The organism is Enterobacter sp. ENT02 (assembly GCF_019219165.1).
Classification (GTDB): Bacteria; Pseudomonadota; Gammaproteobacteria; order Enterobacterales; family Enterobacteriaceae; genus Enterobacter; species Enterobacter mori.
The window spans coordinates 1-230,686 of sequence record NZ_JAHUWD010000004.1; the positions used below are offsets into that span (position 1 = coordinate 1).

Genomic DNA, 230,686 nt, shown 5'->3' on the forward strand with positions numbered 1-230,686 from the left:
CAGAAAAAACAAAAGAATAAAGGTGTCCAGGAAACGGGGTTCAGTGCAGATTGAGCCACCCTGGCACGTTCACCGGTCATGTCGTTACAGAGTAGCAAGGAACATAAAGTGAACGGAATGACCACCAGAGCCGTATGTTCCCCTCACCCCAGCCCTCTCCCTCAAGGGAGAGGGGGCCGTCAGTGCAGACATTATTTTGTGGGGATCCCTCAGCCCACAGGGAGAGTAAGAACACCGTTTTCGCAATTCCTGCTCTTTCATCTCTCGTTTCTTGATACTTACCCTGATAACTATTATCGTGACCGCGTGTAACGAGAGGTTTCCCCATGAGTGAAGAAGAACTGTTCTGCCGCAGGCCGATGGGTATGCGGATGGCGATGATCGTGCGCCAGTGGCGTGCCGTCATCGACGATGCCATTCTCGATACCGGGTTAACCCAGTCGAGCTGGACGGTGATGATGCAGCTTCATCAGCTCGGGGATAACGTCTCCATGACTGAGCTGGCGGAGGTGCAGGGCATTGAACTGCCGCCGCTGATGCGCACCCTGACACAGCTGGAAAAGCAGGGTTACCTGCTGCGCGCCGTATCGCCTTATGACAAGCGCATCCGGCTTCTGACGTTGACGCCTGAAGGAAAAGCCATATTAAAAAGGCTCACTCAGGTGATTGAGACATATCAGGCGCGCGTATCGCAAAACATCGCGCCGGAACATATCGAGATTTTCAGCGCCACGTTAAATCAAATCGCCTGCAATTTGCGGACAATCCGCGAAGAAGATAACAAGACCGAAAAATAATGACTCCTGAACAAAAGTTTGCCCGCTGGGTAAGGGTGAGTATTGCCTCTTTCCTGCTGATGTTTGTCTACTTTATCGTCGCGGATATCTGGATCCCGCTGACGCCGGACTCCACCGTGATGCGCGTGGTAACGCCGGTTTCTCCGCGCGTCTCCGGCTATGTGGCGGCGGTACATGTCCACAACAACAGCCAGGTGAGGAAAGGCGATCTGCTGTTTGAACTCGACAACACGCCGTTTCGCAACAAAGTGGAAGCTGCGCAAATCGCGCTTGAGCAGGCACGTCTGTCTAACGAACAGCTGGATGCGCAGATCGCCTCCGCGCAGGCCAGCCTGAAAACCGCCGTGCTGACCGCGCGTAACGACAAAGTGACTTTCGACCGCTACCAGAAGCTGAGCACCCTGCAGAACGTCTCGCAGGCGGATCTGGATAAGGTCCGTACCACCTGGCAGAGCAGCGAGCAGTCCGTCAGTTCCATTCAGGCCAACATCCATAACCTGCGTATTCAGCGCGGCGAGCGAGACGAGCACCGCAACGTGACGCTGCAAAAATACCGCAACGCGCTGGATGACGCGGAGCTGAATCTCGGCTGGACGAAAGTTTACGCAGAAGCGGACGGCACGGTGAGTAACTTACAGTTAAGCCCTGGCTTTTACGCTTCGTCCGGCTCAGCCGCGCTGGCGCTGGTGAACAACCAGACCGATATCGTCGCCGATTTCCGCGAGAAGAGCCTGCGCCACACCCATCAGGGCACCGACGCCGCTGTGGTGTTTGACGCCTTCCCGGGACAGGTGTTCCGCGCCCACGTGACCAGCAGCGACGCGGGGATCCTCGCCGGACAAGAAGCGGTTAACGGTGAACTCTCCGAACCGGAGACCTCCAACCGCTGGGTGCGCGATGCCCAGCGGATGCGCATTCACGTCGCGCTGGATGAGGCGCTGCCGAAGCATCTGCCGACCGGCGCACGCGCCACCGTGCAGCTCTATAACAGCGAGGGGCCGTTTGCGCGCTTCTTCTCCGGGATGCAGATCCACCTGGTGAGCCTGCTTCACTATGTCTATTAGCACCCTGGCGCGGGTGTTTACCCCGCACGGCAATATCGTCTACACGGCAAACGACTTTCGCCAGACCCTGCGCATCGTCTTTGCCGGGATGATTGCGCTCAGCATCTCCAGCTTCTACAACACCAGCTACGGCGTGTTTTTTGTGGTCTACCCGATCATGCTGCTGTCGCTGGTGCCGGTGTTTAACCGCCACGTGGCGAAGCAGTTTATCTTCAGCGCCGCGCTTAACTGCGTCGAAATGATCTTCATCATCGGCTATCTGTCGCAATGGCCGGTCATCATGACGCTGGTGGTGTTTGCCCTGTACGTGATGCGTTTTCGCTTTATGAGCAAGGGGCCGCTGTTTCTGTTTGGCTCAATGGGTGTGGTATGCCAGAGCGTGATGCTCAATTTTATGAGCTACCCCACTACCAACTGGCACACGCTGCTGTTTTCCAACATCGAAGCGAGCATCATGGCGGTGTGCCTGAGCGCGCTGATGAACTATCTGCTGCCGGACGTGGAGCCCCGCAAGCCGCCGCCGCTGATTGAGAAAGACGATGCTCGCGTGCGCCACGAATCGCTGCTCTCCGGCACCGTCGCGACGCTGATATTCGTGGTGTTCCAGATTAGCGACTTAAGCGATTCGCTCTCCGCGCTGATGGCGGGGATTTTGATTCTGTTCCCCATGCACTACCGCGGTTCGGTGATGAGCTCTATCTGGCGCGTGGTCGGCGTGGTGCTGGGCTGCCTCTATATTCTGGTGGTGCAGCTGATCCTCTACGATCACAGCAGCCATATGCTATTGATGATGCCCCTGATTGGCCTCGGGCTGGCGTTTGGCGCGCGCCTGCACGTGATGGAGAAGGTGGGCGCGGGCGTGGGGTTTTCCAGTATTACCACCATCGGCATTATGTTCGGGCAGAACATGCATCCTGACACTGACCTGGTGTTCAGCGATCTCTATCGCATCACGTCCGTCACCTTTTCGCTGGTAGCAACGCTGACGATGGTATTTCTGGTGCACCTGATCCTTAACCGCTTTGAGGCGACGCGTTACCTCATCGCGCCGCCTAAAGCAGACTAATGCCCCAGCACGGCAGGCAGCTGCGAGAGTAAAAACAGGATCAGGCCAATCGTCCCGCCCACCAGCGTACCGTTGACGCGGATGAACTGCAGATCTTTACCGATGTTCAGCTCTATCTGGCGGGACATGTCTTTGGCGTCCCAGCTTTTGACCGTGTCGCTGATGTGGCGCGTCAGGAACGCGGCAAAATCCGGTGCGACGCGATGGGCGGCCTGCTCCAGATGTTCATTCAGCGAAGCCTGCAGGTTAACGTCGTTTGTCAGCGTTTCACCGAACCACTGACCGGCATTAGCAACGCGCTGCTTCATGCGGGAATCCTCGCTCTGCATATCCGCTTTCAGCCACTGGCGCAGGTCAGCCCACATCTCGCCCAGATAGCGGTTAAACGCCTCATCGTTTTTCAGGTAGTGCTTGATGTTGTCGGCTTTCGCCGCCATCTCCGGATCGGTTTTCAGGTTGTCGATAAGCTTCAGCGTAGCGCGGTCAAATGCCTGGCGGATCTGGTGCGTGCGGTCGTGGCTGATATCGTCCAGCAGCGTATTCACCGCGTTCGACACCATCTCCGCGCTTTGATCGCCCAGCCACTCGGTGGGCAGTACCATCGCTTTGCGCGGATGTTCGGTCTTCAGCCAGTGGACTATCTGGTCAGAGATAAATTCCCGCGTGCTCTCCCGCTGAATCAAGGTAATCAGGCGGTTGATGATCGCATCCAGCAGCACCTGGTGGCGGTTGTTTTTGGTCATGCTCTCCAGCATGACGGCGCTGGTTTCGGTGAGATCGACCTTATCGATGGCCTTATGCACCGCCCGTTTGAGCAATCGCTGAATGCGCCCGTCGTCGGTGAGTTCCAGAAAACCGCTCATCACCTGAATCAAATGCTGCCCGACGCGCTGCGCGTTATCCGGCTGTCTGAACCAGGTGCCGATCATTTTTGCCGGTTCATAGCGGCGGATCAACGCCACCAGCGATTGCGTATCCAGAAACTTCTCCTGCACGAACTGGCCGAGATTGTCGCCGATTCGGTCCTTATTACGCGGGATGATCGCCGTATGACGCGAAATAAACGGAATGGGCACCCGGCGAAACAGCGCAACCACGGCAAACCAGTCTGCCAGCGCGCCGACCATCGCCGCCTCGGCAATGGCCTTCACGCCGCGCACCCAGAAGGTCTGCGGCAGGAACAGGGTGGTGATAAACGCTGCGGCAGCAATCAGCAGCAGCGACAGCGCGAGAAGCTTGGCGCGTTTGAGTTCGGTATGTTTTTCCATGGGTTAAGAATAGAGGGTTGTGAGGGGAAAGTGCAAAGAAGGAGAAGGAGCTTCGCGTTTCAGCTTCTGGAATGCGCCTTCAGAAATTGAAATTGAACGATGTCGACTGGTTTAATTTATGAACGTTTTGTATATGCTTTTTTGTATATACAATAAAGGAAGGGTACACTATGCCAACGGAGTTTGAATGGGATACCAACAAAGCGAAAAGCAATCTCATTAAGCACGGGATCCGCTTTGAAGAGGCTGTTCTGGTGTTTGACGATCCTTACCATTTATCTTTGCAGGATCGGCATGAAAATGGAGAGTTCCGTTGGCAGACCATTGGCCTTGTACATGGTCTAATTGTCATTATGGTCGCACACACGGTACGTTTTGAAAGTGGTGACGAAGTCATTCGAATCATTAGCGCACGAAAGGCGGACCGTAAAGAGAGGAGCCGTTATGAGCATGGTTAAACATAAACGCGGTAGTGCGCCTGAGGTTAGTACTCGTCGTGAGGCTGAGCTCAAAGCACTAGCCGAAAAATCGGAAGCAGAGATTGATTACAGCGATATCCCTGCCACGGAGGATGAACACTGGTCAGGTGCGGTGCGAGGGAAGTTCTATCGACCACTCAAAACTCAGGCGTCTGTACGTATCGACGCTGACGTGATGGAGTGGCTTAAACGGCCTGGAAAAGGTTACCAGACGAGGCTCAATGCCATTTTGCGTGAAGCAATGCTGCGCGATCAAAACAAAAAATAAGCAACGGGCGGCGTCAGGCTGCCCGCTATCTCAGCGTATAATTTCCAGCAACCGCCACAGCACCCACCCACCAAACCCCATCAGCACCACCCCTGCCGTGCGCTCAATCCACCACAGCGAACGGCTGAGCCTCTGCTGGACCGCGGGCAGCCCCATCAGCGACACCAGCGCCAGATTCCACACCAGCACCACCAGCACCATCCAGACGCCGCAGGTCGACTGCTGAAGCAGCGTGACGTCCGGCCCCAGCAGCGCCGTCATCAGCGCCAGATAGAACAGCGCATTCTTCGGATTAAGGAGCGCCGATCCGAGCCCCAGCAGGATCTGCTTGCGCAGCGAGGGAAAGCGCTGCTGGGTCTCATTCAGCGCCAGCGCTTGCGGGCGGCTGCGCACCAGATGCGAGCCGATCCACAGCAGGTACAGCGCCCCGCAAAGCTCGATAAGCGTAAACAGCCACGTAAACTGGCGCAGCGCGCTCCAGCCGAGAATCACCAGTAGGATGTACACCCCGTTGCCTGCGGCGATGCCGAAGCACAATCCAGCGCTGCCGCGCACCCGATAGCGCGCGGCGTAGCCTACCAGCAGGAAGAAATCCGGGCCCGGGCTTAGCAGGGCAACAAAGTGCGCCAGCGCCAGGGCGAGAAAAGCGGAAGGGAATAACAGTTCCATAGCGACCTCAGTTAACAATCTGAGGTCAGAGTACGGCGCGGCAGAACCTATTTATTGTCTGATATTGATCGGCCCGTGGCGTACTGGCGCGGCGTGGCGGCGGTATAGCTCACGAAGGTCTTATGAAAATGGCTCTGGTCGGCAAAACCGCTCTGGTAGCCAACGTCGGCAATATCATCCCCGGCGCGCAGCCGCGCTTTGGCGTATTCCACGCGGGAGATGTTGAGGAAGCTGCCCGGCGTCAGGCCGGTGTCCTGTCTGAAGGTGCGAATCAGCGTCTCCTTGCGCAGCGAAAAGCGTTGAGCAAGCTCGTCAAGCGAAGGTGGTGCAGCAAGGTCGGAAAGAAATGCCGCCTGAACCTGCTGGCTGGTTGAACGAAGCGCATCTGCGTTATCTGTGCCGTGGGGAAGGGCAGAAAGCAGCGTATCCAGGGCTGCTGAAGACAGCGTCTCGACAACGTCCAGGTACTGGGCAAACAGGTCAGGGCTACGAATCACCTGTAGCGCCAAAGGAAGCTCTGTGTCGATATAGAGCATATGGTAGCTGCGCGGTTGCCCGGCGACGGGGTTGCAGCTGTGCGGCGCGCAGGACGGGATCACAATGAGATCCCCGGGATGAAGGATGTACTCTCTGTCGTGACACACGCAGCAGGTCTGGCCCTCCACAATCGCGCCGATGGAAAGCTGAGGGTGACTATGGCGTTTGTACGCCTGCGTGCTCTGCCAGGTGCTGCGCAGCTCAAGGCCTGAGGCGCGGTGAAAAGTCTGACGGACGTGTCGGGTATCGGTCATGGGCGCTCCTTCTGAAGGTTTTTTATACCACGTCAGCGAACCCTCTGGCAGCGCTTCATTAAGAACCTTCCGGATATACCCAACTTTACGCCCACAGCCAGTCATGTTGACTACCCTTAATACCCTAAGCGGTAAAACAAGGAGATTCGACATGGCTTATCAGACAGTAAATCCTGCCATTAACCAGCTCATCAAAGAATACCCCTCACATACCGATGCGGATATCGAAGCGGCGCTCAAGGCGGCCGATGCGCTTTACCATTCGGACTGGGCGAAAGGCGACATCAGCCAGCGCCTGCCGGTGCTGCATAAGCTTGCCGACCTGATCGACGCGCGCGTGGAGGATCTGGCGAAAATCGCCAGCCAGGAGATGGGTAAGCTCATCGAACAGAGTCGCGGCGAGGTGAAGCTGTGCGCGCAGATCGCTCGCTACTACGCCGACAACGCGAAGCAGTTCCTGGCGCCGGTGAAATATGATTCAGAACTCGGTGAAGCCTGGGTGGAGCACCACCCCATCGGCGTGCTGATGGCCGTTGAGCCGTGGAACTTTCCGTACTACCAGCTGATGCGCGTCCTGGCGCCAAACCTGGCGGCGGGTAACCCGGTGATCGCCAAGCATGCCAGCATCGTGCCGCACTGCGCCGAAACCTTTGCCCACCTAGTGCGCGAGGCGGGAGCACCGGAAGGGGCATGGACCAACCTGTTTATCTCTTCGGATCAGGTGGCGAATATTATTGCCGACGATCGTGTGCAGGGGGCGGCGCTGACCGGTTCCGAAAAAGCGGGCAGCGTTGTAGCGGCGCAGGCGGCAAAGCACATCAAGAAATCTACGCTCGAACTGGGCGGTAACGATGTGTTCGTGGTGCTGGACGATGCCGACCTTGATAAAGCCGTGAAGATCGGCGTTAACGCACGGCTCAACAATGCCGGACAGGTTTGTACGGCGGCGAAGCGCTTTATCCTGCACGAGAAGATTGCTGATACGTTCCTGAGCAAATTCACCGAGGCGTTTAAGCAGGTGAAGATAGGCGATCCGCTGGACGAAACCACCACGCTGGGGCCGCTGTCGTCTAAAGACGCGCTCGAAACGCTGACCAAACAGGTTAACGAGGCGGTGAAAAACGGCGCGACGCTGCACCATGGTGGCAAGCCCGTACAGCGTGACGGGAGCTTCTTCGAACCGACGATCCTGACGAATATCTCCCGCGACAACCCGGCGTACTTCGAGGAGTTCTTCGGCCCGGTAGCGCAGATGTACGTCGTGAAAAGCGACGACGAGGCGGTTGCGCTGGCGAACGACTCTCACTACGGTCTGGGCGGCGCGGTGTTCAGCCAGGATATTGAGCGTGCGAAGAAAATGGCGTCGCGGATTGAGACCGGGATGGTGTACATCAACTGGCTCACCGATACCGCGGCAGAACTGCCGTTTGGCGGCGTGAAGCGGTCCGGTTACGGGCGCGAGCTGTCGGATCTGGGGATCAAAGAGTTTGTGAACCAGAAGCTGGTGGTGGTGCGTAAGTAATTTCAACCATAAAAAAACCTGCCGGATGGCAGGTTTTTTTATGCACTTTGCGGAGCCTTAGAAGCTCACGCCGCCGCCCACGTACGCACCGTCAATCAGGGTATGGTTTGGACGACCATCTTTGCCGTCAACGCTCACGTGGCGGTAACCCACTTTCAGCGTAACCGGTTTGATTGGGGTCCAGCTTACGCCGCCGTTAGCTTCAACATAGTTTTTCACGCTGTTGTTCAGGCCGTCTGGTGCCACATAACCTTCACCGAACACGTTAATGCTGTCGGTCAGGGCAACACTCACGCCGCCACCGATTGGGAACGCCACGCCGTTATCGCCTTTTTTCGGGCCAACGTAGAGAGCCTTAGCGCCTGCGTTCAACATCACCGGGCCGACTTCAACGTTGTAGCCTGCACCTACGCCACCGGTCGTGGTGCCGTCATCGGTATTTTTCAGCCAGTTGCCTTCGGTATACAGGCCGGAGGTAGATTTACCCATTTCCACATTCAGGTTGGTAAAGTTTTTACCCTGCTCAATGCTGCCGCCCATTGCCAGTGCGGAGCCAGATACCGCGGTCAGAGCGGAAAGGATAAGTACGTTAAGCTTTTTCATGAGTGTTCCTCGTTATCAAATTAATCTGAGGGCACCTTAACAACGGATGTTTATGACTGCAAATGTGATATCTATCGCAGTTTTATGCTGTTTTTGTTGGGGGTTTAATCTTTATCTGTTGCCAAATTGTTTGTTTAGAAGGTCGTCAATGACAAATAAATTCGCGTTTAGGAACAGTTTAGATTTTTGGCTAAACGACAACTGAACGAGGCAAAGAAAGCCATTTGAGATGAATTAATTGAGTTTCTAATAATTTCCAAAAGTGTTTCAGTTGTCACAGATAAAGACAGAGGTTTACATTTCTGGTGGTTGCTATACGTAATTTTGTGCAGATCCGTCGTCCTTTCATGTCATTTTTCTGACACGTTTCTTCATTACGGTGTTGGCTTCACTAACTGGATGCTAACAACATGAAAAGAAAAATCATTCCTGTACTCGTGGGCTGTGCGCTCTCATTCTCTGCCGTGGCGGCACAACCTACCGCAGAGCGCTATATCGTCAGCTTCCCTGAAGGCTCGCATGTGAAATACAGCGGCGCGTTTGCCAGCGCGTTTCCGAACGGACTCCCGGTAGGGATTGGCTCTGGCCTGCTGTTTACCGGCAAACAGGGGGACGCCCTGACCTTTGCGACCGTGACCGATCGCGGTCCCAACGCCGATGCGCCAAAAAGAGGTAAAAACGAAGCCAAAATATTTGTCACGCCAGATTTCGCGCCGCTGCTGATGACCATTCGCGTCCAGAACGGCAAGGCAGAGGCAACGGATGCCCGTCCGCTGCATGACGATAAAGGCGAGATTAACGGTCTGCCGCTGCAAAGCGGCGTGATTGGCTCCACCAATGAAGTGGCATTCAGCGACACGCTAAACATTCTGAAGGGCGACAACCGCGGGCTGGACACGGAAGGCATCACGCCGGACGGCAAAGGCGGCTACTGGCTGTGCGACGAGTATGGCCCGTTCCTGATTAACGTCGACAGCAAAGGGAAGATCCTGGCGATCCACGGGCCGCAGGCGGCGGAAGGGGAGAAATCCATCGCGGGCGGTCTGCCAAACATTATCAAATGGCGCCAGGCGAATCGGGGCTTTGAAGGCCTGACCCGCATGCCGGACGGGCGGATTATCGCCGCCGTACAAAGTACGCTGGATATTGACGGTAAGAGCAAAAAGCAGGCGCTGTTTACGCGTCTGGTGAGCTTCGACCCGGCGACCGGGAAAACCGCGATGTACGGTTACCCTATCGACAGCGCGGCCTACAGCAAAAACAGCGACGCCAAAATCGGTGACATCGTGGCGCTCGATGACCAGCACATTCTGCTGATTGAGCAGGGAAGCGATAAAAACGATGGGATGCGTAACCTGATTTATAAGGTGGATCTCAGTAAGGCGAGCGACCTGAGCGCCTTTGACAAGCCGGGCGAGTACCCGGAGTTTGATGATGAGAAAACCCTGGCGCAGCGCGGCATAACGCTTGCTGCAAAAACGCAGGTTGTTGATTTGCGCGCGCTCGGCTGGCAGCAGGAGAAGGCCGAAGGGCTGGCGCTGATCGACAGCAAAACGCTTGCGGTGGCGAACGATAACGACTTTGGCGTGAAGGTGGCGATGCAAAATCCGGTCGAGGGCAAGAAGCTCAAGGATTATCGGGTGAATGCGGAAGGCAAGCTGACGCTGGATGATAAACCGGTGGAAACCACGCTCAGCGTGAAGCCGCTGAAGAAGCCGGAGTCTGACAGCGAGCTGTGGATTGTGACGCTGCCGGAGGCGGTGAAATAAGTATCCCCCTCACCCTAACCCTCTCCCCACAGGGGAGAGGGGATTGTTCGGAGCGCATAGTTAAGCGGGGAGGCTATTTCTTCAGCCCTGCAAACGCCGCCCGAATTTCCTCTTCCGGCAATTGGATGCCAATAAACACCATCACGCTGTGCGGCGGTTCATCGCCCCACGGCCTGTCCCAGTCGGCGCTGTACAGGCGCTGTACGCCCTGAAACAGCAGGCGGTTCGGCTCGCCGTCAATCCACAGCATCCCTTTGTAGCGCAGTAGCTTGTCGGCAAACGACAGCAGCAGGTTCTCCATCACGCGCGAAACTTTACCGATGTCCACCGGATAGTCCAGCTCCACCACAATCGACGCCACGTCGTTTTGCTTGTCTCCCATAAAGTGGAAGCGCGGTTTTGCGGTGACGTTCTCTTCCAGCATAAAGCCGTGGGTATTGAACAGCTGAGACAGATCGATGTCGCCATGCGTCACCGTGTAAACCGGCGCGCGGGAGTTAATGCGGGTCAGACGCTCGCGCAGCTTATCGCTTTCGCCCGCCACGTCGGTTTTGGTCAGCAGGATGCGGTCGGCGTAGCCCACCTGAGACTGGGCGATGGTGAACTGGTTCATCTGCTCGTCGGCGTGGACCGCATCGACCAGGGCAATGACACCGTCCAGCAGATAGCGCTGGCAGAGGATCTCGTGCGAGAAAAAGGTCTGAATAATCGGCCCCGGGTCGGCCATGCCGGTGCACTCGATCACCAGACGGTCAAAGTCGATTTCACCGCGATCGCGGCTGTCGAGCAGGTCCAGCAGGGCGTCTTCCAGCTCGTTAGAGCGGGTACAGCAGATGCAGCCGTTGGTGAGGGTTTTGATCTGGGTGGCGCGATCGCCAATCAGCTGGTCGTCAACGGAGACTTCGCCGAACTCGTTTTCGATAACGGCGATTTTGAAGCCGTGCTGTTCATTCAGGATGTGGCGCAGCAGGGTGGTTTTACCGGCGCCGAGGAAACCGGTCAGCAGGGTAACGGCAATCGGGGTCATGGTCTCTCCTTTAGCAGCAGCGGACGCCGCCTTCTCCACTTCCGCCGTAGCGCGCTTCCTGCCGCTCGCGGAAGAATTCGGTGTAGGTCATGTACGGCTTATCCGGATGGTTGGTCTTCATATGCTCAACGTAGTTGTCATAGTCCGGAATGCCAATCAGCATTTTTGCCGCCTGACCGAGGTATTTTTTTGCTTCGCCTAAGTTACCAAACATTGTGGGTTCCAGACAGAAAAAGCCCGGTGGCGCTACGCTTACCGGGCCTACAGTTTCTGTGTAGGGCGGGTCAGCGTAGCGCCACCCGCCATTTTTTTAATGGTGTGAAGAGGTCTTCACGCCGCCTTCCGGCACCGGCACGTACGGGGTTTCTTTATCCGTACGATCGTCGGCGTTGCGCACCTTCATCCAGGTTTTGATGCCGTAGAAGATGATGCTGTACACCACCACCAGGAACAGAATGCTCAGACCCGCGTTGGTGTAGTTGTTCACCACGATGTGGTTCATGTTGGCAATCTGCTGCGCGGTCAGATCCGCGCCGCCTGCGGCAATCTTCTCTTTGTACTGGTTAGCCATGAAGAAGAAGCCTTCCAGCTGCGGGTTGGCGCTGAACAGCTTCAGGCCAAGCGCCCAGGTGGTGCAGAGCAGCAGCCACAGCGCAGGTACCACGGTGACCCAGATGTATTTGGTGCGTTTCATCTTCACGAGGACCACGGTACCGAGCACCAGAGCAACGGCTGCGAGCATCTGGTTAGAGATACCGAACAGCGGCCACAGGCTCTTCACGCCGCCGAGCGGGTCGACAACGCCCTGATACAGCAGGTAGCCCCACAGGCCGACGCAGCCCGCGGTACCCAGAATGCCCGCCACCAGAGAGTCGGTTTTCTTCAGGAACGGCACGAAGTTACCGAGCAGGTCCTGCAGCATGAAGCGGCCCGCACGGGTACCGGCGTCCAGCGCGGTCAGGATGAACAGCGCTTCGAACAGAATACCGAAGTGGTACCAGAAGCCCATGTCCGCCCACGGCAGAACTTTGTGGAACACGTGCGCGATACCGACGGCCAGCGTCGGTGCGCCACCGGCGCGGTTCAGCACGGACGGTTCGCCGATGTCTTTCGCGGTCTGCATGATCTGCTCAGGCGAAATCACGAAGCCCCAGGAGCTGACGGTCGCCGCCGCGTGTGCGCTTGCGTCTTTCAGCTGCGCCATAATCAGCGCCGCGTTGTCACCGCCCATCTCGTGCAGGTTTGGCATGGTAATGCCGAGGCCAGCAGGCGGGGTGTTCATCGCGAAGTACAGACCCGGTTCGATAATGGAGGCTGCAACCAGCGCCATGATCGCCACGAAGGACTCCATCAGCATTGCGCCGTAGCCGATCAGACGCGCATCTTTCTCGTTCGCCAACAGCTTAGGCGTGGTACCGGAGGCAATCAGGGCGTGGAAGCCAGAGACCGCACCGCAGGCGATGGTGATGAACAGGAACGGGAACAGTGCGCCTTTCCACAGCGGGCCGGTGCCGTCGATGTACTGCGTTACCGCAGGCATTTTCAGGTCCGGGTTAATCACCAGGATACCGATCGCCAGACCGACGATAACGCCGATTTTCAGGAAAGTCGCCAAGTAGTCACGCGGGGCCAGAATCAGCCAGACCGGCAGCAGCGCGGAGATAAACGCATAGCCAATCAGCGCGAAGGTAATGGTGGTGTCCTTGAATGTCAGCGCCGGGCCCCAGTATGGGTCGTGCGCAATCACGCCGCCGAAGTAGATGGAGGCCACCAGCAGCACGATACCAATCACCGACACTTCACCCACGCGTCCCGGTCTCAGGAAGCGCATGTAGATACCCATGAACAGCGCAATCGGCACGGTTGAGCAGACGGTGAAGACGCCCCACGGGCTTTCGGCCAGCGCTTTCACCACGATCAGGGCCAGCACCGCGAGGATGATGATCATAATCAGGAAGCAGCCGAACAGGGCGATAGTCCCCGGCACGCGGCCCATCTCTTCTTTGACCATCTCACCCAGAGAGGCACCGTTACGGCGAGAAGAGATAAACAGCACCATAAAGTCCTGCACCGCACCTGCCAGCACTACGCCAGCGAGCAGCCACAGGGTACCCGGCAGGTAGCCCATCTGCGCGGCCAGCACCGGGCCGACCAGCGGGCCTGCGCCGGCGATAGCGGCAAAGTGGTGGCCAAACAGCACGTAGCGGTTGGTTGGCACGTAGTTCAGGCCGTCATTGTTAATGACCGCCGGCGTGGCGCGTGTCGGGTCGAGCTTCATGACCTTCTGCGCGATGTACAAGCTGTAGTAGCGATAAGCCACAAGATAGACGGAAACGGACGCGACCACGATCCACAGGGCGCTTACGTGTTCGCCCCGGCGTAATGCGACAACCGCCAGACAAAAAGCGCCGAGGATCCCGAGTAAGGCCCAGGGCACGTGCTTCAGTAGTTTTTTAGTATCCATAGTAAGACCTGGTTTTTTATGTAAAGAAAAAAGGGTCAGGGTTCGTTGTGAGGAGGTATTGATTAATGCTGGAGCGATCGTGCCAGATCCTCGCGCGTGTAAAGGACGGTAAATGAGTGAGTGGTTGAAAGTGATGGGTGAGCGGTCAAAGGTGAGGGCGAGTGGTTCAGGCTCGCCGCCGGAGGGAGAAAATATGTGATTGCGATCACGCAGTTAGCTATGCGGTGCACTCAGCCAGATAGGTTGTCAGGGTCGTCACCAGCTTTTCCCTCAGCCAGGCAGGTTCTAAAATGTGAATATTTGGCAGCCAGTACAAAAGCAGCGGCAAAATTTGGTTCTCATGTGCTGCCTGACAGCGGAGCGTGACGCCATCGTGATGGTCTTCCAGCAGCTCTTGTTCCGGCAGGAGATCGCGTCGCATAAAGTAATGGGAAATATTATCGTTGATAAATATTTTCACTTCGAAAGTATCTTCAGAGACCCAGGGATCGAGACTTTTTTCCAGTAGTTCAATCACGCTCTCTTCAGGAATAAATGTCGTGCCCTGAATATCCATCCAGCGAATCTGGCTCAGCGAAAAGGATTTTAACCTGCTATTTTCGGTGGCTTGTAAATACCATATATTTTTTTTGTTAATGAGTTTGTAAGGATTAATCAGACGGGTTTTACCTTTATAAACGATCTGACAAACATTATGGTTTTTAATCGATTTCTCAATTTTCGGTAAATAACGACCAATATCACGGTGTACGGTGTGCTCAGCGTCGTTGCCAAGAATAAGAATATGATTTTCATCAACGCGGTTTTCGAGTTTCTGCCAAAATTCGGTATTACGATCGGGAAAAAAGTTATCAGCATTCAGGAAGTTAGCAAGGGTGTGGTGCAGTCCTTGCGAGCCGGGAGATTGCGCTGAATGAATGAGCCGATATAGCCCATTTCCGGTATGTTCAACAATCGGGGAGAGTGCATTTAAATCGCGGTAGACAGTGCGCTCGGTAATTTTAAATTTATCCATGAGCGCACTGCGGTTTACCACACCGTGTAAATGTAGCTCAACCAGAATATCGACCAGACGTTCAGCCGAGCGGCTCCGCGTCGATTTAGCCATAAGGTCTTCCTGTATATTGGGGTCGGCGCTGAATGATGCGGGTAGCACTGACACGGGGTGTCAGTATTCAGGCACAGAAAATTTCTCTTATGGTTATATAACGGCGTGCTTTAGCGGAAACCTTAGGGGTTTTTTGTAGAAAGCCGCGCTGACTGAAGAAAGGTCAGCGCGGGAAGGGATTAAACGGCTGCTTCAAGCTCCATCATCACGGGGTGGAAGCGGCGTTTGAAATAGATCAGGCCGTGGCCCTCTTCACTGAGGATGATGTTTTTAATTTCAACGAGATAAACAAGATGCGTGCCGATGGTTTGCACCTGGCTTATCTCCCCTTCCAGGCTGGCGAGCGCGCCTTTTAGCACCGGCTGCGCCAGCGGGCCTTTCTGCCAGCAGGAGAGGGCAAAGCGCTCCTCCATGGCCATGCCGGTCATCCCGGCGAAATGGCGAGCCATGATCTCCTGCTCGTGGTTCAGCACGTTGACGCACAGCCTGCCGTTACCCTGAAAGACCGGGTTCATGGCGCTGTTGGCGTTGATGCACACCATGATCGAGGGCGGCGTGTCCGTCACCGAACAGACGGCGGTGGCGGTGATACCGCAGCGGCCCGCCTCGCCCTCGGTGGTGACCACATTAACCGCAGCCGACAGGCTGCTCATCGCGTCGCGAAAACGCAGGCGTTGTTCATCTGAATGCATTGCAACCTCCCGCTGCGCTATTTCAGCAGCTTGTCGAGCATGTTGATATCGGTGTTGTTGTGCAGGTGCGGCACCGTCCAGCCGTGCTGATCGTATTCGGACATGCAGCGGTCGACCATTGCCATCATTTTGTCCATGTTGCCGGAGCTCTGCGCCTGGCGCAGACACTGCAGGCGGATCTCATCCTGACTGCCGGAGTAGTTGATTTCGTACAGCTCGTGACGACCGCCAAACTCGCTGCCGATGGCATCCCACATCAGTTTCAAAATCTTGATGCGTTCAACGTGATCCATACCGTTGGAGCCGCGCACGTATTTCGCCAGATACTGGTCGATCTGCGGGTTGTTCAGGTCGCGGGCGCTGGAGGGCAGGTAGATCAGCCCGGAGGTGACGTTACGTTCGATGATGTTCTTGATCTTGGCGTAGGCCATCGGCGCCATGACGCGGTAGGTTTGCAGCGCGGCGTGATCCGGCAGATACGCGCCGTTGACCCACGGGGTGGCTTCGGAACACATGGAGTCGCTCAGCGCCCAGAACATGTTGCGCCAGGCCACCACTTCGCCGAGATCCGCCTGCACGCCGCGGAACTCCAGGGTACCGGTGCACTCCAGGGATTTTTTCAGCAGGGCGGTGATGAAGTCGAGCTTCACCGCCAGACGCACGCAGGCCTGCAGCGGGTACATGCGGGCGAAGCCTCCCTCCATCGTCCAGCGACGGCAGCGGTCGAAATCGCGGTAGATGAGCACGTTTTCCCACGGGATCAGCACGTGATCCATCACCAGGATCGCATCGTTCTCGTCAAAGCGGCTGGAGAGCGGGTAGTCGTACGGGGATCCGGTTGCGCCTGCCACCATCTCGTAAGAGGCGCGGGAGATCAGCTTCACGCCTTCGGCATCCATCGGCGCGACGAACATCAGCGCGAAGTCCGGGTTTTCGCCCATCACCTGTGCGGAGCCGAAGCCGATCATGTTGTAGTGGGTCAGCGCCGAGTTGGTTGCCACCACTTTCGCGCCGCTGACGATGATCCCGGCGTCGGTCTCTTTCTCCAGCTTGATGTAGACGTCTTTTACTTCGTCCGCCGGTTTGTGACGGTCGATCGGCGGGTTAACGATAGCGTGGTTGAAGTACAGGCCGGTTTCCTGAATGCGGGTGTACCAGTTACGGGCGTTCTGCTCGAACTGGCCGTAGAAGGCCGGGTTGGCACCGAGCGCGCAGCCGAACGCGGCTTTGTAGTCCGGCGTGCGGCCCATCCAGCCGTAGCTCAGGCGTGACCACTCGGCGATGGCGTCGCGCTGCTGGCGCAGGTCGTCGGCGCTTTTCGCCACGCGGAAGAACTTGTGGGTATAGCCGCCGCTGCCGGTGTCGGTGCCCCAGCAGAGGGTATCCTGCATGTCCGGCTTGTGCAGCGCGTCGTACATCTGTGCGATAGAGGCCGCCGCGTTGCGAAACGCCGGATGGGTGGTGACGTCTTTGACGCGCTCGCCGTAGATGTAAATCTCACGACCGTCCTGCAGGCTTTTTAAATACTCTTCGCCGGTTAACGGACGTTTGGCATCAGCGCGGAAATCTTCAGGCTTCATAGGGACCTCGTATCGGAATAGGGTTTGTTAAATTTATGTTTTGTTTTTGTTGTTTAATTGAAGCCTGAGAGGGGCGTAACGTGAAGGGACGTTTGGGACAACGGCGGGTACTTTTCGGGTGGGATGTGGTTTTGTGATCTGTGCGGCTTTTCGGCGGGTGGCGCTGCGCTTACCCGCCCTACGGACCGTAGCCCCGGTAAGCGTAGCGCCACCGGGGAATTACGACACCGGTACTTTCTGCGCCCGATACGCGCTCGGCGAGCACCCCACTAAGCGGTTAAAAAAACGGGCAAAGTAAGCCGGATCCTTAAACCCCAGCTGCCAGGCAATCTCGCTCACCGCGCTGTCGGAAAAGAGCAGCAGACGTCTGGCTTCACGCAGCTGCCGGTCGAAGATCAGCCGCTTTGGCGGACGGTTGGCGAAGCGGCGGCAGATATCGGTCAGGCGTGATTCGGTCAGGTGCAGCTCGCTGGCGTATTCCGGCACCGTCCAGTGCTGGTGGTAGTGCGCGTCAATCAGCTGGGTAAAGCGCTGGAACAGCTTCAGCTCGCCGCGCATTCCGCCTGAAGCGTGGTCGTCGAGCTTTGCGTTGCGCAGCAGCAGAGTAAAGACCGCCTGCGCCAGCAGAACCAGGGTATGCTCGCGCCCCGGCAGTTGTTCCGTGGATTCCCGGGCAATCAGCTGCCAGTAGTGCTTCAGGGCCGCCAGCTCGTCCGGCCTGTCGGCCAGCGAGAGGCAGATCCCCGGCAGACCAAACGCTTCCCGCGTGCCGGGGTAGAGCACCTCCAGCAGCGGCCAGATCAGATCCTCGCGCACCGTCAGCACGTGCCCGTCGCTGTCGGATTCGGTGATAAACGCGTGCGGCACCGACGGCGGCGTCAGGACGAACAGCGGGGCCTGCACCGAGTAGCGGTGATCGTCGAGCTGGAGTTCAATCTGCCCGGTATCGAGAAAGTGCATTTGAAAATACTGGTCGTGACGATGCGCCTGCATGTCGCGGCCAAAAAAGGCCGCCATGCGGGCGAACGACTGGTAGTGCACATCGTCGGTGCCCAGACTTTCGTCGTACTCCTTGCTGATATCAATGTTGGCGATGGGGCTCTGGCACATGATCGTTCCTCTGTTGATCCCGCTGCGTCATCGGAATGCGCGTCAGCACCAGCGCGCCGACCACCAGCAGCCCGGCCACGAACCACAGCCCGGAGCTGAAGCTGCCGGTCGCGTCGCGCAGGATCCCAATCAGCAATGGGCTGACGGCAGAACCCACGTTGCCAATGGCGTTGATCACCGCCAGCGCCACCGCGCGGGACTGCAGGCTAATCACCCGATCCGGCGTGGTCCAGAATATGGCCATGGCGGTAAAGGATCCGGTTGAGGCCATAATGATGCCAAGCAGCTGGATCAGGCTGTGATCCGTCGCGGAGGCCAGCATCCATCCCGCCGCGGCGAACAGGTACGGCAGGATGGTGTGCTTTTTTCGCTCTTTCAGCCTGTCGGAGCGTCGGCTCCACCAGATCATCCCGAGAATGGTACAAAACTGCGGGATCGCCGCCAGCAGGCCGATGACGATATTGCTGCTCCCCGTGTTAAAGCTTTGCAGGATCTGCGGCGTCCAGATGTTGATTGCGCTGAGCGTGTTGGTCAGGCAGAAGTAGGCCAGCGTGTAGAGCAGCACCGCCGGGGTCAGCACTTCGCGCAGCGTCGAGCGCGGCGTGACGGATTGGGCAATGGCGACCTCCTGCTCACGGGCGATCATCGTTTTCAGCGCCTGCTTTTCGTCGTCGTCCAGCCAGGTGGCCTGATCCGGCGTGTCGTGGAGGTAAAACCAGGTCACCACGCCAAGCACCACCGACGGTAGCCCCTCCAGCAGGAACAGCCACTGCCAGCCCTTCAGGTTCCACAGCCCGTCCATCGCCAGAATATAGCCGGAGAGGATCGAGCCGAGCATCATGGTCACCGGCATGGCGATCATAAACAGCGCATTGGCGCGGGCGCGGTGATAGGCCGGGAACCACCAGGTGAGATAGACCAGGATCCCCGGCAGGAAGCCGGCTTCGGCAATGCCTACCAGCATGCGCAGGACGTAGAGCGTTTCAGGGCTGGTGGCGAACATGGTGCAGGTGGAGGCGATGCCCCACACCACCATGATCCCGGCGATCCAGCGCCGCGCGCCGATTTTCGCCAGCATGATGTTGCTCGGGATCCCGCACAGCACATAGGTGACGTAAAACAGCGTCGCGGCCAGGCCAAACATGGTCGACGTAAGGCCCAGATCTTTACCCATCGTCAGCCCGGCAAAGCCGATATTGATGCGATCGAGAAACGAAAAGACAAACAGGATAAAGAGAAAGACGATCAGGCGTCGGAACAGCTTGTTAATGGCGCGATGTTCAACAGCTTTATTATCATGGGTTTGCAGGGTAGAGGTCGTCATGGTGCGCTCCAGATCTTACGTTTAGTAGACGGATTTATTGTTATTAACTGACGTAACCGGTTGTTCGATAAAGCGTGCCGCCAGCGCTTCTGCGCCGCGGGCGAGCAGGGTGGTGTCGACGCCGACGGCGACAAACAGCGCGCCGAGTTCAAGGTAGCGTTTTGCCAGCTGCTCGTTCGCCATCAGGATGCCGGGCGCTTTACCGGCGGCGCGTATCTGCGCGATCGCCTGCTCAATGGCGGCCTGCACCTCCGGGTGCTGCGGATTACCGGCAAAGCCCATGTCGGCGCTCAGATCCGCCGGGCCGATAAACACGCCGTCGACGCCGTCCACGTCCAGGATCTGCGGCAGATTTTTCAGCGCCTCGCGGGTTTCGATCTGCACCAGCACGCACATGGCGTCGTTAGCCTGCTGGAGGTAATCCGGAATTCGGTTCCAGCGCGAGGCGCGCGCCAGGGCGCTGCCGACGCCGCGGATGCCCGCGGGCGGGTAGCGGGTAGAACGTACCGCCAGACGGGCTTCTTTGGCGTTTTGCACCATCGGCACCAGCAGGGTTTGTGCCCCCACGTCCAGCAGCTGTTTGATCTGCACCGGATCGTTCCACGACGGGCGGACCACCGGCTGGCTCGGATAAGGGGCGATGGCCTGCAGTTGGGTTAAGACGGTCTGCACGCTGTTCGGCGCGTGCTCGCCGTCGATCAGCAGCCAGTCGAAGCCAGCTCCGGCCAGCAGCTCCGCGCTGTAGCTGCTGGTCAGCCCCAGCCATAAACCGATTTGTGGACGGCCCGCTTTCAGTGCCGCTTTAAATGCATTTTGCATGGTCCTCTCCTAAACAAAGCGGCAGCTGATGGAGCCCATATTGCCGTAGTCCACGTGGAAGGTGTCGCCTCTGCTGGCGGGCACCGGGCGGGTAAAGGAGCCGCCGAGGATGATTTGCCCCGGCTCAAGCTGCACGTCGTACGGCGCCAGCTTGTTCGCCAGCCACGCCACGCCGTTGGCCGGGTGGTTGAGCACCCCTGCGGCTACGCCGGTCTCTTCGATCACGCCGTTGCGGTAGAGCAGGGCGGAGATCCAGCGCAGATCCAGCGCGTCGGGCTTAATCGGACGGCCGCCGAGGATCACCCCCGCGTTAGCGGCGTTATCGGAGATGGTGTCGAAGACCTTGCGCGGGCGCTGGGTCTCCGGGTCGACGTTGTGGCAGCGGGCGTCGATCAGCTCCAGCGCGGGTATCACGTAATCCGTGGCGTTGTAGACGTCGAAGATCGTGCAGTTCGGGCCGCGTAGCGGCTTCGCCAGCACGAAGGCCAGCTCCACTTCGATGCGCGGGACGATAAAGCGATCCACGGGGATGTCGCTGCCGTCGTGGAAGAACATGTCGTCCAGCAGCGCGCCGTAGTCCGGCTCGCTGATCTGCGAGCTGGCCTGCATCGCCTTAGAAGTGAGGCCGATCTTGTGGCCCTTCAGCACGCGGCCTTCGGCGATCTTCAGGCTGACCCATTCGCGCTGGACGGCGTAAGCGTCTTCAATCGTGATCTCCGGGTACTCCAGCGAGATCGCGCGGATCTGCTCCCGGGATTGTTCCGCCTGATGCAGGCGGTGGGCGATCAGGGTATGGGTATGTTTGTCGAGCATGGCGATATCCTGTTTTATGTTTTTTTCTCCCTCTCCCCGTGGGAGAGGGACGGGGTGAGGGCATCGGGCCGCAGAGGTATCCCCTCACCCTAACCCTCTCCCAAAGGGAGAGGGGACGGTATTACTTAAACAACGCGTGCACGTTGTTTTGTTTGTAATTGAGCGTCGGGTGCAGCTCGTCGAGCTCGAACGACAGCGCCAGATAGCGGGCGGCCATCAGCTCCGCGAAGTGCGTTTTGATCAGCCCAAACAGCATCTCCCCCACGGCTTCCCGGCTCTCCAGGCTGCGCCCGGCACCAATCTTCAGCGTCATATGCACAAAGGCGTAATCGTGCCTGCCGTCGGCCATCTGCCAGGTGTCCAGCCAGTGGGCGCGGCTGCGGATACCGCCGAGCGGGAAGATGCCCGTGGCGGCGAGCGCCTCGTTCACTTTGGCGAACAGCCCCGGCAGGTCGGCCTCTTCGCGGATGTTGTCGGTACATTCAGCAATGAAGTGCGGCATGGTGACTCCTTACGCGGGCAGCGGGAAAACGGCGTTAACCTGGCCGGTACCGGAGCTGGCGAACAGCTCGGTGAGGAACTCCACCTTGCCGTCGTAGTTGTCCCAGCCGAGCATCCCCAGCAGCATCACCGTGTCGTGCATGTTGCCCTCGCCGTAGCAGTAGTCGGCGTACTCCGGCAGCATGCTGCAAAACTCCTTAAACTGGCCTTCGCGCCACAGCTTCACCACACGCTCGTCCATCTGACGGTCAAACTCACGGGTGTAGCTGTTCATCCCTTCCTCGGCGCGCTGGTCGTCGATAAAGCGGTGCGACAACGAGCCGCTGGCGAGCACCGCCACGGTGCCGTCGTATTTCTCAATGGCGCTGACGATGGCCTCGCCCAGTCGGCGGCTGTCGGCGAAGTCGTGAACCGTGCAGAACGCCGAGATGGAGATCACTTTGAAGTGCTTATCCGCATTCATGTAGCGCATCGGCACCAGCGTGCCGTACTCCAGCTTCAGGCTCGGGATGTTGTGCGCTTTGGCGCGCACGCCGAGCTTCACCGCTTCGTCGGCGATCAGCTGGCCGAGCGCCGGGTTGCCGTCGTAGTCGTAGGTCATGTCGCGGATAAAGTGCGGTAGCTCGTTGCTGGTGTAGACGCCCGCAAAATGGTCCGCACAGTTGATGTGGTAGGCGCTGTTCACCAGCCAGTGGGTGTCGAACACGATGATGGTGTCCACGCCCAGCTCGCGGCAGCGCTTGCTGATTTCTTTATGCCCGTCGATGGCCGACTGGCGGCAGCCGTGGTTTTTCCCCGGCAGTTCGGAGAGGTACATCGACGGTACGTGGGTGATTTTTGCCGCTAACGCTAATTTACCCATGGTCAGATCCCCCATTTTGGAATCGGATGGTCGCCCATGGAGATGCAGACGTTCTTCATCTCCGCGAACACCTCGAAGCTGTACTCACCGCCCTCGCGGCCGGTGCCAGAGGCCTTCACGCCGCCAAACGGCTGGCGCAGGTCGCGCACGTTCTGGGTGTTCACGAACACCATGCCCGCTTCGATGCTGCGCGCTAGGCGCAGCACTTTGCTGACGTCCTGGGTCCAGATGTACGACGCCAGGCCGTACTCCACGTCGTTGGCCAGGCGCAGACCTTCCGCTTCGTCCTTAAACGGCAGCAGGCAGGCCACCGGCCCGAAGATCTCCTCCTGCGCCACGCGCATGCGGTTATCGACGTCCGCCAGCACGGTTGGTCGCAGGAAGTTGCCGCCCTTCAGGTGCGCAGGCAGATCGGTCGGTTTGTCCGGGCCGCCCGCCAGCAGGGTTGCGCCTTCCTCAATGCCGAGGCGGATATAGCCGGAGACTTTTTCCCAGTGTGGCTTGCTGATGAGCGCGCCAATCTGGGTATTCGGATCGTTTGGATCCCCAACGCGCAGGCGGTTGGCGCGCTCGGCAAAGCGCTTCACGAATTCCGGGTAGATGCTCTGCTGGATAAAGATGCGCGAGCCCGCGGTGCAGCGCTCACCGTTGATCGAGAAGATGGTGAACAGGGCGGCGTCCAGCGCGCGCTCGATGTCGGCATCTTCAAAAATCAGCACCGGGGATTTGCCGCCCAGCTCCATGGAGTATTTCTTCAGCCCGGCATTTTTCATGATGTTGCGCCCGGTGGCGGTGCCGCCGGTGAAGGAGACGGCGCGCACGTCGTGATGGCGCACCAGCGCGTCGCCTGCCGTCGCACCGTAGCCCTGCACCACGTTGAGCACGCCCGCCGGAATGCCCGCCTCCAGCGCCAGCTCGCCCAGACGGTCGGCGGTCAGCGGAGAGAGTTCAGACATCTTCAGCACCGCGGTGTTTCCGAGTGCCAGGCAGGGCGCGACCTTCCAGGTGGCGGTCATAAACGGCACGTTCCACGGCGACACCAGCGCGCAGACGCCCACCGGCTGCACCAGGGTGTAGTTGAGCATCTTGTCGTCAACCGGGTAGGTTTTGCCGTTCATCTGCTGGCACACCTCGGCGAAGAACTCGAAGTTGTGCGAGGCGCGCGGAATGAGCACGTTTTTGGTCTGGTGGATCGGCAGGCCGGTGTCGGCGGTTTCCATGGCGGCGATCTCGGGCACGTTCTGGTCGATCAGGTCGCCCAGACGGCGCATCAGGCGCGCGCGCTCCTTCATCGGCAGGTTGGCCCACTTCGGGAATGCCTCTTTGGCGGCGGCGACGGCCTGGTGAATTTCAGCTTCACCGCCGGAGGCGACTTCCGCCAGCACCTCGCCGGAGGCCGGGTTGGTGGTGTGGAAGTACTCGCTTCCCGCGACGTTTTTACCGTTTATCCAGTGGTTAATCTTTTTCATTTTGCAGTCTCCTCGCTGACAATTCGGTTCACCAGGCGCCCCACGCCCTCCACTTCCACCACCACTTCATCGCCCGGCACCACGTCGGACAGCCCCTTCGGCGTGCCGGTGGCGATCATGTCGCCCGGCTGCAGGGTCATAAAATCGCTCAGGTACGCAATCAGGAACGGAATGCTGAAAATGAGATCGGCGGTGGTCCCTTCCTGGCGCAGTTCGCCATTGACGAAGGTGCGCAGGGCGAGGTTGTGCGGGTCGGGAATCGCCGCTTTCGGCACGATGTGGGGGGAAATGGGCGTCAGCCCGTCGCGGCTTTTTACCCGCAGGTTCGGACGGTAGTAGTTTTCCAGGTAGTCGCGGATGGCGTAGTCGTTGCAGACCGTATAGCCCGCAACATAGTCCATCGCCTCGGCTTCGCTGACCTTACGCGCGGTTTTACCGATGACCACCACCAGCTCCGCTTCGTAATGCATATATTCAATATTGCTTGGACGCACCGACGTCTGGTTATCGCCGTTGAAGGTGTTTGGCGCTTTGATAAATACCAGCGGCTCGGTGGGCGGCTTGAAGTCCAGCTCGCTCGCGTGATCGGCATAGTTCAGACCGAGGGCAAATAGCGTGGCGTGCGGCGGCGTGCTGTGCGCAATAGTGACGTCGCGCTCGTCCACCACCGGGTTTTCCAGCGGCGGAAAGCCTGCCGCCAGAACCCGCACGCGATCACCCGAGCGGATCTCAACGCGGTTTTGCGGGGTACCGAGCAATATCGCATCGCCGGGATTGAGGGTGGCAAACTCGCTGAGGGCGCTCAGCAGTTCGGCAGCGTTACGCTGAAGCTCGGCCGTGTTCCAGTGGTCCGCTTCGCGGCCGTTGATCTCGGTGATGATGGTCAGGTTATCCACGCTATCAACGGCGGCCAGCTCGCCGAGCGGGCAAAATCCGTCCCGGCACTTGGCCTTGATGGCCGGGCGGTAGAAGCTCTCTTCCGGCAGGCTCACCTCGTTGGCCAGCGCATATCCCGCGATGTACTGTGCGGCATCTTCCACGCGCACCCGGCTGGCGGTTTTGCCTACGATCAGCGCGACCGTCGCGCCGCTTAACACCGTTTCCCCCTGCGGGAACGGAATCGGCTCGCCGGCACGAATCACGGTATTGTGCGGCTTGATGAACCATACCGCCGTTTTCGGCGGGGTGTTGTAGGGGGCTTTTTCGAACGCCTCACGCCAGGCTTCACGCTGGCTTTGATGATTCAGCGCCACGGCAAAAACAGTACCTTTCATTCACATACTCCTCACCCCGGAGGTCCGGGTTATGATATTCATTAATATGTTAATGATCTGGTTTTATGCTTTTGCTGTTTATTTCGCAATCAGAAGTGAAAAATTTGTGATATGAATAACAATAAATTTACATATGAATTTTTATTTATATATAAATCAGGTTGTTAATAAAATTGAATGGTTTCTGTTAGACTTTTTGACGGAAAACGTGTTGTTTATAAAAGCATCTTTTAGTGATTGTTTACTTGTTAATGATGTGAAGGGAGAGGCTATGCATGACTCATTAACCATCGCGCTGCTGCAGGCGCGGGAAGCGGCGATGTCCTACTTCCGTCCGATTGTGAAGCGGCATAACCTGACCGAGCAGCAGTGGCGCATTGTGCGCGTTTTGGCTGAACATCCGTCGATGGATTTTCACGATCTGGCGTTTCGCACCTGCATTTTGCGCCCGAGCCTGACCGGCATTCTGACGCGCATGGAGCGCGTCGGTCTGGTGCTGCGCTTAAAGCCGGTGAACGACCAGCGCAAGCTGTACGTGTCGCTGACCAAAGAGGGGAATGCGCTGTATGAACACGCCCAGGCGCAGGTCGAAGAGGCGTATCGGCAGATTGAGGCGGAATACACGCCGGAGAAGATGAAGCAGCTGACGGCGCTGCTGGAAGAGTTTATTGAACTCGGAAACCGGGATAACGCAGCGCGGGAAGAAGAGTAAAAACCACAAATTCCAGGATGATTTTCGTAAAGTTTTCCCTTTCCAGGCCGAAAATTCTGTATCTGTCTGAGGAAGAGAAAACATGTTAAACCGTATCAAGATTGTCACCAGCTTACTGCTGGTTTTAGCGATATTTGGCCTTTTACAACTCACATCCGGTGGTCTTTTCTTTAATGCCCTGAAGAATGACAAAGAGAATTTCACCGTCCTGCAAACCATTCGTCAGCAACAATCTACCCTCAACGGGAGCTGGGTTGCCCTGCTGCAAACCCGTAACACCCTGAACCGCGCGGGTATCCGCTACATGATGGATCAGAGCAACATCGGCAGCGGCGCGACCGTTTCCGATCTGATGCAGATTGCGTCTGCCTCGCTGAAGCAGGCGGAAAAAAACTGGGCGGATTACGAAGCCCTGCCGCGCGATCCGCGTCAGAGCGACGCCGCTGCGCTGGAAATCAAACGTAATTACGAGATCTACCACGGCGCGCTGGCTGAGCTGATTCAGCTGCTGGGTGCGGGGAAAATCAACGCCTTCTTCGACCAGCCGACCCAGAGCTATCAGGACGGTTTTGAGAAGCAGTACGTGAGCTACCTGCAGCAGAACGACAAGCTGTATGAGACGGCGGTGAAAGACAGCAACAGCTCTTACAGCCAGGCTATCTGGGTGCTGATTAGCGTGCTGATTGCCGTGGTGGTGGTGATTGTCGCCGTCTGGCTGGGCATCAAGCAGGCGCTGATTTCTCCGCTGAATCGCCTGATCGACAGCATTCGCCATATCGCCAGCGGCGACCTGGTGAAGCGCATCGATGTTGAAGGCTCCAATGAGATGGGTGAACTGGCCGACTCGCTGCGCCACATGCAGGGCGAGCTGGTGCGTACCGTTGGCGACGTGCGTAACGGTGCCAATGCCATCTACAGCGGCGCGAGCGAAATCTCGATGGGTAACAACGATCTCTCTTCCCGTACCGAGCAGCAGGCCGCCTCCCTGGAAGAGACCGCGGCCAGCATGGAAGAGCTGACCGCCACCGTGAAGCAGAACGCCGAAAACGCCCGCCAGGCGAGCAACCTGGCGCTGAGCGCGTCTGAGACCGCGCAGAAAGGCGGTAAAGTGGTGGATAACGTGGTGCAAACCATGCGCGACATCGCGGGCAGTTCGCAGAAAATTGCCGATATTATCAGCGTGATCGACGGCATTGCCTTCCAGACCAACATTCTGGCGCTGAACGCGGCGGTAGAGGCGGCGCGTGCTGGTGAACAGGGACGTGGCTTTGCCGTTGTTGCAGGCGAAGTCCGTAACCTGGCGCAGCGCAGCGCCCAGGCTGCCCGTGAAATCAAGAGCCTGATTGAAGACTCCGTCAGCCGCGTGGAAGTGGGCTCTACTCTGGTAGAGAGCGCGGGGGAAACCATGGGTGAGATCGTGAATGCGGTAACCCGCGTGACGGACATCATGGGTGAAATTGCGTCTGCGTCTGACGAGCAGAGCCGCGGTATCGACCAGGTCGGCCTGGCGGTCGCGGAGATGGATCGCGTGACCCAGCAGAACGCCTCGCTGGTTGAGGAATCTGCCGCAGCGGCTGCCGCACTGGAAGAACAGGCGAGCCGTCTGACCCAGGCCGTGGCGGTGTTCCGCATTCAGCAGGAGCAGATGAAAGCGCGCGAGTTCGCGTCAGCGAAAAACGTTGTCACCCCGGTGATTTCGCGTAAAGCCGCGACGGCCGACGCGGGTGATAACTGGGAAACGTTCTAATCCAGCGCGTTGTGCCGGGTGGCGGCTACGCCTTACCCGGCCTACGGTTCAGGGATTTGTAGGCCCGGTAAGCGAAGCGCCACCGGGCGATATCAAAGCGGCAGACGCATAGCGCAGCGGGAGTTATACGCTAAGCCGTGCGCTGCTTCTTCTTCACGTTTTTCACCCAGTTCAGGCGTGAGTTCAGTGACGTATTCAAACCCCAGCTTTTCATAGAATGGCGCATTCCACGGCACGTCCCGGAACGTCGTTAACGTCAGTGACGTCAGCCCCTTTTTACGGGCATGCTCAGCCGCACAGGCGATGAGCTGTCGACCTATTCCTTTTCCCTGCCAGTCCAGATCAACCGAAATCTCCACGATAAACAACGACAAAGGATGGGCTTCTGCGAGGAGAAAACCCACAGGACGATCCGCTGCCAGCGCCAGCCAGCTCAGGCCCTGTTCGACATAGTCGCGATGCTGTTCAACGGAAATGACGTCGCCATCAGCGAGCCAGGCCAGTTCAGGCCTGGCTCGAAAACGCTGGCCTGCCGCGCGCTCAATGGCGGGCAGACTGGCAACGTCATGCGCAGTGGTGGGGCGGAAGGTGATTTTCATGGCGGCAAGTATAGCCTGATCTGTTTATTCCGAGCAGATCAGCAGCGGCGAGTAGAAATTGCCGATCACCATCGCCTCTTCCGGCGTGCGTTCGAGGGTCAGTAGCCTTTTCTGTCCCGGCGTTAAGCCAGCAACGTATTTCTCAAAGACCCCATCGGGTAATTCATCGTGGCTAAATCGCTCGACCTTGATAATGGCAATTTCAAAAAGCGTGTCGTGCATGTGCCGCCAGTTAAACGTTTCCTGACGGGAGACTTCCCAGCCCTGCCGGATATTCTGCACATTCCCGTTGAGCGTGAAATAACCCGTGCCGTCGGGGTGAAATCGCATCAGGATCTCGCCGTCGAACGTGAAGTTGTTGTCGTCACGCTGCTGCGTGAAGGTCAAGTTACCTTCGCAAATGACGGGCAGGGGCGGTGTATGTCGGTACCATGCCACGGCCATGATGATTAACAGCAGGTTGAAGGCGATAACCAGCCCTATTTTTTTACGCGTCATGATTCACCATTCGTAGGCATAAAGCGTGCGGCAGGCGCTGGCGGTGTTCTCTTTCGACAGGGAGCATTGCGAAAGCACCATCCTTCCTTCATGGCCGTAGAAGAGCGTGTTCTGAATGTGCAGATAAAAGAGGGAGTTTTTCAGGCACGGCAGGTTGCCGTCGCGCTGTATCGCTTGTGCCAGCGCTATTGCCTTGTTGCGAAACACATCTGCCAGCGGTGAGAAGGTGTAGACCGGACATTCACCGAAATGTGTCAGAAGATGCATTTCTGCATGCTGCTGGTTTTGCTTGATCGCGACTATCCAGATGCACAGCGCCAGCACCACAAGCGTCAGCCCGCTACAGAGCAGCCATTGAGGCTGAAAATGATGCGGCCTGCTGGCTGAGACTGGGCAATCAGATTTTTCAGCCTGGGAATGGACCGTGATGTCCGCGCTCAGCATAAAGCCCACTTTGGGCACGGTGACAATAAACAGCATCTCGGGCACGAGGCTTGCCAGCAGTTTCCGCAGGATACTGATGTACTGATTAAGTGAATTGTTGGAGCCCTGCAGGCCGCGCTCATCCCACACGTCATGCAGGAACGCCTCGCGTTCGATGACGTTACCGTGATGGAGCACCAGCATTTTCATAATGCTGTTGGCGGTTGCCGTCATCACCTGAGGTTCGACATCTGGCGTATCAACAAGTGAAACGGAACCGTCTTCGTCGTTATAGACGAGGGTATCAGCGAGCAGGTATTTCATAGAGTATTGTCAAAGGAGCAGTTGGAAAAATACAAACGGTGAATAGTACGCGTGCTATTCATCTAAGAAGCTCGGTATTCTAACTGCTTTGTTACCGATAACATTGATCCAGTCGGGCATTCTCGCTGTTTAATAAATGAGCATCGTCAGAGGTAAAGCGAGTGCTGTTCCAGCAGGCAGATTTTTCGGTGAAACTCCGCCAGGTTCTGGCAGCGGAATTTGGTCATCGCGTTACGCTTGTGGGTATAGATGGTTTTGGGGGATTTATTCAGCAGTTGCGCAATGCGAACCAGGCTGATCCCTTTACTGAGCAGGGTACACACCCGCAGTTCAGAGCGGGTGAGGTTAGCATCAGGACGGTAGCGCTGGGTGAAATCGGCGTTTCTCAATTGCTGGCTGAGCTGAATAATCGAGATGTTTCCAGCCAGCACCCTGACGCGCCCGGCAGGCAGATAGACGTTGATGTCGTTCACGCGGCATTCGTCCGTAAATATAAGCCAGCCGTTATCGGTGGTCTCTTTCATGATTTGCTCGCGCATGCGCAAGATAGTTTCCGGGCTGACGCTGTTGATCCAGAAAATATCAGGACGCGGCGTCATCATCATCGAAATAAGCGTTTTCAGGCCAAGCCACAGGAAATAGTTATCGCTCAGAACGATGACGTGAAAGTCGACGTGGGTGCTGCGTGAGAGAGTCATGTCAGGTGTCGCCCGTTAACGTGAGGGAGCCAGAGGGTCCTCATGAAAATTAAATTAGGGCAATACTCTACATCCTGAGTCTAAACTAATATGTATATAGATTAGATTGCGTTAAATATAGTGATTTTCTCTTTTTTATAATAACCATAAAGCTTTTTATAATTTTGAAATTGCCCGGCGGAACGCCGGGCAGAGAGGATATTAACTGTCGCGACTGATAATTTTAATTTCCACCATCCCGATCCCAAGCTGTCTCGGGGAATGGCCGAGGATATTGCCTTCGTTAGTGGACTGCGGGTCTGGCGGAACGATGACGAGCGTGCTGCTGCGCGACGGATTGTCGAAATGCAGCGTGGTGGTGCTTACGTCATTGCCAAGCGTCAGGGTCTGTTCTTTATCCCCCACGCGCACCGGGATAGGGCGGTTAGCATTGGGCCCGAACGCTCTGGCCGTGATCACCAGATCGAATTTTTCCGGCAGCGGATGGGCATACTCAATTTTCACTTCGTCACCCAACTGGGCGTTGGACCAGCGCCCCCAGGATTCCGGACGGGAGATGCCGCTGAACTGTTTGACCTCTTCCGGTGCGCCGGCCACGTTAAAGATAAAACTGTCCGCTTTATAGCGAATGTCGTTATCGACAATCTTCAGCATGTCGACGTTACGCTGATAGCGCGCGGTATCGATAACCGTATCGTTAAACGCCGTTTTGCCTTTCCACTGTTTTTTATCAACATGCTGGACGGACTGCTCTCCGCCGAGCTGTCCCTGAGCGACACACCAGTCGGTAGACAGGGCCAGCGGCTGCGACCAGAGCTGGCCCATCTTGTAGCACGCGTCGATCCAGACAAAATTGTCGCGCGGTGCGAAGTCAGCCAGTTGATAACGCAGCGGTGCGGAGTATTCACTTTCCGGCAGCGGTTCGACGCGGTTGTCCGACACGCGCAGCAGCAGCGGCAGGCGGAAGTGACTGCCGGAGAAGGCAATCATTTTTTTATCCTGGTCGATGGTGAAATCTTTCATCTCTTTCGGGAAGTTCCACAGGCGGATGATATCCGGCTTCCACGCCAGGATTTTCTCCTTCATGTTGAGGAACACTTCTGACAGTGATTGCCCGGACAGCGTACTGCGGCCAAGGCCAATAAAGTTATCGCCGCCCAGTATGTCCAGCACCGTGGCGCCGTTATCCATCGAGTTACGCTTGGTGGCGATCACCTCCTGCTGAGGCTGGTCGCCGCGCAGGATGAAGAACAGGTTGCTGCGGTCCTGCTTGTTAAGCTCATCCCAGGCGCTGTTTTTCATCGCCAGATGGTCAGACGACACCACAATCACCGTGTTTTTGAAATATGGCGAGGCTTTGATTTTGTCGATCAGCGCGGCGATATGTTCCTGGCTGCAGGTGACGGCGCTAAATGACGTATTACTCTTGCCATTGATGTCATAATTTTTGCGTTTACAGGTACGAGAGACAAATCCATCCGGATGATGGGTATCCACGGTCAGGGCAAAGAGCGAGAAGCGTTTGCCCGCGCGGGAGAGTTCCTCGAATTTTTGCCAGGTCTCGTCCAGCACCGTATCGTCGTAGAAGCCCCAGTCGTTACGGTAGCTCGGGTCCGCGACGAGGGTTTTTAACTCTTCAGAGCCGTAGAGGTGGTCAAAGCCGTGTGATTTCAGGAACACATCTTTGCCAGCGAAACGCAGGTTTGCGCCCTGCATAAAGTAGTTTTCGTAGCCGGAATTTTTCAGGATATCGCCAAGACAGACATTTTGCGGGAAGAAGCTCGACATGGACGCCGAGGCGTTGCCCTCAAAAGGCGCGAACAGCGGGATACCGCACTGCGACGCGACCATACCGGCGATGGTGTAATCGGTGCCGGGTAACTGCATGGTGTGGCTGAAATCGAGACCTTCGTTTTTCAGGGGCCCCAGATCCGGGGTCAGGTTCGGGAAGGCATCGTTATCAAAATAGGTGCGCTCCAGGCTCTCGCCGTAGATATAGACGAGGTTGAGCTTCGGATTGTCGATCTTCTTCGCGGGTTCTTTGTAATACGCCACGAAATCGGGGTCACCCTCGCGCGACTGGGATTTCACCAGTTCGGTGATTTGGTGGAATGCCGGGCTGGCGTCAACAGAGGCCAACGCCAGGCACAGCGCCAGAAGACTGTAGCCATGATGGTGCGGGTGATGGCGACGACGACGCAGCACCCAGGCAAGGGAACCAAAAATAGCAACCAGAGCAAATACCACGCCCAGACCGGGAAGTATGTACTTACCAACCCCTGCGCCCGTCAGGCTATTCGTCAGGGTGTAGAGTACCGCATCATTAATACCGTCACCGGTAAAGTAATCGCTGGCGTATAACGTAATGTTCAAAACAATAAAAATGCCGAGCACCACCAGCGTGGCAATAAACCACCAGGTATTTCGGCCCGCTTTCCAGGCGTAAACGCCAACGGAAGCCAGGAAAAGGATAAGGGACATTAACTCTGACAACAGCATATCCTCATGACGCCAGACGCTTTGCTGGCTAACTGATTATTTTTTGGGTAATACAATGTAATGGCGATGTCGTTTAGCTGCAATTTTAGTGTCACGAAAGTGTGCTGTTGTTAGGATTTGGTTTAGAAAATCGTTTTTTTGAAGGCGGTCGCATCCTGGCATGCGGACGCTGAGACGGTGGTAATGCAGGAAAACAGTCGTTTAACGCCGCGCCGTAAGACTAACGTAACAAACGCGGCATGTTGTGGCAGAAAATGGGGTCAATCAGGAGATGAAATTAACGCCTTGTTTCAACACCAGATCGCAGGCTTTGGTTTTCACCTGTTTTGCCAGAGAGGAGTTACCGATGGTGCTCAGGTTCAGCTGCTGACCGTTTTGCGCATTCAACAGGCCCTGAATACCGTCCATATAGTTGGTGTCCGCTTTCTGCTCCTGCGTGTCCAGACCCAGCTTACCCAGCACCTGGTTTTTCACGTTTTGCGCATCGGTGACGGAAGCCAGCTTCTGCTTCGCACAATATTCCAGGATCCCCGCCGCGTTGTTCATCGTACCTGCACTCAGGCTCTGGGAGCTGTTACCCAGCAGGCTGGTGAGGGAAGAGGCAGACAGCCCACCCTGCGTGCTGCCGCTCTCTTTGGTCAGTTCGTTGGCTGCGCTGGAAAGTGACTCCTGCCATGACGCTGCCTGCACCGCGCTGGTTGCCAGCAGTGCACCGAAAAATGTGCTGATAAGTAACTGTTTTTTCATAATGGCTTTCTCAAAAAGGTCCGTTTAGGGCCGGAAGTGGTTCCAGTATATACCTCCGCGCTGCGCGCGATTCCTGGAACTGTCTTAATACTCTTTGCCGGTGACGCGGCTGCGATAACTTTCCCAGTCAAAGATGACGTACAGACTGTTGCCGAGCTTCATGCGATCCATTACGCGTTCTCCCAGCAGACGGGTCATTTCGTCGATATTGTGGTTTGTCAGCATTCCGGTTGGTCGCTTGGAGGAAGAGCGGCGGTCAACAATCTGGTTGATGATGACTTTTTCATAGCGGGATTCCGTCTGAACGCCAATCTCGTCGATGACCAGCAGGTCAACGTTGCTCAGGTCATTAAGCAGCTGTTCTTCGCTGGTTTCGCGGTTGCTGAACGTCTCTTTCATGGCAGACATGATATCGGCCACGGTGATGATCAATACGGATTTACCCCGCAGCAGCAGCTCGTTGCAGATGGCCGCTGCAAGGTGGTTTTTTCCGGTGCCGGGTTTGCCGCTGAAAATGAAGCTGGCGATGTTGCCATCAAACTCGTCCACGTACTGACGTGCCTGACTCAGCGCATTCATTTGTCCCTGAGACTCGACGTTGTAGTTATCAAACGAGCAGTTCTGATGAAGCGGGCGGATACCCGAGCGGTTAAAGGTGCGCTGCATTTTCATCGCACGGTTCTCACGGGCGAGCGCCGCCGCACGTATTTCACCTTGCTCTTTTTGCCACGCCAGCAGCTCTTCACCCGTTGTGAAGGCTGGCTTCACGTTGGCTGGCATCATTTTTTGCAGACGTTTCATCAGGTCGCCGACGTTCTTCATTTCGCACCTCGGAATCCATTAGGGATCTGTTTGTCCGGTTCAGAAAACGCGTTGATATCGCGCTTGGGCTGGCCATTATTGCTGGCGCGGTTGATTTGAATACTGCGCGCGAGCTTTTGCTGCCACTGCACATGGTGAAACACTTTTCCTTCCGCCTGCCAGTAAGCGGTAAACGCGGCCAGCTCTTCGGGCGTGACCGGCTGCGAGAGCGCAATCCCCCACAGTGCCGCCTGGCGCTGAAAATCAGCATCCGGTTGCCAGCCCGCGTACATGGGGAATTTCCCCATCGGTATGGCAACGGGCGCGTTTTCCGGTTCGTCGAAGAACTGGTTATCCAGGGTGACATCACTGGCCGGGCGCGACAGCCGCGCTTCGATATCCAACAGCTGCGCCAGACGTTCCGGCGTGATTGCGTAAAACGCCGGGGCGTTATCGGCAAACACAGCGAGGGTACCGCCTTCGGCATTGGTCAGCACGCCGCGGGGATCGCGCATAAAGGCATCAATGCCAGCAATGCTGGTGGTCAGGATTCTGGAGGACATAACGCTTTCTCTACTGGGTTACTACGGGCGTGATATGGGCTTATGGTAGCACAGAGAGGGGAAAGGAAAGGAGGGGATTTCCCCGGTGGCGCTGCGCTTACCGGGGCTACAGCCGTAGGCCTGATAAGCGCAGCGCCATCAGGCAGTTATCACGCGATGATGTTCAGCGTGACGTCGATATTGCCGCGCGTGGCGTTAGAGTATGGGCAAACGATGTGCGCCGCATCCACCAGTTTTTTCGCTTCCGCAGGATCCATTCCTTCAACGTGAATGTTCAGCTTAGCTTCGATACCAAAACCGGTTGGCAGTGGGCCAATGCCGACTTCACCTTCGATAAACGCCTCTTTCGGCAGCGCGAATTTGTCACGAGCGGCCACAAACTTCATCGCGCCCAGGAAGCAGGCGGAGTAGCCCGCAGCGAACAGCTGTTCCGGGTTGGTCACTTCGCCGCCCATGCCGCCCATCTCTTTTGGCACACCCAGTTTAACGTCCAGGACGCCGTCGGAAGAGGTCGCGCGGCCGTCACGGCCTCCGGTGGCTTTGGCTTTGGCAGTGTAGACAACTTTTTCTAAAGACATGGCAGGTTCCTCATCTTACATTTGTGTGTGCTATTAAATAGCGTGCGATATATATAGGTAAAGAAAGACGCGTAAAGTATAGCCTTACGCGTGGTGTAACTGTTGTCGCAAAAGCTCAAGCTGCTGCTTAAGCGCCAGCATCGTGTCGGTATCGCATTGCGCTGCGCACCCAACCGCGTGAGGGATCCCCACGGCTTGTTGCTGGAGTGCACGCCCGGCATCGCTCAGGGTGACAGCAACCTGGCGTTCGTCTTTACGGGAACGGTGGCGGTTGATCAGCCCGGCGCTTTCCAGACGCTTTAGCAGCGGCGTCAGCGTGGCTGAGTCAAGAAACAGTCGTTCGCCAATGTCCGACACCGTCACGTCATCCTGCTCCCACAGAACCAGCATGACCAGATACTGCGGATAGGTCAGGTTCAGCGGTGCCAGCAGTTGCCGGTACAGCTTGTTAAGCGCCAGGTTTGCTGAGTAGAGGGCAAAACAGAGCTGGTTATCCAGCAGCAGCGCGGCATTGGTGTCGTTCGTTTTTGCGTTCATGAGATGAATATAGGTAGTGTGCGATATAATTGCAAGCTATTTTATGGGCACGTATAGCGAAGTGCCACCTGGACCGCCATTTTCCGGTAGTGCTGACGCTGCGCGGCTTCGTCTGCTCCCTCTTCGAACAACAGCGTAAAGGTATAGCTGTTGGCGACATAGTGGAAGCTGAAGCTGCTGATCAGGCGGTGAAGGTCGCGCGCGTCTACCGTCTGATTGAACAGCTGCTTCTCTTTTCCACGCTGCAGAATGGCTTCCAGCAGTTCCAGCGCGCTGCGGTTAACCTGGCGCAGGTAGCTGGACTGCTGCATGAAGCGGCCGCGCTGCATGTTCTCCATACAGATGATGCGAATGTAGTCCGGGTGGTCGGCGTGGTAGTCAAAGGTCGCTTCAACAAGATGAACCAGCGCTTCTACCGGCGGCATACCGGCAAGGCTGAGCCGTTTCTCACTGGCGCGGATCTGGGTGTAAACGTACTCCAGAGCCAGAAGATACAGGTTTTCTTTATTCTTAAAATGATACACCACCATCCGTTTGGTCGTGCCGGCTTTCTCGGCGATTTGCTCCATGCGGGCACCGTTTAGCCCATATTCGGCAAACAGCGCAATGGCGCTCTGGAAAATGTTTTCCTTCAGGCTGGATCCTTCATTGTGTTCCGGGTTTTCGCTGCCAGGGTTAGCCACATCCTTTCCTTATCGTCACCAAACAGAATGCAGGGATTATTACCATGGCAGCGTGATAACACAAATCTCAAACGCGCGGGCGCTTGCGGTAAAGCCACAAGCCGGGAATCGACAGGCCGATGGAGAGCGCCCCGACAATGGAAGACGCCTTCAGGAAGTTGCTCAGCAGGAGGATCATTTGCGGCTCGGTGTAACCAAAATGGCTGATCTTTACCGCTGAAATCATCGCGGTATAGGCGGAGATGCCCGGAAACATCGGAATAACGGCCGCCACGGTAAAGACCTTTGGATGCGCCAGATACCAGCGCGACCACTGAATGCCAATGCTGCCGACCAGCATCGAGGCCATAAACGTTGACCATTCGATGTTGAAACCTGCCGTCATCATGGCCATACGTGAACCGTGACCAATGGCACCCAGCAGTGCACACCAGGGCAATGCCCGCTGCGGCACGTTGAACACCATTGCAAAGCCGACGGCGGGAATGGCGGCCAGAAGCATGTCCTGCGCCAGCGCAAGGAGAAATTCGATTATGCCCATCCGCGTAACCCCCACAGCGTCATCGCCATGACCACGCCGATGCAGGTGGCGAGCGTCAGAAGACTGGCAATCGCCCAGCGCGCGAGGCCGGTATTGATGTGCCCTTTAAACATGTCGGCCACGGCGTTAATCAGCGGAAAGCCCGGGACCAACAGAAGCACGCTGGCGGCCATGGCAATCGTCGGGGTGTTCGCAAATTGCGGCAAGCGCAACAGCAGGCCAGAAACCGTGGTGGCAACAAAAGCGGTAATGCAGAAGTTAATTTGCGGGTGCAGTTGCCGGTGGGTCAACAGCTGGCGGACATACATGGCGATGCTGCTGGCGAAAAAGGTGATGATGGCACCGTCCCATCCGCCCTGGTTGAGTTTGCAAAAACAGGCGCACGAAAGCCCAACCATGACCACTACCAGCCAGCGCGGATAGCGTAACGGTTTAATTTGCGCGAACCGTTTCTCAATTTCTCTCAGATCCAGCAGCTTATGCTCAGCAAGAATGACGATGTGCTGCACTTCCGTCACGACGTGCATATTGATGCCGCGATCGTGATTTTTACGGGTGGACGTCAGGCACTGCCCGTCTTTTATGGTGGTCAGTACAATGGCATTCGACGAGATGGAACTTTCGACGCTGTCCATGCCGAGTGCCACGCCAAGACGCGTTGAGAGTTCCTCGACGAGGGCGCTTTCTGCCCCGTGCTGTAAGAGAAAAAGCCCACATTGAATACATATCCGCGTCGTTGCGCGTTGCGTTGACTGATCTTGCATGTATTGCCCTGAAGAGAGGATGGATAGCTTGCCTGTTGGCCCGGAATGCTTATTTTTAGCACAAAGTGCGGTGTCACTTGCTCTGGGTCAGATCAAGATTTGTGCAAACAGCCACATGAGCGAAAGTGAAGGAAATCGATTAATAATATTTATTTTATGAATGTTTAGGGGCTAAAAATATATCTCACATATATTAAGTATTTCTAATTTTATATTTTCGTTCTTTTCAGGTAACTGTAATTAAATTCGGTTGTTATTTATGAGATATTAACCCTGTTTTGGGCATTTCTTAATCTTGTAAAGGTTTTCTTAAAATTTTCATTATTGATGTTGTGTGCACTCAGGGATGAAATAATTTTCTCTCAATGCGTTTTATCGCTATTTAGAAAATGAAGAAAGGACTCGGAGGTTCTATGTTGCCATTGAAAGGTAAACACGGAGTTGTGATTAGTAAGATACCGGTTATGCAATCCGGGCTTGGTGGGGTGATGGCACGCCATTTCCCCGAGTACGAACTGACCTTTTGCCGCTCGATTCAGGAGCTAACACTGCTGCAGCTCCGCCGCGCCAGTGTGGTTGTTGCTGATATTTCTGGTGATTATCGGAATCCTCGCGGTACGCTCGAGCAATATTACGGGTTGCTGAATCAGTATCGGGATATCCATTGGATCTTTTTAGTTTCCCGCCCCCTTTACCCTCTGGCGGTAGAATTACTCATGCGTCCTGAAAGCACCTTGCTGTCAGATATGGAACCGATCGACGGGGTCATTAATGCTATTCGTGCCGGAAGTGAACGCGCAGAACGAATTAGCCAGACGTTGTTAATGCCGGACACGCCAGAGCCGGAAGAGGAGTCCGAGAGCTTTATCGCACTCACTCACTCTGAGCGCAAAGTACTGCGACTGCTGGGGAAAGGCTGGTGTATTAACCAAATCGCGACGTTATTGAAGAAGAGTAACAAAACGATCAGTGCACAGAAGAACAGTGCGATGCGCAGGTTGTCCCTGCGAAGCAATGCCGATATGTATGCCTGGATCAGCAGTACACAGGGGATGCGAGAACTGAGTTTAATGTCGGCCTATGGAGAGTTTGAGGAATGGAAGAGACCGCAGCAACAAGACATATCGCCGTCATCGAAAATTGCGTAATGAGTGCTGTTGGGCTGCAGCATATTTTTGCTTTGCCGGCATTCAGCAGCTATCAGGTCCACCTGTTTAGTCGATTCGACAGTTTTAAAGAGGCACTTTCCCAGACCGCGTTTTATTCGGTTATTTACTCATTATCCGATGCGCGTGAGGAACGTCGTAACTGTCTTGCGAGTCTGCGTGACCTGATGTTCTCGCACGGCAATATCCAGCGTATTGTCCTGGCGTCAGATGATGTAGAAGCGAGGCTGATTTGCCATCTTTCTCCGGCACGCCTGCACGGGATTATCAGTAAATCGGTGTCGCTTGAGCAGTTGATCCAAGGAATGGTGACCTTTCTTAACGAAACGCATCGTGTAAACGACAACATGTACAATCACTGGTATGTGAATCAGAACCGCATGTTGAGCCCCACCGAACGGGCAATTTTGCGTTATATGTCGTCGGGCTATTCCATCCCTGAAATCGCGACACAGCTTGAGCGCAATATTAAGACTATCAGGGCGCACAAGTTCAATGCGATGGTAAAGCTCGGGGTCAATTCTGATGTGGGATTACTGGATGCAGCAGATATCCTCGCTCATCTTCCCGCCCGGGAGCCTCGTCTCTCGGCATTAAGTGTGCCTTCATTCTCTTAGCCGTTTGTCATGCGCCAGAACGCTTCTGGCGCAACAATCAAATGCAGACATCCACCCATTTTGCTGCAGTCAGTTCTGCCATTCTGTCGGGAGAAATACGTACGGCGCTGTGAATTGCACCGGCAGCAGGCAGCACTTCAGCGTACTGTTTCAGTGAAACGTCGCAGAAAACGGAAAGGGGATTCTCCAGCCCGAAAGGGCAGACGCCACCCACGGGATGACCCGTAACGGTGACCACTTCGTCACTGCTCAGCATGCGCGCTTTGGCGCCGAATGCATCTTTCAGTTTTTTGTTATCCAGCCGCGCGTCACCTTTGGCCACCACGAGAATAACTTCGTTTTTAACCTTTAACGATAGCGTCTTGGCGATTTGACCCGGTTCAACGTTATGCGCTGCAGCAGCCAGGGCCACGGTCGCGGTGCTTTGGCTAAGCTCGATGATTTCGACATCGGGTGCGTTGTCGGCAAAAAACTGCTGTACAGACTGCAAACTCATTGTTTCCTCCTGACAAATATCCTGCGTAATCTGTCATAAGCCTTTAGGTTCTGTAAATATCTCTTCAGTAACAATTATCCTGTTGGGCCGATTTATGGATCGCCTTCACATTCACGGAAACCGGTTACAGTAACCGGTTGCAGAGCGTGAATCAGAGATTAATACTGAGAATGTAACGTCCCCTGTATCCAATAATAAGAGCTAATTATGAAACCATTTCTTCTGAGCAGTACCGCTGGTACGCAAGCCGGCAAGGTTGTGAAGCTGATTTATGGAACAACGTGTGGCGCGAATTCGCCCGTAACGAACGTCTGACAGGAGAGCTGCTATGTCTGCCAACCATGCTGCGTTTAATCTGATATTCCGTTTCGTTGAAAATTACGTCAGCCCGATTGCCGGGCGAATCTCTTCCCAGCGTCATGTTATGGCTATTCGTGATGGATTTATCTCTGCGATGCCGTTCATGATTGTGGGGTCATTCTTGCTGGTGTTTGCTTACCCACCGTTCTCACCTGATACGACCTGGGGTTTTGCTCGCGCCTGGCTGGATATGGCGAAGCAATTTGAAGGGCAAATTCTCACCCCGTTTGATATGACGATGGGCATTATGTCCATTTATATCTGTGCGGCCATCGCCTACAACCTGGGCAAACATTATGTGAAATCTCATCAGCTTGACCCGTTCATGTGCGCCATGCTGTCTCTGATGGCGTTTCTGCTGGTTGCTGCGCCGAAAACCAAAGGCACTCTGCCTGTCGACAGCCTCGGCGGAACGGGGATCTTTACCGCCATTCTGGTGGCGGTTTACTGCGTTGAAATGATGCGTTTCCTGAAATCGCACAACATCGGTATTCGCCTGCCAGACCAGGTGCCACCGATGATCAAAAACTCCTTTGATCTGCTGATCCCAGTGCTGGTGGTTGTGCTGACGCTGTACCCGCTGAGTCTGCTGATTCAGTCTCAGTTTGGTATGCTGATCCCACAGGCTATTATGTCGATCTTCAAACCGCTGGTTTCCGCTGCTGACTCGCTGCCTGCTATCCTGCTGGCGGTATTGATTGGTCACTTGCTGTGGTTTGCCGGTATCCACGGGGCCGCCATTGTCTCCGGGATGCTGCAGATGTTCTGGCTGACCAACCTGGGCGCTAACCAGACCGCGCTGGCGGCAAGCCAACCTCTGCCACACATTTTTATGGAAGCATTCTGGACGTTCTTTATCGTGATTGGTGGCTCTGGCGCAACGATGGGGCTGGTGATCTGCTATCTGCGTAGCCGCTCTGCACACCTGCGTTCAATTGGACGTTTGAGCGTGGTGCCCAGCTTCTTTAACATCAACGAACCCGTCATTTTTGGTACGCCGATTGTCATGAACCCGGTGTTCTTTATTCCGTTCCTGCTGGCACCGATGGTAAACGCCGTGCTGGCCTGGGCGGCGATGACGTTTGATCTGATTGGTCGCGTTATCTCAGTTGTTCCCTGGACAGCCCCTGCTCCGATAGGCGCGGCATGGGCGCTGGGCTGGGACTTCCGCGCGGCTATTCTCGTCGTTGTGCTGGCCTGCGTATCGGCCATTATCTACTACCCGTTCTTTAAAGTGTACGAGAAGCAGTTGCTGGAACAGGAAGCGGAAGAAGCACAGCGTAACGCGGAAGAGGAAAATCAGCAGGTAGCCTAGGTAAAAGCAAAACGGCAACTGATGTTGCCGTTTTTAGTGTTTGTTCCCTCTCCCTGTGGGAGAGGGGCAGGGTGAGGGCATCAGGCTGGGCCTGACTACTTCAGCGTGCAATCCCCGCACTGCTGAACGTCAGGCAGGCGATTGCGCTGACAGCAGGTCCGACGCACCAGAAGGCCGTCACGCGGGACGACGGTACGGAATAAAGGGTTATCCCGCCCATCAGAAAGCTGTTTTGCAAAGAAACAGGACTGGCGCAGGGCATCCACTTTCTCATCGCCCAGCAGCGGTTTCATCTCTGTTAAATACCAGTGGATTAGATAACCGGTATTACTCCAGATAAGCTTTCCATTAATTTCTCCCGTCTGCTCAAGCACGTCAATTACCGGCATCAGTGCCTGAGTGATGAGCTGTTCCATGCGCTCCTGAGCTGAGCGTTGCCCGGCACGCATATCTTCGTGAACGTCAATCCAAAAGCAGGCCGCACGCCCGGTTTCGTGGAACTCCACGTGGAAATGTTCCGGGGAGAGATCCATCATCGTGTCCTGGGTTAACAAGGCCACCATGATCGGCGGGACCATCAACCCGATGTACCATTGCGCCCAAAGAGATAGCAGGGGTTTATTTTCCCGCGCAAGGGTCGGTTGATTGCGATAGATATGGTCGGAATACGCTGCCAGCAATGACTGGCGTTCTGCCGGACGCTGCCATTCGGCAAGCGTCATGGTGTTATGCGGGTGAGGCTCATCCAGCTTGATAAAATCCAGCAGATGAGCGCGGGTATCGGCAATCCTGTCACGAATAGCATCCGCAAGCGTAGCGCTCCCTGTGGAGAGAGGGGCTCGCCAGAGAAGTGAGTCAACGGCTTGTGCGGTACGTGTCGCCATAAGGATAGGAATCTAAATGATAATGATTGCCAATCCTAACTATAGATAAAAACGATCGCAAGCCTTTTGTCCTGAATGTGGGATGTCGGGCTTAAGCTGTCTGCAACTCGTCGCTGAGCAGGATGTTATTACGCCCCATGTGCTTCGCTTCGTAGAGGGCTTTATCCGCTTTCTCCAGCGCGCCTTCCGGGTCATCGTCATCATAGATGGCAATACCGATACTGATGGTGACGTTTGTTGCCACGCTTTCGTTGAACATATGCGGGATTTTTAAATCGTAGACCTTCTGGCGAATGCGCTCAGCCGTCTGGCGGGCATGATCGAGCGAGATGCTCGTCAGCAATACCATAAACTCCTCACCGCCAAAGCGTGCGACGATATCACGCGAGCGTACGGCATCACGGATCGCCGCTGAGACGCGGATCAACGCCTGGTCGCCCATCATGTGGCCGTAATGGTCGTTGTATGCTTTAAAATGGTCGATATCCAGCAGCAGAACGAAGTGTTCACCGTTATCGACTCTCGGCAGGTTTTCCAGTCGGCTTTGCAGGCCGCGACGGTTATACAGGCCGGTGAGCGGGTCCATCATGCTGAGATCGGAAAGCGTCTCGCGTTCTTCCAGGAGTTGGGAAAGAAGCGTCTGAGCAAAGCGATCGTTACGTTTTTGCAGGATGTTATGTATGCCAATCGCCGCCACCGGGAGGGCAAAGGAGTAGATCATTCTCAGCCAGCTTTCATGACTGCCTAACCACAGGCAGACAATAAAGGCGGGTAATGAATGAAGGGTAAATGCCTTGATATTGCTGGCAAATGCCAGGGAACCAATAAAAAGCACCGTTAAGAGTGCCATGACTAAATAGGTCGCCCGATCGTGCGTAATTAACGAAAATTTCGAGACAATTTGCCAGGCCCACAAAATACCGAAGATCGCTGAAACGACGGGAATATTGATTTTCCGGGTTCTCTGTTTCCAGTGCCAGGCGAACAATCCCGTGCTGAGAATAAAAATAGCCACCAGGGGGAACGAGAACAGGCGTACAGAATAGAGCGGGTTTGTTACCGAGAACACCGCTGAGGCTGCATTCAGAAAGAGAAATAAACGTAAAGATAATTGATATTTGCTGTTGACCAAAGACCGCCAGGATTGTGATGTCATAGTAATGCTTTTTTATTAATATTTAATTAAAACAAATGAATAGGTGTTGTTAGAAAATAGTAAAAGCAAAAAAGATGAATAGTAATTATCAGAAAATCTTTATAGGGAGTTAACAGATGAGCAATTTATCACCTTAGACATTTCCTGTCATTATGGGAAAGGTAAAGGTCGATGGATTTTGATGATGAATGCTGACAAATGATAATTGTTATCATATGATATTGGTTATCATTATTGATGCGAAAGGGCAAACCATGTTGAGCAAAGCGCTGGGAAGTGGTTGGGGAGTGTTGCTGCCTGGGGCAATGATTGGCGGTCTGTTGTTTGCCGATCTCTCCATCGATATCTGGAAAGCCATTATTGCTTCAGGGCTGTTAGTCACGTCAGGGATGATCTGGCATAAGCAATTACGGCACTTTGTGCTGCTGCCTTCATGCGTTGCGCTGGTCAGTGGAATACTGGTAATTCTGATGAGTTTGAAATAAGAGGAAAAACAAGAGGTACTTCAGAGGAACGTAAGATAATTGGTGCGAGGGGGGGGACTCGAACCCCCACATCCGTAAGGACACTAACACCTGAAGCTAGCGCGTCTACCAATTCCGCCACCTTCGCACAGTCATCTTACTCTTTTTGATATCGCCTCGTTGGTGCGAGGGGGGGGACTCGAACCCCCACATCCGTAAGGACACTAACACCTGAAGCTAGCGCGTCTACCAATTCCGCCACCTTCGCCCAGTGCGAGCAATATCAACGTGATTTATGGTGCGAGGGGGGGGACTCGAACCCCCACATCCGTAAGGACACTAACACCTGAAGCTAGCGCGTCTACCAATTCCGCCACCTTCGCATACCATCGATACTGTAAAAGTATCGTAACCACGGAGGCGCATTCTAGATGTTTTCAGCTTTACGTCAACTGAAAAGTGCGCACCTTTTATTGATTGCTGCAAAAATGGCCGGAACTGAGACGCCTGCTTGCCGGATGGCACTTGCGCTCATCCGGCAAGCATTGCATGGCGAATTATTTCTTTGCCTGACGCGTCATGACGGTGCGGTAGACTTTGAAGCGACCAGTCTGGGCGATCACTTCATGGAAGCCAAAGGTTTCGTCCAGCACTTTCGGGTACGCCAGGAAGGCGTTCGCAACGATACGCAGCTCGCCGCCGCTGTTAAGGTGACGAGTTGCACCACGGATCAGCGTTTGTGCCGCTTCAAGGCTAGTTTCCATACCGTCGTGGAACGGCGGGTTGGAGATAATCATGTCGAAACGACCGGTAATGTCAGAGAAGACGTTGCTGGCAACCACTTCCCCTTCAATGCCGTTTGCGGCAAGCGTTGCGCGGCTGGCTTCTACCGCCGGGGCGCTGACATCACACAGAGTTAAACGCACTTTTGGCGAATGGCTGGCAAGCACTGTTGACAGTACGCCCGCGCCGCAGCCCACGTCCAGCACTTTGCCTTTGGTGTGCGGCGTCAGGGTAGACAGCAGCAGTTTGCTACCCACATCCAGATAGTCGCGGCTGAACACGCCCGGCAGGGTTTTGATGGTTAAGTCGTCTAACTGATACTCGTCCCAGAATGCATCGGCATCAAATGTTGCCTGTTTTTCCAGACGGCCATGGTACAGACCACAGCGACGCGCGCTATCGACTTTATTCAGTGGTGCGAACGCTTCCAGCATCTGTTCAGCGCTGCGCACGCCGCTGCGGTTTTCACCGACCACGAAAATATCGCAGCCAACGGGCAGCAGGGAGAGCAGGTTCATCAGCTGGAACTGGGCTTCCGGTTTGTTCTTCGGCCAGTAGTAGATCAGCGTGTCGCAGTCGGCAACGTCGCTCTGTTCTGCCACCAGGCTAAAGCGCGCGCGCTCGCCCATCTGGCGGCTCAGCACCTGCCAGTGGTGGTAGTATTGCGTATGGGCACGGCTTTCAGCACTGTCGAAACGCGCAGGCAGGTCATCCTGCATATCTCCGGCAAACAGAATACGGCTTTGTTCGAAATCATCACTGTGGCGCAGCAAGACTTCACTTGCCGGGGTAAATGCAGACATGAATTGTTCCTCAATAAACTCAGGCGGGGATTATAGTAGGTAGATGGCGCACTTTCGACACATTTGCTATATTTGCGCGCCTGAGAGACAGGAGTTTTCCCTATGACATCCCGACGAGACTGGCAGTTGCAGCAACTGGGCATCACCCAGTGGGCCTTGCGTCGCCCGACGGCGTTGCAGGGCGAAATCGCCATTTCCATCCCTGCGCACGTTCGCCTGGTGATGGTGGCGGAAGAACTGCCTGCCCTGAATGAACCCCTTATCGGTGATGTCCTTCGCAGCCTGAAGCTGACGGCCGACGAGGTTTTACAGCTGACGCCAGAGCGTGTCACGATGCTTCCTCCCGAAAGCCGCTGTAACAGCTGGCGTATCGGAGAGACGAATGAGATCCCCCTTCAGGGGAGCCAGATCTGCTCGCCAGCGCTGGACGAACTGAAAGCCAACCCAAAAGCGCGAAGCGCGCTATGGCAACAAATCTGCGAATATGAACACGATTTCTTCCCTCACGACGTCTGACCTGACCACCGCGTTTGCGATTGAAACACGCGCCCACGCCTTTCCGTGGAGCGAAAAGACCTTCGCCAGCAACCAGGGCGAACGGTACCTCAACTTCCGCCTGGACGTTGACGGCACCCTGGCCGCCTTCGCGATTACGCAGGTTGTTCTTGATGAAGCGACGCTGTTTAACATCGCCGTTGATCCCGCGTTTCAGCGCCGTGGGCTGGGAAGAGAACTGCTCGAGCACCTCATCCGTGAGCTCGAAACCCGTGACGTTTTCACCCTGTGGCTGGAGGTGCGCGCGTCGAATGTCGCCGCCATCGCGCTCTATGAAAGCTTAGGCTTTAACGAGGCGACAATCCGCCGTAACTACTACCCCACCGCAGAGGGACGTGAAGACGCCATCATAATGGCCCTGCCGATTGGATAACGAAAAATAAGGTTGTAACGATGAAATGGGACTGGATTTTCTTTGATGCCGACGAAACGCTGTTTACGTTCGATTCGTTCGGTGGCCTACAGCGGATGTTTCTCGACTATAGCGTGACCTTCACCGCTGAAGATTTTCAGGACTATCAGGCGGTGAACAAGCCGCTGTGGGTGGATTACCAGAACGGTGCCATCACTGCGTTACAACTTCAGCACCAGCGCTTTGACGTCTGGGCGGAACGTTTAAAGGTCAGTCCGGGGACGCTGAACGAGGCGTTTCTGAACGCGATGGCGGATATCTGTGCACCACTGCCGGGCGCGGTTTCTCTGCTTAATGCGTTAAAAGGCAAGGTAAAACTGGGGATCATCACCAACGGTTTTACCGCCCTGCAGCAGATCCGCCTCGAGCGCACCGGCCTGCGCGATTATTTCGACGCGCTGGTGATCTCCGAAGAGGTGGGCGTACCGAAGCCGGACCCGCGTATTTTTGACTACGCGCTGACGCAGGCTGGCAATCCTGACCGCGATCGCGTCCTGATGGTGGGGGATACCGCAGAGTCTGATATTCTTGGCGGCATCAACTCCGGCCTGTCGACGGTCTGGTTGAATGCGCATGGTCGTGTGCAGCCGGAAGGCATCGAGCCGACCTGGACCGTCACGTCATTGAACGAACTGGAGCAGCTCCTGTGTAAACAATGATTGCCTGCCCCCTATTGATGGGTAAAATAGCCGCAATTTTGTATTCCATGATGCGTGGCGTGCTGCCGCGCTTATAAAAGAAGATTTAATTATGACGTTGTCTCCTTATCTGCAAGAGGTGGCCAAACGCCGCACTTTTGCCATTATCTCGCACCCGGATGCCGGTAAAACGACCATCACCGAGAAGGTGTTGCTGTTCGGACAGGCGATCCAGACTGCGGGTACCGTTAAAGGCCGTGGCTCCAGCCAGCACGCAAAATCTGACTGGATGGAGATGGAAAAGCAGCGTGGTATTTCGATTACCACCTCCGTGATGCAGTTCCCGTATCACGATTGCCTGGTGAACCTGCTGGACACCCCGGGCCACGAAGACTTCTCTGAAGATACCTACCGTACCCTGACGGCGGTTGACTGCTGTTTGATGGTGATCGACGCCGCGAAAGGGGTAGAAGATCGTACCCGTAAGCTGATGGAAGTCACCCGTCTGCGCGATACGCCGATCCTCACCTTCATGAACAAACTCGACCGTGACATCCGTGACCCGATGGAAGTGATGGACGAAGTCGAAAGCGAACTGAAGATCGCCTGTGCGCCAATCACCTGGCCCATCGGCTGCGGTAAGCTGTTTAAAGGGGTTTACCACCTCTATAAAGACGAAACCTACCTGTATCAGACCGGTAAAGGTCACACCATTCAGGACGTCCGCGTCGTCAAAGGCCTGGATAACCCAGAACTGAATACTGCCGTCGGCGAAGAGCTGGCCGCGCAGCTGCGCGACGAGCTGGAGCTGGTGAAAGGCGCATCTCACGAGTTCGATAAAGAGCTGTTCCTGGCGGGTGAAATCACCCCGGTCTTCTTCGGTACCGCGCTCGGTAACTTCGGCGTTGACCATATGCTCGACGGTCTGGTGGAGTGGGCTCCACGCCCGATGCCGCGTAAAACCGACACCCGTGAAGTGGAAGCGCAGGAAGAGAAGTTCACCGGCTTCGTCTTTAAAATTCAGGCCAACATGGACCCGAAACACCGCGACCGCGTGGCCTTTATGCGTGTGGTGTCCGGCAAGTATGAGAAGGGCATGAAGCTGCGCCAGGTGCGTACCGGGAAAGATGTGGTGATCTCCGACGCGCTGACCTTTATGGCGGGCGACCGTTCGCACGTTGAAGAAGCCTATCCGGGCGATATCATTGGTCTGCATAACCATGGCACCATCCAGATCGGTGATACCTTCACCCAGGGCGAAATGATGAAGTTCACCGGTATTCCGAACTTCGCACCGGAACTGTTCCGTCGTATTCGCCTGCGCGACCCGCTAAAGCAAAAACAGCTGCTGAAAGGCCTGGTTCAGCTCTCCGAAGAGGGCGCCGTGCAGGTGTTCCGCCCAATTTCGAACAACGACCTGATCGTTGGCGCGGTCGGTGTGCTGCAGTTCGACGTGGTGGTTGCGCGTCTGAAGAGCGAGTACAACGTGGAAGCGATCTACGAATCCGTAAACGTGGCGACGGCGCGCTGGGTTGAGTGTTCAGACGTGAAGAAATTCGAAGAATTTAAGCGTAAGAATGAGATTCAGCTGGCGCTGGATGGCGGCGATAACCTGACCTATATCGCCCCAACCATGGTAAACCTGAACCTGACGCAGGAACGTTATCCTGACGTTCAGTTCCGCAAAACCCGCGAGCACTAATTCCCTCTCAGAGCACGGCTACCGCCGTGCTCTTCTTTAATTCCTGTCTTATTAATCCCTTGCGGAATGTTCTTAATTCACGGCAATTTCACGCCTTTTGCTCATTTTCTATCCGATTCTGAAAGCGACACTGTGAGAGTGATCTATATTTAACTCAGTGTTTAGCACCGGGCGTGGATGAATAAACTGTTCAATGCATGACTTTAGGTTCTCCATTTCACCCGTGTGCTTATTCGCGAAATATAAAACTAGTAATAAAGGACGTTTGTCGCTCGAATGACGAGCAAAACACAGGAATACATCGATGAATATGACAAGACTTAAGATTTCTAAAACTCTGCTGGCGGTGACTCTGGGTAGCGTTCTGGTTAGCGGTTCTGCCCTGGCGGAAAGCAGCACCATGGATAAAGCACAGTCCACTGCCAACACCGCAGGGGAAAAAATCGATAGCTCTATGAATAAAGTCGGTAATTTCATGGATGACAGCTCCATCACAGCAAAAGTGAAAGCCGCACTGGTGGATGATGAAGCCATCAAGAGCACCGATATTTCCGTTAAGACCGACAAGAAAGTCGTCACCCTGAGCGGCTTCGTGGAAAGCCAGGCCCAGGCCGAAAAGGCTGTTAACGTGGCCAAGGGTGTCGAAGGTGTCGCATCGGTTAGCGATAAGCTGCACGTTCGCGACGCTAAAGACACCTCCGTGAAGGGTTATGCCGGGGATGCGGCAACCACCAGCGAAATCAAAGCTAAACTGTTAGCAGATGACATCGTGCCTTCCCGCAAGGTGAAAGTAGAAACCACAGATGGTGTGGTGCAGCTTTCCGGCACGGTTGATTCCCAGGCACAAATTGAACGTGCCGAGTCTATTGCGAAAGCGATTGATGGTGTGAAAAGCGTTAAAAACGATCTGAAAACGAAGTAAATCTTCACCATTCGCCCGTCTGGCTGAGGCCTGCGGGCGAAATAAGAACGACTCTGGAAAAACGCCGGTGAGTGACCTGAGCGCTCACGTTTAGCGGCCGACATTAACTATGGTAAAGGAGAGGCTTATGTTTCGTTGGGGCATTATATTTCTGGTTATCGCGTTAATTGCCGCCGCTTTGGGCTTTGGTGGATTGGCGGGTACAGCGGCATGGGCAGCAAAAATTGTCTTCGTCGTTGGTATTATTCTGTTCCTGGTCAGCCTGTTTACAGGTCGACGCCGTCCTTAGCAAAACGCAATATTTCATAAACAAAGTAAAGCCAGTCCTCGTGACTGGCTTTTTCTCGTTTGAGAACCTGATGGGATGGCGTTACTGTGTCTGAACACAATAATGAAAACAGGAAGGCAGAGGTGGGGCAGCGAATTCCCGTTACGCTCGGCAATATTGCGCCGCTGACGTTAAAACCGTTCCGCGCGGGTCAACTTGCACTGGTTTGTGAAGGTGGCGGTCAGCGCGGCATTTTCACCGCGGGCGTGCTGGATGAATTTATGCGCGCGCAGTTCAACCCGTTTGACCTCTACTTCGGTACCTCTGCCGGGGCACAGAACCTCTCCGCTTATGTCTGCAACCAGCCCGGCTACGCGCGCAAAGTGATTATGCGCTACACCACGGCAAAAGAATTTTTTAACCCGGTGCGCTTCGTACGCGGCGGGAACCTGATCGATCTCGACTGGCTACTCGATTCCACGTCCAGTCAGATGCCGCTGGCGATGGACACCGCCGCCCGCCTGTTTGATGCCGGAAAAGAGTTCTGGATGTGCGCCAGCCGGGGTGATGATTATTCGCCGGGTTACTTTTCGCCGCAGAAAGAGAACTGGCTGGATATTATCCGCGCCTCCAGCGCGATTCCCGGTTTTTATCGAACCGGTGCGCTGCTGGATGGCATCAGCTATCTGGACGGTGGGATCAGTGACGCGGTGCCGGTACAGGAGGCCGCCCGACGCGGGGCGAAAACCATCGTGGTGATTCGAACCGTACCGTCGCAAATGTATTACACGCCGCAGTGGTTCAAACGCATGGAGCGCTGGCTGGGCGACAGCAGCCTGCAGCCGCTGGTGAACATCGCGAAGCAGCATGAAACCACCTACGGCGCGATGCAGCGTTTCATTGAAAAACCGCCTGGAAAACTGCGTATCTTCGAAATTTATCCTCCGAAGCCGCTGCTGAGCATGGCGCTCGGCAGCCGTATTCCTGCGCTGCGCATGGATTACAAGACGGGACGACTGTGCGGACGTTACTTCCTGGCGACGGTGGGGAAAATGCTGGCTGAACAGCCGCCTCTGCATCGGCATAAACGCATTATCACCCCGCCAGCGATTGTCGCCAACGACCCGCTGACCATGCCGCTGGTGGATATTCCCCAGGCGAACGATGTTCCACTGGATAACGAGGATCTGGCGTGACGCACCGCTTTGTCGATACCCATTGTCACTTTGATTTTCCCCCCTTCACCGGCGACGAGGTGCCGAGCATCGATCGCGCCGCACGGGCGGGCGTCGACGCGATTATTGTGCCCGCGATTGAAGCGGCGTATTTCGAACGCGTGCTCGATCTCGCCCGCCGTCACGACGCGTTGTATGCCGCACTGGGTTTGCATCCTATCGTCATCGAACATCATCTGGACGAACATCTCGACAGGCTGGACGCTGTTTTGCAGACGGCGGAGAATAAACTGGTTGCCATCGGTGAGATCGGCCTCGATCTTTATCGCGAGAACCCGCAGTTCGAGCGCCAGCAGACGATCCTCGACGCGCAACTCAGGCTGGCGAAGCGTCACGATCTGCCAGTGATCCTCCATTCGAGACGCACGCACGATAAGCTGGCGATGCACCTGAAACGCATCGATCTGCCGCGAAGGGGCGTCGTACACGGTTTCTCCGGCAGCCTGCAGCAGGCGCAGCGTTTTATCGAGCTGGGCTATCACATTGGCGTCGGTGGCACCATTACCTATCCGCGCGCCAGTAAAACCCGTGACGTGATGGCACGGCTGCCGCTGTCGGCGCTGCTGCTGGAAACGGATGCGCCCGATATGCCGCTGAATGGTTTTCAGGGGCAGCCTAATCGTCCTGAACAGGCTGCACGTGTGTTTACTACGCTGTGTGAACTGCGTCCGGAGCCGGCGGCGGTGATTGCCGATGCGCTGCTTGAGAACACGCGTACGCTATTTGGCATCACGCTATAGATAGAGCGACGGGCGGATCACGGCGATCCGCTTTTCTTCCAGCGCCACAGCCAGCGGTTCCACGTCGTCCGGCGTCGCGCTACGCCATGAGGCCGCCTCACCATAAACGCCGTGCGCGTGAAATGCGTTGATTCGCACAGGAATGTTTCCAAGCCCGTGAATAAATGTCGTCAGCGGTTTGAGATGTTCCAGATAATCACATTGCTCTGGGATGACCAATAAGCGGAGTTCCGTCAAACGGTGGCGATCTGCCAGCCAGCGGATGCTCTGCTTAATCTGCGGGTTTTCTCGCCCGGTCAGGAAGCGGTGATGCTCGTTCCCCCACGCCTTGAGATCCAGCATCGCGCCATCCAGTACCGGCAGCAGCTTTTGCCAGCCGGTTTCGCTTAACAGACCGTTGCTGTCGACCAGACAGGTCAGGTGGCGCAGAGCGGGATCGGCTTTGATCGCGGTGAACAGGGCAATCAAAAACGGCAGTTGCGTTGTGGCTTCACCGCCGCTCACGGTGATCCCTTCGATAAAGGGGGCGGATTTGCGGACCCGGGTGAGGATCTCTTCTACGCTGAAGCGGTGTGCCATGGGCGTTGCCTGCTGCTGGCACAGGTGAAGGCAGGTATCACACTGGTGGCAGTCACTCTCCTGCCACCAGACGCGCCCGGCCTGAATGGTCAGCGCATCGTGCGGGCAGTGGGGCACGCAGTCGCCGCAGTCGTTGCAGCGACCGATCGTCCACGGGTTATGGCAGGTTTTGCAGCGCAGGTTACAGCCCTGCAGGAACAGCGCCAGGCGGCTGCCCGGCCCGTCCACGCAGGAAAAAGGAATGACCTGACTAACTAAAGCGCATCTGCTGTTCATGGCTTATCACGCGCGGCTGACGTTCCAGAATGCGGGTATTGCGTGCGGCTTCTTCCCCCAGCCACGTAGTGTTGGTTCTCGAACCCGCTTCCCGGTATTTCTCCAGATCCGATAATCGCACCATATAGCCAGTGACGCGCACCAGATCGTTACCCGCCACGTTAGCGGTGAATTCACGCATACCGGCCCTGAACGCGCCCAAACAAAGCTGAACCACTGCCTGAGGATTGCGTTTGACCGTCTCCTCCAGAGTGAGAATATCGCTGATCCCGGCGTGATAGTGTTTGTGATGCGGCGCAACGGCCAGCAGATGGCTGATAGGATCCGGCTCGTCGCCGTAAGGCAGACGCGCGCCCGGCGTGGTGCCCGAGTCAGAACTGATCCCCGACTGCGCATGCAGCATCGCGCGATGCTTCCAGCCGTGCTTCACAGGCGTGTTTTCAACGAATGCCGCGAGCTGCTCGCTGATGCGATACCCCAGCGCGTTAGCCTGTTCGTCTTTACCGTAACGCCCCTCGATGCCTTCCTTCTCGCAGAGCACGTTCACCGCTTCCGCCAGACCATACATGCCAAACATCGGCACAAACCGATCGGCGTCAATCAGCCCCTCTTTCACCAGGAAGCTATTCTCAAAGAAGCCAGATTGCGCATACAGGAAATCGCAGCGCGTATCGATGATGGCGATTTGCTGCTGGCAGTAGTGCGGGAGCGTGCGGGTAAAGAAGTCTTCGGCAGAAGCGCTGTATTCGGCAATGGCCTTAAGGTTAAGGCGTACAAGGGTGCTGCCACCGCCTGCAAGCGGCAGAGAGTTGTAACAACTCACCACGCCATAGCGACATTTTGTGAAAATTTTATCATTTACCGGACCATTGGAAACATGCGGTTTACTGCATTCACATATGTTTTTCGCCACCTCAAGCAGCAAATCGTCCGGGGTGATATCGGGATCGTAGATAAAGGTCAGATTCGGCGAAACCTGCTTCAGTTCTGCATCAGCGCGCAAAATGGCGCGTGTGACGGGCGTATCTGCCGGGCCGATATTGGCGTGCATAAAGGCATCCGGCAGGGTTCTGTCGAGATAGCGCCAGAAACGTTTTATTCGGCTATCGATCTCTTCTTGTGTTAGAATTCTAACATAAGGGTTCAGTATTGCATCCAGCTGGCCCAGATAGACGGGCATCGATGTGATGGACGGAACATGGTGATAAAGGATGGTTAACAGCGAGAGGGCGTCATCAAAGTCTTTTGCCCCTTCCAGCTCCAGCCATTCTGAACCGTTAGCCAGGAATTTTTCATAATCCGGCAGAACGTAGCGCGGTTTGTAAGGCGCATGGCCTTCGAACATGTCGCAGATAAAACCCTCGTCCAGCGCGGCGCGTGCCGCCTGCGGCAGGGCGGGATAGGGCAGATCGTTTTCCGCTTCCAGCGCCAGAAAATGACGTTTTTGCTCAGGCGTTAACACCGGGCTTGTCACAATGTGCTGGCAACGTTGTTGCAGGGCGTCGAGGCTGGAGTGGGGCATGTGCGCTTCCTTTAGTATTCTGCGGATGATGAACAGATTGTAGAAAGCCAGCCTGTTGGGGCTTTTGATCCGACAGGGGGTATCGCTGCTTTAGTCAGCAGTTAGCGCGATAAAGTTTGAAGAAGATCTCATTACAGTAATGCAAATTTGTACGCAGTTTTCATTAACTGTGATGAATGTCGAAGTGTGGATGCGGGTGAATGTTAGAATACTCACAGACCCGCAAGGTAAAATTTATACGGCACTGCCGTTGGAGAATGTTATGACCGATTTAACTGCAAGCAGCCTGCGCGCGTTGAAACTGATGGACCTGACCACCCTGAACGATGACGACACCAATGAAAAAGTCATCGCCCTGTGCCATCAGGCGAAAACGCCGGTGGGTAACACCGCAGCCATCTGTATCTACCCGCGCTTTATCCCGATTGCCCGTAAGACGCTGAAAGAGCAGGGCACGCCGGACGTGCGCATTGCAACCGTAACTAACTTCCCGCATGGCAACGATGATATCGAGATTGCGCTGGCAGAAACCCGCGCGGCGATTGCTTACGGTGCAGACGAAGTGGACGTGGTGTTCCCGTACCGCGCGCTGATCGCGGGCAACGAGCAGGTCGGTTTTGACCTGGTGAAAGCCTGTAAAGACGCGTGTGCGGCGGCAGACGTGCTGCTGAAAGTCATCATCGAAACCGGCGAGCTGAAAGAAGAGGCGCTTATTCGTAAAGCGTCTGAAATCTCTATTAAAGCCGGTGCGGATTTCATCAAAACCTCAACGGGTAAAGTGCCGGTTAACGCCACCCCGGAAAGCGCGCGCATCATGATGGAAGTGATCCGTGATATGGGCGTGTCCAAAACCGTTGGTTTCAAACCTGCGGGCGGCGTGCGTACCGCTGAAGACGCGCAGCAGTTCCTGGCGATTGCCGACGAGCTGTTCGGCTCCGACTGGGCCGATTCCCGTCACTACCGCTTCGGCGCGTCCAGCCTGCTGGCCAGCCTGCTGAAAGCGCTGGGTCACGGCGACGGTAAGAGCGCAAGCAGCTACTAAGTTTGAATTGCCGGGTGGCGCTACGCTTATCCGGCCTACAGGATCGTAGGGCGGGTAAGCGTAGCGCCACCCGCCACAACTCCCCCGATTCCGCATGGAGGTTACCGTGTTTCTCGCACAAGAAATTATTCGTAAAAAACGTGATGGTCATGCATTAAGCGACGAAGAGATCCGCTTCTTTATCAACGGCATTCGTGATAACACCGTCTCTGAAGGGCAGATTGCGGCTCTGGCGATGACCATTTTCTTCCACGATATGTCGATGCCTGAGCGCGTGTCGCTGACCATGGCGATGCGAGATTCAGGAACCGTTCTGGACTGGAAAAGCCTCAACCTCAACGGCCCGATTGTGGATAAACACTCCACCGGCGGCGTGGGCGACGTAACCTCCCTGATGCTCGGCCCAATGGTGGCAGCCTGCGGCGGTTACATCCCGATGATCTCCGGGCGTGGCTTGGGTCATACCGGCGGTACGCTCGACAAACTGGAAGCTATTCCGGGCTTCGATATCTTCCCGGATGACGGCCGCTTCCGCGACATTATTAAAGACGTTGGTGTGGCGATTATCGGCCAGACCAGCTCTCTTGCTCCGGCAGACAAGCGTTTCTATGCGACGCGTGATATTACCGCGACCGTTGACTCCATCCCGCTGATCACTGCCTCTATCCTGGCGAAGAAACTGGCTGAAGGGCTGGACGCGCTGGTGATGGACGTAAAAGTGGGCAGCGGCGCGTTTATGCCGACCTATGAGCTTTCTGCTGCCCTTGCCGAAGCGATCGTTGGCGTCTCCAACGGCGCAGGCGTGCGCACCACCGCGCTGCTCACCGATATGAACCAGGTGCTGGCCTCCAGCGCCGGTAACGCGGTTGAAGTGCGTGAGGCGGTACAGTTCCTCACAGGTGAATACCGTAACCCGCGTCTGTTCGATGTCACCATGGCGCTGTGCGTGGAGATGTTGATTTCCGGCAAGCTGGCCAAAGACGATGCTGAGGCGCGCGCGAAGCTGCAGGCGGTGCTGGACAACGGCAAAGCGGCGGAGATCTTCGGCCGCATGGTTGCTGCCCAGAAAGGCCCGACCGATTTCGTCGAAAACTACGCGAAATACCTGCCAACCGCGATGCTCAGCAAAGCCGTTTACGCAGATACCGAAGGTTTCGTTTCCGCAATGGACACCCGCGCGCTCGGCATGGCGGTGGTTTCGATGGGCGGCGGTCGCCGTCAGGCATCGGACACCATTGATTACAGCGTCGGCTTTAACGATATGGCGCGTCTGGGCGACAGCGTTGACGGCCAACGTCCGCTGGCGGTGATCCACGCGAAAGACGAAGCCAGCTGGCAGGATGCGGCAAAAGCGGTGAAAGCGGCAATCACGCTTGACGATAAAGCACCGGAAACCACACCGACTGTCTATCGCCGCATCACTGAATAACTGTATACTGATCTGATCGCTATTTTTTGAAGCACTACGTACGGAGAACAATTATGAAACGTGCATTTATTATGGTGCTGGACTCATTCGGCATCGGCGCAACCGAAGATGCAGATCGTTTTGGTGACGTGGGTTCCGATACCATGGGTCACATCGCGGAAGCCTGTGCCAAAGGCGAAGCGGACAACGGTCGTAAAGGTCCTCTGACCCTGCCAAACCTGACCCGTCTCGGGCTGGTGAAAGCGCACGAAGGCTCTACCGGTAAAATCGCAGCCGGTATGGACGGCAACGCGGAAGTCGTGGGTGCCTACGCCTGGGCGCACGAACTCTCCTCCGGTAAAGATACTCCGTCTGGTCACTGGGAAATCGCCGGTGTGCCGGTTCTGTTTGACTGGGGCTACTTCTCCGATCACGAGAACAGCTTCCCGCAGGAGCTGCTGGATAAGCTGGTTAAGCGTGCCAATCTGCCGGGCTACCTCGGTAACTGCCACTCTTCCGGTACCGTGATTCTGGATGAGCTTGGCGAAGAGCACATGAAAACCGGCAAGCCGATTTTCTACACCTCTGCCGACTCCGTGTTCCAGATTGCCTGCCACGAAGAGACCTATGGTCTGGATAAACTCTACGAACTGTGCGAAATCGCCCGTGAAGAGCTGACCGAAGGTGGCTACAACATCGGCCGCGTGATCGCGCGTCCGTTTATCGGCGACAAAGCGGGTAACTTCCAGCGTACCGGTAACCGTCACGACCTGGCCGTTGAGCCACCGGCACCGACCGTGCTGCAGAAGCTGGTTGAAGAGAAAGACGGCCACGTGGTTTCCGTGGGTAAAATTGCGGATATCTACGCCAACTGCGGTATCACCAAAAAAGTGAAAGCCACCGGTCTGGATGCGCTGTTCGATGCCACCATCAAAGAGATGAAAGAAGCGGGTGACAAGACCATTGTTTTCACCAACTTCGTGGACTTCGACTCCTCCTGGGGTCACCGTCGTGATATCGCGGGCTATGCCGCGGGTCTGGAACTGTTTGACCGCCGTTTGCCGGAGCTGATGGAGCTGGTGGGGGAAGATGACATTCTGATCCTGACCGCGGACCACGGCTGCGACCCAAGCTGGACCGGTACCGACCACACCCGTGAGCATATTCCGGTGCTGGTGTACGGCCCGAAAGTGAAGCCGGGCTCGCTGGGGCACCGTGAAACCTTCGCGGACATCGGCCAGACTATCGCGAAATACTTTGGTACGTCTGACATGGAATATGGCAAGGCCATGTTCTGAATCATGTTGGGTGCGGTCTGATGCCCTCACCCCAACCCTCTCCCACAGGGAGAGGGAGAATTTAAATGAAAAGGAACTGAAGATGGCAACTCCTCACATTAATGCAGAAATGGGTGATTTCGCTGACGTCGTATTGATGCCGGGCGACCCGCTGCGCGCGAAGCACATTGCAGAAACCTTCCTGGAAGACGTGCGTGAAGTGAACAACGTTCGCGGCATGCTGGGCTTCACCGGTACCTATAAAGGCCGCAAAATCTCCGTCATGGGCCACGGTATGGGTATCCCATCCTGCTCTATCTACACCAAAGAGCTGATCACCGATTTCGGCGTGAAGAAAATCATCCGCGTGGGCTCCTGCGGCGCGGTGCGCATGGACGTTAAGCTGCGCGACATCGTTATCGGTATGGGTGCCTGCACCGATTCCAAAGTTAACCGTATGCGTTTCAAAGATCATGACTTCGCGGCAATTGCTGACTTCGGCATGGTGCGTGACGCGGTTGACGCGGCGAAAGCGCTGGGCGTTGAGGCGCGCGTGGGTAACATCTTCTCTGCTGACCTGTTCTATGCACCGGACGGCGGCGAGATGTTCGACGTGATGGAGAAATACGGCATTCTGGGCGTGGAAATGGAAGCGGCGGGTATCTACGGCGTGGCGGCTGAGTTTGGCGCGAAAGCGCTGACCATCTGCACCGTGTCTGACCACATCCGTACCCACGAGCAGACCACCGCTGCCGAGCGTCAGACTACCTTCAACGACATGATCAAAATCGCGCTGGAATCTGTTCTGCTGGGCGATAAAGAGTAATTCTGTCTCTTCCCTCCCTCTCCCTGTGGGAGAGGGCCGGGGTGAGGGCACCAAACCGCGCTTAGCGTACGGCCTGTGCAATCCACGCCGACAGCTCCCGCAGCTCATTTTCCTGCTCCGGAAAATCCCCAATCAACGCGTCGCATTCCTGCTGCAGCATATCCGCCCGGTACAAACAGCCCTGTAAACGAGCCGCGAGTGCTTCCAGCGGTGCCGGGTTCAGGCTATCGGTAAACACCTGCGTGCGGGTGATATGGCCTTTCTCGACGTCAAAATGCAGCTCCACGCCGCCCCAGGTAAAACGCTCATCCAGCAGATGGGAAAACGCAGGTGCCTGGCCGAAGTTCCACTCCCAGCTGCTCTGGCGTGCGAAGGTTTCAGCAAAGTTGGGCAGGTCCGGGGTTTTATCTGGAGAGATTACCTCCGCTTCCACGCGCTCGCCGTAATGCGCAAAGAACGCCTCGCGGATCGCATCGCAAATCTGCTCGTGCGTAATCCCCGGCAACAGTTCTACCAGATTCGCTACGCGCCCACGCACGGAGGTAATCCCTTTAGCCTGGAGCTTTTTTTTATCAGGATTCAGGTAGTTCGCCAGACGGCTCAGGTCAGCGTTCAGCAACAGGGTGCCGTGGTGGAAGCCGCGATCCATCGTTTCGCGGTAGGCGGAGCCGGAGACCTTCCGGTCGCCCTCTGGGGTTTTCACCACCAGATCGTTACGCCCGGACGCTTCCGCCGTCACGCCGAGTGAATTCAGCGCGTTGAGCACAATCGAGGTAGAGATGGTTTTGTCGTACTCCGGTTTACCCGCCATAAAGGTGAAGCAGGTGTTGCCGAGATCGTGAAACACCGCGCCGCCGCCGCTGCTGCGGCGCGCCAGGCGGACGTTGTCCTCTTCCATACGCCGCGTATTGCACTCTTTCCACGGGTTTTGCGCCCGGCCAATAACTACCGTATCGGCATTGCGCCAGAGAAACAGCACGCGCTGGGTGGCGGGCATCTGGCGGAAGATGCACTCTTCCACCGCGAGATTAAACCAGGGATCGTAAGAGTCAGAGATAAGCAGGCGTAACGTCGTCATGGCAAAGTTCCTTTTCTGAGTCATTCGCCTACTTTATCACTATTCTTTCTTCTCGCTCTCTTCGTCTTCGGGAACCGACTTGCTGGCGGTCAGCAGGAACGGTGACTGCTGCCAGCGGGTACGCTTGCCCTGAAGCAGGGTACGCGCCAGCACAACGCCAATGGCCAGCGAGAGCAGCAGCATCAGACGCAAAATGTTGGTGGTGTTATCGACCTGTTTGGCTTCGGTCGGCAGGGTATGCGTATCGAGCGTCAGGCGCAGGTAGCCCAGCGGGCCATTCTTGCCCTGAATGGGTTCGACGATCTGCTGGTTAAAATAGCCCCCGGCTTTTTTGCCGTCCAGCGCCAGCCTGTCGCGCACATTAACGTGCTCGCCCGCGCGGGCAATCAGGTTTCCTTGCTCATCATAGACGCCGGCATCCAGAATACGACTGTTTTCAGTTAGCTGACGTAAAACCTGGCCTATCCGCTTATCGTCCGGCGTTTCAGTACGCATTGAGGGGGCAACGTTGAGCGTGACCTGACGCGCCAGCGTGCGGGCCAGCTCTTCAAACTGCGGGTTACGTTGCCGTTGATGGTTCTGGCTAAACCACGATGCCCCTTGCATCAGCGCCACCAGAAGTGCGAGACAGATCAGGACAATCACGGCGCGATGAAGCCGGAATTTCAGTTTTGCGCGAGCCATATTCCACCTGCTGAAAATTTACGGCTTAATGTTGCCAGAAGTGATGGTTACAGGGTAGCCTCATGCGTTATTTTCCCTCTGGAACCTTCCGGCGCGAACGAATTTACAGGAGCTTTAATGCCGAACATTACCTGGTGCGACCTGCCAACGGATGTCTCTTTATGGCCAGGATTGCCGCTCTCTTTAAGTGGCGATGAGGTGATGCCTCTGGATTACCACGCCGGTCGTAGCGGCTGGCTGCTGTACGGACGCGGTCTGGACAAGCAACGCCTGACCCAGTACCAAAGCAAACTGGGGGCTGCGATGGTGATTGTCGCCGCCTGGTGTGTGGAAGATTACCAGGTCATCCGCCTTGCGGGTTCCCTGACGCAGCGCGCAACGCGTCTGGCGCATGACGCCGGGCTGGACGTCGCGCCGCTCGGTAAAATTCCGCACCTGAAAACCCCAGGTCTGCTGGTCATGGACATGGACTCTACGGCGATCCAGATCGAATGTATCGACGAGATTGCGAAGCTGGCGGGCAGCGGCGAGCTGGTGGCGGAAGTCACCGAACGTGCGATGCGCGGCGAGCTGGATTTCACCGCCAGCCTGCGCCAGCGCGTGGCGACCCTGAAAGGGGCCGACGCTAACATCCTGCGCCAGGTGCGCGACGTGCTGCCGCTGATGCCCGGATTAACGCAGTTGGTGCTGAAGCTGCAGTCTCTCGGCTGGAAAGTGGCGATCGCCTCTGGTGGCTTCACCTTCTTCGCGGATTATCTGCGGGAAAAACTGCACCTGACCACCGTGGTGGCCAATGAGCTGGAGATCATGGACGGCAAGCTGACCGGCCAGGTGATCGGCGATATCGTGGATGCCCAGTACAAAGCCAATACGCTGACGCGTCTGGCGGAAAAATATGAAATTCCGGTCGTCCAGACCGTCGCCATCGGGGACGGGGCGAACGACCTGCCGATGATCAAAGCGGCCGGGCTTGGCATTGCCTACCATGCCAAGCCAAAAGTGAATGAAAAGACGGAAGTGACTATCCGTCACGCTGACCTGATGGGGGTGTTCTGCATTCTCTCCGGCAGCCTTAATCAGAAATAACGAGGTAAACCGTGGCGAAAGCTCCAAAACGCGCATTTGTTTGTAATGAATGTGGTGCGGATTATCCGCGCTGGCAGGGGCAATGCAGCGCCTGTCATGCCTGGAACACCATCACCGAAGTGCGTGGTGTGGCGGCTTCGCCGAGCGTGGCCCGCAACGAGCGCCTGAGCGGCTATGCCGGTAACGCGGGCGTGGCGAAGGTGCAAAAACTCTCGGACATCAGCCTCGAAGAGCTGCCGCGCTTCTCCACCGGGTTCAAAGAGTTTGACCGCGTGCTCGGCGGCGGCGTGGTGCCGGGCAGCGCCATCCTGATTGGTGGTAATCCGGGCGCGGGTAAATCGACCCTGCTGCTGCAAACGCTCTGCAAGCTCGCCGAACAGATGAAAACCCTGTACGTCACGGGCGAAGAGTCACTTCAGCAGGTAGCGATGCGTGCGCACCGCCTGGGTCTGCCGACCGGCAACCTGAACATGCTCTCCGAAACCAGCATCGAGCAGATTTGCATGATCGCCGAAGAAGAGCAGCCGAAGCTGATGGTGATCGACTCCATCCAGGTGATGCACATGGCGGATATTCAGTCCTCGCCGGGCAGCGTCGCGCAGGTGCGTGAAACCGCGGCGTACCTGACGCGCTTTGCCAAAACGCGCGGCGTGGCGATTGTGATGGTTGGCCACGTGACCAAAGACGGCTCGCTGGCCGGGCCGAAGGTGCTTGAGCACTGTATCGACTGCTCTGTGATGCTCGACGGCGACGCGGATTCCCGCTTCCGTACCCTGCGCAGCCATAAAAACCGCTTTGGGGCGGTGAACGAACTGGGTGTGTTTGCCATGACCGAACAGGGGCTGCGCGAAGTCAGCAACCCGTCGGCCATCTTCCTGAGCCGTGGCGATGAGATCACCTCCGGCAGCTCGGTGATGGTGCTGTGGGAAGGGACGCGTCCTCTGCTTGTCGAAATTCAGGCGCTGGTGGACGTGTCGATGATGGGCAACCCGCGGCGCGTGGCGGTCGGTCTGGAACAAAACCGTCTGGCGATCCTGCTGGCGGTACTGCACCGTCACGGCGGGCTGCAGATGGCGGATCAGGACGTTTTTGTGAACGTGGTCGGCGGCGTCAAAGTTACTGAGACCAGCGCAGACCTGGCGCTGCTGCTGGCAATGGTCTCCAGCCTGCGCGACAGACCGCTGCCGCAGGATCTGGTCGTCTTCGGCGAAGTGGGCCTCGCCGGGGAAATCCGTCCGGTGCCCAGCGGTCAGGAGCGTATCTCCGAGGCGGCAAAACACGGCTTCCGCCGGGCGATCGTTCCCGCCGCTAACGTGCCGAAAAAAATCCCGGAAGGGATGCAGGTATTTGGCGTGAAAAAACTCGCAGATGCGTTAAATGTCTTTGACGACTTATAATTACGTATTCGATTTTGCAGGAGGCACCGTAATTTATGTCATCATTTGACTACATCAAGACCGCAATCCGCCAGAAGGGCTGCACGCTGCAGCAGGTGGCGGACGCCAGCGGCATGACCAAAGGCTACCTGAGCCAGCTGCTGAACGCCAAAATCAAAAGCCCCAGCGCGCAGAAGCTCGAAGCGCTGCACCGCTTTCTGGGGCTGGAATTCCCGCGTATGCAAAAGAACATCGGCGTGGTGTTCGGCAAGTTTTACCCGCTGCATACCGGGCATATCTATCTGATCCAGCGCGCCTGTAGCCAAGTGGACGAGCTGCACATCATCATGGGCTACGATGAAACCCGCGACCGTCAGCTGTTCGAAGACAGCGCCATGTCGCAGCAGCCCACTGTGTCAGACCGGCTGCGCTGGCTGCTACAGACCTTTAAGTATCAGAAAAATATTCGTATTCATGCCTTTAACGAAGAGGGCATGGAGCCGTATCCGCACGGCTGGGACGTGTGGAGCAACGGTGTAAAAACCTTTATGGAAGACAAAGGGATTGCGCCGAACTGGATCTACACCTCTGAAGAGTCCGATGCGCCGCAGTTCCGCGAGCATCTGGGCATCGAGACGGTGCTGATCGATCCGAAACGCACCTTTATGAACATCAGCGGGGCGCAGATCCGCGAAAACCCGTTCCGCTACTGGGATTATATTCCGACCGAAGTTAAGCCGTTCTTTGTGCGTACGGTGGCGATTCTGGGCGGCGAGTCGAGCGGCAAATCAACGCTGGTCAATAAGCTGGCGAACATCTTCAACACCACCAGCGCGTGGGAGTACGGCCGCGATTATGTCTTCTCGCACCTCGGTGGCGACGAGATGGCACTGCAGTATTCCGACTACGACAAAATTGCGCTCGGACATGCCCAGTACATTGATTTTGCCGTGAAATATGCCAATAAAGTGGCGTTTATCGATACCGATTTCGTCACCACGCAGGCGTTCTGTAAAAAGTATGAAGGGCGTGAGCACCCGTTCGTGCAGGCGCTGATTGACGAGTATCGCTTTGACCTGGTGATCCTGCTGGAAAACAATACTCCGTGGGTCGCTGATGGCATGCGCAGCCTCGGCAGCTCCGTGGACCGGCGGGAGTTCCAGTCCATGCTGGTGGAGATGCTCAACGAAAACAACGTTGAGTTTGTGCATGTGGAAGAGTCGGACTACGACTCCCGTTTCCTGCGCTGCGTCGAGCTGGTGAAGGAGATGATGGGGGAGCAGGGGTAAGCGTTAACCTCCCTCTCCCTGTGGGAGAGGGCCGGGGTGAGGGCATCAAACCGCTCAGAACTCAACCACCACTTTCCCACGCATATGTCCCTCCAGCACTTTGCGGTGCGCCTCGGTAATGCTTTCCACGCTCAGCCCGTGCAGCGTTTCACTCAACGAACTTTCCACCACGCCGTTATCCACCAGCTTCGCCACCTCATTGAGGATCTCACCCTGACGCGCCATATCCGCCGTCTGATACATGCTGCGGGTATACATAAATTCCCAGTGCAGGGCGGCGGATTTGGACTTCAGCTTGTCCTGATCCAGCGGACGTTCATTCTCAACGATGGAGCAGATATGCCCTTGTGGCGCAATCAGTTCGCTGACCGCATCCCAGTGCCCGTCGGTGTCGTTGAGGATGAAAATGTAATCCACGAAGGTCAGCCCCTCTTTCGCCAGCTCACCTTTCAGATCGCGGTAGTTCACCACCACGTCTGCACCGCGGTCGCGGCACCACTGGGCAGAATCTTCTCGCGAAGCGGTTGCGATGATTTTCACCTTGCTGTTGTGTTTCGCAAAGGGGATCGCCAGCGATCCCACGCCGCCTGCGCCGCCAATGATCAGCAGCGTTTTGTCCGCCCCTGCATCCTGAATGTTCAGCCGTTCAAACAGGCCTTCCCACGCGGTGAGCGCGGTCAAGGGCAGTGCAGCGGCAGCCGCCCAGCCGAGGCTCGCAGGTTTGTGCCCGACAATACGCGCATCGATCAGCTGATGCGTGGTGTTGCTGCCCGGGCGGGTGATGTCGCCCGCGTACCACACTTGATCTCCCGGTTTGAATCCGGTCACGCCAGCCCCCACGGCTTTGACGATCCCGCTGGCATCCCAGCCGAGCACGCGCGGCTCGTTCAGCCCGTTTTTGGCAATACTCGCGTGGACTTTGGTATCGACCGGGTTAACGGAGACGGCTTTCACCTCCACCAGCAGATCGTGCTCGCCGGGCTGCGGCATCGGCGGGTTGATTTCAATGAAGGTGGAGGGATTTTCTGGGTTAACGGCAATGGCTTTAACAGACATGGTGTGCTCCTCAATGGAATGCGTTTTGTTGAGGCTAGTCTATAAAGTGGACAGCTGCGTGATAAGATGGACAATCAAGAACTCAGCGTTCGTACAGGGTGAACAATCATGTTTAAACAGCTGCAGGATATGGCGCTGTTCGCGCTGGTGGCGGAGATGGGCAGCTTTACGGCTGCCGCTCAGAAAGCGGAACTGCCAAAATCCAGCGTTAGCCAGCGGATTAGTCAGCTGGAACAGCAGGTGGGGATCCGCCTGCTCAACCGCACTACGCGCAGGATCAGCCTCACGTTTGCGGGCGAGCATTATCTGGTGCACTGCCGCGAGATGCTGGCGGCCAGCGAGCGGGCGGAGTACGCCATTCAGCGGCTGCGCGAAAACCCGAGCGGGCGGCTGCGGATCACCTGTCCGGCTGGGATTGGCGCGACGCTGCTGGCGCATATGAATGCCGAGTTCCAGCTTCGCTATCCTGACGTGTCGCTGGACGTGTCGATTTCTGACGACGTTGTGGATCTGGTCGAGTCCGGTTTTGACGTGGCGCTGCGTACCGGCAAGCCGCAGGACTCCTCCCTGATTGGCCGAATGATCGGGCACTGCCCGCGTTATATGCTGGCTTCGCCGGACTATCTGGCGCGTCGGGAGGCGTTAATTCATCCCCGTCAGCTGGTGGATCACCGCTGCATTACGCACCGGGCGTGGTCTGAGTGGCTTCTGCGAAGCGAGAGCGAAGATTACCGCTACCTGCCGGATAACGCGCACATGACCGATAATCTGGTGTACGCCCGCGAATGTGCGATTGCCGGTGCGGGGATCACGCTGTTACCCGCATTTCTGCTGGAGGATAAGATCGATAAGGGTGCGCTGGTGAAGGTGCTGCCGGAGTGGAATGTTGAAGGTAACGATCTGTGGCTGGCGTATCCAAGCCGCAAGCTGAATTCACCTGCGCTGATGAGCTATATCGAGTTTGCGATGCAGTTTGATGAGGTGAAGCGGTATTACGTGGGCAAATAAAAAAAGCCGGGTGGCGGCTTCGCCTTACCCGGCCTACAAACTGCACAGAATCGTAGGCCGGGTAAGCGCTAGCGCCACCCGGCAGTCGGGCACTTACTTAGCAATACGCTTGTACTTAATACGCTTCGGCTCCAGCGCATCGGCGCCCAGCGTGCGTTTCTTGTACTCTTCGTATTCGGTGAAGTTACCTTCGAAGAACTCGACTTTACCTTCATCCTGGTAGTCCAGAATGTGGGTCGCGATACGGTCCAGGAACCAGCGGTCGTGCGAGATAACCATCGCGCAGCCAGGGAACTCCAGCAGGGCGTTTTCCAGCGCGCGCAGGGTTTCGATGTCCAGGTCGTTGGTTGGTTCATCGAGCAGCAGCACGTTACCGCCCACCTGCAGCAGCTTCGCCAGGTGCAGACGACCGCGCTCACCGCCGGACAGCTCGCCCACGCGTTTGCCCTGGTCGGTGCCTTTGAAGTTAAAGCGGCCAACGTAGGCGCGGCTTGGCATCTCGGTGTTGCCGATACGCATGATATCCAGACCGCCGGAGACTTCTTCCCACACGGTTTTGCTGTTGTCCATTGCGTCACGGAACTGATCAACGGAGGCCAGCTTCACGGTTTCACCCAGAGTGATAGAGCCGCTGTCTGGCTGTTCCTGACCGGACATCATGCGGAACAGGGTTGATTTACCCGCGCCGTTCGGACCGATGATCCCGACGATAGCGCCTTTCGGTACGGAGAAGCTCAGGTCGTCAATCAGCAGGCGGTCGCCGTAAGACTTACGCAGATTGCTGACTTCAACCACTTTATCCCCCAGACGTGCTCCAGGTGGAATAAACAGTTCGTTGGTTTCGTTACGTTTCTGGTATTCGGTGTTGTTCAGCTCTTCGAAGCGTGCCAGACGTGCTTTGCCCTTAGACTGACGGCCTTTCGCGCCCTGACGCACCCACTCCAGCTCTTTCTCGATAGACTTACGACGCGCCGCTTCCTGAGAAGCTTCCTGCGCCAGACGCTGATCTTTCTGCTCAAGCCAGGAGGAGTAGTTGCCTTCCCACGGAATACCTTCACCGCGGTCCAGCTCCAGGATCCAGCCCGCGACGTTGTCGAGGAAGTAACGGTCGTGGGTAATCGCCACAACGGTGCCTTCGAAGTCGTGCAGGAAGCGTTCCAGCCAGGCGACAGATTCTGCATCCAGGTGGTTCGTTGGTTCGTCGAGCAGCAGCATGTCTGGTTTTTCCAGCAGCAGGCGGCACAGCGCGACGCGGCGACGTTCACCACCGGAGAGCTTCTCAACTTTTGCATCCCAGTCCGGCAGACGCAGGGCATCAGCCGCGCGCTCCAGCTGCACGTTCAGGTTGTGACCGTCGTGTGCCTGGATAATCTCTTCATACTTGCCCTGCTGAGCGGCCAGCTTGTCGAAGTCCGCATCCGGCTCGGCGTATTTGGCATACACTTCATCCAGACCTTTCAGCGCGTTAACTACTTCGGACACCGCTTCTTCAACGGATTCGCGAACGGTGTGTTCCGGGTTCAACTGAGGTTCCTGCGGCAGGTAACCAATCTTGATGCCAGGCTGCGGACGGGCTTCACCTTCGATGTCTGTATCGATGCCCGCCATGATGCGCAGCAGGGTGGACTTACCGGCACCGTTGAGACCCAGAACACCGATTTTTGCACCCGGGAAGAAGCTCAGCGAGATATTTTTAAGAATATGACGTTTCGGCGGGACAACTTTGCCGACACGATGCATGGTATAAACGAATTGAGCCACGTTGGACTTCGCCTCTTTTATCGTAATGAGAAGGAATTTCAGCCTCGAAGTGTAGCCTTTTTCATGCCCTAATCCCAGTCAGGAACGCCGGGAGTGTTAAAACGCGCAGGAAAGGTAAAAAAGTGTCCATAACGTGGCGCGTTGCAGGATGCCTGGTTAGCATAAGTGAATGCAACATTGACGTGGCAAGACGCTGCAACTAACGAAAAACAATGAGGAAGAGCTTGTGGAAAAAGCCAAACGGGTGGTCTGGCGTCTGCTGGCTGCCAGCGTATGCGTAATGGCGGTAAGCCAGGCGGTGCATGCCGATTCACTGGATGAACAACGTAACCGCTACGCCCAGATTAAACAGGCGTGGGACAACAAGCAGATGGATACCGTGCAGGCCCTGATGCCAACGCTAAAGGATTATCCGCTGTATCCGTATCTGGAGTACCGCCAGATAACCGACGATCTCATGAACCAACCCACCGTCACCGTGAACAACTTCATTCAGGCGAACCCGACCCTGCCGCCTGCCCGTAATCTCCAGTCTCGTTTTGTGAATGAGCTGGCGCGTCGTGAAGACTGGCGCGGGCTGCTGGCGTTTAGCCCGGAAAAACCGGGCACGACGGAAGCGCAGTGTAATTACTACTACGCCAAATGGGCGACAGGACAGCAGGAAGAGGCCTGGGTCGGTGCCAAAGATCTCTGGCTGACGGGCAAAAGCCAGCCTAACGCCTGTGATTCACTCTTCGGCGCATGGCGCGCATCGGGCAAACAGGATCCGCTGGCTTATCTTGAACGCATTCGCCTGGCGATGAAGGCCGGGAACACGCGTCTGGTCACTGCGCTGGCGGGGCAGATGCCGTCCGACTATCAAACCATTTCGTCTGCCGTCATTGGGCTGGCAAACGATCCGAACAGCGTGCTGACCTTTGCCCGCAGTACGGGCGCGACAGATTTCACGCGACAAATGGCGGCGGTCGCCTTTACCAGCGTGGCGCGTGACGATGTGGAAAACGCGCGGCTGATGATCCCGCAGTTGGTGCAGGCGCAGCAGCTTAATGAAGAACAAACGCAGGAATTGCGCGACATCGTGGCGTGGCGACTGATGGGCACCGATGTGACCGACGAACAGGCGCGCTGGCGTGACGACGCGATCATGCGTTCAAACTCCACCTCGCTTGTCGAGCGCCGCGTGCGAATGGCGCTGGGCACGGGCGATCGTCGTGGGCTGAATACCTGGCTTGCGCGTCTGCCGATGGATGCCAAAGAGAAAGATGAATGGCGCTACTGGCAGGCCGACCTGCTGCTGGAGCGTGGCCGTGACGATGATGCCAAAGCTATCCTCCACACTCTGATGCAACAGCGCGGATTCTACCCGATGGCGGCGGCGCAGCGGCTGGGCGAGGAGTACACGCTTAAGATCGACAAAGCGCCCGCCAACGCGAACCCGGCGCTGACGCAGGGGCCGGAGATGGCGCGCGTGCGCGAGCTGATGTACTGGAATATGGACAATACCGCGCGCAGCGAGTGGGCTAATCTGGTCACCAGCCGCACCACCGACGAGAAAGCCCAGCTTGCCCGCTACGCGTTCGATAATCGCTGGTGGGATCTGAGCGTGCAGGCCACGATCGCCGGCAAGCTGTGGGATCATCTCGAAGAGCGTTTCCCGCTGGCGTACAAGGATCTGTTCGATCGCTACACCAGCGGTAAAGACATTCCGAAAAGCTACGCGATGGCGATTGCCCGTCAGGAGAGTGCCTGGAACCCGAAAGTGCGCTCCCCGGTGGGCGCCAGCGGCCTGATGCAGATCATGCCCGGCACCGCGACGCACACGGTGAAGATGTTCAACATCCCCGGTTACAGCAGCCCGTCGCAGCTGTTGGATCCGGATACCAACATCAACATCGGTACCAGCTATTTGCAGTACGTCTACCAGCAGTTTGGCAATAACCGCATCTTCTCTTCGGCGGCGTATAACGCGGGGCCGGGACGCGTGCGCACCTGGCTTGGCAACAGCGCCGGACGCATCGACGCGGTGGCATTTGTCGAGAGCATCCCGTTCTCGGAAACGCGCGGCTACGTGAAGAACGTGCTGGCCTATGACGCCTACTATCGCTACTTCATGGGGCAGAAAGATACCCTGATGAGCGATGCCGAGTGGCAGAGGCGTTACTGATCGGCGCGGGTTGTGTTATGCTGTACTCGCTAATGAGTACAAGAGGCAGCATAACATGACCCAGCATTCCCCGTATTCCTCGGCAATGGCCGAACAACGTCATCAGGAGTGGCTTCGTTTTGTGGAGCTGCTTCGCCAGTCTTACGAGCAGGATTTGCACTTACCTCTCATGCAGCTGATGCTCACGCCGGACGAGCGTGAGGCGCTGGGCACGCGCGTGCGGATCATTGAGGAGCTGCTGCGCGGTGAGATGAGCCAGCGCGAGCTGAAAAATGAGCTCGGCGCGGGCATTGCAACGATCACCCGTGGCTCGAACAGCCTGAAGTCTGCGCCGGTTGAGCTGCGCCAGTGGCTGGAAGCGGTATTGCTGAAAAACGCCGGATGACGGCTACACCTTATCCGGCCTGGAAACTTACCGATAAATCGCGTTATGGAACGGGCTTAACGCCAGAATCACCGCCTGGTGGTAAACGCCAGAACGCGTCAGCGCGCCTGCGGTAAAGACGCCAATCGCTCCTTCTTTACGGCCAATCTCATCGATGCCGGTGTAATGCGACATCACCGGCCCGAGCGCTTCACCCGCACGGACTTTTTCCAGAATGACTTCCGGCAGCGGCAGGGTGGCCGAGCGCGCTTCACCGCGCTGCTCGCGGCTTTCGATGACCACCCAGCTAAAGGTTGCGCCTTCGTCGATACCTGCTTCAATCGCCACCCAAAAGTCAGCATCCGGTGCTGCGGCCTTGGCGTTTGCCACGCGATTTCGTGCGCCAGCGCGCGTTTCCTCGCTGCCAAACGGCTGTTCAGGAACGCCACTCTCGACGCCGATGGCCTCAATATGGCAGGATCCTGCGCCGAAGATCTCGTCAAATGCCCTTAGAATTGCCTGAATTTTGGCAGGATTAGTGGTAGCAGAGACAACATGGTGCATAATTAAGCTCGATTCAAAAAAACTCATCGCAGTATAACGGAAAAAAAGCATGTTACAGGTATACCTTGTTCGCCACGGTGAAACGCAGTGGAACGCCGAGCGACGTATTCAAGGCCAGTCGGACAGTCCTCTCACCGAAAAGGGTGTGCAGCAAGCGTGGCAGGTGGCGGAACGCGCCAGAACGCTGGGCATTACTCACGTGATTACCAGCGATTTAGGTCGCACACAGCAGACGGCGCGCATCATCGCAGATGCCTGCGGCTGTGATGTCATGCTGGAGCCGCGCCTGCGCGAGCTGGATATGGGCGTGCTGGAAAAACGCCATATCGATACGCTGACGGAAACGGAAGAGGGCTGGCGTCGCACGCTGGTGAACGGTACCGAAGATGGCCGTATTCCGGAAGGGGAATCCATGCAGGAGCTGAGCGTGCGTATGCATGCCGCACTGGCGGAATGCCTGAAGCTCCCGGCGGGAAGCCGTCCGCTGCTGGTGAGTCACGGGATTGCGTTGGGCTGCCTGGTGAGCACCATTCTGGGGTTACCGGCTTACGCTGAGCGCCGTTTGCGTCTGCGCAACTGCTCCATTTCCCGAATTGATTATCAGGAAAGCGCATGGCTGGCATCGGGCTGGGTAGTGGAGATGGCAGGGGACATTTCGCATCTCGATGCCCCTGCGCTTGACGAACTGCAGCGTTAACGGCGGATAGGAATCAAGAATTCCATACGCAGATTGATTGGGCCTTCTTCCGGTTTGGCATCCTGCGCCGGGTAGTAGCGCTCAATGTCCTGACCTTTACGGCGATTAAGATTCAGCATTGGCATGCAGGTCCCGTAAACGGTCAGGATGAACTCCTGAACCCCCGTTCCCAGCCCTTCATACGAGAACATCACGTACTCGCCGCCTTCCAGCACGACCGGTTTCGAACCCTGAATATAACCATTCGCCATCTCTGGCGTCAGCGCGGTGGTGTAGAACACCTCCTGCTCGTCGTCTTTTTCCTGGCTTGGGCGCGTTTCGTTCAGACCGTACAGAATTGGCGGGATTGCCGGTGCATGGCTCAGGAAGTCGCGCCAGAACTGGACGCGCATCTGATGACGGAACTCAGAAATCTGCTCCAGAGAACAGGAGTAGCTCTGGGTTGTGCCGATCAGATGGGTTTCCGGCAGCGCGACAATTTCATATTTCGGCATCGCGAACTCGCCCAGACGCAGCGGCGGACGCATGCCAAACGAGCTCCAGTCAGGCGAACGACGATAAAGCGCTGGCGTCAACGAGAACTGTTTTTTAAAGGCGCGGGTGAACGTTTGCTGCGAATCAAAACGATACTGCAGGGCAATATCCAGAATCGGCCGCGCGGTCAGGCGCAATGCCACAGCAGATTTAGATAAACGACGTGCGCGAATATAGGCACCGATAGCATGACCGGTGACATCCTTGAACATCCTTTGCAGATGCCACTTGGAATAGCCTGCTTTAGCCGCCACATTATCCAGTGACAAAGGCTGGTCGAGATGACCTTCCAGCCAGGTGAGCAGGTCGCGAATAATTCCAGCCTGATCCATATACTATCCTCATCCTTAAAACAGCAGGTGCCTGATAACAGGTTAGCGGATAATAGCATTTTTTGATGTTTTAGCATTCAGTGTTTTTTTTGCGCATTAATGCCTTTTACGGCTCGTTTTGGGCGAATATATTCTAATCCTGTGATCTTGCTACATTTTTGTCTAAAGTGTTGAATAATCGCCCAGTGCAATTTTAAAGAATGGTAACAATATGAAATACAAGACTTTGATCTTCACCGCGTTGCTGCTGATGGTCGGCCGCGCCGCGCAGGCGGAACAGATTGGTTCCGTCGATACCGTGTTCAAAATGTTTGGCCCGGACCACAAAATCGTGGTGGAGGCGTTTGACGATCCGGATGTGAAAAACGTCACCTGCTACGTGAGCCGCGCGAAAACGGGCGGTATCAAAGGCGGGCTGGGGCTGGCGGAAGATACTTCCGATGCGGCGATCTCCTGCCAGCAGGTGGGGCCGGTTGAGCTGAGCGATAAAATTAAAAACGGCAAAGCGCAGGGCGACGTGGTTTTCCAGAAACGGACCTCGCTGGTGTTTAAAAAGCTGCAGGTAGTGCGCTTCTATGATGCCAAACGCAACACCCTGGCATACCTGGCCTATTCCGACAAAGTGGTGGAAGGCTCGCCGAAAAACGCGATCAGCGCGGTGCCGATTATGCCGTGGCATTAATTCAGGGATGAACCATGCAACAACCTGTGGTCTGGCTGGTTGAAGACGAAACCAGTATCGCCGATACGCTGATCTACATGCTTCAGCAGGAAGGATTTGCGGTAAAGGCGTTTGAGCGCGGTTTACCGGTGCTGGAGGCGGCGCGGCAGCAGGCTCCGGCGCTCGCCATTCTGGACGTCGGGCTGCCGGACATCAGCGGCTTTGAGCTATGCCGCCAGCTGCTGGCCCAGCATCCGTCACTGCCGGTGCTGTTTCTGACGGCCCGCAGCGATGAAGTGGATAAACTCCTCGGTCTGGAAATGGGCGCTGACGACTACGTTGCCAAGCCTTTCTCCCCACGGGAAGTGTGCGCCCGGGTAAGGACAATTTTACGGCGGATGCAAAAATCCGCCGCGCCAGCAAAGACGGTGCGTGTCGGGCAGTTTGAACTGAATGAGCCAGCCGCGCGGATTAGCTGGTGCGGTGAAGCACTGCCCCTGACACGCTATGAATTCTTGCTGCTCAAAACCTTGTTACAGGCCCCCGGACGGGTCTTTTCTCGTCAGCAGCTCATGGACAAGGTATGGGGTGAAGACGGCGACAGTTTCGACCGCACCGTGGACACCCACATTAAAACCCTGCGCGCCAAGCTGCGGGCGGTAAACGAGGAACTTTCACCCATCAGCACCCATCGCGGTATGGGCTACAGTCTGGGCCTTTACTGATGCGCATTGGGATGCGGTTATTGCTGGGGTACTTCCTGATCGTGGCCATCGCCGCGTGGTTTGTGCTGTCGATCTTTGTTCAGGAAGTAAAGCCCGGCGTGCGCAGGGCAACCGAGGGCACGTTAATCGATACTGCGACCTTACTCGCTGAAGTCGGGCGTGAGGATCTCCTTTCGGGCAATGCGCAGCAGGGCAAACTGGCACAGGCCTTTTCTCAGCTTCATCAGCGCCCTTTCCGCGCCAATATCGGCGGCATTCATAAAGTGCGTAACGAGTATCACGTCTACATGACCGATTCGCAGGGCAGAGTGGTGTTTGATTCCGCCCGTCTGGCCGTGGGGAAAGATTACTCGCGCTGGAACGATGTCTGGCTGACGCTTCGCGGTGAATACGGCGCGCGCAGTACCCAGAGCCATCCCGACGATCCGGAGAGCACGGTGATGTATGTTGCCGCGCCAGTTGTGGAGCAGGGCAAGATTATCGGCGTGCTGTCGGTCGGGAAACCTAACAGCGCGATGGCGCCGGTTATCCATCGCAGCGAGCGAAGGATCCTGTGGGCAGGCGGAGCGCTGCTCGGCATTGCCCTGCTGATCGGTCTTCTCGTTGCCTGGTGGATCAATCGTTCTATCAGTACGTTATCGCGCTACGCCGATTCAGTGACCACGGATACACCTCTCCCGCTGCCTAATCCAGGCAGCAGCGAACTGCACAAGCTGGCCCAGGCGCTGGAGAATATGCGCATTCGCCTGGAAGGGAAAAACTACATTGAACACTATGTCCATGCGCTGACCCACGAGCTGAAAAGCCCCCTCGCCGCGATACGCGGCGCGGCGGAAATTCTCGCCGAGCAGCCGCCGCCGCAGGTGGCCGCGCGGTTTATCGATAATATTCTGGTGCAAAACGCGCGCATGCAGTCGCTGGTCGAAAAGCTGCTTACCCAGGCGCGGCTTGAAAATCGGGTCGAGATCGTGCCGGTCAGCGTCGACGTCGACACGCTATTTACCCGCCTGGCCGACGCGCGTTCGGCGGTTCTGACAGCGAAAAATATCACGCTGACGATCCAAAGCACCTCTCTGTTTGTTGCGGGCGATCCCGAACTGCTCGAACAGGCTCTGGGTAATTTGCTGGATAACGCCATCGACTTCACGCCGCTCAGCGGGGTTATTGCACTGGCCGCGTATGAAGCGCCAACGCAGGTCCTGCTCACGGTGACCGATAGCGGAAGCGGTATCCCGGATTATGCGCTGGAGCGTATTTTTGAGCGCTTTTATTCCCTGCCGCGTGAGAACGGGTTGAAGAGCAGTGGACTCGGGCTGGCGTTTGTCCAGGAGGTGGCGCGTCTGCATCAGGGAGCGATTACATTGCGTAATCGCGATGAAGGTGGCGTGATGGCCACGCTGGCACTTCACCGTCCCTTCACATAGCTTCAAACTGACCCCACACAGCCTGGTTACGCTCTCCTCATCACAAAGGAGACGTAACGATGAAATCCCCCCTGTTCTGGAAAGTAAGCACCCTGTTGGGGTGCATCCTGCTGCTGTTAGTCCCACTGTTTATGGTCAGTAACCTCATTTCAGAGCGTGAAAGCTATCGTAACGATGTCGAAAATACGCTTCGGCAGAGCACCAGCGGACCGCAAAAACTGGTCGGCCCGCTGATTGCCATTCCGGTGACGGAGATTTTTTATAAGCTGGAGGACGAGAAGAAGGTCGAATACAAGAAAAGCTATATGCATTTTATTCTGCCGGACTCTCTGGTTGTGGAAGGGAACCAGCGCGTGGAGTCCCGAAATATTGGCATCTACGATGGGCAAATCTGGAACACTGACCTGAAGATAAAAGCGCAGTTTAATACCGAAGAGCTGAAGCAGTTGAAAGGAGAAACGATCGCGACAGGGCAGCCGTTTATCGTGACGGGCGTTGGCGATGCGCGGGGTATTGGCACGGTCAGTATCTCTAAAATCAATGGTGAGACGCTAAGCGTGGAACCCGGTTCAGGAGTCTACGGGGCGCTTGCAGGGATCCACATCCCGCTGACCGACAACGCGCTGGAAGCCAAAACGTTTGCACTTGAGATGTCACTCAATCTGACGGGAACTGGCAGTTTTGCAGTGGTACCGGTAGGGCGTAACAGCGAAATGACGCTTAACAGCAACTGGCCGCATCCGGGCTTTATGGGCAACTATCTGCCGGTTAAGCACAAAATTGGCGAGTCTGGTTTCCAGGCGAACTGGAAGAGCAGCTGGTTTGCGAACAACCTTGAGAGCTGGTTCAGCGGGAGCGAATCGCCATCGTGGGAGTCGATCCCCGCCTTTAGCGTCACGGTAGCCACGCCCGCCGATCAGTATCAGCTGACTGACCGGGCGATCAAGTACGCCATTTTGCTGATTGCGCTGACGTTTATGGCCTTCTTTGTCTTCGAAACCTTAACCGGGCTGCGCCTGCACCCAATGCAGTACCTGCTGGTGGGGTTGTCGCTGGTGCTGTTCTATCTGGTGTTGCTGGCGCTATCTGAACACGTTGGGTTTACGCCAGCCTGGGTTGTTGCAAGTCTGGTGGGCGCAGCGATGAACGGAATGTACCTGCAGGCCGTGCTGAAAAGCTGGAAGCGCAGCGGGCTATTTGTGCTGGCCTTGCTGGGGCTGGACGTGGTGATGTGGTTCCTGCTGCGCTCGGAGGACAGCGCGCTGCTGTTGGGGTCAGCGGTTCTCGCGCTGGCGCTGTTCGCCGTCATGTACCTGACCCGTCATTTCGACTGGTACTCGCTCTCTCAGCCGAAGCAACCTGAGCCACCCGCAGCACCGGATGACGATATGATGCGGATCTGGAAATAAAAAAAACGGCGCAAATGCGCCGTTTTTAATGCGTTAACTGCGGGATTACTCCTGCAGATCGCCGCAGAAACGGTACCCTTCGCCGTGGATCGTGGCGATGATTTCCGGCGTATCTGGCGTAGATTCGAAATGCTTACGAATACGACGGATGGTCACGTCTACGGTACGGTCATGCGGCTTCAGCTCGCGACCGGTCATTTTCTTCAGCAGTTCTGCACGGGACTGAATTTTGCCCGGGTTTTCGCAGAAGTGCAGCATCGCGCGGAATTCACTGCGCGGCAGTTTATACTGCTCACCGTTCGGGCTGATCAGTGAACGGCTATTGATATCAAGTTCCCAGCCGTTGAATTTGTAGCTGTCTACGCTACGACGCTCTTCGCTGACCGTTCCCAGGTTCATGGTGCGGGACAGCAGGTTGCGTGCACGAATGGTTAACTCGCGTGGATTAAACGGTTTGGTGATGTAGTCATCCGCACCGATTTCCAGGCCAAGAATTTTATCAACTTCGTTGTCACGGCCTGTCAGGAACATTAACGCGACGTTCGCCTGTTCACGCAGTTCGCGTGCCAGAAGAAGGCCGTTTTTGCCTGGCAGGTTAATGTCCATAATGACCAGGTTGATATCATTTTCAGAAAGGATTTGATGCATCTCTGCGCCATCGGTCGCTTCAAAGACATCGTAGCCTTCTGCTTCGAAAATGCTCTTTAACGTGTTGCGTGTTACCAACTCGTCTTCAACGATAAGAATGTGCGGGGTCTGCATGTTTGCTACCTAAATTGCCAACTAAATCGAAACAGGAAGTACAAAAGTCCCTGACCTGCCTGATGCATGTCGCAAATTAACATGATCGGCTTAATGTGACTAAAGTACGTAATTGCGTTCTTGATGCACTTTCCATCAACGTCAACAACATCATTAGCTTGGTCTTGGGTACTTTCCCTTTGGACCCGACAGTGTCAAAAACGGCTGTCATCCTAACCATTTTAACAGCAACATAACAGGCTAAGTGACACCGGACACCCAATAAAACTACGCTTCGTTGACATATATCAAGTTCAATTGTAGCACGTTAACAGTTTGATGAAATCATCGTATCCGAATGCTAGCCTTTGTCACAAATTTTCAATAAACCAACTAGTTGCGGACATTGATTGATAAACACTACGAATCCAATTAAGAATAGGCATTCACACAGTCATTATCATTATAAAACATAGGGATAATATCTGTCTGTTAACATTCTAACTGATTGTTCAGCCACAAAATAGTTTAGCGTTTTTAATTTGTTATGAAACGCTATTTCGGTGATTTGTGTTGCAATTTTGTAAATTCGTGCTGCGTAATATGTTGAGGCGCATCACATTTTTACCCGCTAACTGCTTAAAAAGAGAGCATAAATGCATCTGTCGATTGTGCTGGTGGCCCCAGCAAGACCCGAAAACATAGGCGCTGCGGCGCGTGCCATGAAGACCATGGGTTTTACCGATTTACGTATTGTGGACAGCGCCGCGCACCTGGAGCCTGCGGCACGTTGGGTCGCGCACGGCTCGGGAGATATTCTCGATAATATAACCACTTACGCTACGCTTGCTGATGCGCTGCACGACATCACCTTTACCGTTGCGACTACGGCGCGCAGCCGGGCGAAGTTTCATTACTACGCCACGCCCGCTGAGCTGGTGCCGATGCTGAAAGAGAAAAGCCAGTGGCTGGAGAAAGCCGCGCTGGTGTTTGGGCGTGAAGATTCCGGGCTGACCAATGAAGAGCTGGAACTGGCGGATGTGCTGACAGGCGCGCCGATGGTTGCAGATTATCCTTCACTCAATTTAGGCCAGGCGGTGATGGTCTATTGCTATCAATTAGCATCCTTAATACAAATTCCGCAGCCGCCTGTTACAGGCACCGATGAAAACCAGCTGTCTGCACTTCGCGCGCGCGTGGAAAACCTGCTCATGCAGTTGGGTGTGGCTGACGATCAAAAAATGGTCGACTGGCTACAGCAGCGTTTGGGCCGTCTTGAGCAACGCGACACGGCAATGCTGCACCGTTTGCTGCACGATATTGAAAAAAAATTGGCCGAGTAAAGTGCTGTCATACATTTTTATTATGGTGTAATCATCTGATGCTAAGGGTTGCTTTTGGGGTATTCGGATGAAAATAAATCCGACGGCAGCGGGACGTGAGAGTCCTCCGAATTGTGATCAAATTAAAAATTCGTTGACTTAAGGTGCCCGATCCTTTAACCCTAAAAGAATACAGCACAGACAGATAATAATGACAGAGTACACAACATCCATGAAACGCATCAGCATCACCACCATTACCACAACCATCATCATTACCACGGGTAACGATGCGGGCTGACGCGTACAGGAAAAACAAAAAAAAGCCCGCACCTAGACAGTGCGGGCTTTTTTTTCGGCTAAAGGAAACGAGGTAGAACCATGCGAGTGTTGAAGTTCGGCGGTACATCAGTGGCAAATGCAGAACGTTTTCTGCGTGTTGCCGATATCCTGGAAAGCAACGCCAGGCAGGGGCAGGTTGCTACCGTGCTCTCTGCCCCGGCAAAAATCACGAACCATCTGGTGGCGATGATTGAAAAAACCATCGGTGGCCAGGATGCACTCCCGAACATCAGCGACGCCGAGCGTATCTTCGCCGACCTTCTGCAAGGGCTTGCAGAGGCGCTGCCCGGCTTCCCGCACGCTCAGCTGAAGTCCTTCGTTGAGCAGGAATTTGCGCAAATCAAACACGTCCTGCACGGCATCAGCCTCCTCGGCCAGTGCCCGGACAGCATCAACGCGGCGCTGATCTGCCGGGGCGAAAAACTCTCAATCGCCATCATGGCGGGCGTGCTGGAAGCGCGCGGCCATAACGTGACCGTGATCGACCCGGTTGAAAAACTGCTGGCGGTGGGCCACTACCTCGAATCCACCGTTGATATTGCCGAATCAACCCGCCGTATCGCCGCGAGCAAAATCCCGTCTGACCACATGATCCTGATGGCAGGTTTCACCGCCGGTAACGAGAAGGGCGAGCTGGTGGTGCTGGGCCGTAACGGCTCCGACTACTCCGCCGCCGTGCTGGCCGCCTGTTTACGCGCAGACTGTTGTGAGATCTGGACTGATGTTGACGGCGTCTATACCTGCGACCCTCGCCAGGTTCCGGACGCCAGGCTGCTCAAGTCGATGTCGTACCAGGAAGCGATGGAGCTTTCCTACTTCGGCGCTAAAGTGCTTCACCCGCGTACCATCTCCCCGATTGCCCAGTTCCAGATCCCGTGCCTGATTAAAAACACCGGTAACCCACAGGCGCCGGGTACGCTGATTGGCGCCAGTACCGATGAAGACGGTCTGCCGGTGAAAGGCATCTCCAACCTCAACAACATGGCGATGTTCAGCGTCTCCGGCCCGGGGATGAAAGGGATGGTCGGCATGGCGGCGCGCGTCTTTGCAGCCATGTCCCGCAACGGTATCTCCGTGGTGCTGATCACCCAGTCCTCTTCCGAATACAGCATCAGCTTCTGCGTGCCGCAGGCGGATTGCCTGCGCGCCCGTCGCGCGCTGGAGGAAGAGTTCTATCTGGAGCTGAAAGAGGAACTGCTGGAGCCACTCTCCATTCAGGAGCGTCTGGCGATTATCTCAGTCGTCGGTGACGGCATGCGCACGCTGCGCGGCATCTCCGCTAAATTCTTTGCCGCGCTGGCGCGTGCCAATATCAACATCGTGGCGATTGCGCAGGGTTCGTCTGAGCGTTCGATTTCCGTTGTCGTGGACAACGATGACGCCACCACCGGCGTGCGCGTCGTTCACCAGATGCTGTTCAACACCGACCAGGTGATCGAGCTGTTCCTGATTGGCGTGGGCGGCGTAGGCGGCGCGCTGCTGGAGCAGGTGAAGCGTCAGCAGGAGTGGCTGAAGAAGAAACATATCGATTTGCGCGTCTGCGGGATTGCCAACTCCAGAGCGTTGCTGACCAACGTTCACGGTCTGAACCTGGAAAACTGGCAGGCCGAGATGAACGAGGCGAAAGAGCCGTTCAACCTGGGCCGCCTGATCCGTCTGGTGAAAGAGTATCACCTGCTTAACCCGGTGATTGTTGACTGTACCTCCAACCAGGCGGTGGCCGATCAGTACGCCGACTTCCTGCGCGAAGGTTTCCACGTGGTGACGCCAAACAAAAAGGCCAACACCTCGTCGATGGATTACTATCACCAGCTGCGTCTGGCGGCGAGCAAGTCGCGCCGCAAGTTCCTGTACGACACCAACGTGGGCGCGGGGCTGCCGGTTATCGAAAACCTGCAAAACCTGCTCAACGCGGGCGATGAACTGCAGCGTTTCTCCGGCATTCTCTCCGGCTCGCTGTCCTTTATCTTCGGCAAGCTGGATGAGGGGATGAGCCTGTCGGAAGCCACTCGCGCAGCGCGCGAGCTGGGCTATACCGAGCCGGATCCGCGTGACGACCTTTCCGGGATGGACGTGGCGCGCAAGCTGCTGATCCTCGTGCGTGAAACGGGCCGCGAGCTTGAGCTTTCGGATATCGTGATTGAGCCGGTGCTGCCAGCAGAGTTTGATGACGGCGGTGACGTCAGCGCCTTTATGGCGAATTTGCCGCAGCTTGACGATGCTTTTGCCGCCCGTGTGGCGAAAGCCCGTGATGAAGGTAAGGTATTGCGCTATGTTGGCAACATTGAAGAAGATGGCGTGTGCCGGGTGAAGATTGCCGAAGTGGATGGCAACGATCCGCTGTACAAAGTCAAAAACGGCGAGAATGCGTTGGCGTTCTACAGCCACTATTATCAGCCATTGCCGCTGGTGCTTCGCGGCTATGGCGCAGGGAACGATGTTACGGCGGCGGGTGTGTTTGCCGATCTGCTGCGTACCCTGTCATGGAAGTTAGGAGTTTAACATGGTCAAAGTTTATGCCCCGGCTTCCAGCGCCAATATGAGCGTCGGATTTGACGTGCTGGGCGCGGCGGTCACTCCGGTGGATGGTTCGCTGCTGGGCGATACGGTCACGGTTGAAGCGGCAGACAGCTTCAGCCTGAATAACGTGGGCCGTTTCGCCAGCAAGCTGCCGTCTGACCCGCGCGAGAATATTGTCTATCAGTGCTGGGAGCGCTTCTGTCAGGAGATCGGCAAAAACGTGCCGGTCGCCATGACGCTGGAAAAAAGTATGCCGATTGGCTCGGGCCTGGGCTCCAGCGCGTGTTCCGTGGTCGCCGCGCTGGTGGCGATGAACGAGCACTGCGGCAAGCCGCTGAACAACAGCCGTCTGCTGGGGCTGATGGGCGAGCTGGAAGGGCGCATCTCCGGCAGCATTCATTATGACAACGTGGCGCCGTGCTTCCTCGGCGGCATGCAGCTGATGATCGAAGAAAATGGCATCATCAGCCAGCAGGTGCCAGGGTTTGATGAGTGGCTGTGGGTGCTGGCCTATCCGGGCATTAAGGTCTCTACCGCGGAAGCGCGTGCGATCCTGCCTGCACAGTATCGTCGTCAGGACTGTATCGCCCACGGGCGTCACCTGGCGGGCTTTATCCACGCCTGCTACACCCGTCAGCCGCAGCTGGCGGCGAAGCTGATGAAAGACGTCATTGCCGAGCCGTACCGTACGAAGCTGCTGCCCGGCTTTAACGAGGCGCGACAGGCCTCGATGGATATCGGCGCGCAGGCGTGCGGCATCTCCGGCTCCGGCCCGACGCTGTTCGCCCTGTGCGACAAGCCAGACACTGCGCAGCGCGTGGCGGACTGGCTCTCTAAACACTACCTGCAAAATCAGGAAGGCTTTGTTCATATTTGCCGTCTGGACACGGCTGGCGCACGAGTACTGGGATAATTAATGAAACTCTACAACCTTAAAGATCATAACGAGCAGGTCAGCTTCGCGCAGGCGGTAACGCAGGGGCTGGGCAAAAATCAGGGGCTGTTTTTTCCCCATGACCTGCCGGAATTTCAACTGACCGACATCGACGAACTGCTGAAGCAGGACTTTGTCACCCGCAGCACGAAAATTCTGTCGGCGTTTATCGGCGACGAAATCCCGCAGGAGCTGCTGGAAGAGCGCGTGCGTGCGGCGTTTGCTTTCCCGGCACCGGTGAAGCAGGTTGAGCCTGACGTTGGCTGCCTGGAGCTGTTCCACGGCCCGACGCTGGCGTTCAAAGACTTCGGTGGCCGCTTCATGGCGCAGATGCTGACCCACATCAGCGGCGACAAACCGGTGACCATCCTGACCGCGACATCCGGCGATACCGGTGCGGCGGTGGCTCACGCGTTCTACGGACTGAAAAACGTCCGCGTAGTGATCCTCTACCCGAAAGGCAAAATCAGCCCGCTGCAGGAAAAACTGTTCTGTACGCTCGGCGGCAACATTGAAACCGTGGCGATTGACGGCGATTTCGATGCCTGCCAGGCGCTGGTCAAGCAGGCCTTCGACGATGAAGAGCTGAAGGTGGCCCTGGGTCTGAACTCCGCCAACTCCATCAACATCAGCCGTCTGCTGGCCCAGATCTGCTACTACTTCGAAGCGGTGGCGCAGCTGCCGCAGGAAGCGCGCAACCAGCTGGTGATCTCCGTGCCGAGCGGTAACTTCGGTGACCTGACGGCGGGCCTGCTGGCGAAATCTCTGGGTCTGCCGGTGAAACGCTTTATCGCCGCCACCAACGCCAACGACACCGTGCCGCGCTTCCTGAAAGACGGGAAGTGGGCGCCGAACGCCACGCAGGCGACACTCTCTAACGCAATGGATGTATCGCAGCCAAACAACTGGCCGCGCGTGGAAGAGCTGTTCCGCCGTAAGATCTGGCGTCTGGGTGACCTGGGCTACGCCGCGGTGACGGATGAAACCACCAAAGCGACCATGCGCGAGCTGAAAGCTGTGGGGTACACCTCTGAACCGCACGCGGCGATTGCTTACCGCGCGCTGCGCGATCAGCTCAATCCGGGTGAATATGGCCTGTTCCTGGGCACCGCGCATCCGGCGAAGTTCAAAGAGAGCGTGGAAGCGATCCTGGGCGAAACGCTGTCGCTGCCGAAAGAGCTGGCCGAGCGTGCCGACCTGCCGCTGCTGTCTCATGAATTGCCGGCAGATTTTGCCGCGCTGCGTAAGCTGATGATGGCTCGAGCGTGATTTTTGTCGGGTGACGGCTACGCCTTACCCGATCTACAACGGCTCAGAACGTAGGCCGGGTAAGGCGAAGCCGCCACCCGGCTTTTTTATGGAGAAATTAAGGAGAAAAAAAGCAGGAAAAAAGTAGAAATTCCCAATAAATGCGGTCACTTAGCGTTTAGGATTGCAGAGAATAACATCCCCCGTTCCCCTCGCGTAATCTCCTTACATCGGCCCACATTGGGCAAGTATAAGAAGGAGTCACCTATGTCTACCCTGAAACCCGCACTCATCGCGCTTTCACTGATGCTGGTCGCTCCCATGGCGGTACAGGCATCCGAAATCACCCTCGTCCCTGCGGTAAAACTGCAGATTGGCGACCAGGATAACAACGGACATTACTGGGACGGCGGTCGCTGGCGCGACCACGACTGGTGGAAGGCGCACTATGACTGGCGCGATAACCACTGGCGTCCGCATGATGAAAAGCGTAAGCATGACAATCGCCATGATGACCATCACCACGATGACCGCCGCGACGACCGTGGCCCGGACTGGAAACACCATTAATGCAAAACCCCGCCAGCTGGCGGGGTTTATTTTTACTGCTCGTGGCGCTTAAACACCAGTTCACCTTTCCCTGACGACGCCTCGTCAAAGAAATAACCTTCGCTGTTAAATCCGGTCAGCTGCTCCGGCTTCGTCAGGCGGTTCTGGATGATGTAGCGGCTCATCAACCCGCGTGCTTTCTTGGCGTAGAAGCTGATCACTTTGAACTTACCGTTCTTCTCGTCGAGGAAAACCGGTTTGATGATCTCTGCATCCAGCTTTTTCGGTTTCACTGACTTGTAGTATTCGTCGGAGGCCAGGTTAATTACCACGTTATCGCCCTGGACGCGCAGCGCCGCGTCCAGCTTATCGGTAATGATATCGCCCCAGAAATGGTACAGATCTTTGCCTTTGGTGTTTTCCAGGCGAATACCCATCTCCAGACGATACGGCTGCATCAGGTCCAGCGGGCGCAGTACGCCGTACAGGCCTGACAGCATACGCAGATGCTGCTGGGCAAAATCAAAATCGGCTTCGCTAAAATCTTCCGCCTGCAGGCCGGTATAGACATCACCTTTAAAGGCCAGAATCGCCTGGCGAGCGTTAGCCGGGGTGAAATCCGGGTGCCATTCGTGAAAGCGGGTCGCGTTCAGATCGGCCAGCTTGTCGCTGATGCTCATCAGCGAGGCGATTTGCGGCGCAGAGAGTTTACGCGCTTCGCGGATCAGCTGTTGCGAGTAGTCCAGCAGTTCAGGCTGGGTATAGCGCTCGGTGGCGAGCGGGCTCTGGTAATCGAGCGTTTTTGCAGGTGAAATCAGAATCAGCATATCCAGTCCTTGCAGGAAATTTAGAGCGACTTTAGCAAAAAATCGCCCTGAATTGATCGATAGCTGTTATTGCCGCGGCAAATCATCCCAGGCGCCGGGGGCAATTTGCGCCTCAATTTCGGGGTAGCGGGTGGGATCAAACACGGGTTTAAGGCCCAGCTTGCGCTGACGCAGATAGTCCTGAGCAATGAGCGTCACCACCGGAGAAAGCAGCAAAATTGCCGTCAGGTTGGTGATCGCCATCAGCGCCATAATCACGTCCGCCAGTTGCCAGACCACCGGCATGCTGAGCAGGGCGCCCGTCATTATCATGGCGATGACGCCTACGCGAAGTACGTTGCGCGAAGGTCGCGAGTCAAGCTTCAGGAAGATCAGGTTGTTCTCCGCGTAGAGATAGTTCACCGTGATCGAACTAAACGCAAAAAGACCCACTATCAATGAGACAAAACCGGCTCCCCAGCCACCCACAAGATTGACCAGCGCCTGCTGAACCAGCTGTATCCCGACGGTGCCAGAGGGATGGGGAAGGGTCCCCGACAGCAGAATGATCATCGCGCTGGCGGAGCAGATAATAATGGTGTCCGTGAACACACCAATCATCTGCACAATGCCCTGCGCCGCTGGATGGGGAGGCCAGGACGCCGCCGCCGCCGCTGCGTTGGGCGTTGAACCCATACCGGCTTCGTTCGAGAACATGCCCCGCTGAAACCCTGCCGTGAGTGCCTGACTGACGGTATAACCCAGCGCGCCCGAGGCCGCTTCGCGCCAGCCGAACGCGCTCTTAAAGATAGCGGCGATGACGTCCGGAAACTGATCGATGTGCAGTACGGTAACTAACAGACTGGCGGCTACCCACAGGAGGGCCATAACCGGAACCAGCCACTGCATCAGGCGGGCCACGCCTTTGAGACCGGCATATATCGTCAGCAGGGTGAGAAGCGCTAAAACGGCACCGGTTATCCATTCCGGGCAGGCAAAGGCATAGCGCATGGCATGCGCCACGGAGTTTGCCTGGACGGTGTTAAAAATCAGGCCATAGGCGATGAGTAAGAAGAGCGAAAACAGGACGCCCATCCAGCGCATCCCCAGTCCACGGGCCATATACCAGGCCGGACCGCCGCGAAACTGACCGTTTTTGTCTTTCTCTTTATAGAGTTGAGCGAGCGAGCATTCAGCGAACGAGGTCGCCATGCCGATAATCGCCGTGGCCCACATCCAGAATACGGCGCCAGGCCCCCCCGCACTGATGGCCAGCGCAACGCCCGCCAGATTACCGCTGCCGACCCGCGCGGCGAGACTGGTGCAGAGCGCCTGAAATGAGGTTAATCCGCCCGCCTGTGGGGTGATGCTATTTTTCAGACTTCTGCCAAATTTGCGGATATAACGAAACTGGATAAAACCACTGCGCAGCGTGAACCAAATACCTGCTCCCAGGAGCAGATATATCATTATCGAACCCCAGAGAATTTCGTTAATAAAGTATAGGAAATCAGGCATTAACGTCCCTCTTGTTGATGCCAAAGTGAATATGTAAGCGCTACCACTGATTGGACATGCTGTTGATTAGCAGCCTGTTAATATTCTCAGTTTATCATACTCTGCCTAAGCGCACTGTCTGCGGTTGCGCTGCCTCTCACTCGTGTTATCATCAGGGCAGACCGGTTACATCCCCCTAACAAGTAAACCTGTCATTTTTCCGCTGCAGGCATGCTGTCGGTAGCGTGAATTATCCAGGGCACGTTAAAAGAGAAACACTATCATGACGGATAAATTGACCTCCCTTCGTCAGTTCACCACTGTCGTAGCTGACACCGGAGATATCGCGGCAATGAAGCTGTACCAGCCGCAGGATGCCACAACCAACCCTTCTCTGATCCTTAACGCCGCACAGATCCCTGAGTATCGCAAACTGATTGACGACGCAGTGACCTGGGCGAAAGCACAGAGCAACGACCGCGCGCAGCAGATTGTTGACGCTACCGACAAGCTGGCAGTGAACATCGGTCTGGAAATCCTGAAACTGGTTCCTGGCCGTATCTCTACCGAAGTGGATGCACGTCTCTCCTACGACACCGAAGCGTCTATCGCGAAAGCGAAACGTCTGATCAAAATGTACAACGATGCTGGCATCAGCAACGACCGTATCCTGATCAAACTGGCTTCTACCTGGCAGGGCATCCGCGCTGCAGAGCAGCTGGAAAAAGACGGTATCAACTGTAACCTGACCCTGCTGTTCTCCTTCGCGCAGGCGCGTGCATGTGCAGAAGCGGGCGTATACCTGATTTCTCCGTTCGTGGGCCGTATTCTGGACTGGTACAAAGCCAATACCGACAAGAAAGAGTACGCACCGGCTGAAGATCCAGGCGTGGTTTCTGTTACTGAAATCTACGAATACTACAAACAGCACGGCTATGAGACCGTGGTTATGGGCGCAAGCTTCCGTAACGTCGGTGAAATCATCGAGCTGGCTGGCTGTGACCGTCTGACCATCGCCCCTGCGCTGCTGAAAGAGCTGGCAGAGAGCGAAGGCGCGCTTGAGCGTAAACTGTCCTACACCGGTGAAGTGAAAGCACGCCCAGAGCGCATCACGGAATCCGAGTTCCTGTGGCAGCACAACCAGGATCCAATGGCAGTAGACAAACTGGCGGACGGTATCCGTAAGTTTGCTGTTGACCAGGGCAAACTGGAAAAAATGATCGGCGACCTGCTGTAATCATTCCGCGTGACCGGGCTCCCGGTCACGCCTCTTACCCCCGCCTCTGTCTGAATTTCCTCTCTGCGTGTATCATTCCCTTTAATCAGTACTTTTTGAATGGAATGGATATGAATACCTTACGCATCGGCCTGGTGTCGATTTCTGACCGCGCCTCCAGCGGTGTTTATCAGGATAAAGGCATCCCTGCTCTTGAAGAGTGGCTGGGCAGCGCGCTGACCACCCCGTTTGAGATCCAGACTCGCCTGATCCCGGACGAGCAGCCGATTATCGAGCAGACCCTGTGTGAGCTGGTGGATGAGATGAGCTGTCATCTTGTTCTGACGACGGGTGGAACCGGCCCCGCGCGCCGCGACGTGACGCCGGACGCGACGCTGGCGGTTGCCGATCGCGAAATGCCGGGCTTCGGTGAACAGATGCGGCAGATCAGTCTACACTTTGTTCCGACGGCCATTCTTTCCCGCCAGGTGGGGGTGATCCGCAAGCAGGCGTTGATCCTGAACCTGCCGGGCCAGCCGAAGTCGATCAAAGAGACGCTGGAAGGGCTGAAAGCAGAAGATGGCAGCGTCATTGTGCACGGTATCTTTGCAAGTGTACCATATTGTATACAGCTGCTTGACGGCCCCTATGTGGAAACTGATGAAAAAGTGGTAGCAGCTTTTCGTCCTAAAAGCGCTCGCCGCGAAACAATCTCCTGAAAATAACGAAAGTGTGACATTAGCGTCAGCCGCAGTAGCGTGTAAACGGATTTACGATATAGTAATTTTTTCTTTACGATCGCTGTAAAAATAAATCCACAACACACGCATAATGGTTCGCTATGTCACATAACACCCGACCTCTGAATCGACAGGACTACAAAACCCTCATGCTTGCGGCCTTAGGTGGCGCGCTGGAATTTTACGATTTCATCATCTTTGTCTTCTTCGCCGCCGTGGTGGGGGAACTCTTCTTCCCGGCGGATATCCCGGAATGGCTGCGTCAGGTGCAAACCTTCGGCATTTTTGCCGCCGGGTATCTGGCGCGTCCGCTGGGTGGCATTGTGATGGCGCACTTTGGCGATCTGGTCGGGCGTAAGAAGATGTTTACCCTCAGTATCCTGCTGATGGCCGTGCCCACGCTGGCTATTGGCCTGCTGCCCACCTATGCCTCGATGGGTATCCTTGCGCCGTTGCTGCTATTGCTGATGCGTATTCTCCAGGGGGCGGCCATCGGTGGTGAAGTTCCAGGCGCGTGGGTATTTGTGTCCGAGCATGTGCCTGCCCGTCGCATTGGGATCGCCTGTGGAACCTTAACCGCGGGGCTCACCGTCGGGATCTTACTGGGGTCGGTGGTGGCGACGATTGTGAATACCAGCATGACGCAACAGGCCGTTCATGAGTGGGGCTGGCGTCTTCCGTTCCTGCTGGGCGGGGCGTTTGGCCTGGTGGCGATGTACCTGCGCCGCTGGCTGCAGGAGACGCCCATTTTCCTCGAGATGCAGCAGCGCAAAGCGCTGGCGCAGGAGCTGCCGGTGAAAGCCGTCGTGGTACGCCATAAAAAAGCGGTAGTGGTGTCGATGCTTCTTACCTGGTTGCTTTCGGCGGGTATTGTCGTGGTGATATTAATGTCGCCGGTTTGGCTGCAGAAACAGTATGGATTCGCCCCGGCGGTGACGCTGCAGGCAAACAGTATCGCGACCATTATGCTCTGCTTTGGCTGTCTTGCCGCCGGGCTGGCGGCGGATCGGTTTGGGGCCAGCGTTACCTTTGTCGTCGGCAGCCTGTTGCTGGCCGCGTCGAGCTGGGCATTTTACCATCTGGCGGGCAGCCATCCTGAACAGCTGTTCCTGCTGTACGGCGTGGTAGGGCTGTGCGTGGGCGTCGTGGGTGCAGTGCCTTACGTGATGGTGCGAGCCTTCCCGCCGGAAGTCCGTTTCAGCGGTATCTCTTTCTCTTACAACGTGTCGTATGCCATTTTCGGTGGACTGACGCCGATTGCAGTGACGGTATTGATGGGCGTGTCTCCCATGGCTCCGGCCTGGTACGTGCTGGCGCTCTCGCTGATGGGGCTAGGATTAGGGATTTGGCTGAGGCAGACGCGGGGATGTCGTGCCCGCGAGGCGGGCACGACAGAGGGATCAGTGTTTTTCACCAATCGGTAGAATGGTGCGGCCGAACTGTTCGTTCAGCACTTCGCCCATTGCCAGGTAGATAGCGCTTGCGCCGCACACCAGGCCAATCCAGCCCGCAACGTGTACGATGCCTTCGTTATCCACCAGGTGGCCGATGGCCAGCAGGGCGAACAGCACGGTCAGGCTCAGGAAGACGAACTGCAGCGCGCGGTTACCTTTCAGGGTGCCGAAGAACATGAACAGGGTGAATACGCCCCACAGACCCAGGTAAACGCCCAGGAAATGCGCGTTTGCCGCGTCTGCCAGGCCCATTTTAGGCAGCAGCAGAATGGCAACCAGCGTCAGCCAGAAAGAGCCGTAAGAGGTAAAGGCGGTTAAGCCGAAGGTGTTGCCTTTCTTATATTCCAGCAGGCCCGCGAAGATTTGCGCGATACCGCCGTAAAAAATGCCCATCGCCAGAATAATGCCATCCATCGGGAACATCCCGATGTTGTGCAGGTTCAGCAGGATAGTGGTCATGCCAAAACCCATCAGGCCCAGCGGAGCCGGATTAGCCAACTTAGTGTTGCCCATAAGTCCTCAAAAAAATCATCATTTATATGGTGAAATGGTTAAACCCGCGTCAATACTCCCTGACGGGGCGCGGCATAATAAGGGGCGCAATCGATGCCGTCTATGATCTCATCAGGGGGAAATTAAAATTTTTTTTATACGTCCCCCTTGATGGATGCCGTTGCGACCCCATCTTGTAAGCAACCGCAGTGTGTGGACCTGAAAAAAATCAAATCTGGGCAGTTGAAAAAGCACGTTCTGCCCTTATTACAGGTACACAACCACATGTTGACTGAATTTTTAGTGGAGACGTTTAGATGGGTAAAATTATTGGTATCGACCTGGGTACTACCAACTCTTGTGTAGCGATTATGGATGGCACTACTGCACGTGTGCTGGAGAACGCCGAGGGCGATCGCACCACGCCTTCTATCATTGCTTATACCCAGGATGGTGAAACTCTGGTTGGTCAGCCGGCTAAACGTCAGGCAGTGACAAACCCGCAAAACACCCTGTTTGCGATCAAACGCCTGATTGGCCGCCGCTTCCAGGACGAAGAAGTTCAGCGTGACGTTTCCATCATGCCTTACAAAATCATCGCGGCAGATAACGGCGATGCATGGCTTGATGTGAAAGGCACCAAAACTGCACCACCGCAGATTTCTGCTGAAGTGCTGAAGAAAATGAAGAAAACCGCTGAAGATTACCTGGGTGAGCCGGTAACTGAAGCTGTTATCACCGTACCTGCCTACTTCAACGATGCTCAGCGTCAGGCAACCAAAGATGCTGGCCGTATCGCAGGTCTGGAAGTAAAACGTATCATCAACGAACCAACCGCGGCTGCACTGGCTTACGGTCTGGATAAAGAAGTTGGCAACCGCACTATCGCGGTTTACGACCTGGGTGGTGGTACCTTCGATATCTCTATTATCGAAATCGACGAAGTTGACGGTGAAAAAACCTTCGAAGTTCTGGCAACCAACGGTGATACCCACTTGGGTGGTGAAGACTTCGATACCCGTCTGATCAACTACCTCGTTGACGAGTTCAAGAAAGATCAGGGCATTGACCTGCGTAACGACCCGCTGGCGATGCAGCGCCTGAAAGAAGCCGCTGAGAAAGCGAAGATCGAGCTTTCTTCCGCTCAGCAGACCGACGTGAACCTGCCGTACATCACTGCAGACGCGACCGGTCCTAAACACATGAACATCAAAGTGACCCGTGCGAAACTGGAAAGCCTGGTAGAAGATCTGGTGAACCGTTCCATCGAGCCGCTGAAAGTTGCACTGCAGGACGCTGGCCTGTCCGTGTCTGACATCCAGGACGTTATCCTGGTGGGTGGTCAGACCCGTATGCCAATGGTTCAGAAGAAAGTGGCTGAGTTCTTTGGTAAAGAGCCACGTAAAGACGTTAACCCGGACGAAGCGGTCGCAATCGGTGCTGCGGTTCAGGGTGGCGTACTGACCGGTGAAGTGAAAGACGTACTGCTGCTGGACGTTACCCCGCTGTCTCTGGGTATCGAAACCATGGGCGGTGTGATGACTGCGCTCATCAACAAAAACACCACCATCCCGACGAAACACAGCCAGGTGTTCTCTACCGCTGAAGACAACCAGTCTGCGGTAACCATCCATGTGATTCAGGGTGAGCGTAAGCGTGCGGCGGATAACAAATCTCTGGGTCAGTTCAACCTGGACGGTATCAACCCGGCACCGCGCGGCATGCCGCAGATCGAAGTCACCTTCGACATCGATGCTGACGGTATCCTGCACGTGTCTGCGAAAGACAAAAATAGCGGTAAAGAGCAGAAGATCACCATCAAGGCATCTTCTGGCCTGAACGAAGCGGAAATCGAAAAAATGGTTCGTGATGCCGAAGCGAACGCGGAATCAGACCGTAAATTCGAAGAGCTGGTTCAGACCCGCAACCAGGGTGACCATCTGCTGCACAGCACCCGTAAGCAGGTTGAAGAAGCAGGCGATAAACTGCCAGCGGAAGACAAGACTGCTATCGAAGCTGCACTGACTGCGCTGGAAACCTCACTGAAAGGTGAAGATAAAGCGGATATCGAAGCGAAGATGCAGGAGTTGGCGCAGGCTTCCCAGAAGCTGATGGAAATCGCTCAGCAGCAGCACGCTCAACAGCAGGCAGGCGCTGATGCAACTGCGAACAACGCGAAAGACGACGACGTTGTCGACGCTGAGTTCGAAGAAGTGAAAGATAAAAAATAATCGCCCTTTGAACGGGTAATTACTGGCACGGGCGAAGAGGTTTCCTCTCCGCCCGTGCACGCATGTTAGGGGCAGATAAAAAAGATGGCTAAGCAAGACTATTACGAGATTTTAGGCGTTTCCAAAACAGCGGAAGAGCGTGAAATCAAAAAGGCGTATAAGCGCCTGGCCATGAAATTCCACCCGGACCGTAACCAGGGTGACAAAGAGGCTGAAGCCAAATTTAAAGAGATCAAAGAAGCCTACGAAGTCCTGACCGATGCACAAAAACGTGCGGCCTATGACCAGTATGGTCACGCAGCCTTTGAACAGGGCGGCATGGGTGGCGGCGGATTCGGTGGCGGCGGCTTTGGCGGTGGCGCTGATTTCAGCGATATCTTTGGCGATGTCTTCGGCGACATCTTCGGCGGTGGGCGTGGTCGTCAGCGCGCAGCGCGCGGCGCGGACCTGCGTTATAACATGGATCTGACGCTGGAAGAGGCCGTTCGCGGCGTCACCAAAGAGATCCGCATCCCGACGCTGGAAGAGTGTGACGTTTGCCATGGCAGCGGCGCGAAAGCGGGTACGCAGCCACAGACCTGTCCAACCTGTCACGGTTCCGGTCAGGTGCAGATGCGCCAGGGCTTCTTCGCGGTACAGCAGGCCTGTCCGCACTGTCACGGTCGCGGTACGCTGATTAAAGATCCGTGCACCAAATGCCACGGCCACGGTCGCGTTGAGAAAACGAAAACCCTGTCCGTTAAAATCCCGGCTGGCGTTGATACGGGCGACCGCATCCGTCTGGCAGGTGAAGGCGAAGCGGGCGAGCATGGCGCGCCAGCAGGCGATCTGTACGTTCAGGTTCAGGTGAAGCAGCACGCAATTTTTGAGCGTGAAGGCAACAACCTGTACTGCGAAGTGCCGATCAACTTCGCGATGGCGGCGCTGGGCGGTGAAATCGAAGTGCCGACGCTGGATGGTCGCGTAAATCTGAAGGTACCAGGCGAAACTCAGACCGGCAAACTGTTCCGCATGCGCGGGAAAGGCGTAAAATCCGTTCGCGGTGGTGCGCAGGGTGACCTGCTGTGCCGCGTCGTCGTGGAAACGCCGGTTGGCCTGAACGACAAGCAGAAACAGCTGCTGAAAGAGCTGCAGGAAAGCTTTGGCGGCCCGACGGGTGAGAAAAACAGCCCGCGCTCCAAAAGCTTCTTCGATGGCGTCAAAAAATTCTTCGATGATTTAACGCGCTAATCCGTTAGCTGTTAAGTGACCTTAAAAAGCCCGGAAGCGATTCCGGGCTTTTTCTATTTGAAGGTATAGCTCGGTAAAACTGAATCTATACTCAATATTAATCTGTTTTTGCCGAGTTGTTTGGCTTGGTATTATGGTTTTATCGAGGTATTGTTGTAAAAGAGAGAACTTAAATGAAATTACTACACCGTTTCTTTAGCAGTGAAGCGTCCGGTGGCGTGATCCTGATTATTGCTGCAGCTGCCGCGATGGTGTTGGCGAATTTAGGATTAACGCGCGATCTCTACCATGCATTTCTGGAAACGCCCGTTGAGCTGAAGGTTGGGGCGCTGGAAATCAACAAGAACATGCTGCTGTGGATCAACGATGCGCTGATGGCGGTGTTTTTCCTGCTGGTGGGGCTTGAGGTCAAGCGTGAACTGGTGTTGGGCTCGCTTGCCAGCCGCCAGCGTGCCGCATTCCCGGTGATTGCCGCGCTCGGTGGGATGGTCGTTCCGGCGCTGCTCTTCCTGGCCTTCACCTGGCAGGATCCGATGGCGCGCCACGGCTGGGCTATTCCGGCCGCGACGGATATCGCCTTTGCCCTCGGTGTATTAGCCCTTCTGGGTAGCCGCGTGCCGGTGGCGCTAAAAATCTTCCTGATGGCGCTGGCGATCATCGATGACCTGGGCGCTATCGTCATAATCGCGCTGTTCTATACCAGCGATCTGTCAATCCTGTCGCTGAGCGTGGCCGCTGGGGCGATTGCGGTGCTGGCACTGCTGAACATCTTTAACGTCCGCCGCATTGGTATCTACATCCTGGTGGGGATGGTGCTCTGGACGGCGGTGCTGAAATCGGGCGTGCATGCCACGCTGGCGGGTGTAATTGTGGGCTTCCTTGTGCCGCTTAAGCCGCAGGATGGCAAATCTCCGGCAAAACAGCTGGAGCATGTGCTGCATCCGTGGGTCGCCTTTATGATCCTGCCGCTGTTTGCGTTTGCCAACGCGGGCGTTTCCCTCGGCGGCGTGACGCTGGACGGGCTGACATCCGTGCTGCCGCTGGGCATCATTGCTGGCTTGTTTATCGGTAAGCCATTGGGGATCAGCCTCTTTTGCTGGCTGGCGATTAAACTGAAGCTGGCGTCGTTACCGAATGGCACTACGTTTAAGCAGATTATGGCCGTGGGCGTGCTCTGCGGAATCGGGTTTACGATGTCGATCTTTATCTCGACGCTGGCGTTTGGGGCGCATGCGCCTGAGCTTATCGTCTGGGCAAAACTCGGTATTCTCATCGGGTCATTACTGGCTGCGGTCATCGGTTATACCTTGTTGAAGGCGAAATTGCCCGGACAGGCTGTTCAGGCATAACAGGAAACCGGGAGGAGGGGCTCCTTCTCCCGATACACACTCAGGGAGAGAACACGCGATGTCTCATTTAAATTACAACCATCTGTACTACTTCTGGCACGTCTATAAACAGGGCTCGGTGGTGGGGGCGGCGGAGGCGCTCTACCTGACGCCGCAAACCATCACCGGGCAAATCAAGGCGCTTGAAGAGCGTCTGCAGGGCAAGCTGTTCAAGCGTAAAGGTCGCGGCATTGAACCCAGCGAACTGGGCGAGCTGGTGTTTCGCTATGCTGACAAGATGTTCACCCTGAGCCAGGAGATGCTGGACATCGTCAACTACCGCAAAGAGTCGAACCTGCTCTTTGACGTGGGTGTGGCGGATGCGCTGTCGAAACGGCTGGTGAGCGGCGTGCTGGATGCGGCGGTGGTAGAAGATGAGCAAATCCACCTGCGCTGCTTTGAATCCACTCACGAGATGCTGTTGGAACAGCTGAGCCAGCATAAGCTGGACATGATTATCTCGGACTGCCCGATCGACTCCACCCAGCAGGAAGGGCTGTTCTCAGTAAAAATTGGCGAATGCGGCGTCAGCTTCTGGTGCATTAACCCGCCACCGGAAAAACCGTTCCCCGCGTACCTTGAAGAGCGTCGCCTGCTGGTGCCGGGAAGGCGCTCCATGCTCGGACGCAAGCTGTTGAACTGGTTTAACTCGCAGGGGCTGAACGTGGAAATACTCGGTGAGTTCGACGACGCCGCGTTAATGAAAGCCTTTGGCGAAGCGCATAACGCGATCTTCGTTGCGCCAACGCTGTACGCGCACGATCTCTATTCAGACGACAAGATTACGGAGATTGGCAGGGTAGATAACGTGATGGAGGAGTACCACGCGATATTCGCCGAAAGAATGATTCAGCACCCGGCGGTGCAGCGTATCTGCAACCGTGATTACTCGGCACTGTTTACGCCACCGGCAATCTGAAGGCATAAAAAAACCCGCGTTAAGCGGGTTCTTTAAACAAGCAACAACAAGTAGCGATTAAGCCAGTTTGTTGATCTGCGCGGTCAGGTTTGCTTTATGACGCGCTGCTTTGTTTTTGTGGATCAGACCTTTAGCAGCCTGACGATCCACGATTGGTTGCATTTCGTTAAATGCGTTCTGCGCTGCAGCTTTGTCGCCAGCTTCGATTGCTGCGTATACTTTCTTGATGAAAGTACGCATCATAGAGCGACGGCTTGCGTTGTGCTTACGAGCCTTTTCAGACTGAACGGCACGTTTCTTAGCTGATTTGATATTAGCCAAGTCCAACTCCCAAATATGTTCTATGTGGACAATTCAAAGGCCGAGGAATATGCCCTCTTTGCCTTCTTTTGTCAATGGATTTGTGCAAATAAGCGCCGTTAATTAGCGACGCTACGTTACGTAGTGATGGCGCAGGATTCTACCAGCTTGTCTTCCGTGAATACAGCCTTTCGGCATAAAAATCGCAGTTCCCGGACAGATTTTTTCGCTGTGAAAGGTCAGCCTGATGAAATCATTACGGCTTTCTGTTTTGCGTGAACAATCGCCGGTTAACCTTAACCGCTGTACAAGGTATACTTTGGCGATTTTCACTGTTTTGAGCCAGACATGAAGCTGATACGCGGCATACATAATCTCAGCAAAGCCCCGCATGGGTGCGTGCTGACCATTGGTAATTTCGACGGCGTGCATCGTGGTCATCAGGCGCTGTTGCAGGGATTGCGTAAAGAAGGGGAGGCCCGTGGCCTGCCCGTTGTGGTGATGATTTTTGAGCCGCAGCCGCTTGAGCTGTTTGCGGGCGAAAAGTCTCCCGCCCGTCTGACTCGCCTGCGCGAGAAATTGCGCTATCTGGCAGAGTCCGGCGTGGACTACGTATTGTGCGTGCGTTTCGATCGCCGCTTTGCCGCACTGACAGCACAAACGTTTGTCAGCGACCTGCTGGTGAAGCGTCTTGGCGTGCAGTTTCTTGCCGTGGGTGATGATTTCCGCTTTGGCGCTGGTCGTCAGGGCGATTTCTTGCTATTACAGAAGGCTGGTCTGGAGTACGGATTTGACGTCACCAGCGCAATGACTTTCTGTGAAGGCGGCGTGCGCGTCAGCAGCACGGCGGTACGCCAGGCGCTGGCCAATGATGAACTGGACACCGCAGAAAACTTGCTGGGTCATCCGTTTACCATCTCTGGCCGCGTGGTGCATGGCGATGCGCTGGGCCGCACGATAGGTTTCCCGACGGCGAACATACCGCTGCGTCGTCAGGTCTCCCCGGTTAAAGGGGTGTATGCGGTAGAAGTGGCTAGACTGGGCGATAAACCGTTTTACGGTGTCGCCAATATCGGCACGCGTCCTACCGTTGCCGGTGTGCGTCAACAGTTAGAAGTGCACCTGCTGGACGTTGTAATGGACCTTTATGGTCGCCATATAGATGTAATACTGCGTAAAAAGATACGCAACGAGCAGCGATTTGGTTCGCTGGATGAACTCAAAGCGCAAATTGCGCGAGATGAATTGACGGCCCGCGAGTTTTTTGGGCTTTAGAACCGGCTTAACTGCCTACGTGATAAATACGGAACCGAGAATCTGATGAGTGACTATAAATCAACCCTGAATTTGCCGGAAACAGGGTTCCCGATGCGCGGCGATCTCGCCAAGCGTGAACCGGGAATGCTGGCGCGTTGGACCGATGATGACCTGTACGGCATCATTCGTGCAGCCAAAAAAGGCAAAAAAACCTTCATTCTGCATGATGGCCCTCCATATGCGAATGGCAGCATTCATATTGGTCACTCGGTTAACAAGATTCTGAAAGACATTATCGTGAAGTCCAAAGGCCTCACGGGATATGACTCGCCTTACGTTCCGGGCTGGGACTGCCACGGTCTGCCAATCGAGCTGAAAGTGGAGCAAGAGTTTGGCAAGCCGGGTGAGAAGTTCACCGCCGCCGAGTTCCGTGCGAAGTGCCGCGAATACGCCGCTACGCAGGTTGACGGTCAGCGCGCTGACTTCATCCGTCTGGGCGTGCTGGGCGACTGGTCGCACCCGTACCTGACCATGGACTTCAAAACCGAAGCCAACATCATCCGTGCGCTGGGTAAAATCATCGGTAACGGACACCTGCACAAAGGCGCGAAGCCGGTGCACTGGTGCGTGGACTGCCGCTCTGCGCTGGCAGAAGCGGAAGTGGAGTATTACGACAAAACCTCTCCATCTATCGACGTGGCGTTCCATGCCGTCGATCAGGATGCGGTGAAGGCTAAATTTGGCGTCTCCGCCGTTAACGGCCCGATCTCTCTGGTGATCTGGACCACCACCCCGTGGACACTCCCTGCGAACCGCGCGATCTCCCTGTCCGGTGAGTTCGAATACGCGCTGGTGCAGATTGACGGTCAGGCGGTTATCCTGGCGAAAGATCTGGTTGAAAGCGTGTTGAAACGCGCGCACATCGCCGACTACACCGTGCTGGGCACCGTGAAAGGCGACGCGCTGGAATTGATGCGCTTCAAGCACCCGTTCCTGGACTTCGACGTTCCGGCGATCCTGGGCGACCACGTAACGCTGGAAGCGGGTACCGGTGCGGTACATACCGCCGGTGGCCACGGTCCTGACGACTACAACATCAGCCTGAAATACGGTCTGGAAATCGCTAACCCGGTTGGCCCGGACGGCTCTTACCTGCCAGGCACCTACCCGGCGCTGGACGGTATCAACGTCTTCAAAGCGAACGACATCATCGTTGACATGCTGCGCACCAGCGGCGCGCTTCTACACGTTGAAAAAATGCAGCACAGCTATCCGTGCTGCTGGCGCCACAAGTCGCCGATCATCTTCCGTGCGACCCCGCAGTGGTTCGTCAGCATGGATCAGAAAGGCCTGCGCGAGCAGTCTCTGAAAGAGATCAAAGGCGTGCAGTGGATCCCTGACTGGGGCCAGGCGCGTATCGAATCCATGGTGGCTAACCGTCCTGACTGGTGTATCTCCCGTCAGCGTACCTGGGGCGTGCCGATGTCTCTGTTCGTGCATAAAGAGACGCAGGAGCTGCACCCGAACACACTGGAACTGATGGAAGAAGTGGCGAAGCGCGTCGAAGTTGACGGCATTCAGGCGTGGTGGGATCTCGACTCGCGCGACATCCTGGGCGCTGACGCAGACAGCTACGAGAAAGTGCCGGATACCCTGGACGTGTGGTTCGATTCCGGGTCTACCCACTCCTCTGTGGTTGATGTGCGTCCTGAGTTTGCCGGTCACGCTGCCGACATGTATCTGGAAGGCTCTGACCAACACCGCGGCTGGTTCATGTCATCCCTGATGATCTCCACCGCCATGAAGGGTAAAGCACCTTACCGCCAGGTACTGACTCACGGCTTCACCGTGGATGGTCAGGGCCGTAAGATGTCCAAGTCCATCGGTAACACCGTTTCTCCGCAGGATGTGATGAACAAACTGGGCGCAGACATTCTGCGTCTGTGGGTGGCATCCACCGATTACACCGGCGAAATGGCGGTGTCTGACGAGATCCTGAAACGTGCTGCCGACAGCTATCGTCGTATCCGTAACACCGCGCGCTTCCTGCTGGCGAACCTGAACGGGTTCGATCCGGTGAAAGATATGGTGAAACCGGAAGAGATGGTCGTGCTGGACCGCTGGGCGGTAGGCTGCGCGAAAGCGGCGCAGGACGATATCCTGAAAGCCTATGAGTCTTACGACTTCCACGAAGTGGTGCAGCGCCTGATGCGCTTCTGCTCCATTGAGATGGGCTCGTTCTACCTCGACATCATCAAAGACCGCCAGTACACCGCGAAAGCGGACAGCGTGGCGCGTCGTAGCTGCCAGACCGCTCTGTTCCACATTGCAGAAGCGCTGGTGCGCTGGATGGCACCGATCATGTCCTTCACCGCGGATGAAATCTGGGGCTATCTGCCAGGTGACCGAGAGAAGTATGTCTTCACGGGCGAGTGGTACGAAGGTCTGTTCGATCTCTCCAGCACTGAAGCAATGAACGACGGCTTCTGGGACGAGCTGCTGAAAGTGCGCGGCGAAGTGAACAAGGTTATCGAGCAGGCGCGTGCTGACAAGAAAGTCGGTGGCTCTCTGGAAGCGGCAGTGACCCTGTACGCGGAACCGGAGCTGGCGGCAAAACTGACCGCGCTGGGCGATGAATTACGATTTGTCCTGTTGACCTCCGGTGCGAAAGTTGCGGATTATGCCGACGCTACTGCTGATGCTCAGCAGAGTGAATTGCTCAAAGGCCTGAAAGTCGCACTGAGCAAAGCCGACGGTGAGAAATGCCCGCGTTGCTGGCATTACACCACCGATGTTGGCCAGGTGGCGGAACACGCAGACATCTGCGGACGCTGTGTAAGCAACGTCGCCGGTGACGGCGAAAAACGTAAGTTTGCCTGATGAGTAAAACTCTCTGTTCAACAGGACTGCGCTGGCTGTGGCTGGTTGTGGTGGTGCTGATTATCGATCTGGGCAGCAAGTTCCTGATCCTCCAGAATTTTGCTCTGGGGGATACGGTTCCGCTGTTCCCGTCGCTTAACCTGCACTACGCCCGCAACTACGGCGCGGCGTTCAGTTTCCTTGCCGACAGCGGTGGCTGGCAGCGCTGGTTCTTCGCGGGTATCGCTCTCGGTATCTGCGTGGTCCTGGCGGTGCTGATGTACCGCTCGAAGGCCACGCAAAAGCTGAATAACATCGCCTACGCGCTGATCATTGGCGGCGCGCTGGGTAACCTGTTTGACCGCCTGTGGCACGGCTTTGTGGTCGATATGATCGACTTCTACGTCGGCGACTGGCACTTCGCGACCTTTAACCTGGCCGATACGGCAATTTGTATCGGTGCGGCGTTAATCGTGCTGGAAGGCTTCCTGCCGAAACCGGCGGCGAAAGAGCAGGTGTAACAAAACCAGCCGGGTGACGCGTAGCGATCCCGGCTTACCGAATATGCCGACACTTGTAGGCCGGGATCGCTACGCGTCACCCGGCACACAGGCGAGACACCATTAAAGAGCAATGTGTATGTCTAAATCCGTACAGAGCAACAGCGCGGTTCTCGTTCACTTCACGCTGAAGCTGGATGACGGCTCCACGGCTGAATCCACCCGCAATAACGGCAAACCGGCCCTGTTTCGTCTTGGCGATACCTCACTTTCTGAAGGTCTTGAGCAACAGCTTCTGGGTCTGAAAGAGGGCGAGAAAAAAGCGTTTTCGCTGGAGCCGGATGCGGCATTTGGCGTGCCAAGCCCGGACCTGATCCAGTATTTCTCGCGTCGTGAGTTCATGGATGCGGGTGAACCAGAAATCGGGGCGATTATGCTCTTTACTGCTATGGACGGCAGCGAAATGCCTGGCGTGATCCGCGAAATCAACGGCGATTCTATCACCGTCGATTTCAACCATCCGCTTGCCGGGCGTACCGTTCATTTTGATGTCGAAGTGCTGGAGATCGATCCGGCACTGGAGGAGTAAAATGCAGATCCTGTTGGCTAACCCGCGCGGCTTCTGCGCCGGTGTAGACCGCGCTATCAGCATTGTTGAAAACGCGCTGGAGATTTACGGCGCGCCGATTTATGTGCGTCACGAAGTGGTGCATAACCGCTACGTGGTCGACAGCCTGCGCGAGCGCGGCGCAATCTTTATTGAGCAGATCAGCGAAGTGCCGGACGGTGCGATCCTGATCTTCTCCGCGCACGGCGTCTCTCAGGCGGTACGCAACGAGGCGAAAAGCCGCGATCTGACCGTATTCGATGCCACCTGTCCGCTGGTGACAAAAGTGCATATGGAAGTGGCGCGCGCCAGCCGTCGTGGTGAAGAGTCGATTCTGATTGGCCATGCAGGTCATCCGGAAGTCGAAGGCACCATGGGACAGTACAGCAACCCGGAAGGGGGGATGTATCTGGTCGAGTCGCCTGAAGATGTCTTTACGCTGAACGTGAAAAACGAAGCGCGACTGTCGTTTATGACCCAGACCACGCTCTCCGTAGACGATACCTCTGACGTGATTGACGCCCTGCGCCAGCGCTTCCCGAAAATCGTTGGGCCGCGTAAGGATGACATCTGCTACGCCACCACTAACCGTCAGGAAGCAGTGCGTGCGCTGGCTGAACAGGCGGACGTGGTGCTGGTCGTCGGCTCCAAAAACTCCTCTAACTCTAACCGTCTGGCCGAACTGGCGCAGCGGATGGGGAAAGCGGCGTTTCTGATTGACGATGCGACGGACATTCAGGAAGCGTGGGTCAAAAATGCGGCCTGCGTTGGCGTTACCGCAGGCGCTTCCGCGCCGGATATCCTGGTGCAGAACGTGATTACCCGTCTGCAGGAACTGGGCGGTGGCGACGCGGTTCCGCTGGAAGGGCGCGAAGAGAACATCGTGTTTGAAGTTCCGAAAGAACTGCGAATTGATGCCCGCGAAGTGGAATAACCCCTCTTCTGATGAAAGGCCAGCACCTCCTGTGCTGGCCTTTTTTTTACCCGTTACTTTATCGTGACCACAAAATCATGTCTTTTACTGATATTTAAGTCGGTTTCACGTTAAATTCTAATTATCGGTGTTTTCAGTTGGCAGCCTCAGCGAAGGCTGGTTAATCTGAAAACGGTTTACATCATTTTAACGTAAGAGAATAACTATGCATGATGCACAGATCCGTGTCGCTATTGCGGGCGCGGGTGGACGTATGGGCCGTCAGCTGATTCAGGCGGCGCTACAGATGGATGGTGTGGCACTTGGCGCGGCGCTGGAGCGTGAAGGTTCATCACTACTTGGCTCCGATGCGGGTGAGCTGGCGGGCGCAGGCCACACGGGCGTAACCGTGCAGAGCAGCCTGGATGCGGTAAAAGATGACTTTGATGTGTTCATCGATTTCACGCGCCCTGAAGGCACATTGAATCACCTGGCGTTTTGCCGTCAGAACGGTAAAGGGATGGTGATTGGCACTACCGGTTTTGACGACGCGGGTAAACAGGCCATTCAGGAGGCATCAAACGAGATTGCGATCGTCTTCGCTGCCAACTTTAGCGTAGGCGTTAACGTGATGCTGAAGCTGCTGGAAAAGGCGGCGAAAGTGATGGGCGACTATACCGACATTGAAATTGTTGAAGCGCATCACCGCTATAAAGTCGACGCGCCATCAGGCACAGCGCTGGCAATGGGCGAAGCGATTGCTTATGCAATGGATAAAGATTTAAAAGACATCGCGGTCTATTCTCGCGAAGGTCATACGGGCGAACGCGTTCCGGGAACCATTGGTTTCGCAACTGTTCGAGCAGGCGATATCGTCGGCGAACATACCGCCATGTTCGCCGATATCGGCGAACGCGTAGAGATCACGCATAAGGCATCTAGCCGAATGACATTTGCAAATGGCGCAGTTCGCTCCGCATTGTGGTTGAAAGGCAAGCGTAATGGTCTTTTTGATATGCGAGATGTACTCGATCTCAACAATTTGTAAGCATTATTACCCATCGTGATGTGGTTATTGCAGTCGTAATGTATTGATTGCATAGGGCAATAATTTATTGCCCTTTTATTTTATCTTTTTTGTGAGTTTTGTTCAGTTAAAGCTTTAAAAAAATATCTCTTCTCTCTTTTTTGCGTTGCGTAATTGTAAATTTTGACCATATGGTCCACTTTTTATTGCCCCGCGCACGAAATTCCCATTAAACTTAACGCGCAAGCGTTTTCCAGAATGATTTGCCTGATCTTTTTGCCCGTTAAATCGCATTCCAGCCGCCAGGCTCGCAAAAGAATAAACAAAATATCCGTTTTGAGTTGACTTTTACCCACCAAATCCCCAGAATGCCGCCGTTTGCCAAAAATCCGCTGGCAACACATTTGCATTGATTTATGACGTGGTTGTGAATTAATATGCAAATAAAGTGAGTGAATATTCTCTGGAGGGTGTTTTGATTAAGTCAGCGCTATTGGTTCTGGAAGACGGAACCCAGTTTATCGGTCGGGCCATAGGGGCAACAGGTTCGGCGGTTGGGGAAGTCGTTTTCAATACTTCAATGACCGGTTATCAAGAAATCCTCACTGATCCTTCCTATTCTCGCCAAATCGTTACTCTTACTTATCCTCATATCGGCAATGTCGGCACCAATGCTGCTGACGAAGAATCTTCTCAGGTACATGCGCAAGGCCTGGTCATCCGCGACCTGCCGCTGATTGCCAGCAACTTCCGCAATACCGAAGACCTCTCTTCTTACCTGAAGCGCCATAACATTGTGGCGATTGCTGATATCGATACCCGTAAGTTAACGCGTCTGCTGCGCGAGAAGGGTGCACAGAACGGCTGTATCATCGCGGGTGACAACCTCGATGCGACGCTGGCGCTGGAAAAAGCGAAAGCCTTCCCGGGCCTGAACGGCATGGACCTTGCGAAAGAAGTGACTACCGCTGAGGCCTACAGCTGGACGCAGGGTAGCTGGACGCTTGAAGGCGACCTGCCGGAAGCGAAAAAAGAGAGCGAGCTGCCGTTCCACGTGGTGGCCTACGATTTCGGTGCCAAGCGCAACATCCTGCGCATGCTGGTTGACCGCGGCTGCCGCCTGACGGTGGTGCCGGCACAAACGTCTGCCGAAGACGTGCTGAAGATGAATCCGGACGGTATTTTCCTGTCCAATGGTCCTGGTGACCCGGCGCCGTGCGATTACGCCATCGCCGCCATCAAGTCCTTCCTGGAAACCGACATCCCGGTATTCGGCATCTGCCTTGGCCATCAGCTGCTGGCGCTGGCGAGCGGTGCGAACACCGTTAAGATGAAGTTCGGCCACCACGGTGGTAACCACCCGGTGAAGGACATCGATAACAACACGGTGATGATCACCGCGCAGAACCACGGCTTTGCCGTCGATGAAGCCTCTATGCCGGCTAACCTGCGCGTGACCCATAAGTCGCTGTTCGATGGCACCCTCCAGGGCATTCATCGTACCGATAAGCCAGCGTTCAGCTTCCAGGGCCACCCTGAAGCCAGCCCGGGCCCACACGACGCCGCGCCGCTGTTCGATCACTTCATCGAACTTATCGAGCAATACCGTAAGACCGCTAAATAATCAGGAGCCGAGAAGACAATGCCAAAACGTACAGACATAAAAAGCATCCTGATCCTTGGCGCTGGCCCGATCGTCATCGGCCAGGCCTGCGAATTCGACTACTCCGGCGCGCAGGCGTGTAAAGCCCTGCGTGAAGAGGGTTACCGCGTTATCCTGGTGAACTCTAACCCGGCGACCATCATGACCGACCCGGAAATGGCTGATGCAACCTACATCGAGCCGATTCACTGGGAAGTGGTGCGTAAAATCATCGAGAAAGAGCGTCCGGACGCGGTGCTGCCAACCATGGGCGGCCAGACGGCGCTGAACTGCGCGCTGGAGCTGGAGCGTCAGGGCGTGCTGGCCGAGTTCGGCGTGACCATGATTGGCGCGACCGCCGACGCGATTGATAAAGCAGAAGACCGTCGCCGCTTCGACGTGGCGATGAAGAAAATCGGCCTCGACACCGCGCGTTCCGGTATCGCACACAACATGGAAGAAGCGCTGGCCGTCGCGGCTGACGTGGGCTATCCATGCATCATCCGTCCATCCTTCACCATGGGCGGCACCGGCGGCGGTATCGCCTACAACCGCGAAGAGTTCGAAGAGATTTGCGAACGCGGTCTGGATCTCTCCCCAACCAAAGAGCTGCTGATTGATGAATCGCTGATTGGCTGGAAAGAGTACGAGATGGAAGTGGTGCGTGATAAAAACGACAACTGCATCATCGTCTGCTCCATCGAAAACTTCGATGCGATGGGTATCCACACCGGTGACTCCATCACCGTTGCGCCAGCCCAGACCCTGACCGACAAAGAGTATCAAATCATGCGTAACGCCTCGATGGCGGTACTGCGTGAAATCGGCGTGGAAACCGGCGGTTCTAACGTGCAGTTCTCCGTGAACCCGAAAACCGGCCGTCTGATTGTTATCGAAATGAATCCGCGCGTGTCCCGTTCCTCCGCGCTGGCCTCTAAAGCGACCGGCTTCCCGATTGCGAAAGTGGCGGCGAAACTGGCGGTGGGTTATACCCTCGACGAGCTGATGAATGACATCACCGGTGGCCGCACGCCTGCCTCCTTTGAACCGTCCATCGACTACGTTGTGACCAAAATTCCTCGCTTTAACTTCGAGAAATTTGCGGGCGCGAACGACCGTCTGACCACCCAGATGAAATCTGTCGGTGAAGTGATGGCGATTGGCCGCACGCAGCAGGAATCCCTGCAGAAAGCGCTGCGCGGCCTCGAAGTGGGCGCGACCGGCTTCGACCCGAAAGTTAGCCTGGACGACCCGGAAGCGCTGACCAAAATCCGCCGAGAGCTGAAAGACGCAGGCGCAGAGCGCATCTGGTACATCGCCGATGCCTTCCGTGCGGGCCTGTCCGTCGACGGCGTGTTCAACCTGACCAACATCGACCGCTGGTTCCTGGTGCAGATTGAAGAGCTGGTGCGTCTGGAAGAACAGGTCGCTGAGCTGGGCATCACCGGTCTGGACGCTGACTTCCTGCGCGTGCTGAAGCGTAAAGGCTTCGCCGATGCGCGTCTGGCTAAGCTGGCGGGCGTACGTGAAGCGGAAATCCGCAAGCTGCGCGACCAGTACGACCTGCACCCGGTCTACAAGCGCGTGGACACCTGTGCGGCAGAGTTCTCAACTGACACCGCCTACATGTACTCCACCTATGAAGACGAGTGCGAAGCGAATCCGTCCGTCGACCGCGACAAGATTATGGTGCTGGGCGGCGGTCCAAACCGTATCGGCCAGGGCATCGAGTTCGATTACTGCTGCGTGCACGCCTCCCTGGCGCTGCGTGAAGACGGTTACGAGACCATCATGGTCAACTGTAACCCGGAAACCGTATCGACCGACTACGACACCTCTGACCGCCTCTACTTCGAGCCGGTGACGCTGGAAGACGTGCTGGAAATCGTGCGCATCGAGAAGCCAAAAGGCGTTATCGTGCAATACGGCGGCCAGACCCCGCTGAAGCTGGCGCGCGCGCTGGAAGCAGCAGGCGTGCCGGTTATCGGCACCAGCCCGGACGCGATTGACCGTGCGGAAGACCGCGAGCGTTTCCAGCAGGCGGTTGACCGTCTGAAGCTGAAGCAGCCTGCGAACGCCACCGTGACCGCCATTGAAATGGCCGTTGAGAAGGCGAAAGACATAGGCTACCCGCTGGTGGTGCGTCCTTCCTACGTGCTGGGCGGCCGCGCAATGGAAATCGTCTACGACGAAGCCGACCTGCGCCGTTACTTCCAGACTGCAGTGAGCGTGTCGAACGATGCGCCAGTGCTGCTCGACCGCTTCCTCGACGACGCGGTAGAAGTGGACGTTGACGCCATCTGCGACGGCGAAATGGTGCTGATTGGCGGCATCATGGAGCATATCGAGCAGGCGGGCGTGCACTCCGGCGACTCCGCCTGTTCTCTGCCAGCGTACACCCTGAGCCAGGAGATTCAGGACGTGATGCGCCAGCAGGTGCAGAAGCTGGCCTTCGAGCTGCAGGTTCGCGGTCTGATGAACGTTCAGTTCGCGGTGAAAGACAATGAAGTCTACCTGATTGAAGTGAACCCGCGCGCGGCGCGTACCGTCCCGTTCGTCTCTAAAGCGACCGGTGTTCCGCTGGCGAAAGTGGCGGCACGCGTGATGGCGGGCCAGACGCTGGCGCAGCAGGGCGTGACCAAAGAAATCATTCCACCGTATTACTCGGTGAAGGAAGTGGTGTTGCCGTTCAACAAATTCCCGGGCGTTGACCCGCTGTTAGGGCCAGAAATGCGCTCTACCGGGGAAGTGATGGGCGTGGGCCGCACCTTCGCAGAAGCGTTCGCGAAGGCGCAGCTGGGCAGTAGCTCCACCATGAGAAAATCAGGCCGTGCGCTGCTCTCCGTTCGCGAAGGCGACAAAGAGCGCGTGGTTGACCTGGCCGCCAAGCTGCTGAAACAGGGCTTCGAACTGGATGCAACCCACGGTACGGCGATTGTGCTGGGTGAAGCCGGTATCAACCCGCGTCTGGTGAACAAGGTGCATGAAGGTCGTCCGCACATTCAGGACCGTATCAAGAATGGCGAATACACCTACATCATCAACACCACCGCAGGCCGCCAGGCGATTGAAGATTCCAAGCTGATTCGCCGCAGCGCGCTGCAGTACAAAGTGCACTACGACACCACCCTGAACGGCGGTTTCGCGACGGCCATGGCGCTGAACGCGGATGCCACCGAGAAGGTGATTTCAGTGCAGGAAATGCACGCGCAGATTAGCAAGTAAGTTCACATGCCCGGTGCCGTTCGGTTGCCGGGCATTCTCCCCATCTTCAGAACCTTCTGGTTTTTCATCCGCTTTCAGTCAGTTAGCCTAAAATGGTTAGGTCGATAACGAAATTCAACTGAGAGCAGGGGAAAACACCATGCAAAATAAACTACTGATCGCTTCCGTTCTGGCTGCCACTGCAATGTTTACCGTTGCGGGCTGTTCGTCTAATCAGGCAGTTAAAACCACCGACGGCCGCACCATCGTCACCGACGGTAAACCGCAGGTGGATGATGATACCGGTCTGGTGTCGTATAAAAACGCCGAAACCGGTCAAACCGAGCAGATTAACCGCGACCAGGTGAAATCCATGGGCGAACTGGATAACTAATTCAGAATTCTGACGTAAGCCCGTCAATAATATTCACTATTAGCCTGTTGAATTACTGACTACACTCTTTTGTTAAAAGAAAGCAGTAACAACAGGCTAATCAATGATACTCATAATTTACGCGCACCCCTATCCGCAGCACTCGCATGCGAATAAGCGGATGCTTGAGCAGGTAAGGACGCTTGATAACGTAGAGATACGTTCCCTCTATCAACTCTATCCCGATTTTAATATCGATATCGCCGCCGAACAGGAGGCGCTTTCTCGTGCCGATCTGATTATCTGGCAGCATCCAATGCAGTGGTACAGCACGCCTCCGCTGTTGAAGCTGTGGATCGATAAAGTCTTCTCTCACGGTTGGGCATATGGTCATAACGGTCATGCGCTGAAGGGGAAAAGCCTGATGTGGGCCGTGACGACCGGCGGCGGTGAAAGCCACTTTGATATCGGCTCCTTCCCCGGCTTTGAGGTGCTGGCGCAGCCGCTACAGGCGACCGCGCTCTATTGTGGTTTGAACTGGCTGCCTCCTTTTGCGATGCACTGTACCTTTATTTGCGACGATGAAACCTTGCAGGCACAGGCTCGCCACTACAAACAACGCTTACTTGAGTGGCAGGAGACGCACAATGGATAGCCATACGCTGATACAGGCACTGATTTATCTCGGCGCGGCGGCACTGATTGTCCCTGTGGCGGTTCGACTGGGGCTGGGGTCAGTGCTCGGCTATCTGATTGCCGGGTGCGTGATTGGACCGTGGGGCCTTCGTCTGGTCACCGATGCTGAAGCGATACTGCATTTCGCTGAAATTGGCGTGGTGCTGATGCTGTTTGTGATTGGTCTGGAACTGGATCCGCAGCGCTTGTGGAAGCTTCGCGCCTCGGTATTTGGCGGTGGCGCGTTGCAAATGGTGGCCTGCGGCCTGCTGTTGGGCGGGTTCTGTATCCTGCTGGGAATGGACTGGAAAGTGGCAGAGCTCATCGGCATGACGCTGGCGCTCTCCTCAACGGCCATTGCCATGCAGGCAATGAACGAGCGTAACCTGACGGTCTCCCAGATGGGCCGCAGCGCGTTCTCGGTGCTGCTGTTCCAGGACATTGCCGCCATCCCGCTGGTGGCGATGATCCCGCTGTTGGCCGCCAGCGGAGCATCAACGACGCTTGGCGCATTTGCACTCTCGGCGCTGAAAGTCGTCGGTGCTCTGATGCTGGTGGTCCTGCTTGGCCGATACGTCACCCGTCCACTGCTGCGCTTTGTTGCGCGCTCGGGCCTGCGCGAAGTGTTCAGTGCCGTTGCGTTATTCCTGGTGTTTGGCTTCGGTCTGCTGCTGGAAGAAGCCGGGCTGTCGATGGCAATGGGCGCCTTCCTGGCAGGCGTTCTGCTGGCAAGCTCCGAATACCGCCACGCGCTGGAAAGCGATATCGAGCCGTTTAAAGGCTTGCTGCTGGGGCTGTTTTTCATCGGCGTCGGGATGTCCGTCGACTTCGGCACGCTGGCCACGCATCCGCTGCGGATTGTTATCCTGCTGGTGGGTTTCCTGGCCATTAAAATGGCGGTACTGTGGCTGGTTGCCCGTCCGCTGAAGGTGCCAGGTAAACAACGTCGCTGGTTTGCCGCGTTGCTGGGACAGGGGAGTGAATTCGCATTTGTGGTGTTTGGTGCAGCGCAGATGGCGAAGGTGCTCGATCCCGAGTGGGCCAAAGCGTTAACGCTGGCCGTGGCATTATCGATGGCCGCCACGCCTATCCTGCTGGTGCTGCTGACGCGTCTGGAAAAATCGGACAGCGAACAGGGGCGTGAAGCCGATGAGATCGACGAAGAACAGCCGCGGGTGATCGTCGCCGGGTTTGGGCGCTTCGGGCAGATCACCGGCCGTTTGCTGCTCTCCAGTGGCGTTAAAATGGTCATTCTCGATCACGATCCTGACCACGTAGAAACCCTGCGTAAATTCGATATGAAAGTATTCTATGGTGATGCTACCCGCGTCGATTTGCTGGAGTCGGCCGGGGCTGCTAAAGCCGAGGTGCTGATCAACGCCATTGACGATCCGCAAACCAGTCTGCAGCTGGTTGAGCTGGTCAAAGAGCATTTCCCTGACCTGACGATTATCTCCCGCGCGCGCGATGTGGATCACTACATCCAGCTGCGACAGGCTGGCGTCGTAGCGCCGGAGCGTGAAACCTTCGAAGGTGCGCTTAAATCTGGTCGAATGGCACTGGAAAGCCTGGGGCTGGGGGCGTATGAGGCGCGTGAGCGTGCCGATCTGTTCCGCCGCTTTAACACCGGAATGGTCGAGGAGATGGTGGAGATGGCGAGCAGCACGGCTTCAGACCGGGCAGCCGTGTTTAAACGTACCAGCGCGATGCTGACGGAAATTATTAACGAGGACCGCAACCACCTGTCGCTTACCCAGCGTCACGGCTGGCAGGGAACGGAAGAGGGCAAGCACACCGGGGATCCTCAGGATGAACCGGAAAGTAAACCGTCCGCGTGAAGTGGAGTTGCCAGCAATATTAAAAAATTTCTGTTTCTTTACCCTGCCGCCAGTCGACGAAAGATTAAGCTTTCCGTATAGTGGCGGCAATTTTTTGCATCCGGGAAATTTTCAATGATCAGTCTGATTGCAGCGCTGGCGGTAGACCGCGTTATCGGCATGGAAAATGCCATGCCGTGGAACCTGCCTGCCGATCTCGCATGGTTTAAACGTACGACGTTAAACAAGCCGGTAGTGATGGGCCGCCTGACCTGGGAGTCGATTGGTCGTCCATTACCGGGCCGTAAGAATATTGTGATCAGTAGCCAGCCAGGCACTGACGATCGCGTGCAGTGGGTGAAATCCGTTGATGAAGCGATTGCCGCCTGTGGTGATGCTGAAGAGATCATGGTGATCGGCGGCGGACGTGTGTATGAGCAGTTCCTGCCGAAAGCGCAGAAATTGTATCTGACCCACATTGATGCGGAAGTGGAAGGGGATACCCATTTCCCGGATTACGATCCGGACGAGTGGGAATCGGTATTCAGCGAATTCCACGACGCGGATGCACAGAACTCACATAGCTACTGCTTCGAGATTCTGGAACGTCGTTAAGTGATTTTCCCTCTCCCGGCCGGGAGAGGGAATAACATATCAGGAGGCGACAGCCTCACCTTCTCCTAAGTCCAGCTGTCGGTTGGACGGCTGTACGAAGTACGTTTTATCTTCCCACCGTAAGCAGGTTAACTCCCCACCCCAGCAGCATCCGGTATCCAGACCGTAGATCCCCTCCGGCGTCCCTTTACCTTCCAGCGCCGCCCAGTGACCAAACACGACGCTGTACTCGCTTGTCACCGGTCCCGGAATGGCAAACCACGGTTTCAGCGGTGCAGGCGCGCTTTCCGGTGTCTCTTTGGAATACATGTCCAGCTGTCCGTTCGGGAAGCAGAAACGCATGCGGGTGAAGGCGTTGGTGATAAAACGCAGACGGGCCAGACCGCTGAGATCCTCGCTCCAGTGGTTCGGCATATCGCCGTACATGGCATCGAGGAAGAAAGGATACGAGTCGCTTGCCAGCACCGCCTCAACATCGCGCGCGCAGGCTTTTGCCGTCTCGAGATCCCATTGTGGCGTGATCCCTGCATGGGCCATGACCAGCTTTTTCTCTTCATCGATCTGCAGCAGCGGCTGACGACGCAGCCAGTTGATCAGATCGTCCGCGTCCGGTGCTTCAAGCAGGGGGGTAATACGATCTTTCGGTTTATTGCGGCTGATCCCGGCGAATACCGCCAGCAGATGCAGATCGTGATTGCCCAGCACCATGCGCACGCTGTCGCCCAGTGATTTAACGAAACGTAAAACCTCAAGGGAGCCCGGGCCACGCGCCACTAAATCGCCCGTCAGCCACAGCATGTCCTGTCCTGGCGTAAAGTCGACCTGCTTTAATAATGCGATCAGTTCATCGTAGCAACCGTGAACGTCGCCAATCAGATATGTAGACATTGGATTAATGAATGAATGTTGTAACGGCGAGACGGAATACGGGAATGGCAACGCGGAAGCCATTGCCATCGACGTCGACCATTTCATAATGGCCCTGCATGGTACCCATTGGCGTTTCGATCACCGCGCCGCTGGTGTACTGATATTCTTCGCCAGGAGCGATATGCGGTTGTTCACCCACCACGCCTTCGCCCTGGACTTCAATTTCACGACCATTGCCGTTCGTGATAAGCCAATAGCGCCCGCGCAGCTGCACGGGCATCCGCCCCAGATTGCGGATGGTCACGGTGTAAGCAAAGACAAAACGTTCTTCATCCGGTGAGGACTGCGATTCAACATAGACGCTTTGTACATGGACACATACGCGGGGCGAATCAATCATGGCTTAACTCTCCTTCGGCGGCGCATTTTCGCTGATGTAATTAGCCAGCTTGCAGTACTGCTCTACGGAAATGTTTTCCGCTCGCATTGCCGGGTCGATCCCCAGCTCGGCTAACACCTCAACGGTAAATGAGTTGCTCAGGCTGTTACGGATCGTTTTACGACGCTGGTTAAAGGCCTCGGTGGTGACGCGGCTCAGTACACGCAGATCTTTTACCGGGTACGGTTTCGTTTTGTGCGGCACAAGGCGCACAACCGCAGAGTCTACTTTCGGTGGCGGTGTGAACGCTGACGGCGGTACTTCGAGTACCGGGATCACGTTGCAGTAATATTGTGCCATCACGCTTAAACGACCATACGCTTTACTGTTCGGGCCTGCAACCAGACGGTTAACAACCTCTTTTTGCAACATGAAGTGCATGTCGGCAATGGCATCAGTATAGCTAAACAGGTGGAACATCAGCGGGGTGGAAATGTTGTACGGCAGGTTACCGAACACGCGCAGCGGCTGGCCCATTTTCTCTGACAGTTCGCCAAAGTTCATGGTCATGGCATCCTGCTGATAAATGGTCAACTTCGGCCCGAGGAACGGATGTGTTTGCAGGCGTGCGGCCAGATCGCGGTCCAGCTCGATAACCGTGAGTTCGTCAAGGCGTTCGCCTACTGGCTCGGTCAGTGCGGCAAGGCCCGGGCCGATTTCGACCATCGCCTGACCTTTTTGCGGATTAATAGCCGAGACAATGCTTTCGATCACGAACTGATCGTTAAGGAAGTTTTGCCCGAAACGTTTACGGGCTAAGTGGCCCTGATGGACTCGATTAGTCATTGAGTATTAACAATCATTTTGATGGCGAGATTAAGCGCCGTAATAAAACTGCCGACATCCGCTTTCCCCTGGCCTGCCAGATCCAGCGCAGTACCGTGGTCAACGGACGTTCGAATAAAGGGTAAACCGAGGGTGATATTCACGCCGCGGCCAAAGCCCTGGTATTTTAGCACGGGGAGACCCTGATCGTGGTACATCGCGAGCACGGCGTCGGCATTATCCAGGTATTTGGGCTGGAAAAGGGTGTCTGCAGGCAGTGGCCCGCTGAGGTTCATCCCTTTTTCCCGCATTTCGTTGAGCACCGGAATGATGGTGTCGATCTCTTCGGTGCCCATGTGTCCGCCTTCGCCCGCATGCGGATTCAGGCCACAAACCAGCACATGCGGCTGCGGGATGCCGAATTTCGTCTGCAGATCGTGATGCAAAATCCCGATGATCTCACGCAGGAGCTCAGGGGTGATGGCATCAGGAATGGCTTTGATGGGCAGATGGGTTGTCACCAGCGCGACACGCATCTCTTCCGTCGCCAGCATCATCACCACTTTCGGACTGTGCGAACGTTCTTCAAAGAACTCGGTGTGTCCGGTAAAGGGGATCCCCGCGTCGTTGATAACGCCTTTATGCACCGGACCGGTGATCAGCGCCGCGAACTCGCCGTTCAGGCAGCCGTCGCAGGCGCGCGCCAGCGTCTCGACAACGTAGCGCCCGTTTTCAGTGCTGAGTTGACCGGGGACGACAGGGGTGCGAAGAGGAACCGACAGAAGCGTGAGGGTGCCCGCTTGCTGCGGAACGGGCTGCTGGCCTTCAACATAAGGGAGGAGCGTTAAAGGCAGACCGAGCAATGTTGCCCGGTCTTGTAACAGTGTTGCATCTGCGCAGACAACCAGTTCCACCGGCCAGCTGCGCTGGGCGAGCTGGACGACGAGGTCAGGCCCAATCCCGGCGGGCTCGCCGGGCGTGATCACAACACGATGCTGTTTCATCAGTTGCTCAGCACTTTCACGTAAGCGCTGGCGCGTTGTTCCTGCATCCAGGTTGCCGCTTCTTCAGAGAATTTGCGGTTGAACAGCATACGGTAGGCTCTGTCTTTCTGGGCCGCATCGGTTTTATCGACGTTGCGGGTATCCATCAGTTCAATCAGATGCCAGCCGAAGGAAGAGTGCACAGGTGCGCTCAGCTGACCTTTGCTCATTCTCGTCAACGCGTCGCGGAAAGCCGGATCGTAGATATCGGCCGCAGCCCAGCCCAGATCGCCACCCTGGTTAGCAGAGCCTGGATCCTGAGAGAACTCTTTTGCCGCATTCGCAAAGGAGGTTTTGCCGCTCTTGATGTCAGCTGCAATCTGTTCCAGCTTCGCACGCGCCTGATCGTCAGTCATGATCGGAGACGGTTTCAGCAGAATGTGGCGAGCGTGAACTTCCGTGACGGAAATGCTCTGGCTCTGACCACGCAGATCGTTCACTTTCAGAATGTGGAAGCCTACACCTGAACGGATTGGACCGACGATGTCCCCTTTCTTCGCCGTGCTCAGCGCCTGGGCAAAGAGGGATGGCAGTTCCTGAATACGGCCCCAGCCCATCTGGCCGCCTTTCAGCGCCTGCTGGTCAGCGGAATAGGTGATGGCCAGCTTGCCAAAGTCACCGCCGTTACGCGCCTGCTCAACGATAGAACGCGCCTGGCTTTCCGCTTCAGCCGCCTGATCGGAGGTTGGGTTTTCCGGAAGCGGGATCAAAATGTGGCTCAGGTTCAGTTCGGTGCTGGCATCGTTCTGGTTACCCACCTGCTTAGCCAGCGCGTCCACTTCCTGAGGCAGGATGGTGACGCGGCGACGCACTTCGTTGTTACGCACTTCTGAAATCAGCATCTCTTTACGGATCTGATTACGGTAAGTGGCGTAGCTGATGCCATCATAGGCCAGACGGCTGCGCATCTGGTCCAGGGACATGTTGTTCTGTTTCGCAATGTTCGTGATCGCCTGATCGAGCTGCTCGTCAGAAACCTTCACACCCATTTTTTGACCCATCTGCAGGACGATCTGATCCATGATCAGACGTTCCAGGATCTGGTGGCGCAGCGTTGCGTCATCCGGAAGCTGCTGACCTGCCTGGCCCGAATTGAGCTTTACAGACTGCATTAAACCGTCAATGTCACTTTCAAGCACGACGCCGTTGTTAACCACAGCGGCGACTTTATCAACAACCTGGGGTGCCGCGAAGCTAGTATTCGCAACCATGGCGACACCGAGCAGCAGCGTTTTCCAGTTCTTCATACTTTTTCCATTTCAATTAACCGCAAAGCGGATTATGTTGCAAATCAAGCACATTACAAGGAACTGCGGTAAGGCAGAATGTTCGAGCGCAGCATCTGCTGTGTGCCCAGACCGTAGTTGGAACTCAGGCCGCGCAGCTCGACATTAAAGCCAATCACGTTATCGTATTTGCCCTGACTGTTTTGAGTATCCCAGCCGTTAAGTTTGCGTTCGTAGCCGACACGCAGCGCGTAACAGCAGGAGTTATATTGCAGACCTAGCATCTGGTCAGCGGGTTTTTGGGCATTCGTGTCATAGTAGTAGGCTCCGACGATTGACCAACGATCGGCGATTGGCCAGCTCGCGGCGCCACCCACCTGCGAAATACCATCTTTGTACTGGTCAGCATTGGCGTAGTTCGGCAATGTCGCCTGAATATATTCCGGGCTGGCATAACGGTACGTCAACTGCACCATACGGTCTTCATCACGACGGTATTCAATGGCAGCACTGCCCGTCGCGATGTTATCCAGTCGAGTGTCGTACTGAACACCACCGCGCAGACCCCAACGATCGGTCATGCGCCAGTAGGTATCACCTGCCCACACCAGTGAACCCGTTTTGTTGTCTTTCTCCCAGTTAATGTCGTCATCACCGGTACGAGACTCGGTGAAATAGTAGATTTGACCAACAGAAACGTTAAAACGTTCAACGGCAGATTCATCATAAACGCGCGTTGTGACGCCGGTCGTTAACTGGTTAGCGGACGCAATACGGTCGAGACCCCCATAGGTCCGGTCACGGAACAAGCCGCTGTAGTCAGACTGCAGGAAAGAGGAGTCGTAGTTCTGAATTTTGCTCTGATCGCGATAAGGCACATAGAGATACTGCATACGCGGTTCAAGCGTCTGGGTATACCCATCAGACAGCAGGCCCATATCACGTTCGAAAATCAGCTTCCCGTCCATCTTGAACTGAGGAAGCGTACGGTTTACCGATTCGTCAAGATCGGTGCCATAGCGATTGTTGTACCAATCCAAGTTTTTTTGCTGGTAGTGCGTCGCCATCAGCTTGGCTTCGGTGTTCAGGCTTGCCCAGTCGTTCGACAAAGGTAAGTTAATGGTTGGTTCGAGGTGAAGACGCGTTGACTCTGGCATATCCGAGTTGGTGTTGACGAAGTGCACCGCCTGGGCGTAGACGCGGGTGTCGAAAGGACCGACATCGTTCTGATACCAGTTAACGTCCAGCTGCGGTTCAGCACCATAGGTGCTCCGTGTCTGCGTGTCAAAGACCTGGAACTGCTTGGTCGACACCGTGGCGTTAAAGTTCTCAATGGCGTAGCCCACGCTGAATTTCTGCGTGGCGTAGCCGTCCGTACTGGAACCGTATTTAGAATCAAAGTCGTTGAAATAGTACGGGTCGCTGACTTTGGTATAGTCGACGTTGAAGCGCCAGACCTGATCCAGTACCCCGGCATGCTTCCAGTAATACATCCAGCGGTGTTTATCACCTTCTGTTGGGTGCTCGTCCTGGAAGACTTTGTCCGATGGCAGATAATCAAACTCCATCAAACCGGCACCCGCTTTGGTCAGATAGCGGAACTCGTTTTCCCACATGATGTTACCGCGCTTATGGATATAGTGCGGCGTGATCGTCGCATCCATGTTTGGCGCGATATTCCAGTAATACGGCAGGTAGAACTCAAAGTAGTTCGAGGTGCTGTATTTGGCATTCGGGATCAGGAAACCGGAACGTCGTTTGTCGCCTACGGGAAGCTGCAGGTAAGGGCTGTAGAAAACAGGGACCGGGCCGAGCTTAAAGCGGGCGTTCCAGATCTCCGCGACCTGTTCTTCACGATCGTGAATAACTTCACTGCCCACCACGCTCCAGGTATTCGAGCCCGGCAGACAGGAGGTGAAGGAACCGTTTTCCAAAATCGTATAGCGGTTTTCACCACGCTGTTTCATTAGGTCAGCTTTACCGCGCCCCTGACGACCCACCATCTGGTAATCACCTTCCCAGACGTTGGTATCTTTAGTATTCAGATTTGACCAGGCTTTCGGACCTTTCAGGATGACCTGGTTGTCGTCATAGTGCACATTACCCAGCGCATCCACCGTACGTACTGGCGCAGCCGCACCTTCTGGTTGCTTCTGATGCAACTGCACTTCATCTGCCTGCAGACGGCTGTTGCCCTGGTTAATATCGACATTGCCCGTAAAGGTGGCATTGTCAGGATAATTACCTTTTGCACTGTCGGCATTGATGGTAACCGGCAAGTCATTCGCATCGCCCTCAACCAGTGGACGATCGTAACTTGGGACGCCAAGCATACATTGCGAGGCGAGATCGGCTGCCAGCCCCTGTTGGCTGTACAGAGCGGCGCCAATCATTGTGGCCAGGAGGGTGGGGATACGTTTTTTCATACGTTGTATTTTATTGTTCCGTCATCAGTGGCTACGGCTTACAAACGCTCAGAGACTATCTTACTCATCAGCGCAGTACCAGCGTTAATCCTGCCCGTTTGCGTGCCAGAGTGTTAGGCTCGCTATCGAATGACGAGTATGATAATGCAAATTATAGGCGATGTCCCTCAATTGACCGTGGCGCGACCACTGTAATGATGGCGTTGCGTCGAACCAGGAACATGACTATTCGGGGAGTATATGCAGTATTGGGGTAAAATCATCGGCGTTGCGTTCGCATTAATCATGGGCGCTGGCTTTTGGGGCGTGGTACTGGGCCTTATTATCGGCCATATGTTTGATAAGGCACGCAGCCGCAAAATGGCCTGGTTCGCCAACCAGCGCGAGCGTCAGTCGCTCTTTTTCTCCACCACCTTTGAGGTGATGGGGCATTTAACCAAATCAAAAGGGCGCGTCACCGAAGCCGATATTCAGATTGCCAGCGTATTCATGGATCGCATGAATCTGCATGGTGAATCTCGCGTGGCAGCGCAAAATGCGTTTCGTATCGGTAAAGCGGATAACTATCCGCTGCGTGAAAAAATGCGTCAGTTCCGCAGCATCTGCTTCGGACGTTTTGATTTAATTCGGATGTTTCTGGAGATTCAAATTCAGGCGGCCTTCGCCGATGGCTCCCTTCATCCCAATGAGCGGGACGTTTTATACGTCATTGCTGAAGAGCTGGGGATCTCCCGCATGCAGTTCGACCAGTTCCTGCGCATGATGCAGGGTGGCGCGCAGTTTGGCGGGGGTTACCAGCAGCAATCCTCCGGCGGCGGCTGGCAGCAGACGCCGCGTGGCCCGACGCTGGAAGATGCCTGCAACGTGCTTGGCGTAAAGCCTTCTGACGATCAGACCACGATCAAGCGTGCCTATCGTAAGCTTATGAGCGAGCATCATCCGGACAAGCTGGTCGCGAAAGGTTTACCGCCAGAGATGATGGAGATGGCGAAGCAGAAAGCGCAGGAAATTCAGAAAGCCTACGAGCTGATAAAAGAGCAAAAAGGTTTTAAATAAAAAAAATGGCCCGATGATATCGGGCCATTTTTTTAGAAGTCCACCGGTGCCTTAAAGGTCATCGCATTGCCAAAAACCGGATGGGTAATGGTGAGGGTCTGCGCATGCAGCAGCAGGCGCGGAGCCAGCGCCAGTGCTTCTGGCGGCGCGTAAAACCGGTCTCCCAGAATCGGGTGGCCCAGGGCGAGCATATGTACGCGCAGCTGGTGAGAGCGCCCGGTAATCGGCTTAAGCAGGACGCGCGCGGTGTTATCCGGCGCGTACTCCAGCACTTCATACTCGGTTTGCGCCGCCTTGCCGGTTTCATAGCACACCTTCTGCTTTGGCCGGTTCGGCCAGTCGCAGATCAGCGGTAAATCGACCAGACCCTCTTCGCTTGCCGGATGGCCCCAGACGCGCGCGACGTACTGCTTTTTCGGTTCGCGCTCGCGGAACTGGCGTTTCAGCTCGCGTTCCGCTTCTTTATGCAGAGCCACCACAATCACGCCGCTGGTGGCCATGTCGAGGCGATGGACGGACTCCGCCTGCGGATAATCGCGCTGAATACGCGTCATCACGCTGTCTTTGTGCTCGTCCAGACGCCCCGGCACGGACAACAGGCCGCTTGGCTTGTTGACCACCATAATGTGCTCATCCTGATAAAGGACGACCAGCCAGGGATCCTGAGGGGGATTGTAGGGCTCCATCACCATCTTGCGCTCCGTTTACTGATGCGTCACAACGATGAGACGCAGGGCGTCCAGGCGCCAGCTTGCCTGATCCAGGCTCTCAAGCACCTGCTGACGATTGCTTTCAATCGCCGCCAGTTCATCGTCACGAATGTTCGGGTTAATCGCTTTTAACGCTTCCAGACGCGAAAGCTCTGCTGAGAGCTTCTCGTCGGCTTCGCTGCGTGCCGCATCAACCAATTCACGAGCTGCTTTTTCAACCTGGGTTTCACCCAGTTGCAGAATAGCATGCACGTCCTGCTGAACGGCGTTGACCAGTTTGCTGCCGGTGTGACGGTTAACCGCGCTCAACTGACGGTTGAAGCTCTCGAACTCGACCTGCGCGGCCAGGTTAGTACCGTTTTTATCCAGCAGCAGACGCACCGGCGTCGGCGGCAGGAATCGGGTAAGCTGCAGCTGTTTTGGCGCCTGCGCTTCCACAACGTAGATCAGTTCGACCAGCAGGGTGCCCACTGGCAGCGCCTTGTTTTTCAACAGGGAGATGGTGCTGCTGCCGGTATCGCCGGAGAGGATCAGATCCAGACCGTTGCGGATCAGCGGGTGCTCCCAGGTAATGAACTGGGCGTCTTCGCGAGACAGTGCCACATCACGTTCGAAGGTGATCGTGCAGCCATCTTCCGGCAGGCCCGGGAAATCCGGAACCAGCATATGATCCGACGGAGTGAGGACGATCATGTTCTCGCCGCGATCGTCCTGGTTGATCCCGACGATGTCGAACAGGTTCATGGAGAAGCTGATTAAACTGGTGTCGTCATCCTGCTCTTCGATGCTTTCCGCCAGCGCCTGCGCTTTTTCGCCGCCGTTGGAATGGATCTCCAGCAGACGGTCGCGGCCCTGCTCCAGCTGTGCTTTCAGCGCATCGTGCTTCTCACGGCAGGACTTGATCAGCTCATCAAACCCTTCCGCGTTTTCCGGCGCGGCCAGGTAGCCGATCAGATCGCCATGTACCTGATCGTAAATCGTGCGGCCCGTCGGGCAGGTATGTTCAAACGCATCCAGACCTTCGTGGAACCAGCGTACCAGCACGGACTGCGCGGTTTTTTCCAGGTAAGGAACGTGGATCTGAATATCATGCGCCTGACCGATACGATCCAGACGACCGATACGCTGCTCCAGGAGATCCGGGTTAAACGGCAGATCGAACATTACCAGGTTGCTGGCGAACTGGAAGTTACGGCCTTCAGAGCCGATCTCCGAGCACAGCAGCACCTGCGCACCGCTGTCCTCTTCCCCGAACCACGCTGCCGCACGGTCGCGCTCGACGATGGACATGCCTTCGTGGAACACGGCAGCGCGAATACCTTCACGCTCGCGGAGGACCTGCTCCAGCTGCAGCGCGGTGGCCGCTTTGGCGCAGATCACCAGCACCTTCTGGGAGCGGTGGGCTGTCAGATAGCCCATCAGCCACTCCACGCGCGGGTCAAAGTTCCACCAGGTGCCGGTATCACCTTCAAATTCCTGGTAGATTTGTTCCGGATAAAGCATGTCGCGGGCGCGCTCTTCCTGGGTTTTGCGGGCGCCCATTATGCCGGAGACTTTAATTGCCGTCTGATACTGCGTCGGCAGCGGCAGTTTAATCGTATGCAGCTCGCGTTTCGGGAAACCTTTGACGCCGTTACGGGTGTTGCGGAACAGCACGCGGCTGGTGCCGTGGCGATCCATCAGCATGTCGATCAGCTCTTTGCGCGCGGATTCCGCGTTGTCGCTGTCGCTGTTGGCAGCCTGCAGAAGCGGCTCGATATCCTGCTCGCCAATCAAATCGCTCAGGGTGTTCAGCTCATCGTTAGAGAGGCGATTGCCCGCCAGCAGCAGGGCGACGGCATCGGCAACCGGGCGGTAGTTCTTCTGCTCTTCTACAAACTGCTCGAAATCGTGAAAACGGTTTGGATCGAGCAGGCGCAGACGGGCGAAGTGACTCTCAAGACCCAGCTGCTCCGGCGTTGCGGTCAGCAGAAGAACGCCAGGCACGCGCTCGGCAAGCTGCTCGATAGCCATATATTCGCGGCTCGGCGCATCTTCGCTCCAGACCAGGTGGTGCGCTTCGTCGACCACCATAATGTCCCACTCGGCATCGCACAGGTGCTCCAGGCGCTGCTTGCTGCGGCGCACGAAGTCCAGCGAACAGATGACCAGCTGTTCGGTTTCAAACGGGTTGTCGGCGTCGTGCTGCGCTTCGGCATAACGTTCGTCGTCGAACAGGGAGAAGCGCAGGTTGAAGCGGCGCAGCATCTCAACCAGCCACTGGTGCTGCAGGGTTTCCGGAACCACGATCAGCACGCGCTCGGCAGCGCCAGAAAGCAGCTGTTGGTGCAGGATCATGCCCGCTTCGATGGTTTTACCCAGGCCCACTTCGTCGGCCAGCAGCACGCGAGGCGCGTGGCGACGGCCCACGTCATGGGCGATGTTCAGCTGGTGAGGGATCAGGCTGGTGCGCTGGCCGCGCAGGCCGCTCCACGGCATGCGGTACTGTTCGCTCTGGAACTTACGCGCGCGATAGCGCAGAGAGAAGCGATCCATACGGTCAATTTGCCCGGCAAACAGGCGGTCCTGCGGCTTACTGAACACCAGTTTGCTGTCGAGCAGCACTTCACGCAGGATGACATTGGCCTCATCTGTATCAAGACGAGTACCAATGTAGGCGAGCAGTCCATTCTCTTCTTTTACGTCTTCAATCTTGAGCTGCCAGCCGTCATGGCTGGTCACGGTGTCGCCCGGATTGAACATCACGCGGGTAACAGGGGAGTCATTGCGAGCGTACAGACGGTTTTCACCGGTGGCAGGGAAGAGGAGGGTAACCATGCGCGCATCGACGGCAACGACGGTTCCCAATCCAAGTTCGCTTTCTGTATCGCTGATCCAGCGTTGACCAAGTGTAAAAGGCATAGTTGTTCGGCTCTAATCTTTAATTGCAGGCAATAGTTCAACCACCGTCAAAAAGACGGTCATCGAAAAATGGGTCCGGGAATGGAAAGGGCGCTATGGTACTGGATGGCAGCCATTTCGTCACGCGTCAAAATAGGCCAAGTTGCCCTGTCACTAGTGTAGCAAAATCATCGTTGATGAAGGGCAAAATTCCCTCCGCGACCGGCTGAAGCTGGCGCGTCAGATAGTGATCGTAATCGAGCGGCGATTGCTGGTAATCAACCGGTTCCGGGCCGCTGGTGGTCCAGACATATTTGATTGTGCCACGGTTTTGATACTGCGGCGCGCGGCCCCGCCGCACGTTCTCTTCATCCGCCAGTCGCGCGGCGCGCACATGGGGCGGCACATTACGCTGGTATTCCGCCAGCGGGCGGCGCAGGCGCTTGCGATACACCAGCTGGGCGTCAAGTTCGCCCGCCATCAGGCTGGCGATGGTTTCGCGGATGTAGTCCTGATACGGCTCATTGCGGAACACCCGCAGGTAGAGGGTTTGCTGGAACTGCTGCGCCAGCGGCGTCCAGTCGGTGCGCACCGTCTCCAGCCCTTTAAAGACCATCCTCTGCGCGTCGCCCTCCTGAATCAGCCCGGCGTAGCGCTTCTTGCTGCCCTGATCGGTGCCGCGAATGGTGGGCATTAAAAAGCGGGCAAAATGGGTTTCAAACTCCAGCTCCAGCGCGCTGGTTAACCGCTCTTTTTGCAAATGTTTGCCCCACCAGTCGTTCACAAAGGCCACAAGCTCTTTGCCGATGCGGGCGGCGTCGCCTTCTGAGTGCGCGCCTTTCAACCACACAAAGGTGGAGTCCGTGTCGCCATAAATAACGTCATAGCCCCGGGATTCAATCAGCGCTTTGGTCTGGCGCATAATCTCGTGTCCGCGCATTGTGATGGAGGAGGCCAGTCGCGGGTCGAAGAAGCGGCAGGCGCTGGTGCCCAGCACGCCGTAAAAGGCGTTCATGATGATTTTCAGCGCCTGAGAAAGGGGCTTATTGCCGTGGCGCTTGGCCTCATCGCGGCCGTGCCAGATGTTGCCCACGATTTCAGGCAGACAGTGTTTTTCCCGCGAGAAGCGTGCGCCGAGGAAGCCTTCGGTGCTGCGTTCATCGTCCGGCTGCGCCATGCCCTCAACCAGCCCGACGGGATCGATCAGGAAAGTGCGGATAATCGATGGGTAGAGGCTTTTGTAATCCAGCACCAGCACCGAGTCATACAATCCTGGCCGGGAGTCCATCACGTACCCGCCGGGACTGGCCTGCGGCGGCACGTCCCCGAGGTTGGGGGCAACGTACCCTGCCCGGTGCATTCGCGGAAAATAGAGGTGGCTAAAGGCCGCCACGGAGCCGCCGTGTCTGTCAGCCGCGAGTCCGTTCACCGTCGCGCGCTCCAGCAGGAACGGCATGATCTCGGTTTTGTGGAAAATCTGCGTCACCAGCTCGCAGTCTTTCAGGTTATAGGTGGCGAGCGCCGGTTTGTCTTCGCTAAAGCGCCGGTCGATCTCGTCCATTCGGTCCCAGGGATTGTCGATGGATTTGCCTTCGCCAAGCAGCTCCTGCGCGACCGCTTCAAGGGAGAATGAAGAGAAGTTCCAGAAGGCGGACTTAAGCGCCTCGATGCCGTCAATAATCAGGCGACCGTTAGCCTGTGCAAAGAAAACACCGTTCTTAAAACCGTGCTCGCGCCATTCCAGCTCGCTGTTTCCGCGCCCCAGCATCAGCGGGATGCGGTAGCGCTCGGCGTGTTTCTGCAGTACGCGCAGGTCAAACTGCACCACGTTCCAGCCGATCAGAACATCGGGATCATAGTCGGCAAACCACTCGTTAAGCTTCTCCAGCAGCTGCGGGCGGCTGTTGACGTACTCAAGCCGGAAATCCAGCGCGGACGCATCGCCATTCGGAGGACCGAGCATATAGACAACCCGATCGCCGCAGCCTTCCAGGCCAATGCAGTAAAGCTCGCCGTGGCGGGTGGTTTCGATATCCAGGGAGACCCACTTCAGCGGCGGGCGATAGTGTGGGTTAGGTTTCAGGCGAGCATTCACGACGCTGCCGTTTTGTTCGATGCCATCAACCCAGACAGGGGCGGTAATGAACCGCTCCATCAGAAAGCGTTCTGGTGGGCGGATATCCGCTTCGTAAAGCGTCACGCCCGCTTCGCGGAGCAGCTTTTCGTAGCGCATTAATTGACGATGGGCGCGGCAGTAAAGGCCGAAGACCGGCTGACGATGGAAATCTTTCAGTTCAAGCGGCGTCAAACGCCAGCCGTTTTCTCCGCGCAGTAGCTGTTTCACTTTTTCGACGTGAGGCTCTGGGATAAAAGCCACGGATTCCTGCGGCGGCAGCACAACCTGCAGCGGGCCATTGTCCGTCGCCAGCCAGAACGCGACCTCGGTGCCCTGAGGGGTATCCCGCCAGTGTCGGGTCAGTAAAAAGCCTTCTTGCGCCTGCGCCACGCTGTTATCCCAGAAAACAAAACCAGGCCTGATTATAGCCTGGTTGAGGTGGGTTTGCTGGGGTTTTATACAGTGTCTGTTTTGCCGGATGACGCTGCGCTTATCCGGCCTACAAGCTACTGCCCGTAATACGCTTTCGCGCCGTGCTTGCGCAGATAATGCTTATCGAGCAGGGTCTGCTGCATGTCCGGCAACTGCGGTGCCAGCTGTCGGCAGAAGATCCCCATATAGGCGACCTCTTCGAGCACGATGGCGTTATGCACCGCGTCTTCCGCGTTTTTACCCCAGGCAAACGGGCCGTGGGAGTGCACCAGCACGCCGGGCATTTGCGCCGCGTCGATACCCTGTTTTTCGAAGGTTTCAACAATCACGTTACCCGTTTCCCACTCGTACTCACCGTTAATCTCCGCATCGGTCATCAGGCGCGTGCAGGGAATGGTGCCGTAGAAGTAGTCCGCGTGGGTGGTGCCGGTCGCCGGGATGGACTGGCCCGCCTGCGCCCAAATAGTGGCATGGCGCGAATGGGTATGCACAATGCCGCCGATGGTCGGGAATGCCTGATACAGCAGGCGGTGGGTGGGCGTGTCGGAGGAGGGCTTTTTGTTGCCTTCCACCACTTCACCCGTTTCGATGCTGACCACCACCATGTCTTCTGCGGTCATTACCGCGTAATCCACGCCGGAAGGCTTGATCACGAACACGCCTTTTTCCCGGTCAGCGGCGCTGACGTTGCCCCAGGTCAGGGTCACCAGGTTATGTTTCGGCAGCGCCAGGTTGGCTTCGAGCACCTGACGTTTGAGATTGTCTAACATTATAGTCTCCTGCCGGATGGCGTTTCGTTTACCGGGCCTACGGAACCGTAGGCCCGGTAAACGCAGTGCCACCGGGCATTCAGGGCTTAGCGTTTTGAACCGTAATAGACTTCGTTCCAGCGCAGCGCGTCCTTGAAGGCGGGCAGGCGGGTATCGTTATCAATGACGGTCAGTTCGATATCGTGCAGTTCCGCAAACTGACGCATATCGTTCAGATCCAGCGCGTGGCTGAACACCGTATGGTGCGCGCCGCCGGCCAGGATCCAGGCCTCTGAGGCGGTTGGCAGGTCAGGCTGTGCTTTCCACAGGGCGTTGGCGACCGGCAGTTTCGGCAGAGAATGTGGGGTTTCAACCGCATCGACGCAGTTCACCAGCAGGCGGAAACGATCGCCGAGGTCGATCAGGCTGGCGTTGATGGCCGGGCCGGTGCGGGTGTTGAAGATCAGACGCGCCGGATCGGCTTTACCACCGATGCCGAGATACTGCACGTCGAGGATCGGTTTCTCTTCGACGGCGATTGTCGGACACACTTCCAGCATGTGGGAGCCGAGCACCAGGTCGTTGCCGTTTTCGAAGTGGTAGGTGTAGTCCTCCATAAAGGAGGTGCCGCCCTGCAGACCGGTCGACATCACCTTCATGATGCGAAGCAGAGCGGCAGTTTTCCAGTCGCCTTCGCCCGCAAAGCCGTAGCCCTGCTGCATCAGACGTTGTACCGCCAGACCCGGCAGCTGTTTCAGACCGTGGAGATCTTCAAAGGTGGTGGTAAAAGCGTGGAAGCCGCCCTGTTCCAGGAAGCGCTTCATGCCCAGCTCGATGCGCGCCGCGTCCAGCACGTTCTGGCGCTTGTCGCCGTTGGTTTGTGCCGCAGGCGTCAGGCGGTAGCTGCTTTCGTACTCGTCCACCAGCGCGCTTACGTCGCCATCGCTGATTTCATTCACCACCTGCACCAGGTCGCCCACGGCCCAGGTATTCACGGAGAAACCAAACTTGATCTGCGCGGCCACTTTATCGCCGTCGGTGACCGCAACTTCACGCATGTTGTCACCAAAACGCACCACTTTCAGGTGGCGGGTGTCCTGCTTAGAGACCGCCTGACGCATCCAGGAGCCGATACGTTGTTGCGCCTTGCCATCCTGCCAGTGGCCGGTGACCACCGCGTGCTGCTGGCGCATACGCGCCCCGATGAAGCCGAACTCGCGGCCGCCGTGCGCGGTCTGGTTCAGGTTCATAAAGTCCATGTCGATGCTGTCCCACGGCAGGGAGGCGTTGAACTGGGTATGGAACTGTAGCAGCGGTTTGTTGAGGATAGACAAACCGTTGATCCACATTTTTGCTGGCGAGAAGGTGTGCAGCCACACCACCAGACCGGCGCATTTATCGTCGTAGTTGGCGTCGCGGCAGATGTGAGTGATTTCGTCCGGCGTGGTGCCCAGCGGTTTCAGCACCAGTTTGCACGGCAGTTTAGCTTCCGCGTTCAGCGCGTTAACCACGTGCTCCGCGTGTTTCGTCACCTGCTGCAGCGCTTCCGGTCCGTACAGATGCTGGCTGCCAATCACAAACCACACTTCATAGTTATTAAAAATGGTCATCATCGTGTCCTTAATGGGTCAGGGTTGCCGTAGTGTCCGCGGTGCTTTTAGCCGGGGCGGCGACAGGGAGATAGTGAAGTTCGGCGCTTTTTGCCCATTGCTGGTAGCGCTGATAAAGCTGCTCGAAGCGTTGCGCCTGCTGGGCACGCGGCTGAAGGGTGTTTTCGACGGCACTCGCCATATGCTGCTGCGCGGTCGGGATGTCGGCATGGACGCCTGCGGCCACGGCGGCAAAAATCGCCGCGCCCAGGGCACAGCACTGATCGGAGGCCACAATCTGCAGCGGACGGTTCAGCACGTCGCAGCAGGCCTGCATGATCACCGGGTTTTTACGGGCGATGCCGCCCAGCGCCATCACGTTGTTCACGTCGATGCCCTGCTCGGTGAAGCACTCCATAATGGCGCGGGCGCCGAAGGCCGTTGCGGCAATCAGGCCGCCGAACAGCGCAGGCGCGTCGGTTGCCAGGTTGAGATCCGCGATCACCCCTTTCAGACGCTGGTTGGCGAACGGCGTGCGACGACCGTTAAACCAGTCCAGCACCACCGGGAGATGATCGAGCGAGGGATTTTTCGCCCAGGCTTCGGTGAGCTGAGGCAGAAGCTGCTTTTTGCTGTCGGCTATCTGGGTTTTTAGTTCAGGATGCGCCGCCGCCAGCTGGTCCAGCGGCCAGCCCAGCACGCGGCCAAACCAGGCGTAGATATCGCCAAACGCGGACTGACCGGCTTCGAGGCCGATAAAGTCCGGCACCACGCTGCCGTCCACCTGGCCACAGATGCCCTTCACCGCGCGGTCGCCGACGGTGGCTTTATCCGCCGTCAGAATGTCGCAGGTGGAGGTGCCGATAACTTTTACCAGCGTGTTTGGCTGCGCGCCTGCGCCCACGGCGCCCATATGGCAGTCAAAGGCGCCGCCGGAGATCGCCACGTTCTGCGGCAGGCCCAAACGTTTCGCCCACTCTTCGCAGAGCGTGCCGACCGGAATATCGGCGGTAAAGGTGTCGGTAAACAGCGGATATGTCAGGTTCTTGTTGATAATCGGGTCGAGCTCATCGAAGAACGCTGCTGGAGGCAGGCCGCCCCAGCTTTCATGCCATAACGATTTATGCCCGGCGCTGCAGCGGCCGCGGCGGATATCCTGTGGACGCGTGGTGCCGGAGAGCAGGGCAGGCACCCAGTCGCACAGCTCAATCCACGATGCGGCTGCCTGCGCAACGGAGGCGTCGGCGCGGGTAACGTGGAGGATCTTGGCCCAGAACCATTCACTGGAATAAATCCCGCCGATGTAGCGCGAGTAGTCGGTTTTGCCTGGCTGATGGCACAGGCGCGTGATGGCTTCAGCCTCTTCCACGGCGGTGTGGTCTTTCCACAGCACGAACATGGCGTTCGGGTTGTCGGCGAACTCCGGGCGCAGTGCCAGCACGCGGCCTTCGGCATCCACCGGGGCAGGCGTTGAGCCGGTGCTGTCGACGCCAATCCCGACAATCTCCGCCCGCTGGGCGTCCGTCAGTTCAGCCAGGACGGTTTTGATCGCCGCTTCCATCGACTCGATATAGTCACGCGGGTGGTGGCGGAACTGGTTGTTTGGCGCATCGCAGTAGCGCCCCTCTTGCCAGCGCGGGTACCACTCAACGCTGGTTGCTATCTCCTGGCCGGACGTACAGTCCACTGCCAGCGCGCGAACCGAATCGCTGCCAAAATCGAGGCCAATCGCAATTGCCATGGTGTTGCTCCATCAAAAAACAGGTATGGAAGAACATTAGAGACTGGGGGCGAAAATCGTCAGGCAGGATCCGCTAATCTTATGGACTAAATTGCTGTTGCGATTGAAAGTGTGACGCCGTGCAAATATTCAATGTGGACATTTCTGCCGCGCTTATAGACACTTTTGTTACTGCTTATCTGCTCATACTGGCGGAGAAATCAGAGAGAAAGGCTGAAACATGGCGGACGTAAAAGAGACATAATGCTTTTTGGATCTTTTTGCGGGCCATTTTTATACTGCTTTTAACGATATGGACAATTGGTTTCCTTCAGGACCGTTGGGAGTATTGAAATTATGGCTGAACCGCAAAATGATCCCCTGCTGCCGGGCTACTCGTTTAATGCTCACCTGGTGGCAGGGTTGACGCCCATTGAGGCTGAGGGCTATCTCGATTTCTATGTCGACCGACCGCTCGGAATGAAAGGGTATATTTTGAACCTCACCGTGCGCGGTGAAGGGGTCATCAAAAACGGCGATCAGCAGTTTATCTGCCGCCCCGGCGATATGCTGCTGTTCCCGCCTGGGGAGATCCACCACTACGGCCGCCACCCGGATGCCAAAGAGTGGTATCACCAGTGGGTCTACTTCCGCCCGCGCGCCTACTGGCAGGAGTGGCTTTCGTGGCCCGCCATTTTTGCGCATACCGGCTTTTATCGCCCGGATGAGGCGCATCTGTCGCAGTTTCGCGAGCTGTTTGCCCAGATTATTGAGGCGGGACAGGCGGGCGGACGCTACGCCGAACTGCTGGCGATTAACCTGCTTGAACAGGTGCTGCTGCGCCGGATGGAAGCGATCAATGAATCGCTTAACCCGCCGCTGGATAACCGCGTCCGCGACGCTTGTCAGTACATCAGCGACCATCTGGCCGACAGCCAGTTTGATATTGCCAGCGTCGCCCAGCACGTTTGCCTGTCGCCTTCGCGCCTGTCGCATCTGTTCCGCCAGCAGCTTGGCGTGAGCGTGCTGAGCTGGCGCGAAGATCAGCGCATCAGTCAGGCGAAGCTGCTGCTCAGCACCACCCGAATGCCTATTGCCACCGTGGGGCGCAATGTGGGCTTCGAAGATCAGCTCTATTTCTCTCGCGTATTTAAAAAATGCACCGGGGCCAGCCCGAGCGAATTCCGTGCGGGATGTGAATAAACGGTAAACATTCAGGTGAACTTCAGGAGCATCTTGTAAACTATTCAGACAATTGATGCCTTGACGCGGTGCGGGGCGCTAAGCAGAATCGCTGATTCGTTTTCTGACCGGAATAGTTATGCAGGCATTGCTGGAACACTTTATTACCCAGTCCGTTATGTACTCGCTCATCGCCGTGGCGCTGGTGGCGTTTCTGGAATCGCTGGCGCTGGTTGGGCTTATCCTGCCCGGCACCGTGATGATGGCGGGGCTTGGCGCATTTATCGGCAGCGGTGAGGTTAATTTCTGGCAGGCATGGATGGCCGGTATCATCGGCTGTTTGCTGGGCGACTGGATCTCCTTCTGGCTGGGCTGGCGCTTTAAAAAGCCGCTGCACCGCTGGTCATTTATGAAAAAGAACAAGGCGCTGCTGGATAAAACCGAGCACGCGCTGCATCAGCACAGCATGTTCACCATCCTCGTCGGCCGCTTTGTCGGGCCAACGCGTCCGCTGGTGCCAATGGTGGCGGGGATGCTGGATCTGCCCGTTGCGAAATTCGTGGTGCCGAACATTATCGGCTGTGTCTTCTGGCCGCCGTTTTACTTCCTGCCCGGCATCCTGGCCGGAGCGGCAATTGATATTCCTGACGGAATGCAAAGCGGCGAGTTTAAGTGGCTGCTGCTGGGCACGGCGGTACTGCTGTGGCTGGCGGTCTGGCTCTGCTGGCGGCTTTGGCGCAGCGCGAAAGCCAACGTCGATCGCCTGACGCGCTATCTCCCGCGCACTCGCCTGCTCTGGCTGGCCCCGCTGACGCTGGGTGTAGCTGTCGTGGCGCTGGTGGCGCTGATCCGCCACCCGCTGATGCCGGTGTATGGCGAGATTTTATTAAAAGTGGTGAGCCGTTAAGATGTTTTCCCTCTCCCGGTGGGAGAGGGCATCAGAGCGCACAAGGTAGAAGCAAAACGGCAACGGGTTGCCGTTTTTGATGTTTGTACCCTCTCCCTGTGGGAGAGGGCCAGGGTGAGGGCATCAGACCGCACGAATGCCCAGCAGCGAAGACGCCCCCGCTTTACCACTCAGCAGTTCTTCTGTTTTTCCATCCCACAAAATACGCCCTTCGGCAATGACCACCGATCGCGGCGCAATCCGCGCGGCATCCTCAATACTGTGCGACACCATCAGCATCGTCAGTTGCTGGCGCTGGCAGACGTCCTGCACCAGGGCGAGCATCTCCTGACGCAGCGCAGGATCGAGCGCAGAGAAGGGTTCATCCAGCAGCAGCACCGGCTGCGCGCGCACCAGACAGCGTGCCAGCGCCACGCGCTGACGCTGGCCGCCGGAAAGCTCACCCGGCAGCCTGTCGATGAACCCGGCGATCCCCATTTGCGCGGCAATACTCTCCAGCTTTTGGCGCTGGGCGTCGTTCAGCTTGAGTCCCGGATGCATCCCCAGCGCGATGTTTTGTCGCACTGTCAAATGGTTAAAGAGGTTGTTTTCCTGAAACAGCATCGAGACCGGACGCTTTGCCGGCGGAGTTCGGGTATGGTCCCGGTTTTCAATCACTATCGATCCGCTCGCCGGTTGCAGAAAACCGGCAATCAAATTAAGCAGCGTACTTTTCCCCGCGCCGCTTGGGCCAAGTACGGCGATCATCTCCCCCTGACGCACGGAGAGTGTGAAGCGCATCGGCAGATGCTGATAAAGCCAGGTTACATCAGTCAGTTCTAACATCACGCCCCGGAAGTTTTTCGATAACGGTGAATAACGCAAAGCACAGCAGCAGCAGTAAGAGTGCCGTGACGGCCCCATCCTGGCTGCGGTAGGAGCCAATTTGCTGGTAAAGCCAGAACGGCAGGGTGCGGAAGTCTTCATTACCGAAGAGCGCCACTACGCCAAAATCCCCAATCGACAGCACGCAGGCAAAGGCCAGCGCCTGGGCGAGCGGACGTTTCAGAGCGCGGAGTTCCACCACTTTCAGCCGCTGCCAGCCCTGCATGCCCAGCGACTGACACAGCAAACCGTAGCGGCTGTTCACGTCGCGCATCGGGTTTTCCAGCACTTTGAGCGCGTAAGGAATAGCCATCAGTGCGTTGGTGAAAATCACAATGCCGTCGGCGCTTTCCGGCAGGCCGATGGTGCTGTTGAACAGCAGGAAGAAGCCCGTCGCGAGCACGATGCCCGGCATCGCCAGAATCAACATGCCTGTCAGCTCCAGCATTTGCCCGGCCTTACGGGCCTGACGCGCGTAGAGTTCGCGGCTGCTCCACAGTAGCATCATGGTCAGCATGACGCACAGCAGTCCGGCAGCCAGCGCTATGCGTACAGAGGTCCAGGTTGCCTGCCAGAGCACGGGCTGTTGCAACACGGACACAAGATTGAGGTTCAGTCCGTCAATGATAACGGCCAGAAGCGGCGGCAGCAGTAGCAGGAGCGCCAACGCAATCAGGATAAAATCGATGACGCGGCTGTGCAGGCTATCCTGCGGATCGCGCCAGCCTGCTATCTGATTACTGCCGGGAGAAAGGGATTTACTCAGCCGCTGGCTGAGTAGCACCAGTGCGAGACAGCAAATCATCTGCACCATCGCCAGCAGCGCGGCGCGGCCCGGGTCGTAGTCGTAACTCAGCGCCTGGTAGATCGCCAGCTCGATGGTGGTGGCCTGCGGCCCGCCGCCGAGAGACAGCACGGTGGCAAAGCTGGCAAAGCAGAGCATGAAGATTAATGCCGCCACGGGCGGGATCTGGCGGCGCAGCCACGGCCATTCTACGAAGCGGAAGAAAGACACGCCGCGCATGCCAAGCTGGGCGGCAATCTGGCGCTGTTCGCCGGGTATGTTTTCCAGCGCCTGCAAAAAGAGGCGCGTCGCCATCGGCATATTGAAAAAGACGTGCGCGAGCAGAATGCCCTTCAGCCCGTAGGGGGAGAAGGTCCACTCTAGCCCTGAAATCGCAAAAAGCGAGGCCAGCCAGCCCTGACGGCCATACACGCTCAGGATGCCAAATACGGCTACCAGCACCGGCAGGATCAGCGTCATGGCGCACAGGCGCAGCAGCGCCTGCCTGCCGGGAAAACGCCGCCGATACAGTGCTCGCGCAAGAAAAATGGCCGGGATCACCGAGAGCAGGGCAGAAAGAAACGCCTGCCAGAAGGAGAATCGGATCACGTGCCAGAGGTAGCTGTCGTGCCAGAGTGCGAGCAGGTCACTCTCCGGCGCGTTAAACCACAGTGCAAGGAATGCCCCCAGGCTGACCGCCACCATCAGCAGGGCGGCGAGCAGACCGGGGATTAACCAGCCGGGAATCAACGGCTGACGGCGCGTTGCCATTCACTTACCCATGCGGCACGCTGCGCGGCGACCTGCTGCGGCGTAAATTCCAGCGAGGTTGTTGGTTTGGTTAGCTGCTCGAAACCTGCTGGCAGCGCAACGTTCGTGACGGGATACATCCAGTTACCTGCCGGGATGGCGTTCTGGAACGCCGGTGAAACCATAAATTTCAGGAACTTTTCAGCCAGTTCCGGCTGTTTGCTGGCAGCGGTACGTGCTGCCACTTCTACCTGCAGGTAGTGACCTTCAGCAAAATTCGCCGCGGCGTAGTTGTCTTTCTTCTCGGCAATGATGTGGTAGGCCGGAGAGGTGGTATAGCTCAGCACCAAATCGCTTTCACCTTTCAGGAACAGGCCATAGGCTTCGCTCCAGCCTTTAGTCACGGTGACGGTTTTGGCGGCCAGTTTTTGCCACGCTTCCGGCGCTTTATCGCCATAGACCTTTTGCATCCACAGCAGCAGGCCCAGCCCCGGCGTACTGGTACGCGGATCTTCATAAATCACGCGCCACTTCTGCTCGCTCTCGACCAGCTCTTTCAGGCTTTTCGGCGGGTTTTTCAGCTTATTTTTGTCATAAACAAAAGCAAAGTAGCCGTAATCGAACGGCACGAAGGTGTCGTTTTTCCAGCCGCCCGGCACGTTAACGGCATTTGACGCGACGCCGCTTTTGGCAAACAGTTTGGTTTGCGAGGCAGCGTCCAGCAGGTTGTTATCCAGCCCGAGCACTACGTCAGCCTTGCTGTTTTTCCCTTCCATACGCAGGCGGTTGAGCAGCGACACGCCATCTTCCAGCGCGACGAACTTCAGCTCGCAGTTGCAGTCGGCTTCAAAGGCTTTTTTGACTACCGGGCCAGGGCCCCAGTCGGCAGAGAAGGAGTCATAGGTGTAGACCGTCAGGACGGGCTTCGCAAAAGCAGGCAGCGCAAACAGCGCCAGCAGGGGGAGAACTTTTTTTAACACTTTGCACCTCAAAGTTGAGTGGCAAAGGATTTTGAGCGACAGCCTCAAATCCCTTCGCCGGCGTTATCCGGATCAGGTTCGACGGGTATTATCTCAGCGCACATCAGTGATGCAGCACCCCGTTGAGAACGGCGCTATTGTAATGATTTGGTGAATATTACGAAAGCGTTATGGCTCCGGCGGTGCAAACCAGGCGGATTTAAAATCAAACCAGCCCAGGGTATTCATCCGCAGGCCGCGCATGCTGCGCTGTCCCTGGATCATCAGCCAGTGGTGGATCAGCGGCACGATCGCCTGTTCGGCAAGTAACGCCTGGCACCACGTGGCTAAATTCATCTCGCCCGCGCGCCACAAGGCGGCGTCCTGCTGCCAGTCTCGATCGATGCAGTGCTGGATCAGCGGGACTTCATACAGGTGCGAGAAGAGCGAGAAATCGAGCGGCAGGGTGAAGTTGGCGCTGTTCAGCCAGATATCACTGGTGATATCTCCCTGGTGCCATTCGTCATAGTCAACTTCTTTGACCTCCAGCGTTACCCCTTCGGCCGCCAGCAGTCGGGTCATGATTCTGGCGATAAAACGATGCTCCACATGCTCGCGGTAGTAGGTCAGGGTGATGGACTCCAGCCCTGCGGGCTTTTCGCTACGCGCTGGACGAGCGTGGTGCCAGCGTGGAAGCAGGCCGTAGGCCGGGAACCACCAGGCCTGATACTGAACGTCGGCATGATAAATCAGATTCGCGGGGGCCAGAATATGGCTGATCCACTCACGCACCTGAGGATTTGCGCCGCGATGGGTGCGGCGGTCAAACAGCAGATAATAACAGCCCTCTTCAAGGCGGCTCTCGACGGCCTTTTCCCCTGTCGTCGGCCCTTCCAGCGTCAGCCCGGCGCTCAGCTCTTCATTGAGATCCGGTAATACCCACACGTTCACTTCGTCGATCAGCGCCCGATAGCCAAAATAGTCATCAAAGGCGCGGATCTTCAGCTGGTTGCTGTTGTTTCGGGAGACGGCATAAGGGCCGGTACCAATTGGCTGGCTGGCGAAATCATTCAGCGATTCCCACTCGCCGGGCAAAATCATCGACGGCACATAGCCCAGCAGCCAGGGGAGCCACTTATCCTGCTGCGACAGTTCAATATCCAGCGTCCACGCCGTAGGGGAGTGGACGCGCGAAATATGTGAGTAAAGGGGGAGCTTGCGGGCGCGTTCCAGAGAAGAGATGACGTCGCTCATTTCCAGCTCGCGGCCATGATGAAAATGGATGCCGGGGCGTAAAAAGAAGCGCCAGTGGAGTGAAGAGAGTTGCTGCCAGTGGTGCGCGATATCGGCTTCCAGTTCCCCGTTTTCCTCATTTATCCGCGTCAGCCCGCTGAAAATTTGCCGGGCCATATGGGTTTCAGATCGCCGTAACGCCGTGCCGGGCAACAGATTTTTCATCGGACGGTAGTAAAGCACCCGCAGAATATGGCGGCCCTGACGAAAGCTGCGCCCCAGATGGGAAACCAGCATCTGGCGCACGGCGGCTTTGTCGCCCACCAGCTGTACCAGCTGCTCGATGCGGTCCTGCTCCAACAGGTCTTCCGCCCGCTGCTGCTGCAGCGCCAGGCCGGTGTAGAGGAACGTCAGGCGCGAGCGCTTGCCGCGTCCCGCTTCGGCTTCCCAGTTTAGCCAGCCCTGCTGCTGCATGGTGTTGAGCAGCGTGCGCATGTGTCGGCGCGAACAGTTGAGCAGGTCAGCCAGTTCGTTCAGCGTGGTCTCCTGAGATTGCCCCTCACAGCACTGCCAGAGGCGGATAAATTGTTGTTGCAGACGACCAGAAGGCATAAAAGGGGAACTCCTGACAAAAAACCAGCAATTTATTAATCCCTATATTAGGACAATAATTCTTCCCGATGAAGTGAGGAGGTAAATTATGAAGAGGTCTACCGCACGTCAGTTTTATCAGCAGTACTTTTCAGCGACAAAAGGATTGTCCTGGCTGGCCCGCCAGTGTGCAGAGCAACGGCTGAAAACGTTAGAAGAATTGATGCAGTGGGACGTTACGAAACCGACCTCTTCTCGCTAACTCGCCTCGATCATGTGTGACTGAGTATTGGTGCTAATCACCCGCCAGCAAAATGTTTTTGCTGGCTTTTTTCGTTTACTATTTCACCCAATTTCGATTCGCTTTCACAAGGACTTGCGCATGCTGTGGTTGATGACGATGGGGCGACGCCTGAACGGCGTGTATGCCGCTTTTATGCTGGTCGCCTTTATGATGGGCGTGGCGGGGGCGCTTCAGGCACCGACGCTGAGCCTGTTTCTCAGCCGCGAGGTGGGGGCGCAGCCGTTTTGGGTGGGGCTGTTCTATACCGTCAACGCCATTGCCGGGATCCTGGTCAGCCTGTGGCTGGCAAAACGATCCGACAGTCAGGGTGACAGGCGCAAGCTGATCCTCTTTTGCTGTGTGATGGCCGTAGGCAACGCGCTGCTGTTTGCCTTTAACCGTCATTATTTGACCCTCATTACCTGCGGCGTGCTGCTGGCGTCACTGGCGAACACTGCCATGCCGCAGCTGTTCGCGCTGGCGCGCGAATACGCCGATAGCTCGGCGCGGGAAGTGGTGATGTTTAGCTCCGTGATGCGCGCGCAGCTCTCGCTGGCGTGGGTCATTGGACCGCCGCTGGCCTTCATGCTGGCATTGAACTACGGCTTCACCACCATGTTTTCCATTGCCGCCGGGATTTTTGTCATCAGTCTGGCATTGATTGCCTTCGCGCTGCCGTCTGTGGCGCGAGTCGAACAGACGACGGATACACCTGTCACCCAGGTGAGCGGCTGGCAGGACAAAAACGTCCGTATGCTGTTTATTGCCTCCACGCTGATGTGGACCTGCAATACCATGTATATCATCGACATGCCGCTGTGGATCAGCAGCGATCTGGGTTTACCGGACAAGCTCGCGGGGATCCTCATGGGGACCGCCGCCGGGCTGGAGATTCCGGCAATGATTCTGGCGGGATACTACGTTAAGCGCTTCGGAAAGCGTCGGATGATGATTGTAGCCGTGGCGGCCGGGGTGCTGTTCTACGCGGGGCTGATTCTTTTCCATTCACGTGAAGCGTTGCTGGCGCTTCAGCTGTTTAACGCCGTGTTTATTGGTATTGTTGCCGGGATCGGCATGCTCTGGTTCCAGGATTTAATGCCGGGCCGCGCTGGCTCTGCAACCACGCTTTTCACCAACAGCATTTCAACGGGCGTTATTCTGGCAGGGGTGATTCAGGGGGCGCTGGCGCAAAGCTATGGCCATGCCTCGGTTTACTGGATGATTGCCGCGATTTCGGTGGTTACGCTTGGGCTGACTTGCCGGGTTAAGGATGTCTGATTCTGGAAGGCGGCTTCACGAAATGAAACGACTTTCTGACAGGTACCTGGAAGGAGAATAGAGTGCGTGGCGGGTGCTTGAGGCTGTTTGCCTCAGGCTTTCGCAAGAGGCAAACAGTGGAGAGTCCCACATCAAAAAACTGATGGGGAGACAAACTTCACAACCAACATTGCGAGGTTAGTCTCTTCATTGCCGAAAAGCAATAAGGAGGCTGGAATGCCAAAACGTACTCTGCTGTTAGGTTTGTTTCTGATCTGTACGACGCTGTTGATCTTCACCTGGATGGTGCGTGACTCGCTGTGCGAGCTGCACTTCAGACAGGAGAAAACAGAGCTGGCGGCAGTGTTGGCTTACGAAGCAAAACGTTAGCGGTATTGGCGGGGACATTTCCCCGCCTCTCCAGAGTGGTTGAGCCTCAACGCGCCCTTATCAATGGCCCGCGCCCTGCGGGCCATTGCCTTTAGCCCATAAACGCAGGCTGTTTTTTCTCGTACGCTGAGATAGCGTCTTCGTGCTGGAGAGTTAAACCAATGCTGTCGAGACCGTTCAGCATGCAGTGACGGCGGAACGCATCAATGCTGAAGCTGTAGGTCTTATCCCCGGCTTTCACCACTTCCGCTTCCAGATCAACTTCAAACGATATGCCCGGATTTGCCTGCACCAGCGCAAACAGCTCATCGACCTGTTCATCGCTCAGCGTGACCGGCAGCAACTGGTTGTTGAAGCTGTTGCCGTAGAAGATATCCGCGAAGCTCGGGGCAATGACCACTTTAAAGCCGTAGTCCGTGAGCGCCCACGGCGCATGTTCACGGGATGAACCGCAGCCAAAGTTTTCCCGCGCCAGCAAAATGGAGGCGCCTTTGTATTCCGGAAAGTTCATCACGAATTCCGGATTAGGTACTTCGCCCTTATCGTCCAGGAAACGCCAGTCGTTGAACAGGTGTGCCCCAAAACCGGTACGCGTTACTTTCTGTAAAAACTGCTTAGGAATGATCGCATCAGTATCGACGTTAGCGGCGTCCAGCGGGACAACCCGGCCTGTATGTTGGGTAAATTTCTCTGCCATGATTGTCTCCTTATTTGAGGCTGCGAATATCGGCGAAATGACCGGTAACTGCCGCAGCGGCGGCCATTGCCGGGCTGACCAGATGGGTGCGCCCACCTCGGCCCTGACGGCCTTCAAAGTTACGGTTGCTGGTGGATGCGCAGCGCTCGCCCGGATTCAGGCGGTCGTTGTTCATCGCCAGACACATGGAGCAGCCAGGCAGACGCCATTCGAAGCCTGCTTCAATGAAGATCTTATCCAGACCTTCTGCTTCCGCCTGCGCCTTCACCGGACCGGAGCCTGGAACCACCAGCGCCTGCACGCCTGGTGCCACTTTGCGGCCTTTGGCAATCTCGGCGGCGGCACGCAAATCTTCGATACGGGAGTTGGTGCAGGAACCAATAAAGACTTTATCAATGGTTACGTCGGTCAACGGAACGCCAGGTTTCAGCCCCATATAGGCCAGCGCTTTTTCCGCACTGGCGCGCTCGACCGGATCGGTGAAAGACGCCGGATCGGGGATGCTGTCGTTGACGGAAATCACCTGACCCGGGTTGGTGCCCCAGGTAACCTGCGGCGCAATCTCTTCTGCCTGCAGCGTGACAACGGTATCAAAGCTCGCACCGTCGTCGGTTTTCAGGGTTTTCCAGTATTCGACGGCATCGACATAATTCTGTTCTTTTGGCGCGTGCAGACGGCCCTTGACGTAGTTGAATGTGGTTTCGTCCGGCGCGACCAGACCGGCTTTGGCGCCCATTTCAATGGCCATGTTGCACAGGGTCATACGCCCTTCCATGCTCAGCGCCTGAATGGCTTCTCCGCAGAACTCAACAACGTGGCCGGTACCGCCCGCGCTGCCGGTTTTGCCGATGATCGCCAGCACGATGTCTTTCGCGGTGATGCCCGGCGCGGCTTTACCTTTTACCTCAATCTTCATGGTTTTGGCGCGACCCTGCTTCAGGGTCTGCGTTGCCAGAACATGTTCCACTTCGGAAGTGCCAATCCCGAACGCCAGCGCGCCAAACGCGCCGTGGGTCGCGGTATGGGAGTCACCGCACACGATGGTCATGCCCGGCAGGGTGATACCCTGTTCTGGCCCCATCACGTGGACGATGCCCTGATAGGGATGGTTCAGGTCGTACAGCTCAACGCCAAACTCGTTGCAGTTCTTAATCAGCTCCTGCATCTGAATGCGGGCCATCTCACCTGAGGCATTAATGTCTTTGGTCTGGGTGGAAACGTTGTGATCCATCGTCGCGAAGGTTTTACCCGGCTGACGTACCGGGCGCTTGTGCGCGCGCAGGCCGTCAAATGCCTGAGGTGAGGTCACTTCGTGCACCAGGTGGCGGTCAATGTAAAGCAGCGGGGTTTCGTTTGGCGCCTCGTAGACAACGTGCGCATCAAACAACTTTTCATATAACGTCTTAGCCATGATTACACCCCTTCAGCGACATAGCGGGCAATAATGTCGCCCATTTCATCGGTACTGACTGCTGCCGTACCGCGTGCCAAATCACCGGTACGGACGCCTTCTTCTAACGCCCGGTTAATGGCGTTTTCAATTGCGGTTGCTGCATCACCTGCATCCAGACTGTAGCGCAGCAGCAGGGCCAGGGAGAGGATCTGCGCAATCGGGTTGGCAATGTTTTTGCCTGCGATATCCGGTGCGGAGCCGCCCGCAGGCTCGTACAGGCCAAAGCCTTCTTCATTCAGGCTTGCGGATGGCAGCATCCCCATGGAGCCGGTGATCATCGCGCACTCGTCAGAGAGGATATCGCCGAACAGGTTAGAGCACAGCAGCACGTCAAACTGGGACGGATCCTTAATCAGCTGCATGGTCGCGTTGTCGATGTACATGTGCGACAGCGCGACATCCGGGTACTGCTTAGCGACTTCGCTGACGATCTCGCGCCACAAAATGGAAGACTGCAGCACGTTCGCTTTGTCAATGGAGGTCACTTTATGGCGGCGTTTGCGCGCCGACTCAAACGCGATATGGGCGATACGTTCGATTTCGAAACGGTGATACACCTCGGTGTCGAACGCTTTCTCGTGTTGTCCGCTGCCTTCGCGTCCTTTAGGCTGACCGAAATAGATCCCGCCGGTCAGTTCACGCACGCACAGAATGTCGAAACCGTTGGCGGCAATATCAGCACGCAGCGGGCAGAATTCTTCCAGACCCTGATACAGCTTCGCCGGACGCAGGTTGCTGAAGAGCTTGAAATGTTTACGCAGCGGCAGCAGCGCGCCGCGCTCTGGCTGCTCTGCGGGCGGCAGGTGTTCCCATTTCGGGCCGCCGACGGAACCAAACAGCACGGCATCGGCATTTTCGCAGCCTTCCACGGTCGCTTTCGGCAGTGGCGTACCGTGGTTATCAATCGCAATACCGCCCACGTCGTAGTGGCTGGTGGTAATTTTCATCGCAAAACGCGCGCGAACGGCTTCCAGAACTTTCAGCGCCTGTGCCATCACTTCCGGACCAATACCGTCGCCCGGTAACACAGCAATATGGTAATTCTTCGACATTACACGGTTTCCTTGTTGTTCTCTTTATTCTGAGCTTTGCGTTGCAACTCTTTTTCGACTTCGGCGGCGCGCCAGATGTTGTTCAGAACATGCACCATCGCTTTCGCGGAGGATTCAACGATATCGGTCGCCAGGCCCACGCCGTGGAAGCGTCGGCCGTTGTAATTCACCACGATATCAACCTGACCCAGCGCGTCTTTACCGTGCCCTTTAGCCGTCAGGTCATATTTCACCAGCTCAACGTCGTACTCGGTGACGCGGTTAATCGCCTGGTAGATGGCATCGACGGGGCCGTTACCGTTAGCGGCCTCTGCTTTAATTTCATCACCGCAGGCCAGTTTGACCGAGGCGGTGGCGATGTCGCTGGAGCCGGACTGCACGTTGAAGTAATCCAGCCGGAAGTGCTCAGGCTCTTCCTGCTGCTTGTTAATAAAGGCCAGCGCTTCCAGGTCATAGTCGAACACCTGACCTTTTTTGTCGGCCAGCTTCAGGAATGCGTCGTACAGCTGATCCATGTTGTAATCGCTGTCCTGATAACCCATCTCTTCCATGCGGTGCTTAACCGCTGCACGGCCAGAGCGAGAGGTCAGGTTCAGCTGCACCTGGTTCAGGCCGATGGATTCCGGGGTCATGATTTCGTAGTTTTCACGGTTCTTCAGCACGCCATCCTGGTGAATACCAGAGGAGTGCGCGAAGGCACCGGTGCCGACAATCGCTTTGTTGGCCGGAATCGGCATGTTGCAGATCTGGCTGACGGTCTGGCTGGTGCGCCAGATTTCATTGTGATTAATGCGCGTATTCACATTCATAATGTCCTTGCGCACCTTGATCGCCATGATCACTTCTTCCAGCGAACAGTTACCTGCACGTTCACCGATACCGTTCATCGCGCCTTCTACCTGACGCGCACCGGCGTGAACGGCCGCGATGGCATTCCCCACAGCCAGGCCCAAATCATCATGGGTGTGAACTGAGATAATCGCTTTATCAATATTTGGTACGCGGTCATACAGGCCGGTGATGATGTTGGAGAACTCAAACGGCATGGTGTAGCCGACGGTGTCCGGGATGTTGATGGTTTTTGCGCCCGCATTGATCGCGGCTTCGACGACGCGCGCCAAATCCTCGATTGGCGTACGGCCCGCATCTTCACAGGAGAATTCAACGTCATCCGTATAGTTACGTGCGCGCTTGACCATATACACCGCACGTTCGATAACCTCATCCAGCGTGCTGCGCAATTTGGTTGCGATGTGCATAGGCGAGGTCGCAATAAAGGTGTGGATACGGAAGGCTTCAGCCACTTTCAGCGACTCGGCAGCAACGTCAATGTCTTTCTCTACGCAGCGAGCCAGGCCACATACGCGGCTGTTTTTAATGGTGCGCGCAATGGTTTGTACAGATTCAAAATCACCCGGTGAAGAGACGGGGAAACCCACTTCCATCACGTCGACGCCCATACGTTCGAGAGCCAGCGCAATCTGCAGTTTCTCTTTTACACTCAGGCTCGCCTGTAATGCCTGTTCACCGTCACGTAAAGTGGTATCGAAAATAATGACTTGCTGGCTCATGGGTTAGGTCCTTGTCAGTCTTAGGGCGCCTTGCTACGAGCATAAAAAAACCCGCGCAGTGGCGCGGGTTTTTAGTCTTACTGGTGACGATTCAACGCTGAATTTCGCCCGCCAGTCTACCGCGCACAGTGGATGCGTTTAGTAGTAGTAGACCGGTGAAACGAATGATGCGTGTCATGAATCGTGCTCCGTTAAATTCAATATGCTTTTAGTGGTACTGGATACGACTGTTCATGTCAACCCTTGGTGACAAATTTACCCCTGCCGGCACGATCGCACTGATTGTTGCATTTAGCTAATTGTGCTGGCTTTCTCGTTTACGACCTCTTTAATTGTCTATTTTTGGACTTGAAATTTATCACCGGAATGATTTCAATATATTTAGTATCAATTAAACATACTTTGTTTGTCATCGCTCCAGGGATTGAAATGTGTGTTATTTCATTAATTTATGCATGTGATGAATGATTCGGAAACGAATACGTAGGGTGTGTTGATAAAACTTTGTTAACTAACTCAGCGGTGTTGGCGTTAATAGTTTAATGAAACTTAAGTTATTAATAACCTGAGGGGTGATTGTTTATTCATGTGAACTATGGTTTCATGCCAATCCTAATGTAATTGATATCAATTCACGGTGATTTTTATCCCTGCGTCAATGAGATGCATCTGCCCTCTATTGATGAGTTTGCCTTTATATTTTCCGAATTTTTAATAATTCTCTTTCGCTGTTCGTATATGCATGGTAAATCATATTTTTCGAACTTATTACAATGCTTTGGCAGAGGGAGTTTAGCGTGACAGTGGAGTCAGGAATGCCATTAAATAATATTAATCAACCTCAGGTTTATGACGGGGTTAAACCTCAGTTACGCACTGTGGATCTCAACCTGTTAACCGTTTTTGACGCGGTAATGCAGGAGCAGAATATCACACGAGCAGCTCAATCCCTTGGCATGTCTCAACCTGCGGTAAGTAATGCGGTGGCCAGACTTAAGTTGATGTTTAACGACGAATTGTTCGTGCGTTACGGGAGAGGGATCCAACCCACTGCCCGCGCATTTCAACTGTTTGGCTCTATTCGTCAGGCGCTGCAACTGGTACAAAATGAACTGCCTGGTTCAGGCTTTGAACCCTTAAGCAGCGAGCGAGTATTCCATTTATGCGTTTGCAGCCCGCTAGACAATTATTTGACCTCAATCATATATAATAAAGTTGAAACAATTGCGCCAAATATTCATCTGGTTTTTAAGTCTTCATTAAATCAGAACACTGAGCACCAGCTACGTTATCAGGAAACGGAGTTTGTCTTAGGATACGAAGAGTTCCGTCGCCCGGAGTTTTCCTGCGTACCGCTATTTAAAGATGAAATGGTCCTGGTCGCCAGTAAAAAACACCCGAGAATGAATTCTCCGCTGCGTGAAAACGATGTCTATAATGAACAACATGCCGTTGTCGCCCTCGACAGGTATGCTTCATTTAGCCTGCCGTGGTATGACACTACGGATAAACAAGCGAGCGTTGCTTATCAGGGCATGGCAATGGTCAGCGTATTAAATGTCGTATCCCAGACGCACCTGGTCGCTATTGCCCCGCGTTGGCTGGCGGAAGAGTTCTCTGAACAGCTTAATCTGCAAATTTTGCCATTACCGCTCAAGCTTAATAGCCGTACTTGTTACCTTTCATGGCATGAAGCCGCTGGCCGGGATAAAGGGCATCAGTGGATGGAAGAGTTGCTTATCAGCGTCTGCCGTCGATAAGCGCGTCAGGATAAATCGCATTAATGCATGCGGTTTATCCTGGTATTTTTAACGTTAATGATATTTTGTTCTGAATGATTTTTTTCTGGCCGTTGTCATCCCGTCAAAAATAGATGATTTCCTGAATCATCTCACTTTTAAGCGATGATTCATTATCACAACCTCTGATTACAGATGAATTCACCATAACCTTCCTGACTGGCTCTCTTTTCTGCTCCAGAAGGCCTTTCCCCCGCCTTGTTTGCCAATTGCCTGCCTTATAACGAGCGGTTAAGGTAACGATCACTCTGCATTATATAAGATAGGTTAATCCCTATCGTAAGACGGGGCGGAAATGAATTCTGCTTTCTGTCTATAACAAAAAGCCTGGAGGCAAAGCATGGAGATGTTGTCTGGCGCGGAAATGGTCGTTCGATCGCTGATCGATCAGGGCGTGAAGCAAGTGTTTGGCTACCCGGGAGGCGCAGTCCTCGATATTTATGATGCGCTTCATACGGTAGGCGGCATTGACCATGTTCTGGTTCGTCACGAGCAGGCGGCAGTACATATGGCTGACGGGCTGGCCCGTGCGACGGGTGAAGTGGGCGTGGTATTAGTCACGTCTGGGCCTGGTGCGACCAACGCCATTACCGGTATCGCGACAGCGTATATGGACTCCATCCCGCTGGTCATTCTTTCCGGTCAGGTTGCGACCTCCTTGATTGGCTACGATGCTTTTCAGGAATGCGACATGGTGGGGATTTCACGCCCCGTGGTGAAGCACAGCTTCCTGGTTAAGCAAACCGAAGACATTCCCGGCGTGTTGAAAAAAGCCTTCTGGCTGGCAGCAAGCGGGCGTCCAGGCCCGGTAGTGGTCGATCTGCCAAAAGATATTCTGAACCCGGCGAATAAGCTGCCTTATGTCTGGCCGGAATCGGTGAGCATGCGCTCCTACAACCCAACGACGCAAGGGCACAAAGGCCAAATTAAGCGCGCGCTGCAGACGCTTGTGGCAGCGAAAAAACCGGTGGTCTATGTGGGTGGGGGGGCCGTTAACTCCGCCTGTGAAACGCAACTGCGTGAGCTGATTGAAAAGCTAAATCTTCCTGTCGCATCGTCGCTCATGGGGCTGGGGGCTTTCCCGGCAACGCACCGTCAGGCGTTGGGGATGCTGGGTATGCATGGCACCTATGAAGCCAACATGACGATGCATAACTCGGATGTGATCTTTGCTGTTGGCGTTCGGTTTGACGATCGCACCACCAATAACCTGGCGAAATACTGTCCGAATGCGACCGTGTTGCACATTGATATCGATCCCACCTCTATTTCGAAAACGGTCCCGGCAGATGTGCCTATTGTCGGGGATGCGCGTCAGGTCCTTGAGCAAATGCTGGATCTGCTGGCGCAGGAAACGGTCTCTCAGCCGTTGGATGAGATCCGCGACTGGTGGCAGCAGATCGAACAATGGCGTGGGCGTCAGTGTCTGAAGTACGACACGCAAAGTGAGCAAATTAAGCCGCAGGCGGTGATCGAAACGATCTGGCGTCTGACCAAAGGCGAGGCGTATGTGACGTCTGACGTCGGCCAGCATCAGATGTTTGCTGCACTCTATTATCCGTTTGATAAGCCGCGCCACTGGATCAACTCCGGGGGCTTAGGCACGATGGGCTTCGGTCTGCCAGCCGCGCTGGGAGTGAAGCTGGCGCTGCCAGATGAAACCGTGGTCTGTGTGACCGGTGATGGCAGCATTCAGATGAATATTCAGGAGCTGTCTACTGCGCTGCAATATGAGTTGCCGGTCCTGGTGCTGAACCTGAACAACGGCTATCTCGGCATGGTGAAGCAGTGGCAGGATATGATCTATTCCGGCCGCCACTCTCAATCCTATATGAAATCGCTTCCGGACTTTGTCCGTCTGGCGGAAGCCTATGGGCATATTGGCATGCGAGTGACCGATCCGGCAGAGCTGGAAACGAAACTCGGTGAAGCGCTTGAGCACGTGAAACACAACCGCCTCGTGTTCATGGATGTCATTGTGGATGGCACCGAACACGTTTACCCGATGCATATTCGTGGTGGTGGTATGGACGAAATGTGGTTAAGTAAAACGGAGAGAACCTGATATGCGCCGGATATTATCTGTATTACTGGAAAACGAGTCTGGCGCACTGTCACGCGTCATCGGGCTATTCGCTCAGCGTGGTTACAACATCGAAAGTTTGACCGTTGCGCCGACGGACGATCCCACGCTATCGCGCATGACGATCCAGACCGTCGGCGACGCCAAGGTGCTTGAGCAGATTGAGAAACAGCTACATAAGCTGGTTGATGTGCTGCGCGTGAGTGAGCTGGGGCAGGGCGCTTATGTTGAGCGTGAGGTGATGCTGGTAAAAATTCAGGCCAGCGGCTACGGACGTGAAGAGGTCAAACGCAATACGGATATTTTCCGTGGGCAGATTATTGACGTCACGCCTTCTATTTATACGGTTCAACTGGCGGGGACGAGTGATAAGCTGGATGCCTTCCTGGCCTCCGTGCGGGATGTGGCAAAAATTGTAGAAGTTGCGCGCTCTGGCGTGGTTGGCCTTTCGCGCGGCGATAAAATCATGCGTTAGCTGTCAAAAAGGTTCGCCTCTTTCTGCCCGGTCACCAAAGCCGGGCTTTTTTTTGTGTAATCAGCCGACAACGCAGATAAAAGCGGTTGCCGCGAAGGCTTTTCTGCGTTTAGATGTTAAAAGATTTAACCATAACCTTGACAGGGCCATGGACTCTTTTCTTTTTTTAAGGGGCAATTGTGAAACTGGATGAAATCGCCCGGTTAGCCGGCGTGTCACGAACTACGGCCAGCTATGTGATTAACGGTAAGGCAAAGCAGTATCGTGTCAGCGATAAGACCGTTGAAAAAGTCATGGCGGTGGTTCGTGAGCATAACTACCATCCGAATGCTGTCGCAGCCGGTCTCCGCGCTGGACGCACCCGCTCGATTGGTCTGGTGATCCCAGACCTGGAAAACACCAGCTACACCCGTATCGCCAACTATCTCGAACGTCAGGCACGCCAGCGTGGCTATCAATTACTGATTGCCTGTTCTGAAGACCAGCCCGACAACGAGATGCGCTGTATTGAGCATCTGCTCCAGCGCCAGGTGGATGCCATCATCGTTTCAACCTCATTACCGCCAGAGCATCCTTTTTACCAGCGCTGGGCAAACGATCCGTTCCCGATTGTCGCACTCGACCGTGCCCTTGACCGGGAGCATTTCACCAGCGTCGTCGGCGCCGATCAGGATGATGCGGAAATGCTGGCGGCCGAGCTAAGAACCTTCCCGGCCGAAACCGTGCTGTATCTTGGCGCGCTGCCAGAGCTTTCGGTGAGCTTCCTGCGTGAGCAAGGTTTCAGGACTGCCTGGAAAGAGGATCCGCGCGAGGTTCACTATCTCTATGCCAACAGCTATGAACGCGAAGCCGCTGCACAATTGTTCGAAAAATGGCTCGAAACGCATCCGATGCCTCAGGCGTTGTTCACGACCTCATTTGCGCTGCTGCAGGGGGTGATGGATGTGACGCTGCGTCGTGACGGGAAGTTGCCATCGGATCTGGCCATCGCAACGTTTGGTGATAACGAACTGCTCGATTTCCTGCAGTGCCCGGTACTGGCCGTGGCTCAGCGCCACCGCGACGTGGCTGAACGCGTGCTGGAGATTGTGCTGGCGAGCCTGGATGAGCCCCGCAAACCGAAGCCTGGCCTTACCCGCATCAAACGTAATCTTTATCGTCGTGGCATTTTAAGCCGTCATTAATCATTTCCTGGGGGCGTAAAAACAGCCCCCTTTCACAGAATTAATGGTTACCTTAATTCCCGCATTAAAATTAGGATAATTCCTTAGGAATCATAGCCTGCTATTATTCTTAATTCGTTTGAGCGTTTAAATTGCCTTTAAAAGAATACTGATACGTTTTTAAAAGGCTAATTTTGTATTGTTTTGTTACAAACCTGCTTCGGGTGATGAATATTCAAACGTTTTTTCTCTCTCCCTTCTGGCTAGCCTGCCCGCCGTTGAACGCTCACGTTGCCGCGATGAATCTGGCGCTGTTATCCCCTGGCAATATGTCTTAAAATGCTGCCCGCGTCGCAAACTGACACTTTATATTTCCTTGCGATGATATTGAGTGAGCTTTAACGCTAGTGTGCATATTCGGTTTTTTTCTTACAAATATTCATAACGTTAATTTTGCCTCGCCAGTTGTGCAGTTATTAACCAGGTCTGTTTATCTCTGTAAATAGAGGGCTTTCGGGTCCGTATAGAGAGAGTCCTGGCTTGACAAGCTTTTCCATCGCTCCGTAAACTCCTTTAGGTGGGAATTTGTGGGTTAAAGTGGTGAGGAGGGGTGAGGCTGGCATGTTCCGTGGAGCTACGTTAGTCAATCTCGACAGCAAAGGGCGCTTATCGGTACCAACCCGATACCGCGACCAGCTGATTGAGAACGCTTCAGGTCAAATGGTTTGCACCATTGACATCAACTCCCCCTGCCTGCTGCTTTACCCTTTACCCGAATGGGAAATTATTGAGCAAAAGCTGTCGCGACTGTCGAGCATGAATCCGCAAGAGCGCCGCGTACAGCGGTTGTTATTGGGACATGCCAGTGAGTGTCAGATGGACAACGCAGGACGACTATTGATTGCGCCTGTGTTGCGGCAACATGCGGGTCTGACAAAAGAAGTGATGCTGGTCGGGCAGTTCAATAAGTTTGAACTGTGGGACGAAACGACCTGGTATCAACAGGTCAAGGAAGATATCGACGCTGAGCAGTCCGATTCCGCAACATTGTCGGAACGGCTGCAGGACTTGTCTCTATAAATATGATGGAAAATTATAAACATACAACGGTGTTGCTGGATGAGGCCGTTAACGGTCTGAATATTCGTCCAGACGGCATCTACATTGATGGCACTTTTGGTCGCGGTGGCCACTCGCGTCTGATCCTCTCCCAGCTGGGAGCGGAAGGACGTCTGCTGGCAATCGATCGCGATCCGCAGGCGATTGCCGTTGCGCAAACCATCGATGACCCACGCTTTTCCATCGTGCATGGACCTTTTTCTGCGCTGGCGGATTACGTAGCTGAGCGCGGTCTGACGGGTAAGATCGACGGAATTCTTCTCGATCTTGGCGTCTCTTCACCTCAGCTTGATGATGCAGAGCGCGGATTCTCCTTCATGCGTGACGGTCCACTGGACATGCGCATGGATCCGACGCGTGGCCAGTCTGCCGCAGAGTGGTTACAAACTGCTGACGAAGCGGATATCGCCTGGGTCATCAAAACCTTCGGTGAAGAGCGTTTTGGTAAACGTATCGCGCGCGCCATCGTTGAACGAAACCGCATTGAGCCGATGACGCGTACCAAAGAGTTGGCCGAGGTGATTGCAGCTGCAACACCGGTGAAGGATAAGCACAAACATCCCGCGACCCGTACCTTCCAGGCGGTTCGTATCTGGGTAAACAGTGAACTGGAGGAAATAGAGCTGGCGCTAAAAAACTCGCTCGACGTGCTGGCCCCGGGTGGGCGGTTATCCATCATCAGTTTCCATTCGCTGGAAGATCGCATTGTGAAGCGCTTTATGCGTGAACAGAGCCGCGGTCCTCAGGTGCCAGCGGGGCTGCCGATGACGGAAGAACAACTCAGGAAGCTGGGTGGCCGTCAGTTGCGAGCATTAGGCAAGTTGATGCCGGGCGAAGAAGAGGTGGCAGAGAATCCACGTGCCCGTAGTTCAGTGCTGCGAGTTGCAGAGAGGACGAACGCATGATCGGCAGAGTGACAGAGACCCTAAGCAAAGTTAAGGGATCGTTAGGAAGCAACGAGCGCCATGCCTTGCCTGGCGTGATCGGCGACGATCTTTTGCGGTTTGGGAAGCTGCCACTCTGCTTGTTCATTTGTATCATTGTGACGGCAGTAACGGTGGTGACAACAGCCCACCATACACGTTTATTGACTGCGCAACGCGAGCAGCTGGTGCTGGAACGCGATGCGCTGGATATTGAATGGCGAAATCTGATCCTTGAAGAAAACGCGCTCGGTGATCATAGCCGGGTTGAACGGATCGCAACGGAAAAGCTGCAGCTGCAGCATGTTGATCCATCGCAGGAAAATATCGTAGTACAAAAATAAGGGAAAACGCGACGCATGAAAGCAGCGGCAAAAACGCTAAAACCAAAACGTCAGGAAGAACAGGCCAACTTTGTCAGTTGGCGTTTTGCGTTGCTTTGCGGCTGCATTTTACTGGCGCTGGGTTTCCTGCTTGGACGCGTGGCGTGGTTGCAAATCATCGCCCCTGACATGCTGGTGCGTCAGGGTGATATGCGCTCTCTTCGCGTGCAGGAAGTGTCTACGTCTCGCGGGATGATCACCGACCGTTCTGGCCGCCCTCTGGCGGTGAGCGTCCCGGTGAAGGCAATCTGGGCCGATCCGAAAGAGCTGCATGATGCTGGTGGGATCACGCTTGATAACCGCTGGAAGGCCCTTGCGGACGCGCTGAAGATGCCGCTGGACCAGTTAGCTTCACGTGTGAATACAAACCCGAGAGGGCGCTTTATCTATCTGGCGCGTCAGGTGAACCCTGACATGGCGGATTACATCAAAAAATTGAAGCTGCCGGGGATCCATCTGCGTGAAGAATCCCGCCGGTACTATCCATCCGGCGAAGTGACTGCTCACCTCATTGGCTTCACTAACGTTGATAGCCAGGGGATTGAAGGTGTTGAAAAAAGCTTTGATAAATGGCTCACCGGTCAGCCCGGCGAGCGCATTGTACGCAAAGACCGCTATGGTCGCGTGATCGAGGATATTTCCTCAACCGACAGCCAGGCCGCACACAACCTTGCACTGAGTATCGATGAGCGGCTACAGGCGCTGGTTTACCGCGAGCTGAACAATGCCGTGGCCTTTAACAAAGCGGAATCGGGCAGTGCCGTGTTAGTTGATGTCAGCACGGGTGAAGTGCTGGCGATGGCCAATAGCCCGTCCTACAACCCTAACAATCTTACCGGTACGCAGAAGGATGTTATGCGTAACCGTACCATCACCGACGTGTTCGAACCGGGTTCAACCGTTAAGCCGATGGTGGTCATGACGGCACTTCAGCGCGGTATCGTCAATGAAAACACCGTACTGAATACCATTCCTTACCGCATTAACGGTCACGAAATCAAAGACGTGGCGCGCTACAGCGAATTGACCCTGACCGGGGTGTTACAGAAGTCGAGTAACGTCGGTGTTTCAAAGCTGGCGTTAGCGATGCCGTCCTCAGCGTTAGTAGAGACTTACTCACGTTTTGGGCTTGGAAAGGCGACCAATTTGGGGTTGGTCGGAGAACGCAGTGGCTTATATCCTCAAAAACAACGGTGGTCTGACATAGAGAGGGCCACCTTCTCTTTCGGCTACGGGCTAATGGTGACACCGTTACAGTTAGCGCGAGTCTACGCAACGATCGGCAGTTATGGTGTTTATCGCCCGCTGTCGATTACCAAAGTTGATCCACCGGTTCCCGGTGAGCGTATTTTCCCGGAATCGACCGTCCGTACTGTTGTTCATATGATGGAAAGCGTGGCGCTGCCCGGCGGCGGTGGCGTGAAGGCGGCAATTAAAGGCTATCGCATCGCCATTAAAACCGGTACAGCGAAAAAAGTGGGGCCAGACGGCCGCTACATCAACAAATACATTGCCTATACCGCAGGCGTAGCGCCTGCAAGCAATCCGCGTTTTGCGCTGGTGGTCGTCATTAACGATCCACAGGCGGGTAAATACTACGGCGGCGCCGTCTCCGCGCCTGTGTTCGGGGCCATCATGGGCGGCGTATTGCGCACCATGAACATTGAACCGGATGCGCTGGCGACGGGCGACAAAAGTGAATTTGTAATTAATCAAGGCGAGGGTACAGGTGGCAGATCGTAATTTGCGCGACCTTCTCGCTCCGTGGGTGCCAAATGCACCGGAGCGAGCACTGCGAGAGATGGTACTGGACAGCCGTGTGGCTGCTTCCGGCGATCTTTTTGTGGCGGTGGTCGGTCATCAGGCGGACGGGCGTCGTTATATCCCGCAGGCGATTGCGCAAGGTGTTGCTGCCATTATTGCTGAGGCCAAAGATGAGACAACCGACGGTGAAATCCGTGAAATGCACGGTGTGCCGGTTATCTATCTCAGCCAGTTAAATGAGCGTCTCTCTGCGCTGGCAGGGCGTTTCTATCATGAACCTTCCGACCAGTTACGTCTGGTTGGCGTTACGGGCACCAACGGTAAAACCACCACCACACAGCTGATGGCGCAATGGGCGCAACTGCTGGGTGAAACCGGTGCCGTCATGGGGACCGTGGGTAATGGCCTGCTGGGTAAAGTGAGCCCGACGGAAAATACCACTGGTTCGGCAGTTGACGTACAGCATGTGCTTGCCGGGCTGGCAGAGCAGGGTGCGACCTTTGCTGCGATGGAAGTCTCTTCACACGGTCTGGTACAGCACCGCGTGGCCGCGCTGAAATTTGCGGCTTCGGTGTTTACCAACCTGAGCCGCGATCATCTTGATTACCACGGTGATATGGAGCACTACGAAGCCGCGAAATGGCTGCTCTATTCCACCCACCATCACGGTCAGGCCATCATCAATGCCGACGATGAAGTCGGTCGCCGCTGGCTGGCGAAGCTGCCGGATGCGGTTGCGGTGTCGATGGAAGACCATATCAACCCGAACTGCCACGGCCGCTGGCTGAAGGCTGTTGAGGTGAATTACCACGACAGCGGGGCGACAATCCGCTTTGCCTCTTCCTGGGGTGAAGGCGAAATTGAAAGCCGCCTGATGGGCGCGTTTAACGTCAGCAACCTGCTGCTGGCGCTGGCGACACTGCTGGCGCTGGGCTATCCAATGGCCGACCTGCTGAAAACCGCTGAGCGACTGCAGCCTGTTTGCGGGCGTATGGAAGTGTTCAGCGCGCCGGGTAAACCGACGGTTGTGGTCGACTACGCCCACACGCCGGATGCGTTGGAAAAAGCGCTGGAAGCGGCTCGCCTGCACTGTGCCGGTAAGCTCTGGTGCGTGTTTGGCTGCGGTGGCGATCGCGACAAGGGCAAACGCCCGCTGATGGGCGCTATTGCCGAGCAGTTTGCGGATATTCCGGTAGTGACCGATGACAACCCGCGTACCGAAGAGCCGCGCGCCATCATTAACGACATTCTGGCGGGCATGCTGGATGCGGGTCGTGCTCGCGTGGTGGAAGGCCGAGCGGAAGCGGTGACCAACGCCATCATGCAGGCTAAGGAAAACGACGTGGTTCTGCTGGCCGGGAAAGGCCATGAAGATTATCAGATTGTCGGCAATCGTCGTCTGGATTACTCGGACCGTGTAACGGCAGCTCGTCTGCTGGGAGTCGTGGCATGATTAGCCTCACGCTAAGCCAGGCCGCTGCGGTACTGCACGGCGAATTGCTGGGCCAGGATCTGACCATTGACGCTGTGACCACGGATACCCGCAAAGTGACCGCGGGTTGTCTGTTTGTGGCGCTGAAAGGCGAGCGTTTTGATGCGCATGATTTTGCACAGCAGGCCAAAGAGCACGGCGCAGGTGCGCTGCTGGTCAGCCGCAGGCTGGATATCGATTTGCCGCAGCTGGTGGTGGACGATACCCGTCTGGCATTCGGTGAACTGGCGGCATGGGTCCGTCAGCAGGTTCCGGCTCGCGTTGTCGCGCTGACGGGGTCGTCCGGAAAAACGTCCGTAAAAGAGATGACGGCGGCGATTCTCGGCCAGTGCGGGAACACACTTTATACTGCGGGCAACCTAAATAATGACATTGGCGTGCCGATGACATTACTCCGCCTGACCAAAGAACATGAATTTGCGGTGATCGAGTTAGGGGCAAACCACCAGGGCGAAATCGCCTGGACTGTTAGCCTGACTCGTCCGGAGGCGGCGCTGGTGAATAACCTGGCCGCCGCGCATCTGGAAGGTTTCGGGTCGCTGGAAGGCGTGGCGAAAGCCAAAGGCGAGATCTACACCGGCCTGCCGGTTGACGGTATTGCCATTATGAATGCCGACAACAATGACTGGCTGAACTGGCAAAGCATTATTGGTTCCCGTAAGACCTGGCGCTTCTCACCGAATGCCGCCAACAGTGACTTTACGGCAACCAATATCCATGTAACGTCCCATGGCACGGAGTTCACCCTCAACACTCCAACGGGTGGCGTGGATGTGATGCTGCCTCTGCCGGGTCGTCATAACATCGCCAATGCGCTTGCGGCGGCGGCGTTGTCCATGGCGGTTGGCGCGTCGCATGATGCGATCAAAGCTGGGCTGGCGAATCTGAAAGCCGTGCCGGGGCGTCTGTTCCCGATTCAGCTTTCGGAAAACAAACTGCTGCTGGATGACTCCTACAACGCGAACGTTGGCTCGATGACGGCGGCGGTGCAGGTGTTGTCAGAAATGCCGGGCTACCGCGTGATGGTGGTTGGCGATATGGCCGAGCTGGGCGATGAAAGCGAAGCCTGTCATACCCAGGTCGGTGACGCGGCGAAAGCGGCGGGCATTGATTGCGTGCTGAGCGCAGGAAAACTGAGCCAGGCAATTAGCCATGCCAGCGGTGTCGGTGAACACTTTGCCGAAAAAGCGGCGTTGATTGAGCGCCTTAAAGCATTAATTACAGAAAAACAAATTGTGACAGTGTTAGTGAAAGGTTCACGTAGTGCCGCCATGGAAGAGGTTGTGCACGCATTACAGGAGAACGGGACATGTTAGTTTGGCTGGCCGAACATTTGGTCAAATATTACTCAGGCTTTAACGTCTTTTCCTATCTGACGTTTCGCGCCATTGTCAGCCTGCTGACTGCGCTGTTCATCTCGCTGTGGATGGGCCCGCGCATGATTGCCCGTCTGCAAAAGCTCTCTTTCGGCCAGGTTGTGCGTAACGACGGTCCGGAATCGCACTTCAGCAAACGCGGCACGCCGACCATGGGCGGGATCATGATCCTGACCGCCATCGTTGTTTCCGTGCTGCTGTGGGCGTATCCCTCCAACCCGTACGTCTGGTGTGTACTGACGGTTCTGGTGGGTTACGGGATCATTGGCTTCGTCGATGACTATCGCAAAGTGGTACGCAAAGACACCAAGGGACTGATCGCCCGCTGGAAGTATTTCTGGATGTCGGTCATCGCGCTGGGCGTGGCCTTTGCGCTGTATCTGGCAGGCAAAGACACGCCAGCTACCGAGCTGGTCGTGCCGTTCTTTAAAGACGTGATGCCGCAGTTGGGGCTGTTCTATATCCTGCTTGCGTACTTCGTGATTGTCGGCACCGGTAACGCGGTGAACCTGACTGATGGTCTGGATGGCCTGGCGATTATGCCGACCGTCTTCGTCGCGGGCGGTTTTGCGCTGGTGGCCTGGGCGACCGGTAACATGAACTTTGCCAACTATCTGCACATCCCTTACCTGCGCCACGCGGGTGAGCTGGTGATCGTCTGTACGGCGATTGTCGGCGCGGGGCTGGGCTTCCTGTGGTTCAACACCTATCCGGCGCAGGTCTTCATGGGTGACGTCGGTTCACTGGCGCTGGGTGGCGCGTTAGGCATTATTGCCGTGCTGCTGCGCCAGGAGTTCCTGCTGGTGATCATGGGTGGCGTGTTTGTGGTTGAAACCCTGTCGGTAATTTTGCAGGTCGGATCCTTCAAGCTGCGCGGCCAGCGCATCTTCCGTATGGCGCCGATTCACCACCACTATGAACTGAAAGGCTGGCCGGAACCGCGCGTGATTGTGCGCTTCTGGATTATTTCGCTGATGCTGGTGCTGATTGGCCTGGCAACGCTGAAGGTACGTTAATCATGGCAGATTACCAGGGTAAAAAAGTCGTTATCATCGGGTTGGGCCTCACGGGCCTTTCCTGCGTGGACTTTTTCCTTGCGCGCGGCGTTACGCCACGCGTGATGGATACGCGTGTCTCTCCGCCGGGTCTGGACAAACTGCCGGAACAGGTTGAACGCCACCTTGGTGGTCTGAATGATGACTGGCTGCTGGCCGCCGATCTGATTGTTGCCAGCCCGGGTATGGCGCTGGCGCACCCATCACTCAGCGCCGCATCCGATGCGGGCGTAGAGATTGTCGGGGACATCGAACTGTTCTGCCGCGAAGCGCAGGCTCCGATTATCGCCATTACCGGCTCAAATGGTAAAAGCACGGTCACTACGCTTGTCGGCGAGATGGCAAAAGCGGCGGGTAAGAACGTCGGTGTTGGCGGCAATATTGGCCTGCCAGCCCTGATGCTGCTGGATAAAGGCTGTGAGCTGTACGTACTGGAACTTTCCAGCTTCCAGCTTGAAACCACCTCCAGCCTGCACGCGGCTGCCGCGACGATCCTCAACGTGACTGAAGATCATATGGACCGGTATCCCTTTGGTCTGCAGCAGTACCGCGCGGCTAAGCTGCGCATTTATGAAAATGCGAAAGTCTGCGTGGTTAATGCCGACGACGCGCTGACCATGCCGGTGCGCGGTGCAGATGACCGCTGCATCAGCTTTGGGATCACCATGGGTGATTACCACCTGAACCGTCAGCAGGGTGAAACCTGGCTGCGCGTGAAGGGTGAAAAAGTGCTGAACGTGAAAGAGATGACGCTTTGCGGTCAGCATAACTACACCAACGCGCTGGCAGCACTGGCGCTGGCGGATGCCGTTGGCCTGCCTCGCTCTTCCAGCCTGAAAGCGCTGACCACATTTACCGGTCTGGCGCACCGCTTCCAGCTAGCGCTGGAACATAACGGCGTGCGCTGGATTAACGACTCCAAAGCCACCAACGTGGGAAGCACGGAGGCCGCGCTGAACGGTCTTCACGTTGAGGGTACGCTGCATTTGCTGCTGGGTGGTGATGGAAAATCTGCAGATTTCTCCTCTCTGAAACAGTATCTCTCCGGAGATAACATCCGCCTGTACTGCTTTGGTCGTGACGGCAGCGAGCTGGCTGAACTGCGCCCGGAGATCGCCGAACAAACTGAGACCATGGAACAGGCGCTGCGCCTGATCGCGCCGCGCGTGAAGCCAGGCGACATGGTGCTGCTCTCTCCGGCTTGCGCCAGCCTCGATCAATTCAAGAATTTCGAACAGCGTGGTGATGTCTTTACCCGCCTGGCGAAGGAGTTAGGCTGATGCGTTTATCTCTCCCTCGCCTGAAAATGCCGCGCCTGCCAGGATTTGGAATTCTGGTGTGGCTGTTTGCGGCACTAAAAGGCTGGGTGATGGCTTCCCGGGATAAGGATTCCGATAGCCTGATCATGTATGACCGCATGCTCTTCTGGCTTACGCTGGGGCTGGCGGCGATCGGCTTTATCATGGTGACCTCGGCCTCCATGCCGGTCGGGCAGCGTCTGGCTAACGATCCCTTCCTGTTTGCCAAGCGTGACGGGCTGTACATCATTCTGGCTTTCTGCCTGGCGCTGGTGACCTTACGTCTGCCAATGTCGTTCTGGCAGCGGCACAGTACAGCCATGTTGATTGCGTCCATTATCATGCTGCTGATCGTACTGGTTGTCGGGAGCTCCGTTAACGGGGCATCGCGCTGGATCGCCTTTGGTCCACTGCGTATTCAGCCTGCGGAATTTACCAAGCTTTCCCTGTTCTGCTACCTGGCGAACTACCTGGTGCGTAAGGTTGATGAAGTTCGTAATAACCTTCGCGGCTTCTTAAAGCCGATGGGCGTGATTCTGGTGCTGGCGATCCTGCTGCTGGCACAGCCTGACCTTGGTACCGTGGTGGTACTGTTTGTCACCACGCTGGCGATGCTGTTCCTGGCGGGTGCAAAGCTGTGGCAGTTCATCGCCATTATCGGGATGGGGATTTCGGCGGTTGTGCTGCTGATCCTCGCCGAGCCTTACCGTATCCGCCGCGTGACCTCGTTCTGGAACCCGTGGGAAGACCCGTTCGGTAGCGGTTATCAGCTGACGCAGTCGCTGATGGCGTTTGGCCGCGGTGAAGTCTGGGGGCAAGGCCTGGGCAACTCGGTGCAAAAACTGGAGTATTTGCCGGAGGCACACACCGACTTCATCTTCTCCATTATTGGGGAAGAACTGGGTTATATCGGTGTGGTATTAGCGCTATTAATGGTATTCTTCGTCGCTTTCCGCGCCATGTCGATTGGCCGAAAAGCGCTGGAGATCGATCACCGCTTCTCAGGTTTCTTAGCCTGTTCAATTGGTATCTGGTTTAGCTTCCAGGCATTGGTTAACGTCGGGGCCGCAGCGGGTATGCTGCCGACTAAGGGCCTGACGTTGCCGCTGATCAGTTATGGTGGTTCGAGTCTGTTGATCATGTCGACGGCCATCATGTTTTTGTTGCGCATAGATTATGAGACGCGTCTGGAGAAAGCCCAGGCGTTTACACGAGGTTCACGATGAATCAACCGAAGCGGTTAATGGTGATGGCAGGCGGTACCGGCGGACACGTGTTCCCGGGGCTGGCGGTTGCGCACCATTTAATGGATCAGGGCTGGCAGGTACGCTGGCTGGGAACCGCAGACCGCATGGAGGCCGATCTGGTACCGAAGCACGGTATTGAGATCGACTTTATTCGTATTTCTGGCCTGCGAGGCAAAGGCCTCAAGGCAATGCTGCTGGCACCGGTGCGTATTTTTAACGCCTGGCGTCAGGCCCGCACCATCATGAAGCAGTTTAAGCCTGATGTGGTGCTGGGAATGGGCGGGTACGTGTCCGGTCCTGGTGGGCTGGCGGCGTGGTCCCTGGGCATCCCTGTTGTGCTGCATGAGCAGAACGGTATCGCCGGGCTGACCAACAAGTGGCTGGCGAAAATTGCCACTAAAGTGATGCAGGCATTCCCCGGTGCGTTCCCGAAAGCAGACGTCGTCGGAAACCCGGTGCGCGTCGATGTGCTGGCGCTGCCGCTGCCTGACGCTCGCCTGAATGGTCGTGAAGGTCCGGTACGCGTGCTGGTTGTCGGTGGTTCTCAGGGGGCACGCATCCTGAACCAGACGATGCCGCAGGTGGCCGCAAAGCTGGGCGATGCCGTGACCATCTGGCATCAGAGCGGTAAAGGTGCTCAGCAGACCGTTGAGCAGGCTTACGCCGAAGCGGGGCAGCCGCAGCACAACGTAACGGAATTTATTGACGATATGGCCGCAGCCTATGCCTGGGCCGATGTCGTGGTCTGTCGTTCTGGCGCATTAACGGTGAGCGAAATCGCTGCCGCGGGTCTGCCAGCGCTGTTTGTGCCGTTCCAGCACAAAGACCGACAGCAGTACTGGAATGCGCTGCCGCTAGAGAAAGCCGGTGCCGCGAAGATTTTTGAGCAGCCACAATTTACCGCCGATGCGGTCGCCACCACTCTGGCGGGCTGGAACAGAGACGCATTGCTGGAAATGGCACAGCGCGCGCGCGCGGCGGCTATCCCGGATGCAACGGAACGAGTGGCAAAAGAAGTGAGCCTGGCAGCCCAGGCTTAACCCTCGCAGCGCGTGAAGCGCGGCACGAATTTTTAAGTAGTCGATGGCGTTTAGAGAATGAATACACAACAACTGGCAAAACTGCGTTCTATCGTGCCCGAGATGCGTCGCGTCCGGCACATTCACTTTGTTGGCATCGGTGGTGCTGGCATGGGCGGTATTGCCGAAGTGTTAGCTAACGAAGGTTATCAGATCAGCGGGTCTGACCTGGCGCCAAACCCTGTAACGCAGCAGCTGGCGTCGCTTGGGGCGACTATCTATTTCAACCATCGCCCGGAAAACGTGCGCGATGCGAGCGTGGTGGTGGTGTCGAGCGCCATCTCCTCTGACAACCCGGAAATCGTTGCGGCACATGAAGCGCGTATTCCGGTGATCCGCCGCGCTGAGATGCTGGCGGAGCTAATGCGTTTTCGTCACGGTATCGCCGTTGCGGGCACGCACGGTAAAACCACAACCACGGCGATGGTATCCAGCATTTATGCAGAAGCGGGTCTGGACCCGACGTTCGTTAACGGTGGTCTGGTGAAAGCGGCAGGCGTCCATGCGCGTCTGGGCCACAGCCGTTACCTGATTGCGGAAGCGGATGAGAGCGATGCGTCGTTCCTGCACCTGCAGCCGATGGTGGCGATTGTCACCAATATCGAAGCTGACCATATGGATACTTACCAGGGCGACTTCGAAAACTTAAAGCAGACGTTTATTAACTTCCTGCACAACCTGCCGTTCTATGGCCGTGCGGTAATGTGCGTAGACGATCCGGTGATCCGCGAGCTGCTGCCGCGTGTCGGGCGTCAAATCACCACTTATGGCTTCAGCGAAGATGCTGATGTTCGTGTTGAAGAGTACAAACAGATTGGTGCGCAGGGGCATTTTACCCTTGCACGTCAGGACAAAGAATTGCTGCACGTGACGTTGAATGCGCCAGGTCGCCATAATGCCCTGAATGCGGCGGCGGCGGTTGCGGTAGCGACGGAAGAAGGCATTGATGATGATGCGATCCTGCGCGCGCTGGAAAGCTTCCAGGGTACAGGCCGTCGCTTCGACTTCCTTGGTGAATTCCCGCTGGACGCAGTAAACGGTAAATCGGGTACCGCGATGCTGGTGGACGATTACGGTCACCACCCAACGGAAGTGGACGCCACGATCAAAGCGGCTCGTGCGGGTTGGCCGGACAAAAATCTGGTGATGATTTTCCAGCCCCACCGCTACACCCGTACCCGCGATCTGTACGACGATTTCGCCAATGTGCTGTCGCAGGTCGATACGCTGCTGATGCTGGATGTTTATTCTGCGGGTGAAACAGCGATTCCGGGCGCGGACAGCCGTTCGTTATGTCGAACCATTCGCGCACGCGGTAAAGTAGACCCTATTCTGGTTTCGGACCCGGCTCAGGCAGCAGAAATTCTCGCGCCGGTGCTGACGGGTAACGATTTGATTCTGATTCAGGGGGCGGGAAATATCGGCAAAATCGCCCGTACCTTAGCCGAAATCAAATTGAAGCCGCAAACTGCGGAGGACGAGCATCATGGCTGATAAGATTGCTGTCCTGTTTGGCGGCACCTCCGCCGAGCGCGAAGTGTCCCTGAATTCAGGCGCTGCCGTTCTGGCGGGCCTGCGTGAAGGTGGCGTTGATGCGCATCCGGTCGATCCGAAAGAGATTGATGTTACCCAACTGAAAGCAATGGGCTTCGATAAAGTTTTCATTGCGCTGCACGGCCGTGGCGGTGAAGACGGTACATTGCAAGGGCTGCTGGAGTTACTCGGCCTGCCGTATACCGGCAGCGGCGTGATGGCGTCTGCCATCTCCATGGATAAACTGCGCAGCAAACTGCTGTGGCAGGGCGCGGGTCTCCCCGTTGCGCCATGGGGTGCTCTGACGCGTACTGAATTTGAATTGGGCCTGTCGGACAGCGTTAATACACGCATTGCCGCGCTGGGCTTACCGGTTATTGTTAAGCCGAGCCGTGAAGGGTCGAGCGTGGGGATGTCTAAAGTCGATAAAGCTGAGGATTTATCTGCCGCTTTAACATTGGCATTTCAACATGATGAAGAAGTTCTGATTGAAAAATGGCTCAGCGGGCCGGAATTTACTGTTGCGATGCTTGGCGAAGAAATTTTACCGTCAATTCGTATCCAACCTGCCGGAGTCTTCTATGATTATGAGGCGAAGTATCTCTCTGATGAGACGCAATATTTCTGTCCAAGTGGTCTTGAAGCAGAACGTGAAGCCGATTTACAGTCTCTGGTGCTCAAAGCCTGGAATGTTTTAGGCTGCCGTGGTTGGGGACGCATTGATGTCATGCTCGACGGTGACGGGCAATTTTACCTGTTGGAAGCCAACACCTCTCCAGGTATGACGAGCCATAGCCTTGTGCCGATGGCAGCGCGTCAGGCGGGGATGAGCTTCTCGCAGTTAGTCGTACGTATTCTGGACCAGGCGGGCTGATATGTCTCAGGCTGCATTGAACACGCGCAACCGCGATGAAGAGGAAGAATATACGTCTTCGCGCCGGAGTAATGGAACGCGTCTTGCAGGGATTATCTTCCTGCTCGGGGTGCTGTGCACCGTGTTTATCAGCGGCTGGATGGTGCTGGGCTGGATGGAAGATGCGCAGCGTTTACCGCTCTCTAAGCTGGTGGTGACCGGCGAGCGTCACTACACGCGTAACGATGATATTCGCCAGTCTATTCTGGCCCTGGGCTCACCTGGCACCTTTATGACCCAGGACGTCAATATTATCCAGAGCCAGATTGAACGTCTGCCGTGGATAAAACAGGCGAGTGTAAGAAAGCAATGGCCTGATGAATTGAAGATTCATCTGGTTGAATATGTGCCCATTGCGCGTTGGAATGATCAGCACATGGTAGACGTAGACGGAAATTCCTTCAGCGTCCCAAGCGATCGCGTCAACAAGCAAAATTTACCGATGTTGTATGGCCCTGAAGGCAGCGAAAACGAAGTGTTACAAGGTTTCCGCGAAATGGGGCAGGTGCTGGCTAAGGATCGCTTTACGTTAAAAGATGCCGCAATGACGGCGCGCCGCTCCTGGCAACTGACGTTAACGAACGGGATCAAGCTCAACCTTGGCCGCGGCGACACAATGAAACGTCTGGCGCGATTTGTAGAACTTTACCCGGTTTTACAGCAGCAGGCGCAGACGGACGGCAAACGGATAAGCTACGTTGATTTGCGCTATGACTCAGGCGCAGCAGTCGGTTGGGAGCCGGCTCCGGTCGAGGAACCTAATCAGCAACAGAATCAGGCACAGGTACAGGCAGAACAACAATGATCAAGGCGACGGACAGAAAACTGGTAGTTGGACTGGAGATTGGCACCGCGAAGGTTGCCGCTTTAGTAGGGGAAGTTCTGCCCGACGGTATGGTCAATATCATTGGCGTGGGGAGTTGCCCATCCCGTGGTATGGATAAAGGTGGGGTAAACGACCTTGAGTCGGTGGTGAAATGCGTTCAGCGCGCCATCGATCAGGCTGAATTAATGGCAGATTGCCAGATTTCTTCTGTCTATCTGGCCCTTTCTGGCAAGCACATCAGCTGCCAGAACGAAATCGGTATGGTGCCGATTTCAGAAGAAGAAGTGACGCAGGAAGATGTAGAGAATGTTGTGCATACGGCGAAGTCCGTGCGCGTCCGCGATGAGCATCGCGTACTGCACGTGATCCCGCAGGAATATGCGATCGACTACCAGGAAGGGATTAAGAACCCGGTGGGTCTTTCCGGCGTACGTATGCAGGCAAAAGTGCACCTGATCACATGTCACAACGATATGGCGAAGAACATCGTTAAAGCCGTTGAACGTTGTGGACTGAAAGTTGACCAACTTATTTTCGCCGGTCTGGCCGCGAGTTATTCCGTGCTGACCGAAGATGAACGTGAACTGGGCGTCTGTGTGGTCGATATTGGTGGTGGTACAATGGACATGGCTGTCTATACCGGCGGCGCGTTGCGCCACACCAAAGTGATCCCTTACGCAGGGAACGTTGTGACCAGCGATATTGCCTACGCCTTTGGTACGCCACCGAGCGATGCAGAGGCCATTAAAGTCCGCCACGGTTGCGCACTGGGTTCTATCGTGGGCAAAGATGAGAGCGTTGAAGTGCCGAGCGTAGGTGGTCGTCCACCGCGCAGCCTGCAGCGCCAGACGCTGGCAGAGGTAATTGAGCCGCGCTATACCGAGCTGCTCAACCTGGTCAACGAAGAGATTTTGCAGTTACAGGAACAGCTTCGTCAGCAGGGTGTTAAGCATCATCTTGCGGCGGGGATTGTATTAACCGGCGGGGCAGCGCAAATTGAAGGTCTTGCGGCCTGCGCTCAGCGCGTGTTCCATACGCAGGTGCGTATTGGTGCGCCGCTGAATATCACCGGTTTAACGGATTACGCTCAGGAGCCGTATTATTCAACGGCCGTGGGCCTGCTGCACTACGGGAAAGAATCCCATTTGAGTGGTGAAGCAGAAGTGGAAAAACGCGTCTCGGTGGGGTCGTGGGTCAAACGACTTAACACCTGGTTGCGAAAAGAGTTTTAATTTTTTTAAGAGACCGGAGAGAATTAGCGGTCTCGGGCGACAGGCACAACGGAGAGAGAAATTATGTTTGAACCTATGGAACTGACCAACGACGCGGTGATTAAAGTCATCGGCGTCGGTGGCGGCGGCGGTAACGCCGTAGAGCATATGGTGCGTGAACGCATTGAAGGTGTTGAATTCTTTGCAGTTAACACCGATGCGCAGGCACTGCGTAAGACGGCAGTTGGCCAGACTATCCAGATCGGCGGTGGCATCACCAAAGGGCTGGGCGCTGGTGCTAACCCGGAAGTCGGTCGCAACGCGGCTGAAGAAGATCGTGAAGCCCTGCGTGCTGCACTGGAAGGTGCGGATATGGTCTTCATCGCAGCGGGCATGGGCGGCGGTACCGGTACTGGTGCAGCACCTGTAGTGGCTGAAGTGGCAAAAGATTTAGGTATCCTGACCGTTGCTGTCGTGACCAAGCCTTTCAACTTCGAAGGCAAGAAGCGTATGGCTTTCGCGGAGCAGGGTATCACCGAGCTGTCCAAACATGTGGACTCTCTGATTACCATCCCGAACGACAAACTGCTGAAAGTTCTGGGTCGCGGTATTTCCCTGCTGGACGCCTTTGGCGCAGCAAACGACGTGCTGAAAGGTGCGGTTCAGGGTATCGCTGAACTGATTACCCGTCCTGGTCTGATGAACGTTGACTTTGCTGACGTTCGTACCGTGATGTCCGAAATGGGCTACGCGATGATGGGCTCTGGCGTGGCGAGCGGTGAAGACCGTGCAGAAGAAGCGGCTGAAATGGCTATCTCTTCTCCACTGCTGGAAGATATCGATCTGTCTGGTGCGCGCGGCGTGCTGGTCAACATTACCGCTGGCTTTGACCTGCGTCTGGATGAGTTCGAAACCGTGGGTAACACCATCCGTGCGTTCGCCTCTGACAACGCTACCGTGGTAATCGGTACTTCCCTTGACCCGGAAATGAACGACGAACTGCGCGTCACTGTTGTTGCCACCGGTATCGGTATGGACAAGCGTCCTGAGATCACGCTGGTCACCAACAAACAGACTCAGCAGCCGGTGATGGATCGTTACCAGCAGCACGGTATGTCTCCACTGACTCAGGAGCAGAAACCGGCCGCGAAAGTGGTAAACGACCCGACTCCACAAACGGCAAAAGAGCCAGATTATCTGGATATCCCGGCGTTCCTGCGTAAGCAAGCTGACTAGGAATTGGCTGGAATTTGGGGATTTTCGCTCTTTGTGCTAAACTGGCCCACCGTTAGTGATATACACTCTCGGTTGGATAGTTAATTTGGCGAGATTATACGATGATCAAACAAAGGACACTTAAACGTATCGTTCAGGCGACTGGTGTCGGTTTACATACCGGCAAGAAGGTCACCCTGACGCTGCGCCCTGCGCCGGCCAATACCGGGGTCATCTATCGTCGCACCGACTTGAATCCACCGGTAGATTTTCCGGCCGATGCCAAATCTGTGCGTGATACAATGCTCTGTACTTGCCTGGTGAACGAGCATGACGTGCGGATTTCTACCGTAGAGCACCTGAACGCCGCCCTGGCGGGTCTGGGTATCGACAACATTATTGTTGAAGTCGATGCACCAGAAATCCCGATCATGGATGGTAGTGCTGCACCGTTCGTCTATCTGTTGCTGGATGCCGGTATCGAAGAACTGAACTGCGCGAAGAAATTTGTTCGCATCAAAGAGACCGTTCGTGTCGAAGATGGCGACAAGTGGGCTGAATTCAAACCGTACAATGGTTTCTCGTTGGACTTTACCATCGACTTTAACCACCCGGCGATTGACTCCAGCACTCAGCGCTATGCGATGAACTTCTCTGCTGATGCGTTTATGCGTCAGATCAGCCGTGCTCGTACGTTCGGCTTTATGCGTGATATCGAATATCTGCAGTCCCGCGGCCTGTGCCTGGGCGGTAGCTTCGATTGTGCCATCGTTGTTGACGATTATCGCGTACTGAACGAAGACGGCCTGCGTTTTGAAGATGAATTCGTTCGTCACAAAATGCTGGATGCGATCGGCGACCTGTTTATGTGTGGTCACAACATCATTGGTGCATTTACCGCGTTTAAATCCGGTCATGCGCTGAACAACAAATTGTTGCAGGCCGTCCTGGCAAAACAGGAAGCCTGGGAATATGTGACCTTTGAAGACGAAGCTGAACTGCCGCTGGCCTTCAAAGCACCAAACATGGTTCTGGCGTAACGGTCTATACCGTTCGTAAAAAAATCGACTGGTTAACCTGGTACTCTCTCCGACCAGGAAGGCCAGTCGTTTTTATTTTTACACTTCTTTGTTTTCCCCGGTTTATCCTCACGCCCGTCTGGCGTAGAAAATCTGTGCGTTAGCTGCATTCTTGACCGTTTTTCCCTGCTGCATTACGTCATTCCTGCTGCTGCGCATTGGCTTTAGTGGTAATATCTGGGCGCTAAAAAGAATAACTGAACTCAGCCTCTGCAAGGCTGGCTTATTGGGTGGAGCAGGTGAGCGGAATACTGACGCGCTGGCGACAATTTGGCAGACGTTACTTCTGGCCGCATCTCTTATTGGGGATGGTCGCGGCGAGCCTCGGCTTGCCTGCGCTCAGCAACAGTGCTGAAGCGGCAACACCAACAAAAACCTCCACCACCAAGCACGATCTCACCACGCGGGTTAATTTTACCAACCTCGCACTGCTTGAAGCGAATCGCCGCCCAAACTTCTCGGTTGATTACTGGCATCAACACGCCATCCGCACGGTTATCCGCCATCTGTCCTTCGCGATGGCACCGCAGACCATGCCTGTTGCTGAAGAGACGCTGCCGGTTCAGGCTCAGCATCTTGCTCTGCTGGACACGCTCAACGCGCTGCTCACGCAGGACAGCCAGCCGCCGGTCATGGTTCGTCAGACGGCGCAATTCGCATTCATTCCGCCAGCCACATTTTCTGTCTCGACATGGATAAGCCAGGTTCATGGCATCCGTGCCGGACCGCAACGCCTCAGCTAAATTAACCTTATTTCAATACCTTAATTTATCTGCCCATCTGGGGCGTTTGAGAATTTATTATGTTAATCAAATTATTAACCAAAGTTTTTGGTAGTCGTAACGATCGTACCCTGCGCCGTATGCGTAAAGCTGTTGCCGTCATCAACGGTATGGAACCGGCGATGGAAAAGCTGTCAGATGACGAGCTGAAGGCGAAAACGGCGGAGTTCCGCGCGCGTCTGGAAAAAGGCGAAACCCTGGAAAGCCTCATCCCGGAAGCGTTCGCTGTCGTGCGTGAAGCGAGTAAACGTGTTTTCGGTATGCGTCACTTCGACGTGCAGCTGCTGGGGGGTATGGTGCTCAACGAGCGCTGCATCGCGGAAATGCGTACCGGTGAAGGTAAAACCCTGACCGCGACGCTGCCCGCTTACCTGAACGCACTGACCGGTAAAGGCGTTCACGTCGTTACCGTCAACGACTATCTGGCACAGCGTGACGCCGAAAACAACCGTCCGCTGTTTGAATTCTTAGGCTTGACCGTGGGCATCAACATGTCCGGTCTGCCTGCACCAGCCAAGCGTGAAGCGTATAACGCAGACATCACCTACGGCACCAACAACGAATACGGCTTCGACTACCTGCGCGACAACATGGCGTTCAGCCCTGAAGAGCGCGTACAGCGCAAGCTGCACTATGCGCTGGTGGATGAGGTGGATTCCATCCTGATCGATGAAGCGCGTACCCCGCTGATCATCTCCGGCCCGGCCGAAGACAGCTCTGAAATGTACCGTAAAGTCGACAAAATCATTCCGCACCTGCTACGTCAGGAGAAAGAAGACTCCGATACCTTCCAGGGGGAAGGTCACTTCTCTGTTGATGAAAAAGCGCGCCAGGTTAACCTGACCGAACGTGGTCTGGTTAAGATTGAAGAACTGCTGGTGGCTCAGGGCATTATGGAAGAGGGTGAGTCTCTTTACTCTCCAACTAACATCATGTTGATGCACCACGTGACGGCCGCACTGCGCGCGCACGCGCTGTTCACTCGCGATGTTGATTACATCGTTAAAGACGGTGAAGTGATCATCGTTGATGAACATACCGGCCGTACTATGCAAGGGCGTCGCTGGTCTGACGGTCTGCACCAGGCGGTTGAAGCGAAAGAAGGCGTTGATATTCAAAACGAAAACCAGACGCTGGCGTCTATTACCTTCCAGAACTACTTCCGTCTGTACGAGAAGCTGGCAGGGATGACCGGTACTGCAGATACCGAAGCGTTTGAATTCAGCTCTATCTACAAGCTGGATACCGTGGTTGTTCCTACCAACCGTCCAATGATCCGTAAGGATATGCCGGATCTGGTGTACATGACTGAAGCGGAAAAAATTCAGGCGATCATCGAAGATATTCGCGATCGTACCGCGGCAGGCCAGCCGGTGCTGGTGGGGACCATCTCCATTGAGAAATCCGAAGTGGTTTCCAACGAGCTGACCAAAGCGGGCATTAAGCACAACGTTCTTAACGCCAAATTCCACGCCAAAGAAGCAGATATCGTTGCGCAGGCGGGTTATCCGGCGGCCGTGACCATCGCGACCAACATGGCGGGTCGTGGTACCGATATTATGCTGGGCGGTAGCTGGCAGGCCGAAGTGGCGGAGCTGGAAAACCCAACCCCAGAACAAATTGCGCAGATCAAAGCCGACTGGCAGGTGCGTCACGATGCCGTGCTGGCATCCGGTGGTCTGCACATCATTGGTACCGAGCGTCACGAATCTCGTCGTATCGATAACCAGCTGCGTGGCCGTGCGGGCCGTCAGGGTGATGCCGGTTCTTCTCGCTTCTACCTGTCTATGGAAGATGCGCTGATGCGTATTTTTGCCTCCGACCGTGTATCAGGCATGATGCGTAAACTGGGTATGAAACCAGGCGAAGCGATTGAGCATCCATGGGTCACCAAAGCGATTGCTAACGCGCAGCGTAAAGTGGAAAGCCGTAACTTCGATATTCGTAAGCAGCTGCTGGAATATGATGATGTTGCCAACGATCAGCGTCGTGCGATCTATACCCAGCGTAACGAACTGCTGGACGTGTCCGACGTGAGCGAAACCATCAACAGCATCCGCGAAGATGTGTTTAAAGCGACAATTGACGCGCATATTCCTCCGCAGTCTCTGGAGGAAATGTGGGATATCGAAGGTCTGCAGGAACGTCTGAAAAATGATTTCGACCTTGAACTGCCAATCAAAGAGTGGCTGGACAAAGAGCCTGAGCTGCACGAAGAGACGCTGCGTGAACGTATCTTCGAAACTGCGCTGGACGTGTACAAGCGTAAGGAAGAAGTCGTTGGCGAAGAGATGATGCGTCACTTCGAAAAAGGCGTGATGCTGCAGACGCTCGACTCCCTGTGGAAAGAGCACCTGGCGGCGATGGACTACCTGCGCCAGGGTATCCACCTGCGCGGCTATGCGCAGAAAGATCCGAAGCAGGAGTACAAGCGTGAATCCTTCTCCATGTTTGCCGCTATGCTGGAATCGCTGAAGTATGAAGTCATCAGCACCCTGAGCAAAGTTCAGGTGCGTATGCCGGAAGAAGTAGAAGCGATGGAGCAGCAGCGTCGTGAAGAAGCTGAGCGTCTGGCACAGATGCAACAGCTGAGTCACCAGACTGACGAAAGCGAAGCCGCAGCGGCGATCGCAGCGCAGACTGGCGATCGTAAAGTGGGCCGTAACGATCCGTGCCCATGTGGTTCCGGTAAAAAGTACAAGGCGTGCCACGGCCGTCTGAGCTAAGACGTTAACAACTCGAAAAGGCGCAGATTACTGCGCCTTTTTTATGGAAGTCACAATATGAAAACACTGCAAATTGCCGTCGGGATTATTCGCAACCCGCAAAACCAAATTTTCATCACCCAGCGCGCTGCCGACGCCCATATGGCGAACAAGTGGGAGTTTCCTGGCGGAAAAATCGAGTCGGGTGAAACGCCGGAACAGGCGCTGGTTCGGGAGCTTCAGGAAGAGGTGGGGATTACCCCGTTTGGCGCAACGCTGTTTGATAAGCTCGAATACCAGTTCCCGGACAGGCACATCACGCTGTGGTTCTGGCTGGTGGAAAGCTGGGAAGGTGAGCCCTGGGGGAAAGAGGGACAGCCGGGTAACTGGGTTGAGCTAAAGGCAAGTGATGCCGACAAATTTCCTCCGGCAAATGCGCCCGTCATATCCCGCCTGACGGGCAACCTGTAGGCCTGCTAAGCGAAGCGCCAGCAGGCATTAAAGGCTATCGCTGCTCTTCGCTCCAGTCATCACTGTCAGAGAGATCGCCTTCGCTTGGAATGCGTTTCTCTTCCGCGGCCCATTCGCCCAGGTCAATGAGCTGGCAGCGCTTGCAGCAGAATGGGCGAAATGGGCTCACTTCGCCCCAGACAACGGTTTTGCCACAGGTGGGGCAGTTTACGGTGGTTACGTCAGACATCGGCACTCCTTAACAACAGGCCAGTTCAAAATCGAGGCGTTCCGGCACGGTGCCATTTTCACTGTCCAGCGGCATAAAGCGAATCGCAAAACGACTCTTATGCCCCGAAATTTGCGGGTAAAGCTGCTCACCCAGCGATAAATTCAGGCGTAACAGATCGGCATCATCCCCGTTATCCTGGTAGAAACCGTTCAGGCTGGTTTGCTTGCGGAACGGGGCTGAGTTACGGATAAGATCGAGGATCAACGAGAGCGTTTGATTCATTGGCTCCAGGCTTGCCAGCCAGCTGTTCACCTGCGCGTCACGCTGTGCCTGCGGCATATGAAGCCACATGTGCAGGGTCGGCAGGTCGAAGCTGCAGCAACCACCAGGGATGCTGAGACGCTGGCGCACCAGAGCGATCAGGCGATCTTCACGCAAAAACTGCCCGACGCGCGGCGCGGCCATCAAAATGGCACTGCTGCTTTTCAACTGCTGGCGGAGCGCGTCGATACGGCTCTGGTCTACGCCTGGCACTTCTGTCCATGCCTGTAATTTACGCTGCTGGCGCTCCAGCTCTTTGAGCAATTCTGTGCGGACATCGCCGCGTTCAATCACATCCAGCAGATCGCCAACGTTGCGGAAGAAATGCAGGGCGGTGGCATGATCGTTAACAGGCAGATGATGCGAAAGCTGTTGAATGAGAAATTCGATGCGCAGCCAGGTACGCATTTTTTCGTTAAGCGGGTGCTCAAAAAGGATGTGGGTCGACATTATGGTTTTTCCTGTGCAACGGCCTGCGCGGCGAACGTCAAATACTGCGCGTGCAGACGGGCAACATCCGATGCAATGGCATCTGGTGCGCCGTTATTATCAATAACATCATCCGCAACGGCAAGGCGCTGAGCGCGCGTGGCCTGTGCGGCAAGAATGTGTTCAGCATGTTCACGTGAGACCCGATCCCGAGCCACGGTTCGTAGGATTTGCGTTTCGGGGGAGACATCTATCACCAATACCCGATCGGCTTTATGTTGCAGCTGATTTTCTACCAACAGTGGAACGACCCAGAGCACATAAGGCGAACGTGCTGCGGCAATCTGACGCTGGGTTTCCTGGTGGATAATGGGATGCAGCAGGGCATTAAGCCAGGCTTTTTCTGCAGAATCAGAAAAAATGCATTCACGAAGCTGGCGGCGATTGAGCGTGCCATCCGCATTGAGGATGACGGGGCCAAAGTGTGCCTTGATGGCCTTGAGTGCGGGTGTATTTGGCTCTACCACCTGACGGGCAATGACATCGGCATCAATAATCGTGATACCCAGACGAGAAAACGCGTCCGCAACGGTACTTTTTCCACTACCGATGCCGCCGGTTAATGCGACGATATACCCCATTAAATCGAATCCTGGGAATTATTCATTATTAAAATCAATTGGTTGAAATTCAAACTTTCTACCGCGAGTGTTTAGCTCTCGTTACCTGCTTTTTACCAGGTAAATTTATAGGATTGTAGCGTAAAAAAAGAGAATTTCGCAGTCTTGCGGAGCAGGTATTAGTGCGTATGATAACGTCACTGGAGTTGTGCTTTTAACATATTTGCCTCTAACCCCAGGAATCCGCACATGCGTATTGAAGAAGATCTGAAGTTAGGTTTTAAAGACGTTCTTATCCGCCCTAAACGCTCTACACTGAAAAGTCGCTCAGACGTTGAACTCGAACGTCAATTCACCTTTAAACATTCCGGTCAGACCTGGTCTGGCGTGCCGATTATCGCTGCCAATATGGATACGGTCGGTACCTTTGAGATGGCAACGGCCCTGGCACAGTTCGATATTCTTACCGCAGTTCACAAACACTACAGTACCGAAGAGTGGAATGCGTTTGTCGCCTCTGCATCCGCGGATGTGGTGAAGCATGTGATGGTCTCTACCGGCACCTCAGACGCGGATTTCGAAAAAACCAAACAGATCCTGAACGCTAACCCGGCGCTTAGCTTTGTGTGCATTGATGTGGCGAATGGTTATTCCGAACACTTCGTCCAGTTTGTCAGCAAAGCGCGTGAAGCCTGGCCGACTAAGACCATCATTGCGGGCAACGTGGTGACCGGTGAAATGTGTGAAGAACTGATCCTCTCCGGTGCAGATATTGTAAAAGTAGGCATTGGTCCGGGTTCCGTATGTACGACGCGCGTGAAAACCGGTGTCGGTTATCCGCAGCTGTCTGCCGTGATTGAATGCGCTGACGCCGCGCACGGCCTGGGCGGTCAGATCATCAGCGATGGTGGTTGCACCATGCCGGGTGATGTTGCGAAAGCCTTTGGCGGCGGTGCGGACTTCGTGATGCTCGGCGGTATGCTGGCAGGCCACGAAGAGAGTGGTGGTACCGTCGTTGAAGAAGATGGCGAGAAATTCATGCTGTTCTACGGTATGAGCTCTGAATCCGCGATGACCCGTCACGTCGGTGGCGTGGCAAAATACCGTGCGGCGGAAGGCAAAACCGTGAAGCTGCCATTGCGCGGCCCGGTTGAATATACCGCGCGCGATATCCTCGGCGGCCTGCGCTCGGCCTGCACCTACGTGGGAGCATCCCGCCTGAAAGAGCTGACGAAACGCACAACGTTTATTCGCGTTCAGGAACAGGAAAACCGCGTTTTCAATAGCCTGTAATACCGCTGGCTGGCGCATGTCCGTGCGCCAGCACTATTCTGTACTATCCCGCACTCATGGCATCCCCCAGATGGAATATCGGCAGATACATTGCGACCACCAGCGTGCCGATAATCAACCCTGTCACAATCAACAACAGTGGCTCCAGAAGCGCAGCCAGATTGTCTGCTTGTTGAAATGTCTGTTCCGTATGGTAGCGGGCAAGATTCGCCAGCATCACATCAAGCGCACCCGCGATTTCACCGGTTCGAATCAGCTGTATGCACAGTGGTGTAAAGACAGATGCCTGCTGAAAGGCTGACCACACGGGCATTCCTTGCTCGATATGTTCGCGTACTTCCCGCATTTTGGTTTGCCAGTACCCGCTTTCAACCGTCTCTTCCACACTTTCCAGCCCCTGCAAAAAGGCGATCCCGGCTTGCTGGGTTAATGACAGTACGGTAAATACCTGCCCCAATTTTTGCCCACGCGCCAGTACGCCCATTACGGGAAGATGCAGCAGCGTGCGCTGCCAGCGCGGATGCCGTCGTAGCTTACAGGCGGCAACAACCAAAATAAGAAGCAGGGCAAAAAGCGTGACAATGTGCCCCTGAATAGCGGCGGCTAACCCCATGACAGCCTGCGTGAGCCAGGGCAGGGGAGTATTAAACGTTTTATAGATCGCGGCGAACTCGGGCAGCACCAGCGTCACCATCGCCAGCACCACCAGCGCTGCAAGGGTCAGAATGATCGTGGGATAGCGCAGCGCCTTTTTGACTTTTGCACCGAGCTGCTCCTGAGCTTTTTGTTGCTGTGCGAGCTGGCGACAGCACTCCTCCAGCTTCCCCGTCAGCTCGCCTGTCTTTACCATAGAGATATAAAGCGGGCTAAACACCTCCGGCCATTTATTCATTGACGCAGAAAAGGAACAGCCTCCACAGAGATCGTCAGCAAGGCTGTGAAGCAGAGCCTGCCAATGCTTTAACGGATGCTGTTCCGCCAGCATTTGCAGGCTATGAGACAACGTCAGGCCAGCCTGCAGCAGCGTCGCGAGCTGGCGAAAGATATCGTAGCAGTGATGACGCTGCCATCGAGGACGCTGCAATGACCGATTGAGCGCCAGCGGATGAAGATGCCGTTGTTCTAAGCTGCTGCAAGCGGCTTCTCGACTGATAGCCCAAAGCGTGCCCGTGCGGATTTCACCCTCCGCAGTAAGCGCCCGCCATCGCCAGAGTTGATTAACAGCCATCGGGCATTCCCATGACGCGGACTACCTCTTCGATCGTGGTGAGCCCTTCTTCTACAGCCATACAGCCATGCTCAAACAGCGATGTCATTCCCGCCTGACGGGCGCTGCCCTCTATCACTTCTATGGTTGCTCCGCTGGCAATCGCCTGCCGAAGCGTGCTGTCGATGGACAGCACTTCAAAAATCGCCACGCGGCCATAAAAACCGTGATAACAGCGATCGCAGCCTGTAGGTTGCCAGCGCGGAAGCGGCCTGGGCCAAAGGGCGCGAGGTAATTTTTCACGACCGCTGGCTTCATGGCGACAGTGGGGACACAGGCGGCGAACCAGCCGCTGGGCAATCACCAGCGAAAGCGCTGAGGAGATCATCCACCGGGCGACCCCCATTTGTTGAAGACGAATAAGCGTCTCCGCTGTTGAATTGGTATGGAGCGTAGACAGCACCAGATGCCCTGTTTGCGCGGCCTTGATGGCGATCTCTGCGGTGTCGCCGTCACGGATTTCGCCCACCATGATGATGTCGGGATCCTGACGAAGCAGCGCCCGCAGCACACTCTGGAAGGTTAATCCTGCTCGGGGATTAATCTGCGTCTGGTTCAACCCGGCAAGCGGTATCTCAATCGGATCTTCCACGCTGCAGATGTTGACGTCCTGAGTGTTACGCGCCTGCAACGCGCTGTAAAGCGATACGGTTTTTCCGCTGCCCGTGGGGCCCGTCACCAGGATCAAACCTTGCGGGCGATGAAGGGCCTCGTTAAAGCAGGCCAGCTGTTCGGCATTCATTCCCAGCTTGGCGAGTTCCAGCGCCTGTTGAACCTGATGCAGCAGGCGCAGCACAATTTTCTCACCACCGCTACAAGGGAGCGTAGAGATACGGAAGGAGACCGGCTCGTTGGCTACCTCAACCGTAAACTGACCGTCCTGAGGCAAACGGCGCTCCGCAATATCCAGATTGCCCAACACCTTTAAGCGCGCGATGAGCATGGTCGCCAGCGCCGCGGAAAGCGGCGGCTGCGGGCAAAGCACGCCGTCGATGCGTAAACGGATCTGGCAGGCGTGCTCCATCGGTTCGATATGAATGTCGGATGCGCGTTGGCTTATCGCCTGCTGCAGCGTGTGGTTGAGGATATCTACCGCAGAGTGCGGTGCTGATACGACAGGGAGATGAGATTGTGACGCCATCTGCCGGTGCTTTTCCATGCGTTCAACGCTCCAGCATTCGATATCAATCCGTTTTTGCGTCGCGAAACGCAATGCTTCCATCAGTTCCTTGCCGGGATTTCCCGCTACGGCAATGCTGATCGTGTCGGTATCGTTGGTCAGTAGCACGGCGTGATGACGCAGGCAGAGTGCGACGAGTTGCTCGGTATTCATCATCCGCTCCCGTTAGTGAGTGTCGAAGCGGAAAACGTCTTCGCAGGCCTGCTTGAGTGCGCTGTCAGAGTCGATCTTGCAGTCACGCGTCCAGCCCGTCATACCATTGCCGTCGCTCCAGAGCGGCGTCATGAGAACCTCCAGCCCGTTCAGGCTCTCCTGCCCCGTTAACGACACGACGCCTTTAGCCACGCTCATCGCTGAAACATAACGTGTCGTCGTCGGAGAGGGGATGCCGTTCGTCCCCGCATCACAACGCTCCACGCCACCGTGGTCCAGCGCGCAAAGCTCGATAGCAGTGCGATAAGGGACAAACGTTTGCAGCATATCGGTGAGTGCGGCTTTTCGCAGGTAGTTCTGATACGCGGGTATTCCGATGGCGCTCAGGATGGCAATAATGCCAATCACCACCATTAGCTCAATGAGCGTGAATCCTTTTTGTCTGTTCATTTCTGCTCCTTAGGTTAAGTGCCGCTACTCTGGCAGTGAGAGGGAGCAGAAACGAGGGGCAAAAAAGGAAACGTGAAGGGGCTTTCAGGGATTTAACGTAGCGTTTCAGGGAAGGGCAAAAGTTTTGCGATGAAGTCTGTGATTCCCCCTTCGCGTGAAGGGGGAGAACGGGATTACTTAAAGCGCATGGAGAGATCGAGAGCCCGCACATGCTTGGTGAGGGCACCTACGGAGATAAAATCAACGCCGGTTTCCGCGAATTCACGGAGGGTATCGAACGTCACGTTGCCGGATACCTCAAGCTGTGCCTGTCCGTTCGTCAGTTTTACCGCCTCACGCATCTGCTCGGTTTCAAAGTTATCCAGCATGATGATGTCAGCCCCGGCCTTAATCGCCTGCTCAAGCTCTTCCAGATTTTCCACTTCCACTTCAACCGGCACGTCCGGGTGGAGCCAGAAGGCTTTTTCCACCGCCTGGCGCACGGAGCCAGAGGCAATAATGTGGTTCTCTTTAATCAGAAAGGCATCTGACAACCCCAGACGATGGTTTGCGCCGCCGCCGCACAGCACCGCGTATTTCAGCGCGGTACGCAGGCCCGGCAGGGTTTTGCGGGTATCCAGCAGCTGCGTGCGGGTACCGGCCAGCAGGTCAACGTAGCGACGTACTTCGCTTGCTACCCCGGACAAGGTCTGGACGAAGTTCAGCGCGGTGCGCTCGCCGGTGAGCAGCACGCGGGACGGGCCATCGAGCTCAAATAGCGGCTGGTTCGCCGTGACGGTGTCGCCGTCCTCCACGTGCCAGGTTACCTGCACATCATCGCCTGCCAGCTGGGTAAAGACCTCTTCAACCCAACGCTTGCCGCAAAAAACGCCGTCTTCACGCGTGATGATGACCGCGTGGGAGCGTGTCTCTTTTGGCAACAACTGTGCGGTAATATCGTTGTCGGCGCTGATGTCACCGCCAAGGTCTTCTTTCAACGCATGGGCAACGCTTGCCGGGATATCCATGTTAATACGTTCCAGAAGGGCTTCACGTCGGTGGTCGGGGTTGTAGCGGCGAGGCGGCATGATAAAACTCCAAATTGGTAACGAATCATAATGTTGAAACATGCTACTCTGAACCGAGTCATTGCACCATACAGAAGGAGTTCCAGCATGTTGTTAGAAGACGGATGGCTGGTGGATGCGCGGCACGTGCCCTCGCCGCACCACGATTGCCGCCCGGAGGATGAAAAGCCCACACTGCTGGTGGTTCATAATATTAGTCTCCCGCCGGGTGAGTTTGGCGGTCCGTGGATCGATGCGTTATTCACTGGAACGATTGATCCCGATGCTCATCCCTTTTTTGCTGAAATTGCTCATCTGCGCGTATCGGCACATTGTCTGATCCGTCGCGACGGAGAAGTGGTTCAATATGTTCCTTTTGATAAGCGCGCCTGGCATGCCGGGGTGTCGATGTATCACGGGCGCGAACGGTGCAATGATTTCTCCATTGGGATCGAACTGGAAGGCACGGATACCACGCCCTACACCGATTCACAGTATCAACAGTTAGCGGCCGTGACCCGAACGCTTATCGGGCTCTATCCGGCAATCGCTGAAAATATTACCGGACACAGTGATATCGCCCCGGTGAGAAAAACCGATCCCGGTCCGGCTTTCGACTGGTCCCGGTTTCGCACCATGCTCGCCGCGTCGTCAGAATAAGGAGATACCATGACGTTATTTACCATGCTGCTGGTAATGATTGCCGAACGCCTGTTTAAACTTGGCGAGCACTGGCATCTGGATCACCGGCTGGAGGTGATTTTCCGCCGGATCAAACATTTTTCCATGCTGCGTACGCTGTTGATGATGGCGGGCGTCATGCTTATTACCTTCCTGCTCCTGCGCTCGCTGTACGGGCTGTTTTTCAACGTGCCGCTGCTGGTGGTGTGGATCCTGCTTGGGGTGCTGTGCATTGGTGCGGGCAAAGTGCGTATGCACTATCACGCTTATCTTAAAGCCGCCTCCCGTGACGATGCCCATGCGCGCGGAGCCATGGCGAGCGAGCTGACGATGATCCACGGCGTGCCGCCGGACTGCGACGAGCGCGAGTTTCTGCGCGAGCTGCAAAATGCGCTGTTGTGGATTAACTTCCGCTACTATCTGGCACCGCTGTTCTGGTTCGTGGTGGGCGGTCCGTGGGGGCCGGTACTGCTGATGGGGTATGCATTCCTGCGCGCCTGGCAGACCTGGCTGGCCCGTTACCTGACGCCGCATGAACGCTTGCTGTCAGGCATTGATGCCATCCTGCACGTGCTAGACTGGCTCCCGGTTCGTCTGGTGGGCGTGGTGTACGCGTTAATTGGTCACGGTGAAAAAGCGCTGCCTGCATGGTTCGCCTCGCTTGCCGACCGCCATACGTCGCAGTACCAGGTGTTAACGCGTCTGGCGCAGTTCTCGCTGGCGCGTGAGCCGCACACCGACAAGATTGAAACGCCGAAAGCCGCTGTCTCCATGGCGAAGAAAACGTCGTTCGTGGTGGTTGTGGTCGTGGCGTTGCTGACTATCTACGGCACGCTGGTGTAAGCCAGCGCGCCGCAAAGACTAAAGCGTATCCGCGGGCGGGATGCCGAAATTAGGCATCCCGTTTTCGTCCCAGCGGACAAGCTTCAGGCGGGTGTGGCGGTTCGGATCGTACAGCGGGTCGCCCTCAATTTCGGTGTAATTACGCGCGTGATACACCAGCACATCCTCCCCTTCCGGCGTTTGCGTAAAGCTGTTGTGTCCCGGACCGTACTGGCGGTTTTCGTAACTGGTGACGAACACCGGGTGCGAGGATTTTTGCCAGTTTGCCGGGTTTTGCGGATCGGCATTCAGGTCTATCCACAGTAGCCCCATGCAGTAGTTCTCGTCGGTGGCGCTGGCGGAATAGCTGATAAACAGCTTATCGTCGTGAACCAGCACCGCCGGACCTTCGTTGACCCAAAAACCGCGACACTCCCAGTCATACTCCGGCTTGCTGAGCATCACCGGCTCACCTTTCAGCGTCCAGGGGTTTTCCATTTCGCACAGATAAAGATTGGAGTTCCCGGAGATGTCCGGCGCTTTTTGCGCCCACAGATACCAGCGTTTTCCCTGATGAACAAAGGTGGTGGCATCCAGCGCGAAGGTGTCGAACTGCGTTTTTATCTGACCTTTTTCCGTCCACGTACCGGTGAGCGGATCGCCGTCGGCACACTCCAGCGCAAACATCCGGTGCTGGAACATCCCAAGTTCGTCGAGCGCCTGGGTGTGCGTCGCGGCAAAGTAGATGTACCACTTGCCGTCAATGTGGTGCAGTTCCGGCGCCCAGATCAGCTGGCTCATCGGGCCGGTCTCGGGTTTGCGCCAGACCACAACTTCTTCAGCTTTACGTAAGCCTTCCAGCGACGCTGCGCGGCGGATCGCCAGCCTGTCGTACTGCGGCACGGAGGCGATAAAATAGTACTGCCCCTCATGGCGTAAAATGTACGGGTCGGCACGTTGTTCGATAAGCGGGTTTGGCCACTGATGCATTTGGCTCTCCTTATTTTGTCTCTGCGGCTTTCAGTTCCTGATAGTCGCTCAGTTCACGGTAATTGGTGCGACGTTTTTCCAGGTCTTCCTGAATGCGTTTCATCGTTTCACGGTCTACCTTCAGCAGGCGTACTACGCCCGCGGTAATTAAGTATCCAATGCCGGGAATGACGGTAAAGAGCAGCACGATCCCGTTAATGGCGTCCGCGCTCTGCGCTTTTGCGCCCGCGTCATAACCGTACCAGGAGAGCAGGAAGCCCACCATCGCTCCGGCAATCGCCAGCCCCAGCTTCAGGAAAAAGATGTTGCCGGAGAAGCTGATCCCGGTAATGCGTTTCCCGGTCTTCCACTCGCCGTAGTCGTCCACGTCGGCCATCAGCGACCAGTGCAGCGGTGACGGGATCTGGTGCAGGATGTTTAGCAGGAAGTAGAGCGCCACGATGGTGACGGTGGCTTTCGGGTCGAAGAAGTAGAAAGCGCAGGAGAAAATCGCCAGCACGATGTTGGTCCAGAAGAAGACCTTCAGCTTACACCAGCGGTCGGTCAGCACTTTAGCCAGCACGCTGCCGAGCATCATGCCCACGACGCCCAGGCTAATAAACAGCGTGGCGAAGTGGGTGCTCTGGCCCATCACCCAGGTGACGTAATACATGGTGGCCGCCATGCGGATAAAGCCCGGGCAGACGTTGCACAGGGTCAGGAGCAGAATGCGTACCCACTGGTCGTTCTTCCACACGTCTTTCAGATCGTTTTTCAGCTCATCGTTGGTTTGCACCGCCGGGCGCACGCGCTCGCGCACGGTAGCGAAGCAGAACAGGAACATACAGGTTCCAACCAGCGCCAGCACGGTCATCGCCATCTGGTAACCTTTGGCTTTGTCATCTCCCCCGAACCAGTCGGCCATCGGCAGCAGCGTTAGCGACAGCAGCAGCGTGGCGATGCCGACCAGCACGAAGCGATATGACTGGCAGGCGACGCGCTCTTTCGGGTCGTTGGTGATCACGCCGCCCAGCGAGCAGTAAGGAATATTGATCGCCGTGTAGGTCAGCGACAGCAGGAAATAGGTGACAAACGCATAGATAACTTTGCTGTTATAGCTCCAGTCTGGCGTGGTGAACATCAGGATGCTGAACAGCGCGTAGGGGAAGGCGATCCACAGCAGCCATGGACGAAATCGGCCATATTTACTGCGGGTACGGTCGGCAATCGCCCCCATGATCGGGTCCGTTACGGCATCTATCACGCGGACGGACAGCAGCAGTACGCCGACCAGCGCAGGCGCCAGGCCAAAAATATCCGTATAAAAATAGTTAACAAACAGCATGATGGCGCCGAAGATGATGTTGCATCCCGCGTCGCCCATCCCATAGCCGATCTTTTCTTTTACTGACAGTTTGTTGTTATCCATCGACAGCTCTCCGGTTTACGGTATGGAGAGAATTATTCGCTGGCTCATGAATATATGCGTTGCAGGATAAAGGCGGTGATATGGATGAAACGGCTGAAGGGCTGAATTTGTGAGGAAGGTAACAACACGCTGTACCCGCAAAAAACGGGTACAGCGCAGAGAGGCTTAGTGTGCTTTCACGGCTTTCTGGTTCTTCTGTTTCACCAGGTAACCCACGCCGAGGATCGCAATCCAGACCGGGATCAGGTAAACGGAAATCGCCATCCCCGGGGTGATCAGCATGATCACCAGCACGGCCGCCATAAACACCAGGCACACCCAGTTACCCAGCGGGTAAAGCAGGGCAGGGAAGCGCGTGGTGACGCCTTGCTGCTGCTTGGCGCGGCGGAACTTGATGTGCGCCAGGCTGATCATCGCCCAGTTAATCACCAGAGCAGAGACCACCAGCGCCATCAGCAGGCCGAAGGCTGACTCCGGCGCCAGGTAGTTGATCAGCACGCACAGCGCCGTGACAACTGCTGACACAATAATGGTGTTCACCGGTACGCCGCGCTTATCAACGTTGAGCAGCGCTTTCGGGGCGTTGCCCTGCTGAGCCAGACCGAACAGCATGCGGCTGTTGCAGTAGACGCAGCTGTTATAAACAGACAGCGCCGCGGTCAGAACCACCACGTTGAGAGCGTTTGCCACAAAGGTATCGCCCAGCTCGTGGAAGATCAGCACAAACGGGCTGGTGTCAGCGGTCACGCGGGTCCACGGCAGCAGGGAAAGCAGCACGGCCAGCGAGCCCACATAGAAGATCAGGATGCGGTAGATAACCTGGTTGGTGGCTTTTGGAATGCTCTGCTCCGGGTTGTCGGCTTCCGCGGCGGTGATGCCCACCAGCTCAAGGCCGCCAAAGGAGAACATAATGATAGCCATCATCATTACCAGGCCGGTCATGCCGTGAGGCAGGAAGCCGCCCTGTTCCCAGAGGTTGCGCACTGTCGCCTGCGGGCCGCCGTTGCCGCTGAACAGCAGCCAGCCGCCGAAGATGATCATCGCCACTACGGCAATCACCTTAATAATCGCAAACCAAAACTCCATTTCACCGAACACTTTTACGTTGGTCAGGTTAATGGCGTTAATAATGACGAAGAAAGCCGCAGCGGAAGCCCACGTTGGGATCTCCGGATACCAGAACTGAATGTACTTCCCGACGGCGGTAAGCTCAGCCATGGCAACCAGGACGTACAGCACCCAGTAGTTCCAGCCAGAGGCGAAACCGGCAAAGCTGCCCCAGTATTTGTAGGCAAAGTGGCTGAACGAGCCTGCAACCGGCTCTTCAACGACCATCTCACCCAACTGACGCATAATCAGAAAGGCAATAAAGCCTGCGATTGCGTACCCCAAAATAATGCCCGGACCGGCTGACTGGATAACGGACGCGCTGCCGAGAAACAGGCCAGTACCGATAGCACCACCCAGTGCAATGAGCTGTATGTGGCGGTTCTTGAGCCCGCGCTTTAGCTGATCGCCGTGCTGTTGAGCTTCCATTTGAAACCTCGTGTGTGGTTGTTATGTTCACGCTGTGCGTGTGTAATTATGAAAATCCATATTCTGTATTTATTTCTTTACGGTTAACGAGACCGAAAAAAGCGGAGATGACTTCCGTAAGCGCAAGAATAGTGGTAAGCGCCTGTGAATGCACCTGCTTTATGAAGGGCTGATGACGACTTGAATAAAAAGAAAGCATTTGTAAATCGGCCCGCTTATTCGTCCTAACCCAACCTATAGAATAGAAATGCGCCAGAAGTGGGCGAATTTTCGTTATTTGCCTTGTTGAATCGCTTCAGATTGCAAAAACCCTCGTTTCATTAAGGTTAAAACTGCCTCTTTGGGAGTAATCAACTCATTTGTGCAAAGTTACATTTCTGAAACGTTATTTCTGTAAGGTTGTTAAAATGTGCAGGGTTTACTGATTTCAATCAAAACCAATATGGACAGAAGGTGAATACTTTGTTACTTTAGCGATACGAACTTGAAATTGGTAAGACCAATTGACTCCGGGCAAAAAGGCGTAAGACAGGGAATATGGCCTACAGCAAAATTCGCCAACCAAAACTATCTGATGTGATTGAGCAGCAGCTGGAGTTTTTAATCCTCGAAGGGACTCTGCGCCCGGGTGAGAAACTTCCGCCAGAACGCGAGCTGGCAAAACAGTTCGACGTTTCACGTCCCTCTCTGCGTGAGGCGATTCAACGTCTCGAAGCAAAGGGCTTGCTGCTTCGTCGCCAGGGCGGCGGAACCTTTGTGCAAAACAGCCTGTGGCAGAGCTTCAGCGATCCGCTGGTAGAACTTCTCTCTGACCACCCAGAATCCCAGTTTGATCTGCTTGAGACCCGTCACGCGCTTGAAGGTATTGCGGCCTATTACGCCGCCCTTCGCAGCACTGATGAAGATCGCGTGCGTATCCGCGAACTGCATCAGGCCATTGAACGGGCACAGCAGTCCGGCGATTTAGACGCCGAGTCCAGCGCCGTTGTCCAGTATCAAATCGCCGTCACCGAAGCGGCCCACAACGTGGTGCTCCTCCATCTGCTACGCTGCATGGAGCCGATGCTGGCCCAGAACGTTCGTCAGAATTTTGAATTGTTGTATGCCCGTCGGGAGATGCTCCCACTGGTAAGCAACCATCGCACCCGAGTATTCGAGGCGATAATGGCCGGGGAACCGGAGCAGGCGCGTGAAGCGTCGCACCGCCATCTGGCTTTCATTGAGGAAATCTTGTTGGACCGCAGCCGTGAACAATCGCGTCGCGAACGTTCATTACGCCGCATACAGCAACGAAAGGATTAAGCGCCAGGTACTTTTAGAGCGCGGCAACTAAACGCAGAACCTGTCTTATTGTGTTCTTGCCCAAGAGCACAATGGGACAGGTTCCAGACAAATCAACGTATTAGATAGATAAGGAATACCCCCATGTCAGAACGTCTCCAAAATGACGTGGATCCGATCGAAACTCGCGACTGGCTACAGGCGATCGAATCGGTCATCCGTGAAGAAGGTGTTGAGCGCGCTCAGTATCTGATTGATCAGCTGCTTTCTGAAGCCCGCAAAGGCGGTGTGAAGGTTGCTTCAGGTGCAGGGGCTAGCAACTACGTAAACACGATTGCCGTCGAAGACGAACCGGAATACCCGGGCAATCTGGATCTGGAACGTCGTATCCGTTCTGCAATCCGCTGGAACGCCATCATGACCGTTCTGCGCGCATCCAAGAAAGACCTGGAACTGGGGGGCCACATGGCGTCCTTCCAGTCTTCCGCGACCGTTTACGAAGTGTGCTTCAACCACTTCTTCCGTGCAGCGAACGAGAAAGACGGCGGCGATCTGGTGTACTTCCAGGGCCACATCTCTCCGGGCATCTATGCACGTGCATTCCTGGAAGGTCGTCTGACTGAAGAGCAGATGAACAATTTCCGTCAGGAAGTTCACGGTAAAGGTCTGTCTTCTTACCCGCACCCTAAACTGATGCCTGAATTCTGGCAGTTCCCGACCGTATCTATGGGTCTGGGCCCAATCGGTGCGATCTACCAGGCTAAATTCCTGAAGTATCTGGAACACCGTGGTCTGAAAGACACCTCTGAGCAAACCGTTTACGCCTTCCTGGGCGACGGCGAAATGGATGAGCCAGAATCTAAAGGTGCGATCACCATCGCGACCCGTGAGAAGCTGGACAACCTGTGCTTCATCATCAACTGTAACCTGCAGCGTCTGGATGGTCCGGTAACCGGTAACGGCAAGATCATCAACGAACTGGAAGGTATCTTCGCAGGTGCTGGCTGGAACGTGATCAAAGTCATGTGGGGCGGTCGTTGGGATGAGCTGCTGCGTAAAGACACCAGCGGTAAACTGATCCAGCTGATGAACGAAACCGTTGACGGTGACTACCAGACCTTCAAATCCAAAGACGGTGCCTACGTTCGTGAGCACTTCTTCGGCAAATACCCTGAAACCGCAGCACTGGTTGCAGACTGGACTGATGAGCAGATCTGGGCCCTGAACCGCGGTGGTCACGATCCGAAGAAAGTCTACGCTGCACTGAAAAAAGCGCAGGAAACCAAAGGTAAAGCGACTGTAATCCTGGCCCACACCATCAAAGGTTACGGCATGGGTGATACCGCAGAAGGTAAAAACATCGCTCACCAGGTTAAGAAAATGAACATGGACGGCGTGCGTTATATCCGCGACCGTTTCAACGTTCCAGTGACCGATGAGCAGGTAGAAAACCTGTCTTACATCACCTTCCCGGAAGGGTCTGAAGAGCACAAGTACCTGCACGAACGTCGTCAGGCGCTGAAAGGCTACCTGCCAGCTCGTCAGCCTAACTTCACCGAGAAGCTGGAACTGCCAGCGCTGGAAGACTTCTCTCAGCTGCTGGAAGAGCAGAACAAAGAGATCTCTACCACTATCGCTTTCGTTCGTGCCCTGAACGTGATGCTGAAGAACAAGTCGATCAAAGATCGTCTGGTTCCAATCATCGCCGACGAAGCGCGTACTTTCGGTATGGAAGGTCTGTTCCGTCAGATCGGTATCTACAGCCCGAACGGCCAGCAGTACACCCCGCAGGACCGTGAGCAGGTTGCATACTACAAAGAAGACGAGAAAGGTCAGATCCTGCAGGAAGGTATCAACGAGCTGGGCGCAGGCGCATCCTGGCTGGCTGCTGCGACCTCTTACAGCACCAACAACCTGCCGATGATCCCGTTCTACATTTACTACTCCATGTTCGGGTTCCAGCGTATCGGTGACCTGTGCTGGCAGGCAGGCGACCAGCAGGCTCGCGGCTTCCTGGTAGGCGGTACGTCCGGTCGTACGACTCTGAACGGTGAAGGTCTGCAGCACGAAGATGGCCACAGCCATATTCAGTCCCTGACTATCCCTAACTGTATCTCTTACGACCCGTCTTACGCGTACGAAGTGGCAGTCATCATGCATGACGGTCTGACCCGCATGTACGGTGAAGCGCAAGAGAACATTTACTACTACATCACCACCCTGAACGAAAACTACCACATGCCGGCAATGCCAGCAGGTGCCGAGGAAGGTATCCGTAAAGGTATCTACAAACTCGAAACCCTCGAAGGTAGCAAAGGTAAAGTTCAGCTGCTGGGCTCCGGTTCTATCCTGCGTCACGTACGTGAAGCAGCACAGATCCTGGCGAAAGACTACGGTGTGGGTTCCGACGTGTACTCTGTGACCTCCTTCACTGAGCTGGCGCGTGATGGCCAGGATTGTGAGCGCTGGAACATGCTGCACCCAATGGAAACCCCACGCGTTCCGTACATCGCTCAGGTGATGAACGATGCACCAGCGGTGGCGTCTACTGACTATATGAAACTGTTCGCAGAGCAGGTTCGTACTTACGTTCCAGCTGATGATTATCGCGTTCTGGGTACTGACGGCTTCGGTCGTTCTGACAGCCGCGAAAACCTGCGTCACCACTTCGAAGTTGATGCTTCTTACGTGGTTGTAGCAGCACTGGGCGAACTGGCTAAACGTGGCGAAATCGATAAGAAAGTGGTTGCTGACGCAATCACCAAATTCAACATCGATGCAGAAAAAGTTAACCCGCGTCTGGCGTAAGAGGTAAAAGAATAATGGCTATCGAAATCAATGTACCGGACATCGGGGCTGATGAAGTTGAAATCACCGAGATCCTGGTCAAAGTAGGCGACAAAGTTGAAGCTGAACAGTCGCTGATCACCGTAGAAGGCGACAAAGCCTCTATGGAAGTCCCGTCTCCTCAGGCTGGCATCGTTAAAGAGATCAAAGTCTCTGTTGGCGATAAAACCGAGACCGGCAAACTGATCATGATTTTCGATTCCGCCGACGGTGCAGCAGCTGCTGCACCTGCGCAGGAAGAGAAGAAAGAAGCCGCTCCGGCCGCCGCTGCTCCAGCCGCTGCCGCGAGCGCGAAAGAAGTGAACGTGCCTGACATCGGCGGTGACGAAGTTGAAGTCACTGAAATCCTGGTGAAGGTGGGCGACACCGTTGCAGCTGAGCAGTCACTGATCACCGTAGAAGGCGACAAAGCCTCTATGGAAGTGCCAGCTCCGTTCGCCGGTACTGTTAAAGAGATCAAGATCAACACCGGCGACAAAGTGTCTACCGGCTCCCTGATCATGGTCTTCGAAGTGGCGGGTGCTGCACCTGCTGCCGCGCCAGCACAGGCCGCTGCTCCGGCTCCGGCCGCTGCACCAGCAGCTGCTGGCGGCGCGAAAGACGTTAATGTACCGGACATCGGCGGTGACGAAGTTGAAGTAACCGAAGTGATGGTGAAAGTGGGCGACAAAGTTGCCGCTGAACAGTCACTGATCACCGTTGAAGGCGACAAGGCTTCTATGGAAGTCCCAGCGCCGTTCGCGGGTACCGTTAAAGAGATCAAAATCAGCACCGGCGACAAAGTGTCTACCGGCTCTCTGATCATGGTCTTCGAAGTGGAAGGCGCTGCGCCTGCCGCAGCTCCGGCTGCCGCGGCTGCTCCGGCACCTTCTGCTGCACCGGCTCAGGCGTCTAAACCTGCTGCGGCTCCTGCTGCAAAAGCGGAAGGCAAATCTGAGTTCGCTGAAAACGACGCTTACGTCCACGCTACCCCGCTGATTCGTCGCCTGGCGCGCGAATTCGGTGTGAACCTGGCGAAAGTGAAAGGGACCGGCCGTAAGGGTCGTATCCTGCGCGAAGACGTTCAGACCTACGTGAAAGACGCGGTGAAACGCGCCGAAGCTGCACCTGCTGCAGCCGCCGGTGGCGGTATTCCGGGCATGCTGCCATGGCCAAAAGTGGACTTCAGCAAGTTCGGCGAAATCGAAGAAGTTGAGCTGGGCCGCATCCAGAAAATCTCTGGTGCTAACCTGAGCCGTAACTGGGTGATGATCCCGCACGTTACGCACTTCGATAAGACCGATATCACCGATCTGGAAGCGTTCCGTAAACAGCAGAACGCCGAAGCTGAGAAGCGCAAGCTGGACGTGAAATTCACCCCAGTGGTCTTCATCATGAAAGCCGTTGCCGCTGCCCTTGAGCAGATGCCACGCTTCAACAGCTCCCTGTCCGAAGACGGTCAGAAGCTGACGCTGAAGAAATACATCAACATCGGTGTTGCGGTTGATACGCCAAATGGTCTGGTTGTTCCGGTCTTCAAAGACGTGAACAAGAAGAGCATTACCGAGCTGTCCCGTGAACTGACCGTGATCTCCAAGAAAGCGCGTGATGGTAAGCTGACTGCCGGCGAAATGCAGGGCGGCTGCTTCACTATCTCCAGCATCGGCGGCCTGGGTACCACCCACTTCGCGCCGATTGTGAATGCGCCGGAAGTGGCTATCCTCGGTGTGTCCAAGTCCGCGATGGAGCCAGTGTGGAATGGCAAAGAGTTCGTGCCGCGTCTGATGATGCCAATCTCTCTGTCCTTCGACCACCGCGTGATCGACGGTGCTGATGGTGCGCGCTTCATCACCATCATCAACAACACCCTGAGCGACATTCGCCGCCTGGTGATGTAATCGAAAAGCCGGCCAGTCGGCCGGCTTTTTTCTGATAATCTCATGGTGTTTGTGAGGTTATTGGCGAAAGCGACAATTCGTGAGCCGTTTGTTGTTTCAAAATTGTTAACAATTTTGTAAACTGCGGGCGGATAGAACGACCCGGTGGACGACGGGTATAAATTAAGAGGTCATGATGAGCACAGAAATCAAAACTCAGGTCGTAGTACTTGGGGCAGGCCCGGCAGGTTACTCCGCAGCATTCCGCGCCGCGGATTTAGGTCTGGAAACCGTCATCGTAGAACGTTACAGCACCCTCGGCGGTGTTTGTCTGAACGTCGGCTGTATCCCTTCTAAAGCGCTGCTGCACGTAGCGAAAGTTATCGAAGAAGCCAAAGCGCTGGCTGAACACGGTATCGTCTTCGGCGAGCCGAAAACCGATATCGACAAAATTCGTACCTGGAAAGAGAAAGTTATCACTCAGCTGACCGGCGGTCTGGCGGGTATGGCCAAAGGCCGTAAAGTGAAAGTGGTAAACGGTCTGGGTAAATTCACCGGTGCGAACACCCTGGAAGTGGAAGGCGAAAACGGCAAAACCGTGATCAACTTCGACAACGCGATCATCGCGGCAGGCTCTCGCCCAATCGAACTGCCATTTATTCCGCATGAAGATCCACGCGTGTGGGATTCCACCGATGCCCTGGAGCTGAAAACCGTTCCTAAGCGTCTGCTGGTTATGGGCGGCGGTATCATCGGTCTGGAAATGGGTACTGTGTACCATGCGCTGGGTTCAGAGATCGACGTGGTTGAAATGTTCGACCAGGTTATCCCGGCAGCCGACAAAGACATCGTTAAAGTCTTCACCAAACGTATCAGCAAGAAATTCAACCTGATGCTGGAAACCAAAGTGACTGCCGTTGAAGCGAAAGAAGACGGTATTTACGTTTCCATGGAAGGCAAAAAAGCCCCTGCAGAAGCGCAGCGTTACGACGCCGTGCTGGTGGCGATCGGCCGCGTGCCGAACGGTAAAAACCTCAATGCTGGCGCAGCTGGCGTGGAAGTGGACGACCGTGGCTTTATCCGCGTTGATAAGCAGCTGCGCACCAACGTGCCGCACATCTTTGCTATCGGCGACATCGTCGGTCAGCCAATGCTGGCGCACAAAGGTGTTCACGAAGGTCACGTTGCCGCTGAAGTTATCGCTGGCATGAAACACTACTTCGATCCAAAAGTGATCCCATCTATCGCGTACACCGAGCCAGAAGTTGCCTGGGTGGGTCTGACCGAGAAAGAAGCGAAAGAGAAAGGCATCAGCTACGAAACCGCCACCTTCCCGTGGGCTGCTTCTGGCCGTGCTATCGCTTCCGACTGTGCGGATGGCGTGACCAAACTGATCTTCGACAAAGAGACTCACCGCGTGATCGGTGGTGCAATTGTCGGTACCAACGGCGGCGAGCTGCTGGGTGAAATCGGTCTGGCTATCGAAATGGGTTGCGACGCGGAAGACATCGCGCTGACCATCCACGCTCACCCGACTCTGCACGAGTCTGTGGGCCTGGCGGCAGAAGTGTTCGAAGGTAGCATCACCGACCTGCCAAACGCGAAAGCGAAGAAGAAATAAGTTTCTCTGCGCTTGATAAACGCCTCTCCGGAGGCGTTTTTTTTTGCCTGGTACTACCGGATTTAGTAGTCATCCTGTTGATATTTCCGCTAAAAATTCCCCTTCATCTGCCGATACTTTTTTCACCATTGTGTGGCTACTGGCCACGCGGTTTAGGGGTTCTGGACTCTTTTATTACACGAAAAAAGGAAAATACATGTCTTTGAAGAAAGTTGCGGTAATTGGCTTAGTGGCGGCAGCGCTGACGCTGACAGGGTGCGGTGCGGTAACGACGGCGGTGAAGAAACGCAACCTGGAAGTTAAAACCCAGATGAGTGAAACCGTCTGGCTTGAGCCATCCAACGAGAAAACGGTCTACATTCAGGTTAAAAACACCTCCGATAAAGACATGAGCAACCTGCAGACCCTGCTGGCGAACGACCTGATTGCCAAGGGCTATAAAGTGACCAGTTCCCCTGACGGCGCATATTACTGGGTGCAGGCAAACGTCCTGAAAGCCGACAAAATGGACCTGCGTGAAGCTCAGGGCTACCTGAAAACCGGGTATGAAGGTGCGGCTGTGGGCGCTGCACTGGGTGCCGGGATCACCGCTTATAACAGCAACTCTTCCGGCGCAGCGCTGGGCGTGGGTCTGGCGGCGGGTCTGATCGGCATGGCGGCAGACGCCATGGTGGAAGATGTAAACTACACCATGGTGACTGACCTGCAGATCTCTGAGCGCAGCAAAGCAAAAGTCACAACCGATAATATCGCTGCTCTGCGTCAGGGTACCTCTGGCGTGAAACTGCAGACCAGCACCGAGCAGGGCGATCGTGCGAAGTATCAGACCCGCGTGGTGTCTAACGCCAACAAGGTGAACCTGAAGTTCGAAGAGGCGAAGCCGGTTCTGGAAGCGCAGCTGGCGAAATCGGTCGCGAATATTCTGTAGGAAAACAGCCGGGTGGCGACGTCGCCTTGCCCGGCCTGCCTGCATTACGGGGCGACGGGTTGCCAGGTCTTATCCAGAGGGTATGCGGTCAGGGCATTTGCTTTCTTCGCGGAATCACTGCCGAGATCGCTCTGGTACACCTTGTCGTCCTGATTGATGGTGAAGCTCATCACCCCCGTCTGACCGTAAGTGACTGGCCAGGCGATCATTGCGAAACCGTTATTATCCGGCAAAATGCGAAAACGATAGCCGTGATAGCCTGCTCCTGGCTCTTTCGGACTGAACGCCGGACCCAACGGGCTTGGCGCTTCGCCTGGCGAGACGGGCCAGTACAGACCGTCCTTTTTCCCCTCAGAACTGACAATTTTCTGCGCATACTTCTGGTTCAACGCAAAATAGCTCTGCTGAGCATCGACATAGGCATGCAGCGCCTCGATGGCACCGAGTTCGTTACGCCCAATCTCGCGCGTGAGGATCACTTCGGCGCCTGCTTTAATGTCAAATTGCCAGCCGGTAGCGGTTTTCATCACCGGGATCGGCAACTGCCAGTCGCTCTCTCCAACAACCAGATGCGCCACATCGCCCTCGATGGCGGTATCATGGCGAACTTTCCAGTCTCTCAGGAAACGATCAACGGCATCCGGGTCGACCCCTTCAGGCGGCAGGAAGTCGCGCCAGTTCTCCCCAAGCAGGTCGCTCATTGCACGTTCATCATGCTTACTGATGGCGCTCACCAGCGCGTCGGTTGCCTGGCCTGGCGTGCTGAACGATTGCTGTGCCATCGCGGTGGCCGAAAGCATGAATAACGCCATTCCACAGAGTAGTTTACTTTTCATGTCGGCTCCCTTAACGGTGACGGAATTCACGGTGTTCTGCGCGTCCGGCTGAGGCCTGACGGGGCTGCTGATGGCGGGCAGCGACTTGCCTGCTCTGCTCGCCCCGACGCTGCTGGGCTTGCCAGTTGCCGGACCGGCTGTCATTGCCGCTCAGCGCATTAGCACGATGCTGGCTGGTTCGCTGCTGAACATTTCTCTGCTGGGCTGTGCGCTGCTGTGAGGGTTGCGAAACCCGTTTTTCCTGTCGTTGTGTGTGTGTGGCCGCACGGTTGTTCTCAGTTCGCTTCGCGATTTGCGGTTTGCTGTCGTAGCCGCGGTAGTTATTGCGCTGTGAAATCTGCTTCAGCTGTTGGCTGGAAGCCTGACGCTGTGCATCTCGGGTTGTCGGGCGCGTTGCCTGAGGGAAGGTTTTTCCTGTCGATTTTTCCATTTGGCTCAATGCGGCCTGACGCTGGCTGTCCCGATTGACCGGTTTTTGCTGCGTCGAACTGAGCCCTGTCGCCGCTTTCGTGGAGTGGAAACGGGTATTGAGCTGGTTGGTCGGGTACGGCACGCCTTCACGATAGGCCGGGTTGTGCTGCCAGGTGCGGTTGGCGTCCGTCAGCCGCTGTCCGCTGATTTTATTAAAGTTCTCAACGTTAATATTGATGTTGTTATCGCCGTTGCGGTTATAGCCGCCATGATTATCCCAGTCATCATCGTGATGGTGGTGGTCCCAGTCATCGTCGTCATCCCAGTCGATATTGCTGAAGATGGCATAGGTTGTCGCCACCCCCAGACTGAAGCCGAGACCCTTGACTAGACTGTCGGTAAATTGCTCCCCGGGTGAGGGCGGTAAATAGGTGGGCGGGTAGGCCGCGTTTGGCCAGGTACCGTAAACCGTATTGGGGTTATAGGTCGGAACGTAAACCACCTGCGGATCGGCGGATTCAATTTTGATCACCGTCGGGCTTGTGGTGGTGTTTGTTGACTCGCTGGTGGTGGTTTTTGCAGGGGCAGGTTTCGTCACGGTCGTGACCGTTTGCTGTGGCGTTGATTGCAATGCACCGGTTTGTTGCGCCAGCATGCGCAGGCGTTGAACGGAATCCATTACGTCTTTCGGTTGGGCGAGAAAGGCATCGCCCAGATTTTGGACCCAGGGCGGATTTTCACCCATCAGCGACATCAACTGAGGAAACGCCACCAGCGACTTTACGCTCGGATCCCACGGCTGACCAGCAACGGCCTGAATGGCGGCATCGCCCTGCATTTTGGGATTATCTTTTGACCACTGTGCCGCCTGGATAACGTTTGACGGGTAGGTCGAGGCCATTAAAATTTGCGACAGCAGGGCATCCGGGTAGAGCGCAACTGGGGCAACCCACTGATCGATTTGCGCGGCCGTGTACGTGGGTGCGACGACAGGGGCGGGCTGGGCTGCGGCAGGTGCTGCCGGTTGTTGCGTGACAGGAGCAGGGACGACCGACTCCGTTGCCCGACTTTTGACAAACATAACGCCTGAGGCGGCAAACAGCCCGGCACTGCAGAGAAGGACAAGCAGGTGTGGCTTAAAGGGCAACTTCATAAAATGAATCCAACGAGACAAGCGCTGTGCCGTGAGGCGTTCTTGTTGCCGCGAGTATTATTCACCCGTGTATGACAGTTTTGACTTTTCTTGGGAAACCACCGAAGCGTCCGGATAAAGAGTGTGTGCATTTATTACACAATTATATGCGATGCGGGAAAAGGCGCCGGGAATTCAGAAGGCCGCTCTTGCGAGCGGCCAGCAGCTAATTGCCGAGGTTGACGACAAACAGCACCGTGATGTTGGATATGTTCCAGCCACCGTGCAGCGCGGTTAGCAGTAAACCGGTCACAACGATCAGTGCAGTGATTCGCATCTCCATTGCGTGCGTTCCTGTACAGGCTACGCGGGTTCATACTCCACCGGGAAAGGCAGAACCAGGCAAGTTGGGATTGCCGCGTAGGTTACGGAACTGCTTCCGGGCCCGGTGACTGGTTGCTACACCAGCGAAGCAGGCCGAGAAGAAGAGTAATCGACTCAGTCGTCATTCTGAAGGCGAAAAATGAAGTGAAACGAATTTTCATTCGAAACAGGAAGGCGCTACGCAAAATTGACATAATGGCTTGCAAGCCCACGAGGCGTGATGCAAAATTCATTTCGTTGGGGTTGCCGCAAATCTGCCAACACGGTGTGCTACCACCGCAAGGCAACAAATAAACCGCTACCTGGCGGTTTTTTTGTACCCAAAATTCGCCTCGTCTCCCCGCTACACCATGCTTAACGATTCAGCAAATTTTTTAATGTTGCTTTTTTGTAAACGGATTAACACTGTGCAGAAATCCTGCTATGCTGCCCGACGCGGTATCGGGCATTTACCCTACAAACTGCTGTCTCACAGGAGCGTGAAGAGAACGCCCGCCGCATATGACAATGAGAGCGAGGAGAACCGTCGTGCTAGAAGAATACCGTAAGCACGTAGCAGAACGTGCCGCCGAGGGAATTGTACCCAAACCTTTAGATGCAACCCAAATGGCCGCGCTCGTCGAGCTGCTGAAGAACCCGCCTAAGGGCGAAGAAGAATTCCTGTTAGATCTGTTGATCAACCGCGTACCGCCTGGCGTAGATGAAGCTGCCTACGTAAAAGCCGGATTCCTTGCTGCTATCGCCAAAGGCGAAGCCACCTCCCCACTGGTTACTCCTGAAAAAGCCATTGAACTGCTCGGCACCATGCAGGGTGGTTACAACATTCATCCGCTGATTGACGCGCTGGATAACGACAAGCTGGCACCGATTGCCGCTAAAGCGCTCTCTTCCACGCTGCTGATGTTCGATAACTTCTACGATGTAGAAGAAAAAGCCAAAGCGGGCAACGTCTATGCGAAGCAGGTGATGCAGTCCTGGGCGGATGCCGAATGGTTCCTGAACCGTCCAGCACTGGCTGATAAAATCACCGTTACCGTCTTTAAAGTGACCGGTGAAACCAACACCGATGACCTCTCTCCGGCACCGGACGCGTGGTCTCGCCCGGATATCCCTCTGCACGCCCTGGCGATGCTGAAAAACGCCCGTGAAGGCATTGAGCCGGATCAGCCGGGCAGCGTCGGCCCGATCAAACAGATCGAAGCCCTGCAGGAGAAAGGTTTCCCGCTGGCTTACGTGGGTGACGTTGTGGGTACCGGCTCTTCCCGTAAATCCGCAACCAACTCCGTGCTGTGGTTTATGGGCGACGATATCCCTCACGTGCCTAACAAGCGCGGCGGTGGCCTGTGCCTCGGTGGCAAAATTGCGCCGATCTTCTTCAACACCATGGAAGATGCGGGCGCGCTGCCGATTGAAGTGGATGTGTCCAACCTGAACATGGGCGACGTGATTGACGTTTACCCGTTCAAGGGCGAAGTGCGTAACCACGAAACCAACGAACTGCTGGCAAGCTTCGAGCTGAAAACCGACGTGCTGATCGACGAAGTGCGTGCAGGTGGCCGTATCCCGCTGATTATCGGTCGTGGCCTGACCACCAAAGCGCGTGAAGCGCTGGGTCTGCCGCACAGTGACGTGTTCCGTCAGGCGAAAGATGTGGCGGAGAGCAGCCGTGGTTACTCTCTGGCGCAGAAAATGGTGGGCCGTGCGTGCGGCGTAGCGGGTGTTCGTCCGGGCGCGTACTGCGAGCCTAAGATGACCTCCGTGGGCTCTCAGGACACCACCGGTCCAATGACCCGTGACGAACTGAAAGACCTGGCGTGCCTGGGCTTCTCGTCCGACCTGGTGATGCAGTCCTTCTGCCACACCGCGGCGTATCCGAAGCCGGTCGACGTAACCACGCACCATACGCTGCCAGACTTCATCATGAACCGCGGCGGCGTCTCTCTGCGTCCGGGCGACGGCGTCATCCACTCCTGGCTGAACCGCATGCTGCTGCCGGATACCGTGGGTACTGGCGGTGACTCTCACACCCGTTTCCCAATCGGTATCTCCTTCCCGGCGGGCTCTGGTCTGGTGGCGTTTGCTGCGGCGACCGGCGTGATGCCGCTGGATATGCCGGAATCGGTGCTGGTGCGCTTCAAAGGTAAAATGCAGCCGGGTATCACCCTGCGCGACCTGGTTCACGCGATCCCGCTGTATGCGATTAAACAGGGCCTGCTGACCGTTGAGAAGAAAGGGAAGAAAAACATCTTCTCTGGCCGCATTCTGGAAATTGAAGGTCTGCCGGATCTGAAAGTGGAACAGGCGTTCGAGCTGACCGATGCCTCCGCCGAGCGTTCTGCTGCAGGTTGTACCATCAAGCTGAACCAGGCGCCAATCGAAGAGTACCTGACTTCCAACATCGTGCTGCTGAAGTGGATGATTGCCGAAGGCTACGGCGACCGTCGTACCCTGGAGCGTCGTATTCAGGGCATGGAAAAATGGCTGGCGGATCCGCAGCTGCTGGAAGCCGATGCTGACGCAGAGTACGCGGCGGTGATCGACATCGATCTGGCGGATATTAAAGAGCCGATCCTCTGTGCACCGAACGATCCGGACGATGCGCGTCCGCTCTCTGAAGTTCAGGGCGAGAAAATCGACGAAGTGTTCATCGGTTCCTGCATGACCAACATCGGTCACTTCCGCGCTGCCGGTAAGCTGCTGGATACTCATAAAGGCCAGCTGCCGACCCGTCTGTGGGTGGCACCACCAACCCGTATGGACGCGGCGCAGCTGACCGAAGAGGGCTACTACAGCGTGTTTGGTAAGAGCGGTGCGCGAATTGAAATCCCTGGCTGTTCCCTCTGTATGGGTAACCAGGCGCGCGTGGCTGACGGTGCGACGGTGGTTTCCACCTCTACCCGTAACTTCCCGAACCGTTTAGGTACCGGTGCGAACGTCTTCCTGGCCTCTGCGGAGCTGGCGGCGGTTGCGGCGCTGATTGGCAAACTGCCAACGCCGGAAGAGTACCAGACCTTTGTGGCTCAGGTGGATAAGACAGCGGTGGATACCTATCGCTATCTGAACTTCGACCAGCTCTCTCAGTACACCGAGAAGGCTGACGGGGTTATCTTCCAGACGGCAGTATAAACAGCAAAACCGTCTCCACGAGACAGTTTTTAGTGTTTGCACCCTCTCCCGTGGGAGAGGGACGGGGTGAGGGCATCAGGCCGCAGGGTCTTGCTCTCACCTTTTTATTTTCATTCCTCCCACCTCTCACGCTTTTTTTCTTCCTCGCTGCTGCGATAATTACCCTAATGGCTTTGCAGAGGAAAACACTATGGATTACGAATTTCTGCGCGACATCACCGGAGTGGTGAAAGTGCGTATGTCGATGGGCCACGAAGCCGTTGGACACTGGTTTAACGAAGAGGTGAAGGAGAATCTCGCACTTCTTGATGAAGTGGAAGAGGCGGCGAAGACGGTAAAAGGCAGTGAGCGCTCCTGGCAGCGCGCCGGGCATGAATACACCCTGTGGATGGATGGCGAAGAGGTGATGGTGCGCGCCAACCAGCTCGAGTTTTCAGGTGACGAGATGGAAGAGGGGATGAGCTACTACGACGAAGAGAGCCTGTCGATGTGCGGCGTAGAGGATTTCCTTCAGGTGGTAAATGCGTACCGCGACTTTATGAAACATAAATAACAGACCGGAGCATCCCTGCTCCGGCTTGCTCTTACACGGCCGGAATATTGCGGCCGTAGTAGATCTCGCGCATCTCTTTCCAGAGCAGGTCAGTAATCGCCTTACGCTCTTCTTCGCTCAAATCTTCCGGTTTGGTATGGAACATGTAGTGCTTAAGGTCAAACTCCTTAAGTAACATCTTGGTATGGAAGATGTTCTCCTGATACACGTTCACGTCCATCATGTCGTACAGCGATTTCATGTCTTCAGACATAAAGTTCTGAATAGAGTTGATCTCATGGTCGATAAAGTGCTTCATACCGTTGATATCACGGGTAAAACCACGCACGCGATAATCAATCGTGACGATGTCTGATTCCAGCTGGTGGATTAAATAGTTCAGTGCGTTTAGCGGCGAGATCACGCCGCAGGTCGACACTTCTATGTCCGCGCGGAAGGTGCATAGCCCGCCTTCAGGGTGGCTTTCCGGGTAGGTATGTACGCAGATGTGGCTCTTATCGAGATGCGCGACGACCACTTCCGGCAGCGGGCCCGGATGCTCGGTTTTGTCGATAAGCTTCGGGTCTACCGGCTCTTCGCTCACCAGAATGGTGACGCTCGCGCCCTGGGGTTCATAGTCCTGACGCGCGATGTTCAGGATGTTGGCGCCAATGATTGAGCAGGTTTCTGACAGGATCTCCGTCAGGCGGTTAGCGTTGTAGAGTTCATCGATATAGGCGATGTATCCATCGCGTTCTTCTGCAGTTTTGACGTAGCAGATATCGTAAATACAAAAACTCAGGCTTTTGGTCAGGTTGTTAAAGCCATGCAGTTTCAGCTTTTTCAATTAGCTCACCCCCTTTGAGGACAGTGCGTCTTGCAGATATTGTGGCAAGGCAAACGCCGCGGTATGGACGGCCGGGTTGTAATAGCGACATTTAAGACCCGCCTGGTGGAAGCGCGCCTGAATGATTTCGGTAGAGAGATGACGCAGCACCTCGTTGTCGGTCGCCCACGCAAAGGTCATGATACCGCCGTAATAGGTCGGGATCGCGGCCTGGTAGAAGCTGACGTCGCTAAAGTAGGTGCTCAGCTTGCGGTGGCTGTCGAGGGCTTCATCCTGCTGCAGGAAGCAGACGCCGTTTTGCGCGACGAAGATCCCGCCGGGATTCAGGCAGCGCTTGCAGCCTTCGTAGAACGAGGAGGTAAACAGCGACGCGCCCGGACCGATCGGATCGGTGCAATCAGAGATAATCACATCAAACGTTTGCGTGGTCTGGTTAACAAAATTGACTCCGTCGTCGATAACCAGATTAAAGCGCGGATCGTCGTAGCTGCCGGCATTATGGTTGGGCAGGTACTGACGGCAGAACGAAACCACACCCGCATCGATTTCCACCATCGTGATGGTTTCGACGGACTGATGGCGGGACACTTCACGCAGCATCGCGCCGTCGCCGCCGCCAATAATCAGAACGTGCTTTGCGTGGCCGTGGGCCAGCAGCGGAACGTGGGTCATCATCTCATGATAAATAAACTCATCGCGCTCGGTGGTTTGCACCACGCCGTCCAGCGCCATGACGCGGCCAAAGGCGGCGTTCTCGAAGATGATCAGATCCTGATGATCGGTCTTCTCGTGATAAAGCACGTTATCAACGGCAAAGTACTGACCAAACTGATCGTGCAGCGTTTCTTGCCATACCGTTTTCTCGGTCATGGGCTGTCCTCTCCATCGTTTACATCCTGACATTCAGCAGAAGGGGCGCAACACATCACCGCTGTGAAGCGGTTAGCGAGTCAACAAGGGGCGTCGGGAAGGTTACTTCACGTAGGCGAGCAGGCTGAGTGAATCACGAGCCAGCGCTTTGCATTTTTTAGCAGTGGGAATACCGATACCGCTCAAATCGCGGTAGCTGTCTTCACCGAGCGCCTTCATGTCGAAGCTGTCGTAGTTGCTGAGATCCCATTGGTTCTGCTGGGCAAAAAAGACCAGTGCGCGACGAATCTGCCCGTTGGGTAAATTCTGGTAACCACAATCGTTTTTCAGAAACACAAACACCGCCGTGAGATCGGCCATATCTTCTGCTTCGTTTTCACTCAGCGCGTAACTGTTCGCACACATCGCCATCAGGCCACTGAACAAAATTGTTCTGAAAAACGTCTTCATTGCTTCTACCACTGCATCACGGAAAATTAACGTTAGCATACTTGATGCCAGGCCGACGACCTTTATTATTGCCGCTTTACTTGACCTTCCGGTAAGGGGAGGGTTTATGCTCAAAAGATCGCCGGCTGGAAATAAGGAAATGAACATGCAACGTCGTGATTTTTTAAAATATTCCGCTGCGCTGGGGGCTGCCAGCGCATTACCACTCTGGAGTCGCGCCGTTTTCGCGGCTGACAGACCTGCCTTACCCATTCCTGAATTGCTGACTGCTGATGCCCGCAGTCGTATCCAGCTTGTGGTGCAATCGGGCAAAACGACCTTTGGTGCGAATACCGCCACAACCTGGGGCTATAACGGAAATCTCCTCGGTCCGGCGCTCCAGTTACGCAAAGGAAAAACCGTCACCGTTGATATCCATAACACGCTGTCGGAAGAGACCACGCTGCACTGGCACGGGCTGGAAGTGCCGGGCGAAGTGGACGGGGGGCCGCAGGGCGTTATCAAGGCTGGTGGCAAACGCAGCGTGACCTTTACCCCTGACCAACGTGCGGCGACCTGCTGGTTCCACCCGCATCAGCACGGCAAAACGGGCCATCAGGTGGCGATGGGGCTGGCGGGGCTGGTGCTGATTGAAGACGACGAAAGCCGCCTGCTACGCCTGCCGAAACAGTGGGGCATCGACGACGTTCCGGTGATTGTGCAGGACAAGAAATTCAATGCTGACGGGCAAATTGACTACCAGCTGGACGTGATGAGTGCGGCGGTGGGCTGGTTTGGCGACACGCTGCTGACCAACGGCGCGATCTACCCTCAGCATGCCGCGCCGAAAGGCTGGCTGCGTTTACGTCTGCTTAACGGCTGTAACGCCCGTTCGCTGAACTTCGCCGCCAGCGATAAGCGCCCGCTGTACGTGGTGGCAAGCGACGGAGGACTCCTGCCAGAGCCGGTAAAAGTGAACGAGTTGCCGATGCTGATGGGCGAGCGCTTCGAGGTGCTGGTGGACATCAGCGACGGCAAGGCGTTTGACCTCGTCACCCTGCCAGTCAGCCAGATGGGGATGGCGGTTGCGCCATTTGATAAGCCGCATCCGGTGCTGCGTATTCAGCCTTTACTGGTGACCGCTTCCGGCACGTTGCCGGATACGTTAACCACCCTGCCAGCGCTCCCGTCGCTTGACGGGCTTACGCAGCGCAAGCTACAGCTTTCGATGAACCCGATGCTCGACATGATGGGCATGCAGGCGCTGATGGCGAAATATGGCGATCAGGCGATGGCGGGGATGCACCACGGGCAGATGATGGGCCATATGAATATGGACCACGGCAAAATGGGCGGCATGGGGAACATGAATCACGGCGACCACGGCTTTGATTTCCATAACGCCAATATGATTAACGGCAAAGCGTTCGACATGAACACGCCGATGTTTGCTGCGACAAAGGGTCAGTTTGAGCGCTGGGTGATTTCGGGCGAAGGGGACATGATGCTTCATCCGTTCCATATCCACGGTACCCAGTTCCGCATTCTCTCAGAAAACGGCAAAGCGCCGGATGCGCACCGCGCGGGCTGGAAAGATACGGTGAGAGTGGAAGGTGGGGTCAGCGAGGTGCTGGTGAAGTTTGACCACGATGCGCCGAAGGCGTTTGCCTATATGGCGCACTGCCATCTGCTGGAGCATGAGGATACGGGGATGATGCTCGGGTTCACTGTTTAAAACAGTGCGGCCTGATGCCCTCACCCTGACCCTCTCCCACAGGGAGAGGGAACAGACACAAAAACGGCAACCGAAGTTGCCGTTTTGCTTTTATTTGCCTTCATCCGGCAACGCATACGCGACAATATAGTCGCCCATCTTCGTGCCAAACGAACCGTGACCACCTGCAGAGATGACAACGTACTGCTTGCCGTTCACTTCATAGGTCATCGGCGTGGCCTGTCCACCGGCAGGCAGACGGCCTTGCCACAGTTTCTCACCGTTGGTCATGTTGTACGCGCGCAGGTAGTTATCTGCGGTTGCCGCGATGAACAGCACGTTACCGGCGGTGGAGATTGGGCCACCCAGCATTGGCATACCCATATTGAACGGCACCGGAACCGGCATTGGGAACGGCATGCTGTCCTGTGGCGTACCAATACGTTTTTTCCATACGATCTGGTTGGTTTTCAAATCCAGACCGGAGATATAACCCCAGGCAGGCTGTTTACACGGCAGACCGAACGGAGACAGGAACGGGTTCAGCGTTACGCCAAACGGTACGCCGTACTGCGGCTGGATACCGGCTTCGGTTCCGCTACCTTTCGCGTCTTTCGGCTGCTCCATTGGGTTGCCCGGACCGCGCGGGATCAGACGGGAAACGAACGGCAGCGCCATTGGGTTGGCAATTGCCACCTGACGGTTCGGGTCGACGGAGATCCCGCCCCACTCGAACATCCCCAGGTTACCCGGGAAGACCAGCGTGCCCTGCTCAGACGGAGGCGTGAAGATGCCTTCGTAGCGCAGCTGGTGGAACATCACGCGGCACACCAGCTGGTCAAACATGGTGGCACCCCACATGTCTGCACCGCTGAGGTCTTTCTTCGGACGGAAGCTCAGGTCAGAGAACGGCTGGGTTTTGCTGACGTAGTCGCCTTTTGCGGCACCCTGCGGAACCGGTTTTTCCGGTGCAGGCACAACCAGCTTACCGTTGCTGCGATCCAGAACGAAGATGTTGCCCGTCTTGGCCGGAGCGTAAATCACCGGAACGGTTTTACCATCGACGGTAATGTCTGCCAGCGTCGGCTGGGACGGCATATCCATATCCCACAGATCGTGGTGAACGGTCTGATAGCTCCACGCCAGTTTACCGGTCGTTGCGTTCAGCGCCACGATAGCGCTCGCGTAACGTTCCTGCTCCGGCGTACGGTTACCGCCCCAGATATCTGGCGTGGTTACGCCCATCGGCAGGTAGACCATGTCCAGCTTCGCGTCATACGCCGCCGGGGCCCAGGAGTTTGGCGAGTTAAAGGTAAAGGTGTGCTCGTCCGACGGGATCGCGTTGGGATCTTTCGCGCCCGGGTCGAAGGCCCACAGCAGTTTACCGGTGTTTACGTCAAAACCGCGGATGACGCCGGAGGTTTCACGCGTAGAGAAGTTATCCGTTACCGAACCGGCAATCACGATGGTTTTATCGGTGATGATTGGCGGTGAAGTTGGCTCATACAGACCCGGGGTGGTGTCCGGCATGTTGGTCTGCAGGTTCAGGATGCCTTTGTTGGCGAAGGTTTCGCACAGCTTGCCCGTTTCGGCGTTAATCGCGAACAGACGGCCATCGTTTACCGGCAGCATAATGCGGCGAGGACAGTCGGCAATGACTTCCGGGCTGGCATTATCGGCACGCGCTTCGTGGTAAGAGACGCCACGACAGGTGATGTGCTGGAACGAAGGATTAGAGTTCAGCTGTGGATCGAAGTGCCATTTCTCTTTACCGGTGGCCGCGTCGAGCGCGAACAGACGCTGGTGCGCCGTACACAGGTAGAGCATGTTGCCCACTTTGATCGGGGTGACTTCGTTGGTCAGTTCACCCGGATCGCTCGGCATCTTCAGGTCGCCGGTACGGAATACCCAGGCTTCCTTCAGGTTCTTCACGTTGTCCGCGTTGATCTGCTTCAGCGGAGAGTAGCGTTGACCTTCCTGGTTACGACCGTACGCAGGCCAGTCACCGTCAGCGACCTGCGAGATAGCAGCCGCAGGCGTGGATTCCGCGTTCAGCGTACCGTTGATCTCCTGTGGGTCATTAAAACCGGCCCAGGTCAGAATGCCGCCGGTAATCAGCAGGGCAACAACCAGGCCCGCCACAGCACCGCTTGAAGGCACAATCAGGCGACGCCAGACGAACGGCAGGATCAGCCAGATACCAAAGAAGACCAGGATGTCGCTGCGCGGCGTCAGTGCCCAGAAGTCGAACCCGACTTCCCAGACGCCCCAGATCATGGTGGCAAGGAGGAGTGCGGCATACAGCCACAGTGCGGATTGTTTTCTACGCAACAGCAGGACGGTTACGGCAACCATAACCAGACCCGCAATCGGGTAGTACCAGGAGCCGCCTAAAGCGACCAGCCAGACGCCACCGATTAACAGATACAGCGCGCAGAAGGCTGCGAATGCGGCTGTTAATGTCACCAGTAGACGCGGCTGTTTAGAGTGTGTTTCAGCCATAGAAAGTGTACTCGTCAGTTTTTGTTAATAATTTGCTAGCAACTAATTATAGGTATTAACAAGTGTGATCGGAATCACAATATTTGCTTTTTGTAACTCATACGCCAGGGTTATCCATTTACTGGTATAATGGCGGGCTTGCGTATCGATGCCGGAAATACATTCACCTGCATTGAGAGATTTTCATTAAAATCATATGGTTAGTAATATGAAACATACTGTTGAAGTGATGATCCCGGAAGCCGAGATCAAAGCGCGTATCGCCGAACTGGGTCGTCAAATCACCGAACATTACAAGGACAGCGGCAGCGAAATGGTGCTGGTCGGTCTTTTACGTGGCTCTTTCATGTTCATGGCAGACCTGTGCCGTGAAGTGCAGGTGTCCCATGAGGTCGATTTTATGACCGCCTCCAGCTACGGCAGCGGCATGTCCACAACCCGTGATGTGAAAATCCTGAAAGATCTGGATGAAGATATTCGTGGCAAAGATGTGTTGATCGTTGAAGACATTATCGACTCTGGTAACACGCTCTCTAAAGTGCGCGAGATCCTGAGCCTGCGTCAGCCTAAATCGCTGGCGATTTGTACGCTGCTGGATAAGCCAGATCGTCGTGAAGTACAGGTGCCGGTGGAGTTCGTTGGCTTCTCGATTCCGGACGAATTCGTCGTCGGTTACGGCATTGACTACGCGCAGCGTTATCGCCATCTGCCGTATGTCGGAAAAGTCGTGATTCTGGACGAGTAGTTGCGGTTTGTTGCCCTCACCCCGTCCCTCTCCCACAGGGAGAGGGAGAAAATCTCCGCGTTATTTATGGTTCACATGCTTAAGCTTGAGGTTGGCAATGCCCGAACGGTAACGCTGCTCCAGCGTTTCGCGGTTGGTGGCGGTCACTTCCAGATTGCGCAGCAGGCCGTCGTGAATGCCGTACGCCCAGCCGTGGATGGAAACCTTCTGCCCACGTTTCCACGCGGACTGCATAATCGTTGAGTGGCCCAGGTTATAGACCTGCTCCATCACGTTCAGCTCGCAAAGGGTATCAAGTCGACGCTCCTGCGGCATTTCACCCAACAGTGAGCTATGTTTGAACCAGATGTCGCGGATGTGCAGCAGCCAGTTATCGATTAACCCCAGCTCTGTATTTTCAACCGCCGCCTGTACGCCACCGCAGCCGTAGTGGCCGCAAATAATGATGTGCTCAACTTCCAGCACGTCAACGGCATACTGAACGACAGAAAGGCAGTTGAGATCGGTATGAATAACAAGGTTGGCTACGTTACGGTGAACAAAAAGTTCGCCAGGTTCGAGACCGGTCAGGCGTTCTGCCGGCACGCGGCTGTCGGAACATCCAATCCATAGAAAGCGTGGGTTTTGCGCTTGCGCCAGCTTCCCGAAAAATCCGGGGTCTTCTTCAACCAGCATCTTTGACCATAGTGCATTGTTGCTGATGAGTGTATCTATGTTATTCATGGACGTTAACGGCCTGTAACCTGGTAATTGCGTTGCGCTACTATAGGGTAACCCGACTTTTAATGAAACCACACAAGGTGTGTAAGAACTGAAGGTAAGTTTAATTCATGGCAATTGCACTGGAGCTTGAGCAGCTTAAAAAAACCTATCCGGGCGGCGTTCAGGCGCTGCGTGGGATAGATCTCAAAGTAGAGGCGGGGGATTTCTATGCGCTTCTTGGACCGAACGGGGCGGGGAAATCCACCACTATCGGCATTATCAGTTCGCTGGTGAACAAAACCTCAGGTCGCGTGAGCGTCTTTGGCTACGATCTGCAGAAAGATGTGGTCAACGCCAAGCGCCAACTGGGGCTGGTGCCGCAGGAGTTCAACTTCAACCCGTTCGAGACGGTACAGCAGATTGTCGTTCAGCAGGCGGGTTATTACGGCGTTGAGTATAAAGAGGCGATTGAGCGTAGCGAAAAATACCTTAAACAGCTCGATTTGTGGGAAAAGCGTAATGAACGTGCGCGCATGTTGTCCGGTGGGATGAAGCGCCGCCTGATGATTGCCCGCGCGCTGATGCACGAGCCTAAGCTGCTTATCCTTGATGAACCGACTGCGGGCGTGGATATTGAACTGCGCCGTTCCATGTGGGGCTTCCTGAAGGATCTGAACGATAAAGGCACCACCATTATTCTGACCACCCACTATCTCGAAGAAGCTGAGATGCTGTGCCGCAACATCGGCATTATTCAGCACGGTGAGCTGGTGGAAAACACGTCGATGAAGGATCTGCTCTCTAAGCTGAAATCCGAAACCTTTATTCTCGATCTGGCGGCGAAAAGCGCGCTGCCAAAGCTCGAAGGGTATAACTACCGTCTGGTGGATACCTCGACGCTGGAAGTGGAAGTGCTGCGCGAGCAGGGCATCAACAGCGTCTTCTCACAGTTGAGCGCGCAGGGCATTCAGGTATTGAGTATGCGTAACAAAGCGAACCGACTGGAAGAGCTGTTTGTCTCTCTGGTGCATGAAAAACAAGGAGACAAGGCATGACGCATCTTTACTGGGTCGCGCTGAAAAGTATCTGGGCGAAAGAGATCAACCGCTTTATGCGCATCTGGGTGCAAACCCTGGTGCCGCCAGTCATCACCATGACGCTCTACTTCATCATCTTTGGTAACCTGATCGGTTCCCGGATTGGTGAGATGCACGGCTTTACCTATATGCAGTTTATCGTGCCGGGGCTGATCATGATGGCGGTGATCACCAACGCCTATGCCAACGTGGCATCCTCATTCTTTAGCGCTAAGTTCCAGCGCAACATTGAAGAGCTGCTGGTGGCACCAGTGCCAACACACGTCATTATTGCTGGTTACGTGGGCGGCGGCGTGGCGCGCGGTTTGTGCGTGGGGATCCTGGTGACGGCGATTTCGCTGTTCTTCGTGCCGTTCCAGGTGCACTCGTGGCTGTTTGTCGCGCTGACGCTTCTGCTGACCGCGATCCTGTTCTCGCTGGCGGGCCTGCTGAACGCGGTGTTTGCCAAAACGTTCGACGACATCAGCCTGATCCCGACCTTCGTGCTGACGCCGCTGACCTATCTGGGTGGGGTGTTTTACTCCCTGACGCTGCTGCCACCGTTCTGGCAGGCGCTGTCGCACCTGAACCCGATTGTCTACATGATCAGCGGCTTCCGCTTTGGCTTCCTCGGCATTACCGATGTGCCGCTGTTTACCACGGTGGCGGTGCTGGTGGTGTTCATCATCGCCTTCTACCTGCTGTGCTGGTATCTGATCCAGCGCGGACGCGGTCTGCGCAGCTAACCTTCTGCCCGGCGACATTCTGTTTGCCGGGCGCTTTTCTTTGACAGTTATCACCGTAAGCAAACCTTCCCTACGCTAAACTACTCGCCTGCTAAGGAGATACGTATGCTGGGATGGGTTATCACCTGCCACGATGAACACGCGCAGGATATGCTGGATAAGCTTGAAGCTAAATTTGGTCCGCTGGCACAGTGCCGTGCAGTCAATTACTGGCGTGGGTTAAGCACCAACATGCTCAGCCGCATGATGTGCGATGCGCTGCATGAAACCGACACGGGCGATGGCGTGATCTTTCTGACCGATAAATCCGGCGCGGCGCCTTATCGTTCCGCCGCGCTGTTAAGCCACAAGCACGAAAACTGCGAAGTTATTTCCGGCATCAACTATGCGCTGCTGGAAGCGATGTATCTTCAACGTGAAACCTTAACCAGCGCTGAGTTTCGCAATACCGTCGTGGGTATGCAGGTTCCGGGCGTAAGTAGTTTGTGGCATCAGCAGCAGAAAAACCCGCCTTTCGTTCTGCTTCACGATCTGTATAAGCATTAAACGTTGGTATTGATGTCGCATTTGTTACAATGGCGACTGATTTCCCGTATCGATTTATATCCCATGTTAATGCGCGTTATTTTCCTGCTGTTGCTGCTGGTTTCCGGCGGTACTTCTGCCAGTCTGATTAGCCAGCAAGGGCTTCCGGCCCGCTATATGCAAACCACCGAAGATGCGGCCATCTGGGCACAGGTGGGAAGTAATGTGATCAACGTGGGAAACGTCAGGGCCGGACAAATTCTTGCCGTGGTGCCGACCTCTGCTGACTATTACGAATTTCGTTTTGGTTTTGGCACGGGGTTTATTGATAAAGGGCATCTTGAAGAGGTGCAGGGCAAACAGCGCGTTGAGGACAGCCTTGGCGATTTGAACAAGCCGCTCAGCAATCAGAACCTGATCACCTGGAAAGACACGCCGGTGTATAACGCCCCCAATAGCGGGAGCGCGCCCTTCGGTACCATGAGCCCCAACCTCCGGTATCCCATCCTCAGTAAGTTGAAAGACCGCCTTAACCAGACCTGGTTCCAGATCCGCATCGGCAACCGTCTGGCATGGGTCAGTAGTCTGGATGCACAGGAAGATAACGGCCTTCCGGTCCTGACTTACCATCACATTTTGCGTGATGAGGAGAACACGCGTTTTCGTCATACATCCACGACGACCAGCGTACGCGCGTTCAACAACCAGATGGCCTGGCTACGCGATCAAGGCTATGCCACGCTGACGATGTACCAGCTGGAAGGGTACGTGCGCAATAAGATGAACCTGCCCGCGAAGGCGGTGGTGATCACCTTTGATGATGGCCTGAAATCGGTCAGCCGCTATGCGTATCCCATTCTGAAAGAGTACGGCTTTAACGCGACGGCGTTTATCATATCGTCACGTATTAAAGGCCATGCGCAGAAGTGGGACCCGAAATCGCTGCAATTTATGAGCGTTCATGAGATTAAGGGGATTCAGGATGTATTTGATATTCAGTCCCACACCCATTTCCTGCATCGCGTTGATGGGTATAAACACCCGATCTTGCTGAGCCGCAGCTACCACGTGACCCTGTTTGATTTTGAACGCTCACGACGTGCGCTGGCGCAGTTTAACCCGCGCGTGCTCTATCTTTCGTATCCGTTTGGCGGCTATGACAATAAAGCGATAAAGGCGGCGAATGACGCCGGTTTTCATCTGGCAGTGACGACGATGAAAGGGAAGGTAAAGCCGGGGGATAATCCATTCTTGCTAAAACGCCTGTATATACTGAGAACGGATTCGCTGGAAACGATGTCGCGGCTGATCAGCAATCAGCCGCAGGGGTAAATCAGGCTACCTGGACTGGAATGGCCTTCGCAGTGCGTTTCATCTCGTTGTCGCCTTCGAAATAGGCCACTTTTGGCTGCCAGCGACGCGCTTCTTCGTCAGACATCATGACAAAGCTAGCGATGATCACAATGTCACCCACGTCCGCGCAGTGTGCTGCTGCGCCGTTCACGGAGATGATTTTAGACCCGCGCTCGGCGGCAATCGCGTAGGTGGAGAAGCGTTTGCCGTTGTTCACGTTCCAGATATCAATGGCTTCGTTTTCAAGAATACCCGCCGCGTCGAGAAAATCCTGATCGATCGCGCAGGAGCCTTCATAGTGCAGGTCGGCCTGAGTGACTTTCACACGGTGAAGCTTACCTTGCAGCATTTTGCGAATCATTACGTTTACCTTTCATCTGCCGGGTAGAAAACTACGCCAGCTCAACCACTTTGTTGTCGATTAGGCGGGCCTGACCAAGCCATGCCGCCACCAGAATAACCGCACGTTTGCTGGTCTCTGTAAGCTCCAGAAGCGTGTCGGCATCGCGGATTTGAATATCATCAGCGCGGAAACCTTTGTCGTTCAGCGCCTGTTCGGCGAGGGCGACGATCTCTTCGGCGGTCAGCTCTTTGGCCAGAACCTGTTCCGCCATCGTATTCATGACCTTGCTTAAGCCCGGGGCGATTTTTCGCTGGTCCGCGGTCAGATAGCCATTACGGGAGCTGAGCGCCAGACCGTCTTTGGCGCGTACAATCGGTACGCCGACAATATCGATGTCGTAGCCCATATCGGCAACCATCTTGCGAATCAATGCCAACTGCTGGAAATCTTTCTCACCAAAGCACGCGACGTCCGGCTGTACCAGGTTGAAGAGCTTGCTGACGATGGTGGATACGCCACGGAAGTGTCCCGGGCGGCTGGCGCCTTCGAGCATGGTGGAGATGCCCGGTACGTCAACGTAGGTTGCCTCTTCTGTACCCTGAGGGTACACGTCCGCCGGTGCCGGAGAGAAGACGATGTCCGCATGGCGTTTTTTCAGCTTCTCGCAATCTTCCTGCAGGGTGCGCGGATAGCGTGCCAGGTCATCGGCGCGGTCAAACTGCATGGGGTTAACGAAGATACTGACCACCACGATATCCGCACGGGCTTTCGCTTCGTCGACCAGCTTCATATGGCCATCATGCAGGTTGCCCATGGTCGGGACGAGTGCAATACGTTTACCTTCCTGACGCGCGCGACGGATATGCTGGCGAAGCAGCGGCAGGGTTTCAATGATAAGCACAACGAGACTCCTTAATGGAAACTGTGTTCTTCACCCGGGTAAACACCGGATTCAACGTCGGCAATATACTGCCTGACCGCGGCGCGCATGTCGCCCGCTTCAGTGAGGAAATTTTTGGCAAATTTCGGGATATGCCCGCCGGTAATGCCGAAGGCGTCGTGCATCACCAGAATTTGACCATCGGTCACGTTTCCTGCACCAATCCCGATAACTGGAATCGACAGCGCGTCGGTGATGCGTTTTGCCAGTTCAACCGGCACACACTCCAGCACCAGCAGCTGTGCGCCTGCGGCTTCCAGCGCGACGGCGTCATCAAACAGCGTTTGGGCAGCATCGCCGCGGCCCTGCACCTTGTAGCCACCGAAGATGTTCACCGACTGTGGCGTCAGGCCCAAATGGCCGCACACCGGCACGGCGCGCTCAGTGAGCATTTTTACCGTTTCAACAAGCCAGGCACCGCCCTCGATTTTGACCATGTTGGCGCCGGCACGCATCACGACTGCCGCATTTTCAAAGGCTTGTTCTGGGGTGGCGTAGGCCATAAACGGCAGATCGGAAAGCAGCAGGCAGGCAGGCGCGCCGCGGCGCACGGCGCGGGTATGGTAAGCGATATCCTCAACAGTGACCGGGAGGGTGGAATCATGTCCTTGTACCGTCATCCCTAACGAATCTCCGACCAGCATGACGTTGATACCCTCTTCGGCAAAGAGTTTGGCGAAGCTGTAGTCATACGCGGTGATGGTGGCGAAGCGTTTTTTTTCCTGTTTGCATTTCTGCAGTAAGGAGATGGTGGTTGGTTTCATACTGTTTCCTGATAGCCCAAAAGCGAATCTTTGCGCATTCTAACAGTAACATTCGAGGGAACAATGATTTTAGATAGTCGATTAGCCACAATTATTTTATGGCTAATGATCGGGGTAACTGGCTTACCAGCGAGCGGGTTTTTCCGCGTGGAGTTTGTCCAGAATGTCCCTGAGCGGAATGCCGTCCGGGAAGGTGAGATCGGGGGCAACTTCAAACAGCGGCCAGAGCATAAAACCGCGGTTTTTCATGTCGTAATGCGGAACAGTGAGGCGTTCGGTATTGATTATCTCGTTGCCAAACAGCATCAGGTCGAGGTCGAGTGTGCGCGGCCCCCAGCGTTCGGCTTTGCGTACGCGACCCTGTTGTAGCTCAATACGCTGGGTATTATCCAGCAGCGTTTCGGCATCCAGAGCCGTGTCGAGCACGACGGCGGCGTTCAGGTAATCAGGCTGATCCTGCGGGCCCAACGGCGGCGTGCGATAAAAAGAGGAGACCGCAACAATCCGGCTTTGCGGGATCTCCCCGAGCGCCTGAACGGCAGCGTTAACCTGCTCCAGCGGAGAGGCAAGATTGCTGCCGATGGCGATGTAGGCGAGGGTCACGCTGAGCCTTCGCGACGCGGTGCGCGTTTGCGCGGGCGACGGTGGCGTCGACGCGGTTCTGGCTCTTCATCCAGATTGGTCAGCATCCCTTTTTGCTCGGGTGGTGCAGAGACCTGGAATTCGCCCCACCACTGCGCCAGACGCTGCAGCTCCTGGTTCTTTTCAATTTCAGCACGCAGTGCCAGCAGGTCGAACGCGGCGCGGAATTTAGGATGCTCCATCAGCTTCCAGGCGCGTTTGCCCTGGCGACGGGACATGCGCAGCTGAAGTTGCCAGATGTCGCGCACCAGCGTGGTGATACGTTTTGGGATCGCGAGCGTACGACAGGCTTCATCCAGCACGTCGTTTGCCGCCAGCGCAAAGGCATCGTAATAGGCCAGACCGCTTTCCTGCGCAATTCTCTGTGCTGCTTCCAGCAGGGGATACCAGAACATCGCAGCAAAGAGGAATGCCGGGTTCACACGCATGTCATTCTGGATGCGCGTGTCGGTATTCTTCAGCACCTGCGCAATGATGCGTTCCATCGGGCTGTCACCGTTCTCGGTAAAGCAGCGCGTGATGGTTGGGAACAGGGGCTGGAACAGGCTGTATTCGCGCAGCAGATTGTAGGTTTCAAACCCGTAACCCGCCTGCAACAGCTTCAGCGCCTCTTCAAACAGACGCGCTGGCGGCACGTCGTTAATCAGCGTTGCCAGACGCGGGATCGGCTCACCAGTCTCAGGGCTGATGCGCATGTTTAATTTGGCCGCAAAACGCACGGCGCGCAGCATACGCACTGGGTCTTCACGGTAACGGGTTTCCGGCGTGCCGATCAGGCGAATCAGGCCTTCTTTCAGGTCCTGCATACCGCCAACGTAATCCCGTACGGTGAAATCCGCCACACTGTAGTAAAGGCTGTTGATGGTGAAATCGCGGCGCTGGGCATCTTCTTCAATGGATCCGAAGATGTTATCACGCAGCAGCATGCCGTTCTGGCCCTGCTGGGAGGTCGTACGATCGGATACGCCCGCTTCGTGATGGCCACGGAACGTCGCCACTTCGATGATTTCCGGACCAAACATGACGTGCGCAAGGCGGAAACGGCGGCCAACAAGACGGCAGTTACGGAATAATTTGCGTACCTGTTCTGGCGTGGCGCTGGTCGTCACGTCGAAATCTTTTGGTTTTTTGCCCAGCAGTAAATCACGCACCCCACCGCCAACGAGATAGGCCTCGTAGCCTGCTTTATTCAGACGATAGAGCACCTTGAGGGCATTTTCACTGATATCTTTGCGGGAAATAGTGTGCTGCTCACGCGGAATAACCGACATGCGGTTTTGCGCAATAGCGTCGTTAGCCATGCTCTCTTCGCGGCTTAGCACTTTACGGCAAAAATTAGCGACTCGGGTAAAAATAGTACACCTCGTAGTGTGTTTTGTTATGAAAAAAGCGGCTAATCATAGCTCAGCGCAACGCATTTGAGAATGCTGGATTTTTGGCACGGCCTCGAGCGTCCAGTGGGCGACGGCCAGATCCAGCAGTTCGTCTATACGCAAATCCTGCCATTCGTTGGTTACATTTTGGTTGAGAAACCGCAGCGCGTCGATCAAAACAGGGCGCGGATCGCCGCCTGGCAGGGCGGGCGCGTGGTTCTGCTTGGAGAGCTTAATGCCCCGCGCATTGACCGCCAGCGGCAGGTGGATGTAATCCGGCGCTGTCCAGCCAAACTGATGATAAAGCGATATTTGCCGCACCGTCGGTTCAACCAGATCCGCCCCGCGCACAATTTCCGTTACGCCCTGGAAATGATCGTCCACCACCACCGCCAGGTTATAGGCGAACAGGCCGTCGCGGCGGTGGATGATGAAATCTTCACTGGCAAGACGTTTGTTGGCGTAGATTTCGCCGGAGAGTAAATCGGTAAAGTGCGTCACCGGGGAACGCTGCCGTATACGCACGGCGGCATTTTCAGGACCGTTGTTCAACGTGCGGCAGTGGCCGTCATAGACGCCACCCACGCTTTGAATACGCGCGCGGGTGCAGGTGCAGTAATAGGACAGCCCTTGTTCATAGAGCCACGCCAGACGTTCCCGATAGGCATCATGACGTTGTGACTGCCACAGTACATCGTCGTCCCAGTGAAGACCGTAATGTTCCAGCTGACGCAGAATCGTTTCTGCTGCACCGGGAACTTCACGCGGAGGATCAATATCTTCAATGCGGACGAGCCATTTGCCCTGGCGGGCACGAGCTTGCAGGTAGCTGCCGAGCGCGGCAATTAATGAGCCGAAGTGTAATTCGCCGGAAGGAGATGGCGCGAAGCGCCCAATATAGTGTGATTCAGACATATCAACAGTAACAAGGCGGGAGAGACTCCCGCCTTTGCAGTAGTTAGAGGGTTGGCATTAGCCAGCCATCTGTTTTTCGCGGATTTCGGCCAGCGTTTTACAGTCGATACACAGATCGGCGGTTGGACGCGCTTCCAGGCGACGAATGCCGATTTCAACACCGCAGGATTCGCAGTAGCCAAAATCTTCGTCTTCGACTTTTTTCAGCGTTTTCTCGATCTTTTTGATCAGTTTGCGTTCGCGGTCACGGTTACGCAGTTCGAGGCTGAACTCTTCTTCCTGAGCGGCACGGTCTACCGGATCCGGGAAGTTTGCAGCTTCATCCTGCATATGTGTAACGGTGCGATCGACTTCATCCCTGAGTTGATTACGCCATGCTTCAAGAATACGCTTGAAGTGCGACAGCTGGGCTTCGTTCATATACTCTTCGCCCGGTTTCTCTTGATACGGCTCCACCCCAGCGATGGCGAGAATACTCAGGGACGATGTTTTACGGTTTTGCCCTTCTTGCATGTTGCTTCTCCTTAACACGCACTATCGATCCCCGTGTTGGGGGAAAAATCAGGTCGCTATAAATAGCAGATGCTTTTCCGTATGGCAATTATCTAAACGTAACACTTGACAAGCCTGTGAGGAAAAGCGTATTTGCGCACGCGGCCAGAACACATAATAGTCAATCGTCTATTCCCTTATAAGACAATGGGAAGAGAGGATCTCAGAGTCATATTATCGGCAGAAAGTTCCGCTTTATAAGCGAAAACCTCCACCCCCTGCTTTTGTGCCTCATTCAACAATTGCGCGTATTTAGGATCGATATGGCGGGCGGGGGAGAATCGTTCAATGGCTGAATGCAAAACCGCAAACAGCAACACGGCGCGTTTGCCCGCCGCCGCTACACTCATTAGCTCTCGCAGATGTTTCTGGCCACGTAGCGTTACCGCATCTGGAAAGTAGCCATTTTCCTGTTCCGCTAACGTCACTGATTTTACTTCAATATAGCACTCAGGCCGCTCTTCCGCCTGGAGCATAAAGTCAATTCTGCTGCCTTCATCGCCATACTTCACTTCGCTTTTTTGCAGGCTATAGCCTGTCAGTTCAGGGAGGGCATTATTTGTCAGCGCTTCCTTCACTAATTGGTTTGCACGCAATGTATTGACACATATAAACGCCCCGTTTTGCGTCTCGGTCATTTCCCAGGTATGGGGATACTTGCGTTTAGTATTTTCTGATGTGGAATACCAGACCCTGTCACCCGGCGTCGCACAACCGGTCATCGCACCGGTGTTGGGGCAGTGCAGGGTGAGCTGTTCACCTTCGGGTGTGATCACGTCGGCGAGAAAGCGTTTGTAGCGCTGGATCAGCGTGGCGTGCTGTAGAGCAGGACTAAACTTCATCGGATTTCCTTAGTGCGTCACCCAACGACCAGCGCTGTAGCGGCATGTAGCGGGTGCGTCCTTGTGCAAAGACAGATTCATAAAGCGCAAATTCGGTCACCGGAAAGGCCCAGTGAAAGCCCGGTGGCGGAATGGCAACGGCCTGACCGGCATCGCGCAGCAACGTGATATGTGGATGAAACGGCTGCGGGCTTTGGTAACAGCCGCTGCGTGCCGCCTGGGCGCGCAGCATATTTGCCAGCTGTAACAACCCGCGCGGCGGCTGGCGCGTGCCCAGCCAGACCACGCGTGAGCGTAGCCACTGACCGGCATCGTCGAGGTGCAGCGTAAACCCCGGCTGGGAAATGCGTCCGGCAATCGCCGTTAACGCGCGCTGTTTATCCGCGCTTACCTCACCCAGAAAGGCCAGCGTCAGGTGCATATTCGCCGCCGCAACAGGACGACCCGCCTCCGAAGGGAAATGTTCCGCGCGCCAGCGGACGATTTGCCGCTGAAGCGTGGCGGGAAGTTCAATGGCGAAAAACAGTCGTTTCGACTCAGACATACGGAGGACTCGGTAATGATATGCGCCGATGCTACAATGTACGCCGACTAATGTTAACCCTCTGGAGCTGTTAGTGTCCTCATTGCCGGTCGCCGCCGTCCTTCCTGAGCTTCTCGCTGCCCTAAACGATGCCCCGCAGGTTTTGCTGAATGCCCCAACGGGGGCGGGTAAATCCACCTGGCTGCCGCTGCAAATCCTCAAAGAGGGGAATATTCGCGGGAAAATAATCCTGCTGGAGCCGCGCAGGCTGGCGGCGCGTAACGTGGCGCAGCGTCTGGCCGAACTGCTTAATGAAAAACCGGGCGAGACGGTAGGTTACCGGATGCGTGCAGAAACCTGCGTCGGTCCCGCAACGCGCCTTGAAGTGGTGACCGAGGGTATCCTCACCCGTATGCTGCAAAACGATCCTGAGCTGACGGGGATCGGGCTGGTGATCCTGGATGAATTCCACGAGCGCAGCCTGCAGGCGGATTTAGCGCTGGCGCTGCTGCTGGACGTGCAGGAGGGGCTGCGCGACGATCTTCGGCTGCTGATTATGTCCGCAACGCTGGATAACGAGCGGCTGCAGCAGGCATTGCCCGACGCCCCTGTCATCAGCTCAGAAGGACGCGCATTTCCGGTTGAACGTCGCTATCAGGCGCTTCCCGCCCATCAGCGCTTTGATGAGGCCGTCGCTGTTGCGACGGCAGAGCTGCTGCGCCAGGAACCCGGTTCGCTGCTGCTGTTTTTGCCGGGCGTCGGTGAAATCCAGCGCGTGCAGGAGCAGCTTTCCTCCCGCGTTGGCGGCGATGTGCTGCTTTGCCCGCTCTACGGCGCGTTGTCGCTACAGGATCAGCGTAAAGCCATTCTTCCGGCCCCGGCGGGGCAGCGCAAGGTGGTGCTGGCAACCAACATTGCTGAAACCAGTTTGACCATTGAAGGCATTCGTCTGGTGGTGGATAGCGCGCAGGAGAGGGTAGCAAGTTTTGACCCGCGCACCGGGCTAACCAAACTGCTTACGCAGCGCATCAGCCAGGCATCGATGGTGCAGCGTGCGGGCCGTGCGGGGCGTCTTGAGCCGGGCATCTGCCTGCATTTGACGGGCACAGAGCAGGCGGAACGCGCGGCGCAGCAAAGCACGCCGGAAATTTTACAAAGTGATTTATCTGGCCTGGTCCTGGATCTGCTGCTGTGGGGCTGCCCGAACCCTGAACAGCTCACCTGGCTTAATCCTCCGCCTGTCGTGAACCTCACCGCTGCGCGCAATCTGCTGACGCAGCTTGGCGCGCTCGACGGCGAGCGCCTGACGGCGCGCGGCCAGAAAATGGCGACACTGGGCAACGAGCCGCGTCTGGCCGCGATGCTGGTGTCAGCGCAGGGCGACGACGAAATTGCTACGGCGGCAAAACTGGCGGCTATTCTTGAGGAGCCGCCTCGCGGTGGCAGCAGCGATCTGGGGCAGGCGTTTTCGCGCAATCAGGGGAACTGGCAGCAGCGGGCGCAGCAGCTGTGCAAACGCCTGAACAGCCGCGGCGGTTCGCCTGACAGCGCGAGTATTGGCCTCCTGCTGGCACAGGCCTTCCCGGACCGGATCGCCCGCCGTCGCGGGCTGGACGGACGTTATCAGTTGGCGAACGGCATGGGGGCGATGCTGGACAGCGATGACGCCCTGACGCGCCATGAATGGCTGATTGCACCGCTATTACTGCAGGGCAGCCATTCCCCGGACGCGCGTATTTTACAGGCAATTGCCGTTGATATTGACGCCCTGACGCGCAGCTGCCCGCAATTGCTCCAGCAATCCGATATCGTTGAGTGGGATGATAACCAGGGCACGCTTAAGGCGTTTCGTCGTAGCCAGATCGGTAAGCTGACGTTAGGTACAAAGCCGCTGGCGAAGCCGTCGGAAGAAGAACTCCATCAGGCCATGCTGAACGGCATTCGCGAAAAAGGGCTGAGCGTATTGAACTGGACGCCAGAGGCCGAGCAGTACCGTATTCGGCTGCACTGTGCCGCACGCTGGCTGCCGGAGTATGGCTGGCCGACGGTTGATGATGAGACGCTGCTGGCTTCCCTGGAAGATTGGCTGCTGCCGCAAATGAGCGGCGTACATTCGCTCAGAGCGCTGAAAGCGCTCGATGTTAAGGCCGCGTTACAGAATTTACTGGACTGGTCATTACGTCAACGTCTGGATAGTGAACTGCCTGGGCATTACACTGTGCCGACCGGAAGCCGGATTGCCATTCGCTATCACGAGGATAATCCTCCGGCGCTGGCGGTAAGGATGCAGGAGATGTTTGGGGAGGCCACCACGCCGTCCATCGCGGAAGGGCGCGTTTCTCTGGTGCTCGAACTGCTGTCCCCGGCGCATCGCCCGCTGCAGATCACTCGCGACCTGGGGGCGTTTTGGGCGGGGAGCTACCGTGAAGTGCAAAAAGAGATGAAGGGGCGGTATCCCAAACACGTCTGGCCGGACGACCCGGCAAATACGGCGCCGACGAGGCGGACGAAGAAGTATTCGTGAGTAAGGTTAAAGAGGGGAGTGCGGCCTGGACTGTGTGGCCTGATACCCTCACCCCGGCCCTCTCCCACAGGGAGAGGGAGAAAACCTATTTTGAGAGATTTCTTCTTTCATAGACCTGTGAAAGATAAGAAAATCTGGCCTTTGCGCCTGAATGTTGCGGAGAAAAAGCATGGCGGGGAATGACCGCGAGCCAATAGGACGTAAGGGAAAGCCAACGCGTCCGGCGAAAGAAAAGGTGAGCCGTCGTCGCCTCAGAGATGAGGAGTATGACGATGACTACGAAGACGATTATGAGGATGATGAGCCAATGCCGCGTAAAGGGAAAGGCAAAGGGCGGAAGCCTCGTGGTAAGCGCGGCTGGTTCTGGCTGCTGCTGAAGCTGTTTATTGTTTTTGTGGTGCTGATCGCGATCTACGGCGTGTATCTGGATCAGAAGATCCGCAGCCGTATTGACGGGAAAGTCTGGCAGTTACCTGCGGCAGTCTATGGCCGTATGGTGAACCTTGAGCCGGATATGTCCATCAGCAAGAACGAGATGGTCAAACTGCTGCAGGCGACACAGTATCGTCAGGTCACGAAAATGACCCGCCCGGGCGAGTTTACGGTACAGGCGAAGAGCATTGAGATGATCCGTCGTCCGTTCGACTTCCCGGACAGCAAAGAAGGGCAGGTGCGCGCGCGTCTGACCTTCGACGGCGATCGCCTGGAAACGATCGAGAACATGGATAACGACCGCCAGTTCGGTTTCTTCCGTCTCGATCCACGTTTGATCACCATGCTTTCGTCGGCCAACGGCGAGCAACGTCTGTTCGTGGCGCGTAACGGCTTCCCGGACCTGCTGGTGGATACCCTGCTGGCAACCGAAGACCGTCACTTCTACGAGCACGACGGTATTAGCCTTTACTCGATTGGTCGTGCGGTGCTGGCGAACCTGACCGCCGGACGTACCGTGCAGGGGGCAAGTACCCTGACCCAGCAGCTGGTGAAGAACCTGTTCCTCTCCAGCGAACGCTCCTACTGGCGTAAAGTCAACGAAGCGTATATGGCGGTGCTGATGGATGCCCGTTACAGCAAGGATCGTATCCTTGAGCTGTACATGAACGAGGTGTACCTCGGTCAGAGCGGTGATAACGAAATCCGCGGCTTCCCGCTGGCGAGCCTGTACTACTTTGGCCGTCCGGTGGAAGAGCTGAGCCTTGACCAGCAGGCGCTGCTGGTGGGCATGGTAAAAGGGGCGTCCATCTATAACCCGTGGCGTAACCCGAAACTGGCGCTGGAGCGTCGTAACCTGGTGCTGCGTCTGCTGCAACAACAGCAGGTGATCGACCAGGAACTGTACGACATGCTGAGCGCGCGTCCACTCGGCGTTCAGCCGCGCGGTGGCGTGATCTCCCCGCAGCCTGCGTTTATGCAGATGGTGCGTCAGGAGCTGCAGTCTAAGCTCGGTGATAAGGTGAAAGATCTCTCCGGCGTGAAGATCTTTACCACCTTCGACTCCGTGGCGCAGGACGCGGCAGAAAAAGCGGCCGTTGAGGGCATTCCAGCGCTGAAGAAACAGCGCAAGCTGAGCGATCTGGAAACCGCGATGGTGGTGGTTGACCGTAACACCGGTGAAGTGCGCGCCATGGTAGGCGGCGCTGAGCCGCAGTTTGCGGGTTATAACCGTGCAATGCAGGCGCGTCGTTCAATTGGTTCTCTGGCAAAACCGGCGACCTACCTCACCGCGCTGAGCCAGCCGAACCAGTATCGTCTGAATACCTGGATCGCCGATGCACCGATCTCCCTGCGTCAGCCAAACGGTCAGGTGTGGTCTCCGCAGAACGATGATAAACAGTTCAGCGGTCAGGTAATGTTGGTGGATGCGTTAACGCGTTCCATGAACGTACCAACCGTTAACCTCGGTATGGCGTTGGGCCTGCCTGCTATCACCGATACCTGGCAGAAGCTGGGCGTGCCGAAAGATCAGTTGCATCCGGTGCCAGCGATGATCCTCGGGGCGCTTAACCTGACGCCAATCGAAGTGGCGCAGGCGTTCCAGACCATCGCCAGCGGCGGTAATCGTGCACAGCTTTCTGCGCTGCGCTCGGTGATTGCCGAAGACGGTTCCGTGCTGTATCAGAGCTTCCCGCAGGCGGAGCGTGCTGTTCCGGCGCAGGCGGCGTATATGACGCTGTGGACCATGCAGCAGGTTGTGCAGCGCGGTACCGGACGTCAGCTGGGGGCGAAATACCCGGGTCTGCATCTGGCGGGTAAAACAGGTACCACCAACAACAACGTCGATACCTGGTTTGCCGGTATTGATGGCCGTGAAGTGGTGATCACCTGGGTAGGCCGCGATAACAACCAGCCGACCAAACTGTACGGTGCGAGCGGGGCGATGTCGATTTACCAGCGTTATCTGGCAAATCAGTCTCCGGTGCCGCTGAACCTTGTTGCACCGGAAGATATCGTTGATATGGGCGTTGATGGATCCGGTAACTTTATCTGCGGTGGTGGAATGCGTACGCTGCCGGTCTGGACAACCAATCCAGACTCGCTGTGCCAGCAGAGCCAGCCAGAACAGCCGACGGGCAACCCGTTTGATCAATCTTCTCAACCGCAGCAGCCGCAGCAGCAACAGCCGCAGCAGCAGAATGAGAAGAAGGACAGCGACGGTGTCGCAGGCTGGATTAAAGATATGTTCGGCGGAAACTAACCACGTAAGATCCCCCCGCAAGGGGGGATCTTTTTACCTGCATATTCCATTTTCTTAACCCGCGCTTTCATTCTGTTTAACGCTACGTTTTCTCTTGCTGATTTCTTAAACCCTTAATATGCGTAGGGGCGCGTACTGCTTGCTATGCAGCCAGCGTTTCGCATATTATTCTGCGGTCATAATAATAATTCTCGTTTACGTTATCATTCACCTTTTTCATCAGAGATAAACATGGCGCTTTCCAATACTGCTCAGCCAATTAACACGTCGCTGCGTAAAATCGCAGTCGTCGTAGCCACAGCGGTTGCCGGCATGTCTACTTACGCACATGCGGCCGAAACACCGAAAAAAGAAGAAACCATCACCGTCACTTCCGCACCGGCTGCGCAGGAGAGCCCGTGGGGCCCCGCGCCGACGATTGCGGCAAAACGCACCGCAACGGCAACCAAAACCGATACGCCGATTGAGAAGACCCCGCAGTCTATTTCCGTGGTGACGCGTGAAGAGATGAACATGAAGCAGCCGGGCACGGTTAAACAAGCCCTGGCCTATACGCCAAGTGTTTTTGCGACACGCGGTGCGTCTACCACCTATGACGTGGTTTCTATTCGTGGTTTTACGACCTCCAGTACCGTGAACACCAACCAGTATCTGGACGGTATGAAGCTGCAGGGGGATAACTATTCTGAAGCGTCCATGGATCCGTATTTCCTTGAACGCGTTGAGCTGCTGCGTGGTCCTACTTCCGTCCTGTACGGCAAAAGCCACCCGGGCGGCGTCGTCAGCATGGTCAGCAAGCGCCCGACCACCGAGCCGCTGAAAGAAATTCAGTTCAAAATGGGCACCGATAACCTGTGGCAAACCGGGTTTGATTTCAGCGATGCGATTGACGATGACGGCGTGTGGGCATACCGTCTGACCGGTCTGGGGCGCAGTGAAAATGCGCAGCAGGAAATGGTGAAGTCTACACGCTACGCGATTGCGCCTTCCTTCAGCTGGCGTCCTGATGATAAAACCGATTTTACTTTCCTGAGCAACTTCCAGAGCGATCCGGATGCGGGCTATTACGGCTGGCTGCCGCGGGAAGGCACCGTTGTGCCTTACTACGACGCCAACGGCAACGCGCATAAACTGCCGACTGATTTCAATGAAGGCGAGGAAGATAACAAGATCTCCCGTCGTCAGAAGATGGTGGGGTATAGCTTCTCGCATCAATTCGACGACACGTTCACCGTGCGTCAAAATCTGCGCTACAGCAAAATCAATACCCTTTACCGCTCTGTCTACGGCAATGGCTATATCGCCCCGGCACAAATCAGCCGCGCCTATGTCCGTTCTGATGAAAATCTGAATTCTTTCACGGTTGATACCCAGCTTCAGTCCAAATTTGCGACCGGCGCAGTTGATCATACCCTGTTAACAGGTGTCGATTATCTCCGCATGCGTAATGACATTAACGCTGACTATGGCACCGCTGATCCTATCAGCATGACGAAGCCTGATTATGGTAATCCGAATGTCGATGTTTACTACCTGTATCAGATGCTTAACCGTCAGGAGCAAACGGGCCTGTATGCTCAGGATCAGGCAGAATGGGATAAGTGGGTGCTCACGATGGGTGGCCGCTATGACTTTGCAAAAACGTCAGCCCTGAATCGCGCTAGCGGAACCACCGCGGAAATTAACGACCAGGCATTCACCTGGCGCGGGGGAATCAACTACCTGTTCGACAACGGTATCACGCCGTACTTTAGCTATAGCGAATCTTTCGAACCGATTTCGGGAACGACCCAGGACGGTAAGCCGTTCGATCCGGCTCGCGGCAAGCAGTACGAAGCGGGCGTGAAGTATGTCCCGAAAGACCTGCCTGTTGTTGTCACTGCAGCGGTGTACCAGCTGACCAAGAATAACAACCTGACCGCCGATCCTGCGAACCCGACCAGCGGCTTTAGCGTGCAGGGAGGAGAAATCCGTTCCCGTGGTTTCGAACTGGAAGCGAAAGCGGCCGTGTCTGCCAACGTGAACGTGACGGCATCCTACAGCTACACCGATGCGGAATATACGCACGATACCTGGTATGAAGGACGTCGCCCGGCGGAAGTACCACGCAATATGGCCTCTCTGTGGGCGGATTATACCTTCCACGAAACGGCGCTGAGCGGTCTGACTGTCGGTGCGGGCACCCGTTATATCGGCAATACAGTGTCCTACTACTCCGCCGCCTCACCGAAAGCCTACGAGTCGTTTAACGTTGCGGGTTACGCGCTGGCGGATGCGACGGTGAAATACGATCTGGCGCGCTTCGGAATGCCGGGCTCTTCAGTCGGCGTCAACGTGAACAACATCTTTGACCGCGAGTATGTTTCCAGCTGCTACAGCGAATATGCATGCTACTGGGGAGCTGGACGTCAGGTTGTTGCCACCGCGACCTTCCGCTTCTAATCTCTCTTTGGGCACGGTTCGCCGTGCCCTTTTTATTTAAGTTGGCTGATATGCAGGATAATCAAACGCAATCCGACACCACCTTTTCGCTCAGTAATCTCTCTTTTCGCGTACCCGGGCGCACCCTGCTGCATCCGCTCTCACTGACCTTTCCTGCTGGTAAAGTCACTGGCCTGATTGGTCACAATGGCTCGGGTAAGTCCACGTTGCTTAAGATGCTTGGACGCCACCAGTCGCCTTCGGAAGGCGATATTCTGCTGGACGGTCAGCCGCTGGAGAGCTGGAACAGCAAGGCTTTTGCCCGCAAGGTGGCGTATCTGCCGCAGCAGCTGCCGCAGGCAGAAGGGATGACGGTGCGTGAGCTGGTGGCGATTGGTCGTTATCCGTGGCACGGGGCGCTTGGTCGCTTCGGCGTAGCCGACAGAGAGAAAGTGGAAGAGGCGAATGCGCTGGTTGGATTAAAGCCGCTGGCGCACCGTCTGGTGGATAGCCTGTCCGGCGGTGAGCGTCAGCGCGCATGGATTGCGATGCTGGTGGCGCAGGACAGCCGTTGCCTGCTGCTCGACGAACCGACCTCTGCACTGGATATTGCCCACCAGGTCGACGTTCTGGCGCTGGTGCATCGTTTAAGCCAGCAGCGTGGGCTGACGGTGATTGCGGTACTGCATGATATCAACATGGCAGCGCGCTACTGCGATTACCTTGTGGCCTTACGCGGCGGAGAGATGATCGCTCAGGGAACGCCGTCTGAGCTGATGTGTAGCGAAACGCTGGAAACCATTTACGGTATTCCGATGGGGATTTTGCCTCACCCAGCCGGGGCTGCACCGGTGAGCTTCGTCTACTGATGCTGGATTCAATCTCAATGAGCCGTCGTCGCCTGCTGATGGCGATGGCGCTGTCACCGCTGCTGTTAAAAATGAATACCGCCCGGGCCACCGCGATAGATCCACATCGGATTGTGGCGCTGGAATGGCTGCCGGTCGAGCTGATGATGGCGCTCGGCGTCACGCCGTATGGCGTGGCGGATATTCCTAACTATAACCTCTGGGTGAACGAGCCGAAGCTGCCGGATTCCGTCATCGACATCGGCCTGCGAACGGAGCCAAACCTCGAACTGCTTACCCAGATGAAACCGTCGTTTCTGTTCTGGTCAGCGGGCTACGGTCCGTCAGAAGAGACCATGGCGCGCATTGCGCCAGGACGCGGGTTCTCTTTCAGCGACGGTAAAAAACCGCTGACTATGGCAAAAAATTCCATTAACGAGATGGCGCATTTCCTCAATCGCGAGGCGGAGGCCAAAAAACACCTCGACGAATTTGATGCCCTGATTGACTCTCTGAAGCCGCGCTTTGCTCACCGGGGCGACCGTCCTCTACTGATGGTGACGCTGCTGGATGCCCGGCATATGCTGGTCTTCGGTAATAACTGCCTGTTCCAGGAAGTGCTCGACAGCTTCGGTATTCGCAACGCCTGGGAAGGGGAGATGACCTTCTGGGGGAGCACCGCCGTTGGCATTGATCGCCTTGCTGCATTTCGCGATGTGGACGTGCTGTGCTTCGATCACGGCAACGAGCGCGAAATGCAAACCCTGATGGCGACCCCGCTCTGGCAGGCGATGCCGTTCGTACGCGAGAAACGTTTCCTGCGCGCGCCAGCGGTGTGGTTCTACGGCGCGACGCTGTCGGCGATGCATTTTGCCCGCGTGCTGGACAACGCGATGGGAGGCAAGGCATGAGTACGCGTATTGCCCGTTTCCCGGCGCTTCTACTGGCGCTGCTTTTCCTCGTCGCGATGGCGTTGACCTGGTTCAACCTCTCGACCGCGTTACCGCGTGAACAGTGGAACGCTGCCTTTACCGCGCCGGATATCGACAATATTCAGCAAATGCTGTTCCACTACAGCCTGCTGCCGCGTCTGGCGATCTCCCTTTTAGTCGGCGCTGGTTTAGGGCTGGTGGGCGTGCTGTTCCAGCAGGTTTTACGTAACCCGCTGGCCGAACCGACCACGCTGGGGGTCGCAACCGGCGCACAGCTTGGGATCACCATTACCACGCTGTGGGCGCTACCGGGAGCATTAACCTCGCAGTTTGCAGCACTCGCGGGGGCATGCGTGGTGGGCGCGCTGGTCTTTGGCGTGGCGTGGGGTAAACGTCTTTCACCGGTCACGCTGATCCTCGCGGGTCTGGTGGTCAGCCTCTACTGCGGGGCGATCAACCAACTGCTGGTGCTGTTCCATCACGACCAGTTGCAAAGCATGTTCATGTGGAGTACCGGGACGCTCACCCAGACCGACTGGAGCATCGTGCAGCGCCTGTGGCCACAGTTGATTGGCGGCGTGGTGCTGACGCTGCTGCTGCTACGTCCGCTGACCCTAATGGGGCTGGACGACGGCGTGGCGCGCAACCTGGGTCTTGCCCTGTCACTGGCGCGTCTGGGCGCGCTGACGCTGGCGATTGTGCTAAGTGCTTTGCTGGTAAACGCGGTCGGCATCATCGGGTTTATCGGCCTGTTTGCGCCGCTACTGGCGAAAATGCTCGGGGCGCGTCGTTTGCTGACGCGTCTGATGCTGGCGCCACTGATTGGGGCGCTGATCCTCTGGCTTTCCGATCAAATGATTCTCTGGCTGGCGCGAGTCTGGATGGAAGTGTCTACCGGGTCGGTGACCGCACTCGTCGGTGCGCCGCTGCTGCTGTGGCTGCTGCCGCGCCTGCGCAGCATGAGCGCGCCCGCCATGGATGCGGGTGATAAGGTCCATGCTGAACGGCAGTCGGTCCTGTGGTTTAGCCTGGCGGGACTGGCGGTGCTGATCATTGCCTCGTTCGCGGCGCTCTCCTTCGGACGCGATGCCTCGGGTTGGCATTGGGCAACGGGTGATTTACTCAACGAACTGCTGCAGTGGCGCTGGCCACGTATCTTCGCTGCGCTGATCGCAGGCGTGATGCTGGCGGTAGCGGGGTGCATTATTCAACGTCTCACCGGCAACCCGATGGCAAGCCCGGAAGTCCTGGGTATCAGTTCTGGCGCGGCGTTTGGCGTGGTGCTGATGCTGTTCTTCGTGCCGGGCAATGCGTTTGGCTGGCTACTGCCTGCCGGCAGTATCGGTGCGGCGGTCACGCTGATGATTATCCTGATTGCTGCCGGTCGCGGCGGATTTTCACCTCACCGTATGCTGCTGGCCGGGATGGCGCTGAGCACCGCCTTCACGATGCTGCTGATGATGCTGCAGGCCAGCGGCGATCCGCGTATGGCGAAGATCCTGACATGGATTTCTGGCTCAACCTACAATGCCACCGGCAGTCAGGTTGTCTGGTCTGGGATCGTCATGATCGCGCTGCTGGCGGTAGTTCCGCTGTGCCGTCGCTGGATGACCATCCTGCCGCTTGGCGGTGAAACCGCGCGTGCGGTGGGGATGGCGCTGACGCCAGCGCGCGTGGCGCTGCTGCTGCTGGCTGCGTGCCTGACGGCGACGGCAACCATGACGATTGGACCGCTGAGTTTTGTGGGGTTAATGGCGCCACATATTGCCAGAATGATGGGCTTCCGCCGGACGATGCCGCATATCGTGATGTCGGCCCTGACGGGCGGGGTGATGCTGGTGTTCGCGGACTGGTGCGGAAGAATGGTGCTGTTCCCGTATCAGATCCCTGCGGGGCTGCTGTCGACCTTTATCGGTGCGCCGTACTTTATTTATCTGTTGAGAAAGCAGAGCCGGTAGTCAGGTGCGGCCTGATGCCCTCTCCCACGGGGAGAGGGAGAACATCGTAGGCCGGGTAAGCGTTAGCGCCACCCGGCAATGCCCTTAAAGCTTCGCAAACACCTTACGCGCTGCGTCGATGGTGTTGTTGATATCTTCTTCACTGTGCGCCACGGACATAAAGCCTGCTTCGAACGCTGATGGTGCCAGGTACACGCCCTCATCCAGCATCAGGTGGAAGAAGCGCTTGAAGCGTTCAACGTCGCACTTCACCACGTCCTGATAGCAGGTCACAGTTTTCGCCTCGGTGAAGAAAATCCCGAACATCCCGCCCACGTGGTTGACCACCAGAGGAATACCGGCCTCTTCTGCCGCTTCCAGCAGACCGTTTGCCAGCTGCGTGGTACGGTCGGTCAGGGTTTCGTGAATACCCGGCTGAGCCACTTCGGTC

The 230,686-nt window shown here is 55.9% G+C and carries 209 protein-coding genes, 3 tRNA genes, 1 pseudogene, 1 riboswitch and 1 other annotated feature (1 of these 215 cut by a window edge); of the genes and pseudogenes, 114 read left to right on the forward strand and 99 right to left on the reverse strand.

All coding sequences use genetic code 11. From position 1 onward, the window contains the following. The first annotated feature begins 326 nt into the window (after positions 1-326). From KW829_RS14575 to KW829_RS14585, 3 genes are read left to right on the forward strand one after another with little or no spacing between them, the layout of a single operon-like run. Complete coding sequence (locus KW829_RS14575) at positions 327-797, forward strand: MarR family winged helix-turn-helix transcriptional regulator (protein ID WP_010427227.1); 471 nt, start codon at positions 327-329, stop codon at positions 795-797. Beyond that, the gene (locus KW829_RS14580; protein ID WP_029484942.1) at positions 794-1,861 is read left to right on the forward strand and encodes an HlyD family secretion protein; all 1,068 of its coding nucleotides are present in this window, start codon (positions 794-796) and stop codon (positions 1,859-1,861) included. Before KW829_RS14575 ends, KW829_RS14580 begins: the two co-directional genes overlap by 4 nt. Then, on the forward strand, positions 1,851-2,927 hold the full coding sequence (locus tag KW829_RS14585) for a DUF2955 domain-containing protein (RefSeq protein WP_042717330.1): 1,077 nt from the start codon (positions 1,851-1,853) through the stop codon (positions 2,925-2,927). The genes KW829_RS14580 and KW829_RS14585 overlap by 11 nt, the downstream gene beginning before the upstream one ends. Here KW829_RS14585 and KW829_RS14590 read toward each other — a convergent pair. After that, the gene (locus KW829_RS14590) at positions 2,924-4,195 is read right to left on the reverse strand and encodes a DUF445 domain-containing protein (RefSeq protein WP_218308489.1); all 1,272 of its coding nucleotides are present in this window, start codon (positions 4,193-4,195) and stop codon (positions 2,924-2,926) included. The two genes, KW829_RS14585 and KW829_RS14590, sit on opposite strands and share 4 nt — an antisense overlap. 170 nt (positions 4,196-4,365) lie before the next feature. On the opposite strand from KW829_RS14590, the gene KW829_RS14595 reads away from it, so the two are divergent. Continuing rightward, the gene (locus KW829_RS14595; RefSeq protein ID WP_010427219.1) at positions 4,366-4,653 is read left to right on the forward strand and encodes a BrnT family toxin; all 288 of its coding nucleotides are present in this window, start codon (positions 4,366-4,368) and stop codon (positions 4,651-4,653) included. Beyond that, on the forward strand, positions 4,640-4,942 hold the full coding sequence (locus KW829_RS14600) for a BrnA antitoxin family protein (RefSeq protein WP_218308490.1): 303 nt from the start codon (positions 4,640-4,642) through the stop codon (positions 4,940-4,942). The genes KW829_RS14595 and KW829_RS14600 overlap by 14 nt, the downstream gene beginning before the upstream one ends. Before the next feature lie 30 nt (positions 4,943-4,972). Here the strand turns inward: KW829_RS14600 and KW829_RS14605 are convergent, their stop codons facing one another. Together KW829_RS14605 and KW829_RS14610 are read right to left on the reverse strand one after the other, a co-directional pair. Continuing rightward, entirely contained in the window at positions 4,973-5,611 is a 639-nt protein-coding gene (locus KW829_RS14605) for a LysE family translocator (protein WP_218308491.1), read from the reverse strand. A gap of 47 nt (positions 5,612-5,658) precedes the next feature. After that, positions 5,659-6,402: an AraC family transcriptional regulator gene (locus KW829_RS14610; protein WP_218308492.1), complete on the reverse strand. Its 744-nt coding sequence runs from the start codon at positions 6,400-6,402 to the stop codon at positions 5,659-5,661. A 151-nt stretch (positions 6,403-6,553) separates the two neighbouring features. On the opposite strand from KW829_RS14610, the gene KW829_RS14615 reads away from it, so the two are divergent. After that, positions 6,554-7,924, forward strand: a complete 1,371-nt coding sequence (locus KW829_RS14615) for an NAD-dependent succinate-semialdehyde dehydrogenase (protein ID WP_218308493.1) — start codon at positions 6,554-6,556, stop codon at positions 7,922-7,924. A gap of 57 nt (positions 7,925-7,981) precedes the next feature. Here the strand turns inward: KW829_RS14615 and KW829_RS14620 are convergent, their stop codons facing one another. Further along, positions 7,982-8,527, reverse strand: coding sequence for a YfaZ family outer membrane protein (locus KW829_RS14620; protein ID WP_218308494.1), 546 nt, complete (start codon positions 8,525-8,527; stop codon positions 7,982-7,984). A 410-nt stretch (positions 8,528-8,937) separates the two neighbouring features. Here KW829_RS14620 and KW829_RS14625 point away from each other — a divergent pair, with 410 nt between their 5' ends. Continuing rightward, entirely contained in the window at positions 8,938-10,296 is a 1,359-nt protein-coding gene (locus KW829_RS14625) for an esterase-like activity of phytase family protein (protein WP_010427207.1), read from the forward strand. A gap of 73 nt (positions 10,297-10,369) precedes the next feature. Here KW829_RS14625 and yjiA read toward each other — a convergent pair whose 3' ends face one another. From yjiA to hpaG, 14 genes are all read right to left on the reverse strand, one after another. Next, positions 10,370-11,323 (reverse strand): GTPase, encoded by a 954-nt coding sequence (gene yjiA / locus KW829_RS14630; RefSeq protein ID WP_218308495.1) that lies wholly within the window; start codon positions 11,321-11,323, stop codon positions 10,370-10,372. A 10-nt stretch (positions 11,324-11,333) separates the two neighbouring features. Then, a complete protein-coding gene (locus tag KW829_RS14635) occupies positions 11,334-11,537 on the reverse strand; it encodes a YbdD/YjiX family protein (RefSeq protein ID WP_003856610.1) in 204 nt (67 codons plus the stop codon). 96 nt (positions 11,538-11,633) lie between these two features. Beyond that, the gene (locus tag KW829_RS14640) at positions 11,634-13,787 is read right to left on the reverse strand and encodes a carbon starvation CstA family protein (RefSeq protein ID WP_218308496.1); all 2,154 of its coding nucleotides are present in this window, start codon (positions 13,785-13,787) and stop codon (positions 11,634-11,636) included. A gap of 217 nt (positions 13,788-14,004) precedes the next feature. Next, complete coding sequence (locus tag KW829_RS14645; protein WP_108417170.1) at positions 14,005-14,895, reverse strand: YafY family protein; 891 nt, start codon at positions 14,893-14,895, stop codon at positions 14,005-14,007. 179 nt (positions 14,896-15,074) lie between these two features. Then, positions 15,075-15,587 carry a 4-hydroxyphenylacetate 3-monooxygenase reductase subunit gene (locus tag KW829_RS14650; protein WP_108417169.1) on the reverse strand — a complete coding sequence of 171 codons (513 nt, stop codon included), beginning with the start codon at positions 15,585-15,587 and terminating at the stop codon, positions 15,075-15,077. 17 nt (positions 15,588-15,604) lie between these two features. After that, entirely contained in the window at positions 15,605-17,167 is a 1,563-nt protein-coding gene (gene hpaB / locus KW829_RS14655; protein WP_010427196.1) for a 4-hydroxyphenylacetate 3-monooxygenase, oxygenase component, read from the reverse strand. Positions 17,168-17,386: 219 nt separating this feature from the next. Continuing rightward, on the reverse strand, positions 17,387-18,277 hold the full coding sequence (gene hpaA / locus KW829_RS14660; RefSeq protein WP_042717310.1) for a 4-hydroxyphenylacetate catabolism regulatory protein HpaA: 891 nt from the start codon (positions 18,275-18,277) through the stop codon (positions 17,387-17,389). Next, positions 18,249-19,601, reverse strand: coding sequence for a 4-hydroxyphenylacetate permease (gene hpaX / locus KW829_RS14665; RefSeq protein ID WP_218308497.1), 1,353 nt, complete (start codon positions 19,599-19,601; stop codon positions 18,249-18,251). The genes hpaA and hpaX overlap by 29 nt, the downstream gene beginning before the upstream one ends. Before the next feature lie 21 nt (positions 19,602-19,622). Then, the gene (gene hpaI / locus KW829_RS14670) at positions 19,623-20,420 is read right to left on the reverse strand and encodes a 4-hydroxy-2-oxoheptanedioate aldolase (protein WP_218308498.1); all 798 of its coding nucleotides are present in this window, start codon (positions 20,418-20,420) and stop codon (positions 19,623-19,625) included. Positions 20,421-20,429: 9 nt separating this feature from the next. Then, the gene (gene hpaH / locus KW829_RS14675; protein WP_042717304.1) at positions 20,430-21,233 is read right to left on the reverse strand and encodes a 2-oxo-hept-4-ene-1,7-dioate hydratase; all 804 of its coding nucleotides are present in this window, start codon (positions 21,231-21,233) and stop codon (positions 20,430-20,432) included. A gap of 121 nt (positions 21,234-21,354) precedes the next feature. After that, positions 21,355-21,735, reverse strand: a complete 381-nt coding sequence (locus KW829_RS14680; RefSeq protein WP_218308499.1) for a 5-carboxymethyl-2-hydroxymuconate Delta-isomerase — start codon at positions 21,733-21,735, stop codon at positions 21,355-21,357. Between the two features lie 9 nt (positions 21,736-21,744). Then, positions 21,745-22,596 (reverse strand): 3,4-dihydroxyphenylacetate 2,3-dioxygenase, encoded by an 852-nt coding sequence (gene hpaD, locus KW829_RS14685; protein ID WP_042717302.1) that lies wholly within the window; start codon positions 22,594-22,596, stop codon positions 21,745-21,747. Between the two features lie 2 nt (positions 22,597-22,598). After that, the gene (gene hpaE, locus KW829_RS14690; protein ID WP_089598021.1) at positions 22,599-24,065 is read right to left on the reverse strand and encodes a 5-carboxymethyl-2-hydroxymuconate semialdehyde dehydrogenase; all 1,467 of its coding nucleotides are present in this window, start codon (positions 24,063-24,065) and stop codon (positions 22,599-22,601) included. Next, on the reverse strand, positions 24,062-25,339 hold the full coding sequence (gene hpaG, locus KW829_RS14695; protein WP_218308500.1) for a 4-hydroxyphenylacetate degradation bifunctional isomerase/decarboxylase: 1,278 nt from the start codon (positions 25,337-25,339) through the stop codon (positions 24,062-24,064). The genes hpaE and hpaG overlap by 4 nt, the downstream gene beginning before the upstream one ends. A 271-nt stretch (positions 25,340-25,610) precedes the next feature. Here hpaG and hpaR point away from each other — a divergent pair, with 271 nt between their 5' ends. Next, complete coding sequence (hpaR, locus tag KW829_RS14700) at positions 25,611-26,051, forward strand: homoprotocatechuate degradation operon regulator HpaR (RefSeq protein ID WP_218308501.1); 441 nt, start codon at positions 25,611-25,613, stop codon at positions 26,049-26,051. Between the two features lie 82 nt (positions 26,052-26,133). Then, positions 26,134-27,798: a methyl-accepting chemotaxis protein gene (tsr, locus tag KW829_RS14705; RefSeq protein ID WP_218308502.1), complete on the forward strand. Its 1,665-nt coding sequence runs from the start codon at positions 26,134-26,136 to the stop codon at positions 27,796-27,798. A gap of 92 nt (positions 27,799-27,890) precedes the next feature. Here the strand turns inward: tsr and KW829_RS14710 are convergent, their stop codons facing one another. The 13 genes from KW829_RS14710 to KW829_RS14770 all read right to left on the reverse strand — a co-directional run bounded on the left by KW829_RS14710 (position 27,891) and on the right by KW829_RS14770 (position 38,053). Next, positions 27,891-28,397 carry a GNAT family N-acetyltransferase gene (locus tag KW829_RS14710; RefSeq protein WP_089598017.1) on the reverse strand — a complete coding sequence of 169 codons (507 nt, stop codon included), beginning with the start codon at positions 28,395-28,397 and terminating at the stop codon, positions 27,891-27,893. Positions 28,398-28,421: 24 nt separating this feature from the next. Further along, positions 28,422-28,895, reverse strand: coding sequence for a hypothetical protein (locus tag KW829_RS14715; RefSeq protein ID WP_089598016.1), 474 nt, complete (start codon positions 28,893-28,895; stop codon positions 28,422-28,424). A gap of 3 nt (positions 28,896-28,898) precedes the next feature. Further along, a complete protein-coding gene (locus tag KW829_RS14720; protein WP_010427183.1) occupies positions 28,899-29,642 on the reverse strand; it encodes a winged helix-turn-helix domain-containing protein in 744 nt (247 codons plus the stop codon). Between the two features lie 146 nt (positions 29,643-29,788). Further along, a complete protein-coding gene (locus KW829_RS14725; protein ID WP_218308503.1) occupies positions 29,789-30,340 on the reverse strand; it encodes a helix-turn-helix transcriptional regulator in 552 nt (183 codons plus the stop codon). Between the two features lie 201 nt (positions 30,341-30,541). After that, the gene (gene opgB, locus KW829_RS14730) at positions 30,542-32,833 is read right to left on the reverse strand and encodes a phosphatidylglycerol--membrane-oligosaccharide glycerophosphotransferase (RefSeq protein ID WP_218308504.1); all 2,292 of its coding nucleotides are present in this window, start codon (positions 32,831-32,833) and stop codon (positions 30,542-30,544) included. A 270-nt stretch (positions 32,834-33,103) separates the two neighbouring features. Next, entirely contained in the window at positions 33,104-33,586 is a 483-nt protein-coding gene (locus tag KW829_RS14735) for a DUF2501 domain-containing protein (RefSeq protein ID WP_218308505.1), read from the reverse strand. An 84-nt stretch (positions 33,587-33,670) separates the two neighbouring features. Then, complete coding sequence (dnaC, locus tag KW829_RS14740; protein WP_010427177.1) at positions 33,671-34,408, reverse strand: DNA replication protein DnaC; 738 nt, start codon at positions 34,406-34,408, stop codon at positions 33,671-33,673. Beyond that, a complete protein-coding gene (gene dnaT, locus KW829_RS14745; RefSeq protein WP_010427175.1) occupies positions 34,405-34,950 on the reverse strand; it encodes a primosomal protein DnaT in 546 nt (181 codons plus the stop codon). Before dnaT ends, dnaC begins: the two co-directional genes overlap by 4 nt. Positions 34,951-35,099: 149 nt before the next feature. Continuing rightward, on the reverse strand, positions 35,100-35,528 hold the full coding sequence (locus tag KW829_RS14750) for an organic hydroperoxide resistance protein (RefSeq protein WP_010427173.1): 429 nt from the start codon (positions 35,526-35,528) through the stop codon (positions 35,100-35,102). A gap of 84 nt (positions 35,529-35,612) precedes the next feature. After that, on the reverse strand, positions 35,613-36,065 hold the full coding sequence (locus KW829_RS14755) for a MarR family winged helix-turn-helix transcriptional regulator (protein ID WP_010427171.1): 453 nt from the start codon (positions 36,063-36,065) through the stop codon (positions 35,613-35,615). 41 nt (positions 36,066-36,106) lie between these two features. Next, on the reverse strand, positions 36,107-36,748 hold the full coding sequence (locus KW829_RS14760; RefSeq protein ID WP_042713992.1) for a TetR family transcriptional regulator: 642 nt from the start codon (positions 36,746-36,748) through the stop codon (positions 36,107-36,109). A 67-nt stretch (positions 36,749-36,815) separates the two neighbouring features. Then, complete coding sequence (locus tag KW829_RS14765; protein WP_218308506.1) at positions 36,816-37,289, reverse strand: threonine/serine exporter; 474 nt, start codon at positions 37,287-37,289, stop codon at positions 36,816-36,818. Continuing rightward, positions 37,280-38,053 (reverse strand): threonine/serine exporter ThrE family protein, encoded by a 774-nt coding sequence (locus KW829_RS14770; RefSeq protein ID WP_211448100.1) that lies wholly within the window; start codon positions 38,051-38,053, stop codon positions 37,280-37,282. Before KW829_RS14770 ends, KW829_RS14765 begins: the two co-directional genes overlap by 10 nt. A gap of 413 nt (positions 38,054-38,466) precedes the next feature. Between KW829_RS14770 and KW829_RS14775 the strand changes: the two genes are divergently transcribed. Both KW829_RS14775 and bglJ read left to right on the forward strand, forming a co-directional pair. Next, entirely contained in the window at positions 38,467-39,201 is a 735-nt protein-coding gene (locus KW829_RS14775; RefSeq protein WP_218308507.1) for a LuxR C-terminal-related transcriptional regulator, read from the forward strand. Continuing rightward, entirely contained in the window at positions 39,201-39,836 is a 636-nt protein-coding gene (bglJ, locus tag KW829_RS14780) for a DNA-binding transcriptional activator BglJ (protein WP_218308586.1), read from the forward strand. Before KW829_RS14775 ends, bglJ begins: the two co-directional genes overlap by 1 nt. A 37-nt stretch (positions 39,837-39,873) precedes the next feature. On the opposite strand, the gene KW829_RS14785 is transcribed toward bglJ, so the two are convergent. Further along, positions 39,874-40,332 (reverse strand): YbaK/EbsC family protein, encoded by a 459-nt coding sequence (locus KW829_RS14785; protein WP_042714997.1) that lies wholly within the window; start codon positions 40,330-40,332, stop codon positions 39,874-39,876. A gap of 328 nt (positions 40,333-40,660) precedes the next feature. Between KW829_RS14785 and KW829_RS14790 the strand changes: the two genes are divergently transcribed. Further along, entirely contained in the window at positions 40,661-42,007 is a 1,347-nt protein-coding gene (locus KW829_RS14790) for a PTS sugar transporter subunit IIC (protein WP_126816022.1), read from the forward strand. A gap of 95 nt (positions 42,008-42,102) precedes the next feature. Here the strand turns inward: KW829_RS14790 and fhuF are convergent, their stop codons facing one another. Together fhuF and KW829_RS14800 are read right to left on the reverse strand one after the other, a co-directional pair. Beyond that, entirely contained in the window at positions 42,103-42,891 is a 789-nt protein-coding gene (fhuF, locus tag KW829_RS14795; protein ID WP_089601010.1) for a siderophore-iron reductase FhuF, read from the reverse strand. A gap of 91 nt (positions 42,892-42,982) precedes the next feature. Further along, positions 42,983-44,047, reverse strand: a complete 1,065-nt coding sequence (locus KW829_RS14800; protein ID WP_029484940.1) for a GGDEF domain-containing protein — start codon at positions 44,045-44,047, stop codon at positions 42,983-42,985. Between the two features lie 215 nt (positions 44,048-44,262). Between KW829_RS14800 and KW829_RS14805 the strand changes: the two genes are divergently transcribed. Beyond that, on the forward strand, positions 44,263-44,532 hold the full coding sequence (locus KW829_RS14805) for a DUF1435 domain-containing protein (protein WP_162829260.1): 270 nt from the start codon (positions 44,263-44,265) through the stop codon (positions 44,530-44,532). A gap of 40 nt (positions 44,533-44,572) precedes the next feature. Here the strand turns inward: KW829_RS14805 and KW829_RS14810 are convergent. From KW829_RS14810 to rsmC, 4 genes are all read right to left on the reverse strand, one after another. Continuing rightward, positions 44,573-44,659: transfer RNA gene (locus KW829_RS14810), tRNA-Leu, on the reverse strand. Between the two features lie 33 nt (positions 44,660-44,692). After that, positions 44,693-44,779, reverse strand: a tRNA-Leu gene (locus KW829_RS14815). Positions 44,780-44,807: 28 nt separating this feature from the next. Next, positions 44,808-44,894 (reverse strand) — tRNA-Leu (locus KW829_RS14820). Between the two features lie 174 nt (positions 44,895-45,068). Continuing rightward, complete coding sequence (gene rsmC / locus KW829_RS14825) at positions 45,069-46,097, reverse strand: 16S rRNA (guanine(1207)-N(2))-methyltransferase RsmC (RefSeq protein ID WP_218308508.1); 1,029 nt, start codon at positions 46,095-46,097, stop codon at positions 45,069-45,071. Positions 46,098-46,199: 102 nt separating this feature from the next. On the opposite strand from rsmC, the gene KW829_RS14830 reads away from it, so the two are divergent. From KW829_RS14830 to KW829_RS14865, 8 genes are all read left to right on the forward strand, one after another. Further along, the gene (locus tag KW829_RS14830; protein WP_218308509.1) at positions 46,200-46,613 is read left to right on the forward strand and encodes a DNA polymerase III subunit psi; all 414 of its coding nucleotides are present in this window, start codon (positions 46,200-46,202) and stop codon (positions 46,611-46,613) included. Beyond that, positions 46,582-47,025, forward strand: a complete 444-nt coding sequence (gene rimI / locus KW829_RS14835) for a ribosomal protein S18-alanine N-acetyltransferase (RefSeq protein ID WP_010427144.1) — start codon at positions 46,582-46,584, stop codon at positions 47,023-47,025. Before KW829_RS14830 ends, rimI begins: the two co-directional genes overlap by 32 nt. 20 nt (positions 47,026-47,045) lie before the next feature. Then, on the forward strand, positions 47,046-47,723 hold the full coding sequence (yjjG, locus tag KW829_RS14840; protein WP_010427143.1) for a pyrimidine 5'-nucleotidase: 678 nt from the start codon (positions 47,046-47,048) through the stop codon (positions 47,721-47,723). A gap of 91 nt (positions 47,724-47,814) precedes the next feature. Continuing rightward, the gene (gene prfC, locus KW829_RS14845; RefSeq protein WP_218308510.1) at positions 47,815-49,404 is read left to right on the forward strand and encodes a peptide chain release factor 3; all 1,590 of its coding nucleotides are present in this window, start codon (positions 47,815-47,817) and stop codon (positions 49,402-49,404) included. A gap of 304 nt (positions 49,405-49,708) precedes the next feature. Then, positions 49,709-50,326 (forward strand): molecular chaperone OsmY, encoded by a 618-nt coding sequence (gene osmY / locus KW829_RS14850; RefSeq protein WP_042716492.1) that lies wholly within the window; start codon positions 49,709-49,711, stop codon positions 50,324-50,326. Between the two features lie 127 nt (positions 50,327-50,453). Continuing rightward, a complete protein-coding gene (locus tag KW829_RS14855) occupies positions 50,454-50,615 on the forward strand; it encodes a DUF1328 domain-containing protein (protein WP_003856556.1) in 162 nt (53 codons plus the stop codon). Positions 50,616-50,737: 122 nt separating this feature from the next. Further along, on the forward strand, positions 50,738-51,790 hold the full coding sequence (locus KW829_RS14860; protein WP_089599239.1) for a patatin family protein: 1,053 nt from the start codon (positions 50,738-50,740) through the stop codon (positions 51,788-51,790). Then, positions 51,787-52,569, forward strand: a complete 783-nt coding sequence (locus KW829_RS14865) for a TatD family hydrolase (protein WP_218308511.1) — start codon at positions 51,787-51,789, stop codon at positions 52,567-52,569. The genes KW829_RS14860 and KW829_RS14865 overlap by 4 nt, the downstream gene beginning before the upstream one ends. Here KW829_RS14865 and KW829_RS14870 read toward each other — a convergent pair. Continuing rightward, on the reverse strand, positions 52,564-53,424 hold the full coding sequence (locus KW829_RS14870; protein ID WP_218308512.1) for a YjjW family glycine radical enzyme activase: 861 nt from the start codon (positions 53,422-53,424) through the stop codon (positions 52,564-52,566). The two genes, KW829_RS14865 and KW829_RS14870, sit on opposite strands and share 6 nt — an antisense overlap. Further along, on the reverse strand, positions 53,399-54,946 hold the full coding sequence (locus KW829_RS14875) for a YjjI family glycine radical enzyme (RefSeq protein ID WP_218308513.1): 1,548 nt from the start codon (positions 54,944-54,946) through the stop codon (positions 53,399-53,401). The genes KW829_RS14870 and KW829_RS14875 overlap by 26 nt, the downstream gene beginning before the upstream one ends. A 262-nt stretch (positions 54,947-55,208) precedes the next feature. Here KW829_RS14875 and deoC point away from each other — a divergent pair, with 262 nt between their 5' ends. The 4 genes from deoC (at position 55,209) to deoD (ending at position 59,499) form a co-directional block, all read left to right on the forward strand. Continuing rightward, the gene (gene deoC, locus KW829_RS14880) at positions 55,209-55,988 is read left to right on the forward strand and encodes a deoxyribose-phosphate aldolase (RefSeq protein WP_218308514.1); all 780 of its coding nucleotides are present in this window, start codon (positions 55,209-55,211) and stop codon (positions 55,986-55,988) included. Between the two features lie 106 nt (positions 55,989-56,094). After that, positions 56,095-57,417: a thymidine phosphorylase gene (deoA, locus tag KW829_RS14885; RefSeq protein WP_218308515.1), complete on the forward strand. Its 1,323-nt coding sequence runs from the start codon at positions 56,095-56,097 to the stop codon at positions 57,415-57,417. Positions 57,418-57,470: 53 nt separating this feature from the next. After that, positions 57,471-58,694, forward strand: a complete 1,224-nt coding sequence (gene deoB / locus KW829_RS14890; protein ID WP_120159178.1) for a phosphopentomutase — start codon at positions 57,471-57,473, stop codon at positions 58,692-58,694. Positions 58,695-58,776: 82 nt separating this feature from the next. Beyond that, positions 58,777-59,499: a purine-nucleoside phosphorylase gene (deoD, locus tag KW829_RS14895; RefSeq protein WP_010427122.1), complete on the forward strand. Its 723-nt coding sequence runs from the start codon at positions 58,777-58,779 to the stop codon at positions 59,497-59,499. A gap of 61 nt (positions 59,500-59,560) precedes the next feature. On the opposite strand, the gene lplA is transcribed toward deoD, so the two are convergent. Next, entirely contained in the window at positions 59,561-60,577 is a 1,017-nt protein-coding gene (gene lplA / locus KW829_RS14900) for a lipoate--protein ligase LplA (protein ID WP_010427120.1), read from the reverse strand. A gap of 39 nt (positions 60,578-60,616) precedes the next feature. Continuing rightward, positions 60,617-61,261 (reverse strand): YtjB family periplasmic protein, encoded by a 645-nt coding sequence (locus KW829_RS14905; RefSeq protein ID WP_089599233.1) that lies wholly within the window; start codon positions 61,259-61,261, stop codon positions 60,617-60,619. Positions 61,262-61,378: 117 nt separating this feature from the next. Here KW829_RS14905 and serB point away from each other — a divergent pair, with 117 nt between their 5' ends. The 3 genes from serB to nadR are packed head-to-tail and all read left to right on the forward strand — an operon-like array spanning position 61,379 to position 65,012. Next, a complete protein-coding gene (serB, locus tag KW829_RS14910) occupies positions 61,379-62,347 on the forward strand; it encodes a phosphoserine phosphatase (RefSeq protein WP_025757501.1) in 969 nt (322 codons plus the stop codon). Between the two features lie 11 nt (positions 62,348-62,358). Continuing rightward, a complete protein-coding gene (radA, locus tag KW829_RS14915) occupies positions 62,359-63,744 on the forward strand; it encodes a DNA repair protein RadA (RefSeq protein WP_014068810.1) in 1,386 nt (461 codons plus the stop codon). A 35-nt stretch (positions 63,745-63,779) separates the two neighbouring features. Then, entirely contained in the window at positions 63,780-65,012 is a 1,233-nt protein-coding gene (gene nadR, locus KW829_RS14920; protein WP_010427112.1) for a multifunctional transcriptional regulator/nicotinamide-nucleotide adenylyltransferase/ribosylnicotinamide kinase NadR, read from the forward strand. A 54-nt stretch (positions 65,013-65,066) separates the two neighbouring features. Here nadR and KW829_RS14925 read toward each other — a convergent pair whose 3' ends face one another. Continuing rightward, positions 65,067-66,068, reverse strand: a complete 1,002-nt coding sequence (locus tag KW829_RS14925) for a zinc-binding alcohol dehydrogenase family protein (RefSeq protein ID WP_218308516.1) — start codon at positions 66,066-66,068, stop codon at positions 65,067-65,069. Between the two features lie 108 nt (positions 66,069-66,176). Here KW829_RS14925 and KW829_RS14930 point away from each other — a divergent pair, with 108 nt between their 5' ends. After that, complete coding sequence (locus tag KW829_RS14930) at positions 66,177-67,076, forward strand: LysR family transcriptional regulator (protein WP_218308517.1); 900 nt, start codon at positions 66,177-66,179, stop codon at positions 67,074-67,076. A 93-nt stretch (positions 67,077-67,169) separates the two neighbouring features. Here KW829_RS14930 and ettA read toward each other — a convergent pair whose 3' ends face one another. Then, on the reverse strand, positions 67,170-68,837 hold the full coding sequence (gene ettA / locus KW829_RS14935; protein ID WP_101738274.1) for an energy-dependent translational throttle protein EttA: 1,668 nt from the start codon (positions 68,835-68,837) through the stop codon (positions 67,170-67,172). A gap of 226 nt (positions 68,838-69,063) precedes the next feature. Here ettA and sltY point away from each other — a divergent pair, with 226 nt between their 5' ends. Together sltY and trpR are read left to right on the forward strand one after the other, a co-directional pair. Further along, on the forward strand, positions 69,064-71,001 hold the full coding sequence (gene sltY / locus KW829_RS14940) for a murein transglycosylase (RefSeq protein WP_218308518.1): 1,938 nt from the start codon (positions 69,064-69,066) through the stop codon (positions 70,999-71,001). A 55-nt stretch (positions 71,002-71,056) separates the two neighbouring features. After that, on the forward strand, positions 71,057-71,386 hold the full coding sequence (trpR, locus tag KW829_RS14945) for a trp operon repressor (protein ID WP_010427104.1): 330 nt from the start codon (positions 71,057-71,059) through the stop codon (positions 71,384-71,386). Between the two features lie 27 nt (positions 71,387-71,413). Here trpR and yjjX read toward each other — a convergent pair whose 3' ends face one another. Next, complete coding sequence (gene yjjX / locus KW829_RS14950; protein ID WP_218308519.1) at positions 71,414-71,929, reverse strand: inosine/xanthosine triphosphatase; 516 nt, start codon at positions 71,927-71,929, stop codon at positions 71,414-71,416. A 49-nt stretch (positions 71,930-71,978) separates the two neighbouring features. Here yjjX and gpmB point away from each other — a divergent pair, with 49 nt between their 5' ends. Next, positions 71,979-72,626 carry a 2,3-diphosphoglycerate-dependent phosphoglycerate mutase GpmB gene (gpmB, locus tag KW829_RS14955; protein ID WP_008502057.1) on the forward strand — a complete coding sequence of 216 codons (648 nt, stop codon included), beginning with the start codon at positions 71,979-71,981 and terminating at the stop codon, positions 72,624-72,626. Here the strand turns inward: gpmB and robA are convergent. Further along, complete coding sequence (gene robA / locus KW829_RS14960; protein WP_010427100.1) at positions 72,623-73,492, reverse strand: MDR efflux pump AcrAB transcriptional activator RobA; 870 nt, start codon at positions 73,490-73,492, stop codon at positions 72,623-72,625. The two genes, gpmB and robA, sit on opposite strands and share 4 nt — an antisense overlap. A 211-nt stretch (positions 73,493-73,703) precedes the next feature. Between robA and creA the strand changes: the two genes are divergently transcribed. From creA to creD, 4 genes are read left to right on the forward strand one after another with little or no spacing between them, the layout of a single operon-like run. Continuing rightward, positions 73,704-74,174 carry a protein CreA gene (creA, locus tag KW829_RS14965; protein ID WP_010427098.1) on the forward strand — a complete coding sequence of 157 codons (471 nt, stop codon included), beginning with the start codon at positions 73,704-73,706 and terminating at the stop codon, positions 74,172-74,174. Between the two features lie 14 nt (positions 74,175-74,188). Continuing rightward, positions 74,189-74,878: a two-component system response regulator CreB gene (creB, locus tag KW829_RS14970; RefSeq protein ID WP_218308520.1), complete on the forward strand. Its 690-nt coding sequence runs from the start codon at positions 74,189-74,191 to the stop codon at positions 74,876-74,878. Next, positions 74,878-76,302 (forward strand): two-component system sensor histidine kinase CreC, encoded by a 1,425-nt coding sequence (creC, locus tag KW829_RS14975; protein WP_218308521.1) that lies wholly within the window; start codon positions 74,878-74,880, stop codon positions 76,300-76,302. The genes creB and creC overlap by 1 nt, the downstream gene beginning before the upstream one ends. A gap of 59 nt (positions 76,303-76,361) precedes the next feature. Further along, complete coding sequence (gene creD, locus KW829_RS14980; protein ID WP_218308522.1) at positions 76,362-77,711, forward strand: cell envelope integrity protein CreD; 1,350 nt, start codon at positions 76,362-76,364, stop codon at positions 77,709-77,711. A gap of 45 nt (positions 77,712-77,756) precedes the next feature. On the opposite strand, the gene arcA is transcribed toward creD, so the two are convergent. Beyond that, entirely contained in the window at positions 77,757-78,473 is a 717-nt protein-coding gene (gene arcA, locus KW829_RS14985; protein WP_003856501.1) for a two-component system response regulator ArcA, read from the reverse strand. A 95-nt stretch (positions 78,474-78,568) separates the two neighbouring features. Here arcA and yjjY point away from each other — a divergent pair, with 95 nt between their 5' ends. The 7 genes from yjjY to KW829_RS15020 all read left to right on the forward strand — a co-directional run bounded on the left by yjjY (position 78,569) and on the right by KW829_RS15020 (position 85,388). Further along, positions 78,569-78,709, forward strand: coding sequence for a protein YjjY (gene yjjY / locus KW829_RS14990; RefSeq protein WP_085928893.1), 141 nt, complete (start codon positions 78,569-78,571; stop codon positions 78,707-78,709). A 399-nt stretch (positions 78,710-79,108) separates the two neighbouring features. Next, on the forward strand, positions 79,109-79,795 hold the full coding sequence (locus tag KW829_RS14995; RefSeq protein WP_218308523.1) for a tRNA/rRNA methyltransferase: 687 nt from the start codon (positions 79,109-79,111) through the stop codon (positions 79,793-79,795). A 211-nt stretch (positions 79,796-80,006) separates the two neighbouring features. Further along, positions 80,007-80,075 carry a thr operon leader peptide gene (gene thrL / locus KW829_RS15000; protein ID WP_015572623.1) on the forward strand — a complete coding sequence of 23 codons (69 nt, stop codon included), beginning with the start codon at positions 80,007-80,009 and terminating at the stop codon, positions 80,073-80,075. Continuing rightward, positions 80,014-80,131, forward strand: a sequence feature (Thr leader region). Its footprint overlaps the gene before it by 62 nt. A 24-nt stretch (positions 80,132-80,155) precedes the next feature. Then, positions 80,156-82,618 carry a bifunctional aspartate kinase/homoserine dehydrogenase I gene (gene thrA, locus KW829_RS15005; protein WP_218308524.1) on the forward strand — a complete coding sequence of 821 codons (2,463 nt, stop codon included), beginning with the start codon at positions 80,156-80,158 and terminating at the stop codon, positions 82,616-82,618. A gap of 1 nt (position 82,619) precedes the next feature. Beyond that, a complete protein-coding gene (thrB, locus tag KW829_RS15010) occupies positions 82,620-83,549 on the forward strand; it encodes a homoserine kinase (RefSeq protein ID WP_218308525.1) in 930 nt (309 codons plus the stop codon). 3 nt (positions 83,550-83,552) lie between these two features. Beyond that, positions 83,553-84,839, forward strand: coding sequence for a threonine synthase (gene thrC / locus KW829_RS15015; protein WP_063143305.1), 1,287 nt, complete (start codon positions 83,553-83,555; stop codon positions 84,837-84,839). A 246-nt stretch (positions 84,840-85,085) separates the two neighbouring features. Then, positions 85,086-85,388, forward strand: coding sequence for a DUF2502 domain-containing protein (locus KW829_RS15020; RefSeq protein WP_089599221.1), 303 nt, complete (start codon positions 85,086-85,088; stop codon positions 85,386-85,388). 32 nt (positions 85,389-85,420) lie between these two features. Here KW829_RS15020 and yaaA read toward each other — a convergent pair whose 3' ends face one another. Together yaaA and KW829_RS15030 are read right to left on the reverse strand one after the other, a co-directional pair. Beyond that, the gene (gene yaaA / locus KW829_RS15025; RefSeq protein ID WP_218308526.1) at positions 85,421-86,194 is read right to left on the reverse strand and encodes a peroxide stress protein YaaA; all 774 of its coding nucleotides are present in this window, start codon (positions 86,192-86,194) and stop codon (positions 85,421-85,423) included. Positions 86,195-86,260: 66 nt separating this feature from the next. Further along, positions 86,261-87,691 (reverse strand): sodium:alanine symporter family protein, encoded by a 1,431-nt coding sequence (locus KW829_RS15030; RefSeq protein ID WP_218308527.1) that lies wholly within the window; start codon positions 87,689-87,691, stop codon positions 86,261-86,263. 262 nt (positions 87,692-87,953) lie between these two features. Between KW829_RS15030 and tal the strand changes: the two genes are divergently transcribed. The 3 genes from tal to KW829_RS15045 all read left to right on the forward strand — a co-directional run bounded on the left by tal (position 87,954) and on the right by KW829_RS15045 (position 91,050). Next, positions 87,954-88,907 (forward strand): transaldolase, encoded by a 954-nt coding sequence (tal, locus tag KW829_RS15035; RefSeq protein ID WP_218308528.1) that lies wholly within the window; start codon positions 87,954-87,956, stop codon positions 88,905-88,907. Between the two features lie 110 nt (positions 88,908-89,017). Beyond that, positions 89,018-89,605: a molybdopterin adenylyltransferase gene (mog, locus tag KW829_RS15040; RefSeq protein ID WP_010427076.1), complete on the forward strand. Its 588-nt coding sequence runs from the start codon at positions 89,018-89,020 to the stop codon at positions 89,603-89,605. 122 nt (positions 89,606-89,727) lie between these two features. Then, a complete protein-coding gene (locus KW829_RS15045) occupies positions 89,728-91,050 on the forward strand; it encodes an MFS transporter (RefSeq protein WP_218308529.1) in 1,323 nt (440 codons plus the stop codon). Here the strand turns inward: KW829_RS15045 and satP are convergent. Beyond that, positions 91,027-91,593 carry an acetate uptake transporter gene (gene satP / locus KW829_RS15050; RefSeq protein WP_010427072.1) on the reverse strand — a complete coding sequence of 189 codons (567 nt, stop codon included), beginning with the start codon at positions 91,591-91,593 and terminating at the stop codon, positions 91,027-91,029. The two genes, KW829_RS15045 and satP, sit on opposite strands and share 24 nt — an antisense overlap. A 296-nt stretch (positions 91,594-91,889) precedes the next feature. On the opposite strand from satP, the gene dnaK reads away from it, so the two are divergent. The 4 genes from dnaK (at position 91,890) to nhaR (ending at position 97,340) form a co-directional block, all read left to right on the forward strand. Then, the gene (gene dnaK / locus KW829_RS15055) at positions 91,890-93,803 is read left to right on the forward strand and encodes a molecular chaperone DnaK (protein ID WP_218308530.1); all 1,914 of its coding nucleotides are present in this window, start codon (positions 91,890-91,892) and stop codon (positions 93,801-93,803) included. Between the two features lie 84 nt (positions 93,804-93,887). Continuing rightward, positions 93,888-95,033, forward strand: coding sequence for a molecular chaperone DnaJ (gene dnaJ / locus KW829_RS15060; RefSeq protein ID WP_010427068.1), 1,146 nt, complete (start codon positions 93,888-93,890; stop codon positions 95,031-95,033). 173 nt (positions 95,034-95,206) lie between these two features. Further along, positions 95,207-96,382, forward strand: coding sequence for a Na+/H+ antiporter NhaA (nhaA, locus tag KW829_RS15065; protein ID WP_010427067.1), 1,176 nt, complete (start codon positions 95,207-95,209; stop codon positions 96,380-96,382). Between the two features lie 58 nt (positions 96,383-96,440). Further along, entirely contained in the window at positions 96,441-97,340 is a 900-nt protein-coding gene (gene nhaR / locus KW829_RS15070) for a transcriptional activator NhaR (protein WP_218308531.1), read from the forward strand. A gap of 57 nt (positions 97,341-97,397) precedes the next feature. On the opposite strand, the gene rpsT is transcribed toward nhaR, so the two are convergent. Further along, entirely contained in the window at positions 97,398-97,661 is a 264-nt protein-coding gene (gene rpsT, locus KW829_RS15075; protein WP_003856458.1) for a 30S ribosomal protein S20, read from the reverse strand. Positions 97,662-97,762: 101 nt separating this feature from the next. Here rpsT and KW829_RS22950 point away from each other — a divergent pair. The 13 genes and pseudogenes from KW829_RS22950 (at position 97,763) to folA (ending at position 113,129) form a co-directional block, all read left to right on the forward strand. Continuing rightward, positions 97,763-97,981: pseudogene (locus tag KW829_RS22950) on the forward strand (DUF2575 domain-containing protein). 7 nt (positions 97,982-97,988) lie between these two features. After that, the gene (gene ribF / locus KW829_RS15080; RefSeq protein WP_218308532.1) at positions 97,989-98,915 is read left to right on the forward strand and encodes a bifunctional riboflavin kinase/FAD synthetase; all 927 of its coding nucleotides are present in this window, start codon (positions 97,989-97,991) and stop codon (positions 98,913-98,915) included. 45 nt (positions 98,916-98,960) lie between these two features. Beyond that, positions 98,961-101,777, forward strand: coding sequence for an isoleucine--tRNA ligase (gene ileS / locus KW829_RS15085; protein ID WP_218308533.1), 2,817 nt, complete (start codon positions 98,961-98,963; stop codon positions 101,775-101,777). Next, positions 101,777-102,277 (forward strand): signal peptidase II, encoded by a 501-nt coding sequence (gene lspA / locus KW829_RS15090; protein ID WP_218308534.1) that lies wholly within the window; start codon positions 101,777-101,779, stop codon positions 102,275-102,277. Before ileS ends, lspA begins: the two co-directional genes overlap by 1 nt. A gap of 118 nt (positions 102,278-102,395) precedes the next feature. Then, on the forward strand, positions 102,396-102,845 hold the full coding sequence (fkpB, locus tag KW829_RS15095) for an FKBP-type peptidyl-prolyl cis-trans isomerase (RefSeq protein ID WP_015572634.1): 450 nt from the start codon (positions 102,396-102,398) through the stop codon (positions 102,843-102,845). Position 102,846: 1 nt separating this feature from the next. Continuing rightward, positions 102,847-103,797 (forward strand): 4-hydroxy-3-methylbut-2-enyl diphosphate reductase, encoded by a 951-nt coding sequence (gene ispH / locus KW829_RS15100; RefSeq protein ID WP_010427054.1) that lies wholly within the window; start codon positions 102,847-102,849, stop codon positions 103,795-103,797. 205 nt (positions 103,798-104,002) lie between these two features. Then, complete coding sequence (dapB, locus tag KW829_RS15105) at positions 104,003-104,824, forward strand: 4-hydroxy-tetrahydrodipicolinate reductase (protein ID WP_218308535.1); 822 nt, start codon at positions 104,003-104,005, stop codon at positions 104,822-104,824. 454 nt (positions 104,825-105,278) lie between these two features. Next, entirely contained in the window at positions 105,279-106,427 is a 1,149-nt protein-coding gene (gene carA, locus KW829_RS15110; protein ID WP_010427050.1) for a glutamine-hydrolyzing carbamoyl-phosphate synthase small subunit, read from the forward strand. Between the two features lie 18 nt (positions 106,428-106,445). After that, on the forward strand, positions 106,446-109,670 hold the full coding sequence (gene carB / locus KW829_RS15115; RefSeq protein ID WP_108417117.1) for a carbamoyl-phosphate synthase large subunit: 3,225 nt from the start codon (positions 106,446-106,448) through the stop codon (positions 109,668-109,670). 139 nt (positions 109,671-109,809) lie between these two features. Further along, a complete protein-coding gene (locus tag KW829_RS15120; RefSeq protein ID WP_010427047.1) occupies positions 109,810-110,043 on the forward strand; it encodes a YgdI/YgdR family lipoprotein in 234 nt (77 codons plus the stop codon). A gap of 103 nt (positions 110,044-110,146) precedes the next feature. Beyond that, positions 110,147-110,677, forward strand: a complete 531-nt coding sequence (gene kefF / locus KW829_RS15125; RefSeq protein ID WP_010427046.1) for a glutathione-regulated potassium-efflux system oxidoreductase KefF — start codon at positions 110,147-110,149, stop codon at positions 110,675-110,677. Then, positions 110,670-112,535, forward strand: coding sequence for a glutathione-regulated potassium-efflux system protein KefC (kefC, locus tag KW829_RS15130; protein WP_218308536.1), 1,866 nt, complete (start codon positions 110,670-110,672; stop codon positions 112,533-112,535). Before kefF ends, kefC begins: the two co-directional genes overlap by 8 nt. Positions 112,536-112,649: 114 nt before the next feature. After that, positions 112,650-113,129 (forward strand): type 3 dihydrofolate reductase, encoded by a 480-nt coding sequence (gene folA / locus KW829_RS15135; RefSeq protein ID WP_003856431.1) that lies wholly within the window; start codon positions 112,650-112,652, stop codon positions 113,127-113,129. 39 nt (positions 113,130-113,168) lie between these two features. Here the strand turns inward: folA and apaH are convergent, their stop codons facing one another. From apaH to lptD, 6 genes are read right to left on the reverse strand one after another with little or no spacing between them, the layout of a single operon-like run. Further along, positions 113,169-114,017: a bis(5'-nucleosyl)-tetraphosphatase (symmetrical) ApaH gene (apaH, locus tag KW829_RS15140; protein WP_029484936.1), complete on the reverse strand. Its 849-nt coding sequence runs from the start codon at positions 114,015-114,017 to the stop codon at positions 113,169-113,171. Positions 114,018-114,021: 4 nt separating this feature from the next. Then, complete coding sequence (gene apaG / locus KW829_RS15145; protein WP_089599206.1) at positions 114,022-114,399, reverse strand: Co2+/Mg2+ efflux protein ApaG; 378 nt, start codon at positions 114,397-114,399, stop codon at positions 114,022-114,024. 3 nt (positions 114,400-114,402) lie between these two features. Further along, positions 114,403-115,224 carry a 16S rRNA (adenine(1518)-N(6)/adenine(1519)-N(6))-dimethyltransferase RsmA gene (rsmA, locus tag KW829_RS15150; protein WP_010427042.1) on the reverse strand — a complete coding sequence of 274 codons (822 nt, stop codon included), beginning with the start codon at positions 115,222-115,224 and terminating at the stop codon, positions 114,403-114,405. Continuing rightward, positions 115,221-116,207: a 4-hydroxythreonine-4-phosphate dehydrogenase PdxA gene (gene pdxA / locus KW829_RS15155; RefSeq protein ID WP_042717204.1), complete on the reverse strand. Its 987-nt coding sequence runs from the start codon at positions 116,205-116,207 to the stop codon at positions 115,221-115,223. Before pdxA ends, rsmA begins: the two co-directional genes overlap by 4 nt. Beyond that, the gene (gene surA / locus KW829_RS15160; RefSeq protein WP_218308537.1) at positions 116,207-117,493 is read right to left on the reverse strand and encodes a peptidylprolyl isomerase SurA; all 1,287 of its coding nucleotides are present in this window, start codon (positions 117,491-117,493) and stop codon (positions 116,207-116,209) included. The genes pdxA and surA overlap by 1 nt, the downstream gene beginning before the upstream one ends. A 53-nt stretch (positions 117,494-117,546) precedes the next feature. Next, complete coding sequence (gene lptD / locus KW829_RS15165; RefSeq protein WP_218308538.1) at positions 117,547-119,898, reverse strand: LPS assembly protein LptD; 2,352 nt, start codon at positions 119,896-119,898, stop codon at positions 117,547-117,549. Between the two features lie 240 nt (positions 119,899-120,138). Here lptD and djlA point away from each other — a divergent pair, with 240 nt between their 5' ends. Further along, a complete protein-coding gene (gene djlA, locus KW829_RS15170) occupies positions 120,139-120,954 on the forward strand; it encodes a co-chaperone DjlA (protein ID WP_218308539.1) in 816 nt (271 codons plus the stop codon). 32 nt (positions 120,955-120,986) lie between these two features. Here djlA and rluA read toward each other — a convergent pair whose 3' ends face one another. The 6 genes from rluA to araB all read right to left on the reverse strand — a co-directional run bounded on the left by rluA (position 120,987) and on the right by araB (position 131,171). After that, positions 120,987-121,646, reverse strand: a complete 660-nt coding sequence (gene rluA, locus KW829_RS15175) for a bifunctional tRNA pseudouridine(32) synthase/23S rRNA pseudouridine(746) synthase RluA (RefSeq protein ID WP_218308540.1) — start codon at positions 121,644-121,646, stop codon at positions 120,987-120,989. 12 nt (positions 121,647-121,658) lie between these two features. Continuing rightward, a complete protein-coding gene (gene rapA, locus KW829_RS15180) occupies positions 121,659-124,565 on the reverse strand; it encodes an RNA polymerase-associated protein RapA (RefSeq protein ID WP_218308541.1) in 2,907 nt (968 codons plus the stop codon). Between the two features lie 127 nt (positions 124,566-124,692). Then, positions 124,693-127,050, reverse strand: coding sequence for a DNA polymerase II (polB, locus tag KW829_RS15185; RefSeq protein WP_218308542.1), 2,358 nt, complete (start codon positions 127,048-127,050; stop codon positions 124,693-124,695). A gap of 116 nt (positions 127,051-127,166) precedes the next feature. Next, a complete protein-coding gene (gene araD, locus KW829_RS15190) occupies positions 127,167-127,862 on the reverse strand; it encodes an L-ribulose-5-phosphate 4-epimerase (protein WP_218308543.1) in 696 nt (231 codons plus the stop codon). An 86-nt stretch (positions 127,863-127,948) separates the two neighbouring features. Beyond that, positions 127,949-129,451 (reverse strand): L-arabinose isomerase, encoded by a 1,503-nt coding sequence (gene araA, locus KW829_RS15195; RefSeq protein ID WP_218308587.1) that lies wholly within the window; start codon positions 129,449-129,451, stop codon positions 127,949-127,951. A 10-nt stretch (positions 129,452-129,461) separates the two neighbouring features. Next, positions 129,462-131,171 carry a ribulokinase gene (gene araB / locus KW829_RS15200; protein WP_126815991.1) on the reverse strand — a complete coding sequence of 570 codons (1,710 nt, stop codon included), beginning with the start codon at positions 131,169-131,171 and terminating at the stop codon, positions 129,462-129,464. Between the two features lie 336 nt (positions 131,172-131,507). Between araB and araC the strand changes: the two genes are divergently transcribed. Both araC and KW829_RS15210 read left to right on the forward strand, forming a co-directional pair. Beyond that, positions 131,508-132,353, forward strand: a complete 846-nt coding sequence (araC, locus tag KW829_RS15205; RefSeq protein WP_089599198.1) for an arabinose operon transcriptional regulator AraC — start codon at positions 131,508-131,510, stop codon at positions 132,351-132,353. 118 nt (positions 132,354-132,471) lie between these two features. Next, a complete protein-coding gene (locus KW829_RS15210) occupies positions 132,472-133,239 on the forward strand; it encodes a DedA family protein (protein ID WP_218308544.1) in 768 nt (255 codons plus the stop codon). Positions 133,240-133,362: 123 nt separating this feature from the next. Here the strand turns inward: KW829_RS15210 and thiQ are convergent, their stop codons facing one another. The 4 genes from thiQ to sgrR all read right to left on the reverse strand — a co-directional run bounded on the left by thiQ (position 133,363) and on the right by sgrR (position 138,441). Continuing rightward, entirely contained in the window at positions 133,363-134,064 is a 702-nt protein-coding gene (thiQ, locus tag KW829_RS15215; protein ID WP_218308545.1) for a thiamine ABC transporter ATP-binding protein ThiQ, read from the reverse strand. Continuing rightward, the gene (thiP, locus tag KW829_RS15220) at positions 134,048-135,658 is read right to left on the reverse strand and encodes a thiamine/thiamine pyrophosphate ABC transporter permease ThiP (RefSeq protein ID WP_218308546.1); all 1,611 of its coding nucleotides are present in this window, start codon (positions 135,656-135,658) and stop codon (positions 134,048-134,050) included. The genes thiQ and thiP overlap by 17 nt, the downstream gene beginning before the upstream one ends. After that, positions 135,634-136,617, reverse strand: coding sequence for a thiamine ABC transporter substrate binding subunit (thiB, locus tag KW829_RS15225; RefSeq protein WP_218308547.1), 984 nt, complete (start codon positions 136,615-136,617; stop codon positions 135,634-135,636). The genes thiP and thiB overlap by 25 nt, the downstream gene beginning before the upstream one ends. 31 nt (positions 136,618-136,648) lie before the next feature. Next, a riboswitch (TPP riboswitch) is annotated at positions 136,649-136,749 on the reverse strand. A 36-nt stretch (positions 136,750-136,785) separates the two neighbouring features. After that, a complete protein-coding gene (gene sgrR / locus KW829_RS15230) occupies positions 136,786-138,441 on the reverse strand; it encodes an HTH-type transcriptional regulator SgrR (RefSeq protein ID WP_218308548.1) in 1,656 nt (551 codons plus the stop codon). Between the two features lie 88 nt (positions 138,442-138,529). Between sgrR and sgrT the strand changes: the two genes are divergently transcribed. The 3 genes from sgrT (at position 138,530) to KW829_RS15245 (ending at position 140,350) form a co-directional block, all read left to right on the forward strand. Further along, on the forward strand, positions 138,530-138,682 hold the full coding sequence (gene sgrT, locus KW829_RS15235; protein WP_010427011.1) for a glucose uptake inhibitor SgrT: 153 nt from the start codon (positions 138,530-138,532) through the stop codon (positions 138,680-138,682). A 120-nt stretch (positions 138,683-138,802) separates the two neighbouring features. Continuing rightward, positions 138,803-139,981, forward strand: coding sequence for a sugar efflux transporter (locus KW829_RS15240; protein ID WP_218308549.1), 1,179 nt, complete (start codon positions 138,803-138,805; stop codon positions 139,979-139,981). A 216-nt stretch (positions 139,982-140,197) separates the two neighbouring features. After that, positions 140,198-140,350 (forward strand): Hok/Gef family protein, encoded by a 153-nt coding sequence (locus KW829_RS15245; RefSeq protein WP_010427008.1) that lies wholly within the window; start codon positions 140,198-140,200, stop codon positions 140,348-140,350. A gap of 91 nt (positions 140,351-140,441) precedes the next feature. On the opposite strand, the gene leuD is transcribed toward KW829_RS15245, so the two are convergent. The 5 genes from leuD to leuL form a co-directional block, all read right to left on the reverse strand. Next, positions 140,442-141,047, reverse strand: a complete 606-nt coding sequence (gene leuD, locus KW829_RS15250) for a 3-isopropylmalate dehydratase small subunit (RefSeq protein WP_218308550.1) — start codon at positions 141,045-141,047, stop codon at positions 140,442-140,444. 10 nt (positions 141,048-141,057) lie between these two features. Next, complete coding sequence (gene leuC / locus KW829_RS15255; protein ID WP_218308551.1) at positions 141,058-142,458, reverse strand: 3-isopropylmalate dehydratase large subunit; 1,401 nt, start codon at positions 142,456-142,458, stop codon at positions 141,058-141,060. A gap of 2 nt (positions 142,459-142,460) precedes the next feature. After that, positions 142,461-143,552 (reverse strand): 3-isopropylmalate dehydrogenase, encoded by a 1,092-nt coding sequence (leuB, locus tag KW829_RS15260; RefSeq protein WP_023310385.1) that lies wholly within the window; start codon positions 143,550-143,552, stop codon positions 142,461-142,463. Next, positions 143,552-145,123, reverse strand: coding sequence for a 2-isopropylmalate synthase (gene leuA, locus KW829_RS15265; RefSeq protein WP_089599189.1), 1,572 nt, complete (start codon positions 145,121-145,123; stop codon positions 143,552-143,554). The genes leuB and leuA overlap by 1 nt, the downstream gene beginning before the upstream one ends. Positions 145,124-145,214: 91 nt before the next feature. After that, positions 145,215-145,301 (reverse strand): leu operon leader peptide, encoded by an 87-nt coding sequence (gene leuL / locus KW829_RS23060; RefSeq protein WP_071985395.1) that lies wholly within the window; start codon positions 145,299-145,301, stop codon positions 145,215-145,217. Positions 145,302-145,938: 637 nt separating this feature from the next. On the opposite strand from leuL, the gene leuO reads away from it, so the two are divergent. From leuO to mutT, 23 genes are all read left to right on the forward strand, one after another. Then, positions 145,939-146,883 (forward strand): transcriptional regulator LeuO, encoded by a 945-nt coding sequence (gene leuO, locus KW829_RS15275; protein ID WP_218308552.1) that lies wholly within the window; start codon positions 145,939-145,941, stop codon positions 146,881-146,883. A gap of 379 nt (positions 146,884-147,262) precedes the next feature. Beyond that, positions 147,263-148,987 (forward strand): acetolactate synthase 3 large subunit, encoded by a 1,725-nt coding sequence (gene ilvI, locus KW829_RS15280; RefSeq protein WP_218308553.1) that lies wholly within the window; start codon positions 147,263-147,265, stop codon positions 148,985-148,987. A gap of 1 nt (position 148,988) precedes the next feature. Beyond that, positions 148,989-149,480 carry an acetolactate synthase small subunit gene (gene ilvN / locus KW829_RS15285; RefSeq protein ID WP_003856371.1) on the forward strand — a complete coding sequence of 164 codons (492 nt, stop codon included), beginning with the start codon at positions 148,989-148,991 and terminating at the stop codon, positions 149,478-149,480. Between the two features lie 179 nt (positions 149,481-149,659). Continuing rightward, on the forward strand, positions 149,660-150,664 hold the full coding sequence (gene cra / locus KW829_RS15290) for a catabolite repressor/activator (RefSeq protein WP_010426996.1): 1,005 nt from the start codon (positions 149,660-149,662) through the stop codon (positions 150,662-150,664). 600 nt (positions 150,665-151,264) lie between these two features. Beyond that, on the forward strand, positions 151,265-151,723 hold the full coding sequence (mraZ, locus tag KW829_RS15295) for a division/cell wall cluster transcriptional repressor MraZ (protein WP_010426995.1): 459 nt from the start codon (positions 151,265-151,267) through the stop codon (positions 151,721-151,723). A 2-nt stretch (positions 151,724-151,725) separates the two neighbouring features. Next, positions 151,726-152,667, forward strand: coding sequence for a 16S rRNA (cytosine(1402)-N(4))-methyltransferase RsmH (gene rsmH, locus KW829_RS15300; RefSeq protein WP_010426994.1), 942 nt, complete (start codon positions 151,726-151,728; stop codon positions 152,665-152,667). Continuing rightward, the gene (ftsL, locus tag KW829_RS15305; RefSeq protein WP_006173860.1) at positions 152,664-153,029 is read left to right on the forward strand and encodes a cell division protein FtsL; all 366 of its coding nucleotides are present in this window, start codon (positions 152,664-152,666) and stop codon (positions 153,027-153,029) included. Before rsmH ends, ftsL begins: the two co-directional genes overlap by 4 nt. A 15-nt stretch (positions 153,030-153,044) precedes the next feature. Continuing rightward, positions 153,045-154,811 (forward strand): peptidoglycan glycosyltransferase FtsI, encoded by a 1,767-nt coding sequence (locus KW829_RS15310; RefSeq protein ID WP_010426990.1) that lies wholly within the window; start codon positions 153,045-153,047, stop codon positions 154,809-154,811. Further along, a complete protein-coding gene (gene murE / locus KW829_RS15315; protein WP_218308554.1) occupies positions 154,798-156,285 on the forward strand; it encodes a UDP-N-acetylmuramoyl-L-alanyl-D-glutamate--2,6-diaminopimelate ligase in 1,488 nt (495 codons plus the stop codon). Before KW829_RS15310 ends, murE begins: the two co-directional genes overlap by 14 nt. Continuing rightward, positions 156,282-157,640 (forward strand): UDP-N-acetylmuramoyl-tripeptide--D-alanyl-D-alanine ligase, encoded by a 1,359-nt coding sequence (murF, locus tag KW829_RS15320; RefSeq protein WP_218308555.1) that lies wholly within the window; start codon positions 156,282-156,284, stop codon positions 157,638-157,640. Before murE ends, murF begins: the two co-directional genes overlap by 4 nt. Beyond that, positions 157,634-158,716: a phospho-N-acetylmuramoyl-pentapeptide-transferase gene (gene mraY, locus KW829_RS15325; RefSeq protein WP_003856353.1), complete on the forward strand. Its 1,083-nt coding sequence runs from the start codon at positions 157,634-157,636 to the stop codon at positions 158,714-158,716. Before murF ends, mraY begins: the two co-directional genes overlap by 7 nt. A 2-nt stretch (positions 158,717-158,718) precedes the next feature. After that, positions 158,719-160,035, forward strand: coding sequence for a UDP-N-acetylmuramoyl-L-alanine--D-glutamate ligase (murD, locus tag KW829_RS15330; protein WP_010426983.1), 1,317 nt, complete (start codon positions 158,719-158,721; stop codon positions 160,033-160,035). Next, on the forward strand, positions 160,035-161,279 hold the full coding sequence (ftsW, locus tag KW829_RS15335; protein ID WP_042718662.1) for a cell division protein FtsW: 1,245 nt from the start codon (positions 160,035-160,037) through the stop codon (positions 161,277-161,279). The genes murD and ftsW overlap by 1 nt, the downstream gene beginning before the upstream one ends. Beyond that, entirely contained in the window at positions 161,276-162,340 is a 1,065-nt protein-coding gene (gene murG, locus KW829_RS15340) for an undecaprenyldiphospho-muramoylpentapeptide beta-N-acetylglucosaminyltransferase (protein WP_108417093.1), read from the forward strand. The genes ftsW and murG overlap by 4 nt, the downstream gene beginning before the upstream one ends. A gap of 57 nt (positions 162,341-162,397) precedes the next feature. Beyond that, entirely contained in the window at positions 162,398-163,873 is a 1,476-nt protein-coding gene (murC, locus tag KW829_RS15345; protein WP_218308556.1) for a UDP-N-acetylmuramate--L-alanine ligase, read from the forward strand. Then, positions 163,866-164,786, forward strand: a complete 921-nt coding sequence (locus KW829_RS15350) for a D-alanine--D-alanine ligase (RefSeq protein WP_218308557.1) — start codon at positions 163,866-163,868, stop codon at positions 164,784-164,786. The genes murC and KW829_RS15350 overlap by 8 nt, the downstream gene beginning before the upstream one ends. Before the next feature lies 1 nt (position 164,787). Continuing rightward, the gene (gene ftsQ / locus KW829_RS15355; protein WP_010426973.1) at positions 164,788-165,630 is read left to right on the forward strand and encodes a cell division protein FtsQ; all 843 of its coding nucleotides are present in this window, start codon (positions 164,788-164,790) and stop codon (positions 165,628-165,630) included. Continuing rightward, complete coding sequence (gene ftsA / locus KW829_RS15360; protein WP_010426970.1) at positions 165,627-166,883, forward strand: cell division protein FtsA; 1,257 nt, start codon at positions 165,627-165,629, stop codon at positions 166,881-166,883. Before ftsQ ends, ftsA begins: the two co-directional genes overlap by 4 nt. Positions 166,884-166,946: 63 nt before the next feature. Next, the gene (gene ftsZ / locus KW829_RS15365) at positions 166,947-168,098 is read left to right on the forward strand and encodes a cell division protein FtsZ (protein WP_008501978.1); all 1,152 of its coding nucleotides are present in this window, start codon (positions 166,947-166,949) and stop codon (positions 168,096-168,098) included. A gap of 101 nt (positions 168,099-168,199) precedes the next feature. Further along, positions 168,200-169,117 carry a UDP-3-O-acyl-N-acetylglucosamine deacetylase gene (lpxC, locus tag KW829_RS15370; RefSeq protein WP_010426966.1) on the forward strand — a complete coding sequence of 306 codons (918 nt, stop codon included), beginning with the start codon at positions 168,200-168,202 and terminating at the stop codon, positions 169,115-169,117. 278 nt (positions 169,118-169,395) lie between these two features. Beyond that, the gene (gene secM, locus KW829_RS15375) at positions 169,396-169,899 is read left to right on the forward strand and encodes a secA translation cis-regulator SecM (RefSeq protein ID WP_029484933.1); all 504 of its coding nucleotides are present in this window, start codon (positions 169,396-169,398) and stop codon (positions 169,897-169,899) included. Positions 169,900-169,958: 59 nt separating this feature from the next. Beyond that, complete coding sequence (secA, locus tag KW829_RS15380; protein WP_089599179.1) at positions 169,959-172,664, forward strand: preprotein translocase subunit SecA; 2,706 nt, start codon at positions 169,959-169,961, stop codon at positions 172,662-172,664. Between the two features lie 57 nt (positions 172,665-172,721). Beyond that, positions 172,722-173,114: an 8-oxo-dGTP diphosphatase MutT gene (gene mutT, locus KW829_RS15385; protein WP_010426962.1), complete on the forward strand. Its 393-nt coding sequence runs from the start codon at positions 172,722-172,724 to the stop codon at positions 173,112-173,114. A 34-nt stretch (positions 173,115-173,148) separates the two neighbouring features. Here the strand turns inward: mutT and yacG are convergent, their stop codons facing one another. Genes yacG through coaE form a run of 3 tightly spaced genes read right to left on the reverse strand, consistent with a single transcriptional unit; the run spans position 173,149 to position 174,716 of the window. Next, a complete protein-coding gene (gene yacG, locus KW829_RS15390) occupies positions 173,149-173,343 on the reverse strand; it encodes a DNA gyrase inhibitor YacG (RefSeq protein WP_010426960.1) in 195 nt (64 codons plus the stop codon). 9 nt (positions 173,344-173,352) lie between these two features. Beyond that, entirely contained in the window at positions 173,353-174,096 is a 744-nt protein-coding gene (zapD, locus tag KW829_RS15395; protein WP_010426958.1) for a cell division protein ZapD, read from the reverse strand. Beyond that, positions 174,096-174,716 carry a dephospho-CoA kinase gene (coaE, locus tag KW829_RS15400; protein WP_218308558.1) on the reverse strand — a complete coding sequence of 207 codons (621 nt, stop codon included), beginning with the start codon at positions 174,714-174,716 and terminating at the stop codon, positions 174,096-174,098. The genes zapD and coaE overlap by 1 nt, the downstream gene beginning before the upstream one ends. Positions 174,717-174,944: 228 nt before the next feature. On the opposite strand from coaE, the gene KW829_RS15405 reads away from it, so the two are divergent. Beyond that, the gene (locus tag KW829_RS15405; protein ID WP_042718208.1) at positions 174,945-175,988 is read left to right on the forward strand and encodes a GMP reductase; all 1,044 of its coding nucleotides are present in this window, start codon (positions 174,945-174,947) and stop codon (positions 175,986-175,988) included. Positions 175,989-176,031: 43 nt separating this feature from the next. On the opposite strand, the gene hofC is transcribed toward KW829_RS15405, so the two are convergent. The 4 genes from hofC to nadC all read right to left on the reverse strand — a co-directional run bounded on the left by hofC (position 176,032) and on the right by nadC (position 180,105). Continuing rightward, positions 176,032-177,216 carry a protein transport protein HofC gene (gene hofC, locus KW829_RS15410; RefSeq protein WP_218308559.1) on the reverse strand — a complete coding sequence of 395 codons (1,185 nt, stop codon included), beginning with the start codon at positions 177,214-177,216 and terminating at the stop codon, positions 176,032-176,034. Continuing rightward, positions 177,206-178,588, reverse strand: a complete 1,383-nt coding sequence (gspE, locus tag KW829_RS15415) for a type II secretion system protein GspE (protein WP_218308588.1) — start codon at positions 178,586-178,588, stop codon at positions 177,206-177,208. The genes hofC and gspE overlap by 11 nt, the downstream gene beginning before the upstream one ends. Before the next feature lie 12 nt (positions 178,589-178,600). Beyond that, on the reverse strand, positions 178,601-179,038 hold the full coding sequence (ppdD, locus tag KW829_RS15420) for a prepilin peptidase-dependent pilin (protein ID WP_010426947.1): 438 nt from the start codon (positions 179,036-179,038) through the stop codon (positions 178,601-178,603). 173 nt (positions 179,039-179,211) lie between these two features. Continuing rightward, positions 179,212-180,105: a carboxylating nicotinate-nucleotide diphosphorylase gene (gene nadC / locus KW829_RS15425; RefSeq protein ID WP_218308560.1), complete on the reverse strand. Its 894-nt coding sequence runs from the start codon at positions 180,103-180,105 to the stop codon at positions 179,212-179,214. An 87-nt stretch (positions 180,106-180,192) separates the two neighbouring features. Here nadC and ampD point away from each other — a divergent pair, with 87 nt between their 5' ends. Both ampD and ampE read left to right on the forward strand, forming a co-directional pair. Beyond that, complete coding sequence (gene ampD / locus KW829_RS15430) at positions 180,193-180,744, forward strand: 1,6-anhydro-N-acetylmuramyl-L-alanine amidase AmpD (protein WP_010426943.1); 552 nt, start codon at positions 180,193-180,195, stop codon at positions 180,742-180,744. Positions 180,745-180,753: 9 nt separating this feature from the next. Beyond that, a complete protein-coding gene (ampE, locus tag KW829_RS15435) occupies positions 180,754-181,608 on the forward strand; it encodes a beta-lactamase regulator AmpE (RefSeq protein ID WP_042718216.1) in 855 nt (284 codons plus the stop codon). An 18-nt stretch (positions 181,609-181,626) separates the two neighbouring features. Here ampE and KW829_RS15440 read toward each other — a convergent pair whose 3' ends face one another. The 3 genes from KW829_RS15440 to aroP form a co-directional block, all read right to left on the reverse strand. Then, positions 181,627-182,577 carry a family 43 glycosylhydrolase gene (locus KW829_RS15440; protein ID WP_218308561.1) on the reverse strand — a complete coding sequence of 317 codons (951 nt, stop codon included), beginning with the start codon at positions 182,575-182,577 and terminating at the stop codon, positions 181,627-181,629. A gap of 10 nt (positions 182,578-182,587) precedes the next feature. Next, positions 182,588-183,985, reverse strand: coding sequence for a glycoside-pentoside-hexuronide (GPH):cation symporter (locus KW829_RS15445; protein ID WP_218308562.1), 1,398 nt, complete (start codon positions 183,983-183,985; stop codon positions 182,588-182,590). A gap of 165 nt (positions 183,986-184,150) precedes the next feature. Next, entirely contained in the window at positions 184,151-185,521 is a 1,371-nt protein-coding gene (gene aroP / locus KW829_RS15450; RefSeq protein ID WP_042718224.1) for an aromatic amino acid transporter AroP, read from the reverse strand. A 537-nt stretch (positions 185,522-186,058) separates the two neighbouring features. Between aroP and pdhR the strand changes: the two genes are divergently transcribed. The 5 genes from pdhR to traT all read left to right on the forward strand — a co-directional run bounded on the left by pdhR (position 186,059) and on the right by traT (position 194,054). Then, positions 186,059-186,823 (forward strand): pyruvate dehydrogenase complex transcriptional repressor PdhR, encoded by a 765-nt coding sequence (pdhR, locus tag KW829_RS15455; RefSeq protein WP_006173806.1) that lies wholly within the window; start codon positions 186,059-186,061, stop codon positions 186,821-186,823. 123 nt (positions 186,824-186,946) lie between these two features. Beyond that, a complete protein-coding gene (gene aceE / locus KW829_RS15460; RefSeq protein WP_089599170.1) occupies positions 186,947-189,610 on the forward strand; it encodes a pyruvate dehydrogenase (acetyl-transferring), homodimeric type in 2,664 nt (887 codons plus the stop codon). A gap of 14 nt (positions 189,611-189,624) precedes the next feature. After that, the gene (aceF, locus tag KW829_RS15465) at positions 189,625-191,526 is read left to right on the forward strand and encodes a pyruvate dehydrogenase complex dihydrolipoyllysine-residue acetyltransferase (protein WP_089599169.1); all 1,902 of its coding nucleotides are present in this window, start codon (positions 189,625-189,627) and stop codon (positions 191,524-191,526) included. Positions 191,527-191,701: 175 nt separating this feature from the next. Next, entirely contained in the window at positions 191,702-193,126 is a 1,425-nt protein-coding gene (gene lpdA, locus KW829_RS15470; protein WP_042718239.1) for a dihydrolipoyl dehydrogenase, read from the forward strand. 196 nt (positions 193,127-193,322) lie between these two features. Next, positions 193,323-194,054 carry a conjugal transfer complement resistance protein TraT gene (gene traT, locus KW829_RS15475; protein ID WP_089599168.1) on the forward strand — a complete coding sequence of 244 codons (732 nt, stop codon included), beginning with the start codon at positions 193,323-193,325 and terminating at the stop codon, positions 194,052-194,054. Positions 194,055-194,098: 44 nt separating this feature from the next. On the opposite strand, the gene KW829_RS15480 is transcribed toward traT, so the two are convergent. Beyond that, positions 194,099-194,890: a DUF2950 family protein gene (locus tag KW829_RS15480; protein WP_218308563.1), complete on the reverse strand. Its 792-nt coding sequence runs from the start codon at positions 194,888-194,890 to the stop codon at positions 194,099-194,101. Positions 194,891-194,900: 10 nt separating this feature from the next. Next, positions 194,901-196,454, reverse strand: a complete 1,554-nt coding sequence (locus KW829_RS15485) for a DUF3300 domain-containing protein (protein WP_218308564.1) — start codon at positions 196,452-196,454, stop codon at positions 194,901-194,903. 891 nt (positions 196,455-197,345) lie between these two features. On the opposite strand from KW829_RS15485, the gene acnB reads away from it, so the two are divergent. Both acnB and yacL read left to right on the forward strand, forming a co-directional pair. After that, entirely contained in the window at positions 197,346-199,943 is a 2,598-nt protein-coding gene (gene acnB, locus KW829_RS15490; protein WP_218308565.1) for a bifunctional aconitate hydratase 2/2-methylisocitrate dehydratase, read from the forward strand. Between the two features lie 190 nt (positions 199,944-200,133). Next, complete coding sequence (gene yacL / locus KW829_RS15495; RefSeq protein WP_218308566.1) at positions 200,134-200,496, forward strand: protein YacL; 363 nt, start codon at positions 200,134-200,136, stop codon at positions 200,494-200,496. A 31-nt stretch (positions 200,497-200,527) separates the two neighbouring features. On the opposite strand, the gene speD is transcribed toward yacL, so the two are convergent. The 3 genes from speD to KW829_RS15510 all read right to left on the reverse strand — a co-directional run bounded on the left by speD (position 200,528) and on the right by KW829_RS15510 (position 202,642). Continuing rightward, the gene (gene speD, locus KW829_RS15500) at positions 200,528-201,322 is read right to left on the reverse strand and encodes an adenosylmethionine decarboxylase (protein ID WP_042718234.1); all 795 of its coding nucleotides are present in this window, start codon (positions 201,320-201,322) and stop codon (positions 200,528-200,530) included. Beyond that, on the reverse strand, positions 201,323-202,192 hold the full coding sequence (gene speE, locus KW829_RS15505) for a polyamine aminopropyltransferase (protein ID WP_010426914.1): 870 nt from the start codon (positions 202,190-202,192) through the stop codon (positions 201,323-201,325). It abuts the gene before it with no gap. 102 nt (positions 202,193-202,294) lie between these two features. After that, positions 202,295-202,642: a YacC family pilotin-like protein gene (locus KW829_RS15510; RefSeq protein WP_010426912.1), complete on the reverse strand. Its 348-nt coding sequence runs from the start codon at positions 202,640-202,642 to the stop codon at positions 202,295-202,297. A 145-nt stretch (positions 202,643-202,787) separates the two neighbouring features. Here KW829_RS15510 and cueO point away from each other — a divergent pair, with 145 nt between their 5' ends. Continuing rightward, positions 202,788-204,356: a multicopper oxidase CueO gene (cueO, locus tag KW829_RS15515; protein WP_214605906.1), complete on the forward strand. Its 1,569-nt coding sequence runs from the start codon at positions 202,788-202,790 to the stop codon at positions 204,354-204,356. A 90-nt stretch (positions 204,357-204,446) separates the two neighbouring features. Here the strand turns inward: cueO and KW829_RS15520 are convergent, their stop codons facing one another. Then, positions 204,447-206,837, reverse strand: a complete 2,391-nt coding sequence (locus KW829_RS15520; protein WP_218308567.1) for a glucose/quinate/shikimate family membrane-bound PQQ-dependent dehydrogenase — start codon at positions 206,835-206,837, stop codon at positions 204,447-204,449. A gap of 208 nt (positions 206,838-207,045) precedes the next feature. On the opposite strand from KW829_RS15520, the gene hpt reads away from it, so the two are divergent. Continuing rightward, complete coding sequence (gene hpt / locus KW829_RS15525; protein ID WP_010426909.1) at positions 207,046-207,582, forward strand: hypoxanthine phosphoribosyltransferase; 537 nt, start codon at positions 207,046-207,048, stop codon at positions 207,580-207,582. Between the two features lie 60 nt (positions 207,583-207,642). Here the strand turns inward: hpt and can are convergent, their stop codons facing one another. Beyond that, positions 207,643-208,305 carry a carbonate dehydratase gene (gene can, locus KW829_RS15530; protein ID WP_010426907.1) on the reverse strand — a complete coding sequence of 221 codons (663 nt, stop codon included), beginning with the start codon at positions 208,303-208,305 and terminating at the stop codon, positions 207,643-207,645. Between the two features lie 107 nt (positions 208,306-208,412). On the opposite strand from can, the gene KW829_RS15535 reads away from it, so the two are divergent. From KW829_RS15535 to KW829_RS15550, 4 genes are all read left to right on the forward strand, one after another. Beyond that, positions 208,413-209,339 (forward strand): ABC transporter ATP-binding protein, encoded by a 927-nt coding sequence (locus KW829_RS15535; protein ID WP_042717872.1) that lies wholly within the window; start codon positions 208,413-208,415, stop codon positions 209,337-209,339. Continuing rightward, the gene (locus KW829_RS15540) at positions 209,336-210,106 is read left to right on the forward strand and encodes an ABC transporter permease (RefSeq protein ID WP_023334536.1); all 771 of its coding nucleotides are present in this window, start codon (positions 209,336-209,338) and stop codon (positions 210,104-210,106) included. Before KW829_RS15535 ends, KW829_RS15540 begins: the two co-directional genes overlap by 4 nt. Positions 210,107-210,211: 105 nt before the next feature. After that, positions 210,212-210,652 (forward strand): PTS sugar transporter subunit IIA, encoded by a 441-nt coding sequence (locus KW829_RS15545; protein ID WP_218308568.1) that lies wholly within the window; start codon positions 210,212-210,214, stop codon positions 210,650-210,652. 63 nt (positions 210,653-210,715) lie between these two features. Then, the gene (locus tag KW829_RS15550; RefSeq protein WP_120159234.1) at positions 210,716-211,963 is read left to right on the forward strand and encodes a polysaccharide deacetylase family protein; all 1,248 of its coding nucleotides are present in this window, start codon (positions 210,716-210,718) and stop codon (positions 211,961-211,963) included. 1 nt (position 211,964) lies between these two features. Here KW829_RS15550 and panD read toward each other — a convergent pair whose 3' ends face one another. From panD to thpR, 9 genes are all read right to left on the reverse strand, one after another. Continuing rightward, on the reverse strand, positions 211,965-212,345 hold the full coding sequence (gene panD / locus KW829_RS15555; protein WP_003856284.1) for an aspartate 1-decarboxylase: 381 nt from the start codon (positions 212,343-212,345) through the stop codon (positions 211,965-211,967). 31 nt (positions 212,346-212,376) lie between these two features. Further along, on the reverse strand, positions 212,377-213,228 hold the full coding sequence (panC, locus tag KW829_RS15560; protein WP_010426886.1) for a pantoate--beta-alanine ligase: 852 nt from the start codon (positions 213,226-213,228) through the stop codon (positions 212,377-212,379). Positions 213,229-213,239: 11 nt separating this feature from the next. Then, the gene (panB, locus tag KW829_RS15565) at positions 213,240-214,031 is read right to left on the reverse strand and encodes a 3-methyl-2-oxobutanoate hydroxymethyltransferase (protein WP_010426885.1); all 792 of its coding nucleotides are present in this window, start codon (positions 214,029-214,031) and stop codon (positions 213,240-213,242) included. 123 nt (positions 214,032-214,154) lie between these two features. Next, positions 214,155-214,634 (reverse strand): 2-amino-4-hydroxy-6-hydroxymethyldihydropteridine diphosphokinase, encoded by a 480-nt coding sequence (gene folK / locus KW829_RS15570; RefSeq protein WP_089599154.1) that lies wholly within the window; start codon positions 214,632-214,634, stop codon positions 214,155-214,157. Next, the gene (pcnB, locus tag KW829_RS15575) at positions 214,631-216,028 is read right to left on the reverse strand and encodes a polynucleotide adenylyltransferase PcnB (protein WP_071985394.1); all 1,398 of its coding nucleotides are present in this window, start codon (positions 216,026-216,028) and stop codon (positions 214,631-214,633) included. Before pcnB ends, folK begins: the two co-directional genes overlap by 4 nt. A 42-nt stretch (positions 216,029-216,070) precedes the next feature. Continuing rightward, complete coding sequence (gluQRS, locus tag KW829_RS15580; RefSeq protein WP_218308569.1) at positions 216,071-216,961, reverse strand: tRNA glutamyl-Q(34) synthetase GluQRS; 891 nt, start codon at positions 216,959-216,961, stop codon at positions 216,071-216,073. A 57-nt stretch (positions 216,962-217,018) separates the two neighbouring features. Further along, on the reverse strand, positions 217,019-217,474 hold the full coding sequence (gene dksA / locus KW829_RS15585; protein WP_001155232.1) for an RNA polymerase-binding protein DksA: 456 nt from the start codon (positions 217,472-217,474) through the stop codon (positions 217,019-217,021). Positions 217,475-217,650: 176 nt separating this feature from the next. After that, the gene (gene sfsA / locus KW829_RS15590) at positions 217,651-218,355 is read right to left on the reverse strand and encodes a DNA/RNA nuclease SfsA (protein ID WP_100165452.1); all 705 of its coding nucleotides are present in this window, start codon (positions 218,353-218,355) and stop codon (positions 217,651-217,653) included. Continuing rightward, on the reverse strand, positions 218,345-218,899 hold the full coding sequence (gene thpR, locus KW829_RS15595) for an RNA 2',3'-cyclic phosphodiesterase (RefSeq protein ID WP_218308570.1): 555 nt from the start codon (positions 218,897-218,899) through the stop codon (positions 218,345-218,347). Before thpR ends, sfsA begins: the two co-directional genes overlap by 11 nt. A gap of 73 nt (positions 218,900-218,972) precedes the next feature. Between thpR and hrpB the strand changes: the two genes are divergently transcribed. From hrpB to fhuB, 6 genes are all read left to right on the forward strand, one after another. Beyond that, positions 218,973-221,402, forward strand: a complete 2,430-nt coding sequence (gene hrpB, locus KW829_RS15600; protein WP_218308571.1) for an ATP-dependent helicase HrpB — start codon at positions 218,973-218,975, stop codon at positions 221,400-221,402. 169 nt (positions 221,403-221,571) lie between these two features. Further along, positions 221,572-224,097 (forward strand): bifunctional glycosyl transferase/transpeptidase, encoded by a 2,526-nt coding sequence (gene mrcB, locus KW829_RS15605; RefSeq protein ID WP_218308572.1) that lies wholly within the window; start codon positions 221,572-221,574, stop codon positions 224,095-224,097. Positions 224,098-224,328: 231 nt separating this feature from the next. Beyond that, the gene (fhuA, locus tag KW829_RS15610; protein WP_218308573.1) at positions 224,329-226,539 is read left to right on the forward strand and encodes a ferrichrome porin FhuA; all 2,211 of its coding nucleotides are present in this window, start codon (positions 224,329-224,331) and stop codon (positions 226,537-226,539) included. 50 nt (positions 226,540-226,589) lie between these two features. Then, entirely contained in the window at positions 226,590-227,387 is a 798-nt protein-coding gene (gene fhuC, locus KW829_RS15615; protein ID WP_218308574.1) for a Fe3+-hydroxamate ABC transporter ATP-binding protein FhuC, read from the forward strand. Further along, on the forward strand, positions 227,387-228,277 hold the full coding sequence (gene fhuD, locus KW829_RS15620) for a Fe(3+)-hydroxamate ABC transporter substrate-binding protein FhuD (RefSeq protein ID WP_218308575.1): 891 nt from the start codon (positions 227,387-227,389) through the stop codon (positions 228,275-228,277). Before fhuC ends, fhuD begins: the two co-directional genes overlap by 1 nt. Further along, a complete protein-coding gene (fhuB, locus tag KW829_RS15625) occupies positions 228,274-230,256 on the forward strand; it encodes a Fe(3+)-hydroxamate ABC transporter permease FhuB (RefSeq protein WP_218308576.1) in 1,983 nt (660 codons plus the stop codon). The genes fhuD and fhuB overlap by 4 nt, the downstream gene beginning before the upstream one ends. A gap of 84 nt (positions 230,257-230,340) precedes the next feature. Here fhuB and hemL read toward each other — a convergent pair whose 3' ends face one another. Next, positions 230,341-230,686, reverse strand: the 3' end of a protein-coding gene (hemL, locus tag KW829_RS15630; protein WP_089599144.1) for a glutamate-1-semialdehyde 2,1-aminomutase. Its footprint extends 935 nt past the window's final position; the window shows 346 of its 1,281 coding nt (coding positions 936-1,281); its start codon lies off the right edge, out of view; it ends in the stop codon at positions 230,341-230,343.

Excerpts from the sequence above, each read along its gene's own strand:
- mutT (WP_010426962.1), top strand. The coding sequence starts at position 172,722 with ATGAAAACACTGCAAATTGCCGTCGGGATTATTCGCAACCCGCAAAAC.
- KW829_RS14790 (WP_126816022.1), top strand. The coding sequence starts at position 40,661 with ATGTCTGCCAACCATGCTGCGTTTAATCTGATATTCCGTTTCGTTGAA.
- hpaH (WP_042717304.1), bottom strand. The coding sequence starts at position 21,233 with ATGCTCGACAAACATACCCATACCCTGATCGCCCACCGCCTGCATCAG.
- carB (WP_108417117.1), top strand. The coding sequence starts at position 106,446 with ATGCCAAAACGTACAGACATAAAAAGCATCCTGATCCTTGGCGCTGGC.
- ftsZ (WP_008501978.1), top strand. The coding sequence starts at position 166,947 with ATGTTTGAACCTATGGAACTGACCAACGACGCGGTGATTAAAGTCATC.
- robA (WP_010427100.1), bottom strand. The coding sequence starts at position 73,492 with ATGGATCAGGCTGGAATTATTCGCGACCTGCTCACCTGGCTGGAAGGT.
- leuC (WP_218308551.1), bottom strand. The coding sequence starts at position 142,458 with ATGGCTAAGACGTTATATGAAAAGTTGTTTGATGCGCACGTTGTCTAC.
- KW829_RS14875 (WP_218308513.1), bottom strand. The coding sequence starts at position 54,946 with ATGCCCCACTCCAGCCTCGACGCCCTGCAACAACGTTGCCAGCACATT.
- KW829_RS14585 (WP_042717330.1), top strand. The coding sequence starts at position 1,851 with ATGTCTATTAGCACCCTGGCGCGGGTGTTTACCCCGCACGGCAATATC.
- prfC (WP_218308510.1), top strand. The coding sequence starts at position 47,815 with ATGACGTTGTCTCCTTATCTGCAAGAGGTGGCCAAACGCCGCACTTTT.
- lplA (WP_010427120.1), bottom strand. The coding sequence starts at position 60,577 with ATGACGACGTTACGCCTGCTTATCTCTGACTCTTACGATCCCTGGTTT.
- hpaG (WP_218308500.1), bottom strand. The coding sequence starts at position 25,339 with ATGAAAGGTACTGTTTTTGCCGTGGCGCTGAATCATCAAAGCCAGCGT.
- fhuA (WP_218308573.1), top strand. The coding sequence starts at position 224,329 with ATGGCGCTTTCCAATACTGCTCAGCCAATTAACACGTCGCTGCGTAAA.
- araA (WP_218308587.1), bottom strand. The coding sequence starts at position 129,451 with ATGACCATTTTTAATAACTATGAAGTGTGGTTTGTGATTGGCAGCCAG.
- thrC (WP_063143305.1), top strand. The coding sequence starts at position 83,553 with ATGAAACTCTACAACCTTAAAGATCATAACGAGCAGGTCAGCTTCGCG.
- dnaT (WP_010427175.1), bottom strand. The coding sequence starts at position 34,950 with ATGTCCTCCAGAATCCTGACCACCAGCATTGCTGGCATTGATGCCTTT.
- deoC (WP_218308514.1), top strand. The coding sequence starts at position 55,209 with ATGACCGATTTAACTGCAAGCAGCCTGCGCGCGTTGAAACTGATGGAC.
- aroP (WP_042718224.1), bottom strand. The coding sequence starts at position 185,521 with ATGGAAGCTCAACAGCACGGCGATCAGCTAAAGCGCGGGCTCAAGAAC.
- KW829_RS15245 (WP_010427008.1), top strand. The coding sequence starts at position 140,198 with ATGCCAAAACGTACTCTGCTGTTAGGTTTGTTTCTGATCTGTACGACG.
- KW829_RS14805 (WP_162829260.1), top strand. The coding sequence starts at position 44,263 with ATGATATTGGTTATCATTATTGATGCGAAAGGGCAAACCATGTTGAGC.
- creD (WP_218308522.1), top strand. The coding sequence starts at position 76,362 with ATGAAATCCCCCCTGTTCTGGAAAGTAAGCACCCTGTTGGGGTGCATC.
- ispH (WP_010427054.1), top strand. The coding sequence starts at position 102,847 with ATGCAGATCCTGTTGGCTAACCCGCGCGGCTTCTGCGCCGGTGTAGAC.
- thrB (WP_218308525.1), top strand. The coding sequence starts at position 82,620 with ATGGTCAAAGTTTATGCCCCGGCTTCCAGCGCCAATATGAGCGTCGGA.
- serB (WP_025757501.1), top strand. The coding sequence starts at position 61,379 with ATGCCGAACATTACCTGGTGCGACCTGCCAACGGATGTCTCTTTATGG.
- KW829_RS15535 (WP_042717872.1), top strand. The coding sequence starts at position 208,413 with ATGGCAATTGCACTGGAGCTTGAGCAGCTTAAAAAAACCTATCCGGGC.
- arcA (WP_003856501.1), bottom strand. The coding sequence starts at position 78,473 with ATGCAGACCCCGCACATTCTTATCGTTGAAGACGAGTTGGTAACACGC.
- KW829_RS14600 (WP_218308490.1), top strand. The coding sequence starts at position 4,640 with ATGAGCATGGTTAAACATAAACGCGGTAGTGCGCCTGAGGTTAGTACT.
- hpt (WP_010426909.1), top strand. The coding sequence starts at position 207,046 with ATGAAACATACTGTTGAAGTGATGATCCCGGAAGCCGAGATCAAAGCG.
- KW829_RS15545 (WP_218308568.1), top strand. The coding sequence starts at position 210,212 with ATGCTGGGATGGGTTATCACCTGCCACGATGAACACGCGCAGGATATG.
- hofC (WP_218308559.1), bottom strand. The coding sequence starts at position 177,216 with ATGGCTGTTAATCAACTCTGGCGATGGCGGGCGCTTACTGCGGAGGGT.
- KW829_RS14620 (WP_218308494.1), bottom strand. The coding sequence starts at position 8,527 with ATGAAAAAGCTTAACGTACTTATCCTTTCCGCTCTGACCGCGGTATCT.
- dnaC (WP_010427177.1), bottom strand. The coding sequence starts at position 34,408 with ATGAAGAACGTCGGCGACCTGATGAAACGTCTGCAAAAAATGATGCCA.
- mrcB (WP_218308572.1), top strand. The coding sequence starts at position 221,572 with ATGGCGGGGAATGACCGCGAGCCAATAGGACGTAAGGGAAAGCCAACG.
- KW829_RS15550 (WP_120159234.1), top strand. The coding sequence starts at position 210,716 with ATGTTAATGCGCGTTATTTTCCTGCTGTTGCTGCTGGTTTCCGGCGGT.
- satP (WP_010427072.1), bottom strand. The coding sequence starts at position 91,593 with ATGGGCAACACTAAGTTGGCTAATCCGGCTCCGCTGGGCCTGATGGGT.
- KW829_RS15030 (WP_218308527.1), bottom strand. The coding sequence starts at position 87,691 with ATGCCTGATTTCCTATACTTTATTAACGAAATTCTCTGGGGTTCGATA.
- cueO (WP_214605906.1), top strand. The coding sequence starts at position 202,788 with ATGCAACGTCGTGATTTTTTAAAATATTCCGCTGCGCTGGGGGCTGCC.
- KW829_RS14710 (WP_089598017.1), bottom strand. The coding sequence starts at position 28,397 with ATGAAAATCACCTTCCGCCCCACCACTGCGCATGACGTTGCCAGTCTG.
- araB (WP_126815991.1), bottom strand. The coding sequence starts at position 131,171 with ATGGCAATTGCGATTGGCCTCGATTTTGGCAGCGATTCGGTTCGCGCG.
- secA (WP_089599179.1), top strand. The coding sequence starts at position 169,959 with ATGTTAATCAAATTATTAACCAAAGTTTTTGGTAGTCGTAACGATCGT.
- yjjG (WP_010427143.1), top strand. The coding sequence starts at position 47,046 with ATGAAATGGGACTGGATTTTCTTTGATGCCGACGAAACGCTGTTTACG.
- tal (WP_218308528.1), top strand. The coding sequence starts at position 87,954 with ATGACGGATAAATTGACCTCCCTTCGTCAGTTCACCACTGTCGTAGCT.
- KW829_RS15480 (WP_218308563.1), bottom strand. The coding sequence starts at position 194,890 with ATGAAAAGTAAACTACTCTGTGGAATGGCGTTATTCATGCTTTCGGCC.
- KW829_RS14575 (WP_010427227.1), top strand. The coding sequence starts at position 327 with ATGAGTGAAGAAGAACTGTTCTGCCGCAGGCCGATGGGTATGCGGATG.
- hpaI (WP_218308498.1), bottom strand. The coding sequence starts at position 20,420 with ATGCAAAATGCATTTAAAGCGGCACTGAAAGCGGGCCGTCCACAAATC.
- leuD (WP_218308550.1), bottom strand. The coding sequence starts at position 141,047 with ATGGCAGAGAAATTTACCCAACATACAGGCCGGGTTGTCCCGCTGGAC.
- KW829_RS14735 (WP_218308505.1), bottom strand. The coding sequence starts at position 33,586 with ATGAAAAAACAGTTACTTATCAGCACATTTTTCGGTGCACTGCTGGCA.
- ampD (WP_010426943.1), top strand. The coding sequence starts at position 180,193 with ATGTTGTTAGAAGACGGATGGCTGGTGGATGCGCGGCACGTGCCCTCG.
- KW829_RS14625 (WP_010427207.1), top strand. The coding sequence starts at position 8,938 with ATGAAAAGAAAAATCATTCCTGTACTCGTGGGCTGTGCGCTCTCATTC.
- KW829_RS15520 (WP_218308567.1), bottom strand. The coding sequence starts at position 206,837 with ATGGCTGAAACACACTCTAAACAGCCGCGTCTACTGGTGACATTAACA.
- traT (WP_089599168.1), top strand. The coding sequence starts at position 193,323 with ATGTCTTTGAAGAAAGTTGCGGTAATTGGCTTAGTGGCGGCAGCGCTG.
- creA (WP_010427098.1), top strand. The coding sequence starts at position 73,704 with ATGAAATACAAGACTTTGATCTTCACCGCGTTGCTGCTGATGGTCGGC.
- gpmB (WP_008502057.1), top strand. The coding sequence starts at position 71,979 with ATGTTACAGGTATACCTTGTTCGCCACGGTGAAACGCAGTGGAACGCC.
- KW829_RS15210 (WP_218308544.1), top strand. The coding sequence starts at position 132,472 with ATGCAGGCATTGCTGGAACACTTTATTACCCAGTCCGTTATGTACTCG.
- deoB (WP_120159178.1), top strand. The coding sequence starts at position 57,471 with ATGAAACGTGCATTTATTATGGTGCTGGACTCATTCGGCATCGGCGCA.
- KW829_RS14645 (WP_108417170.1), bottom strand. The coding sequence starts at position 14,895 with ATGGCTAAATCGACGCGGAGCCGCTCGGCTGAACGTCTGGTCGATATT.
- KW829_RS15485 (WP_218308564.1), bottom strand. The coding sequence starts at position 196,454 with ATGAAGTTGCCCTTTAAGCCACACCTGCTTGTCCTTCTCTGCAGTGCC.
- creC (WP_218308521.1), top strand. The coding sequence starts at position 74,878 with ATGCGCATTGGGATGCGGTTATTGCTGGGGTACTTCCTGATCGTGGCC.
- ppdD (WP_010426947.1), bottom strand. The coding sequence starts at position 179,038 with ATGAACAGACAAAAAGGATTCACGCTCATTGAGCTAATGGTGGTGATT.
- nadC (WP_218308560.1), bottom strand. The coding sequence starts at position 180,105 with ATGCCGCCTCGCCGCTACAACCCCGACCACCGACGTGAAGCCCTTCTG.
- yacG (WP_010426960.1), bottom strand. The coding sequence starts at position 173,343 with ATGTCTGACGTAACCACCGTAAACTGCCCCACCTGTGGCAAAACCGTT.
- KW829_RS14720 (WP_010427183.1), bottom strand. The coding sequence starts at position 29,642 with ATGAAATACCTGCTCGCTGATACCCTCGTCTATAACGACGAAGACGGT.
- ilvI (WP_218308553.1), top strand. The coding sequence starts at position 147,263 with ATGGAGATGTTGTCTGGCGCGGAAATGGTCGTTCGATCGCTGATCGAT.
- KW829_RS15510 (WP_010426912.1), bottom strand. The coding sequence starts at position 202,642 with ATGAAGACGTTTTTCAGAACAATTTTGTTCAGTGGCCTGATGGCGATG.
- leuA (WP_089599189.1), bottom strand. The coding sequence starts at position 145,123 with ATGAGCCAGCAAGTCATTATTTTCGATACCACTTTACGTGACGGTGAA.
- hpaB (WP_010427196.1), bottom strand. The coding sequence starts at position 17,167 with ATGAAGCCTGAAGATTTCCGCGCTGATGCCAAACGTCCGTTAACCGGC.
- thrA (WP_218308524.1), top strand. The coding sequence starts at position 80,156 with ATGCGAGTGTTGAAGTTCGGCGGTACATCAGTGGCAAATGCAGAACGT.
- yjjX (WP_218308519.1), bottom strand. The coding sequence starts at position 71,929 with ATGCACCATGTTGTCTCTGCTACCACTAATCCTGCCAAAATTCAGGCA.
- nhaA (WP_010427067.1), top strand. The coding sequence starts at position 95,207 with ATGAAATTACTACACCGTTTCTTTAGCAGTGAAGCGTCCGGTGGCGTG.
- KW829_RS15350 (WP_218308557.1), top strand. The coding sequence starts at position 163,866 with ATGGCTGATAAGATTGCTGTCCTGTTTGGCGGCACCTCCGCCGAGCGC.
- can (WP_010426907.1), bottom strand. The coding sequence starts at position 208,305 with ATGAATAACATAGATACACTCATCAGCAACAATGCACTATGGTCAAAG.
- djlA (WP_218308539.1), top strand. The coding sequence starts at position 120,139 with ATGCAGTATTGGGGTAAAATCATCGGCGTTGCGTTCGCATTAATCATG.
- KW829_RS14615 (WP_218308493.1), top strand. The coding sequence starts at position 6,554 with ATGGCTTATCAGACAGTAAATCCTGCCATTAACCAGCTCATCAAAGAA.
- KW829_RS15240 (WP_218308549.1), top strand. The coding sequence starts at position 138,803 with ATGCTGTGGTTGATGACGATGGGGCGACGCCTGAACGGCGTGTATGCC.
- fhuF (WP_089601010.1), bottom strand. The coding sequence starts at position 42,891 with ATGGCGACACGTACCGCACAAGCCGTTGACTCACTTCTCTGGCGAGCC.
- KW829_RS14725 (WP_218308503.1), bottom strand. The coding sequence starts at position 30,340 with ATGACTCTCTCACGCAGCACCCACGTCGACTTTCACGTCATCGTTCTG.
- murC (WP_218308556.1), top strand. The coding sequence starts at position 162,398 with ATGAATACACAACAACTGGCAAAACTGCGTTCTATCGTGCCCGAGATG.
- pdxA (WP_042717204.1), bottom strand. The coding sequence starts at position 116,207 with ATGAAACAGCATCGTGTTGTGATCACGCCCGGCGAGCCCGCCGGGATT.
- lpdA (WP_042718239.1), top strand. The coding sequence starts at position 191,702 with ATGAGCACAGAAATCAAAACTCAGGTCGTAGTACTTGGGGCAGGCCCG.
- folA (WP_003856431.1), top strand. The coding sequence starts at position 112,650 with ATGATCAGTCTGATTGCAGCGCTGGCGGTAGACCGCGTTATCGGCATG.
- gluQRS (WP_218308569.1), bottom strand. The coding sequence starts at position 216,961 with ATGTCTGAATCACACTATATTGGGCGCTTCGCGCCATCTCCTTCCGGC.
- hpaX (WP_218308497.1), bottom strand. The coding sequence starts at position 19,601 with ATGACGACCTCTACCCTGCAAACCCATGATAATAAAGCTGTTGAACAT.
- rsmC (WP_218308508.1), bottom strand. The coding sequence starts at position 46,097 with ATGTCTGCATTTACCCCGGCAAGTGAAGTCTTGCTGCGCCACAGTGAT.
- murG (WP_108417093.1), top strand. The coding sequence starts at position 161,276 with ATGAATCAACCGAAGCGGTTAATGGTGATGGCAGGCGGTACCGGCGGA.
- fhuD (WP_218308575.1), top strand. The coding sequence starts at position 227,387 with ATGCTGGATTCAATCTCAATGAGCCGTCGTCGCCTGCTGATGGCGATG.
- thpR (WP_218308570.1), bottom strand. The coding sequence starts at position 218,899 with ATGTCTGAGTCGAAACGACTGTTTTTCGCCATTGAACTTCCCGCCACG.
- rimI (WP_010427144.1), top strand. The coding sequence starts at position 46,582 with ATGAACACGATTTCTTCCCTCACGACGTCTGACCTGACCACCGCGTTT.
- KW829_RS15120 (WP_010427047.1), top strand. The coding sequence starts at position 109,810 with ATGCAAAATAAACTACTGATCGCTTCCGTTCTGGCTGCCACTGCAATG.
- zapD (WP_010426958.1), bottom strand. The coding sequence starts at position 174,096 with ATGTCGACCCACATCCTTTTTGAGCACCCGCTTAACGAAAAAATGCGT.
- KW829_RS14770 (WP_211448100.1), bottom strand. The coding sequence starts at position 38,053 with ATGCAAGATCAGTCAACGCAACGCGCAACGACGCGGATATGTATTCAA.
- sgrR (WP_218308548.1), bottom strand. The coding sequence starts at position 138,441 with ATGCCTTCTGGTCGTCTGCAACAACAATTTATCCGCCTCTGGCAGTGC.
- fkpB (WP_015572634.1), top strand. The coding sequence starts at position 102,396 with ATGTCTAAATCCGTACAGAGCAACAGCGCGGTTCTCGTTCACTTCACG.
- KW829_RS14755 (WP_010427171.1), bottom strand. The coding sequence starts at position 36,065 with ATGAACGCAAAAACGAACGACACCAATGCCGCGCTGCTGCTGGATAAC.
- ftsL (WP_006173860.1), top strand. The coding sequence starts at position 152,664 with ATGATCGGCAGAGTGACAGAGACCCTAAGCAAAGTTAAGGGATCGTTA.
- ileS (WP_218308533.1), top strand. The coding sequence starts at position 98,961 with ATGAGTGACTATAAATCAACCCTGAATTTGCCGGAAACAGGGTTCCCG.
- gspE (WP_218308588.1), bottom strand. The coding sequence starts at position 178,588 with ATGAATACCGAGCAACTCGTCGCACTCTGCCTGCGTCATCACGCCGTG.
- KW829_RS14905 (WP_089599233.1), bottom strand. The coding sequence starts at position 61,261 with ATGGCTCGCGCAAAACTGAAATTCCGGCTTCATCGCGCCGTGATTGTC.
- rapA (WP_218308541.1), bottom strand. The coding sequence starts at position 124,565 with ATGCCTTTTACACTTGGTCAACGCTGGATCAGCGATACAGAAAGCGAA.
- lspA (WP_218308534.1), top strand. The coding sequence starts at position 101,777 with ATGAGTAAAACTCTCTGTTCAACAGGACTGCGCTGGCTGTGGCTGGTT.
- KW829_RS14635 (WP_003856610.1), bottom strand. The coding sequence starts at position 11,537 with ATGTTTGGTAACTTAGGCGAAGCAAAAAAATACCTCGGTCAGGCGGCA.
- sfsA (WP_100165452.1), bottom strand. The coding sequence starts at position 218,355 with ATGAAGTTTAGTCCTGCTCTACAGCACGCCACGCTGATCCAGCGCTAC.
- yjiA (WP_218308495.1), bottom strand. The coding sequence starts at position 11,323 with ATGACCCCGATTGCCGTTACCCTGCTGACCGGTTTCCTCGGCGCCGGT.
- KW829_RS14680 (WP_218308499.1), bottom strand. The coding sequence starts at position 21,735 with ATGCCGCACTTCATTGCTGAATGTACCGACAACATCCGCGAAGAGGCC.
- araD (WP_218308543.1), bottom strand. The coding sequence starts at position 127,862 with ATGTTAGACAATCTCAAACGTCAGGTGCTCGAAGCCAACCTGGCGCTG.
- thiP (WP_218308546.1), bottom strand. The coding sequence starts at position 135,658 with ATGGCAACGCGCCGTCAGCCGTTGATTCCCGGCTGGTTAATCCCCGGT.
- coaE (WP_218308558.1), bottom strand. The coding sequence starts at position 174,716 with ATGGGGTATATCGTCGCATTAACCGGCGGCATCGGTAGTGGAAAAAGT.
- speE (WP_010426914.1), bottom strand. The coding sequence starts at position 202,192 with ATGACCGAGAAAACGGTATGGCAAGAAACGCTGCACGATCAGTTTGGT.
- thiQ (WP_218308545.1), bottom strand. The coding sequence starts at position 134,064 with ATGTTAGAACTGACTGATGTAACCTGGCTTTATCAGCATCTGCCGATG.
- nadR (WP_010427112.1), top strand. The coding sequence starts at position 63,780 with ATGTCATCATTTGACTACATCAAGACCGCAATCCGCCAGAAGGGCTGC.
- KW829_RS14605 (WP_218308491.1), bottom strand. The coding sequence starts at position 5,611 with ATGGAACTGTTATTCCCTTCCGCTTTTCTCGCCCTGGCGCTGGCGCAC.
- lpxC (WP_010426966.1), top strand. The coding sequence starts at position 168,200 with ATGATCAAACAAAGGACACTTAAACGTATCGTTCAGGCGACTGGTGTC.
- bglJ (WP_218308586.1), top strand. The coding sequence starts at position 39,201 with ATGAGTGCTGTTGGGCTGCAGCATATTTTTGCTTTGCCGGCATTCAGC.
- KW829_RS14830 (WP_218308509.1), top strand. The coding sequence starts at position 46,200 with ATGACATCCCGACGAGACTGGCAGTTGCAGCAACTGGGCATCACCCAG.
- ftsQ (WP_010426973.1), top strand. The coding sequence starts at position 164,788 with ATGTCTCAGGCTGCATTGAACACGCGCAACCGCGATGAAGAGGAAGAA.
- yaaA (WP_218308526.1), bottom strand. The coding sequence starts at position 86,194 with ATGCTGATTCTGATTTCACCTGCAAAAACGCTCGATTACCAGAGCCCG.
- KW829_RS15440 (WP_218308561.1), bottom strand. The coding sequence starts at position 182,577 with ATGCATCAGTGGCCAAACCCGCTTATCGAACAACGTGCCGACCCGTAC.
- murF (WP_218308555.1), top strand. The coding sequence starts at position 156,282 with ATGATTAGCCTCACGCTAAGCCAGGCCGCTGCGGTACTGCACGGCGAA.
- KW829_RS14610 (WP_218308492.1), bottom strand. The coding sequence starts at position 6,402 with ATGACCGATACCCGACACGTCCGTCAGACTTTTCACCGCGCCTCAGGC.
- leuO (WP_218308552.1), top strand. The coding sequence starts at position 145,939 with ATGCCATTAAATAATATTAATCAACCTCAGGTTTATGACGGGGTTAAA.
- murD (WP_010426983.1), top strand. The coding sequence starts at position 158,719 with ATGGCAGATTACCAGGGTAAAAAAGTCGTTATCATCGGGTTGGGCCTC.
- aceE (WP_089599170.1), top strand. The coding sequence starts at position 186,947 with ATGTCAGAACGTCTCCAAAATGACGTGGATCCGATCGAAACTCGCGAC.
- dapB (WP_218308535.1), top strand. The coding sequence starts at position 104,003 with ATGCATGATGCACAGATCCGTGTCGCTATTGCGGGCGCGGGTGGACGT.
- KW829_RS15540 (WP_023334536.1), top strand. The coding sequence starts at position 209,336 with ATGACGCATCTTTACTGGGTCGCGCTGAAAAGTATCTGGGCGAAAGAG.
- KW829_RS15405 (WP_042718208.1), top strand. The coding sequence starts at position 174,945 with ATGCGTATTGAAGAAGATCTGAAGTTAGGTTTTAAAGACGTTCTTATC.
- rluA (WP_218308540.1), bottom strand. The coding sequence starts at position 121,646 with ATGGTGATGGAGCCCTACAATCCCCCTCAGGATCCCTGGCTGGTCGTC.
- KW829_RS14715 (WP_089598016.1), bottom strand. The coding sequence starts at position 28,895 with ATGACGCGTAAAAAAATAGGGCTGGTTATCGCCTTCAACCTGCTGTTA.
- kefF (WP_010427046.1), top strand. The coding sequence starts at position 110,147 with ATGATACTCATAATTTACGCGCACCCCTATCCGCAGCACTCGCATGCG.
- araC (WP_089599198.1), top strand. The coding sequence starts at position 131,508 with ATGGCTGAACCGCAAAATGATCCCCTGCTGCCGGGCTACTCGTTTAAT.
- lptD (WP_218308538.1), bottom strand. The coding sequence starts at position 119,898 with ATGAAAAAACGTATCCCCACCCTCCTGGCCACAATGATTGGCGCCGCT.
- fhuC (WP_218308574.1), top strand. The coding sequence starts at position 226,590 with ATGCAGGATAATCAAACGCAATCCGACACCACCTTTTCGCTCAGTAAT.
- aceF (WP_089599169.1), top strand. The coding sequence starts at position 189,625 with ATGGCTATCGAAATCAATGTACCGGACATCGGGGCTGATGAAGTTGAA.
- KW829_RS14765 (WP_218308506.1), bottom strand. The coding sequence starts at position 37,289 with ATGGGCATAATCGAATTTCTCCTTGCGCTGGCGCAGGACATGCTTCTG.
- ftsA (WP_010426970.1), top strand. The coding sequence starts at position 165,627 with ATGATCAAGGCGACGGACAGAAAACTGGTAGTTGGACTGGAGATTGGC.
- KW829_RS14640 (WP_218308496.1), bottom strand. The coding sequence starts at position 13,787 with ATGGATACTAAAAAACTACTGAAGCACGTGCCCTGGGCCTTACTCGGG.
- KW829_RS14800 (WP_029484940.1), bottom strand. The coding sequence starts at position 44,047 with ATGACATCACAATCCTGGCGGTCTTTGGTCAACAGCAAATATCAATTA.
- dnaK (WP_218308530.1), top strand. The coding sequence starts at position 91,890 with ATGGGTAAAATTATTGGTATCGACCTGGGTACTACCAACTCTTGTGTA.
- rsmA (WP_010427042.1), bottom strand. The coding sequence starts at position 115,224 with ATGACTAATCGAGTCCATCAGGGCCACTTAGCCCGTAAACGTTTCGGG.
- KW829_RS15445 (WP_218308562.1), bottom strand. The coding sequence starts at position 183,985 with ATGGATAACAACAAACTGTCAGTAAAAGAAAAGATCGGCTATGGGATG.
- KW829_RS14930 (WP_218308517.1), top strand. The coding sequence starts at position 66,177 with ATGTTTAAACAGCTGCAGGATATGGCGCTGTTCGCGCTGGTGGCGGAG.
- KW829_RS14775 (WP_218308507.1), top strand. The coding sequence starts at position 38,467 with ATGTTGCCATTGAAAGGTAAACACGGAGTTGTGATTAGTAAGATACCG.
- KW829_RS14925 (WP_218308516.1), bottom strand. The coding sequence starts at position 66,068 with ATGTCTGTTAAAGCCATTGCCGTTAACCCAGAAAATCCCTCCACCTTC.
- ftsW (WP_042718662.1), top strand. The coding sequence starts at position 160,035 with ATGCGTTTATCTCTCCCTCGCCTGAAAATGCCGCGCCTGCCAGGATTT.
- leuB (WP_023310385.1), bottom strand. The coding sequence starts at position 143,552 with ATGTCGAAGAATTACCATATTGCTGTGTTACCGGGCGACGGTATTGGT.
- nhaR (WP_218308531.1), top strand. The coding sequence starts at position 96,441 with ATGTCTCATTTAAATTACAACCATCTGTACTACTTCTGGCACGTCTAT.
- osmY (WP_042716492.1), top strand. The coding sequence starts at position 49,709 with ATGAATATGACAAGACTTAAGATTTCTAAAACTCTGCTGGCGGTGACT.
- deoD (WP_010427122.1), top strand. The coding sequence starts at position 58,777 with ATGGCAACTCCTCACATTAATGCAGAAATGGGTGATTTCGCTGACGTC.
- hpaE (WP_089598021.1), bottom strand. The coding sequence starts at position 24,065 with ATGAAAAAGATTAACCACTGGATAAACGGTAAAAACGTCGCGGGAAGC.
- KW829_RS14785 (WP_042714997.1), bottom strand. The coding sequence starts at position 40,332 with ATGAGTTTGCAGTCTGTACAGCAGTTTTTTGCCGACAACGCACCCGAT.
- KW829_RS15310 (WP_010426990.1), top strand. The coding sequence starts at position 153,045 with ATGAAAGCAGCGGCAAAAACGCTAAAACCAAAACGTCAGGAAGAACAG.
- mraY (WP_003856353.1), top strand. The coding sequence starts at position 157,634 with ATGTTAGTTTGGCTGGCCGAACATTTGGTCAAATATTACTCAGGCTTT.
- kefC (WP_218308536.1), top strand. The coding sequence starts at position 110,670 with ATGGATAGCCATACGCTGATACAGGCACTGATTTATCTCGGCGCGGCG.
- panD (WP_003856284.1), bottom strand. The coding sequence starts at position 212,345 with ATGATTCGCAAAATGCTGCAAGGTAAGCTTCACCGTGTGAAAGTCACT.
- surA (WP_218308537.1), bottom strand. The coding sequence starts at position 117,493 with ATGAAGAACTGGAAAACGCTGCTGCTCGGTGTCGCCATGGTTGCGAAT.
- KW829_RS15045 (WP_218308529.1), top strand. The coding sequence starts at position 89,728 with ATGTCACATAACACCCGACCTCTGAATCGACAGGACTACAAAACCCTC.
- creB (WP_218308520.1), top strand. The coding sequence starts at position 74,189 with ATGCAACAACCTGTGGTCTGGCTGGTTGAAGACGAAACCAGTATCGCC.
- mog (WP_010427076.1), top strand. The coding sequence starts at position 89,018 with ATGAATACCTTACGCATCGGCCTGGTGTCGATTTCTGACCGCGCCTCC.
- KW829_RS14650 (WP_108417169.1), bottom strand. The coding sequence starts at position 15,587 with ATGCATTCAGATGAACAACGCCTGCGTTTTCGCGACGCGATGAGCAGC.
- hpaA (WP_042717310.1), bottom strand. The coding sequence starts at position 18,277 with ATGTGCCAGAGCCCCATCGCCAACATTGATATCAGCAAGGAGTACGAC.
- KW829_RS14995 (WP_218308523.1), top strand. The coding sequence starts at position 79,109 with ATGCATCTGTCGATTGTGCTGGTGGCCCCAGCAAGACCCGAAAACATA.
- apaH (WP_029484936.1), bottom strand. The coding sequence starts at position 114,017 with ATGTCTACATATCTGATTGGCGACGTTCACGGTTGCTACGATGAACTG.
- ilvN (WP_003856371.1), top strand. The coding sequence starts at position 148,989 with ATGCGCCGGATATTATCTGTATTACTGGAAAACGAGTCTGGCGCACTG.
- KW829_RS15020 (WP_089599221.1), top strand. The coding sequence starts at position 85,086 with ATGTCTACCCTGAAACCCGCACTCATCGCGCTTTCACTGATGCTGGTC.
- leuL (WP_071985395.1), bottom strand. The coding sequence starts at position 145,301 with ATGACACGCATCATTCGTTTCACCGGTCTACTACTACTAAACGCATCC.
- ampE (WP_042718216.1), top strand. The coding sequence starts at position 180,754 with ATGACGTTATTTACCATGCTGCTGGTAATGATTGCCGAACGCCTGTTT.
- panB (WP_010426885.1), bottom strand. The coding sequence starts at position 214,031 with ATGAAACCAACCACCATCTCCTTACTGCAGAAATGCAAACAGGAAAAA.
- KW829_RS14870 (WP_218308512.1), bottom strand. The coding sequence starts at position 53,424 with ATGAACAGCAGATGCGCTTTAGTTAGTCAGGTCATTCCTTTTTCCTGC.
- fhuB (WP_218308576.1), top strand. The coding sequence starts at position 228,274 with ATGAGTACGCGTATTGCCCGTTTCCCGGCGCTTCTACTGGCGCTGCTT.
- KW829_RS14595 (WP_010427219.1), top strand. The coding sequence starts at position 4,366 with ATGCCAACGGAGTTTGAATGGGATACCAACAAAGCGAAAAGCAATCTC.
- dnaJ (WP_010427068.1), top strand. The coding sequence starts at position 93,888 with ATGGCTAAGCAAGACTATTACGAGATTTTAGGCGTTTCCAAAACAGCG.
- ribF (WP_218308532.1), top strand. The coding sequence starts at position 97,989 with ATGAAGCTGATACGCGGCATACATAATCTCAGCAAAGCCCCGCATGGG.
- mraZ (WP_010426995.1), top strand. The coding sequence starts at position 151,265 with ATGTTCCGTGGAGCTACGTTAGTCAATCTCGACAGCAAAGGGCGCTTA.
- rsmH (WP_010426994.1), top strand. The coding sequence starts at position 151,726 with ATGATGGAAAATTATAAACATACAACGGTGTTGCTGGATGAGGCCGTT.
- pdhR (WP_006173806.1), top strand. The coding sequence starts at position 186,059 with ATGGCCTACAGCAAAATTCGCCAACCAAAACTATCTGATGTGATTGAG.
- apaG (WP_089599206.1), bottom strand. The coding sequence starts at position 114,399 with ATGATTGATTCGCCCCGCGTATGTGTCCATGTACAAAGCGTCTATGTT.
- yacL (WP_218308566.1), top strand. The coding sequence starts at position 200,134 with ATGGATTACGAATTTCTGCGCGACATCACCGGAGTGGTGAAAGTGCGT.
- tsr (WP_218308502.1), top strand. The coding sequence starts at position 26,134 with ATGTTAAACCGTATCAAGATTGTCACCAGCTTACTGCTGGTTTTAGCG.
- sgrT (WP_010427011.1), top strand. The coding sequence starts at position 138,530 with ATGAAGAGGTCTACCGCACGTCAGTTTTATCAGCAGTACTTTTCAGCG.
- KW829_RS14855 (WP_003856556.1), top strand. The coding sequence starts at position 50,454 with ATGTTTCGTTGGGGCATTATATTTCTGGTTATCGCGTTAATTGCCGCC.
- dksA (WP_001155232.1), bottom strand. The coding sequence starts at position 217,474 with ATGCAAGAAGGGCAAAACCGTAAAACATCGTCCCTGAGTATTCTCGCC.
- KW829_RS14590 (WP_218308489.1), bottom strand. The coding sequence starts at position 4,195 with ATGGAAAAACATACCGAACTCAAACGCGCCAAGCTTCTCGCGCTGTCG.
- trpR (WP_010427104.1), top strand. The coding sequence starts at position 71,057 with ATGACCCAGCATTCCCCGTATTCCTCGGCAATGGCCGAACAACGTCAT.
- hpaR (WP_218308501.1), top strand. The coding sequence starts at position 25,611 with ATGCATGACTCATTAACCATCGCGCTGCTGCAGGCGCGGGAAGCGGCG.
- KW829_RS14750 (WP_010427173.1), bottom strand. The coding sequence starts at position 35,528 with ATGTCTTTAGAAAAAGTTGTCTACACTGCCAAAGCCAAAGCCACCGGA.
- hpaD (WP_042717302.1), bottom strand. The coding sequence starts at position 22,596 with ATGGGTAAATTAGCGTTAGCGGCAAAAATCACCCACGTACCGTCGATG.